Source organism: Xanthomonas sp. NCPPB 4467, assembly GCF_041475665.2.
Lineage (GTDB): Bacteria > Pseudomonadota > Gammaproteobacteria > Xanthomonadales > Xanthomonadaceae > Xanthomonas > Xanthomonas dyei.
This window is the reverse complement of sequence record NZ_CM191260.1, coordinates 3,090,313-3,320,998: the sequence shown is the minus strand read 5'-3', so window position 1 is coordinate 3,320,998 and position 230,686 is coordinate 3,090,313. Positions and strand designations below refer to the sequence as shown.

Sequence of the window (230,686 nt, the reverse complement as noted above, 5' to 3'; positions counted from 1 at the left end):
AATGGCCGCGAGGCTTTCGTGCTGGGGGTGTTCGCTGCTGGCGTGCTGGCCCTGGGCCTGTATCCGAAGCCACTGACCGATCTGATGGAACCATCGATCGCCAAGCTGGCTACCCAGATCGCCGCGAGCAAGCTGTGACCGCTTGCCGTACGTTTTGATTCTCAGGATTTGATGATGACCACGCCAACGCTCGCGCCGTTGACCACCGCTGACCTGGCTCCGCTTGTTCCGGAGCTGGTGCTGATCGGCGGCGCCTTCGCACTGCTGATGCTCGACCTGTTCATGAGCCAGCGGAACAAGGTCTGGACCCACTTGTTCTCCATCGCCGTTCTCGCCGTGGTGTTTGCGCTGTTGGCGACCGGTACGGGCGGGCAGGGCGAGATTTTCAACGGCATGTTCGTGCGCGATACCGCGGCGGACGTGATGAAGACCGTGATCGTGCTCGTCAGCGGGTTGAGCCTGGTCTACGGCTGGACCTACCTGCGCGAGCGCAATCTCTATCAGGGCGAAATCCCGGTACTGGTGTTGTTCGCCACCGCCGGCATGATGCTGCTGGCGTCGGCCGGCAGCCTGTTGATGGTCTATCTGGGCCTGGAACTGTTGGCGCTGTGTTCGTACGCGCTGGTTGCGTCCAACCGCGACAACGGCCTGGCCACCGAAGCGGCGATGAAGTATTTCGTGCTGGGTTCGTTGGCGTCGGGTCTACTGCTGTACGGCATGTCGCTGGTCTATGGCGCCACCGGTACCTTGAGTCTGGCTGGCATTCATGAGGCGATCGAAGGCTCGGGCGAGCGCACATTGCTGCTGACCGGCACCATCTTCATGATCGCCGGCGTGGCATTCAAGCTGGGCGCCGCGCCGTTCCATATGTGGCTGCCCGATGTCTATCAGGGCGCACCGGCACCGATCGCGTTGTTTATCAGCTCGGCACCGAAGCTGGCTGCCTTCGGCATGACCTACCGCCTGCTGGAAGTGGGCATGGGTCCGTTGTCGCCGCAGTGGCATCTGCTGATTGGCGGCCTGTCGGCACTGTCGCTGGTCATCGGCAACCTGATGGCCATCGCGCAGAGCAATCTCAAGCGCATGCTTGCGTATTCCACGGTCTCGCACATCGGCTTCCTGCTGATGGGCGTGGCCGGTGGCGGCGAAGAAGGCTATGCGGCTGCGATGTTCTATGCCGTGAGCTACACCATCATGTCGACCGCCTCGTTCGGCGCGATCATCGCGTTGTCGCGCAATGGCTTCGAAGCCGAGAACATCGACGACTTCAAGGGCCTCAACGCGCGCAATCCGTGGATGGCCGGGTTGGTGCTGTGCATCATGGCGTCGCTCGCGGGCATTCCGCCGTTCCTCGGCTTCTGGACCAAGTTGGCCGTGCTGGGTGCGGCGGTGAAGGGCGACATGCTGTGGCTGGCGCTGGTGGGTGTGCTGTGCGCGGTGATCGGTGCGTACTACTACCTGCGTGTCATCAAGGTCATGTACTTCGACGAGCCGGTGGGTGAGCCGCTGCCTGCCAACAACGATCGCGTCCTGGGCACGGTGCTGGGCGTCAACGCACTCGCGTTGCTGGCGCTGGGTCTGGCCTGGAGCCCGATCATGGTGTGGTGCCAGCGTGCGTTTGCTGGTCTCGCGTAAGCGTGTCGCGCGGGTGTCGCGTTCATCGCGATACCTGCTTGCATGCGGATGGCGCGGATCTGAAATAAAGTTGTAATTGGTGTTTCGTTTTTGTTGCATTGCGGTTATCATTCGCCGCGACGTTGGACACTCGCCAAAGTGTCCAGCAGATGAAAAACTTAGGGCTTGCAATTGCCGCTCAAGTTCTTCATAATTCCGCTTCTGCTGCGGGGTGGAGCAGTCTGGCAGCTCGTCGGGCTCATAACCCGAAGGTCGCAGGTTCAAATCCTGCCCCCGCTACCAAGTTTCGAATTACCGCTTTATCGCAGTGATTCAACTTCTTGGATCGTAAGGACGCATGTTCCCGTCTTTACGCCGACCCTGAGAGGTCGGGCTTTTTTCACGCAAGGGGCCCATCGGGCCCCTTGTTTTTTCCGGAACCGGAAAGTTTGCTGCCGGTTGCCGGGGTTCTACTGGCAATCATTTGATCAGGGCAGTCTGTGAGCGAAAAAGCGACCGAAATCGCGAATCTGCTGAGTCCAACGGTTGAGTCCCTGGGCTTGGAACTGCTGGGCGTGGAGTATCTTCCCGCGCCAGGTGGCGCCACGTTGCGCCTTTACATCGATGTGCCGCTGGCCGAACAGCCCGAGCGCGTGATCAACGTCGACGACTGCGAGCGCGTGAGCCGCGAAGTGTCGGCCCAGCTCGACGTCGAAGACCCGATCAGTGGCAACTACACCCTGGAAGTGTCCTCGCCGGGTGTGGACCGTCCCTTGTTCACCCTCGAACAATTCGCGCGCCATGCCGGCGAGTCCGCAAAGATCGTGTTGAAGCTTGCGCAGGATGGTCGGCGCCGCTTCCAGGGTCAGATCCTGCGCACCGAGCCGGAAGCTGCCGCCGTGGTGTTTTCGGTCGACGGCAAGGACGTACAGATCGGCTTCGACAATATCGACAAGGCGCGCATCCTGCCGGATTGGGTCGCCTTGGGCCTGGCGCCGCAAAAACCGAATAAGCCCGGCCCGAAAAAACCCGGGCACGACAAGAAGAAACCATCCAACGAGTCGGCGGCTGGCAAGCCGCGCGCGGAGTGACTAAATGAGCAAGGAACTTTTGCTGGTAGTGGATGCGGTGGCCAATGAAAAAGGCGTGCCGCGCGAAGTGATCTTCGATGCGATCGAGGCCGCGCTGGCTTCCGCAGCGAAGAAGCGCTATCCCGACCAGGACGTGTTGACGCGCGTGACCATCGACCACAAGGACGGTAACTACGAAACCTTCCGCCGTTGGGAAGTGGTGGCCGACGACGTGGTGATGGAGTCGCCGGATCGCCAGGTGCGTCTGATGGACGCCATCGACGAAGCCGACGGCGTAGATGTGGGCGACTACATCGAAGAGCAGATCGAAAACCCGGATTTCGGCCGCATCGCCGCGCAGGCTGCCAAGCAGGTAATCGTGCAGCGTGTGCGCGAAGCCGAGCGTCAGCAGGTGGTCGATGCATGGAAGGACCGCGTGGGCGAGCTGATCACCGGTGTGGTCAAGCGTGCCGAGCGCGGCAACATCTTTGTCGATCTGGGCGGCAATGCCGAAGCCTTCATTCCGAAGGACAAGGGCATTCCGCGCGACGTGCTGCGCCCGGGCGACCGCGTGCGCGGTTATCTGGCCGAAGTGCGCTCCGAGCCGCGCGGCCCGCAGTTGTTCATCAGCCGCGCCGCACCGGAATTCATGATCGAGCTGTTCAAGCTCGAAGTGCCGGAAGTGGGCCAGGGCCTGGTCGAGATCAAGGCCTGCGCACGTGACCCGGGCGACCGCGCCAAGATCGCGGTGATTGCGCACGACACCCGCACCGATCCGATCGGTGCCTGTATCGGTATGCGCGGTTCGCGCGTGCAGGCGGTGTCCAACGAGCTCAATGGCGAGCGCGTGGACATCGTGTTGTGGAACGAGAACCCGGCCAACTTCGTGATCAACGCGATGGCGCCTGCCGAAGTGCAGTCGATCATCGTCGATGAAGACAAGCATTCGATGGACCTGGCCGTGGCAGAAGACCGCCTGGCGCAGGCGATCGGCAAGGGCGGCCAGAACGTGCGTCTGGCCAGTCGCCTGACCGGCTGGCAGCTCAACGTGATGACCGCCGACCAGGTGGCCGCCAAGTCCGAGGCTGAACAGGCGGCGGCGCGCCAGCTGTTCATGGATCGCCTGGAAGTGGACGAGGAAATCTCCGCCATCCTGGTGTCCGAAGGCTTCAACACGGTCGAAGAAATCGCTTACGTCCCGGTCGGTGAACTGCTGGCGGTGGAAGGTTTCGACGAAGACATCGTCGAAGAACTGCGTGCCCGTGCCCGCGATGCGTTGCTCAACGCCGCGCTGGCCGAGGAAGAAGGACTGGAAGGAACTCAGCCCACCGAGGACCTGCTGGCGCTGGAGGGGATGGACGAGGAAACGGCCTTTGCTCTGGCCGAGCACGGCGTGCGCACCAGCGAGGACTTGTCCGACCTGGCAGCGGACGAGATCGTCGACTTCGGCATTGAGGGCATGACCCAGGAGCGCGCCTCGGCGCTGATCCTGGCGGCCCGCGCCGAGGAGATCGCCCGTTTGGAGCGCGGCGAATGAGCCGGCAATGAACCGCGCCCTGACCCCATCAGGGCTTAGAATCAGCGTTTCCCTTGCTCTGGGCGAGGGGGCGCCAACCAGATCATAGGATCCGAATGTCGCAGCAAACCACCATCCGCAAGCTTGCCGAACTGGTCAACACGCCGGTCGATAAACTGCTGGTTCAACTGGCCGAGGCCGGAATGAAGTTCAGCGGTCCCGACCAGGTCGTGACCAGCACCGAGAAGATGAAACTGCTTGGCTTCCTGCGTCGCACGCATGGCAAGGCCGAGACGCCCGCCGAAGCGGCGAGCGAAGCAGCCAAGAAGATCACGCTCAATCGGCGCAAGCTGCAAGAAGTCACGGTCAGCGCCGGCCGCACCAAGACCACGGTCAACGTGGAAGTGCGGCAGAAGCGGACGTACGTAAAGTCCGAGAACGAAGGCAGCGGCCGCGCCGTGCCGATGACGCCGGACGAAGAGCGCGCCGACATCCTGGCCAAGCTCGCTGCATCGCGTCAGCGCAATCTCGACGAGCAGCAGGCCCTGGCCGAGAGCGACCGTGTGCGCGATGAAGCGATTCAGCGCAAGCGCGACGAAGAGCAGGCCGCAAAAGACCGTGTAGAAGCCGAGCGCAAGGCTGCCGAGGAAGCCGCTGCGGCTGCCAGTGCGCCGGCCCCGGTTGCCGCTGCGCCGACGCCGTCGTCGGCGCCTGCTGCGCGTGCACCATCTTCGCCGTCGTCGGCACCGCGTCCGTCTCGTCCGGCTGGCGCCTCGCCTGCCTCGCGTCCGGCGACGCCGGCACGTCCGGATGATCGCAACAACGCCGCCAAGCACAAGACGCGCGGTTCGCACGTCATGGTGGCTGGCGTCGAAGACGACGATGCGACCAAGCGCTTTGCCGGTCAGCTGCATCTGTCGGCCGCCGATCGCGCGCGTCGTTCCAATGTGCGTGGCAAGCCGACCGGTCGTCCGGGTTCGTCGTCGTCGCGTCGCGGCAATGATGGTGGTCGTGGCAGCAACCAGAGCAACAGCGGCCCGCACGGGTTCGAGCGTCCGACTGCACCGGTGGTGCGTGAAGTGGCGATCGGCGAGACCATCACCGTGGCCGATCTGGCGCAGAAGCTTGCGCTCAAGGGCGGCGACGTGGTCAAGGCGCTGTTCAAGATGGGCGTCATGGCGACCATTACCCAGAGCATCGATCACGACACCGCTGCACTGGTGACCGAAGAACTCGGCCACAAGGCAGTGCGTGCGGACAATGCCGACTTCGAAGATGCGCTGCTGGCGCATTCCGAAGACGCGCAGGGCGAGACCACCTCGCGTCCGCCGGTCGTGACCATCATGGGTCACGTCGATCACGGCAAGACCTCGCTGCTGGACTACATCCGTCGCACCAAGATCGCTTCCGGCGAAGCTGGCGGCATCACTCAGCACATCGGTGCGTACCACGTCGAAACCGGCCGTGGCGTCATCAGCTTCCTGGATACGCCCGGCCATGCCGCGTTTACCTCGATGCGTGCGCGCGGCGCCAAGATCACCGACATCGTGGTGCTGGTGGTTGCGGCCGACGACGGCGTCATGCCGCAGACCAAGGAAGCGGTTGCGCATGCCAGGGCGGCAGGCGTTCCGTTGATCGTGGCGGTCAACAAGATCGACAAGGCCGGCGCTGATCCGCTGCGGGTCAAGAACGAATTGCTGGCCGAAAACGTGGTGGCCGAAGATTTCGGCGGCGATACCCAGTTCATCGAAGTGTCGGCCAAGGTCGGTACCGGTGTGGACACGCTGCTGGATGCGATTTCGCTGCAGGCCGAAGTGCTGGAACTCAAGGCGGTGGCCGATGGCCGCGCCAGTGGTACCGTGATCGAATCCTCGCTGGACAAGGGCCGCGGCCCGGTCGCGACGGTGCTGGTGCAGCAGGGCGCGCTGAAGCGTGGCGACTATCTGGTGTGCGGTATTCAGTACGGCCGCGTGCGTGCGCTGTTCGACGAAACCGGCCATCAGCCGGCCTCGGCGGGCCCGTCGATTCCGGTGCAGGTGCTCGGCCTGTCCGGCGTGCCGGAAGCGGGCGATGACTTCGTGGTCGTCGACGACGAGCGTCTGGCCAAGGACGTGGCACAGCAGCGCGAAACCAAGCGCCGCGAGTCGCGTTTGGTCGCCTCGGCAACCAACCGCATGGAAGACATCCTGGCCCAGATGGGCAAGGGCGAAGGCCAGCAGGTATTGAACCTGGTGATCAAGGCCGACGTGCAGGGTTCGGTGGAAGCGCTCAAGCAGTCGCTGGTGGCATTGTCCAACGACGACATCCGCATCAACGTGATCCATTCCGGCGTGGGCGGCATCACCGAGTCGGATGCGAATTCGGCAGCGGCGTCCAAGGCCACGATGATCGGCTTCAACGTGCGTGCGGATGCATCGGCGCGCAAGATCGTCGAGTCCAACGGTATCGATCTGCGTTACTTCTCGATCATCTATGACGTGATCGATCAGGTGAAGCAGGTGGCGTCCGGTCTGCTCGGCGTGGAAATCCGCGAAGAGATCATCGGTATTGCGCAGGTCCGCGACGTGTTCCGCAGCTCGAAGTTCGGTGCGGTTGCAGGCTGCATGATCATCGAAGGCGTGGTGAAGCGCAGCAAGCCGATCCGCGTGCTCCGCGACAGCGTCGTGGTGTTCGAGGGCGAGCTCGAATCGCTGCGTCGCTTCAAGGAAAACGTCGACGAAGTGCGCAACGGTACCGAGTGCGGTATCGGCGTGAAGGCTTACAACGACGTCAAGCCTGGCGATCAGATCGAGTGCTTCGAGCGTATCGAGGTTGCCCGCACGCTGTAATGGCTACCGGGGCCTGCGGGCTCCGGTCTTCCAGACAGGCGATGGTGTCCGCAAGTTCTGCAAGGCGAGGGCGGCATGGCCGCCCGCGTTCGTTTTTGGCTTCGGTGCCATCTGGCCCTCCGAATCAACCAGGTCCACGACCATGCCAACCAAATCATTCCATCGCACCGATCGCGTTTCTGCGCAGGTGCGTCGCGACCTCGGCACGATCGTGCACGCGGCCGTGCGCGACCACGGCTTGCCGTCGGTCAGCGTTTCCGATGTCGAAATCAGCCGCGATCTGGCGCACGCCAAGGTGTTCGTCACCGCACTGCAGCAGGAGCGTTCGGCCGAAGCGGTCAAGGGACTCAAGGAAATCGCCGGACAGCTGCGCACGCAGTTGGCGCGCGCGATGAAGCTGCGTCACGTGCCCGAGCTGCACTTTCACTACGACGACTCGGTCGACCGTGGCGAGCGTATCGATAACCTGCTGCGTGACCTGGACGATGTCGGTCCGCAGGCCACGTCCAGCGACGAAGACACCGAGCAGCGCTAAGCGCTGTGTCGGCTGGGCGAGATGGCCGCGCCCCCTGGATTCCCGCGGACGCGCACAGCGCCCGATTCGAGCACCGATCTTTTGAAACCCCGCATCGTCTATCGCCCGCTGCACGGCATCCTGTTGCTGGATAAGCCGGCTGGGCTCAGTTCCAACAACGCATTGCAGGCCGCGCGCCGTCTGTTGCGGGCGGAAAAAGGCGGCCACACCGGCAGCCTGGATCCGCTGGCCACCGGCTTGCTGCCGTTGTGCCTGGGCGAGGCGACCAAGATCGCCGGCTTGCTGCTCGGCTCGGCCAAGGCGTACGACGCCGAGGTGGTACTGGGCGTCACCACCGATACCGACGATGCAGACGGTGAACCGCTGCGCGAGCGTGCGGTGCCTGCGCTGACCGAAGACGCGCTACGCGCCGCCTTGGCGCCGTTGATTGGCCGTATCCAGCAGCAGGCTCCGATCTATTCCGCGCTCAAGCAGGGCGGGGAGCCGCTGTATGCCAAGGCGCGCCGGGGCGACGTGATCGAGGCGCCGGTGCGCGAGGTCGAGGTGCACGCGATCGAGTTGATCGGCTACCACGCGTCGCGTCTGCAGTTGCGCGTGACCTGTGGCTCCGGCACCTACATCCGCAGCCTGGCCCGCGATCTGGGCGAAGCACTCGGCTGCGGCGCGCATATCGCCTCGCTGCGCCGGCTCTGGGTAGAACCGTTCCGATCGCCACAGATGATGACCCTGGAAGCGTTGAGCGCAGCATTGGAATCTGGCACGCGGGCGGAAGATCTGCTGCTGCCGATCCAGGCCGGGCTGGCCGATTTTGCGCAGATCACCCTCGACCAGGCCCATGCGACCCGCTTCCGGATGGGGCAACGCTTGCGCGATCCGGCATTTCCGGCCGGTCACGTCGCCGTTTTCGGCCCGGATGGAAGCCCGTCAGGCCTTGGCCTTGTTGACGCTGACGGTCGGCTGTCGCCGCAGCGCTTGTTCAATGGACTGAACGAGACTCCGGGTTGTTAAGGTCTAGTCAACTTGTTCCCGGCGCCATGCAACGGTACAATTTCGCGGCCCCGATCGTGGCACCTCCGCGCCAAGCGCGCGCATCCCTAGCAAACGGCGAGTCCGACGGTGCGTCATGCACGTTTCTGTCGACCACGCATCTATCGAGAAAACATAATGTCTGTCGACACCCAGAAAGTCATTGAAGACAACAAGCGCAGCGCCCAGGACACCGGTTCGCCGGAAGTGCAGGTCGCTCTGCTGACCGCACGCATCGAGCTGCTGAGCGGTCACTTCAAGACCCACAAGAAGGATCACCACAGCCGTCGCGGTCTGCTGCAGATGGTCAACCGTCGCCGCAGCCTGCTCGACTACCTGAAGAAGAAGGACAACGAGCGCTATAAGTCGTTGATCGAGAAGCTCGGCCTGCGCCGCTAATCGAGTCCTACCGCCGCGGCGCAGCGATGCGCCGCGGTTTTGTTTTGGTCGTTCGCAAACGCGTCATCGCAGTCCCAAGTTCATGGGCCGGAGCCTCCCGGCCGCCCGTTCTCGGCATGGGTCGACGACGGTCCAACGAAGACAGTTACACCTAAGGAAAAAACCTCCGTGGCAAAAATCACCAAAACCTTCCAGTACGGCAAGCACACCGTCACCCTGGAGACGGGCGAAGTCGCTCGCCAGGCGAGCGGTGCCGTCATCGTCAAGATGGACGACACCGTACTGCTGGTCACCGCCGTCGCCGCAAAAACCGCGCGCGAAGGGCAGGACTTCTTCCCCCTGACGGTCGATTATCAGGAGAAGTTCTATGCCGGCGGCCGCATCCCGGGCGGCTTCTTCAAGCGCGAAGGACGTGCGACCGAGAAGGAAACGTTGATCTCGCGCCTGATCGACCGTCCGATCCGTCCGCTGTTCCCGGAGGACTACAAGAACGAAGTACAGATCATCGCGACCGTGATGTCGATGAACCCGGACATCGACGGCGATATCGCCGCGCTGATCGGTGCATCGGCTGCACTGTCGCTGGCCGGTACCCCCTTCAACGGCCCGATCGGCGCCGCCAAGGTGGGCTACAAGAACGGTGAGTACATCCTCAACCCGACCATCGCCGAGCTGAAGGATTCGCAGCTGGAGCTGGTGGTTGCCGGTACCGCCAATGCGGTGCTGATGGTGGAGTCGGAAGCCGAGCTGTTGTCCGAAGAAGTGATGCTGGGCGCAGTGACCTTCGGTCATCGCGAACTGCAGAAAGTCATCAACGCGATCAACGAGCTGACCGTCGAAGCCGGCACCAAGCCCAGCACCTGGGTTGCGCCTGCCAAGAACACCGCGCTGATCAACGCGCTGAAGGAAGCCGTTGGCACGCAGCTGGCGAGCGCCTTCCAGGTGCGCGACAAGCTGCAGCGTCGCGACGCCATTTCGGCGATCAAAAAAGACGTGATGGAATCGCTGGCCGGCCGCGTCGCCTCCGAGGGCTGGAGCACCGCCGAGCTGTCGAAGGAATTCGGCGAGCTGGAATACCACACCATGCGCGACTCGGTGCTCGACACCAAGGTGCGTATCGATGGTCGTGCGCTGGATACCGTGCGTCCGATCGCGGTGCAGGCCGGCGTGTTGCCGCGTACCCACGGCTCTGCGCTGTTCACCCGCGGCGAGACGCAGGCGATCGTGGTCACCACGCTGGGCACTGCTCGCGATGGCCAGGTGATCGACGCGGTCAGCGGCGAGTACAAAGAAAACTTCCTGTTCCATTACAACTTTCCTCCGTATTCGGTGGGCGAGTGCGGTCGGTTCGGTGCGCCGAAGCGTCGCGAAATCGGTCATGGCCGTCTGGCCAAGCGTGGCGTGCTCGCCGTGATGCCGAGCCTGGAAGAATTCCCGTACACCATCCGCGTGGTCTCGGAAATCACCGAGTCCAATGGTTCCTCGTCGATGGCATCGGTCTGCGGCAGCTCGCTGGCGCTGATGGATGCGGGCGTGCCGATCAAGGCGCCGGTCGCGGGCATCGCCATGGGCCTGGTCAAGGAAAACGACCGCTTCGTGGTGCTGTCGGACATCCTGGGTGACGAAGATCACCTGGGCGACATGGACTTCAAGGTGGCCGGTACTGCCGAAGGCGTGTCCGCGTTGCAGATGGACATCAAGATCGAAGGCATCACCGAAGAGATCATGAAGCAGGCATTGCAGCAGGCCAAGGCCGGCCGTCTGCATATCCTCGGCGAGATGGCGCACGCACTGACCACCCCGCGTCTGGAACTGAGCGACTACGCGCCGCGTCTGCTGACCATCAAGATCCATCCGGACAAGATCCGCGAAGTGATCGGCAAGGGTGGTTCGACCATCCAGGCGATCACCAAGGAAACCGGTACGCAGATCGACATCCAGGACGACGGCACGATCATCATCGCCTCGGTCAACGCCATCGCTGCGCAAGCTGCGAAGTCGCGCATCGAGCAGATCACCTCGGACGTGGAGCCGGGCCGTATCTACGAAGGCAAGGTCGCCAAGATCATGGACTTCGGTGCGTTCGTCACCATCCTGCCGGGCAAGGACGGCCTGGTGCACGTCTCGCAGATTTCCAGCGAGCGCGTGGAGAAGGTCGGCGACAAGCTGAAGGAAGGCGATCTGGTCCGCGTGAAGGTACTGGAAGTGGACAAGCAGGGCCGTATCCGTCTGTCGATCAAGGCAGTGGAAGAAGGCGAGGGCGTCCCGCCGTCGGCCGAGTAATCGCTGCTGGTTGATGCGTCACGAAAAAGCGGGCTTCGGCCCGCTTTTTCGTTGTCGGTTCGGAATGATCCATGCCTTGTTCCTTCTCCCCTTGGGAGAAGGTGCCCCGAACGGCCGGATGAGGGGTCGGGCGCAGCCTGTTGCAGTTGAGGCAGCACCATGGCTTCGCTCCTCCAACCCCTATCCCGCAGAGAGAGGGGCTAGAGCGTGGCGCCACGTGTCTGTTCCTTCTCCCCTTGGGAGAAGGTACCCCGAAGGGGCGGATGAGGGCACGGGCGCAGCATCATGCAGTTGAAACGACACCAGGGCTTCGCCCGGTACCCTCACCCCAGCCCTGCTCCCGCAGGGAGAGGGCCGTTGAATCTTTCCTCACCCGGGCTGCTGGGTCGGCGCCGGCTGCGTTTCTGGGCGCGGCGGCACCACACGCGGGAAACCTGGAGGCATCGTCTGCTCGGCAGGCGGTGCGGTGGGCGCAGGCAGTGGCTCGGTTGGCGGCGCCAGCATTGCTGCGTCGGGACGCAGCTTCAGCAGCGCGGCCCAGTCGCGTCGGTTGAAGTCGCACAGTTCTTCGTGTGCCGGCGTACATTCGCTGGCGACACCAAGGCTGTCTTCATTCTGATCTTGCGCGCTGTCGGACTGCGGCGTCGGCAATACCACGCGGCCGGCGCGGTCCAGCGGCATCTTGCGCATCATCACGGTGTTGAACACGTTGCCGCCGATTAGATACAGCGTGCGATCGCCGCCGACATTGGCAGCCACCACCACATCGCAGTGCGATTGCCATGGCATCGGTGCGCTGCCGCCCAGGGCGGCCTTCAACCCTGCGTAGCCGAGCGTCACGCTGCGCCCGCGCAGCAGGCACAGCAGATCGCCGGGTGCGGGTTTTTCCAGTGCAGGGTCGGCGAACTGATAAGGGCCGGTGGCGCCGTCGTTATACGCGCTGCGGATGTAATCAAGATGACGTGCGGAGCGGTGGAATCCGCTCAGTCTCGCTTGCGTCATCACCCATGAAATGAAAGCGGCCGACCACGGATTGTCGACAAGAAAGGCGCGACAGTCGCTGGCGGTGTAGCGGGTGCCATCCAGTGCGGCGCAGCTCGATGCGCCGGGACGTCCGCCCATCGAGGCGAGCGTGCCGCTGTCGCGCCAATAGCCTGCGACGCGCTGCCAGGCCACGACGCCATCGTCGGCAAGATAGCTTGATTCGGCTTCGGTCACGCCCAGGCTGGCAAGGCGCCCTTTGGCATCGATAAACGGGTATTGCCACAGGCGATGCTCGTTACAGGCCGAGCGCACGATGGCGATGGCCGCAGGACTGGTGCCGAAGCGCGGTGGCATATCGCACACTTCCGCAGCCGCAGCGCCGCCTCCCAATCCTGCAAGCAGCAGGCACATCCACGGCCAGGGTCTTACGATCATCGAACATCCTGAACTAAATCAATCGCAGCAGGCTGACAGAGCAGACTGCGCGCACGCGTGAAATCAGCGCGGGGCCGGGCCCAGTTTGAGCGATAGATCCACCGCCAGCACATGCTTGGTGAGCCCGCCGATGGAAATGCAATCCACGCCGTCCTGCGCAATTGCGCGGATGCTGGCCAGGTCGACGCTGCCGGAGACTTCCAGCGGGATACGCTGATCCACCGGCAACGCGGCGACGATACGCACGGCGTCGCGGCGCATCGCCGGATCGAAGTCGTCGATGAGGATACGCGTGCAGCCCACCTGCAATGCCTCGCGCAGCTGCGCCAGCGTTTCCACCTCCACCACCAGCGGTAGCTGCGGTTGCTGGGCACGTGCGGCCTGCACGGCTGCACTTAACGAGCCTGCGGCGCGGATGTGGTTTTCCTTGAGCATCACCGTGTCGAACAGGCCGATGCGGTGATTGTCGCCGCCGCCGCAGCGCACTGCGTATTTCTGCGCCATGCGCAGGCCCGGCAGCGTCTTGCGCGTGTCCAGGATGCGGGCGCCGGTGCCGGCGACTGCGGCCACATACGCCGCGGTGGTGGTAGCCGTGGCCGAAAGCGTCTGCAGAAAGTTGAGCGAGGTACGTTCGGCACTGACCAGGCTGCGGCTGCGACCTTGCAGGATGGCCAGCACCGTACCGGCGCTGACGTGCTGGCCTTCGTGCACGTGCCAGTCGATGCGTACCTGCGGGTCGAGCGCGCGATGCGTGGCATCGAACCAGGGCCGGCCGGCAATCACCGCATCCTGCTTGCACAACAGATACGCACTGTCGGCTTGATCGGGCAGCAGCGCGGCAGTCACATCGCCAGTGCCGATGTCTTCGGCCAGCGCGCGCGCCACATCGGCGTCGACCAACGCGGCAGGCGGCGCCTCCGGCACGGTGCGCACGGACGAATTCACTTGTCGGGAAAGTCGGTGATCTGGGCGGTGCCGATGGCTTCTTCGGCCAGCAGTACCGGAATGCCGTCGTCGACGCGGAAGATCTGCTTGCGGTCGCGGGTGATCAATGCCTCGCGCAGCGGCTGGCTTTGCGCGGTACCGTCGGCGCGTTGCAGGTTTCCGGCGGCGATGGCGGTGTTGAGTGCTTCCAGGCCTTTGCCGTCCAGCAGCGAGAGTGGCTGGCGGGTGTCGGGCGAGCACAGCAGGTCGAGCAGTTTGCGATCCATCGAAGTCTTGTCTTGCGTGGAGATTGGCTAGAATACGTCTTTACCGCAGGGCAGGGCCATGACCTCCAACCACTCCGCGCCGCTGGTCGGCATCGTGATGGGCTCCCGTTCGGATTGGGAGACCATGCAACACGCAGCTCAGAAGCTCGATGCGCTGGGCGTGCCGTACGAAGTCAAGGTGGTGTCGGCGCATCGTACGCCCGATGTGCTGTTCACCTACGCCGAGCAGGCGAGCGCGCGTGGGTTGCGCGCGATCATTGCCGGTGCCGGCGGTGCGGCGCACCTGCCGGGCATGCTGGCGGCCAAGACGGCGGTGCCGGTGCTGGGTGTGCCGGTGCAGTCCAAGGCGCTCAACGGCATGGATTCGCTGCTGTCGATCGTGCAAATGCCGGCCGGCATCCCGGTGGCGACGTTTGCGATCGGCAATGCCGGCGCCGCCAATGCGGCGTTGTTCGCGGCTGCGATGCTGGCACCGGAGCAGGCGCAGATCGGCCAGGCACTGGCGCAGTTCCGTGCCAAGCAGACCGATGATGTGATGGCCAGCGACGACCCGCGCCAATGACCACCGTCGGCATTCTGGGGGGCGGCCAGTTGGCGCGCATGCTGGTGCTGGCGGGCGCACCGCTTGGGCTGCGGTTTGCCATGTTCGACCCGGCGGCCGATGCCTGCGCAGGGCAGGTGGCACCGCTGCAGGTGGGCGCGTTCGACGATGCTGCCGCGCTCGCTGCGTTCGCCGCACAGGTGGATGTGGTCACCTTCGATTTCGAAAACGTGCCCGCGGCCAGCGCGCAGCAACTTGCCGCGCAGGTGCCGGTGTTTCCGCGCCCGGATGCCCTGGCGGTGGCGCAGGACCGGCTGAGCGAAAAAACCTTGTTCCGCGAGCTCGGTATTCCGGTGCCGGAGTTCGCTGCCATCGACGACCGCGCCGGGCTTGACGCCGCATTGGCGCGCATCGGTGCGCCGTGCGTCCTCAAGACGCGCCGCTTCGGCTACGACGGCAAGGGCCAGTTCCGCATCAAGACGCTTGCCGATGCGGATGCCGCATGGACTGCGCTCGGCGCGCAGGCCGCCAAGGTCGGACTGATTCTTGAAGCCTTCGTACCATTCCAACGCGAGGTCAGCGTGGTGGCCGTGCGTGGCCGCGATGGCGAATTCCGTGCATGGCCGTTGACCGAAAACTGGCATGTCGATGGTGTGCTGGCAGCCAGTCTTGCGCCCGCCAGCGTGGACGCGACATTGCAGGCGACAGCGGATGCGCATGCACGCGCGATTGCCGACAGGCTGGACTACGTGGGCGTGTTCGCCCTTGAACTATTCGTACGCGATGGCGAGCTGCTGGCCAACGAGATCGCCCCGCGCGTGCACAACTCCGGCCATTGGACCATCGAAGGCGCGGAGACCTCGCAGTTCGAAAATCATGTGCGTGCCGTGCTCGGGTTGCCGTTGGGCAGCACCGCGATGCGCGGTCATGCGTGCATGCTCAACTGGTTGGGTACGATGCCGGACGCTGCGGCATTTCTGGCAGTGCCCGGCGGGCATTGGCACGACTACGGCAAGCAATCGCGCGATGGTCGCAAGGTGGGCCACGCAACGCTGCGTGCCGATACCCCGCAGATGCTGACACAGGCGCTGGTCGAAGCCGGCATGGCACTGCAGCGCAATGCGCACGTTGAACCGGTGATTGCGCGCCTGCGCGAAGGCTGAGTGTCAGTCAATCCCGAGGCATCGCGACGCAGCAGTGAGGCGTCGCGAGGGTTGTGGTGCCGACTGCGTGCGCTTCGATTGAGTGCGCGCAGGCGTGTGCATCGGTGAGCGATCCATCGGCATTCAGAGGCGCCTGTTAGCTCAGCCGGCTGGCCACAAAATCCCAGTTGATCAGCTTCCAGAATGCCTCCAGGTACTGCGCACGGTCCTGCTGGTAATCCAGGTAATACGCGTGTTCCCAGAGGTCGCACGCCAATAGCGGCGTGTCCGGCCCGGTTAGCGGGGTGGACGCATTAGGCGTGGCGACAACGGCCAATGCGCCATCCGGGCGCTGCACCAGCCATACCCAGCCCGAGCCGAAGCTGCTCAAGGCGACGCGATTGAATTCCTGCTTGAAGTGCACAAAGTCGCCGAACGATCTGCCGATGCCGTCGGCCAGCTTGCCGAGCGGCTCGCCGCCGCCGCGTGGCCGCAGGCACTGCCAGTAGAAATTGTGGTTCCACACCTGCGCGGCCAGATGGAACAGCGTGCCCTGCGCCTGCGCGATGATCTCTTCCAACGTCAGCTCGGCAAACTCGCTGCTTTCGATGCGCGTATTGAGCCGTTCGACCTCGCCGCGATGACAGACGCCGTGATGCGCCTCCAGGGTTGCGGACGAGAGATGCGGCTCCAGAGCGGCGCGGGAGTAGGGCAGTGCAAGGTGTTCGATCGGCATGATGGCAATGGCAGCGAAGGGAGTGCGGCGACAGGTCGCGCTGAAGGCTTACAATGCGCGCCTTTGCGGAAGTCTATCCGACCCGGCGGTCGGGCCTGCCGCTCCCAGTCAGGAGAGTCCAATGCCGGTGATGGAACGGATCCAGGCCGAAGTCGAACAACACCCGATCGTGCTGTTCATGAAAGGCACCCCGCAGTTTCCGATGTGCGGGTTTTCCAGTCGCGCAGTGCAGGCGTTGATCGCCGCCGGCGCCGATCAGCTGCGTACGGTCAACGTGCTGGAAGAACCCGAAATCCGCGCCAATCTGCCGCGCTATTCCAATTGGCCGACCTTCCCGCAGTTGTTCATCCATGGCGAATTGATCGGCGGTTGCGACATCACGCTGGAACTGTTCGAAGCCGGCGAGCTCAAGCGCATCGTCACTGAAGCGTATCAGCCGTGAGCGCGTTGCAAGACCCTGTTTTGTTGCAGCCACTGACCGGGCGGGTGGTGCTGATCACCGGCGCGGCCGGTGGGCTGGGCACCGCTGCCGCACAGGCATGCGCATCCGCGGGGGCGACCGTGGTGCTGCTGGGGCGCAAGCTGCGTCCGTTGGAGCGCGTCTACGATACCGTCGCCACGCTGGGGCCGGAGCCGTTGCTGTATCCGCTCGATCTGGCCGGTGCGACACCCGACGATTACGCTGCGCTCGCGCAACGGCTGCAGTCCGAATTGGGCGGTGTCCATGGCCTGCTGCATTGCGCGGCAGAGTTCGTTGGGCTGACGCCCGCCGAACTTGCGGCACCTGCGGATTTCGCACGCAGCATCCACGTCAACCTGACCGCACGCGCCTGGCTGACTCAGGCCTGCCTGCCCTTGATGCGGCAGCAGGATGATGCCGCTGTGGTCTTCGTCGTGGACGATGCCGTGCGCGTCGGGCAGGCGTACTGGGGCGCATACGGCGCCGCCCAGCACGCACAGCTCGGGATGATCGCCAGCCTGCATCATGAAACTGCAGCCGGCCCGGTACGTGTCCACGGCTTGCAACCTGGCCCCATGCGTACTGCGTTGCGCGCGCGCGCCTTTACCCATCAGGAAGACAGCGAGGCGGTCGACCCTGCCCGCTACGCGTCTGCCTGCGTCACCTTGTTGTCCATGGCAGGTGCCCCGCACCGCGGTGCGATCTGGAGCCCTCCCGTATGACCATTCTGTCGGCGGCGCTGCTGCTGTTCCTGATCCTGGACCCGCTGGGCAACATCCCGGTCTTTCTCAGCGTGCTCAAGCCGTTGCCGCCGAAGCGTCAGCGCTTCGTGCTGGCGCGCGAGCTGCTGATCGCGCTGTGTGTGCTGATGGCGTTCTTGTGGGGCGGCAAATACGCGCTGGAACTGATGCATCTGCGTCAGGAATCGGTGGCGATCGCCGGCGGCATCGTGCTGTTCTTGATCGGTATCCGCATGATTTTCCCACGCCCGGAAGGCCTGATGGGCGAGATCCCAGATGGCGAACCCTTCATTGTGCCGTTGGCCATCCCGCTGGTGGCCGGCCCGTCCGGTATGGCAGCGGTGATGCTGATGGGCAGCAACGAACCCACGCGTCTTTGGGACTGGAGCCTGGCGCTGATGATTGCCTGGATCGGCGCATCCACGATTCTGGCCTCGGCGCCATTGCTGTACAAATTGCTCGGCCACCGTGCACTGACCGCAATCGAGCGGTTGATGGGCATGCTGCTGGTCGCGATTTCCGTGCAGATGTTCCTGGACGGGTTGGGGACGTACTTCAAGCTGCCGGTGTCGATTTAAGGCGATTGTCATATCCGGGAACGACCCGGGCCGCGCGCCGCGTCTTGCGCGCGCGTTTGCGCAGAGTGGGCGAACGGCATTTCTGCCGGCTTTCCGCGTCTGAGAAACTTCCTGTAGAGACGCACGTCTCGCTCCCGCTGCGACCTTGCGCAGTCTGGCCGTTGCGCCGTCACATGCGAAGTTCATGTTGCAGTGCGCGAACTTTGTCACGCCGCCGTCACAATCAGGCCTTAGCGTGTTAATCTGTTGTTAACCGTTGCGGCAGCAACCAGCCGCGCGGCAAGGGACCCCAGATCATCGGCAGCCCACCCCCGGGAACGGTTGGGCTGACTGCGCCTTTTTGTCACTGCCCAACCTGTATCGAGGCTACCGAAATGACCCACCCCCGTTGTCTCCGCATGTCCAAGCTCACCCTTGGCCTCGTTGCCGCACTCGCCGCCGCCCCCGTGTTCGCGCAGAGCACCTCCGCCGGCGTCGCTGGCCTGGTCACCAGCAGCGGCGGTCAGCCGGTGCCGAATGCCGAAGTCACGATCACCCACGTCGAATCGGGCACCGTCAGCCGCGCCACCACCGATGCCAGCGGACGCTACAACGCGCGCGGCCTGCGTGTAGGTGGGCCGTACACGATCACTATCACCAAATCGGGTGAAGGCACCAAGACCGAAGAGGGCGTGTACCTCAACCTCAATCAGGTCAATAGCGTCGACGCTTCCCTGGGCGGTGACGTCACCACGCTGGGTGCTGTGCAGGCCATTGGTGGCGACTACGGCTCGGCCCTGTTCAGTGCCAACAAGATGGGCACTGGCACCAACGTGACCCGTGAGCAGATCGAATCGCTGCCGTCGATCAACCGCAATCTGCAGGACTATGTGCGTCTCGACCCGCGCGTGGCGCAGACCGACAAGGCGCGCAACGAAATCTCGGTGGGTGGCCAGAACCCGCGCTTCAATCTGATCCGCGTCGACGGTATCAGCACTAACGATGCCTTCGGCCTTGAGTCCAACGGGCTGCCGACGCCCCGCCAGCCGTTCTCGATGGACGTCATCGATGAAATCTCGGTCGACGTGGCCAACTACGATGTCACCATCACTGGCGCCACGGGCGGCGTGATCAATGCGGTCACCAAATCCGGTACCAACGAATTTCACGGTTCGGTCTACGGCACCTACCGCGAGAACGATTGGTCGGGCAAGAACCAGAACGATGTCCGCCCGCAGCTGTTCGATAACGAGACCACCTACGGCCTGACCCTGGGCGGTCCGATCATCAAGGACAAGCTGTTCTTCTTCGCCAACTACGAAAAGTACAAGGGCAAGGGCGTGTTCACCGGAGCCTCTGGCTACGGTCCGATCGGCTCGGGCGAGAGCAATATCGTTCCGATCTCGCAAGCGCAGGTCGATGAAATTATCGACATTTCGCGCAATGTCTATGGATTTGATCCGGGAACCTTGGCGCTGCCTGCGCTGGATTCGGATTCGGAAGAAAAGGGCTTCAAGCTAGACTGGAATATCTCTGATAAGCACCGCGCGTCCTTCCGCTATGGCGAGACCGAACAGAGCACTGCGAACCTCAATGGTTTTGGTAATCAGGCTTTGTCGCTGAATTCTTATCACTACGTTCGCGATTTTAGCCTCAAAACTTACACGGCTCAGTTGTTCAGCGATTGGACCGATACCTTCTCGACCGAAGCTAAGGTCTCCTATCGCGATTACTCGGCTGTGCGTACGGCTGCTTCGCAATTGCCAGCTGTAGCTGTGCGCATCGGCAACAACACCGTGAACCTGGGTACCGAGCAGAGCACCCAGGCCAACGAGTTGCGTACTGAAACGTGGAACGCCTTCTTTGCCGGTACGTTGTTCTTGAACGATCACACCGTCAAGTTCGGCTTCGACTACGAAGACAACGATTTGTTCAATCTGTTCGGGCAGCGTGTCTTCGGTTCTTACACGTTCAACTCGATTTCGGACTACCGCAATAACATTGCCCAGAACTATCGTTACTCGCAGGCAAATAGCGGGAATATCGACGATATCGCTGCGAAATGGGGAATGCGCAACGTTGGTGTCTTTGTGCAGGATACCTGGGCAGTCAATAACAACCTGACACTGACCTTCGGGCTACGTTACGACGAGCCGATGGTGAAAAATAGTCCTGCCTACAATGCGACGGCATCCTCGGTGTTCGGTTTCCGCAACGACCAGACCATCGACGGGAATGGCTTGTTCGAGCCGCGTTTTGGTTTCAATTATACGTTTGACAGTGATCGCCCGACTCAGGTGCGTGGTGGTGTAGGCCTCTTCCAGGGCGCAGCGGCAACGGTTTGGTTGTCGAACCCATACTCCAACACCGGCCTGGCCTATACGGATTACAACTTCTCTAGCCCGGCACTGGTACGTGACAACGGCATCCGCTTTACTCCGGATATCAACAATCAGCCGCGGGGCACGACTGTGGCCGGAAGCACGCAATCTGTCGATTTCGTCGATAGCAAGCTGGGGCAGCCCTCAGTGTGGAAGGCGAACCTCGCCTTCGATACGGAATTGCCGTGGAACGGAATCGTTGCATCTGCTGAAGCTGTAGTTACGAAGGTCAACGAAGCCATCTACTATCAGCAGCTGAACCTGGGTGCGGCGAGTGCAGTGGGCCAGGATGGCCGCAACATTTACTGGAACGCGAACGGTCTTCGTCCTTCCAGTTGGAATGTCAACGGCCTGCAGCCAACTGGTGTTTCAGTGGATGCACGCGGCAATCGTGATCGCCGATACAACGATGCGCTGATCGCGCGGCCCACCGACAAGGGTGGTAGCGAAAGCTTCACCGTTGGCCTGAACAAGCCCTTCAACGGCGGCGACTGGTCCTGGGGTCTGTATTACACCTATACCGATGCAGATGAAGTCAGTGGCCTGACCAGTTCGACCTCGGGTTCGCAGTTGGGCAACAACGCCGTTTTCCAGGCAAATGAAAACGTTGCCTCGACCGCTGCGTACGAAGTCAAGAACAGCATCCTGGGCACCTTGAATTGGAAGCATGCGTTCTTTGGCGATTACGAGACCAAGCTCGGTCTGATCTACCAGGGGCGCAACGGTCGTCCGTACAGCTATACCTTCGACAACGATGCCAACGGCGATGGTCGTTTGAACGACCTGCTCTACATTCCGGCCGGCCGTGGTGATGTGCTGTTCGGTTCCGCTCAAGAAGAACAGGCGTTCTGGAACTACATCGAAGGCAACGAGTATCTGGCCGCCCGTCGTGGCCAGGTTGCAGAACGTAATGGCGCACGGAACTCCTGGATCAACCAGTTCGACCTGCACGTCGAGCAGGAGATTCCGGGCTTCTTCAAGGACAACAAGGCCTCTGTCTGGCTTGACGTCATGAACGTGGGCAACCTGCTCAACAAGAAGTGGGGCCGTGTCGAGGAATATGGCTTCCCGGGTATGCGTGGTGTCGTGGAATACGGCGGTATCGATGCGGCCAGCGGCAAGTACGTATATCGCTTCAATACGCCGGACCAGTCCACGGTGTATGACGACCGCGGCATCTCCCGCTGGGCACTGCAGCTGGGTTTCCGCTACCAGTTCTGATCGCGTTTAGCGTGTCATGTGTTGCGAAAACGGCCGGGTCTTCCCGGCCGTTTTCTTTTGGGCGGGTGAGTACGCTAAAGTTCCTCAGATACGACAGGAGCAAGCTATGGAACTCAGCAGTACGGCAGCACGGGCGCTGCCGGTGGTGGATGCGCGGATCTATCCGCGTGGTGGCCTGGACGTGTTGTCCAAGGCGGAAGTGGCCCGGTTGCGCGATGCATCCAGCGGCGGCATGCACGAATTGCTGCGCCGTTGCGCGCTTGCGGTGCTGACCAGTGGCAGTGCCTCGGACGATCCGCGCGCCGCGCGCGATCTGTATCCGGATTTCGACATCCAGGTGAACCAGCAGGATCGCGGCATCCGCATCGACCTGAGCAACGCGCCGGCGATGGCGTTCGTCGACGGCGAGATCATCCGTGGCGTCGCCGAGCTGTTGTTTGCCGTCGTACGCGATCTGGCCTACATGGCCATCGAGTTGGAAGCGCAGCGCGCCGATCTGGACACCAGCGAAGGCATCACCAACGCAGTGTTCGGCCAGTTGCGCAACGCGCGCATCCTGCAGCCGTCCGACCCGAATCTGGTCGTGTGTTGGGGCGGGCATTCCATCTCGCGCGACGAATATCTGTATACCAAGCAGGTGGGCTACGAGTTAGGCCTACGCGGGCTGGACATCTGCACCGGCTGCGGCCCGGGCGCAATGAAGGGCCCGATGAAGGGCGCCACCATCGCCCACGCCAAACAGCGCAAGCATCACACGCGCTACATCGGCGTGACCGAGCCCGGCATCATCGCGGCCGAATCGCCGAACCCGATCGTCAACCACCTGGTGATCATGCCGGACATCGAGAAGCGCCTCGAGGCCTTCGTCCGTATCGGTCACGGCATTCTGGTGTTTCCGGGCGGCGTCGGCACTGCCGAAGAGATCCTGTATCTGCTCGGCATTCTGCTGCGCGAAGAAAACGCGGACCTACCGTTCCCGCTGATCCTGACTGGGCCGACCATCGCCGCGCCGTACTTCGAACAGATCGACCGCTTCATCCGCCTTACCCTCGGCAACGCGGCAGCGTCGCGCTACGAGATCATCGTCGGCGACCCGGTCGCCGTTGCGCGCCGCATGGCCGAAGGCATCCACGAGGTGCGCGCGCATCGCAAGAACCAGAAGGACTCGTATTACTTCAGCTGGTCGGTGCACATCCCGCTCGAGTACCAGCAGCCCTTCGTCCCCAGCCACGAAGCCATGGCCGCCCTGGACCTGCACCACGGCCGCCCGGCACCCGAACTGGCCGCCGACCTGCGCCGCGCCTTTTCCGGCATCGTCGCCGGCAACGTCAAGGAAGACGGCATGCGCCGCATCGAAGAGTTCGGCCCGTTCGAGATCCACGGCGACCCGGACATCATGCAGGCCCTGGACGAACTGCTGCGCGGCTTCGTCGAGCAGCGCCGGATGAAGATCTCGGGGGACTACCGACCTTGTTATCGGGTGGTGACTTGATCAGCGCCGCCTTAAGGTCAAGCTAACGGCAGATCCAGCGTGCTGATAAAAGTCCCATCGGCACGTTGGGTCGTCAGATGGGCTTGGCCGCCAAAGAACGTCTCTAGCCTTGCCTTTACCCCCGCGAGACCAATCTGATGGCCGCGGCGAGTGCTCTCTTGAGCCGATGTCAATGGATTGACGATTTCGATCTTTACCCGTTTACCTTCCAAGCAGACTTTGAGCGAGATGCAGCCGCCGTCGATGCTGGGCTCTATGCCATGACGGACTGCATTCTCGACCAGGGGTTGTATGGAAAGTGTCGGGACTTGGACGTCGGGAAGTACTGGAGGAGCTTGCCAATCGATGGCAAGGCGCCGTCCCAATCGCATTTCCTCGATTTCCAAGTAACGTCTCGCCAATGCGAGTTCTTCGCTCAGGCTGATATGGTCCGAGTTGCTCATGGCGGCTCTGAACAAGTCCGAGAGGTCAAGCAGAAGTCGCTCTGCCTGCTCGGGATGGACGTGGATGAGAGCAGCACCGGTGTTGAGCGTATTGAAAAGAAAGTGAGGACGGATGCGCGCGCGCAATGCATCCAATTGCGCTTGCTTCGCTTCTAGCGCTAATAGTCTCGCCTGCCAGTGATTGTGAAACGCCAGTACTCCGAGAATTCCTACCGTGAGTGCAATTCCTGTCGTGCGCAGGAAGGTCAGTCCCCATTCCTGAGGACTCATCTTCCAGGTTTCATGAATTGCCGCCCAAGTCGCGCCGCACACCGCCCAGGTACAAGCCAGCATTAGCCCGAGAGAAAGTGTTGCCACATGCAGGGGCTTGAGATTGGTTAGGTGTCGGCGCAGGCCATACAGGCAGGTCAAGGTCAATAATGCGACCCACTGGACTGTTAAGGAAGCGAGGCCAAAATAAACCCACCGGTTTCCGTCAAGAGCCGGGGCCAGCGCAAGGACGGCCGCGACTCCTTCCCCAGCAAGTAACGTCCAGACGATCACCGGCGCCTGGCGCAGGGTGTCCAGTGGCTGCGCTGTATGCAAGGGATTGGGCATTGAGACGTGCTGTCAAGAATCGATTGAAACATAATGCCTGCATCCGGGGTGCGCAGGGGACCCCGTTCGCACCCTCAGGCTTGCCGCCCATCGGTCATCCATTGCACCTATGGCGGCCAAACGCTAGCGTGGCATCGGGGAATGTTGAGAGGAAGAACCATGCAGTCGTTGCAATGCAACCTGCGGGGCAGGGTGCGTCTAGCTTATTGCCTTGGCTTTAGCCTGATTGAACTGATGGTCACCGTGGCCGTACTTGCGATCGTGGCGGCAATCGCCATTCCAAGTTTCACCGGACTGATCAACAGCAGCCGGCTTACATCGTCTGCCAACGAAGTGTTGGCGTCCTTGCAGTTGGCTCGATCCGAAGCCGTGCAACGCAACCAGACTGTGTTGATTTGCCCCAGCAGCGATGCTTCGAGCTGCAGCAGCGGTTCCTGGAATCAGTGGATCGTGATGGTCAAGTCCACCAATGAGGTCTTGCGAGTAGGGACTGCAAAAGCGCCACTGCTGATCCAGGCTAGCCCCGCCATTGTCAGCAACGGTAACGCAATCGAATTCCGGGCCGACGGTTTGGCGCGCGATTCAACCGGTGCGCTGCTGGTTGGCGCCGTCAGCTCCTGCTTGACCACGAATAATCCAACAGACAACGTACGTGTGCTGGTAATCGTCAGCGGTAGCCGTGCAGCCGTCCGTAGCGGTGCAAGCGACGTGACATGCGCCGCCCCTGCAAATACGCCGACCACGATATAGGGATGCAATGAAGACCATCAAGCGTAACTCCATGTCCGGTATCGGTTTGATCGAGGTCTTGATTTCTGTCGTGATCTTGGGCGTAGGCATGTTGGGAATTGCTGCAATGCAGGCAACCGCGCTGCGCAATAGTCAGAGCTCGCTTGAGCGGAGTCAGGCTGTGATCCAGGCCTACACGATATTCGATGCAATGCGCGCAAATTTGGCGGTGGCGACGGCTGGCGGTTACAACCAGGCATCCTGTATTGCGCCGACCGGTTCCAATTTAGTGTCGAACGACGTCAGTAACTGGTTGCAAGGGTTGAAGACCTCGATCAACTCCACTGCATGCGGCAAGATCACTTGCAGCGCCACCGCTTGCGAGGCAGTGGTGAGCTGGGACGACAGTCGGGCCAAGGACGGTAGCGCTACTCAGCAATTTTCTATCAAGACCCGGCTATGAATCTCATAAAGCGAGCACGTCCATCCCGATCACGCATGCGCGGAGTCACGTTGATCGAGCTGATGATTGCACTTGTGTTAGGGTTGTTGGTGGTCGGTGCTGCAATCGGTATTTTTGTGGCCAATCGTCGTACCTATAGCGCCACTGAAGGCCTAGGGAGAGTTCAGGAAAATGTGCGTACGGCATTCGAGCTGATGGCGCGGGATGTGCGCGAGGCATCCGGCAATCCATGCGTCAACAGCGTTCCGATTGCGAATGTCGTGAAAAACAAAGCCGGTAATTGGTTTACCAATATCGATACGTGGAATTCCGGTATCACGGGAGTAGAGGGCGCGTTTTCATCGGGCTTGCCCGCAAACGGGACTGCCACGGGGACACGGGTAGCCGGAACCGATGCGTTGCAAATTCTGGGGTCAGGCTACGAGGTGGCAACGATTGCATCAGACAATACGGGAGCGGCTACATTTACTCTCAACATGACCGTCGCAGCCGCAGGTATCAATGTCGGTGATGTTGTGGTGGCGTGCAATGCGCGGCAGTCGGCAATTTTCCAGGTCAGCGCTGTCAGCGGCTCCAATATTACCCACGCAGTGTCTGGCGTTTCCCCCGGCAACTGTTCAACAGGGCTGGCAATGCCTGTCTGTGGAGGCTCGCAGTTCGCATTCGTCGCGCCGGGCTCTGTAGTCGCCAATCTACATGCTGCGCGCTGGTTTATCGGGACCAACGCAAGTGGCACGAGATCCTTGTATCAGTCCCAGATGGTTTATGCGGGGGGGGCACTGAGCCAGCGTAACGACGAGGTGCTTGAAGGCATCAATGACATGCAATTGCAGTACTTGATGAAAGGCGAAACGTCTTATGTGGACGCTACCGCCGTCTCCGATTGGTCGGCAGTCATCGCGGTAAGCGTACGCCTTCAAATGCTGGATACAACCCGTGTCGGACCTGCCGGTGAACCTATCAGCCGCACGCTTAGTCATGTGATCGCTCTTCGGAACCGTAATGCATGAATACTCTTGACTACCCAAGACAAGCCGGTGTCTCACTCATTGTGGTGCTGTTGCTTTTGCTGATTATGACCCTGTTGGGCCTGGCGGTATTGCGTAGCACCGTTCTGGAAGAGCGGATGGCATCGAATCTGGTCGACCGCGGCAGAAGCTTTCAGGCGGCAGAAGGTGCCGTCCGGGAGGCGGAAGACCGCATCAAATCGACTGCCACGCTGACCATACCCAGCAGTGGCTGTAATGATGGTATCTGTGCGACGCCCGTGGCAACCGACGCGGATCGCTGGCTTGCAACTAGTCGTACCGGATGGCGTACTGCTTCTTTGACGGTAGATTCCACCGCCGCGCCAAAATACATCATCGAGTATATGGGTGATGCGCCAACGTGGCCGGCATGCGACCGCATTTCGCCGATACCTGCACTATGTTTAGCGCCTAGATATCGCATCACCGCCGTCAGCGAAGGTAGTGGGCGCTCTCAGGTGCTGCTCCAAACCAACTACATCAAGCAGTAAGGCTGACCATGAACATTCCAAAAGGTCCATTCCGTCGGCGTACTGCTGCACTTCGCACGGCGCTTCGTGTGCCCATGCTCTCCATGCTGGCAACTTTGCTTTCATTGCCTGCGAATGCGGGCATCACGCTACCGACCGACCCGTTGACCACGGCGAGCCGCGTGCCGCCCAACATCATGTTTATCTTGGATGACTCGGGTTCGATGGCGTTTGGAGACCTTGCCAACCCAGATTATCCTACGATTTGCCGACGCGATACTGATGGCGGCGCCTGCAGTACGGGCGATGCGCTCGACATCACAGACAATACCTATGTTGGTAACACTGTTTTTTACAACCCTGCAACGAACTATCAGCCCTGGTTGACAGCTGCGGGAGTGTTAATGACTGGGGGAACGTCATACAACGCTGTTTATGGTGATTTCAATAAAGCAGGCGGTACTGTCGTCGATCTTGCTAATCCGGCAAGCTGTGGGAGCTTCGATCAAAATAGTAACGCTAATGGCACCGGGACAAATGCCAAAGTTTGCGGCGGAGTGCAAATATTTTATGCTCCAAAGAATTTGGGGAATACCTCGTCCAACTATCTGTCGAATTCGAATAACTATTATCGCTATCAAATAATTGATGCTAATACGGTTGTCCGTAGCGAATATGGTGGGGTTACGAGTGCTAATTCAACGCCCGCTGGGTTTCCAGTTTCTACTTCTGCTTCAAGAAATCAAGTAGACACCTATAATGTCAGTGTGCCCGCAAACGGAGTGCTCACTGTCGGTGCTTCGTCAAATTCCCCGGTGACGCTGACGGTCAGGAATGCTACAAGCATTTCAGTCGATTGCACTCAAAACGTAACAGGGAGTCAGTCGGGGACATGTAGTGTGAAGCCATCTTCAAATGCAACATATGTTGTGCAGGTTTCGCGCGGAAATGTTAGTGGCAGAGCAACATATACCCTAAGTGCAAATGTTTACGTCGATAATCGTTGCGATGCGAGCACGGCGGCAACGACCAGCGCTTGGATTAATTGTACGGCGGTGACGCCTACTGGGAAGACAGCGGCTGCTGAGGCGACGAACTATGCGACATGGTTCTCTTACCATCGCACGCGTATCAAAGCAGCAAAAGCAGGGGCAGGGCAGGCCTTTAGTGATCTGGGGGCCAATGTGCGTGTCGGATTCAGGACCATCTGGTCACGTAACAATCTTGATATTCCTGTGAATGATGGCAATCAGGGGTTGTTCATGGATCGTGCAGCGTCTGGTGGAGCTGCGGCGACGAGTGCGCGGACTAATTGGTATAGCCGCCTTTATAATGCATCAGGATATAACGGTACTCCGCTGCTAGATGCGTTGGATACTACCGGGAAATATTTTCAAGGTTCGGCTGCTACCGGTCCCTACGGCCCTGAAGCCGGTAATGATCAATACGCATGCCGTCAGAATTTTGCAATCATGACGACCGATGGCTACTGGAACGGAACTACTAGCGCAAAGCCTGGTAATCAGGATGGAACAAATGGTGTGACCTACAGCGGCCCGAATGGCTTGCCAGCTCCGTACGGCTACACAGCGAACGTTCCTTACTCAGATACTTACTCCAACACTCTGGCCGACGTTGCCATGCAGTACTGGAAGACCGACTTGCGTTCGGATCTTGACAACATCGTTCCGACCACAAATGCAGACCCTGCTTTTTGGCAACATATGGTCACGTTCGCCATCGCAATTGGTGCACGTGGTGTGTTGAATCCAAGCACGGATCTGCCAGGTCTGACTGCTGGTACCAAGAGCTGGCCGGATCCCAATACGAGTTACACGGGCAATAATGATGTCTTGGCTCGCCTAGACGACTTGTGGCACGCATCGGTCAACGGAAGGGGAACATTTCTTTCCGCTGCTGATCCTAATGCATTTAAACTCGGTCTGACCGCGGCACTGTCTACCATTACTCAGAGGACCGGTTCATTCTCCAACGTTTCTGCAACGTCAACTAGCCTTGATGGCGGTACGATGGTGTTTATGGCTAGTTACCTCTCGGGGATATGGACCGGTGAGCTCAAGTCATATCCGGTGGTCAATAAGGACGTTTCGGCCACCGCGACGTGGAGCGCTTCTGCAGGAATCCCCACCAGCAACCGAAAAGTCTTTACTTGGAGCGGTTTGACTGGCGCTGCTTTTCCAACCACGGCCCAGACACTTGCATTGGGGCGTACTGCGGCTCCAGCAGTGTCAGGTGTAGACAATGCAGCCTACATCACAGGAGATCGCAGTAAGGAGATTGTGAATGGTGGCCTGCTACGTAATCGCACCTCACTCCTGGGCGATATTGTCAGCTCTTCGCCTGCATATTCAAGCGACACCAATACTGTCTATGTTGGTGCGAATGACGGTATGCTGCATGCCTTCAACGCAACCACCGGTGCAGAGCAATTCGCTTATATCCCTTCTGCAATCAACTTTTCCGATCTGAGTAGCCTAAGCGCACCAACGTATAGTCACCGTTATTTCGTAGATGGCCCGGTTGTGCTGTCCACACCTGCCCAGACGCCCAATAAGACCCTATTGGTTGGTGCGTTGGGTAAAGGTGGCAAGGGCATTTATGCGCTTGATGTTACTGCGCCAGCCAGCTTTTCTGCTAGCAATGTGAAGTGGGAGCGTTACGGCGCTGCCGCTGATCTCGATGCTGGTAATGTTGGACTGGTGCAGGCGCGTCCGTTTATCGCCAAGCTCAATAACGGTGTCACTGCGCTTGTTGTTGCCAATGGTCTTAACAGTACGAATGATCAAGCGGTGCTGCTGATTTATGACTTGGAGACCGGTGTGCTGATCAAACAAATCAGCACTGGTGTTGGTTCGTCGAGTGCGCCTAATGGGCTTTCCGGTGCAACCGGTTGGGATACCGATGCGAGCGGTACGGTGGATTATGTTTACGCGGGTGATATGCTCGGCAATGTTTGGAAGTTCGATCTTTCAGCCACTGCCGTAACGAGTTGGGGTGTTGCAAATTCGAGTAAACCCCTGTTCACGGCTTCCTATCCAACGGGGACGTCAAGTACTGCGCAGCCGATCTCCGCCACTATGACGGTTGCGTTGAATCCCAGTACGTATGACATCTGGCTGTTTTTCGGTACTGGCCGTTTCATGACGACCGGTGATATGACCGACAAGACTGGGCAAAGCTTGTATGGAATCATCGATACAAGTACCTCTTCTTCTAATACCAGCCTGGCTCGCAGCGCGCTGACTACTCGCTCGGTTGTAGTGACTGGGACCCAGGGCGGATTTCCAGTGCGAGGCTTTGAGGCGAATTCGATATTGCCCGTTGGTTCTAAGGGTTGGTATATCGATCTCTTAAAGCCTGCTGCAACGACCGGTGGGGCCGCCACGCTAGATGGCGAACGTGTCGTCACAGAGGCGCAACTGCTCAATAGGACACTGGTAGTGAGCAGCATCATTCCCACTGCGAGTGCATGCCAGGCAGACGGTACTGGGTACATCAATGCGCTGGACGCGTTTACGGGTTCCAGTAGCACGGAGTCTTTCTTCGACCTCGATGGCGATGGCGATTTTAAGGACGAGACAGTAGGTGGTGTACCTGTTGGGTCAGTCAACCTTGGTGTGGGCATGCCAACGCTGTCAAATATCTTACGCGGCAAGATCGTTGTCGGTGGTTCCAGCGGAAATTTGGGCGGCCTCAATATCGCGGATAACCGCAATGCTGGGCGAGTGTCTTGGCGCGAGATTATCAGGAACTAATTATGTACGGTATTAATCACTTTAAATCTGAAATAGGCCCGCGAAAATCGTCTGGTTTCAGTCTGATGGAGCTGATGATTGCGGTTGCAATCATCGGTATCCTTAGCGCGATTGCCATGGCCAGCTATCAGTCTTCTGTCGTCAAATCTCGCCGTTCGGCTGCAGCTGCTTGCCTTCAAGAAGGTGCGCAGACGATGGAGAGGTATTACACCACGAAGATGACTTATGCGGGCGGAAGCATGGGGGTATGCAGTAGCGATATCTCAAACTTCTACACGCTTTCTTCAGGAACTCCAGGAGCTACGACCTTCACGCTGACCGCTACCCCTACCGCTAAACAGAAGGATCCGACATGCGCCACGTTGTCGATCGACCAGAAGGGTGTGCGAACTGCGTCCGGTACAGGGGGGGCCTCACAATGTTTCTGATGGCGTGACTAGCACGATATTGCCCGAAGCTCGCTAAGGGCTGCTTTTGATTAAGTAGATTTTGTGCAGGCTAGTGTGCTTTGACCTGCGCGCATAAGCGATACGGCCTGGCTAGGTGCAAAAAAAAGACCTCTAGCGAGGTCTTTTTTAATTCTGGCGCCCGAAGTTGGACTCGAACCAACGACCCCCTGATTAACAGTCAAGTGCTCTAACCGGCTGAGCTATTCGGGCGGGGAGCCAAATTATAGGGAGGGTAATTCGTCTGCGCAACCCCCCCCCCTTAGGATTTTCAAGAAGAGGGGCAGGGGAGCACTGGGGTATGCCTCTGCGCGCGCGCGCGGCCGGCCATGCTGACGATCACTTGAGTGTCTAGATAGCTGCCGCGGCAGATGTTGAAGGTGGCGTTAGTTCCTTGTGCGGTGCCTAATGAGTCGTAGCGGACCTGTGTGCGTCCGATGGTGGTGCGAATGCTGATTGTTGAGCTGGCTCTCGTCGTTAACGCTGCGATGATGTCGCTGGCACGGTCTGGCTTGCGGTTCCCATCAGGGTCTGTATAGACAAGCCAGCCTCTAGTCCAATCGTGGCTCGCCATGCAGCTGTTTGAAGCGGTACTCGGGCACACCGCAACGCTGCTGCCCAGTGCAATCGATGCCGATCTGGCCAGGGCCAGATGGGCGGAGAGTTCAGCAGTGGCGGCGCGCGCCTGATGTCGTTGGCGTAGTTCGTTGAGAGAAGGCAGCGCGATAGAGGTAGCGACGGCAAGCACTGCTAAGACAAGCATGCTTTCGATCAGATTGAACCCGGCTTGGCTACATAGCTGGCGCATGGAGTGGCTCCCATCTCGAGTTGCTCAAGCGTCGTTCGCCTCCGGGGACAGCGGGATCGGTCTACCGCTGAGGGAAGGGTGGGAAAACCACAAACATCACCGTCATCCCCCCATCGCTATACTAAGTGGTCGTTTGAAGGTGCCGCTCCATGACCGACCGTTTTGAGCTCGTGTCCCCGTACTCTCCGGCTGGCGACCAGCCGGCGGCCATCGACAAGCTGGTGGCCAACTTCGAGGCTGGCCTGGCCAAGCAGACCCTGCTGGGGGTGACCGGTTCGGGCAAGACCTATACCATCGCCAATGTCGTGCAGCAGGTGCAAAAGCCCACCTTGGTGATGGCGCCGAACAAGACGTTGGCGGCGCAGCTGTATGGGGAGTTCAAGTCGTTCTTCCCCAACAATGCCGTCGAATACTTCGTCAGCTATTACGACTACTACCAGCCCGAAGCCTACGTGCCGTCGTCGGATACCTTCATCGAGAAGGACAGTTCGATCAACGAGCACATCGAGCAGATGCGTCTATCGGCGACGAAGACCTTGCTGTCGCGGCGCGATTCGCTGGTGGTTGCCACGGTATCGGCGATCTACGGCCTGGGCGCGCCGGAGGACTATCTGTCGCTGCGCCTGATCCTGTCGGTGGGCGAGCACATCGATCAACGTCAGTTGATCCGCCATCTCACCGATCTGCAGTACACCCGCAACGAATTCGAGCTCACACGCGGCGCGTTCCGTGTGCGTGGCGAGGTGCTGGATGTGTTCCCGGCGGAGTCGGACACCGAAGCCTTGCGCATCGAATTATTCGACGGCGACATCGAGCAGCTGACCTTGTTCGACCCGTTGACCGGCGAAACCCTGCGCAAGCTGCAGCGTTACACCGTGTATCCCAAGACCCATTACGCCACCACGCGTGAGCGCACGCTCAGTGCGGTCGACACGATCAAGGACGAACTGAAGGAGCGGCTGGAGCAGTTGTATTCGCAGAACAAATTGGTCGAAGCGCAGCGTCTGGCGCAGCGCACCCAGTTCGATCTGGAAATGATGGCCGAAGTGGGTTTCTGCAACGGCATCGAGAACTACTCGCGGCATCTCACCGGCAAAGCGCCAGGCGAGCCGCCACCGACACTATTCGACTACCTGCCACCGGATGCGCTACTGGTGATCGATGAGTCGCACGTGACCATTCCGCAGATCGGTGCGATGTACAAGGGCGACCGTTCGCGCAAGGAAACGTTGGTGGAATTCGGCTTCCGCCTGCCGTCGGCGCTCGACAACCGGCCGTTACGCTTCGAAGAGTGGGAGGCGCGTTCGCCGCGCAGCATCTATGTGTCCGCGACGCCTGGTCCTTACGAGTTGCGCGAGTCTGCCGGCGAAATCACCGAGCTGGTGGTGCGTCCCACGGGGTTGATCGATCCGATCGTGGAGATACGCCCGGTCGGCACGCAGGTCGACGACCTGATGTCCGAAGTGCACGAGCGCATCAAGCTCGGCGATCGCGTGTTGGTCACAACGCTGACCAAGCGCATGGCCGAGAACCTGACCGAGTACCTGAGTGAGCACGGCATTCGCGTGCGCTACTTACACTCGGATATCGACACAGTCGAGCGCGTGGAGATCATTCGCGACCTGCGTTTGGGCAAGTTCGATGTGCTGGTCGGCATCAACCTGCTGCGCGAGGGTCTGGACATGCCGGAAGTGTCGTTGGTGGCGATTCTGGATGCGGACAAGGAAGGCTTCCTGCGGTCGACCGGCTCGTTGATCCAGACCATCGGTCGTGCCGCACGCAATCTGCGCGGCAAGGCAATTTTGTATGCCGACAAGATGACGCGCTCGATGAAGGCTGCGATCGACGAGACCGATCGACGTCGCGAGAAACAAGTGGAGTACAACCTCGAACACGGCATCACGCCGAAGTCGGTGGCGCGCCCGATCTCCGACATCATGGAGGGCGCGCGCGAGGATGCGGCCGAAAAACGTGCCGGCAAGGGGCGGTCGAAGTCGCGTCAGGTTGCCGAAGAGACACCCGACTATCGTGCGATGAAGCCTGCGGAAATTGCCGGCAAGCTCAAGAGCCTGGAGCAAAAGATGTACCAGCACGCCAAGGATCTGGAGTTCGAGGCAGCGGCGCAGATGCGCGACCAGATCCAGAAGTTGAATGCGGCAAGCCTGGGGTAGGGCGGAGTGACAGGCGAAGCGCAGACAGGGCTTGTGGTCGGCAAAACCCTGCGCTAGAATGCGCGCCCTGCACAGCGCAATGCTGGCGCAGGATTCGGGCGGTTAGCTCAGCGGTAGAGCACTACCTTGACATGGTAGGGGTCACAGGTTCGAACCCTGTACCGCCCACCACTCCAAGTCCAGATGGCACGGCGACTTGAGTGGTTATGTGATCGGCAGGTATATCTGCTACTTACCTGAGAGTGACGTGCTCAGAAGCCGCTTCAGCTTTGGCGCGTTTCTGATCAAGTCCTCGGCGAGCAACTCCAGTTTCTTATTTGCCGCGACCAGGCACATCTGATCGAAAGTCCGTCCATCGGCCAGACTTGTCGACTGCGCAATGATCTAGCGAACCCCGGCAACCCCATGTAGATGCACCGCATGGCTCGACGAGGTGGCGGTGGCATGCGAAAAGTCGCAGGCGCGGACCGGCTACTGGCAGTGCAGCCCGACTTTTGCCACGCGGCCCGCCTGATGCCGCTGCGCAGCCGTTGGCTCGCGATGCCGCTCAATGGCCCGGCATCTGCGATGAGCGAAGCCAATGCTGGCAGCAGTGGAACTGTCAGCCAGCGCGTGTTTGTCTGTCGTCGCACGACGGAAGGGCAGAGCCAAGTTCATCACCTCATGTCCTGAGGCAGGGCCGCCCGACTTGCGTAGTCACGGGAAGCAGCCGAAACCGCTTTCTCCGTCACACGTCTTGCTTTAGCATCTCTTCCGCGCTGACGGAAAGGAAGGCTGGCGATGGACGAGTATCAGCACACCGTGCTGACCAGGGGGGGGTATCGCATCGTGGCGATTACGCGCGACGAGGTGTATGCACCCGATGCGGTGGTGGCATATGCGGTGGTAACCGATACGGGAACGCGAATAACGCCGGATCTTTCCTTGGATCAAGCCAAGGTGTGGATCGACTCGCTCGTCGAGAGTGAGAGCGGGGGCCGCAAGACGGACCTGATTGACCACAAGCCTGTCGTCCGTCGCTAGAACGCCGTCCAGATGCAAGCCTAGGGAGAAGGGCGCATGTCCAAAACCAAAATAATCGCGATTGCCACTGCGGTGGCAGTGCTCGCCGGATATCTGCTGTCCGGCTACGTGACCCTGCGACTGCTGCGGCTCGATACAAGCCTTTACAGCTGGGACACCTATTACCGCTACTACAGCGCGCTGGGCTTGCCGCAAGTTGCCCCCTATGCCACCAAGATCAAGATGGCAGGGGCCATCGGCTTCGGTTTCCCGGCGCTGGTTTGGGTCATCGGTATTGCTCTTGCGCTTAAGCCCAAGGCGCCCGCGCTGCACGGCGATGCGCGCTTCGCCGGGGCTGCCGATCTCTCTAAACACGGCCTATTCAAGCCAAGCGGGAACGGCATCGTCGTCGGTAAGTTCAACGGCAAGCTGGTGCGTCTGAGCGGGCAGCAATTCGTGATCCTCGCCGCACCGACGCGCTCAGGCAAGGGTGTGGGTGTGGTCATCCCGAACCTGCTTGAGTACCAGGAGTCGATCGTTGTCCTGGACATCAAGCAGGAAAACTTCGATCTGACCAGCGGTTGGCGCGCCAGCCAGGGACACGAGGTGTTTCTCTTCAATCCGTTTGCGGAAGATCGGCGTACCCATCGCTGGAATCCCCTGACCTACGTGTCGAACGATCCCGCCTTCCGCGTGTCGGACCTGATGAGCATCGCGGCGATGCTGTATCCCGATGGATCGGACGACCAAAAATTCTGGGTCAGCCAGGCGCGCAATGCGTTCTTGGCCTTTGCGCTTTACTTGTTCGAGAACCAGGACGAAGAGCTTGCGCTCGGCTTTCCGGGCGGGGCAGGCGCTCCCACGCTGGGCGGAATCTACCGCCTGTCGTCGGGCGACGGTAGCGATCTCAAGAAGTACCTGAAGTCGCTGTCCGAGCGCCGGTTCCTCAGCAGCAATGCCAAGTCGGCCTTCGCCAACATGCTGTCACAGGCGGATGAGACCTTCGCGTCCATCATGGGCACCCTGAAAGAGCCACTCAACGCGTGGATCAACCCTGTGCTGGATGCGGCCACCAGCGCCGACGACTTCCTGCTGACGGATCTGCGCAAGAAGAAGATGACGATCTACATCGGCATCCAGCCGAACAAGCTCGCCGAGAGCCGTCTGATCATCAACTTGCTCTTCAGTCAGATCATCAACCTCAACACCCGCGAGTTGCCCAAGTCCAACCCCGAGCTCAAGTACCAGTGCTTGCTGCTCATGGACGAATTCACCTCGATCGGCAAAGTCGACATCATCGCAACGGCAGTAGCCTACATGGCCGGCTACAACATCCGCCTGTTGCCTATCATCCAGAGCATGGCGCAGCTGGATGCGACCTATGGCAAGGACCTGTCGCGCACCATCATCACCAATCACGCCCTCCAGATTCTGTACGCGCCGCGCGAGCAACAGGACGCGAACGACTACTCGGAGATGTTGGGCTACACGACGATCAAGAAGAAAAACATCACCCGGGGCAGGGAGACAACCCGCAGCGTGTCGGAAGAGCGGCGGGCATTGATGCTTCCCCAGGAACTCAAGGCGATGGGCAACGAGAAGGAGGTCTTCCTGTACGAAGGTATTCCGCATCCTGTGAAGTGCGACAAGATCCGCTACTACGAAGATAGGTACTTCACCGCGCGGCTGCTGCCCAAAACGGATGTGAAAACGCTTTCCATCAAAGTGTGATATCCATCGCACATTGGCTGCAGAGATGGATGGGTAATTCTTGACTCATGTGTCCGTTAAGGGCAAAGTTACCCGGAATTTCTGCATTGTTGATTTTTTGTTAAGGGGGCGGCGCCGGACGGGGTCGTATAGGAGTAAAGCTATGGATGGTTCTTCGGTGTACTCATCTTCTTCGTCTGCGCATATGCGCTGCACTGCTTCGCCCTTTGGGGCAGGTCATGTGCGCCTCGCGTTTCCAGTCGGTTTCTCAAAGTACTCGCTGCTCCGCCACCTTTAGGTGCGCGGGGCCGCAGTGCTGTCCATCATTAAGCCCGAAATTTCCTGAGTTGGAGAAGTCAGAGTGAATCCGATGTATGTGTCCAAGCTGTCATTGGTGTTAGCGGCTGCCGTGTTGGCTGGCGCCTGCGCGACCAAGCCTGCTCCTGACTTTGGTGGGCGCTGGAAGCACGTCAATCACTTTGACGAAGCTCCGACCGAAATTCCTCTTTACACCTCCTACACGTATCAGGCCACGCCGATGGATGGCACGCTGAAGACGATGCTGGAACGTTGGGCCGCGGACTCCAACATGCAGTTGTCCTACAACTTGCCGTCGGACTACACCCTGATTGCACCGGTTTCCAATATCAGCACCACCAGCGTGCAGCAGGCCGCAACTGAGCTCAGCGCGGTGTATGCCGCGCAAGGAGTGTCGGTATCAGTCTCTGCAAACAAGTTGCTTGTACAGCCCGTAGCGGTATCAACCGGATCCAAGCTTTAAGGAAGCGTCGACTGATGCGATGCACCTGTGGCATCACATTTGCAGGGACGTCTATGCCTCCCAAATGCCCGCAACTCATCGCGGCAACAGTTTCAGGCCTGACAAGGCCCCACGGTGACGGATCTAGACATGTTGCGTAAGAAGGTCAGTGAAAAAGATGGATCTGCCCAAGTCGGGGCAGCCGTCCAGAAAGCAGTTAATTACGAGGTCAGCATCGCTGATCTTGCGCGCCGCAGTGAAAAGCGTGCGTGGATTGTGGCGACCTTGTCGATGGTGGTGACGGTCATGACTGCAGGCGGCTATTACTACATGCTGCCCTTGAAGGAGAAAGTGCCTTACCTGGTCATGGCAGACGCCTATTCGGGAACAAGCACTATCGCCAAGCTTGAGGCGAATTTTGGCGGGCGTACGATCAGTACGAGTGAGGCTTTGGCGCGCAGCAATATCGCACGCTTCATTATTGCCCGCGAATCATTCGATTTGTCGATCATCGGTCAACGTGACTGGAATACCGTGTCAGCAATGGGCACGACAAATGTTGTGAACGAATATCGTGCACTGCATTCCGCAAACAATCCGCTACGGCCGCTGAATACATACGGCAAGCTTCGCGCAGTCCGCGTCAATATCCTGAGCATCACGCTGATCGGCGGGAAAGGACAACCTTATAAAGGTGCGACCGTGCGCTTCCAGCGCACCGTATATGACAAAAATTCGACAGTTTCCACTCTGCTCGATAACAAGATTGCGACCATGGGATTCGTCTATCAGGACAATCTGGAGATGAGTGATACCCTGCGCGTCGAAAATCCCCTGGGATTCCGGGTGACAGATTATCGGGTCGATAATGACTACTCCTCGCTGCCAGCAGCGCCGGCCGCCGGTGCCATCATCAACGGGCAGCCTCAAGCGGCGGCCCAACAGCCTGGCATGGGCGTTGTTGATCCCAATGCGGCAAATGTCTCTGGTGCAGTCCCGCAAATGGGCGTCCCGCTTCAGCAAGGAGCCATGCCGCAGGGTGGTGTGCCGCAACAGCAAGCACAGCCAGCGTTTCCCGATCAGATGCAGCCGCCAGGTCAGCCTGCGATTCAACCCCAAGGGACGCCGAATAATGTCAATGGAGCAAGCGGTCGATGAAACTCTTTAATCGGTACAGGGCTGCGTTATTTTTAGCGCTGCCACTTGCACTATGTGCTTTTTCAGTAGCGGCGCAGGTGGTTCAGGAATACGAATATGCGCCTGACCGTATCTATCAGGTGCGTACGGGCCTGGGGATTACCACTCAGGTCGAGCTTAGCCCGAACGAAAAAATTCTGGATTACAGCACCGGGTTCACCGGTGGCTGGGAACTTACCCGGCGCGAGAATGTCTTTTATCTGAAGCCAAAAAACGTCGACGTCGACACGAACATGATGATTCGTACGGCGACGCATTCCTACATCCTTGAGCTCAAGGTGGTTGCAACAGATTGGCAGCGCCTCGAGCAGGCGAAGCAAGCGGGTGTCCAATACAAGGTCGTGTTCACCTACCCGAAAGACACTAGCTTCAACAACGTCGAAGATGCAGATGCATCGAAGAAAGGTCCATTGTTGAATGCAAAGATCCTGAAGGATCGTCGTTATTACTACGATTATGATTATTCGACACGTACCAAGAAATCCTGGCTGATTCCAAGCCGGGTTTATGATGATGGCAAGTTCACTTACATCAACATGGATCTGACGCGGTTTCCGACCGGGAATTTCCCAGCGGTCTTCGCTCGAGAGAAGGAACACGCTGAGGATTTTCTCGTCAATACGACGGTGGAAGGCAACACCTTGATCGTGCATGGGACCTATCCTTTCCTGGTGGTTCGCCACGGCGATAATGTCCTCGGTCTGCGAAGGAACAAGCAAAAGTGAACTCGAATATTCCAAACGACCAAGACGATCGTTCCCCGAACAATCGCGGGGAAGAGTCGCGAAACGGCGAGTACGATGAGCGCAACAATCCATACTTTGCGCGTCAACAGGCAGGTGTCGCGCCTGACCTGGATGCTAATGAGCCGGTACTGCGCTCCAGCGACATCAAGCGCCTGAATCGTAAGGCGCTCGTGTTCCTGGCTGCCATCGCCGCTCTGCTGATTCTCGTCATCTTCTGGCTGGCGACGCAAAGTGGGGATGATTCGGCACCACCGAAGCCGCGAGCTGAGACTGTCGTGGCGCCCGCGCTGCCACAAAATATGACTGCGCCCGTCGAAGAGGCGCCCGTGCCCCTCGCGCAGCAGCCAAGTCTGCCGCCACTGCCGCCGATGCCGACTGACGACAGCGGAGACTCTGGTTCTGCGCCGGAACGTCAGCGCGGTCCTACATTGTTGGAGCGTCGAATCCTCGCCGAATCCGCTGCGAACGGCGCAGGCATGCCCGGTCAACCTGGTGCGCCAGCTACGCCCGGAGAAGAGGACACTGCTATCACACTGGCGAAGCCGATCAGCAACCCAGATGGTTTATTGGTGCGTGGTACGTACATTCGCTGCATTCTCGAGACCCGAATCATTTCCGATTTCGGTGGCTATACGTCGTGCATCGTGACTGAGCCGGTGTACTCCATCAACGGGCATAACCTGCTGCTACCGAAGGGCTCCAAGATGCTTGGTCAGTATGGCGCTGGAGAGCCAACGACACGGCGCCTGCAGGTGGTCTGGGATCGCGTTACCACGCCGACCGGCCTGGATGTCACGCTCGTTGGGCCGGGTATCGATACGTTGGGCAGCGCTGGCCATCCGGGCAACTACAACGCACATTGGGGCAACAAGATCGCATCTGCCCTGTTTATCAGCATGCTGAGCGATGCCTTCAAGTACGCAGCTGCCGAATATGGTCCAGAGACGACCACAATTGGCGTTGGCACCGGGACCGTCACTCAGCAGCCATTTGAAAGTAATACTGCACGCAGCATGCAGCAGCTCGCCGAACAGGCAGTTGAGAAGTCTGGGCGTCGTCCTGCAACCTTGACGATCAATCAGGGCACCGTATTGAACGTTTATGTTGCCAAGGACGTCGATTTTTCGGCGGTCCTGCCGAAGTGAATGATGTGGCTGCCATGACGATCGATGATTCCCCGACGGCGCGTATCTCCAACGACTTCCTGGATTACCAGTACTCAGTGCTGGGAATCCTGGATTACCTGAATTCGCCTGACGTGACCGAAATCTGCATCAATCGTCCGGGTGAGCTGTATCTTGAGACGATTCATGGGTGGCAGCGGGTTGATGTGCCGTCCCTTACCTACGACCGTGCTCGGCAGTTTTGTACGGCTGTCGTCAATGAGAGCAATACCGGCCAACGTATTACCGACGCCGACCCGGTGGTGTCGCTGACTTTTCCGACCGGGCAGCGTGCGCAGTTCGTGATGCCGCCAGCATGCGATGCCGGCAAGGTATCCATTACGATCCGGCTGCCGTCCAAGCACACGAAGTCGCTGGAACAGTACAAACACGACGGTTTCTTCGACGAGGTGCTGGAGCAGTCGGCGGATGTCAGCGACCATGATCAGGAATTGCTGGAGTTACGCCGCAAGCGTGACTATGCCGAGTTCTTCAAAAAGTGCGTGTTGTACAAGAAGAACGTGGTCGTTGCTGGAGCGACTGGCAGCGGCAAGACCACTTTCATGAAGGCGTTGGTCAATCATATTCCGAACGAAGAGCGCCTGGTGACCATCGAGGATGCTAGAGAGCTGTTCATCAGTCAGCCCAATTCCGTGCACCTGCTGTATTCGAAGGGCGGGCAGAGCGCCAGCAACGTGACTGCCAAGAGTTGCATGGAAGCATGCCTGCGCATGAAACCGGATCGCATCATCCTGGCCGAGTTGCGCGGCGATGAGTCGTTCTACTTCATCCGTAATTGCGCTTCGGGACATCCGGGTTCCATCACCAGTTGCCACGCCGGCAGTGTCGAGCAGACCTGGGATCAGTTGGCCCTGATGGTCAAGGCATCGAACGAAGGCTCTGGTCTGGAGTTCGAGGTGATCAAGCGGTTGTTGAGAATGACCATCGACATCGTGGTTCATATCAAGGCGCACGCGGGGCGCCGGTTCATCACCGGGATCGACTTCGATCCTCTGAGAACCTTGCGCGGCGGTTGAGAGGTCAATTCTTTCGTTGGGGCTGGTTTGGTTTTGCAAGGAGTAATGACATGTTGCCTGGCATGGAACTGATGGGGTGCACTGGACTTGCTGTTCCTGGCGAGGTGATGCAGCACGTTGTCCGTGTCGAGTCGTCGCGCAATCCGTATGCCATCGGTGTGGTTGGCGGGCGGTTGGTACGTGAGCCGCGGGGTCTGGCTGAGGCGGTCGCTACTGCCAAGATGCTCGAACAGAAGGGCTATAACTTCTCCCTTGGGCTAGGCCAGGTCAACCGCTACAACCTGCAGAAATACGGGCTCACCAGTTATGAAATGGCATTCGACAAATGCCCCAATCTGGTCGCTGCGTCGAGGATTCTGGCGGAGTGTCATTCGCGCTCTGGCGCTAACTGGGGCAAGTCGTTCAGCTGTTACTACTCCGGCAACTTCGAGACCGGCTTCAAACATGGTTATGTCCAAAAGATCTATGCATCCATCCGCCAGTCGGTAGCATCTTCCGGCCCTGAGCCCATTGCGGTTGTGCCAACGCGCCAAGTGCAGTTACGGCCTGCCAATCCGCTCAAGCAGGCGGCTGCCGAATTGGCAGATGCGATTGTGGCGCGTCGTATTCAGGATCTATCTGGGGCGGGCAACACAGTGGCTTCACCGTCGGGGCCTATGCTATCGGCACCGTCAGCGCCTTATTCTCTGCCGAGTCGGGCCACTCCTGTGGCTCCGGCGGCGGAGAACGAGTTGTATGTGATAAAGCCGACAGGCCAGGGGCGTGGGGTAGCGTTGCCCGCCGTCGCACCGCAGATCTCGACGCAGACTGATCAACCCGCAAATCCCGTCTCCGTGCCGCGTGCACCACAGACGGCTCAGCAAATTGATAGTGCATTTGTTTTTTAGGATGGAAGATCGCCAAGGATATGGCTGCTGGACCCCCTCTGTTCCCAAGGAGTTTGACATGAAGTTTGAAATCGACAAGAAGACAATTGCAGAGGCCAAGATGGTTGGCACTCAGGCGATGAAGGCGTTGGTGTTCGTTTCGCTGCTGATGGTGGCAGGTGGTGTTGGTGCGGCTGATGGAAACGGTCTCGCAGATACCGATACGCGCGTGTGCGGCTTTCTGAACAACGTCACGAAGCTGCTGAATATGGGCTCGATCGCAGTGGTCACCATCGCGGTTATCGTGGCCGGGTATCAGATCGCTTTCGCACACAAGCGCATCTCTGAGGTGTCCCCGATCCTGATCGGCGGCGTTTTGATCGGTGCTGCCGGCCAGATTGCCAACATGATCCTGCAGAATAAGGATGCAAACGCCGGAGATTGCTCGGGAATCGGCGCTTCGTTGGTACAGATCGCTCAGTACTATGCATAAAGACGTACTCTTCCGCGGCTGCACCCGCCCTGCGATGTTCTTGGGGGTGCCCTACATCCCCTTCTTCATTGGCGCGGGCGGTGGCCTGCTGTCGGGGATGTACTTCGATCTTTGGTTCCTGTTGACGATTCCCGTCATCATCTTCGCCATGCAGCAAATGGCGAAGCGAGACGAGATGATTTTCAGGTTGCTGGGATTGCGATGGCTTTTTCGCATGCGTGCTCGAAACCTTCAGCGTTATTCGGGGATGTGGGTGTTCACTCCTAACGAATATCGCAAGAGTCCCCCGGGGAAATCGCGATGAGCATGTGAAAACGTCAGCCAACCCCACGCATTCAATCTGCGTGGGGTTGGTGTTTTAAATAGTTTTTGGTTCGATGCTTTTCCTCTAACTTGGTAAGACCATGTTCAGTCCAGACAGTCCGATCGGCGAATTTGTTTCCATTTCGACACACGTCGCACCGTCCGTCGTCAAGACGACCGGTGGCGACTACCTGTTGATTTGGCATCTGGCTGGCTTGCCCTTCGTTGGGCGTGACGAGTACGAACTTGAGCAACGCCACAATACGTTCAATCGGTTGTTGCAAACCTTGCGTGCACCGGATTTCGCCAATATCGCGTTCTGGGTTCACGACGTTCGCCGTCGTCGGAAAATTGGCACTGGCGGGCGCTTCAAGCAGTCATTCAATCAGACGCTGTCCGACGAGTATTACGCAGCGCTATCCTCACAAAAAATCATGCAGAACGAGTTGTACTTCAGCATGATCTATCGTCCTGTCGTTACCGGGCGACGCCTGGTCGAGAAGTCTGTCAATCCAGACAAGATCCGGGCAGAGGAAGAGCAGGCCATCTCCAAGATCATCGAGTTGGCCACCAACGTCGAGGCGGTGCTGAAGGATTATTCACCTTACCGGCTCGGCATGTATGAAGCCAAGAATGGTGTGGTGTTTTCCGAGACGCTGGAGTTTCTCGGCTACTTGCTCAACCGCATCGACGAGCCTGTTCCAGTGCTACAGGCGCCTGTGCCGGCGTACCTGCCGGTCAGCAAGCACATGTTTGCCAACAAAACCGGCGATTTTGTCATCCGCACACCGGATGGCATCAATCATTTCGGTGCGATCCTCAATGTCAAGGAATATGCCGACGGAACCTATCCCGGCATCCTCAATGGCCTGAAGCATCTTGATTTCGAATACGTGATGACGCATTCGTTCAGTCCGGTTGGGCGTCACGATGCCTTGAAGGTGTTGGAACGTACCAAGGGAATGATGATTTCGTCCGGCGACAAGTCCTCCAGCCAGATCCGTGACCTGGACCTGGCGATGGATGACGTGGCCTCCGGCAACTTCGTATTGGGTGAATATCACTTTACCTTGGCGGTCTATGCCGACAGCCAGGAGAAGCTGGCCCGTCAGATCGCGACGACGCGTGCCGAATTGTCCAACGCCGGGTTCGTATCCGCCAAGGAAGATCTGGCGATCGCCTCGTCGTTCTACGCGCAGCTGCCGGGCAACTGGCGCTTCCGCACGCGGATCGCCAACCTGAGTTCGCTCAACTTCCTCGGCCTGTCGCCGCTCCACAACTTCGCCCAGGGCAAGCAGCACAACAACCCATGGGGCGATTGCGTGACCACGTTGCAGACCACTAACGGTCAGCCGTATTACTTCAACTTCCACGCCACGCATCCGGCCGAAAATTCGCTCGGCGAAAAGGCGATCGGCAACACGATGGTGATCGGCAAGTCCGGTACCGGCAAGACGGCGCTGATCAACTTCTTGCTGAGCCAGGTGCAGAAGTTCGATCCGATCCCGACTATCTTCTTCTTCGACAAGGACCGCGGCGCGGAGATTTTCGTGCGTGCGTGCGGCGGCAATTACCTGGCGCTGGAAAACGGCGTGCCGACCGGTTTCAATCCGTTCCAGTGCGAGCGCAATGAAGCCAACACGCAGTTCCTGGCCGAACTGATCAAGGTGCTGGGCGGCAAGGCCGAGTACAGCGCCCGCGAGGAAGAAGACATCTATCGTGCGGTGGAAGGCATGCTGGACACGCCGATGCACCTGCGCAGCATGAGCAACTTCCGTACGAGTCTGCCCAACATGGGCGACGACGGGCTGTATGCGCGTCTGCGTCGCTGGACGACCGGCAACTCGCTGGGCTGGGTGTTCGACAACCCCGTCGATACCATCGACCTGACGCGCGCCTCGATCATCGGCTTCGACTATACCGACGTGATCGACAACGCCGAAGTGCGGGTGCCGGTGATCAATTACCTGCTGCACCGCCTGGAGGCGTTGATCGACGGCCGCCCGCTGATCTATGTGATGGACGAGTTCTGGAAGATCCTCGATGGCAAGGGGGGGCTGAAGGAATTCGCCAAGAACAAGCAGAAGACCATCCGTAAGCAGAACGGCCTCGGCATCTTCGCCACGCAGAGCCCGGAGGACGCGCTGGCCAGCGATATCGCTGCGGCGCTGATCGAGCAGACCGCCACGATGGTGCTGCTGCCCAACCCCAATGCCAGCCGAGACGATTACATCGAAGGCCTCAAGCTCACCGATGCCGAGTACCAGGTGGTGGTGGCGCTGGACGAGCGCTCGCGTTGCTTCCTGGTCAAGCAAGGCCATGCCTCTGCGGTGTGCCAGCTCAACCTGCGCGGCATGGACGATGCGCTGTCGGTGATTTCGTCCTCGACCGACAACATCGAGATCATGCATCAGATCCTGGCCGGCAAGGCCAGCAAGCTTGGCGTGACCGTCGATCAGCTGACGCCGGAGCAGTGGTTGAGCGATTTCTACGCCAACCGCAAGGGCTCGGGCAAGCGCAAAGCGGTCAAAGACAAGGAGGCCGAAGATGCGTAGTCCATCCACTCATCAGCAGTCGCTTCATTCCGCACCAACTTCATCTGTGTCACAGGAGGCGAAGAACACCATGGGAACCACGTTCAGACATTTTTCCCGAGTCTTGATGGGACTGGTGCTGCTCAGCATGGCGGGAGCGGCCAGTGCGCAGTGGGAGGTAGAGGATAAGAAGTTAAATGAAAAGGTTGAGGCAATCCGCAAGAACCAGACCATCAAAAATGGCGATGGTAAGGAATCCAGTGGCAAGGAAGTAGAGAAGCCGAAGGAAAAGATCGAGAAGATTCCCGATGACCAAGGTGTGGCGGCATGCGCGGCTTCAACGAAAGGAACGCCCGTGTCCGATTCGCAGAAGGAATCGTGCGAGTTGATTCAGCGCACTCTCAATTCGCAATACAACTACATGGTCGCCATGTATGAAATCACCACCAAGCGTCTTGAACGTCTTCGTACCATTGAGGATGAGCGCAAGAAGATCGGCGACCAAAAGATTGGCGAGTTGGAAAGTAATACCAACAAGTTGCTCGCGTTGAAAGCGATGATGGACATCGACCGCCAGCAGATGGAGTCGGCGATGTTCGCCTATGACAAGCGCATTGCCTACCTGACTGGGCAGCAGACAGCAGCAGCCAAGGCGGCAATGGCCGGCAAGGAACCACCAAAAAGCAATCGTTGGAGTTGGGTGCCGGACTGGGTGCCGGACGATGTGCTGAGTCTAGGTAAAACGCTTGCGGCCGGTGCAGTGATGAAGGGCGCGCTCGAGACGATCAAGAGTGACAAGCCATCTGGCATGGAACCGCCGTTGGCAATCGATAAAGACTGACGATATGGCACGACCGAATCATGCAACGTAATCAACCCCGGGGCAGCGACTGCCCCACGGCGCAGCCGTCTAGTGGATGTGGTGACATATGGATTTTTTGACGAACATCGCCAACTACGAATTTTTTCGTCTGATTAACAACTACCTGCGCGATGAGATTGCGATCTTTCAGTGGGAGTTGTTGCAGCGCACGACGGCATGGGTGGGTATGGTGTCCCTGACGGTGCTGACGCTTTGGATTTTTATCCAGGGTTATCGCATCGTGACCGGTCAGTCGCGCGAGGCGGCGATGGGCTTGGTGGTCACGGCGCTGCGCGCGGCGCTGATCATCGGGTTGGCAACCAGCATGGCGCAGGGCTCGCCACGCTTGTATTGGACGTTGACGGACGGGATCAGCTCGGCGATCACCCGGACAGTGACGGGCAGCTCAAAAAGTCCCTACGAGGCAATCGACAAGAACTTGATGCTGATGCAAGTGGCAATGTCGGCGTTGGATCAGATCAAGACGGGCGGTGATGAAGAGAGCAAAGACGAAAAAGACCGGGCCCGTTGGTTCACCGGTCTCGGAATGGCCGGTCCAGGCGTGGTCGCCGGCTCGATGCTGCTACTCAACAAGCTGGCCATGGCGCTGGTGGTAGGATTTGGGCCTCTGTTCATCCTGTGTCTGCTGTTTCAGGCGACGAAGTCGTTGTTCAGCAAGTGGCTGCTATACGGATTGGGCACTGTGTTTTCGTTGTCGGTATTGACCTTCACGGTGAGCTTGGCGACCAAGGTGGTCGGCGCAGTAGGCGCAGCCTTCGTCGCAAAGTGGGCACTGAACGGGTTTACGGGCGAAGGCATCAGCAGCATGGCGCTGCAGCAGGGAGGATTAGGACTGGTGTTAACGACGTTGATCATCACGGCACCCCCGATGGCCGCGGCCTTCTTCCAGGGCACGCTAGGCCAGTTCACGGCGTACTCGGCGCTGGGGCAGCTGGATCGGGCTGGCCAATCGCCGGGCGCAGGGCGACCTTATGAACCGGGTGCACCTGCGACCGATGGGGGGCGTTCGTCAGAACATCAGAAAAACGTGTCTCAAGTTAATACGCGCGCCAGTGGTAGTGAGCCATCTAACTCACCAGTCAGTACTGGTTCTCGTGGCATAGCATCCAATAATTAGAATGGCTAACGACATGAGGCGTATATTTATGCGAGTTCTACTTATATCAATTTGTTGGTTGGTGCTTCTTGGCGTTGCCGATGCTCAGACTGCCTGTCCCGTCGGAGTTGCGCCGGGTAGCCCGCAATGTGGGTCTGACTCAGGAACCTCAAGGGGGGACGTCCCGCTCCCTCCGGCTCGGCCAACAGGCGAATGGATTAAAACGTGGGGGGCTATTGTGAATGCGGAAGATAGTTCCGAAGCCTGGGCGTCCACGGGAAAACTATCAAAAGGCGACGCAGAGGCTGATGCTGTCGATCAGTGTCAGGTTGCAGGGTTTCACGGCTGTGCTGTAACTTTCACTTATAGAAATCAATGTGTTGCACTTGCATCCCCAGCTTCAAACCAAGGCAGGGCGGGCGTTGCCGCTGCACCAGATACAGGGCTTGCCGAAAATGATGCTATGAGCATGTGCAAAAAACAGGGTGGGGCGGGTTGTTCTGTCATCTATAAGGACTGTACTAAACCAATATTTAAGAGGTTTTAGTGCGCGCATGCCTGTAAGAGGCTAAAGATGCTTTATTGTCATGTTCCATCATTTCTGATCCCTGTGATTGGGTTGGCTTTCTGCTAGTTTTGATTTTTGGCTCATTTGTTTGATAGAGCGAGGGCCGTGATGGTTAGATTTTTAAGAAATGTATCCAGAGTTCTGATGTTTACTGTGTTTCTGTTACTAGCAGCGTGCAAACAGGAGGCTGTCTCAGAAAAAGTAGGTGACACTTCTCCAAGTACACAGCAGAATTTGCAGAAAAGTCAAAATGAGCCCGTATCGCAGAGTAAGAATCCAGGAGAAAAAGAACGAATGACATCGCTTAATCAAGTCGTTTCGTTACTTACTGCCAAAAATGGTACGCCTTGGACGAGCTTCGATGCGGTTCCCGGTGTGCAGTGGCGGGATACGTCGCCGAAAGCTAATTCCGATAGCACAGATCCCGAGAATGCGCAGTATCGCAGCGGGACCTTGCTGCTCGATGGATTCGGCCCGGTAGATGTGCCGGATGGGGACCAGGGTGCTGAGGGGGGGGCGAAGCAAGCCAATGAAGGCGAGTCAGGCATCACGCTCAATGGAGATGCGCAGACTGTGCAATCCATTGCAGTGAAGAAGTTCTATGCCAGTCCAGAGTATGCCGAGGTCTTGAAGCGCCAGCTGCCCATGGCTACGGCGGTACGATTGATCGCAGACACTTGTGCGGGAGACGGGGATGGTGGGCCCGATCCACTGCAGACAAAGTTTTATGCGATCGGTCTTGATACAGGCGAGGCATTTGTAGAGGCCTATCTTGACGATGGTACAGAAACGCGTGGGCCAGGCTTTACAACGTTCGTTTTTACGAAAACCAAGCCACAAAAGAGAATTCAAGCGTTGCAATGTAAAGAGTCGTGAAATAGTCACCACTAGGCACCAGTAGAAGGCTGGTGTTTTTCCTAACCGTCATATCCAGAGGACATGCATCATGGCTGATAGACGAGAAAAAGCGGCGGCCACCGCTCAAAGCTACGATCAAGGCAACATCGCGGGTCTAGATGACGCAATGACGCGTCGTCTGATTGCATCGACCGTCATGACTGAAAGCAATGGCGGTGATCTGCAAATTACTAATAAACAGGGTTACGTCGGTCGTTATCAAGCAGGGGCGGGCTGGTTGGCCGATGCGGGATATGTAGATCGTGCAAAGCTCAACGATGCGATGACCGATGCCGGTTTCGATCCACAAAAAGTACGTGGTGCTGAATGGAAGTGGGCGAGTAGCGGTGGTATGACGCGTTTTCTTGAGGATTCTTCTAACTGGAAGAATGGGGCGAGCCTTGAGCAATACAAGTCATCGGCCGCATTGCAAGATGGTGCGTTCAAGATCAACAGCGACAAGGCTTATAACCAAGCCATCCGCAATGGCGTGTTGGACGAAGGTGATGATCCAGCCAAGGTGGCAGGCTTCCTGAAAGCTCGCCATATCTCAGGCTACGGTGGTGCGCGCGAAGCTGTTACTGGCGGGCGGGTCATCAGCGACAGCAACGGCACCAGCAACTACGACTACATGCACGACATCACGCGCAATCGTGATGGGATGGATCAATACATGCAGCCGGGACGTGCGCATGCGATGCATGTTGATACTTCGGCTGTACCTCAGCAGCCGAAGCGCGATGCATCGCATGACGGAAAACTTGAACAAGGCGAGCGCGGCGAGCAAGTGAAGCACTTGCAAGGCCAGCTTGCCCAGCTAGGTGCCACTGGCCGTGACGGCAAGCCCTTACATCCCGATGGCGACTTTGGCGGCAATACCAAATATGCCGTCGAGCAATTCCAGCGCGAGCATGGGTTGCAGGTGGACGGCGTGGTCGGTGGACAGACCCAGGCCGCTTTGGGTAAGGCGATGTCCCAGCATACGGTCAAGCAAGCCGAGCAGACAGCCGCACCCACTGCGTCGGCGCAGACAGCGTCCAGCCCTTTGCTGTCCGACCCCCGTCATCCAGACAACGCGATGTATAACGGCGCAGTGAGCAAGCTCGAAGCGCTGGGCGAGCGTGGCGGTTTTGCCAATCGCAAAGAGCTCGAGCAAGCAGCCGGGCAGATCGTGTTCGAGTCCAAGGTCAGTGGTTTGGACCGCATCGACCACGTGGTGCCCAACAAGAGCGGCGACGGCTTCTTCGCAGTGCAGGGCGAGATGACCGACCCGGCAATGCAACGCGTTTTTGTGGATCGTGCCCAAGCGCAGAATCAGCCGTTGGAAAATAGCAGCAGGCAAGCGGCCGAGGAAAGCCAGCGTCAGGCCACCCAGGTGCAGACCCAGGAAACTGCTTCGCGCTCGATGTCCATGTAATTCGGGTGTGTTGGTCGTTGCGCTTCAGCGATCTGGTAAATTGCCAAGGCGGTCAGGAATGTCCGCCTTGGCTCTACTTCCAATGAACTTCGCGACGAAATTTCCATCTTTCAATGTGAGTTGTTACAGCGCACGACCGCCTGGGTCGGTTTGGTGTCAATGACGGTGCTGACGCTTTGGATTTTTATCCAGGGCTACCGCATCGTGACCGGCCAGTCGCGCGAGGCGGCGATGGGGTTGGTGGTGACGGCGCTGCGGGCAGCATTGATTATCGGGTTGGTCACGAGCATGGCCAAGGGCTCGCCCCAGCTTTATTGGACTCTGACCGACGGAATTAGTTCGGCAATCACCAAGACGGTAACAGGTGACCCGGATAGCCCCTACAAGTCGATCGATCAGAATTTGATGCTGATGCAGATGGTGTTGACAGATCTGGACCAGATCAAGACGGGCGGCAACGAAGAAAGTGAGGATTCCCAGAATCGGGCACGTTGGTTTACGGGCATCGGCATGGTAGTGTCGACTCCCCGTAAAATTGATCCATCCATAACTACAGGTCTCCGGGCACACTAGCCACCGAGGAGACTAACGATGCGCAAGAGCAAGTTCACAGAAAGCCAGATTGTCGCCACGCTGAAGCAGGTTGAGGGCGGCCGCCAGGTCAAGGATGTGTGCCGTGAGCTGGGTATTTCCGACGCGACGTACTACGTCTGGAAGTCCAAGTACGGTGGCATGGAGGTAGCTGATGTGCAGCGCCTTCGCGACCTGGAGACCGAGCACAGCAAGCTCAAACGCATGTACGCCGAGCTTGCGATGGAAAACCATGCACTCAAGGATGTCATCGCAAAAAAGCTGTAGACCCGGCGCATAAACGCCCGCTTCTTGCCTGGCTCGTCGAGCAACATGGCTGGAGCGAGCGCCGGGCCTGTGCAGTCGTTGGCGTGGCTCGCTCGACGGCGCGCTATCGGCGTCGTCCTGATCGCGACGAGGAGGTCATTGCACTGTTGTCCGAATTGGCCGAGCGTTTTCCCGAGCGTGGTTTTGGAAAACTTTTTCAGATCATCCGTCGTCGCGGACATGTGTGGAATCACAAGAGGGTCTGGCGCGTGTATTGCCTGATGAAGCTTAATCAGCGTCGTCGCAGCAGGCGTCGGGTCCCGACGCGTCATCCACAACCGCTGGCATGCGGAGAGCGACCCAATGCTGGATGGTCAATCGACTTCATGTCCGATGCGCTGTGGGATGGTCGGCGTTTCCGCACGTTCAATGTCATTGACGACTTCAGTCGGGAAGCCTTGGCGATCGAAGTGGACTTGAATCTTCCGGCGGCCCGCGTCATCCGCACGTTGGAACGCATCGCAGCCTGGCGCGGCTATCCCGCTAAGCTTCGCTTGGACAATGGCCCGGAGTTTGTCGCATTAGCCTTGGCCGAGTGGGCCGAGTGCAAAGGCATCGCATTGGATTTCATCGAGCCGGGACGGCCGATGCAAAACGGTTTCATCGAACGCTTCAACGGCAGCTACCGGCGCGGCGTGCTGGATATGCATCTCTTCCGCACGCTGAGCGAGGTCCGCGAACAGACCGAACACTGGCTGGCCGACTACAACCAACAGATACCGCACGACAGCCTGGGCGGGCTAACGCCCGCCGAGTTTCGTGATCAACATCAACCGCAGACCTCTAGTTTTGGCTGGCACTGAATTGCGGGGAGTCGACAGGCCTGGTGGTGACGGCGCTGCTTGCAGCATTGATCATCGGCTTGGCCACGAGCATGGCGCAAGGGGCCTCGCAGCTGTATTGGACCTTGACCGACGGGGTCAGCCATGCGATCACCAAGACGGTGACAGGCGATTCGGACAGCCCGTACGAGGCGATCGACAAGGACCTGATGCTGATGCAGGTGGCAATGTCCGGCCTTGACCAAATCAAGACCGGTGGCGATTCGGCGTACTCGGCGCTGGGGCAGTTGGATCGGGCAGGTCAGTCGCCGGCAGCTGGGCGGCCTTATGAGCCTGGGGCGCCTGCTAGAAATACTGAAAATCCCAACGCACAGCAATCCACTAGCGGACGTACTGCTTATTCCGACGCCCCTGCCGATAATAATCAAACCGGCAAGCTCGGAAAAGCTGCAACCTAAGGTTAACAGCCATGAAAAATATTTATTTGCCGCTTATAATTCTACTGATTGCAAATGGACTTTGTAATGAGGCATTTAGTCAGACAGCATGCCCTGTAGGCGTTGCCCCGGGAAGTCCCCAGTGTGGGCCTGATGACAGTACATCACGAGGAAGCATCCCGACTCCTCCGCCTAGGCCGACAGGTGAGTGGATTAAGACATGGGGTGCGGTTGCTGCTGCGGGGAATGGTGACGCAGGTGTAAGTTCTGGGCGGACTACAAAAAAACAGGCCGAGAATGATGCGATTGCAAGCTGCGAAGGTTTAGGCTCAGGAACTTGTCGAGTCAGTCTAACTTTCTTCAATCAATGCGTTGCTGCTGCAGACTCTGGGCAGGGGCAGGGATCTATTTTTGGCGCCGCCAGCATAGATCAGGCGTCTAAATTGGCTCTTGACAAGTGTAGGGAGGATTCTGGGCGTCAGTGCAAGGTGACACTCTCTAAGTGTAGTGATCCGATTTTTAAGAAGTATTAGTACAACTTTTTTTGTCTGATCAACAACTACCTGCGCGATGAGATTGCGATCTTTCAGTGGGAGTTGTTGCAGCGCACGCCGGCCTGGGTGGGTATGGTGTCCCTGACGGTGTTGACGCTTTGGATTTTTATCCAGGGTTATCGCATCGTGACCGGTCAGTTGCGCGAGGCGGCGATGGGCCTTGGTGGTCACGGCGCTTCGCGCGGCGCTGATCATCGGGTTGGCAACCAGCATGGCGCAGGGCTCGCCACGCTTGTATTGGACGTTGACGGACGGGATCAGCTCGGCGATCACCCGGACAGTGACAGGCAGCTCAAAAAGTCCCTATGAGGCGATCGATAAGAACTTGATGCTGATGCAAGTGGCGATGTCGGCGTTGGATCAGATTAAGACGGGCGGTGATGAAGAGAGCCAAGATGAAAAAGAGCGGGCTCGGTGGTTCACCGGTCTCGGAATGGCCGGTCCAGGCGTAGTCGCCGGCTCGATGCTGCTACTCAACAAGCTGGCCATGGCGCTGGTGGTAGGATTTGGGCCTCTGTTCATCCTGTGTCTGCTGTTTCAGGCGACGAAGTCGTTGTTCAGCAAGTGGCTGCTATACGGATTGGGCACTGTGTTTTCGTTGTCGGTATTGACCTTCACGGTGAGTTTGGCAACCAAGGTGGTTGGCGCAGTAGGTGCTGCCTTCGTTGCAAAGTGGGCGCTGAACGGGTTTACGGGCGAAGGCATCAGCAGCATGGCGCTGCAGCAGGGAGGACTGGGCTTGGTGTTGACCACATTGATCATCACGGCACCCCCGATGGCCGCGGCCTTCTTCCAGGGCACGCTAGGCCAGTTCACGGCGTACTCGGCGCTGGGGCAGTTGGATCGGGCAGGTCAGTCGCCGGCAGCTGGGCGGCCTTATGAGCCTGGGGCGCCGGAGCGTGAAACCTCAAGGCCCAGTGAGCAAAGAGAGGCGCGCACTACTGCTGGGATGCGTACAGAACCGTCGTCTAGTCAAGAGAACACTAGCGGTAGTCGTGGCCTTGCGAAAAATTAATCTTCGTCATTAAGGGCGCTCCCATGATTCGTTTTAGATTCTTGTTTGTACTGAACTTATTTCTATCCGGCGTCGCACTTGGGCAGACTGCATGTCCTGTCGGAGTAGCACCTGGCAGTCCGCAGTGCGGACCAGACTCTGGTACATCAAGAGGGGATATTCCGGATCCGCCACCGAGACCTACGGGTGAGTGGTTAAAAACATGGGGCGCAATTGCAGGCTCGAACGCAACTGGCGAGAGTGGCGCCGTTACAGGTAAATTAAGTCGTCAAGAGGCTGAAAGAAAAGCTGTTCAGCTATGCGCAGAAGGCGGAGCTACAGATTGCAAGGTGGATTTAAGTTATAAAAATCAGTGCGCAGCATCGGTTTCTTCGGAAAGGAAAAGTTTTCTTCAGGGTGCCGAGAGTAAGGATATTGCAATTAACCTTGCTATGAGAGATTGTAAAGATCATGGTGGTGGCGAGTGTAAAGTCATCTACTCTGGGTGTTCGGATCCGATATTTAAGAAGTACTGAATCGAATTTTTTGAATGCTGTAATCGTTAAAAAATTTTCATATTATCTGTCGCTGCGATGTGTAGATATTCTGGTTGGGCCTAAAATGCCATCAAAGAGAAAAATTCTTTACCTTCTGGCTTCTGTTGCTGTGTTATTGGGTGCATGCGAAAGTGAGGCACCCAGTCAAAAAATTAGCGCTAACTTTCAGGAAAGGAAAACAGAGGCGCAGCAACGCGAAGTTAGATCTATGCCTCAGGTTGATGAATTGCAAGGACTAAGACAAATGACGCCTCTCCATCAGGTCGTCTCCCTACTTGTCAATCAAGATAATGTTCCTTGGTCAAGCTTCGATGGCGCTAATAAAGTGCGTTGGCGAGAAGCTTCGCCGCAGCCAAATCCTGATAGCAACAGTCCGGAGAACTTGCGTTTCCGAGAAGGTACTCTCCTTCTGGACGGTTTCGGCATGGTTGACGTGCCTGATGGAAATCAAGGTGCAGAGGCGGGAGTGAAGAAAGTAAATGAGGGTGAGTCAGGTATTACCCTTAACGGAGATTCGCGGAATGTGCATTCGATTGCGGTAAAGAAGTTTTATGTTAGCCCTGAGTATGCTGATGTAGTAAAGCGCCAGTTGCCCCCTGCGGCGTCACTGCGGTTGATTGCGGGAGATTGCGCCGCAGACGTGGGAGAGGATATCCCTGACACCCAGACGAAATTTTTCGAAGTGGTTCTCGATGGTCATCAACTATTTCTGGAAGCGTATGTTGACGACGGCGAGGGCTCGCGCGGTCCTGGCTACACCACTTTTCTGTTTACCAAAGAGAAGCCCGTTAAGAGGATAGAAAAGTTGCAATGTAAGGCGCTTTAACCGCAGCATCCGGCACCACTAGGTGGTGGTGCATTACCCAACCGTCATATCCAGAGGACATGAAACATGGCTGATAGACGAGAAAAAGCGGCGGCCACCGCTCAGGCTTATAGTCAAGGGAATATTGCGGGCCTTGATGATCAGACAACCCGCCGTTTGATTGCTTCGACCGTTATGACAGAAAGTAATGGTGGTGATCTATCGATAACCAACAAGCAAGGTTACCTTGGCAGATATCAAGCGGGTGCTGGTTGGCTTGCCGACGCGGGATATGTGGATAGCGCGAAGCTCAACTCCGCGATGCGGGATGCTGGCTTCGATCCAGAGAAAGTTCGGGGTGCCGAGTGGAAATGGGCTGCCAGTGGTGGAATGACAAAGTTTCTTGAAGACTCGTCCAATTGGAAAGATGGATTAAATCTTCAAAAATACAAGGGTTCTGCCGAGTTACAGGACGGCGCCTTCAAGATAAATAGTGATAAGTCGTATCGTCAGGCAGTGCGTGATGGGGTACTCGATAGCGACGACAGTCCAACAAAAGTAGCCGGGTTTTTGAAGGCACGTCATATCTCAGGTTACGGCGGCGCTCGCGCAGCGATAACTGGTGGACGAGAGTTTAGTGATAGCAATGGCACCAGCAACTACGACTACATGCACGACATCACACGTAATCGTGATGGGATGGATCAATACATGCAGCCGGGCCGTGCGCATACGTTGCATGCGAATACTTCGGCTGTACCTCAGCAGCCGAAGCGCGGTGCATCGCACGACGGCAAACTAGAACAAGGCGAGCGCGGCGAGCAAGTGAAGCAACTGCAAGGCCAACTTGCCCAACTCGGTGTCACCGGGCGTGATGGCAAGCCGTTACAGACGGACGGCGACTTCGGCGGCAACACCAAATACGCGGTCGAGCAATTTCAGCGCGAGCATGGGTTGCAGGTGGACGGCGTGGTCGGTGGACAGACCCAGGCCGCTTTGGGTAAGGCGATGTCACAATACACGGCCAAGCAAGCCGAGCAGGCAGCCGCTCCGACTGCGCCGGCACAGGCAACCAGCCCATTGCTGTCCGACCCTCGCCATCCCGACAACGCGATGTACAACGGTGCAGTGAGCAAGCTGGAAGCGCTAGGCGAGCGCGGCGGGTTTACCAACCGCAAAGAGCTTGAGCAAGCAGCCGGTCAGATCGTGTTCGAGTCAAAGGTCAGTGGTTTGAATCGCATCGACCACGTGGTGCCCAACAAGAGCGGCGACGGCTTCTTCGCAGTGCAGGGCGAGATGACAGACCCGGCAATGCAGCGGGTTTTTGTGGACCGCGACCAGGCGCAGAATCAGCCGTTGGAGCACAGCAGCCGGCAAGCTGCCGAAGAGAGCCAGCGTCAGGCTTCACAAATGCAGTCTCAGGTGCAAGAGAGCGAGACGCGCAGCAGGGCGATTTGATCGCTTTGTCGTGTTCAACCAATGGATTGGCATTGCTCCAGCGGTGGCCGTGACGACTACATCGAGGTCCCGAAGCTGACCCATGCTGGAGACCATGTGGTGGTGTCGCTATTGAATACGTATGCACGGATACGCTATGCGTCTGTTACGCCGCTACGCTTGTGCTCTTGACTGGGTGCTTGTTCTCGCGCCCGCATTGGCCCGGGAGGGGCGTACATGTCGCAGACACCATGGTGGCGCGGGGCCGTCATCTATCAGATCTATCCGCGCAGTTTTCTCGATTCCAATGGCGATGGAGTCGGTGATTTGCCCGGCATCATCGCCAAGCTCGACTATATTGCCGGGTTGGGGGTGGATGCGATCTGGATCTCGCCGTTCTTCAAGTCGCCGATGGCCGATTTCGGTTACGACATCGCTGACTATCGTGCGGTGGATCCCTTGTTCGGGACGCTGGACGATTTCGATCGCTTGCTCGACAAGGCGCATGGGCTTGGATTGAAGGTGATGATCGACCAGGTGCTGAGCCATACGTCGATCGCGCACGCGTGGTTCCAGGAGAGCCGGCAGGACAGGACCAATCCGAAGGCAGATTGGTATGTGTGGGCCGAGCCGCGCGAGGATGGGACGCCTCCGAATAACTGGTTGTCGTTATTCGGTGGCGTGGCGTGGCAGTGGGAGCCACGGCGCGAGCAGTACTACTTGCACAACTTCCTGGTGGACCAGCCCGACCTGAATTTCCACAGTGCGGAGGTGCAGCAGGCGACATTGGACAACGTGCGCTTCTGGCTGGATCGGGGCGTGGATGGCTTCCGGCTGGATGCAATCAACTTCTGTTTCCATGATGCGCAGCTGCGCGACAACCCGGCCAAGCCAGCGGACAAGCGAGTAGGGCGCGGCTTCAGTGCGGACAATCCGTACGCGTATCAGTACCACTACTTCAACAATACGCAGCCGGAGAACCTTGCGTTCCTTGAGCGCTTGCGTGCACTGCTGGACCGCTACCCGAACGCGGTGAGCCTAGGCGAGATTTCGTCGGAGGATTCGCTGGCGACCACCGCGGAGTACACCGCCCAGGGCCGCCTGCACATGGGCTACAGCTTCGAGCTGTTGGTGCAGGACTATAGCGCCGCGTATATCCGCGAGACGGTGAGCCGGCTTGAGGCAACCATGTTGGAGGGGTGGCCGTGCTGGGCGATTTCCAACCACGATGTGGTGCGTGCGGTAACGCGTTGGGGTGGCGAACATGCGTCGCCAGCGTTTGCGCGGATGGTGGTGGCGCTGCTGTGTTCGCTGCGTGGTTCGATCTGCTTGTATCAGGGCGAGGAGCTAGGCCTGGGCGAAGCGGACGTGGCATTCGAGGACCTGCAGGATCCGTATGGCATTACGTTCTGGCCGACCTTCAAGGGCCGCGATGGCTGCCGTACGCCGATGCCATGGACCGACGCGCCATCTGCTGGATTCACCAGTGGCAAGCCGTGGTTGCCGCTGGCGGAGCCGCATCGTACCGCTGCGGTGAGTGTGCAGCAGGACGATACGCATTCTGTATTGAGCGCAGTACGTGCGTTTCTTGCCTGGCGCAAGGAAATACCGGCGTTGCGTGAGGGATCCATCGCTTTTTACGACACGGCCGAGCCTGTGCTGATGTTTCGGCGCGAGCAAGCGGGTCAGGTCATGGTGTTGGTATTCAATCTGTCTGGCGAACCTGCCTCGCTTCGGTTGCCCCCAGGTGAATGGAAGCAGATCGACGTACCTGGCGTAGAGCGCGGCAACGTTGATCTTAGCGAGCTACAGTTGGCGGCCCATGCGGTTATCTGTGTCGTGGCTTGCGAGTAATAGCTGACTTTTGCTGTCAAGCCTAGCCAAGAGTTCGATTGACAAGTAGTGAGATATTCCTTCGGGAATGTCTCATGTCATTGAATGATGCCTCTGAGGATAATTGGAGGTATCTAGCGTGGAGCTCAAGGGCAGTATTAACAATTTTATCGAGAACGAGCTCTGCTTTACGCATGAGTACGAATAGGGCTGAAAATTTTATCTTATGGTTGAGCCCTTCAGGTAGGACACCACCGATCGAGGTCGGATCAAGGTGTTTATGCGGAATTAGTGTAATCGTCCATCCGATTTTCGATCTTCTGAGGGGCATCATTAGATCGAGGAGTACGCGCGTCTTTACGCATTCATGCTGAAAGGTGTTATTCAATCGCTGCATTTTAGGTCGGCAGCCACTCCAGAATTGGCGATGGGCTCTGCGTCATCCTCAGGCTATCGATTTGTCAAGGTCGCGATGAACTCGCTAAAGGTGTCAACTTGTATGCGTTGCCGCAACGCACGCCCGTTGGTGTGGGGTGTCTCATCGCTGCTGAGGCCCACTTGCCTTTGACTTTATAGCGTACTTTGATTGCCAGACTTTACTTGCTGTAAGCTGTCAGGTACGGTCAGGTTAATAATCAGCGTCCATCGAATCGAGCATTGGCTCTGAATCTGGACTTCAGATCTACTGGGTACTATCTGCAAGAGGCGCACGCGAGGTACTGCTGTGCTCTGACATGTCATGGAGCATGATTTGCTAATTTATCTGTATACTTAATCGCTGTATTGGGTTGGTCGGGAATGGTGTTTGGCGAAAATAGATGATTGTATAAAATTTTTTTGTTAGTGTCGTCGGTATTGGGGCGCGAATTGTCGCCGGTGGCTGGAAATCTGCGGATCAAAAATTAGGGTGTAGCAGGGGAATTATGTCTTTGCGTTGGCTTAAATTCTGGGCTTTTATTTTTGGGTTGTCATCAATAAGGTTTTTGTTTTACTTTTCGAGTAGAATTTACTTTGGATATGAAATTGATTTGGCCGACTATACGATAATTCTATTTGCCATCATTTGTGCTTGTCTTTGCTTTCAGCTTGTAAGGACCATGAAAAAGAGGCGCGTGGCGTTTAGGAAATAGCTGTTCTCCGGAAATGCTTTACTAGAGCTTTTGCGTAGAGAAGTAGCTCAATTAGCCGGTGTGCTTGTGCAATAAGTCGTGGTGTAACTTTGGTGTGGCGCATTTCAAGACTGGTTGCATTGAATAACAGATCTTTGTAGCCAGCTAAGAAGGCTGGCTTGTAAAGACCCACTGAAACTCTGCTCAGGTGTTAGTTTTCAGAGGAGACATCGATGAGTGCAGTGATGGACGAAGAACAGATCAAGCGCTGGACGGCCCGGCGCAAGTCGGCGCTGGTGCTGGAGATCATCCAGGGGAAGACGACGGTGGCCTTGGCCAGCCGGCAATTCGACCTGACGCCCAATGAGATCGAAGGCTGGGTCGAGGAAGGTAAGCGCGGGCTGGAGAACGCGCTGCGGGCCAAACCAGAAGACGTGCGCGAGCAGTACGCACGCCAGCTCAAGGACCTGCAGGAAGCCTACGGCGAGGCCATGCTGGAACTGCGCGCCCGAAAAAAGTTGTCAGCCCTGCTGGGCAAGGACGAGAGCTGATGGTCTCGATCCAGCAGGGCCTGAAGGAGGACGGGTTCGACGTCTCGATGGTCAAGCTGTGCCGCTGGTTCGGTGTGGCCCGGCGCAGCGTGTACTACACGCCGCGCAAGGCAGTGCCGAAGGTGAAGCCGGAGCTGGCCGCACCGATCGAAGCCATGATCGAGGCCGAGCCGTCGTTCGGGTATCGGACGGTGGCCGGACTGTTGGGGATGAACAAGAACACGGTGCAGCGGATCTTTCAGATCAAGGGCTGGCAGGTGCGCAAGCGGGCCGTGGGCAAGCGACCGCGGATCGAGGCCTTGCCCTCGGTGGCCAGCGCGCCGAATCAACGCTGGGCCACCGATCTGTGTCGGGTCTGGGGCGGCAAGGACGGCTGGCTGAGCCTGGCCCTGGTGATCGATTGCCATACCCGGCAATTGCTGGGCTGGCAGCTCTCGCGCACAGGCAGGGCCAGCACCGCCGTGGCGGCCTTGGAGCAGGCGCTGATCACCCGCTTCGGCACGCTGGGCAAGGTCAAGGAGCCGTTCCTGCTGCGCTCGGACAATGGCCTGGTCTTCACCAGCCGCGACTACACCCGCCTGGTCGCCGGCTACGGCCTCAAGCAGGAGTTCATCACGCCACACTGTCCGCAGCAGAACGGGATGGTCGAGCGCGTCATCCGAACACTCAAGGAACAGTGCGTCCATCGGCACCGGTTCGAGAGCCTGGCCCACGCCCTACGCGTCATTGGCGACTGGATTGGGTTCTACAACCGGCAGCGGCCGCATCAGGCACTGAAGATGATGACGCCTGACCAAGCCTATGCCGCTACATTAACCACCTGACCTGTGCAGAAACCGATGGGTCATTACAGGCTTAGGTTGGAAAGTTCAGGGTGAGATGAAATAGTCCGACATGGAATAATTAATTAATTTAATTGTATTGGTCGATATAATTTTGAAGGTAACGAAGGTTCGTGATCTTCAGTTGCAGACTTCTCCCTGGATGGGCTTAAGCGCTAACATCGGGGCGCTGCATGATTTAGAGTGTGCAACGCCTATCACGTACCCTCACCCCAACCCCTATCCCGGTGGGAGAGGGGCCTATCTTCCTGCAACGCTTGGTCGCTGTGGTATCGAGCGTATCGTTCGCCTTCCGATGTGGAAGGCGAACTTGGGGTATGACGCGCCCCGACGTTTCGTAAGCGACTCAGTCCCCTTGTCTGCAGAACGTGGTGATACCAGCCACTCAGAACTTGTAGTTCACGCCCAGCACAAAGGTGCGGCCCCATTCGATGTATTCGAGCGGGCGGTCCTTGGTTTCTGCGTAGGTGCGGTACGGCGAGTTGCTGAGGTTGCTGGCTTGCAGCAGCAGTGTGAGGCCAGCGAGGGTGCTGCCTTCGGCGAAGTTGTAGCTGATCTGCGCGTCGGTGATGTTTTCGCCGACGACGTAGCGCAGGGTGCGGTTGCCGTTGAAGTTGCCGATCTCGCCGATGAAGTCGGAGCGGCGACGTTGGCTGACGCGGGCTTCGAAACCCTTGTGCTCGTAATACGCGGTGAGGTTGTAGACGCGCTCGGACAAGCCGGGCAGGCTGATTTCACCATCACCGACGCTTGAGGCGCTTTCCGGGTCGCGGATCTTGACGTCGCTGTCGTTGAAGGTGGCGCTGGCCTGGATGCCGAAGCCCTCCAGAGGGGCGAACAGCAGATCCAGCGGCAGCGATGCAGTGAGTTCGACGCCGCGCAGCGTGCCGCCCTTGCCGTTGAACGGTGCACTGAAGGTGCCGGTGGTGAGCACCGGTGCCGAGCCCGGTGGCGGAACGTAGCCGGCGACCAGTGCGGAGAAATCGTAGTTGTCGCGGCTCTGGGTGTAGATGTAGCTCTTCAGGTCCTTGTAGAAGAAGGCGGCCGCCACATACGCGCGCTCGGCGAAATATTTTTCGTACGAGAGGTCGATGGCGTTCGCGCGCCAGGGGTCGAGCATCGGGTTGCCGCCGCTGGCGCCGGGCCGGCCGGTCGAGGTGTCCACACCAAACTCCAGCGAGGCGCGCAATTGGTCCACGCGTGGGCGCGCGACCTGCTTGGCCATCGCAAAGCGCAGCGTCTGCTCGTACGGGAACTGGAAGGCCAGGTTCAGGCTGGGCAGCCAGTCGCGATACTTCTTGCCATCGTCGATGGGCCGCACTTCGCTGCCAGGCGGCTGCGAGGCATCCCAGTAATTGGCCTGCGAGGATTGATCGGCGCTCTGCAGCTGCACACCGATATTGCCGCGCACACCGACCTCGCCCCATTCGGTATCGATGTTGGCGCGCAGCCAGGCGGTGGTGATCTTTTCTTCGACCGTCCAGGCCTTGGAGACCAGAAACGAGGCGTCGTCGCTGGGGTTGAACAGCATGTAGCGCGACACCGCGGCCGGCACATTCCACGCGGGCAGGGAGCCGAGACCGGCAAAGCCGAGATTGACCGGTGCGTATTGGAGATCCGCTGCCACCGTGGCCTCGCCCTGCGGGCCCAGCGTGATGTTGCCTTCCGGCTGGGTCTTCTGCTTTTCGCGGTTGGCGTAGTTGACGCCGACATCCAGATCCGAGAACCAGCTCAGCGCTTCTGGCATCGGGAAGCTGGCCTGCAGGCGTGCGCCCTTGAGCACGTCTTCCACACGCGGCACCTTGCCGTAACCGGAGCCGTAAATGGTGTTGGTAAGGAACAGCTCACCCGGATCGGAATAATTCATGCCCGGCGCCAGCTGCGAGAAGCCATTGCCGGCCACCGACACGCCAACGGTGTCCAACTGTGGCATGGGGGCACGCTGGAGATTGTTCTCCAGGTTCAATTCATCGCGGGTGGCCTTGGAGTAATTCAGGTCGGCGATGATCTTGACCGCGCCTGCGGTGATTTCGTTATTCCAACCGAACGCGTCGATCTTGTCTTCGCGCTTGTTGTACATGCCGCGCACCAGCGGGTAGACGCCGCTGGCGGTGCCGCCGATGAAGCTGTTGTTGTCGTTGACACGCACGTCGGTGATGTTCAGGCCCGGCGTGTAGCCGCCGTTGTAGTTGCTCAGGTTGAGCTCGAACTGGTTGGCGGTGTCGATCTGCTCGGCCTTGGTGTGGAAGGCGTCGAGCGTGCTGGTCCAGGCGTTGGACGGGCGATATTGCAGCGTGGCCATGACGCCATCGCGCTTCTGGTTGCCGGTGCGGCGCAGTGCCTTGATGCCGTCGGAGAAATACACGCCGTCGGCCACGCCGGGGCGTTGACGCTGTGCGTCGACCTGCTGCCAGGGTTCGTACAGGCCCACCTGGTTTTCCTGGATCGGCATGTCGGTGTGGGCGTAGCCGATGGTCAGGCCGATGGTGCGGTCGGCGAACTGGTCGATGTAGCTGACGTTGAAGCGGTTGCCGTAAGGGTCGACGTTGGCAGCCTTGCCCAGCGAATTGCGCTGATAGCGGCCACCGATGGCGATCACCCGCTCGTTGTAGCTCAGCGGGCGCGCGGTCCGCATGTCGACGGTGCCCGACAGGCCCTGGCCCACCAGACCGGCGTCCGGGGTCTTGTACACGGTGACGCCGCTGACCAGCTCGGACGGATATTGGTCGAATTCCACGCTGCGGTTATCGCCGGTGCTGACCACTTCGCGGCCATTGAGCAGGGTGGTGGAGAAGTCCGGCGACAGGCCGCGCACGCTGATGACTTGCGCGCGACCGGCCACCCGCTGCGCTGCCAGGCCAGGCAGGCGCGCGAGTGATTCGGCGATGCTGACGTCGGGCAGGCGGCCGATGTCTTCGGCAGAAATGGCTTCCACGATCGAGGTGGAGTCGCGCTTGACCGAGATCGCGCCTTCGATCGCGCGCCGCAGGCCGGTGACCTGGACCTTGTCCAACTCGGTGACTGCGCCGCTCTGCTGATCGGTTGCGGTTTGTTCGGTGGCGGTGGCTTGTGCAGGCGTTGCCGACTGCGCGGCAGCCAGCGTCGGTGCCATGGCAACGGCCAGGGCGATACTCAGCGCAGAGCGCTTGTGCTTCAACATTTTCCCCTCCCAGGTACATGTTGTTCTTTGATTTTTTGATCCGGCAGACGCCTGGATGTCATGCGTCGCACGCCCGGACGGACGTCACGACTGCAACGTATGGTAGACACCGCACCCGCATGCAAACGGGTGCTGCATACGTATTCAACCCGCGCAACGGCAATGAAATCGATTCCACGCAAGGCATCCAGCGCAAAGCTGCTGCTGCAGATCACGCATGGGCGCGATGCACGACCTGCGGCGATGAGGCGCGGTGGTGAGATGCACTCACTGGCGTCGGCGGCACCGCAGCGTGCTGCGATGCATCACTCAATGCTTGCCATCCATCGGGACGAAGCGGATCGCCTGTCCGCCACCGGGTGCCAGGCGCAGTTCGAGGGTGTCGCTGCTGCCCACCTGGCGCTCCTCGCGCACGAAGGCGAACGGGTTGCTCAGGTAATCGGCGCCGTCGCCATCGCGATAGATCTGCGCGGTGTAGCGCACGCCGGGTTCGAGAAAACCCAGCGGCACCTGCAGCAGGCGGCCGTGTTCGTCGGTGATGCTGCCCAGGAACCATTCGCGGCTGTGCCGATCCTTGCGCGCGATGGTCACGTAATCGCCCACTTCGCCATTCAATGCGCGGGTCTGTTCCCAGTCCACTGCCACGTCTTCGATGAAGCGGAACGCGTCGCGATGCTGCAGATAATGCTCGGGCAGATCGGCGGCCATCTGGATCGGGCTATACAGCGTCACATACAGCGCGAGCTGCCGCGCCAACGTGCTGGGAATGGCCTGGCCGTTGCGACCCTTCAGGCTGACGATGCCTGGCGTGTAATCCATCGGCCCGGCGAGCAGGCGCGTAAACACCAGGTTGACCTCGTGTTCCGGCGGATTGGGTGGCTGGCCCCAGGCGTTGTATTCCATGCCGCGCGCGCCTTCGCGCGAGATCCAGTTGGGATAGGTGCGGCGCAGCCCGGTGTCCTTGATCGGTTCGTGCGCATTGACTGCGATATGCCGCTCGGCCGCCTCGCGCACCACGCGCAGATGATGGCGCGCCATCCATTGGCCATCGTGCCACTCGCGCAACGGTGCACCGCCCGCAGGGTTGCGTCGCTCCACCTGGCCGTCGTCGCAGACATAGCCGGTCTTCACCGAGTCCACGCCGAAGCGTGCGTACAGGTCCATCGCCTCGGCGATCTGGTCTTCGTAATGGTCCACTGCGCATCCCGTTTCATGATGGCCGATCAAATGCACGCCTTTGGCTGCGGCGTACGTGCTCAGTGCGGGCAGGTCGAAATCCGGCGTGGATGTTGTGAAATCGAAGCGACCGCCGTTGCCGAACCATTCGCCGTCCCAGCCCGGGTTCCAGCCTTCGACCAGCACCCCGCGAAATCCATGCGCGGCGGCAAAGTCGATATAGCGCTTGGTCGTGGCAGTGGTGGCCGCATGTTTGGGCCCGGTGGCCCAGGTCTGTTGGTTGAGATGCATCGACCACCACACACCGACATATTTGGACGGCTTGACCCAGTCCACCGCGCCCAGCGCATTGGGTTCGTTGAGGTTGAGGATCAGGTTGGATTCCACCAGGCCGGTGGCCTGATCGGCGATCTGCAGCGTGCGCCACGGCGTATCGAACGGCAGGCTGCGGCGCACCTTCCAGCCTTCGGCGGCCGGCGACAACTGCGCGCGCAGGCGCTGGTCGTCGGTACGGCGTAGCCACATGCCGGCGTAGTCCACCAACGCCGCTTCGTGCAGCGCAATGTGCAGCCCGCTGTCGGTACGCAGCGTCAGTGGCGTATGCGCCAGTGCGACCTGATTCAACGGCGTGCGCCGATACAGATACTCGTAGTGGATCGGCTCGCCTGCGGGAATCCACCATGCTTCAGCCGGTTGTGCGATGGCGAACTCAGTGACTTCCTCGTCGATGATCGCTTCACGCAATCCGGCTTGCTGCGGGAAGTGGTAGCGAAATCCCACGCCGTCGTCGTAGACGCGAAAGATCACTTCGAAGCTGCGTTGCGCACCATTGCGTTCGCTCAGGCTGACGCGTAGTTCGTTGTAATGATTGCGCACCAGGCGTGTTTCGCCCCAGGGTTGCTCCCAGGTGTCGTCATGGCTCTGGCGTGATTGCGAACGCACCACCAGCCCGCGGTCCAGGCGGCCGTCGCGCAAGGTAAAGCCCAGCCGTGAGCGCTGTATGACCGGCTGTCCCAGCCGCTGCACACGGTAGTACGGCGTGCCGCCATCCAGGTCCAGACTCACTTGCAAGACCTTGCCGGGCGACGCCACATCGATGGTGGTGACCTCGGCGTGCGCCATTGCGGTAAGACTGCCGAGGCAGGTCAGAACCAGCAGCCGCGCGATCCAGGCAGCGCCCAGTGTCGAGCGTGCTCGACGTGAAAACAGCGGCATATCCCCTCCCAAGGCGACCGTTGCAGAAGCGGCGACTATGCAGCGGCACACCGCACAAGCGCCGTGCTGTGCGCTCGTTGCCGCCATGAATACGTATGCAGTGATGCGTCAGGGCAGGGTGCGCGTCTACCATGGCGTACGGCACCTGGGAGGGTCCGCGACCGTGGCACGCCTGTGCCGCGCACCACAACGCGTGCAACGAGGGAGGAAGGCCGACGGCACCAGCCGTCTCGCCGCTTCGATGCTGAAGATGATCTGCATGGCTGCAACGCTCGGCGTTGCGGCAAGCTCGCCGGTATTGGCCGACGAGTTGGAATTTCAGGGGCGCCGCGCCGAAGCGCAGGCGCTTGACGATGGAAGCTTTGTGTTGCGCTGGCCGCAGGGCGAGCGCCGCATTGCTGCGCAGCCGATGCGCACGTACACCGCCAGCCCGATGTTCGACGCCTTGTTTGCGTTGGCGCAGCAGGAGATGGCCGACGACCGTGTCGATGCGATCCGCGATCCGGCCTTCAACGCCGGCAAGCCGGTGCCCTGTGAATGCTTCGAGACCGGCGAGCGCTGGCCATACGTGTGGACGCGCGATGTCAGTTTCGCCGCCGATCTGGCATTGGCGCGGCTGGAACCGGAGCGCACCCGCAATGCATTGCGCTTCAAGCTGTCGGCCGCACGCGATGGGAAGACCCCTGGCGTGTTCGTGGCGCAGGACACCGGCTCCGGTGGCAGCTGGCCGATCAGCAGCGACCGCGTGGTGTGGTTTCTGGCCGCGCGTGGATTGCTGGACGATGCACAGTTTGCTGAAGAGGTCTGGCAGGCGCTGCAGGCGACGATCGCGCAGGATCGCGACGCGGTATTCGATGCGCAGATCGGCCTCTACCGTGGCGAAACCTCGTTTCTGGATTGGCGCGAGCAAACCTATCCGGGCTGGACGCGGGAGAACGTGGCCTTCATCGCCGAGTCGTTTGCGCTATCGACCAACGTGTTGCATTACCAGGCGCTGCGCCTGGCCGAGCAGCTGGCACGCCAGCATGGCGACGCACGCGCTGCCGACTACGCACAGTGGGCCGATGCATTGCGTCAGACCATCGATGCACGCTTCTGGGATGCAGGCAGCAGCCAGTATGTGAGTTATCTCGGCACGGCGGCGCATCCGGTGCGCTATGCCAAGGTCGATCTGCTGGGCGTCTCGTTGGGCGTGCTGGCCGATGTGTTCCCCGCAGAGCGCGCACGCACCGCGCTGCGCAACTATCCGGTGGTTGCCGGAGGCAGCCCGGTGGTGTGGCCGCAGGAAGCGGCGCAGCCGATCTATCACAATCGCGCCATCTGGCCATTCGTCAGTGCCTACGCCTTGCGCGCCGCACGTGTGCTGGACGATGCGCCGCGCATTGCCTTGGAGCTGCAATCGCTGATGCGCGGTAGCGCGCTGGCCGGCTCCAACATGGAAAACTACGAGATGCAGAGCCTGGCCGTGCATGTGGAAGATGGCGTGCGCAGTGGCCCGGTGGTGAATTCGCCGCGTCAGCTGTGGTCGGTTGCCGGCTATCTTTCTGCGGTGCTGGACGGCGTGTTCGGTGTGTCTGCCGATGGCAGCGTCACCCCGAAATTGCCGCGCAGCCTGCTGCCGCTGCTGTTCGGCGACCGCGAGCGGATCGTGCTGGAGCAGGGCACACGTCGTTACGTGTTGTTGCGCCCGACAAACGAAGAAGGCGACTTGCTGGTGGCCGGCCGTGTCACCCAGCAGGGCCAGACCACGCAGGTGCAGTTGGTCGGTCGCAAGGCCGATCTGGCCGCACCGCCGCAGCCGGTGCAGGTATTTGCTCCGCAAACGCCAGCGATGCCGGTTGCGCAACGGCGGGGCAGCGGTCACCGCATCGCCATTCCCGCTGGCGCGACGCTATACATGGATGGCCTTGCGTTGGACGCCAGTGAACATTGGGATCTTGCCGATGACGGGGTGTTGCATGTGCTCAGCCTGACCCGTCGTGTGGCAGGTCTCGAATCGCTGCACAGTCCTTCGTTGACGCTTGGTCCGGCGCAGGAACTGCGCGGCAGCCACGCCTGGGCATGGCTGCCGTCGCGTAGCGGCCCGCATCGCGTGTCGCTGCGCTATCGCAACGACAATGGCCCGATCAATACCGGCGTCACTGCCGCAGTGAAGCAGCTGGTGCTGGAATGCCCGGGGAAAGCTGCGCAATCGCATGTCATCGTGATGCCGCATAGCGTGGGCGAGCAGGTCTCCATGCAGGCGAGCTTCGATGTGGTAGCGGGGCAGGCCTGTGCGTTTCGGCTGGACGATGGTTTCAACATGAGCGCCCTGGCGCACTTTGCGCAGTACAACGGCGGCCGTGGTGGTCGCGATGGGGTGGTCAATACGGCGCAGATCAGCGCCTTGATCGTCGGGCCGGCAGCCATCATGGAGACAGCGCAATGACCGCCAAACCCCGCCTGAGCTTCTGGCAGATCTGGAACATGTGCTTCGGCTTTCTCGGCATCCAGTTCGGGTTCGCGCTGCAGAACGCCAATGCCAGCCGCATCTTCCAGACCCTGGGGGCGCAGGTCGACGATGTACCGGGATTGTGGATCGCTGCACCGCTCACCGGGCTGATCGTGCAGCCCATCATCGGCTATCTGTCCGATCGCACCTGGACGCCCTGGGGCCGTCGGCGCCCGTATTTCATGGTGGGCGCGGTGTTTACCACGCTGGCGCTGTTGGTGATGCCCAATGCGCCGGTGCTGTGGATTGCTGCCGGCACGCTGTGGGTGCTGGATGCATCGATCAATATCTCGATGGAGCCATTCCGCGCACTGGTGGGCGACCAGCTGCCAACCGCGCAGCGGCCCACCGGCTATGCGATGCAAAGCTTCTTCATCGGTGTTGGTGCGATCGTGGCGAGCTTTCTGCCGTGGCTACTCACGCGCTGGGGCGTTGCCAATACCGCACCGCCAGGGCAACTGCCCGACAGCGTGCGCTACGCGTTCTACCTGGGTGCGGTGGTGTTGTTCCTGTCGATCGCCTGGACCGTGCTGCGTACCCGCGAATACAGCCCCGCGCAGCTGGCGAGCTTCGACGATGCGCATCCGCCTGTCGCAACGCAAGCGGGTAGCGGTGCGCTGCCGTCGCAGGCATCAAGCGCGGCGTGGTGCATTGCTGGTGTTTTGCTAGCTGCGGCCATCGCCTGGCAGCACGGCGATCGCATGCTGTATGTGCTGGCCGGCCTGTGCATCGCCTACGGCGCGCTGCTTGCGTTGACGCGTGTACTGCGGGGCACCAGCATGCTGGTCGTCATCGTGCAGGACTTGCGCAGCATGCCGATGACCATGCGACGCCTGGCCTGGGTGCAGTTTTTCTCGTGGTTTGCGCTGTTTGCGATGTGGATCTATACCACCGCAGCGGTGACGCAGGTGCACTTCGGCGCGACTGATACGGGTTCGGCAGCCTATAACGATGGTGCGAACTGGGTGGGTGTGCTGTTCGGCGCCTACAACGGATTTGCAGCGCTGGCAGCGTTGATCATTCCTTTGCTGGTGCGTGCGATTGGCCTGCGCTGGAGCCACCTGTGCAACCTGTGGCTGGGTGCTGCGGGCTTGCTGTCGATGTTGGTGATTCGTGACCCGCAGTGGTTGCTGCTGTCCATGCTGGGCGTCGGTTTTGCCTGGGCATCGATTCTGTCGCTGCCGTACGCCTTGCTGTCCGACAGCGTGCCCGCCGCCAAGATGGGCGTGTACATGGGCATCTTCAATTTCTTTATCGTGATTCCGCAGTTGGTCGCTGCCGGCGCGCTGGGCTTTGTGCTCCGCGTCTGGTTGGGCGGCCAGCCAATCTATGCGTTGGCCATTGGCGGGCTCAGCCTGTTGATTGCGGGCGTATGCGTGGTGCGGGTCCCCATCGCCTCGGGAGGGCAGTGATGCGTAGTGCGATCTATCTGGCGTTGACGATGTATGCGGGCGTGGCGCTCGCCGCGCCTGCTTCCAGGGAGTATTACGGCACCCTGGAGCCGTTCGCCGCCGATGCGGTGTATTTCGTGGTCACCGATCGCTTCGTCAACGGCGATACCGGCAACGATCAGCGCGAGCAGGGCGGTGCGCAGCGCACCTTCGATGTGCCCACACCGTGCGCCGATGGTAGCGACGACAACATCGGCTACCTGGGCGGCGATTTCAAAGGCATCGTCGAACAGGCCGACTACATTCGCGACCTGGGTTTCGGCGCGGTATGGATTACGCCGATCGTCGACAACCCGGACCAGGCATTTACCGGCGGCAAGCCGATCACCTGCGGCAGCACGCTCAGCGACCACGGCAAGACCGGCTATCACGGTTACTGGGGTGTCAACTTCTACACGCTGGACGAGCATCTCCCCAGCCCGGGACTGGACTTTGCCGGCTTCACCCGCGCCATGCACGCCAACAAGCTGAAGGTGGTGCTGGATATCGTGGGCAATCACGGCTCGCCGGCCTACACCATGCCGGTGGCGCAGCCGGGTTTCGGCAAGCTCTACGATGCGAGTGGTCGCTTGGTTGCCGATCACCAGAATCTGCCGCCGGCGCAGCTGGATCCGCAGCACAACCCATTGCACGCCTTCTACAATACCGGTGGCGGTCTGGCGGAATTGTCCGACCTCAACGAGAACAACCCGGCGGTGCTCGATTACCTGGCCGGCGCGTATCTGCAATGGATGGAGCAGGGTGCCGATGCGTTCCGTATCGACACCATCGGCTGGATGCCGGACCGCTTCTGGCATGCCTTCGTTGCGCGCATCCGCAAAAAACGGCCGGGATTTTTCATGTTTGGCGAGGCGTTCGATTACAACGCCGACAAGATTGCCGGCCACACCTGGGCACGCAACGCCGGTGTGAGCGTGCTGGATTTCCCGTTGAAGCAGCAGCTGTCGGCAGTCTTCGGCCACGCGCAAGAGGGTTTCGAACAGCTCGCCAAACCGTTGTTTCTGCGTCAGGGGCCGTATGCGAACCCGTACGAGCTGATGAGCTTCTACGACAACCACGACATGGCGCGGCTGGATGCCAGCGACACCGGCTTTATCGATGCGCACAACTGGCTGTTCACCGCGCGCGGCATCCCGGTGATCTATTACGGCTCGGAAATCGGCTTCATGCGTGGGCGGGCGGAGCATGCGGGCAATCGCAATTACTTCGGCGTCGAGCGCATCCAGGCCGCACCGCAAAGCCCGATCTTCGGCCCGCTGAAACAGATCGCCCGCGTGCGCCGTGAGACCCCAGCGCTGCAGCGCGGCGTGCAGGTCGACGTGTTGCTGCGCGGCAATCAGGCGGCCTTCTTTCGTGTCTATCAGCATGCCGGAACCAGCCAGACCGCCCTGGTGTTGCTCAACAAGGGCGATGCGGCTGCAAACATCGCGGTCAGCCGCTTCCTGCAGCCGGGCACGTGGCGTGATGCGATGAGTGGCGAAACGCTAGAGGTGCAAGGTCAGCTGGCGATGCAGGTGCCGGCGCACGGTGTGCGCGTCCTGCTCTCGGATGCACCGGTCACCGACCCAGGATTGCGCAAGCAACTCGATGCCCAGATGGCCGATCAAGCCATCCGCGATGCCCGCAATCGGTAGGAGCGCACCGGGGCGCGATGGGGCTTTGTCGGTAACGCTTCGTCGCGCCCGGGTGCGCTCCTACGAGGCATCAATGGTCTGCGGTCACTATCGCAGCCCGTCGTGCATGCTCTAACGATTCCCGATTCCCGATTCCCGATTCCCGATTCCCGATTCCCGATTCCCGATTCCCAAATTCCAAATTCCAAATTCCAAATTCCAAATCCCAAATCCCAAATCCCAAATCCTCAACGCGTCCCAGGCACATCAGCGGCTCGCCCACGCCCGCCATCGCCGGTTTCCGCCGCCGCGGCCGGCGACCAGCCCAGCGGTGGCTGCAACCCGCTGCTGCGCGAAGAATCGCGTAATGCCAGCCGCACCGGGATCGTGCGGCTCTGCGCCGCTTCGCCACGGATCAGCGCGACCAGGCTTTCCACCAACAACGCGCCGGCCTGCTTGGTGTCCTGTTGCACGGTAGACAGGGCCGGCGCAACCGATGCGGCCAACGCGATATCGTCGAAGCCGCTGATCGCCACGTCCTGCGGCACGCGCAGGCCGCGTTCGCGCAACGCGCGCATCGCACCGATCGCAATCAGGTCGCTGGCCGCACACACCGCATCGAACGCCTTGCCGCTCTCTAGTAGCGCCAGGCATGCCGCATGGCCCGACGATTCGGTGGTGATCGCATCGAACTGCAGCGCGGCATCGGCGACCAGATCCTGCTGCGCCAGCGCCGCGACGTGGCCCCGGTAGCGCTCTTCGAATTCGGGGTAGTGATTGGACGCGTGGCCAAGAAACGCAATGCGTCGGCACCCCTGCGCCAACAGGTGCTCGGTGATGTCCAGCCCGCCCTGATAATTGTCGCTGCCGATGGAAATGCCAGGCTGGCCCGGCAATGCCGCGCCCCAGCGCACGAAGTGCGTGCCTTGCTCCACCAGCAACTGCAGCCGCTGGCGCGATTCCTGATAATCGCCATAGCCCAGCAAAATAATGCCGTCGGCCTTGTTGCTGTCTTCGTAATCGGCTTGCCAGTCCTTTGAAAGCTGCTGGAAGGACACCAGCAGGTCGTAGCCCTGCAGCGCACAGGCGCGCGTGATCGAGCCCAGCATCGAGTGGAAGAACGGGTTGATCAGCGAATCGTCGGCGGTGGGGTCTTCGAAGAACAGCAGCGCCAGCGTGCCGGCGTTGCGCAGCCGTAGCGAGGAAGCGTTCTTGTCGACCTTGTAGTTCAGCTCATGCGCGATACGCAGAATCCGCTTGCGCGTTTCCTCGTTGACCATCGGGCTGCCGCGCAACGCGCGCGAGACGGTCGGCTGCGACACACCGGCCAGGTAGGCGATATCCAGCGAGGTGGCTTTACCCTTGATGGTCATGGTCGGCAACGGACAGGACAAGTGGCCGGCATCATGCCACGCGCCCGGCGGCGGCGTGCCGCACTGCCCAGTGGCCGCCTGATTGGTTTACCATTCACGTCCAAGACCCCTTGCGAGAAGGTGGCCCGCGCTCCGCGCCGGCCCAGCGTGCGACATGAGCACTATCACCGCCCACCGTTGATCCGGACCGGCCCCAGCGCAGCCAGCGCTCGCGTGCCGTTGTCTTGCGCAGCACGTCTCGTACGTTCTTTCCGAGCCTGTCCAGCAGTGGGCAGATCTCTCATGGCAGCTCACCGCTGCATCCAGCCCAGACCTCATTCTTGCCCATGATCAATATCACGCTCCCTGACGGCAGCCGCCGCGAATTCGAATCCCCCGTCTCGGTGATGCAGGTCGCCCAGTCGATCGGCGCCGGGCTGGCCAAGGCCACCATCGCCGGCCAGGTGGACGGCCAGCTGGTCGATGCCAGCGACGTCATCGACCATGACGCCAGCCTGCGCATCATCACCGCCAAGGACGCCGAAGGCGTGGAGATCATCCGCCACTCGTGCGCGCATCTGGTCGGGCATGCGGTCAAGCAGCTATACCCGGACGTCAAGATGGTGATCGGCCCGGTCATCGCCGAAGGCTTCTACTACGACATCTACAGCGAGCGCCCGTTCACGCCGGACGACATGGCGGCGATCGAGCAGCGCATGCAGGAGCTGATCGCGCAGGATTACGAGGTGATCAAGAAGGTTACCCCGCGCGCGGAAGTGATCGAGGTGTTCGCCCAGCGCGGCGAGGAGTACAAGCTGCGCCTGATCGAGGACATGTCCGACGACATCACCGCAATGGGTCTGTACTACCACCAGGAATACGTGGACATGTGCCGCGGCCCGCATGTGCCCAATACGCGCTTCCTCAAGGCGTTCAAGCTGACCCGCATTTCCGGCGCCTACTGGCGCGGCGATGCCAAGAACGAGCAGTTGCAGCGCATCTACGGCACCGCCTGGGCCGACAAGAAGCAGCTCGATGCCTACATCCTGCGCATGGAAGAAGCCGATAAGCGCGACCATCGCCGCATCGGCAAGGCGCAGGACTTGTTCCATCTGCAGGAAGAGGCCCCCGGCCTGGTGTTCTGGCACCCCAAGGGCTGGTCGCTGTGGCAGGTGGTCGAGCAGTACATGCGCAAGGTCTACCGCGACAGCGGCTACGGCGAAGTGCGTTGCCCGCAGATCCTGGACGTGTCGCTATGGCAGAAATCCGGCCACTGGGACAACTACCAGGACGCGATGTTCTTCACCGAGTCGGAGAAGCGCACCTACGCGGTCAAGCCGATGAACTGCCCCGGCCACGTGCAGGTATTCAACCAGGGCCTGCACAGCTACCGCGACCTGCCGATCCGTTACGGCGAATTCGGCGCCTGCCACCGCAACGAGCCCTCCGGCGCGCTGCACGGCATCCTGCGCGTGCGCGGCTTCACCCAGGACGACGGCCACGTGTTCTGCCTGGAATCGCAGATCGAAGCCGAAGTCACCGCCTTCCATCAGCAGGCACTGGCGGTCTACACCGCGTTCGGCTTCGACGACATCGAGATCAAGATCGCGTTGCGCCCGGAAAAGCGCCTGGGCGACGACATCACCTGGGACAAGGCCGAAGCCGCGCTACGCAGCGCGCTGGGCGTGTGCGGAGTGGAGTGGCAGGAGCTGCCGGGCGAGGGCGCCTTCTACGGCCCCAAGATCGAATATCACCTCAAGGACGCCATCGGCCGCACCTGGCAGCTGGGCACGATGCAGGTCGATTTCATGATGCCGGGCCGCCTCGGCGCCGAGTACGTGGACGAAAACAGCCAGAAGAAGCACCCGGTGATGCTGCACCGGGCCATCGTCGGTTCGATGGAGCGTTTCATCGGTATTTTGATCGAGCATCACGCCGGCGCTTTCCCGTCCTGGCTCGCCCCGGTCCAGGTCGTTGTCGCCAATATCACCGACGCTCAGGCCGAATATGTGGACTCGGTTCGGAAAACCCTTGCAAATCAAGGCTTCCGTGTCAACGCCGATTTGCGTAATGAGAAGATCGGTTATAAGATTCGCGAGCATACGCTGCAACGCGTGCCGTACCTGCTCGTCGTCGGTGACCGCGAGAAGGAAAATGGCGCAGTCGCCGTGCGGACGCGTTCGGGGGAGGACCTCGGGACCATGACGGTCTCTGCCTTCATCGAACGCCTGCAGGCAGAGCAGGCAGCGTGAGCCAACCCCGGCCGGTCTGGATGATCCGGATGCGCCGGTTCGATTCCCCTGGGAGATTGCAATATCAGTACCCCTGACAACAAACAGAACCGCAAGAACCAAGAAATCCGTGTGCCGCGCGTCCGCGTGATCGGCAGTGACGGTGAGATGGTCGGCGTGTTGTCGCGCGACGAAGCGCTCGCCAAGGCCGAGGAAGAAGGCCTGGATCTGGTGGAAATCCAGCCGCAGGCCGATCCGCCGGTCTGCAAGATCATGGATTTCGGCAAGTTCAAGTTCGAGCAGCAGAAAAAGGCCAACGAGGCCAAGAAGAAGACCAAGCAGGTCGAGATCAAGGAACTCAAGTTTCGTCCGGTCACGGACGAGGGCGACTACCAGATCAAGCTGCGCAACATGCGTCGCTTCCTGGAAGAGGGCGACAAGGTCAAGGTCAACATCCGCTTCCGTGGCCGTGAAATGAGCCACCAGGAACTGGGTCGCGAGATGGCGGCACGCATCGAGGCCGACCTGGGCGAAGACATCGTCATCGAGTCCCGTCCGCGCCTGGAAGGGCGTCAGATGGTCATGATGATCGCGCCGAAGAAGAAGATCTGATTCCGCGCCGCGACGGGCCCCGACGGGGTTCGTCAGGGCGGCGAATCCGTCGATTTGCAAGAATTCCCGGCAACGGGTAGACTGCGCGGCCCGGTTTTGCCGGGAGCCGCGCAAGCGGCACAGGACCTGTCCGGATCGTGTTCGATCAAGGACTTACAAGCAGGCAAGGGCAAGGATGGAAAGCGTGGTCGCAAGACTGCCGCCCGTGTCAGTGACAAAACACCATCAAGGACATTGCAATGCCCAAGATCAAGACCAACCGGGCGGCGGCCAAGCGTTTCCGCAAGACCGCCTCCGGCAAGTACAAGTGCGGCCACGCAAATCGTAGCCACATCCTCACGAAGAAAGCGACCAAGCGGAAGCGCAACCTGCGGCAGACGAATCACGTCCGTGCAGAAGATGCTGGCCGTCTTGACCGTATGCTTCCCTACCTCTGAGGACTGAACCATGGCACGAGTAAAGCGTGGTGTGCAGGCGCGCCGCCGCCACAAGAAAATTCTGACCCTCGCAAAGGGTTACTACAACGCTCGCCGCAAGGTGTTCCGTGTTGCCAAGCAGGCGGTCATCAAGGCACAGCAGTACGCCTATATTGGCCGTAAGCAGAAGAAGCGCGTATTCCGCTCGTTGTGGATCACCCGCATCAATGCGGCTGCCCGCATCAACGGCTTGAGCTACAGCCGTTTCATGAATGGCCTGCTCAAGGCTGGCATCACCCTGGACCGTAAGGTGCTGGCTGATATCGCCGTGCACGACGCCGCCGGCTTTGCCGCGCTGGCCGAGAAGGCAAAGGGCGCGCTGGCGGCATAAGTGCGAGTCCCTCGCGAGAGCCCGCACATCCATGTGCGGACTTTTGAAGGGTTAGGCCATCGCGACATCGGCACATGCGTGTGCAGATGCCGGTGAGGGAACGCAGATATGCAGGGGAAGGGCGCGAGTCCTTCCCCTTTTGCGTTTTGGGCTGCCGGCTTGGAGTGATGCAAGGGCTGGCAGCATATGAGTGGTCATGCATTCCGGTGCATCCGGAAACACCGTTCGGCTGAGCAGTTGAGGCGCGAGTGCAATGAGTGAGATTCAATCCCTGACCGAGCGCGCGCTGGCCGATGTCGCCGCCGCGCAGACGCCGGACCAACTGGAAGCGTTGCGGGTCGCCCTGCTGGGCAAGAGCGGCAGCGTCACCGCCCAGCTCAAGCAGCTCGGCACGCTGCCGCCCGAGCAGCGCAAGGCCGCAGGCGAGGCGATCAACCAGACCCGAGATACGCTGAGCGCAGCGTTGTCGGAGCGCAAGACGACCCTCGAAGCCTCAGCGCTGGATGCACGTCTTGCCGGCGAACGCATCGACGTCACCCTGCCAGGTCGCCGCAGCGAGCGCGGTGGCCTGCATCCGGTCACGCGCACGCTCGAGCGCATCGTCGAGATTTTTGCGCGGCTGGGGTACGAGTTGTCCGATGGTCCGGAAATCGAGGACGACTGGCACAACTTCGAAGCACTGAATTTTCCGCCGCATCATCCGGCGCGCGCGATGCACGACACGTTCTATTTCGGCGACGGTCGTCTGCTGCGCACGCATACCTCCGGCGTGCAGGTGCGCTACATGGATGCGCACAAACCACCGCTGCGCATGATTGCGGCCGGCAAGGTGTATCGCTCCGATTCGGATCAGACCCACTCGCCGATGTTCCATCAGGTTGAAGGCCTGCTGGTGGACGAGCATTCGAATTTTGCCGATCTCAAGGGCACGTTGTCCGAGTTCGTGCGTGCGTTCTTCGAGCGCGATTTCGAAATGCGTTTTCGCCCCAGCTATTTCCCGTTCGTGGAGCCGGGTGCGGAAGTGGACATTGCCTGGCAGCAGCCCGACGGCAGCACGCGTTGGCTGGAAGTACTGGGTTGCGGCATGGTGCACCCGAATGTGTTGCGCAGCGTCGGCATCGACCCGGAGCGCTACACCGGCTTTGCGTTCGGTCTGGGCGTGGAGCGTTTTGCGATGCTGCGCTACGGCGTCAACGACCTGCGCGCGTTCTTCGAAAACGACGTGCGCTTTCTCAGACAGTTTGCTTGACGGCCGGGAATCGGGAGTTGGGAATGGGGAATCGCACAAGCCGCAAGCTCCGCGAGTCCCGTTCCGAAGTCCCGACTTCCCCGCTTTTGCGATTCCCAATTCTCCATTCACGATTCTCGGCCCCTCATGAAATTCTCTGAAAATTGGCTGCGTAGCCACGTTCCGATCCAGGCCTCGCGCGAGGAACTGGCCGCCACGCTGACGGCGATCGGTCTGGAAGTCGAAGACGTCACGCCGTTGGGTGAGGCGCTTGGCCAAGTGGTGGTGGCGCGTATCGTCGAGGCCGTGCGGCATCCGGAAGCCGATCGCCTGCAGGTGTGCAGTGTCGATGCGGGGCAGGGCGAATTGCTGCAGATCGTGTGTGGTGCGCCCAACGCGCGTGTCGGTCTGGTGGCGCCGCTGGCGCTGGTCGGCGCGCAGATCGGCGAGTTGACCATCAAGGCTGCGAAGCTGCGCGGCGTACCGTCCAACGGTATGTTGTGCTCGGCCAAGGAGCTGGGCCTGGATAGCGATGCGTCCGGCCTGTTCGAGTTGCCGGACGATGCGCCGGTGGGTCAAGCCCTTGCGGAGTATCTGGGCCTGCCGGATGCCAGCATCGAAATCAAGCTCACCCCCAATCGCGCCGACTGTTTCAGCGTGCGCGGCATCGCCTTCGACGTGGCTGCAGCGTGCGCCAGCGAAGTGGTGGCGTTCGATGCAGGTGCCGTGGCGCCGGTGTCCACGCGGACTCTGGCGGTCGAGCTGCAGGCAGGCAAGGAAGCGCCGCGCTATTGCGGGCGGGTGATCGAAGGCATCGACCCGCTGGCGAAGACGCCGGTGTGGCTGGCCGAGCGTCTGCGTCGCAGCGGCGTGCGCCCGGTGTCGCTGCTGGTGGATATCACCCAGTACGTGATGCTGGAGCTGGGCCAGCCGATGCATGCCTTCGATCTGGATACCTTGCAGGGGCCGATCGGTGTGCGTCGTTCGCATAGTGGCGAGCAGCTGGCGCTGCTGGATGGGCGTCAGGTCACGCTGGACGACAGCTTCCTGACCATCACCGATGCCGGCCGCCCCGTGGCGCTGGCCGGATTGATGGGCGGGCTTGACACGCGCGTCACCGACAAAACGCACAACGTATTCCTGGAGTCGGCGTATTTCGATCCGGCGGCGATCATGGGGCGTGGTCGCAAGTTCGGCCTGCATACCGATGCGGGCCATCGCTTCGAGCGAGGCGTGGATCCGGCGCTGCCGCCGCAGGCGATCGAGGTAGCCACGCGCCTGGTGCTGGAACTGGCTGGCGGTACGCCGGGCCCGGTGGTGCACGCGCAACTGCCGGAGCATCTGCCGCAGCCCGCGCGCATTCTGCTGCGTCGCGCACGCATCGCGCGAGTGCTCGGCATCCACATCGACGACGCCGATGTCGTGCGCATTTTGAGTGCGCTCGGCATGCAGCTCGATGCGGTTTCCGAAGGCTGGCAGGTCGTTGCGCCGAGCCGTCGGTTCGATATCGCCATCGAAGAAGACCTGATCGAAGAGTTGGCTCGCATCCACGGTTACGACCGGGTGCCGACCACGCTGCCGGGCGGTGCCAGCCGGATCGCGATGCCCAGCGAAACCCAGCTGGACGAGCTGACGGTGCGCCGTCAGCTGGTGGCGCGTGAGTTGCAGGAAACCATCAATTACGCCTTCGTCGATGCCGCCTTGCTGGAGCGCTGGCAGTTGACCGACGGCCTGGTGTCGCTGGCCAATCCGCTCAGTGCCGAGCTGGCCATCATGCGTCCGCGCTTGTTGCCGGGCCTGGTCGCGACGCTGGGCCGCAACGCCGCCCGTCAGGCTGGGCGGGTGCGTCTGTTTGAGCTGGGCAAGGTGTTTGCGGCTGCATCGCAGGCGGGCGCTGCGCCGCAGGAATCCCAGCATGTCGCCGCCGCAGTGTGTGGCGATGCGCTGGCGCTGCAGTGGGGCGAGCCCGCACGCAAGGTGGATTTTCATGATGTGAAGGGCGACCTGATGGCGCTGGCAGCGGCCAGCGGCGCGGCGCTGGAGTTTCAGCCCTCCGCCCAGCCGTTCGGGCATCCTGGTCGGTCGGCCGATATCTATCGCGATGGCGTGTGCATCGGCTGGATCGGCCAGGTGCATCCGCGCCTGACCAAGGCGCTGGAGATCGACGTCGATGTCATCGCGTTCGAACTGCAGCTGGCGCCACTGGTGCAGCGGGCGCTGCCGCGTGCTGGCGAGCTGTCGCGGTTCCCGTCGGTGCGCCGCGATCTGGCCTTTCTGGTGCCGGAGGCGGTGAGCTGGGCGGCGTTGTCGGCCAGCGTGCAGACCACGGTCGGCCCGTTGCTGCGCGAAGTGCAGCTGTTCGACCGGTACGTCGGGCAGGGGGTCGAGCCAGGTTTCAAGAGTCTGGCTATGGGCTTGATTTTGCAGGATAACTCGCGCACTCTCACCGACCGGGACGTGGATGCGGTCGTTACCGATGTGGTGGCCGTGATTGAGCGCGAGCACCGCGCCCGGATCCGGAGTTGAGGCGGTAACCAGGGGATTGGCATGGCATTGACGAAAGCGGAGATGGCCGAACGTCTGTTCGACGAGGTCGGTCTGAACAAGCGCGAGGCAAAGGAATTTGTCGACGCGTTTTTCGATGTGCTGCGCGATGCGCTGGAGCAGGGTCGTCAGGTGAAGTTGTCGGGTTTCGGCAACTTCGATTTGCGGCGCAAGAACCAACGGCCCGGTCGCAATCCCAAGACCGGTGAGGAAATTCCGATCTCGGCCCGGACGGTGGTGACCTTCCGCCCTGGCCAAAAGCTCAAGGAACGGGTGGAGGCTTATGCTGGATCCGGGCAGTAATCGCGAGCTACCGCCGATTCCGGCCAAGCGCTATTTCACCATCGGTGAGGTCAGCGAGCTGTGCGACGTCAAGCCGCATGTGTTGCGGTATTGGGAAACGGAATTTCCGAGCCTGGAGCCGGTCAAGCGACGCGGCAACCGCCGTTACTACCAGCGCCACGATGTGCTGATGGTCCGGCAGATCCGCGGCCTGCTGTACGAGCAGGGCTACACCATCGGTGGGGCGCGTCTGCGGCTGGAGGGCGATGGCGCCAAAAGCGAGTCGGCGCTGAGCAACCAGATCATCAAGCAGGTGCGTATGGAGCTGGAAGAAGTCCTGCAGCTGCTTCGCCGCTAGGAAAACGGTTCGCAAAGCCGCTATAATCGCAGGCCGTCCTCGCGACGGGATGCAGCATCTTCGGGGTATAGCGCAGCCTGGTAGCGCACTAGTCTGGGGGACTAGTGGTCGTCGGTTCAAATCCGGCTACCCCGACCAAACATCAAGCCCATGTCAGTCCGACATGGGCTTTTTTGTTGCGACGCAACATTGCATTTTTGTGTCCTGGCAGCGTTCGCTCGATACGTAGATCGGCATATCGCAGTGCAGCATGAACCGAATGCTAGCGCCCGGTTTTTGCGCTCCTGCTCGCTCTGGACTTGGGTCACGGAACGGTGCTAAGTGTCGGGAAACGCTCTAAATCATTAGTTTCAGATTAGAACGTGGATCACGTTTTTTTAACGCGGCAACGACGAACTTGAATCAATAGGCCAACGCCGTCAAAAAAATGGCGTGCCGCGTCTTGCGATGCGATCGTTCTGTGCCATAGTGCAGTGCAACACGTCATACCTGTCGTGATCCCGATGTTCCTGGGATGAATTTCTCTGTCGTACGTTCGTGCTGGCGTGTTGGCCGGTTGAATGCTGCGCGAGCTCCTGTCCCACCCAACCGAGGCAGCCAGCCACACGCATGAAGAAACTGATCGGACGATTTTGCCAAGGCCTCAGCCTGGCGTTGATCTGCTCGATGGCCCTGGGTGCTTGCAGCACCGGGAAGGAGATGGCGTCGTCATTGCCGCTTCCCGATCCGCTGGCAATGTCCGCGGTGCAGCCCGAGTATCGACTCTCCCCAGGCGACCTGTTGCTGGTCAAGGTGTTTCAGGTCGACGATCTGGAACGGCAGGTCCGCATCGATCAGAACGGCCACATTTCGCTACCGCTGATCGGCGACGTCAACGCCGCCGGCATGGGTGTCGGCGAGCTGGAAAAGATGGTCGCCGATCGCTACCGCGGCGGCTACCTGCAGGATCCGCAGGTGTCGGTGTTCGTGCAGGAATCCAATGGCCGTCGCGTGACCGTGACCGGCGCTGTGACCGAGCCCGGCATCTACCCGGTGATCGGCGCCAATCTGACGCTGCAACAGGCCGTTGCGCAGGCCAAGGGCGTCAGCACGGTGGCAAGCCGCGGGAATGTCATCGTGTTCCGCATGGTCAACGGGCAGAAAATGATCGCGCGCTTCGACCTGACCGAGATCGAGAAGGGTGCCAATCCTGATCCTGAGATCTACGGCGGCGACATCGTCGTGGTGTATCGCTCGGATGCGCGCGTCTGGTTGCGCACCATGCTGGAACTGACCCCCTTAGTGATGGTGTGGCGCGCTTACCGATGAGTATGAATTCCGACAATCGTTCCTCGCCGTCGCAGCGTCATGGGCACCTCGAACTGGCCGACGTCAGCTTGCTCGACTACTGGCGTGCCCTGGTGTCGCAGCGCTGGCTGATCATCATGATCACGATCGCCGCCGTGCTGTTGGCGCTGGTGATCACCTTCCTGATGCCGGAAAAGTATCGCGCCACCAGTACGCTGCAGATCGAGCGCGATTCGCTCAACGTGGTGAATGTCGACAACCTGATGCCGGTCGAGTCGCCGCAGGATCGCGACTTCTACCAGACCCAGTACCAGCTGCTGCAGAGCCGTTCGCTGGCACGCGCGGTGATTCGCGAGGCCAAGCTCGATCAGGAGCCGGCGTTCAAGCAGCAGGTCGAAGAAGCGCTGGAAAAAGCTTCTGCCAAGAATCCCGAAGCAGGCAAGTCGGTGGATTCGCGTCAGGCCATCATCGAGCGCAGCCTGACCGACACCTTGCTGGCAGGTCTGGTGGTCGAGCCGATCCTCAATTCCCGCCTGGTCTACGTCAATTACGATTCGCCGGACCCGGTGCTTGCGGCCAAGATCGCCAACACCTATCCGAAGGTGTTCATCGTGAGCACGCAAGAGCGCCGCATGAAGGCGTCTTCGTTCGCGACCAAGTTCCTGGCCGAGCGTCTGGAGCAGTTGCGCGACAAGGTGGAGGACTCGGAAAAGACGCTGGTTGCGTACTCGACCGACGAGCAGATCGTCTCGGTGGGCGACGACAAGCCGTCGTTGCCGGCGCAGAACCTGACCGACCTCAACGCGTTGCTGGCGTCGGCGCAGGATGCGCGCATCAAGGCCGAGGCCGCCTGGCGTCAGGCCGCTACCGGCGATCCCATGTCGTTGCCGCAGGTGTTGAGCAGCCCGCTGATTCAGACCTTGCGCGGCGAGCAGGTGCGTCTGACCAGCGAATATCAGCAGAAGCTGTCGACCTTCAAGCCGGATTACCCGGAAATGCAGCGCCTGAAGGCGCAGATCGAAGAGTCGCGCCGGCAGATCAATGGTGAGGTCGTCAACGTCCGTCAATCGCTCAAGGCGACCTACGACGCGTCGGTGCATCAGGAGCAATTGCTCAACGAACGCATCGCCGGTCTGCGCACCAACGAACTGGACCTGCAGAGCCGCAGCATCCGCTACAACATGCTCAAGCGCGACGTCGACACCAACCGTCAGCTCTACGATGCGCTCTTGCAGCGCTACAAGGAAATCGGTGTGGCGAGCAATGTCGGCGCCAACAACGTGACCATCGTCGACACTGCAGATGTGCCTACGTCGAAGACTTCGCCGAAACTGAAATTGAACCTCGCTTTAGGCTTCATCTTTGGCGTATTCCTTGGGTTGGCTGTGGCGCTTGTGCGTTACTTCCTGCGGGGCACTGGGCCGGAAACACGATTGCACTGACATCGTGATGTTGCAAAACAGTGGTTAATTAAAGTGACAACCGATTCAGCGTAGAAAAAGTGGGATCCCGTATGTTTCGGGCTCCCTCGTTTTGAAAGTTTGTCTCTGTTGAAACAAAGGGCTGTCGAGCGATCTGGGGTCGGTAGGTATTACCGCGGTGATCGCTCGACGGAGATGATTAAAAGCTCGCGTGCGATTCGTATGTTCCCCCGCATGCGCCGTATCGAGTTTGGAGGACATCCCCATGCTTTTGGCAGACTTGAGTAGCGCGACGTACACGACATCCTCGCCGCGATTGTTATCCAAGTACTCGGCGGCAGCCGACTTGGTACTGCGCGTGTTCGACCTGACCATGGTGGTCGTCTCGGGCCTGATCGCATACCGCATCGTGTTCGGTTCCTGGGTGCCTGCGGCGCCGTATCGTGTCGCAATCGCCACCACGCTGTTGTATTCGGTGATCTGTTTTGCGCTGTTCCCGCTGTATCGCAGCTGGCGCGGTCGCGGGCTGTTGAGCGAGTTGATGGTGCTGGGTGGTGCCTTCGGCGGCGTGTTTGCGTTGTTTGCGGTGCATGCGCTGATCGTGCAGGTCGGAGAGCAGGTCTCGCGCGGCTGGATCGGCCTGTGGTTCGTCGGCGGCCTGGCTTCGCTGGTGGCGGCACGCACCTTGCTGCGCGGCTTCCTGAACCACCTGCGTGCGCAGGGCGTGGACGTCCAGCGCGTGGTGGTGGTCGGCCTGCGTCACCCGGTGATGAAGATCAATCACTACCTGAGCCGCAATCCGTGGGTCGGCATGAATCTGGTCGGCTATTTCCGCACGCCGTACGACATCGCCGTGACCGAACAGCGCCAGTCGCTGCCGTGCCTGGGCGAGCCGGATGCGTTGATCGATTACCTGAAGGAAAATCAGGTCGAGCAGGTGTGGATTTCGCTGCCGCTGGGCGAGCGCGACCATATCAAGCAACTGCTGCAGCGTCTGGACCGTTACCCGATCAACGTGAAGCTGGTGCCCGACCTGTTCGACTTCGGTCTGTTGAACCAGTCCGGTGAGCAGATCGGCAATACGCCGGTGATCAACCTGCGTCAGGGCGGTGTGGATCGCGACAATTACTTCGTGGTTGCCAAGGCGCTGCAGGACAAGATCCTGGCTGTGATCGCGCTGATGGGTCTGTGGCCGCTGATGGCTGCGATTGCCGTGGGTGTCAAGATGAGCTCGCCGGGCCCGGTGTTCTTCCGCCAGCGTCGTCACGGCCTGGGCGGTCGCGAGTTCTACATGTTCAAGTTCCGCTCGATGCGCGTGCATGACGACCATGGCAGCACCATCCAGCAGGCCACCAAGAACGATACCCGCATCACCCGGTTCGGTGCGTTCCTGCGTCGCAGCAGCCTGGATGAGTTGCCGCAGATCTTCAATGTGCTGGCGGGCAGCATGTCGATCGTGGGCCCGCGCCCGCACGCCGCGCAGCACAACACGCACTACGAAAAGCTGATCAACCATTACATGCAGCGCCACTACGTCAAGCCGGGCATCACCGGTTGGGCGCAGGTCAATGGTTTCCGTGGCGAAACCCCGGAGCTGCGGACAATGAAGAAGCGTATCCAGTACGACCTGGACTACATCCGTCGTTGGTCGCTGTGGCTGGATATCCGCATCATCGTGCTGACGGCAGTACGCGTGTTCGGACAGAAGACCGCGTACTGATGATGGCGGGGAGCGTGCGACCTGGCGCGTCAGGCGTCGCGGGCGGCTGCAGTGCAGCCGCCCCTCTCAGGCAGGCATGTCTATGCTGATCCGAATGAGCGAGGAAACCCGCGTTCGCTGGCATAACCTGCTGATCGAACTGACGTTGCTGGTCGGCGTGGGCTACAACCTGGTGCTGGCACTGATCAATGCGAACGTGTTCGCCGTGCGCCCGGTGATCACCTACGCCGTCGAATTCATCGTCTACGCGGCCTGCTTCGTGCTGGGCCTGGGCTCGCTGAGCCGTCAGCGCATTGCATTGATCGTCAGTGGGCTTGGATTGATCGTCTTGCTGATGTTCGTGCGGTTCCTGGTGAACTGGCAGATCGATCCTAAATTCTTCCGCGATGCCCTGGTGGTGTTCGCCTTTGTGGTGCTGGGCTCTGCCTATACCGGGTCGGTGCCCAAGTTGTTCATCCGCATGACCATCATCGTCTCGCTGGTTGCCGCCTTCGAGCTGGCAATGCCAAGCGCCTATGGCGACCTGGTCAATCCAAAGAGCTTCTTCGTCAACGCGCGCGGCATGAGCGCCGAAGGGTTCTGGAACGAAGACAGCAATCTGTTCGTCAGCGCCACGCGGCCGGGCGAACGTAACTTCCTGCCAGGGTCCAATCTCCCGCGTGCCTCCTCGATGTTCATCGAGCCGGTGACGATGGGTAACTACATCTGCTTCTTTACCGCCATCGTGCTGGTGTTCTGGCGCTGGATGCGGCCGGCGGCGCTGGTCCTGTCGGTGGGCTTGATCGGTTTCATGATCGTCGCCTCGGATGGACGCTTGGCGGCGGGCACCTGCGTGCTGATGGTGTTGCTGACGCCACTTTTGAAACGCATGGATCAGCGCTTGGCGTTTTTGGTCTTCTTGCTGGTAATCATGAGTGCGTGGCTACTGGTGTGGATGACCGGAATCACGGCCTACCAGGACACCACCATGGGCCGAATATTCTTCACCGTTTACTCGATGAACAACCTGTCTTTCGAGTCATGGCTGGGGCTGGATTTTGCGCAGGCCTACCGTTATTTCGATAGCGGCATTTCGTACTTCATCGCGTCGCAGTCGATCGTCGGGGTGCTGGCATTCCTGTTGTCGTATTCGTTCCTGTTGCTGATGCCGAGCAAGGAAGGCCAGTTGTTCAAGAACCTGGCCATCTTCGCGTTTGCGCTGAGCCTGTTGGTGTCCAACGGCTACTTTTCGATCAAGACCTCGGCGTTGTGGTGGTTCGTGTGCGGCTGCCTGTGGCATATGCGCCCGACCTGGTCTGCGTCGGCCGTTTCCATTGCTTCGATCAAGGACGATCCAACGGTGGATGGCGCGCAGTTGCCATTGCCTGCGGGAGCGGGGCGATGAGCGCGGCGGCAGCAGAGCCGTCGTCGGTCGTCCCTGACGCGGGCGTGCGGATCGCAGCCGGCGGGAAAGCGCGCGATCCGCGGATCGATGCGGCCAAGGCAATCGCGATCTTGCTGGTGGTGTTCTGCCATGCCAAGGGCGTGCCGCATGCCATGACCTTGTTTGCATACAGCTTTCACGTCCCGCTGTTCTTTTTGGTGTCTGGCTGGTTGGCCGCCGGCTACGCGTCGCGTACCACCAGCATGGCGCAGACGATCACCAAGCAGGCGCGCAGTCTGCTGCTGCCGTATGTCACGTTCTATCTGCTGGGCTACGCATACTGGCTGCTGACCCGCAATATCGGCGAGAAGGCTGCGCGCTGGGGAAGTCACCCGTGGTGGGAGCCGATCGTGTCGCTGTTTACCGGGGTCGGTCCGGACCTGTATGTGCAGCCGCCGCTGTGGTTTTTGCCGGTGATGCTGGTCACTGTGGTGAGCTACGTATTGCTGCGCCGCTTGCTGCCGCCGTTGGCGATTGCGGCGGCGGGATTGGTGCTGGCGTGGGTCTGGATGAACTGGTTCCCGACGCAGGGAGTGAGGTTTTTTTTCGGGCTCGATGTGCTACCGGTGTCGTTGTGCTTCTACGCGCTGGGCGCGCTGTTGATTCACGTGTCGCCGCGTCTGCCGACCTCGTTGCCGGTCAGTGCGTTGGTGAGCGTTGCATTGGCACTTGCGGTGGCGTGGCTGGCGCAACGTAACGGACGTATCGACGTCAACATGCTCGGCTTCGGCCGAGACCATGCCGTGTTCCTGCTCAGTGCGGTGCTGGGGTCGTTGATGGTGATCTGTGCGGCGCGGCTGGTGCAGAGCTGGGGCTGGGTACAGTGGATCGGCCGCAATACCTTGCTGATCCTGTGCACGCATATGCTGGTGTTCTTCGTGCTGTCCGGCGTTGCCGCGGTGGCGGGTGGATTCGGTGCAGGGCGGCCGGGTCTGGGTTGGGCGGTCTTCGTGACCGTCTTCGCGCTGGCTGCCTGCGTGCCGATGCGCTGGCTGTTGATGCGTTTTGCCCCCTGGACCCTGGGTGCGCGCACGGTGGCGGCATGACCGGTGTCGCGACATGACGACTGCGCCTTATCCGCAGCAAGCAGGGCACGACAAGACCGTGGTAACCGCTGGTCGCGCGCCGGCAATGGCCCGCGATTGGCAGATCGACGCGGCAAAGGCGCTGGCTATCGTGCTGGTGGTGCTGGGGCACGCGAGCGGCATGCCGCCAGCCTACAAACTGTTCGCCTACAGTTTCCATGTGCCGTTGTTTTTCGTGCTTTCCGGCTGGGTCGGCGAGCGCTTCGGACGTCGCGGGTTGAATGTGTCGACGGTGAAAAAGCTGGCGCGGACGTTGCTGGTGCCATACCTGGCGTTTTTCCTGGTGGCGTACGGGCTATGGCTGCTGACGGCCGTGCTCAATCATGCGTTCCAGCAGCCCGGTGCGCGGGCGTGGTGGGACCCGCTCCTCGGCGTGGTCTGGGCCAACGGCACGCGCCTCTACGTGCTGCCGGCGTTGTGGTTTCTACCGGCGTTGTTTGTCACAACGCTGACCTACATCGCATTGCGTGCACGTTTGAGCACGACGGTGGTAGCGGCGCTTAGCGTGCCGATCGCCCTGGCATGGGCGGCATTGTTTCCCTCGTTGCAGCTGCGCTTGCCGCTTGCGCTGGACGTGTTGCCGATTGCCTTGTTCTTTATCGCGTTGGGTGGCTGGCTGTCGCGCTTTGCCGATGCGCTGCGTGCGCTTTCGGCATGGGTGTGGGCGTTGGCGCTGCCTGTCGTCGCAGCGGTATGGTGGCTGCTGGCCGGAGCGAACGGGCAGGTGGACGTGAACAACCTGCTGTTCGGGCAATCGGCTGCGCTGTTCCTGGTGGTGAGTCTGTTGGGGACTGCGATGACGCTGTGCATCGCGTATTTCGTCCGGCACTGGCAGTGGGTGCAGTGGATCGGCACCAACACCTTGCTGATTCTGTGCACGCATACGCTGGTGTTCCTGGTGGTCACCAGCGTGGTTGCGCGCACCGGGGTCGTCGATCGCGGCCTCATCGGCACCCCAATGTGGGCGATGGGACTCAGCGCATTTGCGATCGCCTGCGCGGTGCCGATGCGCGCAGTGCTGGTGCGTAGCGCGCCTTGGATGTTGGGGTTGAAGAGTCAATGACGCAGTTCAAGAATCATCAGCTGTCGCGGCACATGCGTGCGCGTCACTGGCACAGGAGATTGGCGTAATGAAAGTGGTGCATGTCGTCCGCCAATTCCACCCCTCGATCGGGGGCATGGAAGAAGTCGTTCTCAATGTTGCCCGCCAGCATCAGGCCAACAGCGCCGATACGGTGGAAGTGGTGACGCTGGATCGGGTGTTTACCGATCCGGGTGCGCAGCTTGCGCCGCAGGAGACCCATCAAGGTCTGCCGATCCGGCGGATCGGCTATCGCGGTTCGTCGCGCTATCCGCTTGCGCCGTCGGTGCTGGGCGCGATTGGTTCGGCCGATGTGGTGCATCTGCACGGGATCGATTTTTTCTACGACTATCTGGCCTTGACCAAACCGCTGCACGGCAAGCCGATGGTGGTGTCCACGCATGGCGGGTTCTTCCACACTGCGTATGCGTCGCGCATGAAGCAGCTGTGGTTCCAGACACTCACGCGCACCTCGGCGTTGGCGTATTCGCGGGTGATCGCAACCAGCGAAAACGATGGCGATCTATTTGCCAAGGTGGTGTCGCCGGCACGCTTGCGGGTGATCGAAAACGGCGTGGACGTGGAGAAGTATGCGGGGCAGGGTGCGGCCACTGCGGGTCGGACACTGCTGTACTTCGGGCGCTGGTCGGTCAACAAGGGGCTGATCGAGACGCTGGAGCTGCTGAAGGCGATGCTTGCGCGCGATCCGCACTGGCAGCTGATCATCGCCGGCCGCGAATACGATTTGAACGAAGCCGACCTGCGCAAGGCGATTGCCGAGCGCGGGTTGCAGGACAAAGTGCAGCTGAGCATGTCGCCGTCGCAGGAGCAGCTGCGCGCGTTGATGCAGCAGGCGCAGTTTTTCGTCTGCCTGTCGCGCCATGAAGGCTTTGGCATTGCCGCGGTGGAGGCGATGAGCGCGGGCCTGATTCCCATCCTCAGCGATATCCCGCCGTTCGTGCGGCTGGCCAGCGAGTCGGGGCAGGGTGTGATCGTCAACCGCGACAGGATCGAAGCGGCGGCCGACCAGGTGCAGGCGCTCGCGCTGACGGCCGATGGCGACTTCGCAGTGCGTCGTGCGGCGTCGATGGCCTACGTGAGCCGCTACGACTGGAAGCATGTGGTGGGGCGCTACATCGACGAGTACCACAGTGCCCTGGGCACCCCGCGCCCGCAGGAGACGCTGCGATGAGCGCGCTTGCATCGGCATCGATGGCACGTGCGGCGGCCAAGCCGCAGGTCACGGTGTTGTTCTCCACCGAAAAACCCAACGCCAGCACCAACCCGTATCTGACCCAGCTTTACGACGCGTTGCCTGACGCGGTGCAGCCACGTTTCTTCTCGATGCGCGATGCCTTGCTGTCGCGCTACGACGTGCTGCATCTGCACTGGCCCGAATACTTGCTGCGCCATCCCAGCGCGGTGGGCACGTTGGCCAAGCAGGTTTGCGCGGCATTGTTGCTGCTGAAGTTGCAGGTCACCGGCACGCCGGTGGTGCGCACCTTGCATAACCTGGCCCCGCACGAAGATCGCGGTTGGCGCGAGCGTAGCCTGTTGCGCTGGACCGATCGCCTGACGCGCCGCTGGATCCGCATCAACGCCACCACGCCGGTGCGCCCGCCGTTTACCGACACCATCCTGCATGGCCACTACCGCGACTGGTTCGCGACGATGCCGCAAGGCACCACGGTGCCAGGCCGGCTGCTGCACTTCGGTCTGATTCGTCCGTACAAGGGCGTGGAAACGCTGCTGGAGGTGATGCGCGAGGTCAGCGACCCACGCGTGAATCTACGCATCGTCGGTAACCCGGCCACGCCGCAGATGCGCACGCTGGTGGAAGAGGCCAGTGCGCAGGATCCGCGCATCAGCGCATTGCTCGCCTATGTCGAAGAGCCGGTGCTGGCACGCGAGGTCAGCCAGGCCGAGCTGGTAGTGTTGCCGTACCGGCAGATGCATAACTCCGGCACGTTGCTGCTCGCATTGTCGTTGGCGCGCCCGGTGCTGGCGCCGTGGAGCGAATCCAATGCGGCGATTGCCGAAGAAGTGGGGCCGGGCTGGGTGTTTCTGTACGAAGGCGAATTCGACGCGGCGCTGTTGACCGGCATGCTCGACACGGTGCGCGCTGCGCCGCGCGGGCCGACGCCGGATCTGTCGCAACGCGATTGGCCACGCATCGGGCAGCTGCACTACCGCACCTACCTCGAAGCGCTGGGCAAGGATGGAGACGCCGCGCTGTGACCGCAGAAACCCCCACGACGTCCTCTCCCACACCGCCGCCGCAACGCAGCCTCGGCGCGCGCGCTGCCGGCGGAGCAGCGGTGACCATGCTGGGCCAGTCGGCCAAGATGGTCGTGCAGTTCGGCGGCATCATTTTGCTGGCGCGGTTGCTGACGCCCTACGACTACGGGTTGATGGCGATGGTCACCGCGATTGTCGGTGCAGCTGAAATCCTGCGCGATTTTGGCTTGTCGGCGGCCGCGGTGCAGGCCAAACACGTCAGTCGCGAACAGCGCGACAACCTGTTCTGGATCAATAGCGGTATCGGTCTGGTGCTGTCGGTGGTGGTGTTCGCCTCGGCGCATGTGATCGCCAATTTCTACAAAGAGCCGGCACTGGTCACGATCTCGCAGGCGCTTGCGGTGACGTTCCTGATCAACGGCATGACCACGCAGTACCGCGCGCATCTGAGCCGTGGGCTGCGCTTCGGGCAGGTGGCGCTGAGCGATGTGGGCTCGCAAGTGCTGGGGTTGGGCGCGGCCGTCGCCGCTGCGCTGCTGGGCTGGGGCTATTGGGCATTGGTGGTACAGCAGGTGGTGCAGGCGGTGGTCAACCTGGTGATCGCGGGCAGCTGCGCACGTTGGCTGCCCGGAGGCTATCGGCGCGAGGCACCGATGCGCGATTTCATGAGCTTCGGCTGGAACCTGATGGCCGCGCAGTTGCTGGGCTACGCCAGCCGCAATGTGGGGCAGGTGATCATCGGCTGGCGCACCGGGCCCGATGCGTTGGGTCTGTACAACCGCGCGTTCCAGCTGTTGATGATGCCGTTGAACCAGATCAATGCACCGGCGACCAGCGTGGCGTTGCCGGTGCTGTCGCAGTTGCAGGACGACCGCGAGCGTTTCAGCGCGTTTCTGCTGCGCGGGCAGACGGTGATGGTGCATCTGATCGTGGCGCTATTCTCGTTCGCGTGTGCGGTGGCGATGCCGTTGATCGTGCTGGTGCTGGGCGAACAATGGCGCGAGGCGGTGCCGTTGTTCCAGGTGCTCGCGCTGGGCGGTATTTTCCAGACTGCGTCCTACGCCACGTATTGGGTGTTCCTGGCGCGCGGGCTGATGCGCGAGCAGTTGTTGTTCTCGCTGGTCAGCCGCATCGTGCTCATCGCCTGCATCTTCGTCGGTTCGCGCTGGGGTGCGATGGGGGTCGCCATCGGCTATTCGTTCGGGTTGCTGGTGACCTGGCCGATGTCGCTGATCTGGGTCGGCAAGATTTCCGATACGCCGGTGGGTGTGCTGTTCACCAATGCGGTACGCGCGATGGTGGCGTACGGCGTTGCCGGCGTCTGTGCGTATTACGCCTCGATTACTGCCGGCGGTCCGCTATGGCAGCAATTGGCCGCAGGCGCAGCGGCGATGGCTGCAGTGTGCCTGCTGATGCTGGGTATCTGGCCGTCGTTCCGTCGCGACGTGATCTCCATCGTCAACATCCGCAAGTTGCTGAGTCAGGCCAAGGCACGTCGATGAGATCGACATCGTCTTCGCCTGCATTCGGGCATGCTTTCTTCCACTCATTCATAGGACACGGCCCATGAGCGACACACCCGCCGCCGCTGCTTCCGGCATTCGCCGGCCTTGCTATCTGGTCTTGTCCGCACACGATTACCGCACGCCGCGCCGCGCCAACATCCACTTCATCACCGATCAGCTTGCGCTGCGCGGGACGACGCGATTTTTTTCGCTGCGTTACAGCCGCCTGTCGCGGATGAAGGGCGATATGCGGCTGCCGCTGGATGACACCGCCAATACCGTGGTGTCGCACAAGGGCGTGGAGTGCTATCTCTGGCGCACCACGGTGCATCCGTTCAATACGCGCCGGGCGTGGCTGCAGTCTGTCGAAGATGCGATGTTCCGCTGGTATGCCGCACATCCGCCGAAGCAACTGCTGGACTGGATGCGCGAAGCGGATGTCATCGTGTTCGAAAGCGGCATTGCCGTGGCTTTTATCGAACTGGCCAAGCGCACCAATCCCACTGCCAAGCTGGTGTATCGCGCTTCCGATGGATTGAGCACGATCAACGTCGCCTCTTATATCGAACGCGAGTTCGACCGGGTTGCGCCCACCCTGGACGTCATCGCGCTGGTGTCGCCGGCCATGGCCGAAGAGATCGCAAGCCGCGATAACGTCTATCACGTCGGGCATGGCGTGGATCACAACCTGGATCAGCTGGGCGACCCATCGCCGTACGGCGAAGGAATCCATGCGGTGGCGGTAGGGTCGATGTTGTTCGATCCGGAATTCTTCGTCGTTGCCAGCAAGGCGTTTCCGCAGGTCACGTTTCATGTGATCGGGTCGGGCATGGGCCGCCACCCTGGCTATGGCGATAACGTCGTCGTCTATGGTGAAATGAAGCACGTCGAGACGATCGGCTACATCAAGCACGCGCGGTTCGGCATCGCGCCGTATGCGTCGGAGCAGGTGCCGGTGTATCTGGCCGATAGCTCGATGAAGCTGTTGCAATACGACTTTTTCGGCCTGCCTGCGGTGTGTCCGAATGCAGTGGTCGGGCCGTATCAGCAGTCGCGCTTTGGTTACACGCCCGGCAACGCCGATTCGATCGTCGCTGCAATCGGGCAGGCGCTGGATGCGCCGCATGTACGTTACCGCCAATGTTTGAACTGGTCCGACACCACCGACCGTGTGCTGGATCCGGCCGCGTATCCGGAAACCCGTTTGTATCCGCAGCACATCGGCGCAGCCGCGCGTGCTTCCTCGGAGGCCGCGCTCTCGCATTGATGCAGCGCACCTCATCCGTTTGAGACAGGAGACCCCTCTTTATGGCCAACGCTTTGCTGCAGAAGTGGATAGAACACGCAGAACGTCGCGCATTGTTCTGGTGGCAGCCGAAGAACGCTGGCGTCAACATGGGGGATCATCTGTCCAAGGTGATCGTGTCCTGTGTGCTTTCGCTGCAGGACAAGACCCTGATCGAGAAACGCGATCTCAGCAAGAAGCTGATCGCGATCGGTTCGGTGCTGCACTTCGCCAAAGATGGCGACACCGTCTGGGGCAGCGGCATCAATGGCAAGATTCCGGCCGAGCGCAACACCTTTAGCACGCTCGATGTGCGGGCGGTGCGTGGGCCCAAGACCCGTCAATTTCTGCTGGACCGTGGCATCGCAGTGCCGGAAGTCTATGGCGACCCAGGTCTGCTGACGCCGATGTTTTTCCCTGCCGAGGCACTGGGCACGGTCGAAAAGCGTCCGTTCGCCATCGTGCCGCACTTTAACGAACCGGTGGAAAAGTACAGCGCGTACACAGATTACCTGGTGTTTCCCAACGTCAAGCCGGCAACCTTCATGAGCCAGCTGCTGGGTGCCGAGCTGGTGGTGAGCAGCTCGCTGCACGGCCTGATTCTTGCCGAAGCCTATGGCATTCCGGCGGTGTATCTGGACTGGGGCAACGGCGAAGACCGCTTCAAATACGACGATTACTACTACGGCACCGGACGCACGCAGTGGCACGCGGGCAACAACATCGAAGAGTGTCTGAAGCTGGGCGGCAACGGCGCGTTCGATCTGGAAACACTGCAGGCCGGCTTGCTGGCTGCATTCCCCTACGACCTTTGGTGATTCGATGATGCAGGGCCAGCGTGTGGACAGCGAAACAACGACCGTCGCCGCCGTCGACACACCGCCAGGTGTGGTGATTCCGCTAGGTGGGTTTCCGGTGTTGTCCACCACCCAGGAAGCATTCGCGCTGGATCTGTTCCACGCATTGGCCGCGCAACAGCCACGCCGGGTGTTCTTCGCCAACACCAATTTTGTGGTGCAGTGCCAGGCGCTACGGATGCGCATGCGCGAACCCAGCGTGCGGATCGTCAACGATGGCATCGGGATGGACCTGGCGGCGCGGCTGATTCATGGCCGCCGCTTCGCCGGCAACCTCAATGGCACCGATCTGATTCCGTATCTGTGCCGCCAGGCAGCGCAGCCGCTCAAGTTCTTCCTGCTCGGCGGGCGGCCCGGTGTGGGCAAGACCGCTGCCGCCACCTTGACCGGCACGTTGGGGCAGCAGGTAGTCGGTATGTGCGACGGCTACGGCGAATTTGCCGCCGCGGGCGAAGGCCTTGCCGAGCGCATCAACCGCTCCGGCGCCGATGTGCTGCTGGTGGCGTTCGGCAACCCGTTGCAGGAACGCTGGATTCTCGATCACAGCCAGGCGCTGCGCGTGCCGCTGGTGTTCGGCGTCGGTGCGCTGCTCGACTTTTTGTCCGGCACCGCCAAGCGCGCGCCGGACTGGGTGCGCCGGCTGCATCTGGAATGGATGTATCGCTTGCTCAACGAGCCGCGCCGTCTGCTCAAGCGCTACAGCTGGGACCTGCTGGTGTTCTTCCGTACCTGTCTGCGCGCGGGCAAGCACCTGCCCTGATGCATGGCGGCGGCGTCTGGGCTTAGCATGCACGCATGCATCCGACCGCCGCCGCCCTGATCCGCTCGCTCGACCTGTCGCCGCATCCGGAAGGCGGGCACTTCCGCCGCGTGTATGCCTCCGAGCGTCAGATCAGCGACAACGGCCGGTCCCGCCCTGCGCTGACCGCGATCCGTTTTTTGCTCGCTGCCGGCGAATGCAGTGCCTGGCATCGTGTCGATGCCGAGGAAAGCTGGCACTGGCAACAAGGCGATGCGCTGGAATTGCTGATTTACGACGAGGCCAGCGGGCAGCTGCAACGCTTGATGCTGGACGCCGCCGACCGTGGCGAACCGATGCAGGTGGTTCCCGCAGGGCAGTGGCAGGCGGCACGTTCGCTGGGCGAGTTCACCCTGGTCGCTTGCACCGTGTCGCCGGGATTCGTGTGGGAGGGATTTGCGCTGCTCGACGCCACCTCGCCATTGGCCACCCACCTGGCAACACTCACCCCACGCTGATCGATCGCGGCGCCGCGTGCGGCCGAACGCTTCCCTAACGCGGCGCGAGCGGGCTTGGCGTACTGTCCGCCTCAAACAGGGGCGACATGTGATGCGATACAGGCCAACGTTATGGGGCGCCGGCGTGATGCTGGCATCGATGCTGGCGACGGCCAGCGAGACCGCGCCGCAAACAGCGGCCGCGCCACCGCCGGTGGTCGACCTGGAGGCGATGGTGGTGCGTGGCGTGCAGCCCGGCCCTGGCTTGTGGAAGGTCAGCAAGGGCGACCACGTGTTGTGGATCCTCGGCACCTTGTCGCCATTGCCGAAACGCCTGCAATGGCAGTCGGCCGAGGTGGAAACCATCATCGGCCAGTCCCAGCAGGTACTGATGGCGCCAACCGTGCAGGTCGATGCGGACATGGGCTTCTTCGGCAAGCTGACCTTGCTGCCATCGGCGATGAAGGCGATGAAGAACGAAGACGACCGCGAACTGCGCGATGTGTTGCCTGCCGAGTTGTATGCGCGGTGGAGTGTGGCCAAGGCGCGCTACATCGGCAGCGATCGTGGCGTGGAGCGCAAACGCCCGATGCTGGCGGCCGGCGAGTTGTATCAGGCGGCGATCAAGCGCTCCGGCCTGGCCCGTTCGCCGGTGATCTGGTCGGTGGTAGAACGTGCCGCCAAGCGCGCAGGCATCAAGCCCACGCCAACCGCGCTGGACTACAAGATCAAGGACCCGCGTCAGGCGCTCAAGGAGTTCCGTGCCGGCGGCATGGACGACACCGCCTGCTTTCGCAGCATCCTGGTGACGGTGGAGCGCGATCTGCCGACCATGGTCGAGCGTGCCAACGCCTGGTCGGTGGGCGATATCGAGGCCTTGCGTCAATTGCCGCGCGAAGATCCGCAAGCGGCGTGCATGAGCGCGATGGCCAGCTCCGGCGCCGCCAGAAAACGCGGCATCGACGATCTGGAGCGGCGCATGCGCGAACATTGGCTCGGCATCGCCACTACCGCGCTGCAACGCAACCGCAGCACCTTCGCGGTGCTGCCGATCAGCCGCATGACCGCGCCGGACGGCTATCTGGCGCGATTGCAGGCGCTGGGGTACGAGGTAGAAGCGCCTTGAGCGACCGCCATCGCGCATGAGCTCGTCGTAGAGCTGCCGGCGGGGCGAGGGGGCGCAGGGATTGCGACGTGTGGCGCTGGTCGCAGTGCACCGGCTCGTCAGTCGCCGCCGGGCGGCAGTTACGCGACCGCTGCTTCGGTCATCGTTCGTTCGTGCGCACCGCTGCTTCATCGCTGTCACCTCGGGTTAGGCCAGCCCAGCCAGCCACGGTATGCTGCGCGCCTTGTTCACTGAGAGCTCCGCGTTGAACGCACTGCCGCTGCGCATCCTCGGTACCGGGCGCCACCTCCCGGCCAGGGAAGTCACTTCGCACGCGCTGGACGCGCGCTGGCAGTTGCCGGCCGGCACCACCTTTGCGCGCCTGGGTGTCGCCACGCGCCATTACGTGGGCGAGGGCGAGACCGCATCGTCGATGGGGGCCGCCGCCGCACAGCAGGCACTGGCCAACGCGGGCATCGACAGCAGCCAGATCGATTGCCTGATCTCTGCCTGCAGCGTGATGGAGCAGCCCATTCCGTGCCAGGCGGTGCTGATCCAGCGCGCACTGGGGCTGGGCGATTCCGGCATCCCTGCCTTCGACGTCAATGCAACCTGCCTGAGCTTTGTGGTTGCGCTGGACATGGCCGCCAATGCGCTGGCGCTGGGCCGCTACCGACGCGTGCTGATCGTTTCCAGCGAAGTCGCATCGGCCGGCCTGGACGAGGCAGTACCGGCCACCGCCGGTCTGTTCGGCGATGGCGCCGCGGCCGTGGTGGTCGGGCGCAGCAGCGCCGATGATGGCTCGGCCTTGCTGTCCAGTCGCCTGTCCAGTTATGGCAGCGGCGCAGATGTCTGCCGCATTCGCGGCGGCGGAACCCGCGCAGCGCATGAGCAGGACAGTGCAGTCGACGCATCGCGCGCATTCTGGATGGATGGGCGCAGCGCCTACCGCTTTGCCGCGCGGCAGCTGCCGGCGTTCTGGGAACAGTTGCTGCACGATGCCGGCATCACCGCGGCGCAACTGCGCTATCTGGTACCGCATCAGGCCTCCGGTGGCGGCCTGGATCACGTGGTGCGCGCGCTGGGGCTACGCAGCGATCAGGTCGTGCGCATCCTGCACGCCACCGGCAACCAGGTAGCCGCTTCGCTCCCGCATGCCTTGCATCACGCCTGCGTCGATGGGCAACTGCAGCGCGGCGAAGTGTTTGCGCTACTCGGCACCGGCGCCGGTCTGGCGATCGGCGGCATGGTGTTGCGCTACTGATGCGCGTGCGCGTTTCTCTCGAACTGTTGCGCGTCGGCCACTGCCGGCATTGCGAGCGCATGGTGCGTGCAGACGGCCATTGGCATGCGGTGGAATTTCCCGCGTTGAGCGTGTTGATCCGGCATCCGCAACGCGGAGCGATGCTCTACGACACCGGCTACGCCACGCATTTTTTCCAGGCCACCGATCCCTGGCCGGAGCGCCTGTACCGCTGGACCACCCCGGTGACCTTGCCCACGCACGAAACCCTGCGCGCGCAGCTGGCACGTCGCGACCTGCAGCTGGACGACATTGCCTGGTGCCTGATTTCGCATTTCCACGCCGACCACGTGGGCGGTTTACGCGATCTGCCAAACGCACGCTTCCTCTGTCTGCGTGCGGACTACCAGCAACTGCGCAGTTGCTCGCGCCTGGGGGGATTGCGCCGTGCCTTGCTGCCGCAGCTACTGCCGGAAGATTTCGATCAACGCCTGCAGTTTGCCGAGCAGGCGCCGCAGCGCGAGCTGAGCAGCGCCTGGAAGGGCCTGGGCACCGCATACGATCTGTTCGAAGACGGCAGCGTGCTTGCCGTGCCGTTGCCCGGCCACGTACCCGGACAAATGGGCCTGTGGCTACGCGACCAGCATGACCGCGAGGTGCTGCTCTGCGCAGATGCGGTGTGGTCGTCGGCCACCTGGGCAACGTTGCAGTGGCCGGCGTGGCCCACGCATTTGCTGATGCACGACTGGAGCGCGTTCCGGCGCACCGTGCAGCAGTTGCATGGGTTGTCGCAGGCGCATCCGGAGCTGGCGATCCTGCCCTCGCATTGCCAACCCAGTCTTGACCGTTACCAACCGGAGTGGCGATGAGCCTGCGCATTCTCGTGACCGGCGCATCCGGTTTTGTCGGCGGCGCGTTCCTGCGCCGTTTCCAGGGGCAAGCCGGTGTGGAGATTCACGGCATCGGGCGTCGTGCCAGCGAATTACCCAACTATCACCGCATCGATCTGAGCCAACCGTTTTCGCTGGACTGGCGGCCGGATGTGGTGATCCACGCGGCGGCACTGGCATCCCCGTGGGGGAGTCGCGCGCAGTTCCAGCTGCACAACGTGCATGCCACCGCCAATGTCATCGATTTCTGCATGCGCAACGGCTGCCCACGGTTGCTGTACGTGTCCTCCAGCTCGGTGTTTTACCGCGAGGCGCATCAATACGATCTGGATGAAGACAGCCCCATCGGCCCGCACTTCGTCAACACCTACGCCCACACCAAATACCTCGGCGAAACCTTGCTGGAGCGCTATCCGGGTCAGACATCGGTGTTGCGCCCGCGCGCGGTATTCGGGCCGGGCGACACGGTGTTGTTCCCGCGTGTGATCGCCGCTGCGCGCAAGGGCGCGTTGCCGCGCTTTGTCGGCCAGACCCAGCCGGTGATCGGCGATCTGATCTATATCGACACGCTCTGCGACTACCTCTACCGCGCGGCCACTGCACCGCAACTGCAGCGCGCCTACAACCTCACCAACGCGCAGCCGGTGGATCTGCAGCAAACGGTGCTGGATGTGCTGACGCGCCTGCAACTGCCGTTGCCGCAACGCGAAGTGCGCATCGGTACCGCGCTGCGCATGGCCAGCGTGGTGGAAGGTCTTTATCGCGTGCTGCGGTTACGCAGCGAGCCGCCGATCACGCGGTTTGGCGTCGGTGCGTTCGCCTACTCCAAGACCTTCAATCCGCAACGCACGCTTGCCGATCTTGGGGCGCCCAGCGTGGGCGTGGAAGACGGCATCGAGGCCTTCGTGCGCTGGCAGGCGGCGCAATGGGTGTAGCCGTGCTCGCCTTGGCCGCGCTGTATCTGAGCCTGCTGGTGGTGAAGGCGGGCGCGGCGCTGTGGGTCATGCGTGACGCGCGCGCACGGCCAGCACGCGGGCTTGCCGCTACCCAGGCCGAGGTGGCAATCCTGCAGCCGATCCTTGGCGGCGATGCGCATTTGCACAGCGTGCTGGCGGCCAATCTGCAGGCGCTGCCGCACGCGCAGTTCTGGTGGCTACTGGACGCGGACGATGTGGCGGGGAATTCGGTCGCAGATGCATTGGTCGTGGAATATCCGCAGGTGCGTATCACACGGATGCTGGTGCCCGCAGCGCCGGCCAACATCAATCCCAAGGCGTGGAAGCTCGAGTACGTGCTTGCCCAGGTGCAGGCGCCGATCTGTCTGATCCTGGACGACGATGCGCAGCTGAGCGAAGCCGCCCTGGTGCAGCTGTTGCAGGATCTGAGCCATGCCGACGTGGTGACCGCATTGCCGTACTACTGCGACAGCGATACCTTGGCCGGCCGCCTGCTGTCGCAGTTCGTCAACAACAATGCCGCGCTCACCTATCTCGGCTGGCTGCCGTTCGCCGCGCCGCTGACCATCAACGGCATGTGCTACGCCGCGCGCACGGCGCAACTGCGTGCCTGGGGCGGCTTTGCCACGTTGCTGGAGCAACTGACCGACGATCTGGCGGTTGCCACGCTGGTGCGCGAACGCGGCGGGCGCCTGTGGCAATCCACGGCGCCAGTGGCGATGCGCACTGCAATGCCGGATCTGCACAGCTACGCGCGGCAGATGCATCGCTGGATGTTGTTCGCCTTGATCCTGCTTCGGCAACAACGTGTGCGCACGCGCAGTGCCATCGGTCTCTTGCAGGGCTTGCCGCCGCTCTTGCTGGTTGCAATATCGATCGGCGCCTGCCTCTGGCCTTCGTGGTGGGTGCTGGCAGGTGTTGTTGCCACGGTGGTGCTGCGTGCGTTGCTGTTGTGCGCCGTGCAATGGCGCGCGACCGGTGCACTGCGGCATCGCCCGCTGTTGTCGCTGTGCGCCGAGTGTCTGCAACCGCTGCATCTGCTGCATGCCGCGTTGGTGCGCACCATTCGCTGGCGCACCCGCCGGTACCGCGTGTTATCGAACGGGTGCTTTCGTGCGCAGTGACGCCGCGCTGCTGCAGATCGCCTTCCTGACCGGGCAAAGCGACCCGACACGTTGCGCCTTGAGTGCAGAACAACACGAATTTCTGCACGCGCTGCAAGGCGCGCGCCGACGATTGATCGCGTGCAATTACCCGTACTGGCCGGACAGTGCCCCGCATCGGCGCACGCCGCTATGGCGTGCGAGTCTGTCCAACGCGCGCCACTATCTGCAGGCGCGTGCCGGTCGCGTTGCAGAGGCCGAGCGCGTGCGGGTCGGTGCACTGTTGCAGCAGGCGCCGATGACGGTACTGCTGGCCGGCAGTTGCGGGCTGCAGTTGCTGACAGCACTGCAGTTGCCGCAGGCGCTACGCGCGCGGCTGGCCGTGTTTGCATACGGCCCGGTTTGTCGCACGCCTGCGACATTCGGTGACTTGCGGGTGGTGCAAGGGCAGGGCGACTGGATCTCACGCGCGTTGTTCGATGCTACGGTTGAGCTGACGCCGGCCTGCGGTCACATGGACTATCTGCGCGATGCAGCGGTGCTAGCCAGCTGCCAGGCCTTTGTTGCCGAGGTCGAGCACACCCTGCGGAGCAGCGCGGATGCGGATTGATCTGATCGCGCCGCCGTACAGTGGTCATCTGCATCCGATTCTGGCCATTGCGCGTCAACTCGCGGCCCGGCATGACGTCCAGGTCATCAGCACCCCGGCGGCGCAGGCGCGTATCGCTGCCTGCGGGGTGCACGCGGCAAGCGTGCTGGACGCGCAGGCCGATCGCGTCTTGCTGCAGATCGCCAACCCACCACACGCCGTGGGCCATCACCCGTTGCGTCTACGCCGACAGCTGCACGATGCGCTCGGCCTGATGGCACGTGTGGGCACTGCACTGCAGCAGCGCTGGAGCGAGCGACGGCCGGATCTGGTCATCGTCGATTTCACCCTGCCCAGCGCCGGGCTGACAGCGCAGGCCATGGGGATTGCGTGGTGGACCAGCATGCCGTCGCCTTGCGTGATCGAAACCTCCGACGGCCCCCCCGCCTATTTCGGTGGGTTGCTGCCTGCAACCCACCTGCGTCAGCGTGCCTGGCATGCGCTGGCGCGGCGGCTCACCCGCGGATTCAAGCGCAGCCTGCATGCCTGCTATCGGCGCCAGATGCGCGCCTGCGGCTTGCCGGCGCTCTACCGAAGCGATCGCAGCGAGGCGGTGTATTCGCCGCAGTGCATTCTGGCGTTGGGGCTGCCGTCGTTCGAATTCGCGCAGCGCTGGCCGGCGGCGCTGCGCTTCGTGGGGCCGCAGTTGTGCACGCCGCCTTCCACGGTGGTAGCACCCCAATTCGTCCCTGGTCATCGGCATGTGCTGATCACGCTGGGCACGCATCTGCAATGGGTCAAGCAGCGCATGGATGGCGTGCTGCGCGCGCTGGCGCCGCAGTTTCCCGAGGTGATCTTTCACTTCAGCGATGGCGATACGAGTGCGCCTTACCAGCCAGGGCAGGGCAATTATCTGAGACTGCCGTATGTGGATTATGCGCAGCATCTGCATCGCTACGATCTGGTCGTGCACCACGGTGGTGCCGGCATTGTGTATGCCTGCCTGGCCGCGGGATTGCCGTCGATCGTGTATCCGCTGGACTACGACCAGTTCGATCATGCGGCGCGTCTGCACGCCGCAGGCGCCGCAACATGGCTGCGCGAGCTGAGTGCATTGCCGCAGGTGCTGAGCGAGGCGCTGACGGCGGCGGGGCCGCCCTCGGGCGTGCTGCGCCTGCAGGCGGAGTTGCAGCAGGTCGCTGTGCAGGCGCGCATCGTGCGGCTGGTGGAGGCCTTCGCGCAGACGGGAACTGAACCGAGCGACGACGGCATCGACGGCATTGCAGCCCAGGTGTGATGCATCGCCTGCGTTGATTGTGAGGATGCAATGCGCATTGGTGCAGCTGCTTATGAAAGCGATGCTTCTTTCAATGCGTTAGCTTCGTCGCTGTCGCTGTCGCTGTCGCTGTCGCTGTCGCTGCGGATGCCGGTGACCGAGTCGCGCAGGGTCTGCAGGCGGATAGCGAACCGGTGCGATGTATCCGTCGCCGCGCAGGCGTCGCATCGAGATCATCCATCGCACGCTGGACACAGCACACGCAGAACGCATCGCACGCCTTGGCGTGGCTAACACACTGATGCGAGCAATCGTCGTTCGACCAACATCTGCGCGAGCAGGTCGCGCGCACCGATCATCTGAAAATCGCGCTTACCAAGCGTACCCACACGACCGGCGAACCCGGTCGTGTGGGTGGCGCCGCGCTTAACCTGCAGCAGCGTTACGCGGTGCGGTGCTACCGGCCATCAGTTGCGGCCAACGCTTGAGCACGGCGGCGCGGATGCCGGCCTGGTCGATGCCGGCTTCGGCCAGCAGGTCTTCGCGGCTGGCGTGATGCTGGAAGCTGTCCGGCAGGCCCAGGTGCAGCATGGGCATGGTGATCGCTTCGGCATTGAGCAGTTCGGCCACGCCCGAGCCGGCGCCACCGGCGACGACGTTGTCTTCGATGGTGACGAAGCAATCGTGGGTCTTGGCCAGCTCCAGCAGCAGCGCCTTGTCCAGCGGTTTGACGAAGCGCATGTTGACCACGCTCAGTCCCAGTTCGCGGCCGACCGCTTCTGCTGCTTCCACGGTGACACCAAAGCCTAGCAGCGCGATGCGCGTGCCGCTGTGGCGCAATTGCGCCTTGCCGATCGGCAGGGTGGTCAGCGCTGCGTCGAGCGCTACGCCGGGGCCGGTGCCGCGCGGGTAGCGCACTGCCGCCGGGCCTTCGTAACGCACACCGGTACTCAGCATCTGGCGGCACTCGGCTTCGTCGGCCGGTGCCATCACCACCATGTGCGGCACGCAGCGCAGGAAGCTCAGATCGAGATTTCCGGCATGGGTGGCGCCATCGGGGCCGACCACGCCGCCGCGATCGATCGCGAACAAGACATCCAGTTTCTGCACCGCCACGTCGTGCACCAGCTGGTCGTAACCGCGTTGCAGGAAGGTGGAATAGATCGCCACCACGGGCTTGGCGCCCTGGGTCGCCATGCCGGCGGCCAGCGTGACCGCGTGCTGCTCGGCAATGGCCACATCGAAGTAGCGCTGCGGGTATTCCTTGCTGAAACGCACCAGGCCCGAGCCTTCGCGCATCGCCGGGGTGATCACCAGCAGCTTGGGCTCGGCGGCGGCCATGTCGCAGACCCAGTCGCTGAAGACATCGGTGTAGGTCGGCTTCTTGGCGCCGGTCTTGGCCACCAGTCCCTTGCTTGGATCGAACGGGCCGACCGCGTGATAGCCGATCTGGTCGCCTTCGGCCAGCTCGTAGCCCTTGCCCTTGGTGGTGATCACGTGCAGCAGCTGCGGACCCTTGAGGGTCTTCAGCGTCTTGAGCGCGCCGACCAGGCCGGGCAGGTCGTGGCCATCGATGGGGCCGGTGTAATGGAAGCCCATTTCCTCGAACAGCGTGGAGGGCACGAACATGCCTTTCCAGTGTTCTTCCCAGCGCCGCACGAAGCGCGCAGTGGGGTTGTTCTTCTTGTCGCCGAGGATCTTCTTGCCGCCTTCGCGGATGGCGTTGAGCGTGCGGCTGCCGCTGGCGCGGCCCAGCATCTTGGTCAACCCGCCCACCGCTTCGGAGATCGACATACGGTTGTCGTTGAGGATCACCAGCAGGTTGGGTTCCGGGTCCATGCCGCCAGCGTGGTTGAGCGCCTCGTAGACCATGCCGGCGGTCATCGCGCCATCGCCGATCACCGCAACGACCTTACGGTCGTCGCCATTGCGCTGCGCGGCGATGGCCATGCCGAGCGCGGCCGAAATCGAGGTGGACGAATGGCCCACGCCGAAGGTGTCGTAGATGCTTTCTTCGCGCTTGGGAAACGGCGCCACGCCGTCCTTCTGCTTGACCGTATGAATCTGGTCGCGACGGCCGGTGAGGATCTTGTGCGGGTAGGTCTGATGCCCGACGTCCCACACCAGCTGATCGACCGGGGTCTGATACAGGTAGTGCAGGGCGACGGTGAGTTCGATCACGCCCAGGCCCGCCGCGAAATGCCCGCCGCTTTTGCCGACCGATTCGATGAGATAGGCACGCAGCTCCTCGGCGATCGCCGCAAGCTCGGCTTCGTCGAAGCTGCGAAGATCGTCGGGGGTCTGGATGCGGGACAGACGCGGGTAGCGGGTGGAGTCGATCATCATCGTGTCAATGTTCTGAAGCTATATTGTCCTCCCCATGCGAAGGCCCGGCAAGCAAACCGGTTCAGCTGTCAGCGGGTGGTGATGGTCGGGCGCACCGTCGCTGCTGGCCTGCGCGGGCGTTGCTGCTGCCTGCGGCAATCTGCCGCACCCTGGAGGCGGTACGTTGCGTTTACCGCAGCCCGCACTCAGCAATACGCAAGTGGCGCGTCGCGGCCAGTGTTGGTGCCGCTGTTGGTGGGTCGCGCACTCGATGGGTGGGCAGGCGCGGAACGTGCTCTCGGCTGAAGCGGTGACCGCTGCTCTGTGGCGTCATCCACGAGGGCACCGCAGCGTCGCATGCAACGCAAGCCAAGTCAGGCGAGGCTTTGATGGATGACCACCCTCGTCACGGGTGCATCAATCGCTTGCACGATGGCGCAGCATCAGTTCCAGCGGCTGGCGTCGCTAGCGTTGTTGGCGTCGTTCAGTTCGTCGTTGCGTGTGCCAGCGCAGTCAACCAGGCTTACAGCGACAGCTTCGAACGCTTCGGCAGCTGCGCGCGCAGGAAGGCCATCTGATCGGACAGGATGTTGCGGTTGGACAGGATCAGATGCTCGATCCAGCTCGGCCGATACGGCACCGCCAGCAGCGGCATGTGCGCCTGCTGTGGCGTGCGGTTGGCCTTGCGCGAGTTGCACTGGAAGCAGGCGGTGACCACGTTCTCCCAGCTGTCGCGCCCGCCCTTGGAGACCGGCATGACGTGATCGCGGGTCAGATGCGGGCGGCTGAAGTGCTGGCCGCAATACATGCACAGCTGCGAATCGCGTGCGAACAACGCGGTGTTGCTCAAGGTCGGGGTCGGGTCCAGCGCACGCGAGCGGGCGTGGCCGCGTGCAGCGATGATCGGGTGCAGCTCCAGCGTGCTGCGCTCGCCGGTCAGCCGCGAAATGCCGCCGTGGATCTGCATGCACGGCTCGCCCAGCGTCCAGGACACCGCACCGCGGGCATACAGGCAGGCCGCATCCTGCCAGTTGATCCAGTCCAGCACGCGGCCATGCGCATCGAGGGAAAGCAGGCGCAAAGTGGGAAGTTGCTGGATCGCAGCGACAGCGCTGCCCGCGACCGGGGCAGAGATGCCTCCGGGGACGATCACATCACGAGCGTGCGTGTCTGTCTCCATCGGGAAAACAGCTTATACCCGATCGTTGACAGTTTGTGTATCGCAGCGAACGCCGTTGGCGCGTGTCTTGCAACGAATGGCTCAGTGATTACTCGCTAGGCCGCGATGCCGACGTGCTGCGGGATCAATCTTCGGACGCGTCGAAGGCTTTGGTTACCCCTAGGAGCGCACCTGGGCGCGACGTCTTGTCGATCGGTACCGCCTCATCGCGGCCAGGTCCGCTCCTACGAAAGCAACGGAATCCCGCGCTGTTTACCCGTAGGAGCGCACCCGGGCGCGACGTCTTGCCGATCGGTATCACCTCATCGCGGCCAGGTCCGCTCCTACGACGGCGGCAGCCCGCGATGCGGCGTGGCTGCTCAGGCTTCGCCGAACAGCTCCGCTTCCAGCGTCATCAGCGGGGCGGCACCGCTGCGGATGGTGGCGGCATGGGTCAATGTGCGCGGCAGGATGCGGGCGAAGTAGAAACGTGCGGTTTCGCGTTTTGCACGCTTGAAAGCGTCGCTGTGTGCGGATGCATCCGCCGCCGCAACGCTGCGCGCCCACCAGTACGCCAGCACCACGTAGCCGGAATAGAACAGATAGTCGTAGCTGGCGGCGCCCAGTTCGTCCGGATTGCGCGCGGCGCGGTCCAGTACATCGCGGGTCAGCATGGCCCATTCGCTGCACTTGTCGCGCAAAGGCGTGATGAACTCGGCCAGTGCGGCGTTGCCTTCCTGCGCATTGGCGAAGGTTTCCACATCGGCAAGGAACAGCTTGAGCCCGGCGGCCTGGCTGGCGGCGGTCTTGCGGCCGATCAGATCCAGCGCCTGGATGCCGGTGGTGCCTTCGTAGATGGTGGTGATGCGGGCATCGCGGGCCAGCTGCTCCATGCCGTATTCGCGGATATAGCCGTGGCCGCCGAAGCACTGCAGCGCATGGTAAGTATTTTCGATCGACCATTCGGTCTGGCAGGCCTTGGAGATCGGGGTGAGGAAGCTCACCAGGGTCTCGGCATCGGTGCGTTCCTGTTCGCTGCCGCCGCGGTGCGACACATCGACCAGGCTGGCCGCATGCAGCGCCAGCAGACGGCTGCCTTCGGTCAGCGACTTGATGGTCAGCAGCATGCGGCGCACGTCCGGGTGCACGATGATCGGGTCGGCCGGTTTATCGGGGAATTTGGCGCCGCTGAGCGCGCGCGACTGCAGGCGCTCGCGGGTGTAGCGCAGGGCGTTCTGATAGGCGCGCTCGGACAGACCGATGCCTTGCAGGCCCACGCTCAGGCGCGCGGTGTTCATCATCGTAAACATCGCCTGCAGGCCCTTGTGCGGCTGGCCGACCAGATAGCCCTGCGCGCCTTCGAAGTTCATCACGCAGGTCACCGAGCCCTTGATGCCCATCTTGTGCTCGATCGAGCCGCAATGCAGCGCATTACGCTCGCCCACCGTGCCGTCGCGGTCTACCTTGAATTTGGGGGTGACGAACAGCGAGATGCCCTTGGCACCGGCCGGGGCGTCGGGCAGTTTGGCCAGCACCAGATGCACGATGTTATCGGTGAGGTCGTGCTCGCCGGCGGTGATGAAGATCTTGGTGCCGGTGATGGCGTAGCTGCCATCGGCATTGGGTTCGGCGCGGGTCTTGAGCAGGCCCAGGTCGGTGCCGCAATGCGGCTCGGTCAGGCACATGGTGCCTGTCCAGCGGCCGTCGGTCAGCGGCTTGAGAAACGCCTCCTGCTGCCAAGCCTCGCCGTGCTGACGCAGCGCTTCGCTGGCGCCGTGCGAGAGCAGCGGGAAGTTGCCCCAGGCCAGGTTGGCCGAGTTGATCATTTCGCTCAGCGGCACGCCCAGGGTGTGCGGCATGCCCTGGCCACCGAACTCCGGCTCGGAAGTCAGCCCGTTCCAGCCGCCTGCCACGAACTGGTCGTACGCCGCGCGGAAGCCGGGCGGGGTGGTGACCGCGTGGCTGCTCTTGTCGAACGCGCAGCCGATTTCATCGCCGACGCTGTTGAGCGGCGCCAGCACCTGGGTGGTGAAGCGGCCGGCTTCTTCGAGCACCGCGTCGATGATGTCGGCGCTGGCGTCGCCATAGCCAAGCCGGGCGAACAAGGCTTCGGCACCGAGCACGTCGTGCAGGGCGAAGCGGAAGTCGGTCAGTGGGGCGCTGTAGCTGCTCATGCGGAATCCTTACGAAAGACGGTGCGGGAGGCGTGCGCGTCAGCGCAGCACGCCGTTGAGGCCGGGGGCCGGGCTGAGCGTGTTGCGCGATTCGACCGCGAACTCGCGTTGTTTCTTGTCCTGCGGGGTGGCCCAGACCGTGCCCTTGAGCGAGTACGGCAGCGAGCGGCCGCTGGCGAGCACATCGGCCACGGTGATGCGGCCCAGGGAGGTGGGTTGCAGGGTGACGGTCACCACATCGGCGGTTTCCGGGCCGATCGAGATCCCCACCGCCTGGTCGAGCTTGCCGGCGACCTGTTCGCCGGCAGAAATTTCCAGCGCCACACGCTCGAACTGCATCGGGATGCTGCTGTAGTTCTGCAGGCGCAGGTCCACCGACCAGGATCCGTCGGCACGCACGGTGAGCTGCTGGATGCTGGCCGCCGGCTCGGACACGCGGCGGACCGCGCCACCGCAGGCGCTCAGCAGCAGGCCGCAGGCTAGCGACACGATCAGAAGGCGATAGGCACGCATGGAAGTGAGTCCTTGGCGGATGTGAGGCGGCGCCAAGAATACTACGCAGTACGGATGCCGCCTTGCCGCCGGCGCGGTTGCTGCGCTGCCGGTCAGCCGGCGCCCTAGCTCACAGCAAGCCAGCTCACAGCAATGGCGCTGCAACGATCAGTGGCGACAGGTCGTAGCCCATCTGCGCGGCCTGCGCCTTGAGCTGCTCGAACTGCGCGCGCGGCATCTGTGGCGAGCGCGACAGGATCCACAGGTAGTTACGATCCGGCTCGCCGACCACCGCCCATTGGTAATCCGGGTCGAGCGCGATCACCCAATAGTCGGCCCACACCAGCGGCAACCAGCTCAACCATTCGGGCGCAAAGCGCACCTGCAACTGTCCGGCGTGGCCATCCACCGGTTTCGCCACGCCCTCGGCCTGGGTCAGGCTGCCATCGGCGGTACGGCAGCCATTGCGCACGCCGATCAGGCCGTCGTCGCGCAAGGTGTAGCTGGCGGTGATGTCGCTGCGGCACTTTCTCTGGAACGAGACCGGCAGATGCGCGATTTCATGCCATTGCCCGGCATAGCGCGAGATGTCCAGTTGCGTCACTGCACGCACCGGTTGCTGCGCAACCGCCGTCAGTGGCAGCAGGACAAGCGACAGCAGCAGGCGGGGCAGGCGCATGACGATCTCCGGTTGACGCGGGCAGGCTAGGCCATCGCCCCTGCCGCGCGGCGTGAACCTGCGCAAGAAACGCAGGCTCCGACGCAGCGCTGCAACAAAGTTCGTCACAACGCTTGCTCAAACTGCGCCTGCTCGCTATGATGCGCGTCCTCGCAACGCTGGCAACAGTGTTGGGTTAGTGGCCGAGTAGCTCAGTTGGTAGAGCAGGGGATTGAAAATCCCCGTGTCGGCGGTTCGATTCCGTCCTCGGCCACCATTTCTTCAGTCTCGCAGCGCAAGTGGGTTGTACCTTCGCGCTGCCGATCACCGCAACACCTCCCTTCGATCTGATTTGCTCTGCAGCTGCCGACTGCCTGACGTTTTGCTGCGTCGGTCGCTTGCTGTTTTGACGCTTTGCGATGCGAAATGCCGGCATGGATTTCTAGCCTCTTTTCCTCATCGTATAGAACAGGCGCTGTGGATGCGCAGTGCGGCCCGCACTGCGTTTCCACGTGATCTTCAACTCTGCGTGGCGATACTGCGCGCATGACGCACAAGACACTTCGACGCACATTGATCCACGGCTATTGCGGCGAGTTCCGCGTGGAGACGATGGAAAGTCAGGCGCCCGGCCAGACGCGCTGGCTGTCGACCGCATTCGTCTATCACCGCGACCGTGCGGCACCGATCGCCACCATCGAAGGAGCGGGCGAGGGCGACTATCGCGGCGACGCGCGCGAGCAGGCATTGCGGGTGGGGTCGTGTCTGGCGGATTTTCTCGACCCGAAGGAATATCGCGTCTGAGAACGGGATGGTCAGTAGCGCGCCGGCAACAGACGTATTGATGCCTGCCTGCCGGCTGATTGCGTCGCCCGTGGCGTCACAAGCCGCTAGAGCAGCACCCTGCAATGCAGGTGGGTCTCCTGCCCTTTACGCAGGATGCGGAAGCTGTGGCGGCAGCACAGCCTTGCCAGTTGTTGGGCAGCGTAGCCGCCGGGGAGCATCTGCGGTTGCGCTACTGCAGCCACGCCACTGGCTGCATCCTGCAATTGATTCAAGGCGTGATGACCGCTATTAGCGGTTATGTACTGAAAAGCGTGGAATTGAGAAGCGGGCAATCACTTGGTCAACCCGGCGGCGACCAGTCCGCGCAGCACCAGACCACGGCCGCCATCGCTCAGGTCCGCCGCATCGATCGCAAGCGGCACATCAGGCACGACGCCGATGGACTGGGTTGCGAACGGATGCGTTCGGCTTGGGTGAAAACCGTCTGCCGCGACGCGATCGACGAGCGTCGCTTCGTCCATCTCGCCAGCGCGCAGCTCTTCGGTCGGATCGAAGATGTAGAAGTTTTCGCTGACAAGCGCGCGATATCCGGAATCGCCCAACGCAACACCCTGGCTTTGCGAATCCCGGCCGCCGCCTGCACCGATGGTGCGCTCGCCCATGATCGTGGCGCCGCTGGCCCACAGGTAGGTGGCCAGCAATTCGCCGGCCGATCGGGTGCCTGCATCCACCAGCACAAGGAGCGGCTTGTGCGACGCGACGCTACCGCAGCTGGCATCGTCCTGCAGCGCTTCCAAGCGGACGATTCCCGGCGTTCCCGACGCGCTCATCTCGTAGGTCTTCACTGGCTTGCGTCCGGTGAGTGCCCAGGCGAATCCGCGCACTTCGCGTGCGAATCCGCCCATGTTGCCGCGCAAGTCGATGAGCATGACATCCGAGCGCGCTGCAATGGCATCGTAGCGACCGATCAACTCCCGGGTCACTGCACAAAACCCCGCCAACATGGGCGCGTCCGGGTCGTTTGCCTCCGCAGTTGCAGCCTCCCTGGCTTCCGCCGCCGCAGTGAACGTGGCGTTGTACTGCGGCGCAAACGCGCCCAGACGAATGCTTCCCACCCGGGTGCTTCCGACCTGCACAACCTCGGGCAGATCAGGCGCGTCGACTGCGGATGCCAGCGTGCGCGCCAGCTCCTGGGTCATGGGCTGATAGGGCAGTGCGACCTGGCGCGGCGCCTGCGCGGACCTCTGCACGCGCAGGGTAACTGTCTTGCCGGCACCGGCCACCTGATGCGCCGCCGGCGTGCCGAGTGCGAGCGACAGCGCAGCTTCCGCTTGTCGCGCGCGCGCGTTGCCGCCGAACGTCAGCCCTGCTGCGTTTTTCAGCCATGTCGACGTGGGTGTTCCGTCGATTTGCAGCACCTTGTCGCCTTGCGCAAGGCCGGTGATGCGCGCATCCAGGATGCGCCATACGATCATCTGACCATCGCTTGAGGTTCTGAACAGAACGCCCAAGGTCTCTGTCTTGCCGGCCTTCGTCCCGGTGAGCGCGACGTGCTGATCCGCGAGGCCGACAAGCCGTCGCGAAACATCGCTGGCTGTCGTTTCCGGCGCAAGTCTGGCGCTTGCCGCCCATGCGTCAGCGCTGCCCTGCACATCTTCTGGATGCGTGGCGCGGTAGCGCTCGACGTACTTCAACGACGGGTAGTGGGCACGCAGATACGCATCGAGTTCTTCGGCCGACGCTGCGACGCAAAGCAAGCATGTCGAGAGTGCGAGACAGGCGATGAGTCGTTTCATGAAGTTCCTGACGTACGGTGCACGGCTGTTGCCGGGTGAGGTGAAACCCGCTTGGCGCGCCTGCCGCCCGGCTTCGCTCGCGTCGATGATAAGACGCTGTTGCATGCTGGAGGGGTACTATCCGGCACTGTGACCTCTGGCGCGCGATGTCGGAGGCATCCACGCAGCAACGTCTTGCAAGCATGCGGCTGAGCGCTGTCGTGCGGGAGTTGTGGCCGTCGGTGGCGTGGTAGGTCGGCGTGACGGTCCGGTCCTGCGCGGTATCGAGATCGGCATCGTCGAGCGTGTGCTCGAACCGCATGCCATCGCGCGCAAAGGATTGCCGGCTATGCTTGCGCGCTCGATGCAGACCAGATGAGGGAACGGCCATGACAATGCGATGCTGGTGGTTGACGGTGGTAATGACAATCGCGCTGCCGGCTGGCGCCGCCACGTTGCCCGCGGGCGCTGCCAAATTGGTACCTGCCGGGCAGTCGGTCATTGCTGTCGCCAGTACGGATTTGACTGGCGATGGCCGGCAGGATTATGTCGTTGCGTTGCGTGCATCCGCAGAAGAGACGCTGCATGCGAATGGCCACGCAGCGCCAGCGCGCACCTTGTTGGTTCTGGTGACGAATGCGGACGGGAGCGTTGTCGAGGCCGCGCGCAACACGCGGGTGATCTTCAAGGCCGACGAGGGCGGGCAGTGCGATCCGTTTCTGGATGGCGAACAAGGCCTGGTGACCAAGGGCGCCTACTTCACTGTGCAAAATGGCGTGGCCTGCGGCCAGCACTGGACCGACTACATCACCTTCCGCTACGACCGCACACGCTGCGCATTCCTGTTCCACAAGCGCGTGATCGAAGCCTGGGAACTGAATACCGACGACACGCCCGACGCCGATGCGCTGCGCCTGAGCGAGCACAAGGAGATCAACGCCGATCCGCGCAAGCCGGTGCTGTTGTCCGACTACACGCCTGCGCCGTAAGGGCGTGGTGCCCTCACGCGTCTGCCGGCCACCAGTTGTCCATATTGCGGCGATAGACGAACAGCCGCGGCGCCTTGGCCACCTGCGCCGAGGCCTGGCGCTCGCCGGCGATCAGCGAAAACCCGATATCGGCCAGCATGCGCGAAAGCGCGTTGGCGTTGCCGCGGCCAGGGTCGCTGATCACGATCTCGCACGAGGGCTTGGCCAGCCCCGGGATCAACTTGGCCAGCATGGTGGCGTGGCGGGTTTCGTAGAGCACGTCGCTGGCGATGATCATGTCGAACTGGCCCATGTTCGGTGCGCCCGCGTCCCAGTCGAGCCGGCGATACGGCACCGAGTCCAGTGCGTTGAGCGCGGCGTTGTACGCCAGAAATACCTCTGCCAGTGGGTGGTGATCGCTGGCCACCACGTCTGCGCCGCGTTTGCGTAACACCAGACTCGCCAGGCCCAGGCCGCAGCCGAGCTCGAGAATGCGCTTGCCTTCCACCGGACGTGTGGCCATCGCTTCGGCCAGCAACTGGCCTGCCGGCCACACCTGGCCGAACAGACTCCACTGCGCCGAAGAAATGCCGGCGTCGGCCGCCGCATCGTCGGGGTCGGCGAATTGCTGCTTGTCCGCCAACGCGCGGATGACGTAGGTCTGCTGCCCGAAGGTCAATTCGTGAATCTGGGTCTGATAGCCCGTCATGGTGGCGTCGCATGGTCGCCAGGCGCGTACGCCGGCGTGGGAAAAGGTGCGCGCGACGCAACCGACACGGCGGGACGACGGCGCAAGAGCTGCAAACTGCCCGGGCATGCTACGGCAAAACAGCGCGGGCGCGTGGCCGTCTCGGCCGGCACCAGCGCGCTGCATCAAGCCGCTGCCGCTGCGCGCGATGCGCGGCTACGCAGAGCCACTGTATTTGGTTGCATCGACGCACGCAGTCGTACCGGAATGGCTCATCGATGTGAGGAATTAACTCACTTCGCCCAAATAGACTGTGCCCACGGAAATGGCCCGCGGAGAACATCACTTGAACGATACCCGTCACGGAGAGCTACGGGCGCCTCATATCGGCGAATCTCGCAGCCTGCCTGTGGAGAAGCATCGCTCGGATATCTTTTTTGCCGCCGTGGAAACCACGCGGATGCCGATGACGGTCACCGACCCGCACCTGCCCGACAACCCGATCGTATTCGCCAACCGTGCGTTCCTGGAAATGACCGGGTATTCGGCCGAGGAGATCATCGGCAACAACTGCCGTTTTCTGCAGGGCCCGGAGACCGATCCGGCCAGCGTGCAGGACGTGCGCGCGTCCATCGAGCAACGCCGCGAATTCGCCACCGAGATGCTGAATTACCGCAAGGACGGCTCGTCGTTCTGGAATGCGTTGTTCGTCTCGCCGGTCTTCGACGACCAGGGCAACCTGGTGTATTTCTTTGGCTCGCAGCTGGACGTGAGCCGTCGTCGCGATGCCGAGGATGCCTTGCGCCAGGCGCAGAAGATGGAAGCGCTGGGGCAGTTGACCGGCGGTATCGCGCACGATTTCAATAATCTGCTGCAGGTGATGTCCGGACATCTGGAAGTGATCCAGATGATTGCGTCCAAGGCCGGCGGCAACGCCGAGCGCATCGCCTTCAGCGCCGAACATGCCGCAACCGCCGCAGCCAAGGCGGCCACCTTGACCCAGCAACTGCTGGCGTTTTCGCGCAAGCAGAAATTGCGTGGCCGGGTGGTCAATCTCAACGGTCTGGTGTCGGGCATGAACAACATGGCCGAGCGCGCGCTCGGTGGCGGCATCAGCCTGCGGCAGTCGCTGGAAGACGGGCTGTGGAACTGCCAGATCGACACCACCCAGGCCGAAGTGGCGCTGTTGAACGTGCTGATCAATGCGCGCGATGCGATGGCGCAGTCCGACCGCAAAGAGGTCACCGTGCAGACCCGGAATGTGGAGATCACCAGCCACGATCTGGCCATGCACCACCAGCTGGTACCGGGCCGCTATGTGAGCATTGCCGTCAGCGACACCGGCTCGGGCATGCCGCCGGAGGTGGCTAGCCGCGTCATGGAGCCGTTCTTCACCACCAAGGACGAGGGGCAGGGCACGGGGCTGGGGTTGTCGATGGTGTACGGCTTCGTCAAACAGTCCGGCGGCACCGTGCGCATCTACAGCGAAGTGGGCGAAGGCACCACGGTGCGGTTGTATTTCCCCGCATCCAGCGAGTTCGAGAACGATCTGCAGGCCGTCAAGAGCCGTGCCATCGACAAGGGCGGCAACGAGACCATCCTGGTGGTGGAAGACAAGCAGGACGTGGCGGTGGTCGCCAAGATGTTCCTGGAAAACGCCGGTTATCGCATCTTGTCGGCAGCGAGCGGGCGCGAGGCGATCGAGTTGCTGGAACAGCACCCGGAGGTGGATGCGCTGTTTACCGACTTGATCATGCCCGGTGGCATGAACGGAGTGATGCTGGCACGCGAAGCGCGCCGCATGCTGCCCAAGATCAAGGTGCTGCTCACCACCGGCTATGCCGATGCCAGCATCCAGCGCACCGATGTCGGCGGCGCGGAATTCGACGTGGTCAACAAGCCGTACACGCAAAAGGAATTGCTCAAGCGCATCCGCATGTTGCTGGATGGGCCGACCGGCGTGGGCTAAGCAGGTTGTCGTGCCCGGTGACACGCTACCGCTCTGCGGTGGCGTCGCCCATGCGCGGTTGGGAGTGGCGATTGGCTGCTGCTTGAAGACTGCGATGATCTTGTAGCGCCACCGTGGAAACACCGGCGGCGTCAATAACCGTGCCTTGGGTCGCGGGCGCGGATGCACCCAAGCGTGGGCGTGGTTTGTACTGCGGATAACCGGCGATGCAGCCGCAGCGGCGAGCGGTGCGATCAGCGATGCTGATCAGATTCAGCGCGCCGTCGATACAGCAGGTGTAGACGCATGCCAAGCAGCATCGCCAACACGAACACCAGACTGGACGGTTGTAACGCAGCCGCGCCCAGCAGTGCGGGCGCCGGGCAGAGCCCGACCAGCCCCCAGCCGATGCCAAACAATGCGCTGCCCCACAGCAGTGGGCCGTCGATCTGCCGTTGGGTGGGGAGCTGCAGCGATGCCCCGCGCAGTGTTCGGCCACGCCGACGCGCCCACCAGAAAGCGGGCGCTGCCACACCGATGGCGCCGAGCATGACCAACGCAAGCGATGGGTCCCAGCGGCCGGCGACATCGAGAAAGCCCAGCACCTTGGCCGGATTGGCCATCCCTGAGAGCAATAGACCGGCACCGAAGATCAGCCCGGCGATCGCGCTGCTGAAAACCCGATTCACGAAACGCCCCGTAACTTAGTGAGCAAGGCATGCGTGGCGATCGCCACGCCCATGAACACGGCGGTGGCGACCAGCGAGCGGCGTGCGCCCCGCGCGATGCCGCACACCCCATGGCCGCTGGTACAGCCGCCGCCCAGGCGCGCGCCAAATCCCACCAGCAAGCCTGCGCCGAGCAACAGCCCCCATGTCGCCTGCGGCTGCATGGAAGGCAGCGGCCGCACGATGGCCCACAGCGGCACGGCACTGAGCAACCCGAGCACAAACGCACCCCGCCAGTTGCGTTCATCGCGGCCCTGGCGTTGCATCAGGCCGCCGACGATGCCGCTGACACCGGCGATACGTCCTTCGAATACCAGGAGCCACGCGGCAGCAAGGCCGATCAAGCTGCCGCCGGCCAACGCACTGAGCGGGGTGAAGTTGCTCCAGTCCACGGCCATGTCAGTTTGGCTCCGCGGCGCCGCAGACGCTGGCATACAGGGCCTGCATCACCGCCAGCACGTCGGCGCTGGCGAGTTGGTAGTAGATGTATTTGCCGGCGCGGCGGGTACTGACCAGGCCTTCGTCGCGCAGCACGCCCAGTTGTTGCGACAGCGTGGGTTGCACGATGGCCGTGGCTGCCTGCAGCTCGCCGACATTGCGCTCGCCTTGGGCCAGCTGGCAGAGCAGCAGCAGGCGATCTTCGTTGGCCATGGTCTTGAGCAGGGCACAGGCGCGCCCGGCCGACGCACGCAGGCGCTGCATGCTGTCGGGATCGGCGTGGAAGCGTGGTAGTGCGGGCGTGGCGTGGGTCGGCATGCCATTCAATCTACTTAAAAATATAATGTCTTGCAATAGAGTGTTAGGGTCTGACGGGGTCGCAGGCTGCGTTTCAGAGTCCCGAAACCCCGAGGTACCGGACCAGCAGAGGTCGGCAATGCACGCAGGGCGCGACCAGACCGCCGGTTGGCACGCGCGCGGCGCAACGGGCGAACGACCTTTGGCACCTCGGTCCCGGGGGCTTGGAGCGGCTCGCACAACGTCGCGGGCAGTCGTCAGGTCGGTGTGGACGACGCGCAGGAGCTGCGATGGACGCATGGGACATGCCGCACTGCGCACTGGGTGCGCCCGCTTGGCGGTGAGCGCAGGCGTGTTGCTAGCTACTCTTGGATACCTGAAGCAGCGCGCTGCACGACGCAATGCCTAACGCGGACGCCTCAGCGTGCGTGCGACGAATGCGCCGCAAGGCGCACCTCGCGATGTCGCCAGTCGGTGACATCGCCCGCAGCCTCAAGCCGACCGCTACGGACAAGGTGGGCAATCGCTGCGCAACGTGGTCGGCCGCGTCCTCGACATCGGCCAACTTCAACTGCGCGTCAGTGAGCGCTCTGGCAATGATCATCGCGACCTTTTGCCACTGCGCGTCGACAGCGTCGGTGATGAACGCATCGATCGCGTGCAGTTCAATGCTGGATGGGCCAGTGCGTGTCATCGCGAATCACCGCTGCAGATGTCCGGAGCATCGCCGCAGGATGCGTGATCCCGCATTGCGGCGATCGACTCCCGACATCACTGCCAATCTCCAATTCCCAATCTCGGAACCAGCTACTCCTCGCCAAGCGGCGCCACATAGCCTTCGGGTTTGTCGGCATTGCGCTCGAACAGGAACTTCTGCAGCTCGGTTTCGAGAAAGGCGCGATGCTTTGGGTCGCGCGGCGAGAGCCGGTTTTCGTTGATCAGCATGGTCTGGTGCGCCAGCCATGCCTGCCACGCGGTCTTGCCGATCTGCGCGAAGATGCGCTGGCCGAGTTCGCCGGGATACGGCACAAAATCCAGGCCGTCGGTGTCGCATTGCTGGTACTGGCAGAACACGGTGCGGGACATGCGAATTCCTTTGAGGCGTGCTTAAGAGTAGCTAACAAAACTGCTGTGAAGCCGCCAGGCGGGCGCGGCCGGTGCTCGGTGCGGCATGTACCATCTCGTACACTCCGGCTCCTCCGCGCCGCCCACACCCACCTGACGAGCGCTCGCTACGTTTTGTTAGCCACTCTAAAGCGTGTCGAGCAACTTGCGGATCGGCGCCGGCAAGCCCAGCGAGCTGAGATCGGTGCGGGCGACCCAACGCAGATCGTCATTGTCGCGCACCGCCGCGCGCAGTGCGACCTTGCGCAAGCGCAACGGCTGCAGATGCAGGCGGTAATGGCTGAACGTGTGCACGATTGGCGCCATCTCGTCGGCGCATTCGTAGTCGCCATCCAGATGCGTGGCGAACCAGGCGCGCATGCCGCTGTCGGTCTCGGCTTGCGGCAGCGTCCATAGCGAGGCCCAGATGCCGGTGGGCGGGCGGCGCTGCAGCAGGATCTCGCCCTGCGCGTTTTCCAGCAGCAGGGCGGTCGCTTCGCGCTCGGGCAGCACCTTGCCCGGTTTGGGCGTGGGCAGCGCCTCCACCAGACCCTCGCGGCGGGCAACGCAGGCATCCTGCAACGGACACAACACGCAGGCCGGTTTGGCACGCGTGCACAGCGTGGCGCCGAAATCCATCTGCGCCTGCGTGTAGTCGGCCAGGCAGCCGTCGGGGACCTGCGCAACATGCGTTGTCGCCAGCACCCACAGGTGCTTTTCGATGGCCGGCAGGCCGGGGTAGCCGGCAATGCCATGGAAGCGCGTCATGACGCGTTTGACGTTGCCATCCATGATGGGAAAACGGTCGTTCCATGCCTGGCTCAGGATCGCACCGGCGGTGCTGCGGCCGATGCCGGGCAGCGCGAGCAATGCATCGAAGTCGCGCGGCAGCTCGCCAGCGTGCAAGGCAACGCACTGTTTGGCGGCGGCATGCAGATTGCGCGCCCGTGCGTAGTAGCCCAGCCCGGCCCAGTGCGCCATGACCGTGTCGTTGTCGGCTGTTGCCAGATCGGCAAGGGTCGGAAAACGCGCAACGAACTTCTGGAAATACGGAATGACCACCGCAACCTGGGTCTGCTGCAACATGATTTCCGACAGCCACACGCGATACGGCGCGCGTGGATGTTGCCAGGGCAGATCGTGGCGCCCGTGGCCGTCGAACCAGTGCAGCAACGGGGCGACGAAAGCGTCAGCGGATGAAGCGGCAAGGTCTGCGGGCATGAGGTCTGCTGGCAAAGGGAGGCGATGAACGGCAATGGTGTCAGGACGGACACCGGGACAACCGTACGCTGTGGTGGGGCCCGATCACTGCAGCGGGAACGCAAGTCCGACCAGGCATTGTTCGCAGAAGAAGCCTTCATCGCCAGGCCAGTGCGGTTCTGCGGGTGCATGGTAAGCAACCACCGGTGCATCGACGCGGGCTTGTGCGCGTAACGTCGCAGGCAAGGGCTGGGCGAATTCCAGCACCTGTTTGGCGCGCGACCAGCCGTGCGACACCTGCTGCACCGTGCAACCTGCCTGCAGTGCCTGTGCGCACAGTGCTTGCAGATGCGGGCAGGGATATTCCACCTCAGCTGCCCAGCGCCTCCGGCAACAGCGCATCGACGAAGGCGACCGGGTCGAACACGCGCAGATCTTCCGGGCGTTCGCCGATGCCGGCAAAACGGATCGGAATATTGAACTCGCGGGCCAGCGCGAACACCACGCCGCCCTTGGCGGTGCCATCGAGCTTGGTCACCACCAGGCCGGTGACGCCGACTGCCGCATGGAACTGACGCAGCTGCGAAATGGCGTTCTGCCCGGTGGTGCCGTCGATCACCATCAGCACTTCGTGCGGCGCAGCGGCGTCGATCTTGCCGAGGACGCGGCGTATCTTGCCCAGCTCGTTCATCAGGCCGGTCTGGGTGTGCAGGCGTCCGGCGGTGTCTGCGATCAAGACATCGGTGCCGCGTGCCTTGGCGGCCTGCAGGGCGTCGAACGCCACCGAGGCGGCATCGGCGTTTTGCCCCTGCGCAATCACTGCCACGCCATTGCGATCGCCCCAGGCCTGCAACTGCGCCACGGCGGCGGCGCGGAAGGTGTCCCCGGCGGCCAGCATCAGGCTGTTGCCTTCGTCCTTGAAGCGCTTGGCCAGCTTGCCGATGGTGGTGGTCTTGCCAACGCCGTTGACGCCGACGGTGAGCACCACGAACGGTTTGACCGAGCGGTCGATCACCAGCGGTTTGGACACCGGCTGCAGCAACGCGATGAGATCGGCGCGCAGGGCCTTGAACATGGCCTGGGCGTCGGCGAATTCACGCGACTTCATGCGCTTGCGCAGGCCTTCGATCAAGGCGGTGGTAGCGCCGATGCCGACATCGGCGGTGATCAGCGCGGTTTCGATCTCGTCGAGCAGATCGTCATCGAGCTTGGGGTTGCGCGAAAACAGGCCGCCGAAGCTGCGTGCGAAGGTGCTGTTGCGCAGCCGCTCGCGCCAACCCGGCTTGCCGGCCGGTGCGGCAGGCAGCGCGTCGTGTTGGCCGACGATGCTGTCGTTGTCTTGCGTCGGCGCCGCCGGGCTGCCGACGATGACCGGTGCGGTCACCGGCGGCGCAGCGCTTGCGGCAGGAGCTGCGGCAGGCGGCGTGGACGCGGTCGGCGTTACGGCAGGCGGCACGGCCACGGGCGGCGTCGCGGCCGGCGAGGCGGCCGCGGGAGCCGCAACAACCGGTGCCGAGACCGAGGGTGCGGTGCTCGGCGACAGCGTTGCAGATTGCGCCGGGGCAGCGACAGGCGGCGTTGGTACGGACTGCGGCTGCACAACGACAGGCGCCACTACCACCGGGGTCGGCGCAGCGGGCGCCGCAGCCGGTGCCGGGTCCGGCAACGCCTGCAGAGCAGACGGCGCAGGAAGCGTGGGCGCGGCGGGCGCGCTCGGCACAGCGGCAATGCTCTGCGCCTGGCCGGTGCGGGCGGCGATATCGCGTGCAAGCGCCTCAGCCGGTGTCGCTGGCGCGGTGGTTTCGGCGACCGGTGCAGGCGCGACAGGCGCGGCGGCGGCAGGCACTGTGCCGGACTGCGCAGGCGGCATGGCCTCGACCGGTGATGCAGGCGTGGCGGCCGATGGTGCGGTGGGGAATGCGGCTGCCAGTTCTTCCAGGCTATAGCGCGAGGTCCGCGAGCTGTCGGGCGTGGTGGGCTTGTTGCGGCGGAAAAAGCTGGCCATTGGCAACGCAGTAGGGGAAACCCGGAATTCTATCATCCGGGTCCCGGCTCACCTTGACGCGCCTTTCAGCGCCGCCCTGTTTCAAGGGAGCCAAAATGCGCTGCGGCGGGGCGCTCAATCCTGCCGAATTCTGCATTTGTGCCAGCTGTGTGTCAGCACCCGATTGCAGCGTGCAACCGGCGCTCTTACAACTGGCCCTTGAGCGCGCGGTAATCGCGCGGGGTCATGCCGACGGTGGCCTTGAACTGGCGGGCGAATGCGCTCTGGTCGGCAAATCCGCAGCGTTGGCCGATGCTGGCGATGCTGTCGTCGCCGTACAGCAGGCGCATGGCCGATTCGATGCGTAGCTTGGTCAGCAGCTGCTGCGGGGTAACCTGGAACACGCGACGGAAGTGCCGCTCCAGCTGCGCCACCGAGAGCCCGGCCAGATCGGCCAGCGCCTGCACGCGCAGGTTGTCGCCGAAGTTGGCCTGCATGTGTTCCATTACCTGGCTCAGGCGCTCGTAGGCCGAATGCCGGCTATCGGGCTGGCCCAGATCGCGCGAAATCCCCACCACGCCAATCACTTCGTTCGCCTCGCACAGCGGGCGTTTGAAGGTCAGGCACCAGCCGGGCAAGCGGTTGGGATACAGATGCACTTCGAGCTGGTTGTCGATCAGCTCGCCCAGCAGCACGCGACGGTCCTGCATCATGTAACTGCCGCCCAGCGGCAACGGAAACACTTCCAGCGGCGAACGGCCGATAATCTCGCTGCGCAGCTTGCGTCCGAGCCGGCGCACCAGGGTGAGGTTGCAATGGGTGTAGCGGCCCTCGCTGTCCTTGATGAAGAACACCACGTCCGGCAGTGCATCGAACAGCGTCTGCATTTCCAGCGCGGGAAGGTTGAGGTCCATCAGGGTCATGATAGCGGTCACGATTTGACGGCTGCACGGTGGTGCAACCCAGGCTTGATCCTAGCGTAAACGCATGGCTGTGAATCAGGTTGGCGATTGTGCAGATTTCCGCATTTTCACTTCGCATTGAACGCTAGTCGTCCGCAGGCCGGCAATGGGAGCATGAGCCATGCACACCATCGACGTCATCGACTCCCATACCGCCGGCGAACCCACCCGTGTGGTCCTGGCCGGCTTCCCCGATCTGGGCGATGGCGACCTGGCGCAGTGCCGCGAGCGCTTCCGCCAGGACTTCGACCACTGGCGCAGTGCGATCGCCTGCGAGCCGCGCGGCTCGGACACCATGGTGGGCGCGCTGCTGTTGCCGGCGCGCGACCCTGCCGCCTGCACCGGGGTGATCTTCTTCAATAACGTCGGTTATCTGGGTATGTGCGGCCACGGCACCATCGGGGTGGTACGCACGCTGGCCGAGCTGGGGCGCATCGCGCCGGGCCAGCACCGCATCGAAACCCCGGTCGGCACCGTGGGCGTGGAACTTGCCGAAGACGGCACGGTGTCGGTGGACAACGTCGAGAGTTATCGCGCCGCTGCCGGTGTGGAAGTGGACGTGCCGGGCCATGGCCGGGTGCGTGGCGATGTGGCCTGGGGCGGCAATTGGTTTTTCATCACCGAGCAGGCGCCGTGCGCGCTCGATCTGGCGCACCAGCGCGAGCTCACCGCCTACACCGAGGCGATCCGGGTGGCGCTGGAAGCGGCCGGGATGACTGGTGAGGCCGGTGGTGATATCGACCATATCGAAGTCAATGGCGCCGCCCCCGATGGCAGCGGCGTGGCGCGCAACTTCGTGCTGTGCCCCGGGCTGGCCTACGACCGCTCGCCCTGCGGTACCGGCACCAGCGCCAAGCTGGCCTGCCTGGCCGCAGACGGCAAGCTGGGCGAAGGCGAGCGCTGGGTGCAGCAAGGCATTTTGGGCAGTGCGTTCGAGGGCAGTTATCGCCTGAGCGGGCGCGGCATTGCGCCGCGCATCAGCGGGCAGGCGTTCATCACCGCGCGGTCGCAGTTGATCATCGACCCGGCCGATCCGTTCGCCTGGGGCATCGTGGCCTGATGCAGGTGTCGCCGCCCGCGCCGGATGCTGCGTTGGCTGCGCCGTCGAGCGGTTCGGCTGCGGCGTTGCTGCATGGCGATGCCAATGGGGATGTCAGCCCATCTGCGGCCTCCACACGGCGCAGCTACGACCTGATCGTGATCGGCGCCGGCATCGTCGGTGCCGCCTGTGCGGAAGCTGCGGCAGCCGAGGGCCTGCGGGTGGCGATCGTCGAGCCGGGGCCGATCGGCGGCGGTTCGACCGCAGCGGCGATGGGGCACCTGGTGGCGATGGACGAGGACCCGGCCGAGCTGGCGTTATCGGCGTATTCGCTGCGCTTGTGGGAGCGCTTCGCGCAATTGAGCGAGGCCGAATTCAGTCGCTGCGGCACGCTGTGGGTGGCGCGCGATGCGCGCGAACTGGTGGCGGTGCCGGCCAAGATCGCGCGGCTGGCGGCGGCCGATCTGCACGCAGAAGCCATCGATGCGCAACAGTTGTATGCCCTGGAACCGCAGCTGGTGCCCGGGCTGGCCGGTGGCATGCGGGTGCCCAACGAAGCGGTGGTGTATCCGCCGCGGGTGGCGCGGCATCTGGTAAGCCTGGCCTGCAAGGCCGGTGCGCAGCTGTTTGCCGGCCGTCGGGTAACCCAACTGCAAACGCAGGGCGTGCGTCTGGACGATGGCCAGCTGCTGTCCGGGCCGGTGCTGGTCGCCAGCGGTGTGGCCCTGCCGCAGTTGCTGCCCGAGCTGGCGCTACGCCCGCGCAAGGGCCATCTGGTCATCACCGACCGGCATCCCGGCCTGATCCGGCATCAATTGCTGGAGTTGGGCTATGCCGATTCGGCGCATGGCGCCGACGACACCAGCGTGGCCTTCAATGTGCAGCCACGGCCGACCGGGCAGATTCTGATCGGCTCGTCGCGGCAGTTCGGCGAACACGACCGCGCGCTGTCGATGCCGGTGCTGCAGCGGATGTTGCAGCGGGCATTTGCGTATCTGCCGGTGTTGCGCGAGCTGCAGGCGATCCGGGTATGGACCGGCCTGCGTCCGGCCACCCCGGACGGGCGCCCGTATCTTGGGGCGGTGCCCGGCCGGGCCGATGTGTGGGTGGCAGCGGGGCATGAAGGGCTGGGGGTCACCACGGCGCTGGGGAGCGCACGGGTGATCGTGGACAGCCTGCTCGGGCGCACGCCGGCCATCGACCCGGCGCCGTACGCACCGGCGCGCGCAGTGCAGGGCGCCGCAGCATGAGCGCCACGGTTCGCCTGTATGTGGATGCGCAACCGGTGGACGTGCCGGCCGGCGCCAGCGTGGCGGCAGCGGTGGCGCAGGCCACGCTGCAGTTTCGCCAGTCCAGCAGTGGCCAGCCGCGGGCACCGTTATGCGGCATGGGCGTGTGTTTCGAATGCCGCGTGCGCATCGACGGCATTGCGCAGCAACGCGCATGCCTGGTGGATGCGCGTGACGGCATGCAGGTGCGCACCGATGGCTGAGCGCGTGCTGCATTTCGATGTGCTGGTGATCGGTGCCGGCCCGGCCGGACTGGCTGCCGCGCAGGCGGCCGCTGGCCATGGCGCACGCGTGGGCGTGGTGGACATGCAGCCGCGTGCGGGCGGGCAGGTGTGGCGTAGCGACGTGCAGTACGGTGCGCCGGCCGATGCGCGCGCGCTGCTGCGGCAGGTGCAGGGCAATGCCGCGATCAGCCTGCTGACGCGCACGCAGATCGTGCTGGCCCAGCCGGGCTGGCTGCTGGCCGATGGCGCGGACGGCACCCTGCAACTGCATTACGCCGCGCTGGTACTGGCCACCGGCGCGCGCGAATTGCTGTTGCCGTTTCCGGGCTGGACCTTGCCCGGCGTTACCGGTGCAGGCGCGGCGCAGGCGCTGGCCAAACAAGGCTGGCCGGTGCGCGGCAAGCGCGTGCTGGTGGCCGGTAGCGGGCCGTTGCTGCTGGCAAGCGCGGCCACCTTGCAGCGTCATGGCGCGCAGGTGCTCGGCATCCACGAACAGACCAGCGCTGCAGCATTGCGCGCCTTTGCTGCGCAGTTGTGGCGCTGGCCAGGCAAGGCCGCGCAGGCGGTGGCGCTGCGGCTGCAATTGCATCGCGTCGCCTATCGCGCCGGCAGCGTCGTCGTGGCTGCGTATGGCGATACGCAGTTGAGCGAGGTGGAGCTCGATGGCCCGCGTGGCCGCACCCGCGTGGCTTGCGACCAACTCGCCGTGGGCTACGGCCTGGTACCCAATACCGAGCTGGCGCAGCTGCTGGGTTGCCACCTCGAACCCTGCGGCGCGCATCGACAGATCCAGGTCGATACCTTGCTGCGCACTAGCGTCGTGCAGATCTTCGCCGCTGGCGAAGCCTGCGGCATCGGCGGACGCGATTGCGCGTTGGTCGAAGGTGCGATGGCCGGGCATATGGCCGCCGGCGCACCCGATCACGCACTGCAGCTGCAGCCGCGTCGGCGGGCCGCACGCGGGTTTGCGCAGCTGTTGCAACAGCAATTCGCACTACATCCGCGCATCCGCACGCTGGCGCAACCAGACACGCTGGTCTGCCGCTGCGAAGACGTGCCGCTGGGCGCGCTGGACAACTTCGACGATGCACGCGACGCCAAGCTGGCCTCGCGCTGCGGCATGGGCGCCTGCCAGGGCCGCATCTGCGGCAGCGCACTGGCCGAACTGGGCCGTTGCCCGCCCGATCTTTCCACCGACGCCGGCCGCCGGCCGCCGTTGTTCCCGGTCCGCCTCGCGGCGCTGGCCGACTCGTTCACTTCCGACTCGCAAGGGAATCATCCATGAGCATCGCTACGTTCTGGCACGGCGTGTTGCCGGCCATCACCACCCCGTTCACCGCCTCCGGTGAGATCGACCACGACTTCCTCGGCAAGCACGCCAACCAGCTGGTGGATGCCGGCTGCACCGCGATCGTGCCGCTGGGCTCGTTGGGCGAAGCGGCCACCTTGAGCGTGGACGACAAACTGGCGGTTCTGCGGACCCTGGTCGCTGCCTTGAACGGCCGCGTGCCGGTGGTGCCGGGCATCGCCAGCCTGGCCACCGGCGAAGCGGTAGCGCTGGCCAAGGCGGCCAAGGAGATCGGTTGCGGCGGCTTGATGGTGTTGCCGCCGTATGTCTATTCCACCGATTGGCGCGAGATGGGCGCGCATGTGCGCGCGGTGATCGGTGCGACCGATCTGCCGGTGATCCTGTACAACAATCCGGTGGCCTACAAGACCGATTTCGGCCCGGCGCAGATCGCCGAACTGGCCGCCGAATTCCCCAACCTGCAGGCAGTGAAGGAATCTTCCGGCGATGTGCGCCGCTTCGCCGCGCTGCAGGAATTGCTGGGCGATCGCCTGGCGCTGCTGGTGGGTATGGACGATGCCATCGTCGAAGGCTTGAGCATGGGCGCCAAGGGCTGGATCGCCGGTTTGGTCAATGCCTATCCGAAGGAATCGGTGCGGCTATTCGAGCTGGCGCGCGATGGCGGTTATCCGGCTGCCAAGGAGTTGTACAACTGGTTCCTGCCGCTGCTGCGCCTGGATACCGTGCCCACCTTCGTGCAGCTGATCAAACTGGTGCAGGCAAAGGTCGGCCTGGGCAGCGAGCATGTGCGTGCGCCACGGCTGGTCGTGGCCGGCGCCGAGCGCGAAGCGGCGCTGAAGGTGATCGATCATGCGATTGCCACCGCGCCTAAGCTGTCCTGATGACGCAGGCACCATGACGCTGCGCAACACGCCGATCTGTCAGCGTGTTGCGCAATCACGTCGCCGTGTGCGCAGCGACGTGTGCTGATCGATGCGGATGTCGCGTTTGATACGGCATCGGCATCGGCCCCTTGGTCGGCCGCTGCCGCACGCGGCGCACAGGTCGATTCCATGCAATTGAAGGTGCCGCAATGAACGAGACGATCCAACCCATTCTGCTGGCCGGCCAATGGCAGACCAGTCACGCGGCGACGGGCAGTTTCCGCGCCGCCAACCCCGCCACGGGCGAGGCGATCGGGCCGCTGTTTCCGGTCAGCGGTGCCGACGATATCGAAACCGCGCTGAGCGCCGCGCACGCGGTTGCCGCCGAACTGGCCGCCGCGCCGGCCGAGCGGGTTGCCGCATTTCTGGACGCATACGCCGCTGCGCTGGATGCCGACGCCGACACCCTGGTCGCACTCGCGCATGCAGAGACCGCGTTGCCGGCGCCCACGCGTTTGCGCGGCAATGAGCTGCCGCGCACCAGCGGCCAGTTGCGTCAGGCCGCAAACGCGGTGCGCAGCTACAGCTGGACCAACCCCATCATCGACACCGCCGCCGATCTGCGCTCGCATCTGGCCCCACTGGGCAAGCCGGTGCTGGTGTTTGGCCCCAACAATTTCCCGTTCGCGTTCAGCGCGATTGCCGGCAGCGATTTCGCCTCTGCCATCGCTGCGCGCAACCCGGTGATCGCCAAGGCGCACCCGCTGCATCCGGCCACCAGCCAGCGCATGGCGCAACTCGCGCATCAGGCACTGGTGGGCGCGGGTCTGCCGGCGGCGGCGGTGCAGTTGCTGTATCACTTCGACAATACCGTTGGCGTGCGCCTGGCCGGCGATGCGCGCCTGGGCGCCATCGGGTTTACCGGTAGCCGCGCGGGCGGGCTGGCGTTGAAGGCGGCGGCGGATGCGGCCGGCGTGCCGTTCTATGCCGAGCTGTCCAGCGTCAACCCGGTGTTTCTGTTGCCGGGCGCGCTGGCCGAGCGCGGCGACGCGCTGGCGCAAGAGTTTTTTGCCTCATGCACCTTGGGCAGCGGCCAGTTCTGCACCAATCCCGGTGTGGTGGTGGTACCGCACGGCGCGGCGGGCGATGCATTCGTTGCGGCCACCAAGGCGCATTTCGATGCGGCCATGCCGATGGTGCTGTTCTCGGCTGCAGGAGTGGATGGCGTGCAACGTGGGGTCGCGAGCTTGCGCGCTGCCGGCGCCGCAGTGCTGGCGGGCGGCCACACCGGTGAGGACGGCTATCGCTATGCGCCGACCTTGCTGAGCGTGGAGGCATCGGCATTTCTCGCCAAGCCGCATGCGCTGCAGACCGAGGCATTCGGCCCGGTGAGTCTGCTGGTGCGTGCGCAGGACAGCGCGCAGATGGCGCAGCTGGCCGCCGCATTCGAAGGCAACCTGACCGGCACGTTGTATCGTGCTGTCGATGGCAGCGACGATGCGGCATGGCAGGCCATCGCACCGGTGCTGCGTGCGCGGGTGGGCCGGTTGATCAACAGCAAGATGCCGACCGGCGTGGCGGTCAGCGCCGCGCAAAACCATGGCGGCCCGTTCCCGAGTACCGGACATCCGGGCTTCACCGCGGTGGGCATGCCGGGCGCGATCCGCCGCTTTGCCGCCTTGCACAGTTACGACGCCGTCCCGGATGCCTTGCTGCCGCCGGAACTGCGCCAGCACAATCCCGGCGGTGTCGCGCGGCTGGTCGATGGGCAGTGGAGCACCGCCGATCTGGGAGCGGGCACATGAGCACGCAGATCGGCGGTCTTTCGTTGGAACAGGCGCGCGCACAACTGGCGCCCTGGGCGCCGCGCGCCGCGCCGATCGCCGCCGACGAGTACGCAAAGCGCATCGAACGCGCACGCGGGCTGATGCGCGCACATGGTGTGGACGCGTTGTTGATCGGTGCCGGCACGTCCTTGCGCTATTTCACCGGCGTGCCGTGGGGCGCCAGCGAGCGGCTGGTCGCCGCGTTGCTGACCCTGGACGGCGACCCGGTGCTGCTCTGCCCGGCGTTCGAGGAGGGCTCGTTGGACGCGGTGCTGCAGGTTCCGGTGGCGAAGTACCTGTGGGAAGAACACGAAGACCCTTACGCGCTGGCGGTGCAGGCGATGGACGACCGCCATGCGCACGCACTGGCGTTGGATCCGGGCATCGCCTTCGCCGTGCACACCGGCTTGCGCGCGCATTTGGGCACGGCCATCCGTGATGCGGGCGTCATCATCGACGGCTGCCGCATGTGCAAGTCGCCGGCCGAGCTGGCGCTGATGCAGCAGGCCTGCGACATGACGCTGCTGGTGCAACGGCTGGCCGCGGGCATCGCGCACGAAGGCATCGGTACCGATCAGCTGGTGCGCTTCATCGACGAGGCGCATCGCGCGCTGGGCGCGGACAACGGCTCGACCTTCTGCATCGTGCAGTTCGGGCATGCCACGGCGTTTCCGCACGGTATTCCCGGCGTGCAGCACTTACGCGAAGGCGAGCTGGTGCTGATCGATACCGGTTGCACCGTGCAGGGCTACCACTCCGATATCACTCGTACCTGGAGTTACGGCACGCCCAGCGATGCGCAACGGCGCATCTGGGACCTGGAGCAGGCCGCGCAGGCGGCGGCATTTGCGGCGATCCGCCCGGGCGCGGCCTGCGAGGCGGTGGACCAGGCCGCGCGTACCGTGTTGGAAGCGGCCGGGCTGGGCCCGGATTACCGGTTGCCGGGGTTGCCGCATCGCACCGGCCATGGCTGCGGTCTGGCCATTCACGAGGCGCCGTATCTGGTGCGCGGCAACGCGCTGCCGCTGCAGCCGGGCATGTGCGCCAGCAACGAACCGATGATTGTGGTGCCGGGGCAGTTCGGCGTGCGGCTGGAAGACCATTTCTACGTCACCGATGCCGGCGCGCAGTGGTTTACGCCGCCCGCTATCGCCATCGATCAACCGTTTGCCTGAGTCCGCACAGGCAAACCAACCGTAGGAGCGCACCCGGGCGCGACGAGGCGACGGGCATTCCCGAGAAAGCCAGTCGCGCCCGGGTGCGCTCCTATCGCCGTCCCTGCATCTTGGAGTCACTGCATGAAGCACCTGCGTCCTGTCGCCATCGGCCTGCTTGCAGCCGCGTTGTTTACCGCCTGCAAACCGGCGCCTTCCACGCCGGATCGTCCGGCCGCCACTGCGGTAGCCGTACCTGGCGAACAGGCAGCCAAGGCCTTCGATGCGCTGCTGGACACACAGTGGCAATACCAGCTGCAGCACAGCCCCGAGTTTGCCAGCATCATCGGCGACAAACGCTATAACGACCGCTGGAGCGACTACTCGCTGGAGGCCGTACAGGCCGACCGCAGCGCCACCGCCGCGCTGCTCACGCAATTTGAAGCGGTGGATGCCAAGGCGCTGGATGAGCAACGTCAGCTCAGCCTGCAGATGATGCTCGGCCAGTTGCGCGACAAGCTCGAAGGCATCGACCTGAAGACCTATGCGATGCCGCTGGAGCCGATCGGCGGCATCCAGCTGGCGCTGGCCGGCTATGGCGATGCGTTTCCGTTCGAAAACGCCAAGGATTACCAGGATTACATCACCCGGCTGCAGGCGATCCCGACGGTGATCGATCAGGTCATTGCGGTGTCGCGGCAGGGCGCCAAAGAGGGTCTGGTGCAGCCGAAATATCTGCTGGAGCGCCTGCCCGAGCAGATCGACAAGATCGCGGCACTGACCGGCGAGCAGAGCCCGTTCGCCTCGCCGCTGAAAACGCTCGACGGCGCGGTGCCGGCCGATCAACGCGCTGCACTACGCACGCAACTGCTGGCGGCGATCGATCAACAAGTGCGTCCGGCCTACGGCAAGCTGGCGGCATTCGTGCGCGACGAATACGCCGCACAGGGCCGCAGCTCCGAAGGCATCTGGTCGCTGCCCGATGGCCAGCGCCGTTATCGCTACGCCATCCATACCCAGACCACCACCGACATGGCGCCGGAGGAGATCCATCAGATCGGCTTGAAGGAAGTGGCGCGCATCGAAGGCGACATGGCGGTGATCGCCAAGGCGCAGGGATTTGCTGATCTGGCCAGCTTCCGCAAGGCGGTGGAGACCGACAAGCGGCACTTCGCCACCTCCGGCGAGCAGATCCTGCAGCAGTACCGCCAGTACATCGCCGCGATGGAGCCGGAGCTGCCCAAGTTGTTCGGGCACCTGCCCAAGACCGCGCTGGAGGTGCAGGCGATGCCAGCCTTCCGCCGCGCCGCGCCGGGCGCCGAATATTGGCAAAGCAATCCGGAAGGCACCAAGCCGGCCATCGTGAAGGTCAACACCAGCGACTTCGCCAGCCGCACCTTGATCAACATCGAAACCACCGCCTATCACGAAGGCGTGCCCGGCCATCACCTGCAGATTTCGCTTGCGCAGACGCTGCCATTGCCGCCGTTCCGTCAGCAGGCCGGCTACAACGCCTATATCGAAGGCTGGGCGCTGTATGCCGAGCGCCTGGGCAAGGAGATCGGTTTCTTCAAGGACCCGTATAACGACTACGGCCGCCTGTCCGGTGAGTTGCTGCGCGCCAACCGCCTGGTGCTGGATACCGGAGTGCATTACAAGCGTTGGAATCGCCAGCAGATGGTGGATTTTTTCCACGCCCATCCGTCCGATGACGAGCCCAGCATTCAGTCCGAAACCGACCGCTACATCGTGTGGCCGGGGCAGGCGCTGGGTTACAAACTCGGGCAGCTGCAGATCCTGGCGCTGCGTGCCGAAGCCGAGAAAACACTCGGCGACCGCTTCGATGTGCGCGCCTTCCACGATGCGGTGCTCGGTGGCGGCGCAATGCCGTTGGCGATGTTGCAGCAACGCGTGCGGCAGTGGATTGCGCAGGCCAAGGCAGCGCCAGAGGCACGCCGATGACGACCAGCACTGTGTGGCGCGCCAGCGCATTGAGTGTCTTGATTGCAGCCAGTGTGGGTGGCACCGCATTGCAGGCGCAGGCCGCAGCACCCGCATCAACCACGCAAGACAGTGCAGCAGCGCGCTTCAAAGCGCTGTACACGCGCGAATGGCGCTGGCGCCAGGCGCAGCTGTCCGGCGCGGTGGATGAAGACAACCAGGCCACGCAAGACAAACAGTCCGATCATCTGCCCAAGGTCGATGTGGCCACGCAGAACCTGCGCACGGCGTACTGGCAACAGGCGTTGAAAGAGCTGGATGCGATTCCGGCGGCGCAGTTGTCGGCTGAAGATCAGGTGAGCTACCAGGTGTATCGGCAGCAGCTGCAGGTGCTGCTGGACCAGCAACGGTTTCGTGCCTGGGAAATGCCATTCAACAGCGACTCGGCGTTCTGGAGCGACCTGGGCTTCAGCGCGCAGGCCACGCTACGCACGCGCGATGACTATCAGCGCTATCTGAAGATGCTGGCCGATATCCCGCGCTATTTCGCCGAGCACACCGACAATATGCGCGCCGGCCTGGCGCGCGGCTTCAGCCAACCGAAGGTCACGTTGACCGGGCGCGACCAGTCCATCGCCGATGTGGTGCAGGCCAGGGGCGAGGCCAATCCGTTCTACGCACCGTTCAAAACGATGCCGGCCACGCTGCCGGCGGACGTGCAAGCACAGCTGCGTGCGCAGGCAGTGGCAACCATCGACGCACAGGTGGTGCCCGCATATGCAACGTTGCTGGATTTCATCCGCACCGAGTATCAGCCGCGTGCGCGCACGACGCTGGCCGGGGAAGCCTTGCCTGATGGCCAGGCCTATTATCGCGCGCAGATTCGCGAGTTCACCACGCTGGAGCTGAGTCCGGACCAGATCCATCAGATCGGTTTGCAGGAAGTCGCCAAGCTGCGCAAGCAGATGGACGCCACCATTGCCGAGAGCGGCTTCAAGCCACCGGCCGGGCAGGCGGTGTTCCCGGCGTTTCTGCACTTTCTGCGCACCGACCCGCAGTTTTATGCCAAGACGCCGGAAGAACTGCTCAAGCAGGCGGCATGGATCGCCAAGCGGGTGGATGCCAAGGTGGGCGATTACGTCGGCCGGCTGCCGCGTCGCCGTTTCGCGATCGAACCGGTACCGCCGGAGCTGGCGCCGTTCTACACCGGTGGCCGCGGCGGCCCCGGCATTTATCTGGTCAATACCTACAACCTGCCATCGCGGCCGTTGTACAACCTGACCGCACTGACGCTGCACGAGTCCTCGCCCGGCCATGCCTTGCAGATGCCGCTGGCCGCAGAAGCGCAGGGGCTGCCGGCGTTTCGCCGCTATAGCTATATCTCGGCGTATGGCGAAGGCTGGGCACTGTATTCGGAGTATCTGGGCCAGGAAATGGGCATGTACGACACGCCCTATGATCGCTTCGGCTATCTCACCTATCAGATGTGGCGCGCCTGCCGGCTGGTGATCGACACCGGAATCCACCACAAGGGCTGGACGCGGCAACAGGCGCAAGCCTACCTGCGCGATAACACCGCGCTGAGCGAGCACGAAGTCACCACCGAGGTGGATCGCTATATCGCATGGCCCGGGCAGGCGCTGTCGTATTACCTGGGCGAGGTGAAGATTCTGGAGCTGCGCCACAAAGCCGAAACGGCGCTTGGCGAAAAATTCGACTTGCGCCATTTCCACGATGCGTTGCTGCAGACCGGCTCGGTGCCGTTGCCGGTGCTGGAGGCGCGCATCGCGCGCTTCATTGCCGACGGTGGCGTGTCGCCGTATCCGGACGACACCACCGACGATTGATGCACCACCACCACGGGTGCGGCGTTACTGCCGTCACCGCGCTTTCCACTCTTCGGGGCGACGTATGACAACACACGGTGCGACCACGCAAGGCAAGTTCCACAAGCGACTGAGCCTGACCGACCTGACCTTTATCGGCCTGGGTTCCATTTTCGGCTCGGGGTGGTTGTTTTCCGCAAGCCATGTGTCTTCGATCGCCGGGCCGGCCGGCATCCTGTCATGGATTCTCGGCGGCATTGCGGTGTTGCTGCTGGGGCTGGTGTATTGCGAACTCGGTGCCGCACTGCCGCGGGCGGGCGGGGTAGTGCGTTACCCGGAGTATTCGCACGGTGCCTTGCTGGGCTCGTTGACCGGCTTCATCACCTTGATCGCATTTTCCAGCCTGATTGCGATCGAGGTGGAAGCCGCGCGGCAATATGCGGCAGCGTGGTTTCCTTGGCTGAGTCAGCCAGGCAGCAGCCATCCCAGCGTGTGGGGCTGGTTGGTGCAGCTGGCTTTGCTGCTGCTGTTCTTCGTGCTCAACTACTTCAGCGTCAAGACCTTTGCGCTGGCCAACAACATCGTCAGCATCTTCAAGTTTCTGGTGCCGATCCTGGTGATCGTGCTGCTGATGAAGCACTTCAACGCAGACAACCTGAGCGTGCATGGGTTCGCCCCGTCGGGCATGGCCGGGGTGGAAGCGGCGATCTCCGCCGGTGGCATCATCTTTGCGTATCTGGGGCTCACCCCCATCGTGTCGGTGGCCAGCGAAGTGCGCGACCCGCAGCGCAATATTCCCATTGCCTTGATCCTGTCCGTGGCGCTGTCCACGGTGATCTATGTGCTGCTGCAACTTGCCTTTCTGGGCAGTATTCCGGCTGCGCAACTGGCGCAGGGCTGGAGCGGCATCGACAAGGCATTTTCGTTGCCGTATCACGACATCGCGCTGGCCTTGGGCATGGCATGGCTGGCGGCGCTGGTGATCTGCGATGCGATGGTCTCGCCCAGCGGCACCGGCAATATCTACATGAATGCCACGCCGCGCGTGGTGTATGGCTGGGCACGCAGCGGTGGATTTCTGCCGGTGCTGACGCGAGTAGACCCGGCGTCGGGGATTCCGCGTCCGGCGTTGTGGTTGAGCCTGGGGCTGTCGATCTTCTGGACGCTGCCGTTCCCGTCATGGGAGACGCTGATCGGGGTGGTATCGGCCGCCTTGGTGCTGAGCTATGCGGTGGCGCCGGTAACGGTGGCTGCCTTGCGCCGCAGCGCGCCGGACTTGCCGCGGCCGTTCTATGTGCGCGGTTTGACGGTGTTGGGGCCGCTGTCGTTCATGGTGGCGGCGTTGATCGTGTACTGGTCCACCTGGCCCACCTTGTCGTGGTTGCTTGGCCTGCAAGTGCTCGCCTTTGTCCTGTACGTGCTGTACCGGTTGCCATCGCGCGAGGGCAGGGCGCGCTTGCTGCGTCAGGTGCGTGCGTCGCTGTGGTTGATCGTGTTCTTCGTGCTGGTGATGGCGGTGTCGTGGGCCGGTACGTTTGGCGGCCATGGCTGGATCGCGCATCCGTTCGATACCCTGAGCGTGGCGGTGATTGCGTTCTTCATCTATCACTGGGGCGCGCGCAGCGGCTTGCGCAATGACGAACTGGCATTGGAAGAAGACGATGGCGAATGACGCCTGGCGTCACGCATGGATAACGCAGGCGGCGCGCGTCATCGCCGCCTGCATGCTGTTGCTCGCGGCCACTGCGCAGGCGGCGCCCAGTGTGGCCGATTACCAACGCTCGCTCGGCCTGCGCGCGCGCTGGAGCACGTTGACCGAAAACGTCGCCTGGCCAGCGCAGTGGCAGGACGACGGCACGTTCTATTACCGTAAGACCGTGCCTGGCGGGTTCGCTTTCATCCGCGTGGACGTTGCCACATTGCACAAGCAGCCGGCCTTCGACCAGGCGCGCGTGGCGCAGGCGCTGCAAGCTGCCACTGGCGTCGCCTATACGGCGTTGGGGTTGCCGTTCGAGCAGTTTGTGTACTCGCAGGAAGGCACGCGTGCGGATGGCGCGATCGTGTTCGCCATTGAGGACGCTGCGTGGCGCTGCACCTTGACCAAATATCAGTGCGCGCCCGACGCCCCCGGCCGGCAGCCGCAGTTGCAGCAGCGGCCGCGCGGCTTTGGCGTGGTGCGCGACCCGGACGTAACGGCCGATACCGCGCCGCGCCGCTCGCCCGACGGGCAGTGGGAGGCATTGGCCGATGGCTGGAACCTGGTCGTGCGCCGGGTGGCCGATGGTCACCTCGTGCAGCGTACCGACGATGGCCGTGCCGAGGATTATTTCGATCCTGAAAGCATTGCCTGGTCGCCTGATTCGCAGCAGCTGGCGGTGTATCGGGTGCGGCCAGGTACTGCGCGCCGAGTCACCCGTGTGGAAGCCGCGCCGGTCGGACGTCTTGAGCCGGTGGTGCACACCCAGCTGTATCCCAAGCCTGGCGATGCGGTGGATGTGGAACGGCCGGTGCTGCTGGCGGTGGATGGCACACGCCGCGTGGTGGACAACGCGTTGTTCGCCACACCGTATTCGTTGTCGCCGCTGCAGTGGCGGGCGGATGGGCGCAGTGTGAGCTTTGAGTACGTGCAACGCGGGTTTCAGCGCATGCGCGTGATTGCGATCGATGGCGCCACAGGGCAGGCGCATGTGGCAGTGGGCGAGGACGCACGCACGTTCGTCTATGCCGACCGCAGCTTTCGCCATGAGGTGGATGCGCATGGCGACCAGATTCTGTGGATCTCCGAGCGCGACGGTTGGCGACATCTGTATCTGTACGACGGCCATAACAGCACCATCATCGAGCAGGTCACCCAGGGGCCCTGGGTGGTGCGCGATGTGCTGAAGGTCGACGATGCGCAGCGCCGCATCTGGTTCACCGCCAGCGGCATGGATGCCGGCAAGGACCCGTACTATCACCAGCTCTACAGCGTGGATTTCGATGGGCGCAACTTGACGCGACTGACCACCGCCGATGCCGATCACGAGGTGGCGATTGCAGACGATGGCCGGCATTACGTCGATGTCTACTCGCGCCCGGATCTGCCGCCTGTGATGGAGCTGCATGCCATCGACGGCCGGCTGTTGCAGCAAGTGGAACGCGGCAACATCGATCGCTTGCTTGCCGCAGGCTGGCGTGCGCCGGAAACCTTCGTCGCCAAGGGCCGCGACGGCCGCACCGACATCTGGGGCATGGTGGTGCGGCCGCGCGATTACGACCCGCACAAAAAATACCCGGTGATCGAAAACATCTACGCCGGCCCGCACGACTCGTTCGTGCCCAAGACGTTCTGGCCGTTCGGCTATCACTCCGGCGGCGACAAGCAGATCGGCATGCAGGCGCAGGCGGATCTGGGCTTCATCGTGGTGATGATCGACGGCATGGGCACCGCCAACCGCTCCAAGGCATTTCATAATGTGGCGTGGAAGAATCTGGGCGATTCCGGATTCCCCGATCGCATCGCCTGGCATCGTGCACTGGCGGCCAAAGATCCTTCCTACGACATCAGTCGCGTTGGTATTTACGGCGCTTCTGCCGGTGGGCAAAGCACCTTGGGCGCGCTCGAGCGCCATCCGGATTTCTACAAGGTGGGCGTGGCGTTCGCCGGTTGCTACGACAACCGCATGGACAAGATCAGCTGGAACGAGCAGTGGATGGGGTGGCCGGTGGATGCCAGCTATGCCGCTGCCTCGGGGGTGGTCAATGCGGCCAAGCTGCAGGGCGACCTGCTGCTGATCGTGGGCGAGCAGGACAGCAACGTGGATCCTGCCTCCACCGCACAGGTGGCCGATGCCTTGATCAAGGCCGGCAAGGACTTCGACCTGCTCAACGTGCCGGGCGGCGAGCATTCGGTGGGCCGCTCCAGCGGGCCGATCGACTACGTGCAACGCCGCCAGTACGACTTCTTCGTGCGCCACCTGCTCGGGCAGCCCACGCCGCATTGGAATTCATCCACCCCGGAGGCTCGTTGATGCTGTTTGCCCGTTTATCCGCCATGCGCCGGCGTGGCCGCGCGGTTGTCTGCCGGTGTGTGCTGTCGTTGCTGGCAGTCGCGATGACACCGGCAGCATGCGCGGAAGAAATGCCACGCTTCGTCAGCCAGAACGGCCGCCATGCGGTCTTCGTCGATGGTGCGCCGTATACGATGTTGGCCGCGCAATTGCATAACTCCAGCGCATGGCCGGCAGTGTTGCCGCAGGCACTGGACGAGGTGGTCGCGCTGCATGCAAACACCGTGGAAGCGCCGGTATATTGGGAGCAGTTCGAGCCGGCACCGGGCCGTTTCGACACCACCAATGTGGATGCGTTGATCGCCGGCGCACGCAAGCGCGGCCTGCGCGTTGCACTGCTGTGGTTCGGCAGCTGGAAGAACGGCCAGATGCATTACGTGCCGGAGTGGATCAAGCGCGACGATGCCACGTATCCGCGCATGCGCGATGCCGATGGCACGCCGGTGGATGTGCTATCCCCGCATGTAGCCGCCAATGTGCAGGCCGATGCGCGTGCGTTCACCGCGTTGATGCAGCATCTGCGCAAGGTCGATGGCGACCGCCACACAGTGATTCTGGTGCAGGTGGAAAACGAACCCGGTGCCATCGGCACGGTGCGCGACCACGGACCGGCCGGCGAGGCGGCGTTTGCGCAGCCGGTGCCTGCAGCAATCGCAAAGGCGTTGGGCAAGCCGCAGGGCAGCTGGCAGCAGCTGTTCGGTGCCGAGGCAGCGGAAGCCTTCAATGCGCATGCCACCGCCGCGTATATCGAACAGGTGGCCGCGGCCGGCAAGCGTGCGTATCCGCTGCCGCTCTACGTCAATACCTGGCTGCGCTACAAGGGCAAGCGCTACCCGGGCATGGATTACCCGTCCGGCGGCGCAACGGTGAATGTGTTCGCACTGTGGCGCGCGGCCACGCCGTCCATCGACTTCATCGGCACCGACATCTACACCAGCGATTACAACGAATACACCAAGGTCATCGGCCAGTACGCGCGGCCGGATAATCCGGCCTGGGTGTCGGAGACCGGCTTCGAAGCGGCGACGGCGCCGTACCTGTTCCATGTGCTGGGGCAGGGCGGGATCGGGTTTTCGGTGTTCGGCATGGACGGCAACCCGGATAGCGACGCCAATCGCGCTGCCGTCGCTGCGCATGCGGCCAATTTCAAGTTGTTGGCGCCGCTGCAACGCGTGCTGGCGCAGGCCGCCTTCGACGGACGGCTGCAAGCCATTGCCGAGCAGCCCGGCATGCCGCAACGCACCCTGCGCTTTGGCGATTGGCAGGCCAAGGTGTCGTTCGGCGCGCCGATGTGGGGCGATGCGCCGGCGATCCTGCCGGGCAACGACGATCACGGCGGGCGGCTGCTGGTGGCGCAGCTGGGGCCGGAGGAGTTTCTGGTCACCGGCATGGCCGCGCGCATTGAATTTTTCCGCGAGGCGGCCGATACCCGTCATGGACAGCTGTTGCGGGTGGAGCAGGGGCGGTATGTCGACGGGCGCTGGCAGGTGGAAAAGCAGCTCAACGGCGACCAGACCGACTACGGGCTCAACTTCGGCCGCGGGGGTCCGGCCAGCCAGGAACCTGTCGTGCTGCGGGTGCGCGTCGGTTCTTACTGAGCCTTGCTGATCGTGTCGTTGCCGCCCTTCGCATGCTGTCTGCAACGCGTGGGTACTTGTTTGCATCCACTAACCGCCACACCGGAGCCACCATGAGCATCAGCAGCATCGCCAGTTCCGGAATGCAGGTCGCCGCGCTGCGTCAGCAGGTGGCCGCCAGCAATGTGGCCCGCCAGCCGGTGGACGGCAGTCCGCGTCAGGCCGTTGCGGCCAGCACGCAAGCCAATGGTGGAGTGGCGGCCAGCGTGGTCGATGCCAGCTCCGATCCTTCTGCGCCAGCCACTGATCTGGTCGAAGGGCTATCGGCACGCAACGATTTCCAGGCCAACGCCGCTGCGCTACGGCGCTCCGACGAGATGTTGGGTAGCTTGTTGGACGTATTGAGCTGAGAGCCCGGAGTGGACGACGGCCGTTGTCGATCTAATGCACGGCTGTCCGTTTGATGCCGTGCTTGGCGACACTTGTCTGCCACTTCGCTGCAGGGCCCTTGCCCGCCCACCATCGCGGGACGCGCCGCAAGTACGTCCATGTAGCAACTGTGTTGGTCAGGACCTCAATCCGCGACCTTTGATCAGTTTCCTTCGGGCGTGTTCATCGGTAGGTGCCGGCCGCTGGCTAGCACGCTTTTGCGTTTACTCACGGCCGCCGAGCGCGCTCAGGTGGGCTGCAGAGCGGCTCTTTGATCGCGCACGCGCGCATTGAGGATGACCAGCATCTTGCGCATCACCGCCACGAGGGCGACCTTGCCTTCCTTGCCGCGTGTGCGCAGCGATCTGTAAAAATCGCGCAGACCTGGCTCGTGCCGAGCCGAGGACATCGCCGCCATATACAGCGCCTGCCGGATATCGGCTCGGCCTCCGCCGATCCCCCGTTTACCACGCATCGCGCCGCTGTCGCGCGAGAGCGGGGCAACGCCAACCAATCGGGAGATTTGCTTTCCGTTGAGCGTCCCAAGCTCCGGTAACCGGGACACCAGCACGGCCAGCAGCACCGGACCGACCCCTTTGAGCGTCTTCAACGCGGCCAGGTGCGGTTGCTCGATGAGCAGCGTCTTCAGCTGCCCGGCGATCAGGTTGTCTAGCCGCGCCACGCTGCGCACAAGCTGGTTCACGTTGCCCTGCAGGATCTTTCGTAGCGCTTTTTCCGCAACCTGCAGCAACTGCTGCCTTGCTGCTTTCAGCCGTTCGACCAGTTGCCGACGGGCACGTACATGCTCGCCCAGATCGCGCTGCCAGGGTTCCAGTGGAACATACCGATGGAGTTCCATCTTCTCGGCCATGCAGGCCAACATGGCCGCGTCCAGCCGGTCAGTCTTGGCCAGTCCCAAACCGTTGGCCAGGTTGCGTGCCCGTTGTGCATTGACGCGCGCTACCGGCAGTGCGGCGTGATGCAAGGCATCCAGCGCTGCCAGCTCGTAGCCCCCGGTCGCCTCCAGCACCACCTGCCGCACCGACAGCGTCTTCAGCCAATCGACACGCTTCCGATGACCGCCTGCGGTGTTGGTGAACTGACGGGTTTGGCCTCGAAAAACGGCAACGTCCAGAAAGTGTTTGCACACATCGATCCCGATTCCGCTCATGGGAAATCTCCGCTAGGCTAAAAATGTCGAGAGCTCCCTCGCTTGCCCAGTCTTATCGTTTCGAGTGTCAGCTCGGGCAACTGTTCGGGCGAATCAAGGGAGAATCCGGCGTGGGTACCAAGCTACATGGCGATCGCTGAGATCCAGGCTCTGACGGCAGCCCACGCCGGCTCTCGACACCTAAACTGCCAGATTCCGAACAGATAAGGCTCTTACGCGGCATCCATGCCGCGTAAGGTCCCGCGACGGTGGGCGGGCAAGGACCAATCAAGAGTGTCGGTGTGCATGGTGCAAGCAAGGCATGACGTCCGCGTTCGGATAACGGCGCGTCTTGTCATCCTTCCAACGCAAGCAGATCAACGGCCACGTTTGTAAGAAAGCAACCTGTTAACTCTGCTTGCAAGAAAGCAACCAATTCACTGTCTGGTGCGGTGTTCTCACCGATTGCGGGACCGTGTGGCGGCATGGATGCCGCCACCGAGCTCCAGGGACGGGTTCACGGCGTGTCCCGCAATCGGTGAGAGCACCGCGCCCTCGACTGACTAGGCTGCTGACCTGGAGCGTCATGCTGAAGTGGTTGTACTCACTGCTCGTCACCGCCCGTCAGTGCCCAACACCTGCGCTGCATCGACGATCTCCACGCCCTGTAGCTGTCCCAGGAAATGATCGAACCAGGGCTTGTGCGTGGCGCCGACTATTGCCAGCACACGTGCACCGGGTTGGTCGGCAAAGCTGGCACGCACATTGGACACCATGCGCAGGTTGCGGATTTCCCAGCCGGACACGTAGCGATAGCCGTAGTGTTGCGGCGACTTCTCGCTTAACGCCGCGCGGAAGTCCACATCGATCGACAACTGCTGGTTGGCCGGCAGGTTGATCGCACGATACAGCTCCAACAGCTTGCCTTGCTGCGCCAGCTGTTTTTTCTGCGCGAGCATGGTGCTGGCGCGCGGCGCGGCTTTTTCCCAGGCCCCTTGGACGGCAGTGCCGTAGGCCGCCGGGTCGTCCACCTGCACGTTGTCGCCGGTGTGATCGTCGACCGGGTAGACCCGCTGCAGTCCCAGCCGTACCGCCAGCGGCACGGAGATCTGGCTACTCTCGTCCTGGCGCTGTTCCGCAGCGCGCAGCCGCGCGACGAGCGCTGTATCCAACCCATCGCCAGCGCGTTGCTCTGCCTGCGCAAGCTGCAGCCACTGCACCAGTGCAGACGACGGATCGCCCGAGGCCAGAAACACTGCAGCCAGCTGCCGGCGCTGCGCCGGCGTCGGCGCGCTGGGCCAGCTCTTGAGTGTTGCACGCACCTTGCCGATGGCGGCCGGCACATCCAGGCCGGTCGCACGTGCTGCGTCGTCGACCTTGGGACAATAGGCCGCACTGTCTTCCGGCAGATAGACCGTGGGGTGCCGGCGCATCAGATCGCAGGTTTCGCCCGACAGATCCTCCGTCGTGATGATGGTCGGCTTATAGGCCGCCAACCGGTCCAGCAATGGTTGCAGCCGCGCTGCACTGATGTCGCTGCCCTCGGGCAACTGCGACGGGTGCACGCTGCCAAGCACCAGCACCTGGGTGCGTGGCGCGGCCATGTCCGCATCCAGGTGCGACAGGTCCACGTGTGCCTGCGCGATGCCCGGTGCGATGAGCGTCAGCAATACGAGGCACAGCCGGCGGGGGTGCAGCAGTGCGGTCAAGACGGGTGTTGCGGTGGAACGCGACGCTGCTGCGTCGACGCCGTTCGAGGTGCAAGGTGCTGGGGGCTGCATGACGGTCCTTGTGGCATAACCGCATCCGCGCTGCCGCAGGCGCACCCTGCGGCAGTGGACGTGCCGCGAGTGTGGCCGATGCGGCGGGCATCGAGCCCGGCCGGAAAGTCATGCAGCCAAATGGCAGGGGCGGCAGCGCGATGCCGTGCAGCGCGCTGGCCTGGTGCGGCAGTATCGACCACGGCGCGCGGCAAGCGTCACGCGCGCAGCGCCGGTATTCGCCTCAGGCACGCTTGGCCCCAGCGGCGAGCACCACGCGTGCACCGCGCTCCCGTAGCCGCCAGGCCGCCACGACAACTGCGCGTAGCGCGCTCAGTCCGGCCGCAGCAAGGCCGTCAATCGCGCGCCGTCGGGCACGCCCAATCCGGTATTGGCATCCCAACCGGTGGAAGCGCGAAATGCCCCGTTGTCGCCAGCGACGATGTCGCGAAAGGCATCGGGTTGGCCGTACAGGCGCGGCACCACAAATCGCGGTTGCATGCGGTTTGCGCCATAGATGCGCGCCAGCAACGCCGCCCATAGCGGTACGGCCGCACTGGTGCCGCCCATCACTGCCGGTTGCCCGTTGATGTGCAGGTAGTAACCGGTCTGCGCATCGGCATTGGCGGACACGTCCGGCACGCCGCGCATCTGCAGTGGTTGCGGCCGATGGTGTTCATCGGTCAACACAAGATCCTGCTGCCAGGCCGGGCGCGCAAAGACCTCGCTCTGGCCGCCGCCGCCGTTGGACCATCCTTGTTCGTCCACGCTGTCGGCGCTGACATGCAGCCGCGTACCGCCGCAGGCCAGTACGAACGGGCTGGACGCGGGAAAGCACACATTCAAGCCGGGCTGGCCGTCGCTGGCGCCATCGTCGCCGGCCGCAATGCAGACGGTGACGCCCAGCAAGGCGGCCGCCCGAAACGCGCAGTCGTAAGCCTGGCGCGACTGCGGCGTCCACTGCGCTTCGGTGAAGCCCCAGCTGATGCCGATCACGCCAGGCGCATGTTCGGCGTCGTGGATGGCGGCATTGATCGCCTCGAGAAAGCCGTTGTCGGTATTGGGTGCGAAATACATCACCACCTTGGCGCCCGGTGCGATCGCGCCAGCGATCTGGATGTCCATCTGCGCTTCGATATCGGCATTTTCGGTGCCGGCACTGACGACGTTCTGCGCACCTGGCAACAGCACGTCCACCAGGGTGGGCATGGGCAGACGCAACTGCGCAAAGTAGTTTTCCATCTGCGCGCGTGCGTAGCCGCCGCCCAGCACGATGATGCCGATGCACTGACCGTGCCCGTCGTGCTCGGGGAAGCCGTACAGCTGCGCCAGCTGCGGCGGGGTGTAGTGCATCACGGGCGCCTGGCCTTCGGCAGCGGGCGGTGCGGGCATGGGGGCTGGAGAGGGTGTCGGGGTGGCGGGCAAGGTCTGCGCCTGTGGGCGCGCGTCCAGCCCCAATACCGCGGTGACAATGCCGGCGAGCGCCTGCGGGATGGACACCGGGCCGGTGCGTCCGCGATACCGCAACGCGCCGCGCACGTACTCGCGCAGGCTCACCTGAAACGCCGCCTCGCACTGCTGCACGGTGCCTTCCAATATCACGTTGCCGCTGTCTGCGTGCGCGCGCTCTACCGTCAGCCCGTAGCGGGTGGCGAACTGCGCAACTGCCTGCAGATCTGCCTGGCTGGCAGCGAAGCGCGCACTGAATTGCTCGCGCGAAAATGGCACCGGCAAGGTGTTGGCCTGTAGCTGCAGCAAGACCTGAGCGGCGGCGTCGAGTGCGGGCATGCGCACGGCGAGCAGCACGCGTAGCCGCTCGTCCACCGCCGGCAGCCCTGTCTCGCGAGTGGATGGCGCGGTAGGGCGTTCGCTGCCGGGGAGAATGGTATGCATCGGGTGTGGAGAGCTCCATCAAGGGGGGCGATTGCCGGTAGCGCGTGATGCACATCGCCGGTGGAAGGACTGCAGCGCGACAAACGGTGGTTGCAGCCATCAGCGCGCTCCATTGAAACGCACCGCGCGTTTGCGCGGACCGTTGCTGGCGCGCACGATCGATCGCGATGCGAAGCAAGACCAACGCAGCGGCTGTGCGGCGTGAGACATGCCGCTGAGGACGAAGCAGCGCGGGCGGAGCAGCGTTGTCCACTGCGCGCCTGAGATCCTGCGACAGGCGCCAGCGTTGTCTGCGTGCCGCAAGGTTGCGGCAGGCACCACCGCACACGCGCCAGCGAATCGGTCTGTATGCAGATTTCCGCATTCGCGTCGGACCACTGCCACAAGACGTGGCGGGTGCATGCGCGCAGGATGCGGTTACGACCACCCAAGGGCACGACGATGGACCGGAGAACCTTTCTGCGGCAAGGCATGGCAGCGACCGCGGCCGTGGGGGCCGGCGCTGCGCTGGCGGGTCACGCGGTGTCGACCAGCGCGGCCGCGCCGCCTGCAGCATTACGGCCGCGCCTGGAAGCATTGCCTTCAGCCGCGCAGTTGGGCAGCAAGCTGTGCAGTTTTGAGCACCTGCAGCAACAGTGGACCGTCTACGAGCAGCTCGACGACCCGCAGGGCCAGCTCACGCTGTGGACCGATAGCGGCATGCTGCGCCTGGACAAACGCACCGAGGCTGCCTACCCGGCGGCAGGGGCGCCGTACTTCGGCATGCCGCTGGCGCAGGTCGCCATGGCCGACGCCGACCTGCTTGCCGATCGCTTGCTGCGTGACGGCGACCCGGACGAGGCGCAGGTACGCGATGTCGCACCACCGCCGGCGTCCTTGCTGGACCCCAAGGACAATGGTGGGCGCTGGCCGTGGACCACGTTCGTCGGCACGCGCGAAGCATTGGACACCATGCCGATCCTGCCCAACGGCCGCAGCCGCACCTCGCGTCCGGAACATGCCTTCACCGAATTGGGCGAGGAGGCGCTGATCAAGCGACGCGAAGAAGGCATGCTCGGTGGCTGGATGCCGGCGGTGCGCAAGGTGATGCGCCGCGAGGGCGAGGCCGACGCCTGGTACGACGTGCTGGTTTTTGCCGATGTGCGTGCGCCCGACCGCTTTGTGGTACAGACCTGGCACCGCACCATGCAGGTCCGTGGCGGGCAGATCGTGGCGGTGCACTACACGCACAGTTATCCCGCGTTCGGCACGCTGCGCACGCCGGCCACCGCGGAGCAGTTTTATGCGGCGCTGATCGATTTCGCAGCGTACTGGCAACAGGCATTGGACGGCACGGTGCAGGCGCAACTGCCCGATGCCAGCTGGAATGACATGGCGCAATTCGCGTTCGCGCGCGAGCTGGTGGTGCGGCCCGGTGGCGATTACCCCAAGTACGGCGCGGTGGAGCGCGACTATTACGGTAACGAGTACGACGGCTTTCAGGACACCTTTACCAGCGCGTTCTACGCAAATCTGGAATGGGGCCGCTTTGCCCAGGCTGCTGCGGTGCTGGACAACTACTTCGATGCGTTCGTGCAGGACGATGGCCTGCCGAACATGCGTGGGCCGGAGGTGGGGCAGTTCGGTCTGACCTTGTCGTTGCTGGCGCGCTATCTGCGCTACACCGGCGATGCACCGCGCCTGCGCCGATTGCTGCCCAAGATTGCGGCCACCGCGCAGCTGTTGTGCGCGTTGCACGATCAGGCATTGGCATTGCCGCGCAATGCGTCCGGGCACGGCCTGCTGCATGGCTGGAACGAATCGGATGCGTGCCTGTTTCCCGATCCATCGCTGTGGTGGAAGCCGTATTACGCCAACAGCGCGCTGACAGTTCGCGGGTGGGAGGACCTCGCGCAGGTCTGGAGCACGCTCGGTGGCGATGCGGCACAGGCAAGCCAATGGCAGCGCCGCGCGAAGCAGTTGCGCACACGGCTGGAAGCCAGCCTGCGTGCCAATGTGCGCCGCGATCTGTCGCCGCCGTATGTCGGCCCGCTGCCGGGTACCACGCTGACCTTTCGGCAATCGCTGCTGCAGGAAAAACCCAGCGAGCAGCAGTGGCCGCATCGCGCCTATGCCGAGTTGCTGCAGGCCGATGTGTTGCCGGACGAGCTTGCCCATCTGGTGATCGACTGCCTGCGCGGCCACGGCGGCACCAGCATCGGCGTGGTGGCCAATATCGCGCCACCTGAGCCGGGCAGCCGCGATCTGCTGGGGTTTATTTCCTACGGGTATGCGCAACAGCTGCTGCGGCTGGACCGCATCGAAGAGTATCTGTTGTTCGTCTACGCGCACCGCTATCAGGTGCACACGCGTGGCAGCTGGACGGCGGGCGAAGTCAGCGGCATCACCGGCGGCATGCCGTTGTTCTGCATGCCGGCGCAGATGACCATCCCGCTGTTGTTGCGCTGGATGCTGGTCAGCGACGACAGCGCGGGCGAACAGTTATTTCTGGCGCGTGCAGTGCCGCGTGCATGGCTGGCCAGTGGCGAGGCGGTCGGTATTACCGCAGCACCGACACGTTGGGGCACGGTCACGTTGACCTTGCGGACCGACACCGCTGCACGCCGTATCGATGCACAGGTACAACTGCCCGAGCGCGCTCCCAAGCGCACCTGGCTGACGCTGCGAGCGCCAGCCGGCACGCGACTGCAACGCGTGCTGGTCGATGGGCGAGCGGCGCGTCTGCAAGGCCCGCATGCGGATCGGGTGGCGGTGTCGCAAAGCGCTGCAGCGGTGCAGGTGCAGGTGCAGGCCTGGTACGTGTGATGCACGTCGCTGCACTGCCGCCATCCACTCGCGGCGCGATCTGAGCCCGGCGATCGACATCGATCGCCGTCTACTGCACTAGCGGTAACAAGGTTACTTTTCAGTGTGTCTGCAGTGGTCTTGCCATCGCGCTGGCCGTGAAGCGCGCAATCCCGCAACTGCGTTGCCATCAGCGGCGTGCATGCGATCCGGCATGTACCAGGTGGACGCGATCACCGCTTGCCAAGTGCGACTGTGCTTTATGTCGACATTATGGCAAAAGCACGTGAATTTCCGCACGAGTGCCGGATAAATTCGTCAAGACGCCAGTGCGGCATTGTCGCAAGCTTTTTTCGCGTGGCCTGCTCTGTATGGGTTGCGTGCTCTCGGGGGGAGGGCAGCCTCGTCGTCGTTCTGTCTTGCCGGTTGCCGCGTCATGCGGCAGCCCACTGGTGCCATTTTTGTCGTGATCCATCTCTCATCTTGCGCTGCCGCAGCGCGGCGTGGCCGTGCGCGCAGGTTTGCTGTTTTCCCCTCGAAAGTACAAGGAAATCCGATGTCGCCAAGCCGCTTCGCTGTGTTGTCGCAGTGCCGTGTTTCCCGGCGTCGCCCGCTGATCGATGCGATCGTGCTGGTCTTGTCCATTGCCAGCGCGCCGACGTTCGCGCAGCAAATCGGCCAGGCCGACGACGATGCCACCCAGACACTGGACCGCGTCAACGTTACCGGCACCCATCTGCGTCGCGTGGATGCCGAAACCGCCAGCCCGGTCATCGTGGTCGACCGTCAGCGCATCGAAGACAGCGGGCAAAGCACGCTGGGCCAGTTGTTGCAGCAGCTCCCGGCGATGTCCGGGTTCATGCCCGGCCCGGCGCTCAACTCCGGCTTCAGCCATGGCCGCGCGCTGGTATCGCTGCGCAACCTTGGACCGGAACGGACCCTGGTGCTGGTCAACGGTCACCGCATGGCCGGGCCGGCCAGCAGCGTTGCGTCGGCACCCGGCGTTGATGTCAATGCGATCCCGGTGGCGATGGTGGAGCGGGTGGAAGTGCTCACCGACGGTGCCTCGTCGGTGTATGGCTCCGATGCGATCGGCGGGGTGGTCAACATCATCCTCAAGGACAAGTACGATGGCTTTGCCGCCACGGTCGATTACGCCCAGAGCACGCATGGCGATGCCAATAGCCGCACGCTGGGCCTGGAGTGGGGCAAAACCTGGGACCGCGGCGGGGTGATCGTGGGGCTGTCGCGCAATTCGATGAACCCGGTGTTCAACAGCGACCGCCGCTATGCCGCCAAGGCGGTGGAATTCTTGAATGGGCAGGTCAGCGAGATCCGCGGCGGCAATACCCGCGCCTTTCTCAACGATGGGCGTCGCGTGACGCCGGTCGACGGGGTGCCGCCCGGGCCGGTCGGCGAAGATGCGTTTCGCCCGTACGATCCGGCCACCGACAGCTACAACGCCTACGACGGCCAGTATCTGATCACGCCGATCAAGCGCACCAACGCGTCCTTGCACGGCAGCTTCGACATCACCCCGGACATCCAGGCCTATACCGACGTGTTCTGGACCCGCAGCGAGACGACCTCGCAACTGCCCGCATACGGCATGGAGATGCAGGGCGCGGCCGACAACTACTACAACCCGTTCGGCGATCAGCTGGACCGTTATCTGCTGCGCTCCACCCAGGCCAATACGCGCGTCTATACCGCGACGATGTTCCAGACCAACATCGTGGCCGGCTTGCGCGGGCGCGTGCAAGGCACCAGTTGGCAGTGGGATGCGGCGGCAGGCTACGCACGCTACAAGGACACCCTGGTGCGCACTGGCTTCTCCATCACCTCGGCATTGAACAACGCCACCGGCGCCTCGTTCCTGGACAGCGACGGGGTGGTCAAGTGCGGCGCGCCCGGTGCCGTGATCGCCGGCTGTACGCCGATCAATATCTTCAACCCCACCGATCCGGCCACCATTGCCGCGCTACGCGGCACCCAGCGGCCGGTGGATCTGATCGACGAGAGCCAGATGCGTTTTGTCGATATCAGCGCCAACGGCGATCTGTTCAAACTCCCGGCCGGTGCGGTGCAGGCAGCGGTGGGTCTGGTCTATCGCACCAACAAATTCGCACAGGGCACCACCAGCGAGGTGGCCGCCGCCGATGCCGACGGCAACTGCGATTACAACGACGGCTGCATCCTCCGGCAGGGCCGCGACGAATCGGTGCGCGAGGCCTATGCCGAGTTGTTGGTGCCGCTACTGAAAGACGTGCCGTTTGCCAGCAGCCTGAATCTCAATCTGGGCTCGCGCTATTCCAAATACGACGCCTGGGGCAACACGACCAACAGCAAGGTCGCCATCGAATGGCGGCCGATCGCCAATTTGCTGGTGCGCGCCACCGGCTCGCAGGTGTTTCGCGCTCCCGCGCTGGGCGATCTGTATGGCTCGCCCTACACCGCGGTGATCGACACCACCGGCGATTTCGAGGACCCATGCAATGGCTATGCCGGCGCCGCGCCGAATCCGGCCTGCGCCAATGTGCCCAACGATGGCAGCTTCACCAATACCGCGCAGTTCAACGTGGTGACCTCCGGCGCCAACAATGTCGGCTTCCAGCTCAAGCCCGAGCGTGGCCGCTCCTACAACGTCGGGGTGGTGTACGACCCCGACCAGGTGCGCGGCCTGTCGCTCAACGTGGACAGCTGGCGCGTGGTGCTGGAGGACATGCTGACCGGCGTTGACCTGCAGCAAGTGGTCAACGATTGCTTCCAGGGACGCGAGGCCGCGTTCTGCCCGCTGATCCAGCGCGACGCGACCGGGCAGTTGACGCGCGTGTCGGTGCCGTTCGCCTACAACAGCGGCAAGGTCGATATCCGTGGCTACGATGCCGGCATCCACTACACGCTGGCCGACACCGCGTGGGGGAGTTTTGCTGCCGGGCTGGATGCGACGTTCTTCTCCGATTATCGCTTCGCTGGAGAAACGCATAACTACGTCGGCGAAAATTCCGGCTGGGGCAATATGCCGCGCTGGCGCGCGGTGGCTAATCTGGCCTGGGACAAGGGCCCATGGCATGCGAGCTGGAACACCCGTTACCTGGGCCGCACCGTCAACGGCAGCCAGTACGACAATTTCTGCGCCGACACCAATGCCGACGGCAGCTGCCGCTATTTCCCGATCGGCTCGGTGGTCTATCACGATGCGTCGCTGAGCCGGAAGCTGGAAGCTCTGCACAGCACGCTGGCCATCGGGGTGGACAACCTCGGCAATCGCGCACCGCCCCGGTTCTATAGCTACTCCAACGCCGCCAATACCGATGCCACCACCTACGACACCTTGGGGCGCTCGTTCTGGGCGCGGCTGCGGACGGAGTTTTGAGCTGGATGGGAGGTGTCTCCACAACGCGGCGAATCGCGCGCCGTGCCACTGTTGCGCGCCATGCGCGGCGCATGCAGCAGCCGGGCGGTATTCGCTTGTCCATGCCGTGCTTCGCATGCGGCCAGCGTGGGGATGCGCGTGACTTTATGCTGGGCCGTTGTCGCCGGGTCGGGCTGAGCATTGCGTGTTTACGACCAGACGACGGCATGTTGCAGCAGACGTTTGCTGCCGCGGCGTCGCGTGTCGCGCAACTGTTCCAATGACAGGCCAAGCCGATACACAGCACCTTCTACAGAGCCATTGCATGCGCACGTCCCGAGTGTTGATGTCGCGGTGTCGCAAGGGGCGTGGCATGCGTGCGGGTTTGGCAGGCTTGCTCTGGGCCGGCGCGCTGGTCGGGATGCCGGTGGCGTTCGCCAAACCGGCACCACACGCGCCCGTGGCGCTCGCCAATGCGGCGATCGGCGATCCGCGTTTTCATGGGTTGGCGCATCCGCTGCCCGACAGCGGCGTGGCCTTCGCACCTGGTGGGCAGCTGGCGCGGATTTATGCTGCCGATCGCGCGCGCGGGGCAGGGCAGGTTGCGGGCAACGATTTCTGGATCGATCGCATGCTGGTGCGCGAAGGCACCGCTGGCGGCTTCGATGACGAGAACGACTGGCTGTTCACGCGCGGGCGCGCGGCGTTTCTGGCCACGCATCACCCCGAAATTCCCGGCTTCGTCGGCCAGGTGGCGTACTGGCATACCACCGATTACGACGCGCTGTTGCGCATCCTTTCCACGCAAGGCGAGCGCGCGGTGCAGTGGACCGAGCGCTCGCAACAGCGTCGCCAGACGCCCAGCTATTTCAGTACCGTGTTCGAGGATACAAATGCGGGCGTGCGGATGCGCCTGGTCAAGTACATCACCGAGCAGAATGTGGCGGTGGCCAGCATCGTGCTGTCCAGCCTGGACGGTGCGGCGCATACGTTGTCGGTGCAGGCGCTGTCGCCGTTGGCGCAGCATGCCGATGGCAATGCGTTGACCGGCGCCTTCGAAGCCTACAACGCGATCACGACAGTGTTTCCACGCTTGTCCGGCGATGGCTTTCGGGTGGACGGCAACCAGCTGGTACGCGAGGTGGCGGTGCCGGCCAGCGGCGAGACACCGGCGCTGAAACTACAACTGGGTCTGCTCACGCACGAGCTGCCGCAGGCGCAGGCCGAGTACGCCCGCATCGCCGCGCAGTTGCCGCAACAGGCCTACCAGGAGCACGTCGCCAGCTACAACCGCTGGTGGGTGGATAACGTGCCGTATCTGGATACGCCGGATGAGAACATAACCAAGAGCCTGTTCTATCGCTGGTGGACGCTGCGCTTCAATTTTCTCGACGCCAACGTGCCGGGCAACGATTACCAGTTTCCGGTCGCCATCGAGGGCGTGCTGGGCTACAACAACGCCATCGTGCTGACCACCGGCATGTTCCTGGACGATCTGAAATACCTGCGCGACCCGAGCTATGCGTACGGCAGCTGGCTCAGTGCAGGCGAGACCGCGGGCGGCGGCAAGTACACCGACAATCCCGGCTCGCCGGAAAACTGGTCCAACTCGTACGCGCAATACATCACCGCCGCCGCATGGCGCTCGATGCAGCTGCATGGCGGCCCGCCGGCACTGGCCGCAAAACTGGCCCGTTACGGCAGTGGCGACGTGGACGGCGTGCTGGCTGCCTACGATCTCAACCACAACGGCCTGATCGAATACGACTGGGCGGCGATGACCGGCAACGACGCCGATGCGGTGTCGTTCGACTGGGCGGCCAAGCACGGCGAAATCCGCATGGATCGCACCGAGAGCGCTTACGTCTATGCCAACGCGCAAGCCGCGTCGCAGGCGGCGCAACTGGCTGGCGACAGCGCAACCGCGCAGCGCATGCAGGCCACCGCACAGCGCATTCGCAAGGCGGTGCTGGAGGTGTTGTGGCAGGACCACAGCGACAGCGCCGATTCGGTGGGCCTGCACGGCGAACTGCTCAAACATCGCCAGGCCAAGGGACCGCGCCTGCCGGTGGACTGGAAGGAAACCAACAATTACTACCCCTTCAGCGTGGGGCTGATGCCCAAGCAGGGCGATGCCGATCACGACCCCAAATATGCGCGCGCCTTGCGCTTGTTTGCCGATGCAGCGCAATACCCGCTGTTTCCGTTCTACACCGCCAATCAGGTCGATCTGCAGGCGCGTAGCAGTGGCGCCGATGCGGGCAGCAATAACTTTTCCACCATCAACGCGACGGTTGCATTCCGTCTGCTCGGCGAGGCGCTGCGCGATTACCCCAGCCCGTTTCTGAGCGCGCAGAGCTACCGCACGCTGCTGTACTGGAACGCATGGGCGCCTTACATCGATGGCGACAACCGCTATCCGGATCAGAACGAATTCTGGGCCAAGGGCAGCGCCAGCGATGGCGGCAAGATCGCGTACCGCTCGTGGATTCATCACACCCAGCTAGGGGCGACCAATTTCACCATGATCGAAGATGCGATGGGTCTGCGTCCGCGCAACGACGACAAGATCGAGCTGTATCCCATCGACATCGGGTGGGACCATTTTGCCGCCGACAATCTGCGCTACCGCGATCGCAATCTGAGCATCGTCTGGGACCGCGATGGGCGCCATTACGCGGGCAGGGCACCGCAGGGCTACAGCGTGTATCTGGATGGCACGCTGGCGTTTCGCGTGGACCGGCTTGCGCATGTGATCTACGACCCGGCCAGTGGGCAGGTGAGTGCGGCGCCCGATGCGGTCAATGGCAACGGCGCGGCGCAGGTGCTGGAGGCGTACCCGGCGCACCTGGCGTCGATGACGCAGGTGCCGATCGCCGCAGATGCGCGCATCGCCGAACTGCTGAGCAAGGCCGGCGTGGATGTGACGCTGCCGGCCACCGCCAACCACAACCTTGCACAAGCCGCACAGGTCACCGCCAGTTTTGCCGCGCCAGGCTTTGCCGCTACTGCGGCGGTGGACGGCAGCACCGCGAGCACGCCGTTCTGGGGCACTGCCGGGTCGCCGTCTGCCAGCGACTGGATCGCCCTGGATCTGGGCCGGCCCCGGCAAGTCGATCAGGTGGTGCTGTATTTCTATCGCAGCTCCTCGCCTGGCGGCCAGCAGCACGGCTTTCCGTCCGGCACCTATCCCGGCTACGCCGCGCCATGGATCTACGTCGTGCAGTACCAGGAGGGTGCCGGCAACTGGAAGACCATTCCAGGGCAGGTGCGCGATGCGGCGATCGCCGTAGGCAACCGCAACCGGGTGCGCTTTCCGGCGCTGCGTACGCGTGCGCTGCGCGTGCTGGTGACCCATGCCGGCAGCGCACGCACCGGCATCAAGGAACTGCAGGTGTTCGACAGCGGCCTGGCTGCGCCTGCGTTTGCCGGCAACGCGCCGCCGCAGGTGCAGGCGTGGCAGCTGGAAGATGCCGGTGCGGGTGCCGACGGCACGGTAAGGGTGAATGGCAGGGTGGGCGACGACGGTTTGCCCAACGCAGCGTTGCAGGTGCGCTGGCAGATGCTGCAAGGTCCGGACGGGGGCGATGCGGTATTCGCCGATGCTGCCGCGCTGCAGACCGCGGTGCGCTTTACGCGCCCGGGTGCTTACACGGTGCGATTGGCGGCCAACGACGGCGCGCTGGAAGGTCATGCCGATGTGCAGCTGCTTGCGGCCGCCGTGCCGGTGCTGCAGCGCGTGCCATTGCACGAACTGGCCACGGTCAGCGCGCAGCTCACCGGCGCGCAGTACCGGGTGCAGGCGCTCAACGACGGCGTCATTCCCGCAGCGGGTAGCCGGCCGAAGGGCAGCCGACGCTGGGGCAGTTACGGCAGCGAACAACCGGCCACGCTCTGGCTGCAGTACCAGTGGCCGAGGCCGGTGCGCTTGTCGTCCAGCACGCTCTACTTCTGGAACGACCAGCCGCGTGGCGGGGTGGCCGCGCCTGCCAGCTGGACGTTGCAGGCACTGCAGGACGGCCGCTGGCAGGACATCGTCGCCGACGGCGGCTACCCGATTGCCGCCGCTGCGATTGGCGCGGCCAGCACGGCCAGCTTTGCACCGGTGGTCACCACCGCGGTGCGTGCGGTGCTCAGCACCCAGCCTGGCGCCGACGGGCGCATGCCTATCGGTGTGGACGAATGGCAGGTGCACGCCGAGTTGCCCACGCGCGTGGAGGCGATCGATCTGCGCACCGCACCCGGCCAGCTGCCGGTGTTGCCGCAGCAGGTCGACGCCTTCTTCGCCGATGGCAGCGTGCTGCCGGTGGCGGTGCAATGGCCGGATCTGCCGCTGCAGCGGCTGGGCAGCGAAGGTGCGGTGGAGCTGCAGGGGCTGGTGGAGGGCGTGCTACCGATCAAGGCCACGGTTTGGGTACGCGCCACGCCGCCAGCGCAGATCAACACCGTGCAGGCCTTGCCCGAGGTGAGCGCCGTGGTGGGGCGGGCGCCCACGCTGCCGAGTTTTGTGAGCGTGCAATACAACGACGGCTCGCGCGAGCGCTTGCCGGTGCAATGGCCGGCGCTGGCGCTGGCGCTGGCGCGTTACGCGCAACCCGGGCAGATCGGCCTGACCGGCACCGCGCAGGGGCGTGCGCCCACCGGGGTGGTGTCGGTTCCCCTCAGCGTGCAGATCAAGGCGGCCAGGGTGCCGGCCCAGCGCCAGGGATCGACCCCATGACCGGCAGCCTCGCGCGAACCTTGGCATTGGCCGGCGCGTTGTCGCTGGCTGCCGTTGCCGCCTGCGCCGCCGTACCACCGCAGGGCGTGCAGCTGCATGCACCGGGCAACCCGATCCTGGCCGACGGCAGTACCTATTCGGCCGACCCGGCGCCGCTGGTGGCCGACGGCAAGCTGTACATCCTGGCCGGGCGCGACACCGCGCCGCCCAACCGCAACGAGTTCGTCATGCCGGGCTGGCAGATGTTCGTCAGCAGCGACCCGGCCAGCGGGCAGTGGACGCATTACCGCGACCTGCTACGCCCGCAACAGGTGTTCGCCTGGGCCGATGCGCGCTACGCCTATGCCGCGCAGATCGTGCAGGGGCCCGATGGTCGCTATTACCTGTATGCGCCGGTACAGCAGCGCAACGCGCCCAATCCGGATCCGTTCGCGATCGGCGTGGCAGTTGCCGACAGTCCGCTCGGTCCGTGGACCGATGCCCATCCACAAGGGCCGGTGGTGTCGCAGTCGGTGCCCAACCGCAACGCCATCCAGAACATCGACCCCACCGTGCTGGTCGACGACGATGGCCGGGCGTATCTGTACTGGGGCACCTTCGGCGCGCTGTTCGGGGTGGAGCTGGAGCGCGACATGGTGACCTTCAAGGGCACACCGGTGGCGGTGAAGACGCTCGACGGTTATTTCGAAGCGCCGTGGCTGTTCAAGCGCAACGGCACCTACTACCTGGCGTATGCGGCCAACAATGCCGGCCGCGATTCGGCATGTACGCCCACGCTGTATCACGCGTGCATCGCCTATGCGAGCGCGCCGACGCCGCTGGGGCCGTGGACCTCTCGCGGCATCGTGCTGCGGCCGGTGTCCTCGACCACCTCGCATCCGGGCATCGTCTCCTTCAAGGGGCAGTGGTATCTGGTCTATCACACCGCCGATGCGCGCGGCGGCGGGCATTTCCGTCGCAGCGTGGCGATCGATCGGCTGCAGTGGGACGACAGCACCCAGCCGGCCAGCATCCGCACCGTCGTCCCCACCCGGCGCCCGCAACCGGCGCTGCCGCCACAGCGCAATCAGGCGCCGTCCGCCGTGGCCACCGCGTCCAACGGGCCGCAGATTCCGCTGCAGTACTGGATGGCCGCACTCAACGATGGTGTGGTCAAGGCCAATCCGCTGCCGCCGGAAATGTGGGGCAGCTGGACGCCAGACAATCCGCCGCAGCAATGGATTCAATACAGCTGGGCGCAGCCGGTCACCCTGGACCGTACCCGCGTGGTGTTCTGGGCCGATCAGCCGCCCGGCGCGCAGATCGGTGTGGCGCCGCCGGCGCGTTGGCATCTGGAATACCGCCAGGGCGCGCAATGGCATCCGGTGCAGCCGCGCGATCGTTACGGCACCCGCACCGATCGCTACGAGGCGGTGTCGTTTGCAGCGGTCACCACGCGCTGCGTGCGTCTGGTGATGGAGGCCTCCGGTAAACCTGCCAGTTACGCCGCGCTGGCCGTGCAGGAGTGGGAGATGCTGGCACCGCAGCCGCAACGTCTGCCGGCCGCCAGCGACGCCGATAGCAGCCGCTGCGATGCGCCGTGAGCGTAACGACCCAACCACAATGAGGCTTGCAGTGCGCATGATCCCTAGGCTGTTTTTCCGTTGCCGCGCGCTGTTGCGGTGTGTTGCCAGATGGCCGTTGCAGTTGGCGTTGACGGCTGCAGCCGTCATGCCGGCTGCCGTGCCTGCATCTGCAGCGACGCCTGCCGCCGCAGCGACATCGACAGCGGTGCCGACATCCGCGTCCGCAGCGGCCCCCACTGCAGCGGATTACACGCGTGCGCTCGGCCTGTCGCAGCACTACGCGTCGCTGGTCGAGCAAGAGCCCAGCATGCCGACCTGGGTCGATGCCGGGCACTTCCTGTATCGACGCGGCGTTGCCCGCAACGGTCAGCCGCCGGCCATCGAATACCGCATGGTGGATGCCGCCAGCGGCCGCAACACGCTGGCCTTCGACCATGCACGCCTGGCGGTGGCATTGACCCAGGCCGGCGCGCAGAAGGTGGATGCGGCAGCGCTGGCGCTGCAGGCGCCGACCCTGCAGCAGGACCGTTTGACGTTCCAGCTCGCCGGCGTCGGCTGGCAATGCACGCTGGCGCGGTATTCCTGCGCGCATCTGCACGACCGCGATGCGCAGCCGGAATCGATGGACATGCGGCTCCCGCTCGTGCAGGGCGAGCGCAACGCCAAGCTCTCGCCGGATGGGCGCTGGCGCGCCTGGGTGGAGCAGGCCAATGTGGTGATCGCGCCTGCGAGCGGCGGTGAGCGCAGCGTGCTCAGTCGCGATGGCGGTGCCGACGATTACTACGCGCTGGACAGCCTGGTGTGGTCGCCGGATTCGCAGCATCTGGCGGCGTATCGGGTCAAGGCACCGCCACCGCGCATCGTCTATTACATCGAATCGGCACCCGCCGACCGCGTGCAGCCCAAACTGCACCAGCAGGTCTATCCCAAGCCGGGCGATGTGTTGCCGGTGATGCAGCCGGTGCTGTTCGACCTCGCCACGCGCACCGCGCAGCCGGTGGCGATGACCTTGCTGCCCAATGCGTTCACCTTGAGCGAGATGGTGTGGTGGAAGGACAGCCGCGGTTTCACCTTCGAGTACAACGCACGCGGGCATCAGCTGTACCGCGTCATCGAGGTGGATGCACGCAGCGCCGCCGCGCGCACGCTGATCGAAGAAACCTCGCCCACCTTCATCGAATACTCCGAGCTCAGCGGCGAGCACGAAGACGGCGGCAAGCATGCGCGCCGCGATCTAGCCGATGGCGCGCAGATCGTGTGGGCCTCCGAGCGCGATGGCTGGGAGCATCTGTATCTCTACGATGGCCGCACCGGCGCGGTGATCCGTCAGCTCACCCGGGGTGACTGGGTAGTGCGCAAGCTCGATCGCATCGACGAGGCAGCGGGGCAGCTGTATTTCAGCGCCTCCGGCATGCAACCCGGCGAAGATCCGTACTACCGCCACGCCTATCGCATCGGCATCGATGGCAGCGGCCTGACCGCGCTGACGCCGCAGCAGGCCGACCATGCCGTGCAGTATTCCCCGGACGGGAAGTGGTTGCTGGATCTGTACTCGCGCGTGGATCTGGGCCCGGTGCTGGAGCTGCGGCGCAGCACCGACAGCAGCGTGGCACGCACCATCGAGCGCACCGATCTGAGCCGCCTGCAGGCGGCCGGCTGGCAGGCACCGTTGCCGTTCCATACGCCAGGGCGCGATGGCAAGACCGAGATCTGGGGCGTGATCCATCGCCCGCAGCAGTTGGATCCGCAGCAGCGCTACCGCGTTGTCGAAGACATCTATGCCGGTCCGCAAGGGTCCTTCGTGCCGAAGACCTTCAGCCCGTCCATTCCCTCGCTGACCGCGCTGGGCTTTGCGGTGGCGCAGATCGACGGCATGGGCACCAACAATCGCGCGCGCGCCTTCCACGACGTGGCCTGGCGCAACCTCAAGGATGCCGGTCTGCCGGATCGCATCGCCTGGCACACCGCCGTGGCCGCGCAGTACCCGTGGTACGACATCCGCGGTGGCGTCGGCATCTACGGCACCTCGGCCGGTGGTCAGAACGCGTTGGGCGCGTTGTTGTTCCATCCCGAGTTCTATGTGGCGGGCGTGGCCAATTCCGGCTGCCACGACAACCGCATGGACAAGATCTGGTGGAACGAGCAATGGATGGGCTGGCCGGTGGGGCCGTGGTACGCCGAATCGTCCAACGTGGAAAACGCCGCGCGTCTGCAAGGGCATCTGCTGCTGGTCACCGGCGACATGGATAGGAATGTCGATCCCGCCAGCACCTTCCAGGTGGCCGACCGCCTGATCAAGGCCGGCAAGGATTTCGATCTGCTGGTGGTGCCGGGCGGCGACCACGGCGCCGGTGGCAGTTACGGCCGTCGTCGGCTGCTGGATTTTTTCGTGCGCTGGATGCAGCAGGCACCAACGCCGGAGTGGAATCGCGCATCGTCCAGCGCACCGGTGGCGCCGCCACCCGCGTGATTGCACGCGCATGCCGCGGTCTGCGGGATCGTGTGCATGCGTCGAGCACACCTGTTACCTCAAAGCCCGCCATTCCGGCGTGGCTTGTTGGAGAATGTCATGCAACATCGAACACGCGTCATCGCCAACGCGATCCTGGCAACCGCCTTATCGGCAACGCTACCTGGCATCGCCGCGGCGGCGGAAACAGTGGGGTGTCAATCGCGTTCCAGCGATGCGCCGTGGGGCGCCGCCCAGCCGTTACGCACATGGACGCCGAGCGGCGGTTCGGCCGCATTGAACGCGGTCGGCGCTGCCGAGGGGCCGCCGTTCCAGGCCAGGTTGGTCACTGCGTTCGGCGAGGATTCGGCGGTGTCGGTGCGATCGGTGGTACTGGAATATCCCGATGGTTGCCGACGGCGTTATCAGCTGCCTTCTTTCGCAGCGTCGGACCGGCAGTACGTCGCCACCGTTGCCAAGGCGCATCCGGCGCGGGTGGATCGGCGCACGTATCTGACCGAGGCCGAGCCGGACACGATGACCGCCGCGATGCTGGCCAATGGATCCGCGAAAAAATACGAGACCCAGCATTTCGCCTTCTGGTACGGGGTGAATACGGCTGGGGAGAGTTATCGCGATGTGGCCAAGCGCGGCGTTGCGTGGACGACCTTCGTTACCCAGAGCGCCGCCTGGTTCGAAAAGGTCTGGCAGATGAATGCCAACCTGCTCGGTGCGCCGATGCCCTATGCCGACGCAACGACGCCCAAACGCATCAATGTCTACCTGTGCGGCACCGGGGTGCCCTATGTGCAGGGTGGCGATCTCACAGAGTGCGGCGCCAGTGGCGGGCAGGCGGTCGGCATCTCGTCCTGGGCGCTTGGGTACGGCTCGCATTCGGTGGCGCATGAGTTCGTGCACACCTTGCAGTACTACAGCGGTGGTTACCGCAATCTGCAGGCCGCCGGCTGGTTCTGGGAAACCCACGCCAACTGGAGCGCGTTCCAGACCGGGCGGATGGACGATTCTACGGTGGCGTACTACCAGTCGAATCTTGAGAACGGGCCGCTGTTTCCGGAGAACCGCTATGGCGCACATCCGTTGTTGATGTTTCTGGCCGAAACCGATGCAACCCGTTCGCTGGTCTGGGACATCTGGCTGAAAAATCAGCGTAATGCCGCTGGCGATACCGTGGAGATGCCGATGCAGACCGTAGTCCGCCTTGGTCAGCAACAGGGCGTGTTTCCACAGGGTTTTCGTTCGTTTGCCGATTCCATCGGGCGCTACGGTGCGCGGCTTGCCGCATTCGACTTCCTCAGCCAGAAGGCCTTGCTCGACATCAGCAAGGACCGCGCCGCCGCCAAACGCTATGTGCCGTTAAAGGCATTGGCCACGCGCGGCCGGTATGCCTCCTCGCCGGAGCGGCCGTTGAACATCTATGGCACCCACATCATTCCGCTGACACCGCAGACCGGAGCAACAACAATCAGCGTGAGCTTGCAGGGGAAGACCGTGGCCGACCAGGCGGCGTGGCGTTTTACCCTGGTCAGTGTGGATGCGCAGTCCCGCCCGACCTATGCAGCACTGGCGGCAGTGGAGGCGACGGCAAGCAGCACAGTGAGCTTGGCGCTGCCGGCGGGCGCCAAACAGACTTATCTGGTCGTCACGGCCACGCCGTATCGCTACAGCATCGTGCCGACCATCGTCGAACAGTTGGCAGGCAAGAAGCCGGTGCAGTTTCCGTACGAAGTCAGCATCGCCGGCGCTACGCCGCTGTCGGGTTCGGCCAGCACCTGCTCGGCCTATACAGGAACCGATGGGCTGGATCAGAACTGGAACACCAATGGCCATCGTACCGATGAGACGGCATGCAGATGAGGCGCTGATGTTGCAGCGATGAGCGTCCCCGACGGCAGGTCCACGCTCTGGACCTGCGGTCGGCGTATGCCAACACCAACTGTCGCCAGTGCGCGTCAGCGGGGTGCGGGCGGCACTGCGAAGCCGCCCTGGACGCACTCTATGCAGCACTGCGCATCGTCGCATTGGTCTGGCGGACGTAGGCGTTGTAGTGGTCGCTCTCGATGTGCGGCAGGCGACACCAGCACGCCGAGGTGGCACAGCGCTGCCTGCACGCACACCCATGCGCATGGCAACCATGCTGTTTTCCGCATGCAAGGTCGACAAATGCGACAAGACGTGGCGCGTGCGCACAGGCACATTGTGACCAGCTGATGAAACTGGAGCGCATGGGCGACTCCATGAACGAATCAACCTCCATCGGATGCCACGCGTGGTTGCGCGATCGAGCCTGATCGCGCGCGTTGAGGGATGTCTGCGTCTGCGGTAAAGCCATGGCGAAGAATTTCGTCGCGGTCACTGTCTTCCAACTGTTCTGACCCGCACTGGCGCATGCCGGTACGGGCGTGTGTTGCCCGTCGTTTAGCCGCTTTTCGAATCAGGAGCCTTGCATGTCGATGTCGTCGCTGCCCATTCCTCGTCGCACCGTGACCAGGCCGGGTCCGCTGCCCAGCATGCTCGCCTCCGCGCTGGTGCTTGCGCTTGCCGCAGGCGCTGCGGTTCCTGCGCGTGCGCAACAGGCCGGCAACGGCGACGCGACGCAGACGCTGGACAGCGTGGTCGTCACCGGCTCGCGCCTGCGCCGTGTCGATACCGAAACCGCAAACCCGGTGGTGACGGTGAGCCAGGAACAGATCGCCGCAACCGGCAAGGCCACAGTGGGCGATCTGCTGCAGGAACTGCCATCGATCGCCGGCAACGCCACCAACCCGTACACCAATAACGGCGGCGGCACCGGTGCGTCGGCGATTTCGCTACGCGGCCTGGGCGACAAGCGCACCTTGGTGTTGGTCAACGGTATCCGGCTTGCGTACAACGACGTCAACGCCATTCCGTCCAGCATGATCGAGCGCATCGAGGTGCTCAGCGATGGCGCCTCGGCGGTGTACGGGTCCGACGCCATCGGTGGCGTGGTCAACTTCATCCTGCGCACGCACTTCGACGGCGTGCAGTTCAGCAGCGACTTCGGTACCAGCAGCGAGCGCGATGGCAACCGGCGCAACTTCGCACTCACCGCCGGCAAGACCTGGGAGCGCGGCAGCCTGATCGGTGGGCTGTCGTACCACAACATCGACCCGGTCTCGGCCGGTGCGCGCGACTACTCCAAGGATGCGCTGGCACTGACCGATGGCGTGCCGGTGAAGCAGGGGTCTTCTGCCACACCCACCGGCACGGTCAACTTCAACGATGGCTCCGATCAGTCCAACCAGCTTCGGCAGGCCAACGGCTGTGCGCGGGTCACGCTCAATGGCGGCGTCAGCGGTCGCGCCGGTCCAGGCGATTTCCATTGCTACGACCCAACGGCCGATTCCTACAACTATCAGCCGTTCAATTTGTTGCAGACCCCTCAAAAGCGCACCAATGCCTTCCTGCTGGGCACATTTCGCTTCAGCGACAGCGTGGAGGGGTACGTCAACACCTGGTTCAGTAAAACCGAATCGGCCTCGATCATCGCGCCGATCCCCATCTTCTCCAACGGCGACAACATCCTGGTGTCGTCGCAGAGTTACTACAACCCGTTCGGCGTCAACTTCGGTACCGACCGCACCACCGGCACCTCGTACAACGACCTCAATACCCGCGCCACGGTGCTAGGCAACCGCAGTTATCAATACAACACCTACAACTTCCAGATCAGCCCGGGCTTGCGTGGTCGCTTCGGCGACAGCTCCTGGCAGTGGGATGCAAACTTCAACTATGGCAAGGTCAAGCAGAAGTCGATCAATAACGGCTTTCTGGACTATGCCGCGTTCAATCGAGCCATCGGGCCGTCGTTTCTGGACAGCGACGGCGCAGTCAAATGCGGCAGCGCGGGCGCGTCAGTCGCTGGCTGCACACCACTGAATTTCTTCAACCTCAACGACAGCTCCAACCTGTCTACGTTGCAGGGCATGGTGGTCAACCCGATCGTGACCAGCGTCTACACGGTTAAACAATTCGAAGCCAATGCCAACGGCACGCTGTTCGACCTACCGGCCGGTGCGGCCAGCCTGGCGGCCGGGCTTTCGTATCGCAAGGAGCGCTCCACGACGGCATCCGATGCGCTGTGGACCGGCGACGAAAACGGGTTGTGCGGGGTGATCGAATACTGTTCGTCCACATTGAGCGGCAGCTTCGACGTCAAGGAAGCCTATGCCGAAGCGTTGTTCCCGCTGCTCAAGGATCTGCCCGGCATCAACGCGCTCAATATCACCCTGGGCACACGTTTTTCTGATTACAGCTCGGTGGGCAGCAAGACCAATAGCAAGGTGTCGCTGGAGTACCGCCCGATCGAAAATCTGCTGGTGCGCGGCACCGTCTCGCAGGTGTTTCGCGCGCCCAACATCAACGAGCTGTATGCCGGCGTGGCAGGCGATGCGGCCACCGTCAACGACCCCTGCAACGGCTATACCGGCGGCAATACCGTGGCCTGCGCCAATGTGCCCACCGACGGCAGCTACCAGCAATCGGACGGGCAGGTGTCGGGCAAGGTATCCGGTGCGGCAGTGGCCGGCTATCAACTCAAGCCGGAAACCGGCAAGTCGTACGACGTGGGCCTGGTTTACGACCCGCAGTGGATCGATGGCCTGTCGATCAGCGCCGACTGGTGGCGTATCGATCTGGAAGACACCATCACCACCGTCTCCGCGCAAACGGTGCTCAACCAGTGCTACGCCAACTCGGCAAGCGCGTTCTGCGCGTTGATCCATCGCAACGGCAACGGCACCATCAATTACATCGCCGAGCCCACCGTCAACCTGGGCAAGCTGTGGGCCAAGGGCATGGACTTCAATCTGACCTATCGGCTGCCATCCACGCCATGGGGCAACCTCACTGCGGGCCTCAACGGCACCTATCTCACCCGCTACGACGTGCTGCCCGATACCACCGACCCCAGCTCGGTCACCATCCACAATGTGGGCCGCTACACCCAGGCATACGGCAACTTCCCACGCTGGCGCGCGCTGGGCACGGTGAGTTGGGCGTTGGACGACTGGAGCGCCACCTGGCGCATCCGCTATGTCGGCAACACCGCCATCGGTAACTCGGATCCGGACCAGAGCCTGTCGGCCGACTCCAGCCAGCCGACGGTGGTGCGCAACATCGGCGCCTACGTCTACAACAACCTGCAGCTCGGCTACAACGTGCAGCCCTGGCATACGCGCTTCGAAGTGGGCGTGGACAATGTCGCCAACAAACAGCCGCCGCTGTATTACTCCAACAATGTCGGCAATGCGAATACCGATGTGGCCACCTACGATCTGCTTGGCCGGTTCTACTGGGCGCGCGCGACGGTGAAATTTTGAGTGCGGCCCTATCGACTGCGCTGTCTGATCGCACTGCCGCTGCCCGATCCGATCGGGCAGCGGCAGACCATGTGACGGAGGCGCTCTATATCGTGATTGGCAGCCTGGCCTGTAACGGCGCGCGCAGTCTGCAAACAGCGGCAGGAGCTAAGCTGACCTCATGACCGAGCCATCCAACACCGAGCGCACCACCGAGCATGCGTTGACCCTGTCGCGGCGGCGTTTTCTGGCCTGGAGCAGCTTGGCAGTGGCGGCGGGCTTCCTGCGCTTCCCCGCCGACGCCAGCGCCGCGCAGCCGGGCAGCATGCGCGCGGTGCCGCTTGCTCAGGTGCGCCTGACACCCTCGCTGTTTTTGGATGCGCTCAACACCAATCGCCGCTATCTGATGCGGCTGCAGCCGGACCGGCTATTGCACAACTTCGTGCTGTACGCAGGCCTCGACCCCAAGGCGCCAGCCTACGGCGGTTGGGAAGCGGACACCATTGCCGGCCATACGCTCGGCCACTATCTCAGCGCGTTGGCGTTGATGCATGCGCAAACCGGCGATGCGCAATGCGCCACACGCGCCGCGTATCTGGTGAGCGAACTGGCACGTTGCCAGGCGCATGCAGGCGATGGCTACGTGGCCGGCTTCACCCGCAAGAACGCGGCAGGAAAGATCGAAAGCGGGCGCGCGGTGTTCGATGAACTCAAGCGCGGCAAGATCGACCCTGCACCGTTTTATCTCAATGGCAGTTGGGCGCCGCTGTATACCTGGCACAAGCTGTTCGCCGGCCTGCTCGATGTGCATGCGCACTGCGATAATGCGCAGGCGCTGCAGGTGGCGGTGGGGCTGGGTGGTTACCTGCAGGGCATCTTCGCAGCGTTGGACGATGCGCAGCTGCAGAAAGTCTTGTCCTGCGAATTCGGCGGCCTCAACGAATCGTTCGTCGAGTTGCATGTGCAAACCGGCGATGCGCAGTGGCTGGCACTTGCGCAGCGGCTGCATCATCACGCCGTGCTCGACCCGCTGGTCGCCCAACGCGATGAACTGGTCCACCAGCACTCCAATACCAATATCCCCAAGCTGATCGGCCTTGCCCGCGAGTACGAGGTCACTGGCGACGCCGCCTCCGGCGCGGCAGCGCGTTTCTTCTGGCACACGGTCACCGACCACCACACCTATGTGATCGGTGGTAACGGCGACCGAGAATACTTCCAGCAGCCGGACAGCATCTCCAAGTTCCTCACCGAGCAGACCTGCGAGCACTGCGCCAGCTACAACATGCTCAAGCTCACCCGGCATCTATATCAATGGGGGCCGCAGGCGGCGTATTTCGATTACTACGAGCGCACGCTGCTCAACCACGTGATGGCGCAACAACACCCGCGCACCGGCATGTTCACCTACATGACACCGCTGCTGGCTGGCGAAGCGCGTGGTTGGTCCACACCGTTCGACGATTTCTGGTGTTGCGTCGGCAGCGGCATGGAGGCGCACGCGCAGTTTGGCGACTCGATTTACTGGGAAGACGGGCAGGGCGTCTACGTCAATCTGTATGTGCCCTCCAGCGTGCGCGATGCAGCGGGCTTCGCACTGAGCTTGCGCAGCACGCTTCCCGAGCAAGGCCAGGTAACACTGCGCATCGACGCCGCGCCGGCAGGCACACGCACGCTCGCCTTGCGCGTGCCCGGTTGGGCCGGCACGCACACGCTGCAGGTCAACGGCCAGCTGCAGACACTGCAGCCAGTGGAGGGCTATCTGCGTATCGAACGGCTGTGGACCGCCGGCGACAGCGTGTCCCTGCAGCTGGAGATGCCCCTGCGCCTGGAACCCACACCCGACGACCCGGCATGGGTCGCCGTCATGCGCGGCCCGCTGGTGTTGGCCGCCGACCTCGGCGATGCCGCAACACCATGGAACAACAAAACGCCGGCGCTGGTCGGTGGCGATGACGTCCTGCAACGTCTGCAGCCGCTGCCGGCTCATGGCCACTACGCCTATGCCGATGGCGCCCAGCAATGGCGTTTTTCCCCGTTCTACGCCCAGTTCGATCGCCGCAGCGCCGTCTACCTGGAACATCGCGATACCGCTGCCTGGCAACAACGCCAGGCCGAGCAGACGGCAGCGGACGCAACACAACGCGCACTCGACGCGCGCGCACTGGATCGTGTCGCCCTGGGCGACGACGCATCGGAAAAGGCACACGCGCTCAGCAGCGACAGCTCCTACGCCCTCAGCTACCGCCGCCGCGCCGGCCGCGACGCCCGCACCGGCGGCTTCATCGCCTTCACCCTGCGCAACACCGCCCAGGCCCGCATCCTGCGCCTACGCTACTGGGGCGACGAAACCCGCCGCCGCTTCCGCATCCTCGCCGACGGCGAACTCATCGCCAACGAACGCCTGGACGGCAATCGCGGCCTGGACTTCATCGACGTGGATTACGCCTTGCCCACCGCAGTGGCCGGCCGCGCCACCCTACAGATCCGCATCGAACCGGAAACCGGCTACTCGGCAGGGCCGGCGTTCGGGTGTTGGGTGTTGGAGTCGGCGTGAGCGTGAAAACCCTACCGCGCGCATTACTGATGTCAGCAACAGCGGTTGCGCTCTTTATTGGGTGGCAGTCCAAACAGCAGACTGCAAAGAGTGAGCGTAAGCGCGAACCCAGCAAGAGCATCCAAGCTCTCAAGCGTGCCAGCATAAAGCCCCTCTCCCTCCGGGAGAGGGGTTGGGGTGAGGGTACGGAGGCGAAGCCCCAGCGCAGTTTCAACCGCACAATGGATCCGCTTCACTGCCTAGCTGGCTAAAATCGTCTACTAACCTCACTACCAACTCACCCTCGCGCGCAGTGATCTGCAGCTTGCAGCCAACGGCAAACCCCAGCTGCTCCAGCCAAAGCCCGCGCAAGCGCACGCTAGGAATCCGCTGGCTATGCGGCCTGCCGGCTTCCGCCTCGTAGAACGCATAACCCACCTTGCAGCGCGTGGGGGTGCGGGCCTTGCGCGGTGGGCGCTGCGGTAGATTGTCAGCGCGAGGCCTGGTGTGACGATCGGAGTCGAGATCGTCCACATCGAACGAGGGCGACGGCACCAGCTGTATAGGCTGCGTGTCTTTTACCAGCGTGGTCGCCCGCTTCGCGGTAACGGTGCGTTTGGCGTTTGGTTTGGTCCGCTTGGCGGTTGAAGACGGCGCCCTGCTCATCGCCTCACCTCCGCCAGCACTATGGAGCGACGACGCTCACCCATCTGCACTATCGATACATCTGCCATGAAAACGCCTCCTTCCAAGAACAGGCACCGTCGCCAGCCGGCGACGGGATGTCGGGAGGTTAGAAACCGTGCATAGTCGGCGGGCGTATTCCTCCCGAAGGAGTGTTGTATTAGCCGCCCTCCCGACGCAGGCATCGCGTCGGCTTGCCCCTGCGAACAGGCACAAAAAACCCACCGGTTTGACGGAGGTGGGTACCGCTATGCACGGAGTTTCTACGCTCCTTGAGGCAGAGGTTGCTACTGGTTGCTTGGGATGTCAACTGCTTGGTGTAGAGGACATGGTGGCTGATCTGCTGCCGTAGTAGATCCACTCATAACCCTGAAAACTCAAGATCTGTGCGTCTGTGTTGTTGAGTGTCTACTCGTCGCCGCGCCGACGAATTACTTTCATGGTGAGAGTTGCAATTGTGGATTTAATGCTACAGGGCAATCCTGTCCGAAAAAGCTCTTCTTGGGAATAAAAACTGCGCCAGAGCGGCCCTTAAATTTTATGCCTTGCTCTGTTATTTCTCTTATTTTGTAGAAAATAATTAAATTTGCATTTTCGTTTGCATTGTCGAACCTGGAAAATATTTGTGTCAGGTTTATTTCACCTTTAAGTGTCTCTTGTGGTGCAAATTTTATTTTTCTTAAATAGTTGGCGGTAGGTGCAACTCGTATCAATTTTTCTGATTTTCCATCTGAAATTTTGAATGCTTCTGCATAAAGTACTTTTGAGTAATTCCATGGTAGTGCAGCTTCCGATACCTCTGCTGGCGTGGAGGTGGTATTTCTAACGTATAACATTAGTGATGTGGGCTTGCTGCAAATGACGCTGACATCTACTTTCATATCCTGACTTGCCGCAGCCGAAAGAGGGAGGAGAATCAGGAATGAAAAAATAGATATTCTACTGCCCATAGGTGTCCCCTTCTATTGCAGGTATGGAGCTGCGCGTAATTTGCCTGATTCTGCGTACGACAGCGGCCTTGCATTTTTCATCGCACTGACCATTCATTGACTTCAACTTGCTCATCAGGCAATACAGTTCAACAGTGTGTGCTCTGAATTCGGACACATCTAATTCACTGTAGGCGCTCCCGGGATAAGGTGTGCTTGGAAAGGTAACGCTCATTGGCGTTGTACCAATTCCCATCCATTGCAAGGGGCCTCTGCGGCACAGGCCGGGACTGGCTCGATTAGCATCTCCGACATGAGACATCTCATGTGCCATCAAACAATCCGAAACGTCTTTGCACTCCTGGAACTCTTTAGGCCAAAGATCGTAATTGAAATATGGCTTGATCACGCCGTCGACGCAGTAAATGCTTCCTGCTGGTCTTTGATTCGCCGGTGGAATGGGAGTTAGGAATGCAGCAAGGCCCGTCGGATCAACGGCAATCAATGGAGTCTGCTGAGCATATCCATATGCGCTAATTCCACCTTTTAAACCAATCGGATCGGGTTGCGTGTATCGACCGCTTCCTGAGTCGTATCCATCTCGAAATCCGTTCTGATTCAACCCACTCGCCGCATCAAACCGCTGTCCCGGGAACCGCATATCCAACACCAGCGATGCTCCATCGCCATCCGGATCCTGATTCGGCGCGGTGTTGCCGAAGGCTTCGCCCTTCAAGCTCCATGTCCATACCGCGACATCGCGGGTGGGGTCGATGACCACGCGCGGGCTGCCCAGGTGATCGGGTTCGATGTAGTGCGGTTTGTTCGCGTTGGCGAGCAGGCCCACCGGTAGGTCGTCCAGCCAGATCGCCTGCTGCTTGGGCGCGCCGTTGCTGTCGTAGTCGCCCAGCCAATGGCCGGCTTCATCGTAGAGCGTATAGGTGTTGGTGGTGCCGAGGAAACGGCGCACCTGCTCGCCACGTCCGTTGTAGCGGTAGTTCATGGTCACCGCGCCAGCGCGGCGGGCCTGGGTCATGCGGCCGGTGGTGTCGTAGGTGTATTGGCGGGCGGTGCCGCCGATGGCGGTGGTGTTGCCGGCGGCATCGTAAGTGCGGGCCACACCAGCGACGGCGCTGAGGCGATGGCTGTCGGTCGGATAGGTGTAGATCTGCGTAGCCGCGCCGACCTTGGCGCTGAGGCGGTTGCCGGTGGCATCAAAGCTGTAGCCGTCGATCAGGGTGCCGGTACTACCGTCCGTGAGGCCGGTCAGGCGGCCCAGCGCGTCGTAGCCCAGGCCGATCTCCGGCGTGGAATTACCAGCGGGCGTCAGTGCGGTGAGGTTGCCAACCGGGTCGAAGCCGAAGCCCACTTCCAGCCCGCCGGGCCGGGTGTCCTGGATCGCTTGCGGGCGGTAATCCAGATCGTACTGGCGGGCGAGGGTGCGGCCATTGCCGTAGGTCCAACCGGCGGCTGGGCCGAACGGGTAGTAGCTGGCGTTGCCCAGCACCACCTGCCGGCTGCCGCCGGCCGGGGTGACGCCCACTTCCGTGGTCTGGCCTTGCGCGTTGCGCACGTAATCGACCACTGCGCCATCTGGGTAGGTCATGCGCCGCAGCTGGCCGCCAACGGTGTAGTCGTAGCGCAACACCAGCGCCTTGCCGTTGCTGGTCTGCACCTTGCGCACCAGATCGCCGAAGCGGTTGTAGCAGTACTGAGTAATCGCGCCGCCATCCTGCATTTTGGTCAGGCGACCGACGGAGAAGGTCTCCCCACTGGTGCAGGCCGCCTGCGTCACGTCAAAGGTATAGGCGACATTGAGGCTGGTGGTGGGGTAGGTGACCTTGGTCAGGCGATTGAGCGCGTCGTAGCCGTAGGCGGTGGTATTGCCGCGCGCGTCGGTCTGGGTGGCGCGATTGCCGGCGCTGTCGTAGCTGTAGCTGGTGACGCCGGTGTCCGGGCTGGTGAGCTTCACCAGATCGCCGAAGCCGTTGTACTCGTACTTGGTGTCCAGGCCCTTGGGGTCGGTGACCTTGGTGAGGTTGTCCAGCGCGTCGTAGTCGAAGGTGGTGTCGGCCTTGATGCCTGCCACATCCTGCAGGGTGCGCGAGAGGCGGTTGAGCGGGTCGTACTCGCTCTGCGTGGCGGTTGCCAGCGCATCGGTGACCTTGGTGGGGTTACCGTTGGCATCGTACTCGAAGTCGGTCGGATCGCTGGCCGCGGTAGCCTGGGTCTTGAGCTGGCCGAGCTGGTTGTAGACGCGCGAGAGCATGCGCTTCAACGTGCCTGCCGCATCTTTGGTGTCTTCCTTGATGCGATTGCCGGCATTGTCCAGCGTGTAATGCACGGTGTTGCCCGCGTTGTCGGTCATGTCGGTCAGCCGATGCGCCGCATCGTAGGTAAAGGCAGTGAACGCGCCATCAGGCTGGGTGACCTGCTTGACCAGGCCAGTGGGCCAGTAGTCGATGCGGGTGATGCGGTCATCGGCCTCGCTGGACGCATCGCTTCCGCGCACCTTGGTGGCGGTCAGCCAACCGCGTGGGTGGTAGGTGTAGTCGGTGACGATGCCATTGGCGTCCTTGATGGACAGCGGGCGGCCGGCGCCGTCGTAGGCGAGGTACTCGGTGACGCGGCCGATGGCGTTGGTGACTTTCCATAGGTCGCCTTTGCGGTAGGAGCAGGCAGCAGACACAAGTCCACAGCCAGCACCGTCGCTGAGGTAGTAGCTGTAATTCGTGCTGTCTGCGATGTCTTTGCGCAGGCCAACACTGGCCAGCAACAAACCCGGCAAAGGGCATGCGCCTGCCGCGACATCCGCATCTTCGCAGTAGCGTTGTGTCGTGATCCGAGCTATACCGCTAGCGGGATCTATTTGCGCCGTGGTCAGGGTCTGGCCTCTGGCGTTATAGGACCACTCCTGTTTCTGGACCAATTTGCCCTGTTCGGTCAGCGTATAAGCAAGCGGCAGACCAAAGTTGGGATCAACCTCGTAATTAGAGGATCGCAACACAGCCCCGCTATCAGCTGAGCCCTCGGACTTCCTGACCAAGATGCCATTAGAATCATAATCGTAATCGTATAAATAACTACCCGCGCGTGAGACTTTGTCCAAGTTCCCCGCGCTGTCGTAGGAATAGGTCTCTAGCTGCTGAACGCAGTTTGTGCAATCCGCCGCAAGAGTGGTGACTTTCTTCTGTCCATTGATAGAAATGAAGCCTCGTGTCTCGGAAGCGCCTGATGCTGTCTGGACATGACTACCGCCGCCGTCACCGTAAGCAACAGCGAAACGGTTTACCCCACCGGCATGCTGGGTTGCAATGGCTCTACCCTTCTGATCGTAGAAGTAGGTCGCAAATCTATCCCCATTCTCGTCGAATATTCCGGTCAAAGCGCCCGGAAGATCTGCGCCATCCGTGTAGTCTCGGACGTTGTATTCATATCTCCGGGAACCGACCGAACGCGTGACCGAACCCAAGAAAGAAGAGCCGTCGTAAGCATAGGCAGCACCGTTCCCAGCAGAATCTGAGATACCAGCGACCATCCCACTGATGTCATACTGAAACGACAGCCACCTTCCCTCGTCATTCTTGACTTGAGAAATTCTTTTCCCAAGCTGCTCGGCCCCTGGGAAGGTATAGCTAATTCTTATGCGCTGCCCACCTCTTTGCAAAATCTCGGTCAAACGTCCAAATGCATCATACTTCTCAAGCTCGACCTTCTTAGCCGAGCTGTATTCCCAACCAATCGTTGCTCCTGAGGAGTCAACGACTGCCGTCAGCGAGCTTGATATTCCGGCGTTTGGCACCCATTGGCTGCCTGACAGCGAAAATACTTCAACTCCGCCAGTTGGTCGGTAAACCTCGACTTTTGATACACCATCGACAGTCTTCAACACCACGCTGCGGCTATACGTATGTGTCCAAAAAGCGCCTAAGTCGCTATTTGCTAAACCTGCACGATCACTGTTGTAATAACGCAGAAATTTAGGCAGGCCAGCATCGTTCCAGTCAGTCTCTACCTGGTATTTATTCCCTGTGCCGACATTGATGGGGTTGCCGCAACTGAGGCTAGGCGACTGACAGGAAGGTGGACCCTGACTTAAAGCAGGCTCGTAATCAGCCTCATCCTGTGCAAACAAAGCAAGATAAAAACATCCGTCCGGACTTGACCACTGGGAGCAATAACCCGCGACCTTGTCCCCCTCCATATATTCTTTGAAATAAGCCCCTGTCTGGGGCATCCGCTGCTGATGATAGTCCACCGCCTTTCTTGCAAGTGCAGCAGCAATTGCGCGAGTGCATTTCGTGGGTCTACCGCTGCAAGCATCTCCCGGATAGGGTGGAAATGTCCGCGCCCTGTAATATGACAACCACCAACAGCTATCACCATAATTTTTCCATCGAACGCACAAGGACGCGAACTCGTCACCAGGCGGGGCTGGCAGATCAACCAAATACGGCTGAATACTTGGAGGGTAATTCTGAGGGTCACTAAAATATTTTAGCCAACCATCGGCGACCGCGCTGGCACGTGCAAACGAACAATCATCGGCTCTGCTAGCACAATGCGCATCTGGACCATCGGCTTGCGCAGCCTGATTAAAAGCAAAAAAGCCAAGGCATATAAATAGCAAAGTTACGCTTATACGCTTTACGTCAAAACGCAACCGCTGCGAAGTAGATTCCATTCCGCCCTCAAATATTTTTAGTTTCGCAACAGCCTAATCTTTGCGTAAGCTGTGGCGGTTCATAGAGCATGCAGCTTAACACTTTGAATGCAGCGTCAGGAAGCACTGATCGTTGCTAGCTAGCGACATGGCCCAGCGCTGGAAGTGGGAAAGGCAGGCCTGCGTTTCTAAATGCGTGCCGGCTCTGGGCTAGCACTGCTAGCCTGCACTCGGGGGCTATATCCCCCTTTCCGCCAGGCTGGTGTGCTGACGCCCACCGATGACCAAGTGGCCCAGCATCCCGATGTCGAGACGTGCTAACGCTTGCGTCAAACGATCAGTGATCTGCTCATCATTGCAGCCTTCCTTGGTGCATCGCCGGAGTGAGGTCAATTCGATCGTTTTGTGTGCTATCCATGCCGCCAGTGCAGATGGCATGCCTGCTGCACTCCCAGTGTGTACTGTTGCGCGTTCAATGCTCTGGTGACGACTTTCAATGTTTAATTGGAACTGCAGCGCGAGCGAAACATCTGCCATAAGCCAGCATTAGACGTTAAAAAAAGACCGGCGCATGCGCCGGTCTTTGCGTATCACAATTCTGGCGTAAGCCTTAAGCAGACAACTCCAACAACAACTTATTCAAACGCCGCACATACCCGGCCGGGTCCTTGAGGCTATCGCCCGCCGCCAACGCAGCCTGGTCGAACAACACGCGGCTCAAATCGCCGAAGCGGTCCATGTCCTGTTCCGCATCCAGTTTTTCGATCAGCGGGTGGGCGGGGTTGAATTCGAACACGGGCTTGCTTTCCGGTACGGCCTGACCGCTGGCTTCCAGTAACTGGCGCATCTGCAGGCCCAGGTCGCCCTGGCCGATGGCGAGGATGGCGGGGGAGTCGGTCAGGCGGTGGGAGACGCGTACTTCGGCCACATCGTCGCCGAGGGCGGCCTTGATGCGCGAGGCCAGGCCTTCCTTGGACTTGGCGACTTCTTCCTGCGCCTTCTTGTCTTCTTCCGAATCCAGCTTGCCCAGGTCCAGGTCACCGCGTGCCACGTCAACGAACGACTTGCCGTCGAATTCGGTGAGGTAGCTCATCAGCCATTCGTCGATGCGGTCGGTGAGCAGCAGCACTTCGATGCCTTTCTTGCGGAAGACTTCCAGGTGCGGGCTGTCCTTGATCTGCGCGTAGCTCTCGCCGGTGAGGTAGTACAGCTTGTCCTGGCCCTCGGCCAGGCGGCTCACATAATCGGCCAGACCCACGCTCTGCGCACCGGTGGTGTCGTGCGTGGACGAGAAACGCAGCAGGCCGGCGATCTTTTCGCGGTTTGCATAATCTTCAGCCGGGCCTTCCTTCAATGCTTGACCGAAGTTACGCCAGAAGGTGGCGTAATCGTCCGGCTTGTCCTTGGCGAGTTTTTCCAGCATGTCCAGCGAGCGCTTGGTCAGCGCGGACTTCATCGAGTCCACCACCGGGCCGGATTGCAGGATTTCGCGCGAGACGTTGAGCGACAGGTCCGACGAATCCACCACGCCCTTGATGAAACGCAGGTACAGCGGCAGAAACTGCTCGGCCTGGTCCATGATGAAAACGCGCTGCACGTACAGCTTCAGGCCCTTGGCCGAATCGCGGTGATACAGGTCGAACGGGGCGCGGCCGGGCACGAACAGCAGCGAGGTGTAGTCCAGCTTGCCTTCGACCTTGTTATGGCTCCACGCCAGCGGGTTGCCCGCATCGTGCGCGACGTGCTTGTAGAACTCCTGATATTCGGCGTCCTTGATCTCGGACTTGGGGCGCGTCCACAACGCGCTGGCGCGGTTGACCGCTTCCCACTCCGGCTCGGCGGGCGCATCGGCCTGTTCGCCGTGATGCTCCTTGCGCATTTCGATCGGCAGCCCGATGTGGTCGGAGTACTTCTTGAGGATGCCGCGCAGGGTCCAGCTGTCGGCGAAAGAATCTTCGCCTTCCTTCAGTTGCAGCACGATGCGGGTGCCGCGCTCGGGCTTGTCGATGCTGGCGATTTCGAATTCGCCTTCACCACGCGAGGACCAATGCACGCCTTCGTTGGCGGGCAGGCCGGCGCGGCGCGAGTACACGTCCACCTGGTCGGCGACGATGAAGGCGCTGTAGAAACCGACGCCGAACTGGCCGATCAGGTTGGCGTCCTTCTTCTGGTCGCCGCTCAGATGCTTGAGGAAGTCGGCGGTGCCGGACTTGGCGATGGTGCCCAGATGCGAGACCGCATCGTCGCGGCTCATGCCGATGCCGTTGTCGTCGATGGTGACGGTGCGCGCGTCCTTGTCGTAGTCGACGCGGATGCGCAGCTCGCTGCCGCCTTCCAGCAGCTCGGGCTTGACCAAGGCTTCGAAGCGCAGCTTGTCGGCGGCGTCGGCAGCGTTGGAAACCAGCTCGCGCAGGAAGATTTCCTTGTTCGAGTACAACGAATGGATCATCAGCTGCAGCAGCTGCTTGACCTCGGTCTGGAAGCCCAGCGTCTGCTTGTCGGTGTCAACGGTCATTGGGGTCGTGCTCCATGGTGGTCCGGGCCGCACTGCGGCCGATGGCCTGGGGGATGAGGCCGTCGGCGGTTTTTTTCAAGGCGTGCCTGCGCGAAGGTGTGGCGCGTCGGTGCCCCGGACGGGCGGGGCGGGCATGCCGGCGGCAGCGGTATCATGGGCGGCCATCGCCTGCATTCCGACCCATGCTGCCACTTGCGCCACCTGTGTTACGCCGTCGTCCGCCTGCCACAGGCGCGTTGCGATGAGCCGCCCGGAACGGCCGGCGCCGCGTGGCGCCGAAGGCCAGGTGCGCATCGTGGGCGGGCGCTGGCGCAACACGCGGTTGGCGGTGCCGGACCTGCCGGGCCTGCGCCCCAGCAGCGACCGCGTGCGCGAAACGGTGTTCAACTGGCTGATGCCGCGCCTGCGCGGTGCGCGTGTGCTGGATCTGTTTGCCGGCTCCGGCGCGCTGGGGCTGGAGTCGGTCTCGCGCGGCGCGGCGCATGCCACGCTGATCGAGCGTGATCCAGGCCTGGCGCAGCGGTTGCGTGAGCTGGTGACCAAGCTGGACGCGGCCGATCAGGTGCAGGTGCTGCAGGAAGACGCGCTGCGCTGGCTGGAGCACGCGCCTGCGGCCCAGGCCGATATCGTGTTCGTCGACCCGCCGTTCGCGGCCGGTCTGTGGCCGAGTGTGTTCGAACGCCTGCCCGCGCATCTGGCCGCCGAGGCCTGGCTGTATCTGGAAGCGCCGGCCGACGCCGCGCTGCAGCTGCCGGCCGGCTGGCACCTGCACCGCGAGGGCGGCACCCGGCAGGTGCGCTATGCGCTGTATCGCCGGGCCGCTGCTACACTGAACGGCGATCCAGCCCCGGTAGTTTCCGTATGAGCGTGGCCAGCAGCCGCACCGCCGTCTATCCCGGTACCTTCGACCCGATCACCAATGGTCATATCGACCTGGTGAACCGTGCCGCGCCGTTGTTCGAGCGCGTGGTGGTGGGCGTGGCGTACAGCCCGTCCAAAGGCCCGGCATTGCCGCTGGAAAAACGCGTCGCGCTGGCACAGGAAGCGCTGGCGGCGCACAAGAACGTGGAAGTGCGCGGCTTCGATACGCTGCTGGCGCACTTCGTGCGCGACATGCAGGCCGGGGTGCTGCTGCGCGGCCTGCGTGCGGTGTCCGACTTCGAATACGAATTTCAGATGGCCAGCATGAATCGCCATCTGATCCCGGAAGTGGAAACGCTGTTCCTCACCCCGGCCGAGCAATACAGCTTCATTTCGTCGTCGCTGGTGCGCGAGATTGCGCGGCTGGGCGGCGACGTTTCCGGCTTCGTGCCGGCCTCGGTGGTCGAAGCCTTGCGGCAAGTGCGCGAGTCCCGCGCGCAGGCCTGATCTCATCTGTCGTTCCATCACCACGCTTTTCAAAGGGAGGAGTTTCATGAAACACACCATGCGCGCTCTGGCGCTCGCTTCGATCGCCGCTCTGGCGGTCACCGCCTGCAAGAAAGAAGAGCCGGCGCCGACCGCCGCTGCCGCCCCGGCAGCGCTGAAGGCCCCGGCCAAGGACGACAACGCCGGCTGGAAGAAGTACCTGCAGGAAGTGGTCGGCCAGAACCTGGGCGCCACCACCAACAGCCCGTTCCTGTACTACTTGCCGCCGGAGTCCGATGCCGAGTTCGCCGGCAGCTACGAGCGTCAGCTGGAAAGCGTCAAGACCGCGCTGGCACGTGGCGTGCAGCCGGGCAACATGCTGGCCTTCGGTTCGTCCGCCTCCACCAAGATGGCCGACCTGATCGAGGCCGCGTTCAAGGACGTGCAGCCGGATTCGATGAAGGGCGTGCGCGTGTTGTTCATCGGCGATGCCGCCGAGAATGCGCGCGTGCAGACCATCGTCCAGCCCAAGGGCGCGGAATACACCTTCGTTGAAGCCAAGTAATGCCGTACCAGGCCGGATGCGCGGGAGGGCGCACCCGGCCCCGGCGTGCGGAGCCAGCAGCATGCTGACTTCGCACGGCACCGGAGCCGGCCGTGTCAGGCCGATGTCCGACAGCGCCCACGGCGTTGTCCCCTGGTTGATTCGCGCCATGTGCGCCCGCCTGCAGCAGTACGTTGCGTTCCAGCGCCTGCAGTTGAACCGCGCTGCCCCGCATCGCATGGTGTCGTTGATATGTCGCTGAAAATCAACGAGCTCTGCGTCAACTGCGACGTCTGCGAACCGGCATGCCCGAATCAGGCGATCTCGATGGGCGAAACCATCTACGTGATCGATCCGGCACGCTGTACCGAGTGCGTGGGCCATTTCGACGAGGCGCAATGCGTGGTGGTGTGCCCGGTCGAGTGCATCGACCCGGATCCGGACATTCCGGAAACCCACGATCAATTGCTGGCCAAGCTCATGCAGCTGCAGCGCGATCACCCCGAACTGTACGAACAGGAGCCTCCCGTCCCGTGAGCACTTTCTCCCGACGTTTTTCGACACGCGGCCTGCTGTTGCTGGCCTTGGTGCTGGCACCGCCGGCCTGGTCCGCCGATGGCGCCAAGCCTTCCGCCGGCGCGCCCGCTGCGGTCGCCGCGCATCCGCCCGGTGCGGCGGTGGCCAGCGGCCATGCATTGGCCACCGATGCCGGGCTGCAGATCCTGCGCGAGGGCGGCAACGCGTTCGATGCGGCCATTGCGGTGTCGTCCACGCTGGCAGTGGTCGAGCCGATCAGCTCGGGCCTGGGCGGCGGTGGTTTTTTTCTGCTGCACGATGCCAAGACCGGCAAGGACGTGATGCTGGACGCGCGCGAATACGCGCCCGAATCGGCCACGTCGGAAAAATTCCTCAACAAACAGGGCGAACTGGACCGCGACCGCTCGGTCAACGGGCCGTGGTCGGCCGGCATTCCCGGTCTGCCCGCCGCGCTGGTGGAGCTGGCATCCAAGCACGGCCGGCTGCCGCTCAAGCAATCGCTGGCGCCGGCAATCCGCATCGCCACCGACGGCTTCCCGGTGTATGCGCGCATGGCCAAGGGTTACGCCTCGCGGCGCGAGGTGATGGAGCGCTATCCCGGAACGCGTGAAGTGTATTTGCGCGGCGGAAAACCCATTGCCGAAGGCGACACCTTCAAGCAACCCGAGTTGGCGCACACCTTGCAGCTGCTCGGCGACAAGGGTTTCGACGGGTTCTACAAGGGCGAGACCGCCAAGAAGCTGATCGCCGGCGTCAAGCAGGCGGGCGGTCATTGGACTGCGGCGGAGCTGGCCGGTTACACGGTGAAAGAGCGCACGCCGATCCAGTTCGATTATCGCGGCTGGACCATCACCACCGCGCCGCCGCCGTCCTCGGGTGGTATTGCGCTGGCAGCCATGCTGCAGATTCTGGAAGGCTGGGACTTGAACAAGCTCGATGACGTGCATCGCACGCATCTGGTGGTGGAATCGATGCGCCGTGCCTACCGCGACCGCACGTTCTTTCTGGGCGACCCGGACTTTGTGGACGTGCCGCAGCGCGTGCTGACCAGCAAGGATTACGCGCAAGGCCTGCGTGCCACCATCAACCCGGAAAAGGCCACGCCCAGCGATCTGTTGTCGGGCAACCCCACGCCGCTGGAAGACGACGAGACCACGCACTTTTCCATCATCGATGGCGAAGGCAATCGCGTCGGCGCCACCCAGACCGTCAACCTGCTGTACGGCTCGGGCCTGATCCCCAAGGGCACCGGCGTGCTGCTCAACGACGAGATGGACGACTTTGCGCTCAAGCCGGGCACGCCGAACGCCTTTGGCGTGATGGGCTACGCGGCCAACGCCCCCAAGCCGGGCAAGCGCATGCTCAGCTCGATGACGCCCACCTTCATGGAATCTGCCGATAAGGCGATCGTGCTGGGCACACCGGGCGGCAGCCGCATCATCACCATGGTATTGCTGGGCATCCTGGGTTACGACGCAGGGCTGGATGCGCAGGCGGTCAGCGCGTTGCCGCGCTATCACCACCAGTGGCTGCCGGATGTCATCGATGCCGAAACCGACGCGTTCTCACCTGCGACCGCCAAGGGCCTGCAGGCGATGGGCCACGCGCTCAAACTGCCCGGCGATACTGCAGAAGGCGGGCGCGGGTCCAGCCATGTGTGGGGCAACCTGCAGACCGTGGAATGGGACAAGCGCAGCAATGTGCTCAGCGGCGGTAGCGACCCGCGTAACCCGGTGGGCAAGGCGCAGGTGCAGTTGGATGCGCAGAACGCTTCGAGCGCTGCTGCAAAATGATCCGAGTGCAGATGGCAGGCTAGCGCCTGCCTTCTGCGTTTTATGACGTGCCATGACAGCGATCAGCATTAGAGCGGGCTAGCAACGCAACCTGGCAAGCAGTCGTTGGGTGGGTGCGCATGGCGTGCTCGTAACCGGAACGCACGAGTGGGACACGCCGCACCGAGCACCGGCCGCGCCCGCCCCGCGGCTGCACGGCAGCTGTGTTAGCTGCTCTAGTTCAGTAGTCCGTAATAATGTCCATCCTTGGCTTGATAGACGGTATAGGTGTCGTCGTAGTCGTCGTCGCCTTTCTTTTTATCGACGACGCTGTCGACCAGGCGCACTACCAGCTTGCCGTCCAGTAGATAGACGTCCGGATTCGTATTGCCGGCGAGGAACGGCTTCCAGCGTGTCATTCCACGTTGTTTGGCTTGGTGCTGCTCAGGGTCCAGTGAGCCAGGTGCGATTGGTTTTTTGTTGCTGTCGATGATGTTCATTGGGTTGTCCTTTAAGGCCATGGAATGAAAGGGCGTCGCTCGCTGCATTCGTGGCGGATGCAGTGCATCGAGGCCAAGCCACGTTAGCTGGCGATGGACAAGCGGGATTGGCCTAAACGAGTGCAATTGCAGACGATTCGATGGGATATTGGAGATGCTCCCGTCGTGGATGCCGCTGACCCGAACGCGGGCCGGTCAATCCGGTGCAATCACTGAAAGACTGCGACATGGCTGGCAGTACGTTGCAACGGAAAATACGATCCCGGCTGACCCGTGTGATTCGGTTGGGCCGGCCCCCTTCTGTCGCAGAGAAATAGGTCGCCGGTTGGCGAGTTCATTCGCTGATGCGATGCAACGGCTGGCGTGATGTGGCTCAGTTGCGGCCGCCTTCGGTAGGGTCGGGCTTGTCGTGGCGTTGCAGTGCGGCCACCATGGCGTATGAAAAATTTCTCCGCTTTGTTGACCGCCGCTGCGCTGATACTTCCATCGACCGCCTGTACCGCCGAGTCCGTTTCGGATGGCGCTGGCGGCTCCATCCACGTCAATCAACTCGGCTATCTGCCAGGCTCGGCCAAGTTGGCGGTGGTCGGGTTGCCACAGGGCGCGGCGCCAGGCGCGGACCGTTTCACGGTCGAAGATGCGCAGGGCCGCACGGTGCTGAAAGGCACGTTGCAACCGCCAGCGCTGTGGTCGCCGGCCGGGCAGCAGGCGCGGGTGGCGGATTTCTCCAGCGTGCGTGCGCCGGGCACCTACCGGTTGAAGATCGATGGGTTGCCGGCCTCGGATGCATTCCCGATCGATGCGCATGCGTATCAGCCGGTGGTCGATGCCTCGCTCAAGGCGTTCTATTTCAATCGCGCCAGCACCGCGTTGCCGGCGCAGTTCGCCGGGCGCTATGCGCGTGCGGCCGGGCATCCGGACACGCAGGTACGCATCCACCCATCCGCGGCATCGGCCACGCGTCCGGCCGATAGCGTGATCAGTGCACCCAAGGGCTGGTACGACGCCGGCGATTACAACAAGTACATCGTCAACTCCGGCATCAGCACTTACACCTTGCTGGCGGCCTATGAGCACTACCCGGCGCTGTTCAAGGCGCAGGCCCTGACCATCCCCAACGACGCGCCCGGCGTCCCCGGCATCCTGCAGGAAACCTGGTGGAATCTGGAATGGATGCTGGCCATGCAGGACCCGGCCGATGGTGGCGTGTACCACAAGCTCACCGACAAGCAGTTCGACGGTCTGGTAATGCCCGATCAGGCCAAGCAGCAACGCTACGTGGTGATGAAGGCCACGGCGGCCACGCTGGATTTTGCAGCGGTAATGGCAGCGGCCAGCCGTGTGTATGCGCCGTTCGAAAAGCAGTATCCGGGTGTGTCGGCGCGCATGTTGAAGGCGGCGCGTCATGCCTGGAGCTGGGCGCAGCAGCATCCGGATGTGATCTATCGCCAGCCCGACGATGTGCGGACCGGCGGCTATGACGATGCGCAGGTCGACGACGAATTCGCGTGGGCGGCGGCGGAGTTGTATGTCACCACCCGCGAGGATAGTTTCTACGATGCGATGCTGGCGCGCAACGTGCCGGCCAGCGTGCCGGGCTGGAGCAATTTGGGCGGGCTGGCGTGGATGTCGCTGGCCGCGCACCGCGACACGCTGACCGCGCATGCGGATCGTGCGCGCATCACGGCTGAGATCACCGGTCTGGCGCAGCAGTTGACCGAGCAATGGCAGGCATCGCCGTGGCGCCTGGCCATGACCGACAAGGATTTCGTCTGGGGCAGTAATTCCGCCGTACTCAACCGCGCGATGATGCTGTTGCAGGGCTATCGCCTGACCCAACAACGGACGACGCTGGATGCCGCGCAATCGCATCTGGATTACATCCTGGGGCGTAATCCGCTGGGGTTGTCGTTCGTCACCGGAGTAGGCCAGCGCACGCCGATGCATATCCACCATCGCCCCTCGGAGGCCGACGGCATCGACGCGCCGGTGCCGGGTTGGTTGGCCGGCGGCCCGCAGCCGGGCCAGCAGGACGCCAAGGACTGCAAGGTGGCGTATCCGTCCACGTTGCCGGCGCTGTCGTATCTGGATAACGCCTGCAGTTACGCGAGCAATGAAGTCGCCATCAACTGGAATGCGCCGCTGGTGTATGTGAGTGCGGCCATCGAGGCCTCGACGCGCTGATGGATGCCTGAGGTTTCTAGCAAGCTGCACGATCAGGCCGCAGCTCTATCACTGTATTTAGTGGCTATCTCAGGCGCGTGCGCAGGGGGGGCTGTCCCTTCTCCCCTCGGGAGAAGGTGGCCCAAAGGGCCGGATGAGGGGCGCCTCAGCAACCTGCCGATGCCTGGAATGACAAACGCGTCGCTACGCGCCGGCAGCGGTGAATCGCCTACGTCCTCGCTGACGTAGCCTCACCTCAACCCCCACTGCGCCCCCTGGCCCGCGCTTGCAGCGCGGGCGCTCCAAAGCGCGCGCGCCAATGGCGCGCAAGCGGAGCCTTCTCGCCGAGGGGAGAGGGGCTTCAAGCCGCCGATTCCCTCACCAGCGCTGTTGCAGTGCGATCGGCGATCGTCCAGCGCGCATCAGCTTTTGATCTGTCCGATGAAGAGACTCACTCCACCCGCGTTCCGAAAATCCGGTCGCCCGCATCGCCCAGGCCGGGCAGGATGTAGCCCTTTTCGTTGAGGTGGTCGTCGATGGCTGCGGTGTAGACCTCCACGTCCGGGTGCACGGCTTCCAGCGCTTTCAGGCCTTCCGGCGCGGCGACCAGGAAGATGCCCTTGATGCGGCGGGCGCCGGCGCGCTTGAGCATGTCGATGGTGGCGATCAAGGTGCCGCCGGTGGCCAGCATGGGGTCCAGGATCAGCGCGTCGCGTTCTTCCAGGCGGCCGGTCAGGCGTTCGAAGTAGGGCACCGGTTGCAGGGTTTCTTCGTCGCGTTGCAGGCCGACCACACTGACGCGCGCGGCGGGGATCAGTGCCAGTACGCCTGGCAGCATGCCTAAGCCGGCGCGCAGGATCGGCACCAGGGTGATCTTGGCACCGGCAATGCGCTGCACGTTCACCGGGCCGGCCCAGCCTTGTTGCACATGCGATTCGGTGTCCAGATTGGCCGTGGCCTCGTAGGCCAGCAGGGTACCCAGCTCGGTGACCAGTTCGCGAAAGCCCTTGGTGCTCAAGGCGGCATCGCGCAGCAGGCCGATTTTGTGCTGGACGAGAGGGTGGCGGACTTCGACGATTTTCATGGGCAGCGACAGACGGGAGAGGCGCACAGTGTGCCGCAGCCATGCGTGGCGCTGCCACACATCGGGTGTGATCGGGCTTGCATATGTCATGTCGGTGAAACGTCGTAGACATAGTGTGTGCACCCATTCTTAACCGATTGGGGAAGCACTCGTGTTGAACAAGACTCCGCTCTGCCTGGCGATCACGCTGACGCTGGCAACCGCCGGCTGGGGCCCGCAGGCACAGGCGGCAGAGGCTGCTGCTGCATCCGGCGCAGCCAGCGGTGCGGCGGCCATCGATCTGGAGCGGCTGGAAGTGCGCCCGCAGCTGGAAGCGCAGGAGCGCGCAGTCGATCTCAAACGCGCGTCCGATGCGATCCAGGATGCAGTGGCCTCCGATGCGATGGGCCGTTACCCCGACAAGAATGTTGCAGAATCCTTGCAGCGCCTGCCCGGCGTCAGCGTCACCCGCGATCAGGGCGAAGGCCGCTTTGTGGTGATCCGCGGCCTGGATTCGTCGCTCAACAGCGTGACCATCGACGGCATGAGCATGGGCACGCCCGAAGACGGCACGCGCTCGGCACCGCTGGATGTGATTCCGTCCGATTCCACCGAGCGCTTGAAAGTGGTGAAGTCGCCCACGCCGGACATGCCGGGCGATTCGATCGGCGGCGCCATCCAGGTGGAATCCACCTCTGCGTTCGATCGCGACGGGCGCACGCTGCGCGGTTCGATCGAAGGCAGCCATCAGTCGTTGTCGGGCAAGACCAGCCCCAAGGGCGCGTTCAATTACAGCGACATCTACAACGGCACCTTCGGTGTGGCGGTGGGTGTGAACTATCAGGACCGCGAGTTCGAATCGGACAACACAGAAGTGGCGTACGACAGCTTCGACGGTGGCGCTGCCGATGACCTGTTTGCCGGCGAAGTGCAGCGCCGCAAGTACTTCATCGAGCGCACCCGCATGGGCGCCAACCTCAATCTGGACTGGCGCCCGGATGCCGACAACCGTTACTACCTGCGCTCGCTGTACAGCCGTTTCGACGATGCCGAAACGCGCCAGCGCACCATCTTCGGCCTGGCCGATGGGCAGGTAAGCGCCAACGGCGATGGCACCTACAACGTGGCCGATCTACCGGCAGACAGCATCGCCAAGCGCGTGCGCTACCGCACCAAGAAGGAAGACAACACGGCGATCAGTTTCGGCGGCGAAAACCGCCTGAGCAGCGCCACGCTCGATTACAAGGTGGGCTACACCAAGACCACCGAGCGGGTGAACGATGAGATGGAAGCGCGCTTCGACTACGACGGCGACGACCTGTCGGCCACCGTGGATCAGCGCAGTGGCATCCCGCGGCTGGGTTTCTCCGATAACGGATGGCAGAGCAACCAGGACTTCGTGTTCGACCGCTTCGTGCTGGCGCCCAAGACGGTGGACGACAGCGAGCACAGCGCGCAGGTCAATGTGCGCTTCGACGGCGAACATTCCAGCCTGAAGATGGGTGTGCTCGGTCGCTGGCGCGAACGCGATGTGGACGTCAACGAACAGGAGCTGCGGCGCGGCCCGGCGATCGATCTGAGCAGCTGGACCACCGCCGCACCGGAGCACCGTGGCGGCACCTTGGGCGAAAGCATCGGCTCGGACGGCATGCGCCGCTACTGGCGGGCGTCGGGCGGTCTGTACAGCGCACGTCCGCAGGATGTGGGCGGCAATGTGCAGACCTCTCTGCAGGACGATTACATCGCGAGCGAAGACGTGTTCGCCACGTATGCGATGGGCACCTGGGATATCGGGGCGTTGCGCATGATTGCCGGCGTCCGCGTGGAGAACACCCAGTTCAACGCCACCGGTAATCAGGTGGACGTGGCCGAAAACGGCCGCACCGCCACGGTAACGCCGCGCCAAGCTTCCAGCAGCTACACCAATGTGTTGCCGGGCCTGCACCTGCGTTACGACAGCGGCAACGATTGGGTGTTGCGGTTTGCAGCCAACAAGACCTTGTCGCGTCCATCGTTCGGCGATGTGTCGCCACGGGTGAGCATCAACCGCGGCGATGAAGACGTGAGCATCGGCAACCCGGACCTCAACCCGTATCGTTCCACCAATCTGGATCTGTCGTTCGAAAAATACATCGGCAGCACCGGGCTGGTGTCGCTGGGCGTGTTCAACAAGTCGATCGACGATTACATCGTGCAGACCATCAGCACCACCGATGCCGAATTTCCTGGCCTGCAGGTGACGCGCTCGATCAATGGCGACACCGCCAAGGTGCGCGGCGCCGAGTTCAATTGGCAGCAGACGCTGGATTTTCTGCCCGAAGGCTGGAACGGCGTGTTGGTCGGTGCCAGCGCTACCGCCCTGGACAGCGACTTCGACCCGGGCCTGAGCAATCGCGCCGGCGACGACTTCATGCTGCCGCGCTCGTCCAAGCGCATCTACAGCGGCCATCTGGGTTACGAAAAATACGGCTTCAGCGCACGTGTGGCGGCGGTGTATCGCAGCGAATATCTGGACACCATCGGCCAGAGCCGCGCGTACGATATCTATGTCGCCCCGCACACCCAGCTGGATGTCAGCATGAGTTATCAGTTCAACAGCCACGTCAGCCTGTATCTGGAAGCGCAGAACCTGCTGGATGAACCCTTGGAGCTGTACCAGGGCGTGCCCTCGCGCACGCTGCAGAACGAAGAATACGGCCGCACCTATGCGCTGGGCCTGAAGGTGGCGCTGTGATGCGGACCGGCGTATTGCTGCACTCCACACTGCTTGCGAGCGCGTTGCTGTTGGCAGGCTGTGCGACCAAGCCGGTCGACCGCGAAGCCGACGAAGCGCTGCTCACCGACCCCATGCTCAGCGAGGCGAAGGTGGCGCATGAAGTGGTGCCGGAAGCCTTCATCACCGCATTGACGCCGTCCGACAATCTGGATTCGCCGGCCAGCTGGATCGCGCCCGACGGCCGCCGTTGGGTGATCGCCACGGCCAAGGCCACGCATGCGCTGGTGGTATTCGATGGCGACAGCGGCAAGCGGCTGCGCGTGGTCGGCGGCAAGGGCAAGGCGCTGGGCAAGCTGGATCGGCCCAACGGGATTTCGGTGGTCGATGATCTGGTGTTCGTGGTCGAGCGCGACAACCGCCGCGTGCAGGTGTTTTCGCTGCCGGAGTTCAAACCGCTGACCGCGTTCGGCCAGGACGACTTGCGCGAGCCTTACGGATTGTGGGTGCGCAAGCATGACGGCGGTTACGAGGTGGTGGTCAGCGACAACTACATGTCGCCGGCCAACAAGGACCAGCCGCCGCCGCTGGCCGAGCTGGGCCAACGCTTCCGTCGTTATCAGTTGAATGCGGCAGGGCAGGGCTGGCAGTCACGGCTGACGCAGAGTTTTGGCGACACCACCGAAGCCGGTGCGGTGCGCATCGCCGAATCGGTGTTTGGCGATGAGGCCAATGCGCGGCTGCTGATTGCCGAAGAAGATGTGGCGGTGGGCACGCAGTTGCGCGAGTACGGCATGGACGGGCGCTATCGCGGGCGCGATGTGGGCGCCGGGCTGTTCAAGGCGCAGGCCGAGGGTTTGACCTTGCTGCAGTGCGCCGATGGCAGCGGCTACTGGATCGCCACCGATCAGTTCAAGGATCGCAGCGTGTTCCAGGTGTTCGATCGCAAGACGCTGGCGCACGTGGGCGCCTTCGCCGGCCGCGTCACCGCCAATACCGATGGCGTGTGGCTGGATCAACGCGGCGATGCGCGCTTCCCCGGCGGCGTGTTCTACGCGCTGCACGACGACCAGGCGGTGGCCGCGTTCGATTGGCGCGACATCGCACGCACTCTGCGCCTGAAGGACTGCGCACCATGAGCACCGCGCGTACCGCGTGCTACGCAGCGCTGTCGTTGATGGCACTTGCCGGCAGCCACGCGCTGGCCGCCGAGCGCACTGCCGAGCCGAATACGCAGGTGCCGGCCGGGTCCACCCATTACGTGGCCGACGGCTTCCCGGACCGCATCGTCGCCACGCCCGCGCAGGACGCTGCGACCGGTTTCGCGGTCGCCTGGCGCACCGATGCCAGCGTCGATCAGCCGTGGCTGGAGCTGGTGATCGCCGGCGATTCGCCCGACGTCGGCACGCCGCGGCGCATCCGCGCCAGCACCGCCACGCTGAGCAGCGAAAATGGCAGCTCGCACCATCATCGCGCCGACATCGACGGCCTCAAGCCCGACACGCTGTACGCCTACCGTGTGCAGGGTCATGACACCTGGGGCGCGTGGAATCACTTCCGCACCGCGGCCACGGCGCAGACACCGCTGACGCTGCTGTATTTCGGCGACACCCAGAACAAGAATCTCAGCCTGGTGTCGCGGGTGATCCGCCAGGCCTGGCGCTCGGCGCCGGATGCGCGGCTGGCGCTGTTTGCCGGCGATCTGGTCAGCGGCAAGGACGGCCAGGACGACAACGAATGGGCCGAGTGGTTCGAAGCCGGGCGCTGGTTGCTGGAAGGCACCGCAGTGGCGCCGGCACCGGGCAATCACGAGTACCACGAAGAGGGCGATGAGACCCCGCAGGCCACCCGCACCCTGGGCAGCCATTGGCCGGTAACCTTCGCGCTGCCGCGGAACGGGCCGTCGGCCACGGCGCGCACCAGCTACTGGTTCGACTACCAGGGCGTGCGCATCGCCGTGCTCGATGGCACCTCGGTGCTGGACCTGGGCACCGGGCCGGCGCAGGCGCAATGGCTGGACAAGGTGCTGGCCGACAATCCGCACCCCTGGTCGATCGTGCTGATCCATCAGCCGTTCTTTTCGCCGCGCGCCGATCGCGAGAACGAAAAATTGGTCGAGCAGGTCTTGCCGGTGATCCGCCGGCACAAGGTGGATCTGGTGCTGCAAGGGCATGACCACACCTACGGCCGGCGCGGCGACCAGGCCGGGCAGGCCACGCCGGTCTTCGTGGTGTCGGTCGCCGGGCCCAAGCAGTACCGGCTCTCGGACATGGCGCGCAAGACCATGCGCCCGGTGGGCGAAGACACCCAGCTGTATCAGGTGCTGCGCATCGACAACCAGCAGTTGGTCTACGAATCGCGCACCGCCACCGGCCGCCTGTACGACGCGTTCGAACTGCAGCGCGACGCGCACGGCGCCAAGCGACTGATCGAGCACGAGCAAGGGCGCATCGCGCCACGCGATTGCCCGCGCAACGCCACGCTCAAGGGCCGTGCGGACCGTTGCTGGGAGTGAGCCGGGCAGGGCGCAAGAACGGGGGATGACGCATAGCGGTTGCGCAATCTCGAAGATGGCGCAGCTGCCCCGACGACGTGCAAGGCGTGGATGCCGCATCTCTGCATCTTGCACGTGTTTGAAGGAGTGTTGCTGCAACAGCTGTTGCGACAACTATGACAAGACGACGAAAGGTTGAATCAGCGATTCAATATGATTTATCCGTCGTTTCAAAACTTCGCAAAGCCATAGGTTTTATAGATGAAGTGTAGGTTGGATTATTAGGTAATGTGAATTACATCACATCGATACTGCGACTACGGTTGCTGCGGCCAAGTCGCCGACCGAGTACCCCGATTCGATGCGGTGCTGCGGTGACGGCTCTGGCTCCCCCAGCCCACCGAGTCGCCCCCCATGATTCCCCAACTCATTCACCTGACCGCACCCACCAAGCACTTGCTGTGGGAGGAGCGCCGGGTTTGCGATCGCTTGCAGCGTCTGTTGCCCGGATGGACCTGTCACGTCTGGGACGATGCCGACAACTCTGAACTGATGCGACGTGCGTTTCCCCAGTTTGCCGAGCGCTACGAGCGCATCCGTTTTGGCGTGATGAAAGCGGACATCGCGCGCTGTGCGTACATGCACGCGCATGGCGGTTTCTACTTCGACACCGACTACAAGCTGCTGCGTCCGCTCGGTGCGGACGTGCTGTCGCAGCAATGCGTGCTGCCCATCGAGGAAGGCGCGCCCGGCAACGACGACTTCAAGATCGGCAATGCCGTCTTTGGCTCCGAAGCGGGGCATCCGTTCTGGGGCGCGTTCATCGCGCACATTTTCAACGTGCATGCACCGGAAACGCTGGAAGACCATCGCGAGATTCCGATGATCTCCGGCCCGCGCGGACTCACCCGCTTCTACAACGCACATGGGGCGCGGTTCGCCGGCATCGTGTTCCCGCCGCGCAACGCCTTCCATCCGGATCGCACCTGGTTCGGGCTTGGCCATCGTGGCGGCCAGATCGCCGTCGGCTCGCACTTGTGCTGGGCGTCGTGGCGCGGCAAATCGCCACACCGTGCGGTGACCAATTATCTGCGCCGCAAGTTGAGTGCGGTGCCGATCTGATCCGCGCTTGGATTGTGGTGACACGGCCATCGACCCGGGCGAAGGCGGCGCAGGTCGAGGTTGTGCAGCCGGTTCGCACAGCACGTTGCTAGCGATTCATGCAAGCGAACGCTTGCACGCCAGATTGGCTTCGCATTGCGCCTTGCAGTTGTCGTGCGAGGGGCGATGGATGGGATGAGAGGCGGGCTTGGCCACCGCCTTGCATCTGCTTGAACGCGGTCGATGCCTTGCGCAACGACCGCCGGTGCCGACCAAGCTGCCAAACCGAACAGCCCGTCGCAGGCGGCAACTCCAATGATGCACCGGCTGCACTCGCGCAGCCGATGCATCATCGCTCGGCGCGGATCAGGCGGCCTCGGCCTGCACCTGGCGCGGGCCTTCCTTCAACGCGCGTGCGATCAGGCCGACCAGCAGGTCCAGCTCGTCTTCGTCCATCGCAAAGTGCGGCGTGAAGCGCAGCGAGTTCTCGCCGCCGTGGATCACGTTGACGCCGCGATGGCGCAGCCACTCTTCAGTGGAGCCGGCGCCATAGCACTTGAACTGCGGCGCCAGTTCGCAGGAAAACAGCAGCCCGGTGCCTTGCACCTTGGTGATCAGGCCGCCCAGTTCGGACTGCAGCGCCTGCAGCTTGGCAATCGCCTGTGCGCCGCGGGTGCGGATGTTGTCGCGCACTGCAGGCGTGAACAACGCCAGCGTGGCGCAGGCGACATCGAGCGCGCGCGGGTTGGTGGTCATGGTGTTGCCGTAGGTGCCCTTGCGGTAGACCTGCGCGGCGTGCTCGGTCACCGCCAGCACCGACAACGGGTATTGGGCGGCGTTGAGCGCCTTGGAATAGGTCTCCAGGTCCGGCGGATCGAGCTGCTCGAAGCCGGGGTAGTCCACCACCGATAGCACGCCGTGCGCGCGCAGGCCGGCCTGGATGGAATCCACCAGCAGCAGGCTGCCGTGCGAACGGGTGAGCGCGCGTGCGGCGGCGTAGAACTCGGCCGGCAGCGCACGCCCCGGGTCGCCTTCGCCCATTACCGGTTCCAGGAATACCGCTTCGATAAACCAGTGGTTGCGCACGGCTTCTTCGAAGGCGCGCTCCAGGGCGGCCACGTCGTAGGGCGCGATCGCAATCACCGAATCTTCGTCGCGGTAGCTGGCCAGATACTTGGTGTAGGTCTTGCGGCTGGAATCCGAATACAGCCCCGGTCGGTCGGTGCGGCCATGGAAGCTGCCCTTGACCACCAGGCGCTTGATGGTGGCCCCGGCATGCCGCGCGCCCGGGTCGGTGTGGAGCTTGGCGTTGGTATCGACGATGCGCGCGGCCAGGCCCACCGCTTCGGAGCCGGAGTTGAGACACATGAAACGGGCGAACGGGCAGCCGCCGCGGGTGTGACCGATCTCGGCGCGCAGGGCGCGGTCCAGCCGGCGCTGCGCCAGGCTGGGGGTCATCACATTGGCCATCACCTGCGGGCGTGCCATCGCCTCCAGCACCGGCTCCGGGGTGTGGCCGAAGCCCAGCATGCCGTAGCCGCCGGCGTCGTAGAGCACCGCGCCCTTGAGCGTGATCACCCACGGCCCACGCGCAGCCAGCGCCACGTAAGGTGTCACCGCATCGTCGGCGTAGAAGTTGATGAAGCCGTCCTGCACGGCGGCGATCTGCGCGTCTTCGTCCAGATCGAGCAGGTCGGCAGCGTCATCGCGCACCTGCGCGTATTCGGCGGCGGCGGCGTCGATGGCGTGGGCCAGATCCGGGTGGTTGGCGGCCAGACGCACGATGGCGGCATCGTCCAGGCCATCGGTCAGGCGGCGGCCGGCGTGGGCACGCAGCGGGGCGAGCGGGGCGAGGACGGACATGGCGCATCTCCTGCATTGACGTTGTTCTTCCTATTATCGGCAGACGATCGGCGTTTGGCAGCGTGAATTTAGGCGTGATGTACGGTATTTTCGTCGATTCGCCGAACCGAATGCGCATTGTGAAGATCACCCCGTCCGACGAACGCCTGTTGTCGCTGCTGCGCGAGGACGCGCGTGCGTCCACTGCGCAGATCGCGCGCCGGCTCGGCTTGTCGCGCACCACGGTGCAAAGCCGCATCGAAAAGCTCGAACGCGATGGCGTGATCAGCGGTTACACCGTGCGCACCCACGACGACTACGAACAGGGCCGCATCCGCGCGCACATCCTGATCACCGTGCTGCCCAAGAAGATGCCGGCCGTGGTCAAGGCCTTGCGCGACATCGCCGAGGTGCGCCTCCTGCACTCGGTCAGCGGCGCCTACGACCTGATCGCGCTGGGCGTGGTCGGTGGCGTCAACGAGATGGACGTGCTCACCGATGCGATCGGCGCGATCGACGGGGTGGAGCGCACCACGACCTCGATCATCCTGTCGACCAAGTTCGAGCGGTGAATGGGGAATCGGGAATCGGGAATCGCAAAAGCGGGCTGGCTTGTGTCGTCCGCGTTCCGGCCTGCTGATCCTACTCTTACGAACCCCCAATCCCGAATCTCTACTCCCGGCCGCGCAAGCCGAGTCTGTCGATGATGTTGGAGCGGTGAAGGGCGGGGAATGGGGAATCGGGAATGGGGAATCGCAAAAGCGGGCTGGCTTGTGTCGTCCGCGTTCCGGCCTGCTGATCCTACTCTTACGAACCCCCAATCCCGAATCTCCACTCCCGGCCGCCCAAGCCGAGTCTGTCGATGATGTTGGAGCGGTGAGGGGCGGGGAATCGGAATTGGGAATCGTGAGAGCTTGATCCGGTGACCGGAACTTATGTCGCGCAGACAAGCCCGCTTTTACGATTCCCCATTCCCGACTCTCCATTCCCGGCCGCAGTTACAATGTCTGGCTACTCAGCCAACATATCCTGCGGCCTTGAAGAAGTCCGATTTCAACTATTCGCTCCCCGACGAGCTGATCGCCCAGGCGCCGCTGGCCGAGCGTGCGGCCAGCCGTCTGCTGGTGGTACCCAAAGCGCCTGCAGACTTCAGCGACCGCCAGGTGCGCGATATGCCCGAGCTGTTGCAGCCGGGCGATCTGCTGATCTTCAACGACACCCGCGTGATCCCGGCACGGCTGTTCGGGCAGAAGGCCAGCGGCGGGCGGGTGGAAATCCTGATCGAGCGCCTGCTGGGCGAACGCGAGGCGCGGGTGCAGATCGGCGCGAGCAAGTCGCCCAAGGCCGGCAGCCTGATCGCGCTCGACGCCGGTGGCCAGGCCGAAGTGCTGGGGCGCGACGGCGAGTTCTATCTGCTGCGCTTCGAGATCCCGTTGCCGCTGGAGCAGTGGCTGCCCGAGGCCGGCCGCCTGCCGCTGCCGCCCTACATCCGCCGTGAGCCGGGGCTGGAAGACCGCGAGCGCTACCAGACCGTGTTCGCGCGCGAGGTCGGTGCGGTCGCCGCGCCCACCGCTGGCCTGCATTTCGACGAAGCGTTGCTGGCGCGCTTGCGCGAGCGCGGGGTCGAGTTCGGCCACGTCACGCTGCATGTCGGCGCCGGCACGTTTCAGCCGGTGCGGGTGGATGCGCTCGACCAGCACGTGATGCATAAAGAGTGGCTCAACGTCGGTGCCGCGCTGGTGGAGCAGGTGCGTCGCACGCGTGCCCGTGGCGGCCGCGTCATTGCCGTGGGCACCACGGTGGTGCGCTCGCTGGAAAGCGCCTGGCGCACCACCTATGCCGCACCCGATGGCGAACTGCTGCCGTTTGCCGGCGAAACCCAGATCTTCATCCTGCCTGGCTACCGCATCCGCAGCGTCGATGCGATGGTCACCAACTTCCATTTGCCCGAAAGCACGCTGCTGATGATGGTCTCCGCCTTCGCCGGCCGCGAGCGCATCTTCGCCGCCTACGCGCACGCCATCGCACAGCGCTATCGCTTTTTCTCCTACGGCGATGCGATGTTGTTGTGGGGCAGGGACTGGGGAATCGGGAATGGGGAATCGTAAGGCGCGTCCGCCGAACGATCAGCCACCTGCCAACCGCTCTTCCGATTCCCCAATCCCGATTTCCTATTCCCGGCCCCTCAATGTCCCGACTTCAGTTCCAGCTCCAGACCACCGACGGCCACGCGCGCCGTGGCCGCCTGACCTTTCCGCGCGGCACGGTGGAAACACCGGCGTTCATGCCGGTGGGCACCTATGGCTCGGTCAAGGGCATCCTGCCCGAGCAGATCCGCGCGCTGGGGGCGGAGATCATCCTGGGCAACACCTTCCATCTGTATCTGCGCCCGGGTCTGGATGTGATCGGCGACCACGGCGGCTTGCACGGATTTGCGCGCTGGGATGGGCCGATCCTCACCGACTCCGGCGGGTTTCAGGTGTTCTCGCTGGCCCACCGTCGCAAGATCACCGAGCAGGGCGTGACCTTTTCCTCGCCCACCGATGGCGCGCGGGTGTTCCTGGGTCCGGAAGAAAGCATGCAGATCCAGAAAGTGCTCGATTCGGACATCGTGATGATCTTCGACGAGTGCACGCCGTACCCGGCCACCGAAGAGGTCGCGCGGCGCTCGATGGAGCTGAGCCTGCGCTGGGCGCAGCGCTCGCGCGATGCGCATGACGGGTTGGGAAACGACGCGGCGCTGTTCGGCATCGTGCAGGGTGGGGTGCACCCGGACCTGCGCAGCCGCTCGCTGGAGGGCCTGCACGCCATCGGCTTCGATGGCTACGCCATCGGCGGTTTGGCGGTGGGCGAGCCCGAGCACGAGCGCAACGCCATGCTCGAACACCTGCATCCGCAGCTGCCGGCCGACCGCCCGCGTTACCTGATGGGCGTGGGCCGGCCAGAAGACCTGGTGGAAGGCGTGGCGCGCGGCGTGGACATGTTCGACTGCGTCATGCCCACCCGCAACGCGCGCAACGGCCACTATTTCACCTCGTTCGGCACGGTGCGCATCCGCAACGCCAAATACGAACGCGACCTGGACACCATCGAGCCGGGCTGCGGTTGCCATGCCTGCAGCAGCGGCTACACGCGCGCCTACCTGCGTCACCTGGACCGCTGCAACGAGATGCTGGCCCCGATGCTGGGCACCATGCACAACCTCTGGTACTACGAAAAACTGATGGCAGACATGCGTGCGGCGATCGCGGCGGGAACCTTTGTGCAGTTCCGGCGGTCCTTCTATGCGGCACGCGGCGCCACCACGCCGCCGTTGCCGGGGGAAACCAGCTGAGCCCTGCCGTCCGTGCCCTTGGCGCGGACGGGGTGGAACCCGCGTGGCATAATTCCCGGCTGTTCCGCTCTGGCGGTACCTGAATAGCGAGTGGGCCCGTGGGGCGCGCTGGCACCAAACTAGGATGCACTGAATGAATTTGCTCGATTTCCTGATCCCGGTCGCCCAGGCGCAAGCCACCGGTGGCGCGCCGGCCGCCGGCCCGATGGGGAGCCTGTCCACCTTCGCGCTGCCGATCATCCTGATCGCGGTCATGTACTTTTTGATGATCCGCCCGCAGATGAAGCGTCAGAAGGAGCACAAGTCGCTGCTGGACAAGCTGGCACGCGGCGATGAAGTCATCACCTCCGGCGGCGTCGCCGGCGTGATCACCGACATCGGCGATAACTTCATCACCGTGGAAGTAGCCGACAACGTCCGCATCCGCGTGCAGAAGAGCGCCGTGGGCAATGTGCTGCCGAAGGGCACGCTCAAGTCCGCCAGCTGAGTCGCGCTCGGCATCGGGCACCGTCTGGCGCTGCCGGCCGCTGCTCGAAAACGCCAGGGGCCGCTCGTACACTGCGCTGTCGTCGCGCTGCCGCTGCCTGCGTTGGGCGGCTCAAGACGTCGCTGCAATTGAAGGCCTGCAATACCACCGCTGCGCGCACCGTCAGGCGGGCGCAGTCGGTGCACGGAGGCGGAATGCGCCACTCGGCGCTTTCGCTCCGCGCACTGCCCGTATCCACCGGATGACCGCTCGCGACGTTGTATTGGCCGCTTGAAGTCGTTCTCACTGCTAGGCGCGGCGCCGGGATGGTGCTGTGCGGGACTGTCGCAATGCTCGAATTTCCTCGCTGGAAGTATTTCCTGATCCTGCTGGTGCTGGCGGTCAGCGCGTTGTATGCGCTGCCCAACATCTATCAGAAAGACCCGTCCGTGCAGATCACCGCCAGCCGCGGTGCGCAGCTCGACGACGCATTGCGCAGCCGCATCGACGGCGAGCTCAAGGGCGCGGGCATCACGCCCAAAGCCGTCACCAAGGAAGGCGACAGCCTGATGGTGCGCCTGTCCTCGTTGCAGGCGCAGACCCGCGCCAACGATGTGCTGCGTCAGCAGCTGGGCGAGAACTACACGGTGGCGCTGAACCTGGCCTCCACCGTGCCGGAGTGGCTGGCCAAGCTGGGCGGCAAGCCGATGGTGCTGGGCCTGGACCTGGTCGGCGGCGTGCACTTCGCCATGCAGGTCGATCAGAAGGCCGCAGTGGAAAAGCGGATCGAAGGCTTTGCCGAAGACATCCGCACCACCTTGCGTGACGGCCGCATCGCCTACCGGGCGGTCGAGCGTCGCGGCGACAACAGCATCCAGATCAGCCTCGGCGAGGGCGCCAGCGCCGATGCGGCGCGCACCGCGCTGGCCAAGGCGCAGCCGACCCTGACCTACGACGTCAGCGGCCAGAACATCGCAGTGAAGGTGCCGGACGCCGAGCTCAAGCAGATCGCAAGCGGCGCGATCGAGCAGAACCTCACCACCTTGCGCAATCGTGTCAATGCGTTGGGCGTGTCCGAGCCGACCATCCAGCGCCAGGGCGAAGACCGCATCGTGGTCGAATTGCCCGGTTTGCAGGACACCGCCGAGGCCAAGCGCCTGATCGGCGCCACCGCTTCGCTGGAATTCCGCGCGGTGGTCGACGGCAATGCCGAAGACGCCGTACGCAGCGGCAGCATCCCGCCGGAAGCCAAGGTCTACCGCGTGCGCGATACCGGTGCGCCGGTGTTGCTCAACAAGCGCGCGCTGGTGACCGGCGACCAGATGGTCAGTGCCAGCGTCAGCAACGACCAGAACGGCATGCCCGCAGTGTCGGTGACGCTCAATAACGTCGCCGGCCAGCGCATGCTCGACTACACCAGCGCCAACGTCGGCAAGCTGATGTCGGTGGTGTACATAGAGCGCATCCCCACCGTGACCATGGTCGACGGCAAGGAAGTGCGCAGCGTGCGGGTCAAGGAAGAAGCCTTGTCGCCGACCCGCATTGCCGGCGTGTTCGGCAAGAATTTCCAGACCACCGGTCTGGAAAAGGTGGAAGCGGAGAACCTGGCCAAGCTGCTGAAGTCCGGCTCGCTGGCTGCGCCGATGGATTTTGTCGAGGAATACGTGATCGGCCCGAGTCTGGGTGCGGAAAACGTGGAGCGCGGCGTCACTGCGGTGGTGTACTCGTTCCTGTTCACGCTGGTGTTCTTCACCATCTACTACCGCGTGTTCGGCGCAATCACCTCGGTGGCGCTGCTGTTCAATCTGCTGATCGTGGTGGCAGTGATGTCGCTGTTCGGCGCCACCATGACGCTGCCGGGTTTTGCTGGCCTGGCCCTGTCGGTCGGTCTGTCGGTGGACGCCAACGTGCTGATCAACGAGCGTATCCGCGAAGAATTGCGGCTGGGCGTGCCGGCCAAGTCGGCGATCGCCGCGGGTTACGAAAAGGCCGGCGGCACCATCCTGGACGCCAACCTCACCGGTTTGATCGTGGCGGTGGCCTTGTATGCGTTCGGTACCGGCCCGTTGAAGGGCTTCGCGCTGACCATGATGATCGGTATTTTCGCCTCGATGTTCACCGCGATCACCGTGTCGCGTGCGCTGGCGGTGCTGATCTACGGCAGCCGCAAGAAGCTGAAGACCGTCGCTATTTGAGATGCGAGTCCGGCCTCGCCCCCTGCAGCCGAGCTGTAGCGGGCGAGGGATGAATCCCTTCGCAAGCGTTGCGCATCCCGAGGGTGCGCAACGTCTAAACGGAAGATCTTTTCCATGAAATTGTTCCCGCTCCATCTCATTCCCAACGACACCAAGATCGATTTCATGCGCCCGCGCAAGCCGGTGCTGATCCTGATGCTGATCCTGGCAGTCGCTTCGGTCGGCATCATCGTCGGCAAGGGCTTCAATTACGCGCTGGAATTCACCGGCGGCACGCTGGTGCAAACCAGCTTCCAGAAAACGGTGGATGTGGACCAGGTGCGCGAGCAGCTGTCCAAGGCCGGCTTCGAAAACGCACAGGTGCAAAACGCCCGCGGCGGCAACGAGGTGATGATCCGTCTGCAGGCGCGCGAGCAGCACAACAACCGGGACGATGCTGCGCGCACCGTTGCCGAAGAAGTGCGCAAGGCGGTCAGCACCGAGCAGAATCCGGCCACCGTGCAGCCCGGCGAGTTCGTCGGCCCGCAGGTCGGCAAGGACCTGGCCTTGAACGGCGTGTACGCCACGGTGTTCATGCTGGTGGGCTTTTTGATCTACATCGCCTTCCGCTTCGAGTGGAAGTTTGCGGTGGTGGCTAGCGTGACGGCATTGTTCGACTTGCTGGTGACGGTGGCCTTCGTGTCGCTGACCGGTCGCGAGTTCGATCTGACCGTGCTGGCCGGTCTGTTGTCAGTGATGGGCTTTGCGATCAACGACATCATCGTGGTGTTCGACCGTGTGCGCGAAAACTTCCGCGGGTTGCGTGTGGAACCGCTGGAAGTGTTGAACCGGTCGATCAACCAGACGCTGTCGCGCACGATCATCACCGCGGTGATGTTCTTCCTGTCGGCCTTGGCGCTGTACATCTACGGCGGCGAATCGATGGAAGGTCTGGCCGAGACGCACATGATCGGTGCGGTGATCGTGGTGATCTCGTCGGTGATCGTGGCGGTGCCGATGCTGAGCATCGGGCCGTTTGCGGTGACCAAGCAGGATCTGCTGCCCAAGGCCAAGGATGTGGAGGCGCTGGCGCGTCGCCCCTGATCGGTTGGCAAAAGGTGTGACGAAAAAACCGCGCATTGCGCGGTTTTTTCGTTTCTGGCGGTGGGCGTCGTGAGTGCATGGTGTGCACCGTGACGCCACTACTCAAGATATTGAACACCAGGGCTTTCGTCGGACACGTGATGCCGATCGATACGCAATACGTCGCGGGAGAGAAACAACAGCGCCGCCAACGCCTTGTTCTGTGTGCCCGCAGACACCTGTGCTGGATCGCCAAGCGGGTGAGGAACGCCTCGCCCTCAACTTTACCTATTTGCACCAAATAACGCTTGCCGCTGGCCAGGATGAAGCGCCGTATCCAGCTCAGATAGGCCTGCTCGGTGCGCAGGCTGTAGTGCCGTCCCCGCAGGCGGTCGCGCACCTGATCCAACAGCTTCTGGCCCCACCACGCCGTGACGCCTCCATCTCCCGGGGGGTAATTCATACGCCTGCTCAACAGTTGGGTAACACCACCAGCATCGACGTCGGGCCTAGCCCCAGCTATCAGGTAAGCGATTGATATTCATTGGGAAGAGCCTATTCCCTCGCGTCAGCGGATTACGGATACTTGGGTGGAACACCGCGTTTAGGCGGTCCAATAGAAGTTAGGCAGCAAGGAGCGATCATCGTGACTCAGACAGTGACCCCCGTCCTTCGGGTAACCAGTGCTTCAGCTAGTTTCCCGTTCTACGTTCAGGGGCTTGGATTCACCGTCGATTGGGAGTACCGGCACGAGCCAGATCTTCCGGTTTTTGCGCAGCTCAGTCGCGGGGACCAATCGATTTTCCTAACAGAGCACGCAGACGACTGTCAGGTCGGTGGCGCCATCTACTTTGCTGTTCCAGATGTAGACGAATGCCATCGGGCGTTCCAAGCAGCAGGACTTGTTCAATCTGGCTCGCCGCACAACACCGCATGGAAAACTCGCGAAATCTTAGTAGCTGATCCAGACGGCAACAGGCTCACCTTCTTCACTGAGCTCGCTGCCTAACAATTCATTCAAGCCGAACCCGCTTCGCGGGTCGGCTTAATTCAGGCGTTAGGCCGACATGAAAGATCACGACCCGGCTGCAGATTCTCTGCCCCCTGACTCATCTCTATCCAGCAAAGATGCCATTTCTTCTGATCGTTTCGACCCAAGCCGCACCCTTCCTGCAGAATCGGAAGGCATCGCGCGCCAGCGCATACGCGTCACCTTCCGGATGCTTGGCTCGCTCCTGCTGGGCGGAGTGGCGAGCATGGGTTCGGTATTGGTCTTTCGGCAAGGCCTGTTACCACTGATCGATACGATGTTCCAGCCTGGACCCGCATGGCTCAGTGTGTTCAGACGTGCCGGCATCATCCTTGTGGCCATCGTGGGCTACTGGGCCTATGTGCACTGGCATGAAAGGCGTAAAGCGACCGAGCTGCAGCTGCGGCCGGTTCCCCTGATACTTGGCGGTGTAGGCGGCGCCGCTCTGGTAGCGTTGCCGATCGCCATGCTGTTCGCGTTCGGCGCATACGAACTGGTGCTATTTCGCGGCGCCTCGCCGGCTCTGCTGGGCGTGGCGGCCTTCATTGGAATTGCGGCCACCCTAGAAGAGCTGGTCCACCGGTGCCTGCTGTTTCGTCTGCTGGAGCGGGCTTGGGGAACAGTGGTGGCATTGGTGGTGCAAGCGGTGCTCTTCGCCCTGCCGCACTTGGAGAACGTGGCGCACGGTGGACCCGGCGATATCGTAGCCATGCTGATTTCCGTGACTGTGCTGGGCCTGCTATGGGGCGGGCTGTTCGTCCTGACGCGCAACCTGTGGGTGGTGGCCGCCAATCACGCAGCGTGGAACTTCACCATCTTTCTCAGTGGCGTGCCGCTTTCCGGCATCGAGGACTGGCGCGCCGTAGCGCCGCTCGAAAGCCGCTATGCCGGGCCCGACTGGCTGACCGGCGGAATGTTCGGTCCGGAAAGTTCGCTGCTGGTGATCGTGTCAGCCACAGTCGTGGTTGTGCTGTTGCTGCGCGCGGCACGACGGCGTGGCGCCTTCCTCAAGCCGGCGGCCTAACAATTCGTTCAAGGCGACGTGCGTACCGCACGCGCCTTAACTCCGGCGTTAGGCAGTGGTGGGTCACTACAGCTTGGGCATCCGCTATCGCGTGCGCTTACGTGTCCAGCGACGGGCTTGCGCGTGACCAAGTGGCCCGATAAAGCGTCATTACGTGCGATTGCGCAGCGACCCGGCTCATCAAACTCGTCGGCCATATCCGGCAACTGCCCAGGCCAACCGAGTCGACGCAATGCGTTGCACTGCAATCAGATGCAACGCACCCGCCACTCACTTCAGGCAGTGGTGCCCGCCAAGCATGCGCGCAACACGCGCAGCTTCTCTCCCGGTCACAAATTCCAGTCGATCCGCATGCCCGCAATCAGCGCGTTCTTCAGATCGTTGGTGCGTGTCGGTTCGTTGAACTGGTCCGGGTTGATCACGTAATGCAGGTTCGGCGCGACGCGCAGGCGCTTGGTTACCTGGATGCCGTAGCTGAGCTCCATCATGATCTGGTTGTCGGCGGGGGTACCGGTGCCGCCGGCCGAGGCGCGGGCCAAACGCAGGTTTTCCAGCGCTTCGTCGCTGTATTTCTGTTGGGTGATCACAAAGGCGATGTTGTCCTGCGGGCGGCTGGCGAAGGTGCCTTTCTGCACCAGGCCCAGTTGCACGAAGTGATCTTCGATGGCCTGGCCGCCGGTGCTTTGCAGGATCGCGCCGAAGACGGTGAGGCCGCGGGTGCCGGACGGGTCGGGGTTGGTAACCTGCTGCTCGAAGCGACCGAACAGGCCCGAGCGGCCTTGCTTGTTTTCATAGCCCAGCCCACTCAGCACGGCCGGGTTGCCGTTGCGGTCGCGCAGCGGGTCGGTGTAGTCGGAGTTGTCCTGCCAGCCGCCGAGTTCGTACATCGCGGCCATGCTGCCGTCGCCGCCCTTGTTCTTGTAGCCCACCGCATAGGGCACCACCACGCCGGTGGTGTCGTCGGTGCTCCACTTCAAGCCGTGCTGGCCGTCCTGGGCCTGTACCGGGTTCACTTCATACGCGCCGACATGCACATAGACCTTGGGCGTGACCCAGGCGGTGGCGTGCGCGGCCCAGCTGGAGACCGGCCAATAGGTGAAGTTGCTGGTGCGGAATACGAAGGTGGGGTTGCCGCAGGCCGAGTTGCCCTGGAAGTACTGGCACAGGTCCGAGCCGAGGAAGTGGCTGTTGGCCACGCTGCGGCCTGCTTCCAGTTCCAGGCGGTCGTCGAAGAGTTTTTGCAGCAGGGTGAAGTTGGCCAGACGCGTGCCCTGGCCGCCGTAGATTTCCTGCACCGAGGTGCTGTTGCCGATGCTGCTGTTGGACAGGTTGGTGCCGTGGCGATTGGTGACAGAGAGCTTGACGGTGGCGCCGTTCCAGCCGAACAGGCGGTCCATGTCGACATCGGTGCCGACCATCAGCTGGCCGGCGTAAGCGTCGCCGCTCTTGCGGCCGCCGTCGATCATCGAGGCGGCTTCGCCGGTGTAGCCGAGCTTGAGCTTGAAGGCGTCGGCGGCGTCCTGCGCTTGGGCGAGTGGGGCGATCGCCAGCGCGAGCGACAGGCACAGCAGGCGGGGATGGGCGCGACGGGAGGGCAGGGCGGTCATGGCAGGACTCCGAACAAAGAGGGCGTTGCCGAGATGGCGGACGCGACAGCACGTGGGTGGGCAAGCCGCTGGCGGCGCACATCGGTGCGCGGCGCAGCGGTGATCGATCAGGGGCGACGCGCATCCTGCGCGTCGGGTGCGGCGGCCATCGGCCGCCGCAGGTGCTGACGTCAGGCGACGACGTCGGCGACCGGCTTCTTGAGCACGCGCAGGGCAATTGCGGTGACTGCCACGCCGGCCAGCAGTGCCAGCACATACATCGCCAGGTGGGTGACGGCATTGGGAATCAGCAGCACGAAGATGCCGCCGTGCGGGGCCTTTAGTTCGGCGCCGACCGACATCGAGATGGCGCCGGCCACGGCCGAGCCGATCATCAGCGCCGGGATGGTGCGCAACGGGTCGCGCGCGGCATACGGGATGGCGCCTTCGGTGACGAAGGCCAGCCCAAGCACGCCGGCGGCGGTGGCCGAGCCGCGTTCTTCGACGGTGAAGCGGTTGCGGAACAGCCAGGTGGCCAGCGCGATGCCCAGCGGCGGGGTCATGCCGGCCACCATGGCCGCGGCCATCGGGGTGTAGACCTGGCTGGCGATCAGACCGGTGGAAAACGCGTAGGCGGCCTTGTTGACCGGCCCGCCCATGTCGAAGGCCATCATGCCGCCCAGCAACAGGCCCAGCAGCAACGCGCTGCTGCCCTGCATGCCACGCAACCAGGCGGTGAGCCAGGCCAGCAGGTCGGCGACGGGTTGGCCGAATACGTACATCATCGCCAGACCGACCAACAGGGTGCCCAGCACCGGCAGGATCAATACCGGCTTGAGTCCTTCCAGGTTGCGCGGCAGCTTGATGTAGCGGTTGAGCGCGGCCACGCCGTAGCCGGCGATGAAGCCGGCGATGATGCCGCCGAGGAAACCGGCATTGAGATTGGCCGCGACCAGCCCGCCGATCATGCCGGGCGCGATGCCGGGGCGGTCGGCGATGGAGTAGGCGATGTAACCGGCCAGCGCGGGCACCATCAAGGTAAAGCCGGCCTTGGCGCCGATCTGGAACAGCGACCAGGCCAACGTGCCCTGATGCGCGTCGTCGCCGGCATAGATGCCGCCCAGCGCGAAGGCCAGCGCGATCAACAGGCCGCCGGCAGTGACGAACGGCAGCATGAACGACACGCCGGTCATCAGGTGTTTGTAGGCGCCGGTACGACCGTTGCCTTTGTTGTCCGATGTGGCGCTGGCGCCTGCGACCGGAGCTGCGCCGCCCTGCACGCCGGCCTCGGCCAGCGCCTTCTGGATGAGTGCGGGGCCATCGTTGATCGCCGGCTTGGTGCCGCTCTTGAACAGCCGCTTGCCAGCGAAACGGGCCAGGTCCACTTCGCGGTCGGCAGCGATGATGACCACGTCGGCCGCGCGGATTTCCGCGTCGGTCAGCGCGTCCTGCGCGCCGACCGAGCCCTGCGTTTCCACGCGCATCTGGTAGCCGAGCTTCTTTGCGGCCTGCTGCAGGCCTTCGGCGGCCATGAAGGTGTGCGCAATGCCGGTGGGGCAGGAGGTGATCGCAACGATGCGCTTGCCGCCTGCGCCGGATGCGTCGGTCGCTGCCGATGCAGTGATCGCGGTGGGCACGGCGAGCTGGCCGATGGCGGCGGCCGGGTCGTCCAGTACGGCGCCCAGGCTCAGATGCAGCAGCTGCGCATCGCCGAAGCGGGCGCTGTCGGCATCGGCGTCGCCGACGATCAGGACCTGCGCGGCACTGCTGGCCAGTTCGGTCGGCAGGGCGCCGAGCACGCCCTGGTCGCTGCGGATTTCGATCGTCACGCTGCGCCCTGCGGCGGTGGCCGCGCGGCGCAGCGCCTCGGCCGCCAGAACGGCTTCGGTACTGCGTTCGCCGGCGGCGATGACCACGATGGAAGAGGACATGGCAAAACTCCTGCTGTATTGCGGTCGCCGGTGTGGCCGGCGGGGGGAATTGGGGGCGTTACGCGTGCGGGTGGCGCGTGCCGGAACGACGGCGGTCGGAATAAGCCGCGGACACCTGCGTGCCGGTCGCCGTCTTGTGAAAGGCAGCGTTCACGACAGCGTCTCGATCACGACGTCGGCCGCAGCACGGCGCACGCCATCGGCGCTGAGCCTGCGCGCGTCGCCGCTTTCCAGCCGACACATCGAAAACGCCGTGGCCAGCCGTGCGCACTGCTCCAGATCGGTGGCGGCATCCAGCAGCGCAGCGGCCAGGCCGGCCACCATCGCATCGCCTGCGCCAACGCTGCTGCCGTGTGCCAGGCGTGGCGGACGCGCGATCAGTCGCTGCTCGCGCTGCACGAACAACGCACCGTCGGTGCCCATCGAAATCACCACCAGCTGGATGCCGCGTGCCAGTAGTTCGTGCGCAGCGGCGCTGAGTGCGGCGCGATCGGTGAGCGGGTGGCCGGTCCAGGCTTCCAGTTCGTGGCGATTCGGCTTGACCGCATAGGGCAGCGCATCGCGTGCTGCGCTCAGTGCGGCCACCAGCGGCGCGCCGCTGGTATCGAGCAGGACGTGTGCCCCGGCGGCGCCGGCCTGTGCCTGCAGCTGCGCCCAGCTGTCGTTGGGCAGGCCGGACGGCAGGCTGCCGGACAACACCACCGGCAGACCCGGGCGCAGCAGCGGCGCGAGTTGATCGGCCACGCTTTGCAGATGCGCGCCGGTCAGTTGCAGGCCTGGCAGGTTGATGTCGGTGGTGTCGTTGCTGCGCGCTTCCACCAGTTTGAGATTGGTGCGGGTTTCGCCGACCACGCGCTGGCAGTGGTCGACGATGCCGCGCTCGCGGAACAGCGCTTCGAACACGCCGGCATTGCCGCCGCCGAGCACGCCAAGTGCGGCCACATCGGTGCCCCAATCGGCCAGGCACGCAGCGACGTTGATGCCCTTGCCGCCGGCATCGTTACGCACGCTGCTGGCGCGATGCACTGCGCCGGGCTGCAGGCTGTCGAGCCGGATGGTCTGGTCGATCGCCGGGTTCAGCGTGACGGTGAGTGCCTGCAAGCTCATGCCGTGCACTCGCGCTTGGCTTCCAACGCGCGCACCTGCTCGGCGGTTTCGCAATGGAGCGCCTGCTCGGCCAGCTGCTGCAATTGGCCGAGCGAAGATGCCCGCAGGCGCGCCTTCACTGCGGGGATGTCGTTAGGCGTCATCGACAGTTCCTGCACGCCCAGGCCGGCCAGCAGGCTGGCGCCGAACGCATCGCCGGCCAGGCCGCCGCACACGCCAACCCAGCGCTCGTGCTTGCGCGCGCCTTCGATGGTGCTGCGGATCATGCGCAGCACCGCCGGATGCAGGCTGTCTGCTTCGGCGGCCAGCTCCGGGTTCTGGCGGTCGATCGCCAGCACGTACTGGGTGAGGTCGTTGGTGCCGATCGAGAAGAAATCCGCATGCCGCGCCAGCACGTCGGCCTGCGCGGCGGCGGCGGGCACTTCGATCATGATGCCGATCGGAACCTCTGGCGCATCCAGCTCGGCGCGGATGCGTGCGCAGATTTCGCGCAAGGCGATCAGCTCCGGCACCGAGGTGATCATCGGGAACATGATCGACAGCCGCGCCCCGTCCTTGGCCGCGCGGTATAGCGCCCGCAGCTGCGGCTCCAGCAGGTCGGGGCGACGCAGCAGCAGGCGCGCGCCACGCACGCCCAGGAACGGGTTTTCTTCGTGCGGCAATTCCAGATGCGCCACTTGCTTGTCGCCGCCGATGTCCAGCGCACGCACGATCAGCGGGCGGCCGTCCAGGGCCTGCGCCATGGCGCGATAAGTCGCGTACTGCTCGTCTTCGGTGGGCGTGCTGCCGCTTTCCAGGAACAGGAACTCGGTACGCATCAGGCCGACGCCTTCGGCACCTTGGGTGAGCGCCATTGCCACCTGGTCGGGCAGGTTGACGTTGGCGCCGATGTCGATGCGGTGGCCGTCGGTGGTGTCGGCCGGCAAGGCGCGCTGTGCGGCTTCGCGCTCGCGGATGGCTTGTTGTTCGGCGATGTGCGCACGTGCCGCGTCCAGATCCTGAGCGGACGGGTTGATGTACAGGCGCCCGCTGCTGCCGTCGATGATGGCGGTGGCGCCGTCTTCGATCTCCAGCAACTGGCCGCCGGCCGCGACCAGCGCCGGCAGGCCCAGGGTGCGCGACAGGATCGCGGTGTGCGAGGTCGGTCCGCCCTGCGCGGTGGCCAGGCCGAACACGCGTGCGGTGTCCAGGTTGGCGGTGTCCGACGGCGACAGGTCGCTGGCCAGCAGGATGCAGGGCAGGTCGGGCAGGTCGGTGAGGCCGGCGCCCGCTGCAGACGGGTCGAGCTGGGCCAGCACGCGGCGGCCGACATCGCGCAGATCGGCCGCGCGGCCGGCCAGCACCGGGTTGCCCAGCGCGGCCAGGCCGGAGGCGATCTGTTCTACCGCCTGGTGCCAGGACCACGCCACACCATGGCCTTCGACCATCAGCTGGCAGGTGCGGGTGATCAGGTCGGTGTCGTTGAGCAACTCGGCCTGGGCCTTGAAGATGGCCGCGTCCGAGGCGCCAAGACGGCGCTGGGTGTCGTCCTGGATCGCCGCCAGCTGCTGGCGGGTGCGGGTCAGCGCATCGTGCAGCTGCGCGCCGCCATCGCCCAGGCCGACCGGCTGATCGGCCACCTCGGTCTGCGCCGCACGCAGGCGGTGCACGATGCCGATCGCCACGCCCGGGCTGGCGCCGATACCGACGATGGCCGGCTGCGCCTGCGGCGGGGTCCAGCCGACCACCGGTGCGGCGCGGCGTTGCGCGGCACGTTCGGCGTCGGCCTTCTCTTGTGCGGTCAGGCTGTCCATCACCACGCGCAGGCGCTTGAGCAGCGCCGCCGCATCGTTGCCTTCGGCCGACACGGTGATGCTGTCGCCGGCACGCAGGCCCAGTTGCAGCAGGCCGACCAGGCTCTTGGCATCGGCGGCCTGGTCGCCGGCACGCACTTGCGCACGTGCAGAGAAGCCGCGCGCGGTTTCGGCCCAGCGCGTGGCCGGGCGCGCATGCAGGCCGCTGGGGTAGGCGATGGTCCACTCGAAGCGTTCGGCCAGATCGGTGGCCGGTGCGGCGCTGGTGGCGGGGGCGCGGTCGCCGGTGAGCGCGGTCACGATCACGCCGGGGTCGTCGGTGGTGAACAGCGCTTCCAGCTGCGCCGGGTCCTGGATCAACCGGGTCAGCCGCCGCAGCAGGGTGATATGGGTGTCGGACTGGGCGGCGATGCCTACCACCAGCCGGGTGATCTGGCCCGGGTTCCATTCCACGCCCTCGGGCAGCTGCAGCACCGCGATTCCGTCGCGGCGCACCAGGTGACGGTCTTCGCCCACCCCGTGCGGGATCGCCAGGCCATGGCCCAGGAAGGTATTCGCCAGGCCTTCGCGGCGCCGCATGCTGGCGTCGTAACCGGGCGCCACGCAGCCAGCGGCGACCAGCAGTTGCGCAGCCTGGGCGATGGCATCGTCCTTGTCGCGGGCGTGCGCATGCAGGCGGATGAGCTCGGGAGTGACGGGGGCGGGCGACGGAGAAGACAAGGCGGGCTCCGATGGGGGATCAGGCTGGGAAGTATAGTGGGAACGTTCCCACGATCCAGGTCAATGTGCAGTGCACAAAATCCCTGTAGTGCTTTCGGGTTAGCATCGGAACTGACACCGCGCCTGGGTCAGGTGCGCAAATGGAGCGGGAACGGTCCCAGTGAGTATCAGCATCAATGACGTGGCCCGGGTGGCCGGTGTGTCCAAGTCCACGGTCTCGCGCGCGCTGGGCACCGGCCCAGTGAGCGAGGAGGTGCGTGCCAAGGTCGAGGCGGCCGTCCGTGAGACCGGTTACCGCCCCAATCTGATGGCGCGGCGATTGCGCTCCCAGCAGTCCGGCATCCTCGGCGTGATCGTGGCCGATATCCGCAACCCTTACTTCACGTCCCTGATCCGTGCGGTGGAAGAGGTTGCTTACCGTGCCGGTATGCGCGTCACCCTGTGCAATACCGATGAAGATCCCGAGCGCGAGGCGCTGTATCTGGAGCTGATGCAGGAAGAGCGCATCACCGGGCTGATCTTCGCCCCGACCCGGGTGACGGTGGGGCGCATGCACGAACTGGCCCTGGATTACCCCACGGTGCTGGTGGACCGAGCTGGCCCCGGCAGCCGCTACGACAGCGTGGTACTGGATAACGCCGCGGCGATGGGCGAGCTGGTCACGCACCTGCAGGCGCAGGGGTACCGACGCATCGGCGGGTTGTTCGGCAGCACCAGCACCACCGCGGCCGAGCGTCGCGACGGCTACCTGGCGGCGATGCGGACGCAGGGGCTGACCCCGGACTACCGCGAAGTGGCGCCGACCGCCGAAGCGGCGATTGTCGAACTGGAACAGTGGCTGGCGAGCGACAGCCGGCCCGAAGCCATCGTCACCAGTAACAGCCTGCTGCTGATGGGCGCATTGAAAGCCGCGCGCACCGCCGGCCTGCGGCTGCCGCAGGATCTGGCCCTGGCCGGCTTCGACAACGAGCGCTGGACCGACCTGGTCGAACCGGGCATCACCGTGGTCGAACAGCCGGTCGAAGACATGGGCCGCGCCGCGATGTCGTTGCTGCTCGAACGCCTGAGTAACCCGCAGCTACCGATCCGCCGCATGGTCATGACCGGCCGTTGCGTGGTGCGCGGTTCGACCGCTGCCCGTGCACCCGATCAGACGTAGCGAGCGATACACCACCGTAGGAGCGCACCCGGGTGCGACCGAGCCTTACCGACAGCCCTGATCGCGATCGATAAAGCCCCATCGCGCCCAGGTGCGCTCCTACAGTGCAGTGCCAGGGCTGATCGCAACAATGCCAGCGCGGATCGCACTGCATGTGGGAGTAACGACCTGCGGCTGATGTGCACTGGCGTTTCCGATCATCGCCATCTCGTAGGAGCGCACCATGGCGCGACGGGCGTTGCCGGTTAAGCGTTCGCGCCCGGGTGCGCTCCTACAGTGCAGTGCCGGTGCAGATCGCAACAATGCCAGTGCGGATCGCAATGCATGTGCGAGCGACGACCTGCGCATGACGTGCGCTGCCGTTTCCGATCATCGCTATCTCGTAGGAGCGCACCATGGCGCGACGGGCGTTGCCGGTAGAACGTTCGCGCCCAGGTGCGCTCCTACATTGCAATTTGCTGGTGCTGGTGCCTGCCGTTTGCATGCCCCATGCCGGGTACAGCACAACAAAAAAGCCCCGGCAATGCCGGGGCTTTTCGTCTTGCAACCAATCGATCAATCAACCAATCGATCAACGGTCAACGATCCGGACGATGCGTGCCCGATTCGTTCTGTGCGACCAGATATTCCTTGGACTGCTCGTCCAGCTTGTCGCCCAGCATGCGGCGCACCACCACGAAGAACAGCGGGATGAAGATCACGCCGAGCACGGTGGCAAATACCATGCCGCCGATCACGCCGGTACCGATGGAGTGACGCGAGTTGGCGCCGGCGCCGGTGGAAATCGCCAGCGGCAACACACCCAGGATGAAGGCGAACGAGGTCATCAGGATCGGGCGGAAACGCAGATGCGCCGCTTCCAGGGCCGCCTCGCGCAGGGTCTTGCCCGCCGCGCGTTGCTCCACCGCAAATTCCACGATCAAGATCGCGTTCTTTGCCGCCAGACCAATCACCGTGATCATGCCGATCTTGAAGTACAGATCGTTCGGCAGACCGCGCAGCATCGAGAACACGATCGCACCCAGCACACCGATCGGTACCACCATCAGCACCGCCACCGGAATCGACCAGCTCTCGTAGAGTGCGGCAAGGCACAGGAACACCACCACCACCGACAACGCCAGCAGCAGCGTCGCCGCGTTACCGGCAATGATTTCCTGGTACGACATGCCGCTCCAGTCGAAACCGAAGCCCGGCGGCAGATCGTTGTTGACGATCTCTTCCATCGCCGTCATCGCCTGGCCGGAGCTACCGCCCGGGGCAGGATTACCGACGATGTTCACCGCCGAATAGCCGTTGTAGCGATTCAGCGCCGGCGAGGCGTACGTCCATTCGGCCTTGACCACGTTGCTCAGCGGAATCATGCCGGGCTGGCCATCGGCACCGGTGGCGGTGCTGCTGGGAGTGAAGAAGTTGCGCAACGACTCGGGGCCGGTACGGAACTGATCGTCGGCACGGATGTTGACGCGCTTGATGCGGCCTTCGGAGAAGTAGTCGTTGACGTACACCGGTGCCAGCATCAGCTGGATCGAGCTGTAGATGTCGCTGACTTCCAGACCCATCGACTGCGCCTGCACGCGGTCCACATGCAACTGCAGCTGCGGCGAATTTTCCAGGCCGTTCGGGCGCACGCCCACCATGGTGTCGGCCTTTTGCGCCGCCTTGCCCAGCACGATGTTGCGCGCCTGGGTCAAGGCTTCCTGGCCTGCGCCGGAGCGGTCCTGCAGCCACATGTCGAAGCCGCCGAACTGGCCAAGGCCCTGCACGGTCGGCAGGTTGACCACGAAGATCTGCGCGCCCTTGATGCCGTAGAAGGCACCGTTGAGTTGCTGGATCAACTGCTCGGCAGTGACGTCACGTTCTTCCCACGGCTTGAGCCGGATGAAGCCCATGCCGACGTTTTCGCCCGAGCCCAGGAAGCTGAAGCCGGCAATCTGCAGCATGCCTTCCACGGCGGGCTGCTTTTCCAGCACCGCACGCATCTGCGCAAACGCTTCGTTGGTGCGGATCTTGGTGGCACCCGGCGGCAACTGCACGATGGCCACCGCAAAGCCCTGGTCCTCTTCCGGCAGGAAGCTGCCCGGCATGCGGGTGAACAGGAAGCCGCACAACACCACCAGCACCACGAACACGATCATCCATGGCGGCGAGCGCTTCAGCGTGTGACCCACCACGCCGACATAGCGATGCGCCAGCTTGTCGTAGTACTTGTCGAAGGTGCGGTAGACCCAGTTCTTCTTGTCCGAGTGAGTGGGCTTGAGGAAGCTGGCGCACAGCGCCGGTGTGAAGGTCAGCGCCAGGAACGCGGAGAAACCCATCGACATGGCGATGGTCAGCGCGAACTGCTTGTAGATCGCACCGGAGGCGCCGGGCTGCAGCGAGGAGGGGATGAACACCGCCGCCAGCACCACGGTGATGGCCACCACCGCGCCGGTGATCTGGGTCATCGCCTTCTGCGTGGCCGCCTTCGGCTCCAGATGCTCCTCGCTCATGATGCGTTCGACGTTCTCGATCACCACGATCGCATCGTCCACCACGATGCCGATCGCCAGCACCATTGCAAACAGCGTCAGCTGGTTGATGGTGAAGCCGATGGCGTACATGCCGAAGAAGGTGCCCAGCAGCGCCACCGGAATCACCAGGGTCGGGATGACCGTGGCGCGGAAGTTCTGCAGGAACAGCAGCATCACCAGGAACACCAGCACGATGGCTTCCACCAGCGTGTGCACCACTTCCTCGATGGAGATGCGCACGAAGGTGGTCGATTCGTACGGCGCAAACCAGGTCACGCCCTGCGGGAAGGTGGGCTGCAGTTCGTCGAGCTTGGCACCGACCGCTTCGGACACGTTCAGCGCGTTGGCGCCCGGCAGCAACTGGATACCGAAGGCACCGGTGGGCTTGCCGTTGTACTGGGTATCGAAGCCGTAGTTGCTCGGGCCCACGCTGACGCGCGCGACATCCTTCAGCCGCACCGTCGCACCGTTGTTGTCGGTGCGCAGGATGATGTTCTCGAACTCTTGCGGCGAGCTGAAACGCCCTTCCGCCGACACCGTGGCGGTGAAGCTGATGCCTTGCGGCGTGGGGTCGGCACCGACCGAACCGGCCGCGAACTGCACGTTCTGGTTACGTACCGCGGTCAGCACTTGGGTGGCCGACAGGTTGTAGCCCTGCAGCTTCTCCGGGTTCAACCAGATGTTCATCGCGTACTCGGCGCCGAACTGGTTGGTGCTGCCGACGCCGGGAACGCGCGAAATCTGCTCCAGCACGCGCGAGCCGACGATGTCGTTGAGCGCATCGCGGTTGATCGACGGGTTGTCCGAGCGCAGCGCGGCCACCATCAGGAAGCCGGCGTTGGCCTTGGCCACCACCACACCCTGCTGGGTGACTTCGGACGGCAGGCGCGGCGTGGCCAGCGACACCTTGTTCTGCACCTGCACCTGCGCGATATCCGCGTCGGTGCCGGTTTCGAAGGTCAGCGTGATGGTGACGCGGCCGTTGGAGGCCGACGAGGAGTTGAAGTACAGCAGGTGGTCGATACCGGTGAGCTGCTGCTCGATGACCTGCGTCACCGCCTTTTCGGCGGTATCGGCGCTGGCACCGGGGAAGTTGGCGGTGACGGTGACCTGCGGCGGGGCGATCGAGGGGTACGACTCGATACCCAGATTCAGGATCGAGATCACGCCCGCAAGCGAGATCAGGATCGCCACCACCCAGGCAAAGATCGGGTGTTCGATAAAAAACTTAGGCATGTCCGGGTTCCGTCACTGCTGCTTGGACTGGGAGTCGGCTGGCTGCGCCGCCGCATCCTGCTTGGGCTGCTGCTGCGCCGCCGGTGCCGCGGCATCGGCGGCGTTGGCAGCCGGTGCGGCCTTGGCATCGCCGGCCTGGCCTGCGGCGGGCGCCGCGCCAGGTGCACCGGGCTGCCCCGGCTGACCGCCGGCGGCCGGCTTGTTCGGATCCCACGGCACGCCCTTGGCCGGCTGACCCTCCTTGGCCTTCTGCACGCCATCGACGATAACCTGGTCGCCCGGGGTCACGCCGCCGGTCACGATCCACTGGCCCTTCTGCTGGCCGTCGACGGTGAGGTTCTTGCGCACCACCTTGCCGTCCTTGCCCAGCACCAGGGCATAGGCGCCGGTCGCATCGCGCTGCAGCGCCTGCTGCGGCAGCAGGTAGGCATTGTTGCGTTGGCCCAGGCTGGCCTTGAAGGTCACGAACGCGCCCGGCAGCAATGCCAGTTCCGGGTTGGGCAGGGTCGCGCGCAGCGACACCGCGCCGGTGCTCGGGTCCACCGTCACCGCCGACACGTCCAGCGTGCCGGGGTGCGGGTACAGGGTGCCGTTGCCCAGCTCCACATTGATGGTGGACTTGCCGTCGCCGCTGAGCTGCACGTTGCCGCTGCTCTGCGCCTGGCGCAGTGCGGCGAGTTCTTCGCTGCTCATCGCAAAGTTGACGTACAGCGGGTCGATCTGGTCGACCGTGGTCAGCAGGGTCGCTTCGCCCGAGCCGACCAGCGCGCCTTCGGTCACCCGCTGGATGCCGGCGCGGCCGGTGATCGGCGAGGTGACGCTGGCGAAGCTGAGCTGGATCCGGGCGGCCTGCACCGCACCGCGCGCCTGCTGCACGCTGGCGCCGGAGGAGCGTTCGGTGGCTTCGGCGTTATCGATGTCGGCACGCGAGACGTACTGCTGCGGCGCCAGGCTGCGCGCGCGCTTGGCGGCGATCTGGGCGTTGGCGTAAGTGGCTTCGGCGGCGGCCAGCTGGCCCTGCGCCTGCAACAGCGAGGCGCGCAGCGGCATCGGGTCGATCTCGAACAGCGGCTGGCCTTCCTTGACGTCGGTGCCTTCGGTGTACAGACGCTTGAGCAGCACGCCGTCCACGCGGGCGCGCACGTCGGCCGAGCGGAACGCCGACAGGCGGCCCACCAGGTCGCGTTCCAGCGGCAGGGTCTGCGGTTTCATTTCCAGCACCGACACTTCCGGCGGCGGTGGCGCCTGCTGTTGTTCGGGCTTGCTGCAGGCAGCGAGCGCCACGGTGATGGCCAAGGCCAGGCCGAAGGTGCGGAGCGGGGCAATCATCAGGAGGAACTCCGTTAGGGTCTTGAAGTGAGAAGAGCAAGCGAGGCCGGCGCAGGCGCGGTATTGGCCGCGGCAAACGCCCGCAAAAAGGTATCGACGGCGAACTGCGCCCACTGCTGCCTGGCGGCAAGGCCGGCGCGATGAGGAACCTGAAACCGTTGGCGATCGAAATCCAGCCCGACGATCATGCCCAGCAGCAGCTCGGCCATGAAGTGCGGATCGTCATGGCGCAGCTGGCCGGCGGCCATCGCTTGCTCGAAGCGATGCGCCAGGCGCTGCTGCATGCCGACGACGCCCTCATGGAAGATCTGCTGCGACTGATCGGGGAACCGGTGCGACTCGGCTTCCACCAAGCGACAGGTCTGTAACACATCCGGGCTGTTCAGACGATCAAGATGGGCCAGCGCGAAGGCCAGCAGATCTTCGCGCAGATCGCCGGATACCGCGTCCAGCGGCACCGTGGCCAGGTGCACGTGGTCCTGCAGGACATCGCGCAGCAGATTCTCTTTACAGCCGTAATAGCTGTAGAGCGTCTGCTTGGAGCAGCCGGCGCGCTCGGCCACTGCGTCCATGCTCAGTCGCATGCCGCGCTCGGCAAGCAACGCATGCACGGCAGCATGGATGCGGCGATCGCAGTCCGAACGCCGGGCAGCACGGGGGGAACGAGGAGTCATGGCGGTAGACTATACCGTCCAGTTTAGTTTTTAAACAGCCTTGACGATCGCAGTTTGGTCTGCGCAACGCCTTGTGTGCCAAGCATTGGACCGGACTTTGCCGGATCTGGCGATCCAGCCATCCGCCAGCCGGGCAGGCGTGGGGAAACTACACAGCCATAGCGCTTTCGCGCCACTGCCGCGCCTGCTACGCGCCGCGTATTTGCGCTATGCAGCAAGGCGTTGTCACGGCGCATCGGTACAATTCAGGTTTTCCACCGAGCATCCCAGCTCTCTCATGACAGCCAAGAAAGCCGCTTCGAAATCGTCCACGACGTCGGTCAAACCGGTCGCCGAACGTGCCGTCCCCGTGCTTGCCACCGAACCGCAGGCGGTCACCCTCGAGCCGGTATTTGCCGCGTTGCGCAAGCGCTACCCGGCGGCCCGACAGTCCGAGGTCCAGTTGTTCGCGGCCGATTTCTATCGGCGCATGGAAGAGGACGAGTTTCCGAATCATCCGCCCGAGCAGTGGGCGGCGTTGGCGGCCGACATGCTGGAATTTGCGCGGGTGCGCAAAGCCGGCACGGTCAATGTGCGGGTGTTCAACCCGGCCCTGAAGAGCCACGGCTACGAGTCGCCGCATACGCTGCTGCAGATCGTCAACGACGACATGCCGTTCCTGGTGGACTCGGTCAGCATGACCCTGTCGGACCTGGGCATCGGCGTGCATGTGCTCGGCCACCCGGTGCTGCGCATCGCGCGCGACAAGGCCGGCAAGCTGACGGCGGTGGGCGAGGGCAAGAGCGAATCGCTGATGGTGCTGGAGATCGACCGCCAGCCGGCCGATGAGATGGCCAAGGTGGAAGCGGCGGTGCGCAAGGTGCTGGGCGAAGTGCGCGCCATCGTGCACGACTGGGCAGCGATGCGCGAAAAGATGGTGATGCTGGCCGACGATCTGGCCACCCGCCGCCTGCCGATCGACGACATCAGCCGCCACGAAGCGCAGGAGTTCCTGCGCTGGGCTGCGTCCGACCACTTCACCTTCTTCGGCTATCGCGAATACCGCGTGGAGAAGCAGGACGGCCAGGACGTGCTGGCGCCGGTGGAAGAAACCGGCCTGGGCCTGATGCGCGGCCACGACACCTCGCCGGCGCGCCCGGTGACCACGCTGGCGGCGCATGGCCTGAATGCATCGTCCAAGCGCAAGGACGCGTTGATCCTGACCAAGACCAACGCCCGTTCGCGCGTGCATCGCGTTGGCTACATGGATTACATCGGCATCCTGGAATTCGATGGCAAGGGCCGTATCGTCGGCGAGCAGCGCTTCCTGGGCCTGTTTACCTCCAGCGCCTACAACCGCCGCCCGTGGGAAATCCCGCTGGTGCGTCAGCGCCACGAATACGTGATGAGCAAGTCGGGGCTGACCCCGAGCAGCCATAGCGGCAAGGCGTTGCGGCATATCCTTGAGACGCTGCCGCGCGAAGAGTTGTTCCAGTCCAACGAAGAAGAGCTGTACCGCACCGCGATCGGCATTCTGGGCTTGCAGGAGCGCGTGCGTAGCCGCATGTTCCTGCGCCGCGACAAGTACAGCCGTTTCATTTCCGCGCTGGTGTACATCCCGCGCGAGCGCTTCAACACCGATGTGCGGTTGCGCATCGAAGGGCTGTTGAAAGACGCGTTGCACGGCGAATACATCGATTCGTCGGTGGTGCTGGGCGAGTCGCCGCTGGCGCAGCTGCATCTGATCGTGCGGCCCAAGAGCGGCGAAGCGCTGGAATTCAATACCACCGAACTCGAATCGCGCCTAGCGCATCTGCTGCGCAACTGGCGCGATGCCCTGCGCGAAGCGCTGGTGGCGCGTCATGGCGAGGCCAATGGCCTGCGCATGGCGGCCAATTTCGGCCGCGCGTTGCCGGCCGGTTATATCGAAGAGTCGTCGATCGAATCGGCGGTGTCCGACGTCGAACATCTGGCAACCCTGGATGGCCCGGACGATCTGCATCTGAGCCTGCAGGAAGTTCGCCGCGACGACGGTGTGCGGCTGGATGCCGGCGAAGGCCTGCGTCTGAAGCTGTACCGTCAGCTCGACGACATCCCGCTGTCGGATGCGATGCCGATGATGGAAAACATGGGCCTGCGCGTTATCTCCGAGCGGCCGTATCGGCTGCAGGTGGGCGAGACGCCGGTCTATATTCAGGATTTCGAAGTCGAATCGACCACGGGCAAGATCGACGCCGCCCATGCCGACGCCAGCTTCGGCGAAGCCTTCGAGCGCATCTGGAATGGCGATGCCGAAAACGACGGCTTCAACCGTCTGATCCTGGCCGCCGGTCTGCACTGGCGCCAGGTCGCGTTGCTGCGTGGTTACTGCAAGTATCTGCTGCAGACCGCGGTGCCGTTCTCGCAGGCTTACGTCGAAGCCACGTTTACCCGTTATCCGTTGCTGGCACGTCTGTTGGTGGAACTGTTCGAAGCGCGCTTCGACCCGTCCACGGGCAGCGAAACCAAGGCGCAGATCTTTGCCGGCCAGGAACGTCTGCGCGAAGAACTCTTCGCGCTGGCAGGTGGCGATGAGGCCACGCGCAAGGCGCTGGAACCGGTGCTCGCGGCACGCGGCGGCGACCGCGCTGCGCAGCAGGAGGCCACCCGCGCCACCTTGCTCAAGCTGATGGACCGCGTGTCCAGCCTGGACGAAGACCGCATCCTGCGCAGCTTCATCGACGTGATCGATGCCACGCTGCGCACCAACTACTACCAGACCGACAAGCACGGCAAATACGGCCATTGCATCAGTTTCAAGCTGGATTCGTCGATCGTGCCGGACCTGCCCAAGCCGCGTCCGTATCGGGAGATCTTCGTCTACAGCCCGCGCGTGGAAGGCGTGCATCTGCGCTTTGGCGCAGTGGCGCGCGGCGGCCTGCGCTGGTCGGACCGTCGCGAGGATTTCCGCACCGAGGTGCTGGGCCTGGTCAAGGCGCAGATGGTCAAGAACACCGTCATCGTGCCGGTCGGCGCCAAGGGCGGTTTCTACGTCAAGCGCTCGCCGGTGGGTGGCGATCGTGATGCGATCCAGGCCGAAGGCATCGCGTGCTACAAGCTGTTCATCCAGGGCCTGCTCGACATCACCGACAACATCGTCGGCGGCAAGATCGTGCCGCCGCCGCAGGTGGTGCGCCACGATCAGGACGACCCGTACCTGGTGGTCGCCGCCGACAAGGGCACGGCCACCTTCTCCGACATCGCCAATGGCCTGGCGCTGGATCACGGCTTCTGGCTGGGCGATGCGTTCGCCTCTGGCGGCTCGGTCGGTTACGACCACAAGGGCATGGGCATCACCGCGCGTGGCGCGTGGGAGTCGGTCAAGCGCCACTTCCGTGCGATGGGCCGCGATTGCCAGAGCCAGGATTTCAGCGTGGTCGGCATCGGCGACATGTCCGGCGACGTGTTCGGCAACGGCATGCTGCTCTCAACGCATATCCGCCTGCTGGCCGCGTTCGATCACCGGCATATCTTCCTCGACCCGTCGCCGGATGCGGCTGCCTCGTTCGCCGAACGCCAGCGCCTGTTCAAGCTGCCGCGTTCCAGCTGGGCCGATTACGACGCCAAGCTGATCAGCGCCGGCGGCGGTATTTATCCGCGCACGCTCAAGTCGATCGACATCAGCGCACCGGTGCGCGAGGTGCTGGGGCTTGAGGCCAACGTCAAGCAGCTCTCGCCCAACGCGCTGATGAACGCCATCCTCAAGGCGCCGGTGGACCTGTTCTGGAACGGCGGTATCGGCACCTACGTCAAGGCCTCCAGCGAATCGCATGCCGATGTGGGCGATCGCGCCAACAACGGTCTGCGCGTCAATGGCGGCGAGTTGCGCTGCAAGGTGGTGGGCGAGGGCGGCAATCTGGGCCTGACCCAGCTGGGCCGCATCGAAGCGGCGCAGACCGGCGTGTTGCTCAACACCGACTTCATCGACAACTCGGCCGGCGTGGACACCTCCGATCACGAGGTGAACATCAAGATCCTGCTCAACGACATGGTGCAGGCCAAGAAGCTCACCTACGACGCACGCAACAAGCTGCTGGCGTCGATGACCGACGAAGTGGCCGACCTGGTGCTGTGGGACAACTATCGCCAGAACCAGGCGATCAGCTTGATGGAGCGCATGAGCGTCAAGCGCCTGGGCTCCAAGCAGCACTTCATCCGCACGCTGGAATTGCAGGGCCTGCTCGATCGCCAGATCGAGTTCCTGCCGTCCGACGCCGAACTGTCCGCACGCAAGGCGCGTGGGCAGGGCTTGTCGCGGCCGGAACTGTCGGTGCTGCTGTCGTACTCCAAGCTGGTGGCGTTCCAGCAGCTGCTGGAATCGGATATCCCGGAAGACCCGTATCTGTCCAAGGAACTGCAGCGCTACTTCCCGCAGCCGCTGCAGAAGAAATACGCCGATGCGATGGAGCGCCATCGTCTCAAGCGCGAAATCATCGCCACTGCGGTCACCAACGCCACCATCAACCGCATGGGCGCCACTTTCCTGATGCGCATGCAGGAAGACACCGGCCGCAGCATCGGCGAGGTCGCCAAGGCCTACACCATCAGCCGCGAAACGCTGGATGCGCGCGCGCTGTGGACGCAGATCGACGCGCTGGACGGCAAGGTGCCCGAGTCGGTGCAGATCGACGCGCTGGAAGTGATCTGGCGCCTGCAACGCTCGTTCGTGCGCTGGCTGTTGCTGCGTCCTGGCCAGATGCCGGGCATCACCGCGGCGGTGGAGCGTTACCACGGCCCGTTCAACGATATCCGTGTGGCCTCGGGCGTGTTGTCCGACACCCAGCGACCGCTGTACGAAGCCAGCGTGCAGGAATGGCAGGACAAGGGCCTGCCGCCGGCACTGGCGCAGCAATTGTCCGAGTTGCGCTACCTGGAACCGGCGTTCGACATCATCGAAACCGCGCGCACCCGCAAGCTCAAGCCGGTGGAAGTGTCCAAGGTGCATTTCCGTCTGGGCGATGCGTTGCGGCTGCCGTGGTTGTTCGAGCAGATCGACGCGCTGGAGGTCAACGGCCGCTGGCATGCGGTGGCACGTGGCGTGCTGCGCGACGAACTGGCCGCGCATCAGCGTGCGCTGGTGGGTCAGGTGCTGACCATGCCCGGCAGCAGTGCCGAGGACAAGGTGGCCAATTGGCTGGCACGCGACGATTCCAGCCTGCGCTTCACCTTGGCGATGTTGAGCGATGTGGCCGAGCAGAAGACGCTGGACTATCCGACCGTGTCGGTGGCGGTGCAGCGGTTGGGGCAGTTGGCGGCGTACGGGCTGTAGATGTGTGCCGCGACGTGGCGGCAGAGCGGTCGCTCTGCTGTCACGTTGCCTTTTATCGGTGGTGAAGTTGTTATCTGTCACGCAAAAGGCCGCCCAAAGGCGGCCTTTTGCGTGATGGCAGACAGATTGCTGCGGTCCTGCGTGCTGCAGCAGTGCGCATGCACGGCAGATCAGCGCAGGTTCGCAGCCTTCTCCATCGAGACCGCCGCTGAGTGAGTGTCGCTCAGGCTGCGGGGTGGTAGCGCTCTGCGGCGTTCGCCTGCCGGATGTCCGACAGCAAGCCCTGGCGCGCGCCATCCAGTGCGTCCCAGCGTTCGGCCACGTGCAGCGGCGGGATAGTGACCAGTTCGCGGCGATCGAAGCCGACCAGCGCAGCATCGACCAGTTCGCCAACGTCCATCAGGTCGCTGAGCGTGTTGATGTCGATACCGGCGCGCTCCCAGATTTCGGTGCGGGTCCCGGCCGGCAGCACGGCCTGCACATACACGCCCTTGGCTCCCAGCTCCACGTGCAGGCCCTGCGACAGGAACAGCACGAAGGCCTTGGTGGCGCCATAGACGCTCATGCCGAATTCGGGCGCAAGCCCCACGACCGATCCGAGGTTGACGATGGCGCCGCTGCCGGACTGCGCAAAGCGCGGCGCAACGGCGGCAGAAAGGCGAGTCAACGCGGTGATGTTGAGCGCGATCAGGCGGTCGATCGCCTCGGCGTTTTGCTGCACGATGCCGCCCGATTGCGCGATGCCGGCATTGTTGACCAGGACGCCGATCTGCGCGTCGTCGCGCAGGCGGGTTTCCACGGCGGTCAGATCGGCGGGCTGGGTCAGGTCGGCCTGCAGCACATCGACGTTGACGTGGTGGCCGTCGCGTAGGCGCGCAGCCAGGGCATCCAGGCGTTCCTTGTCGCGTGCAACCAGCACCAGATTGTGTCCGCGTTGGGCGAAGCGTTCGGCATAGACGGCGCCGATACCGGTGGAGGCGCCAGTGATGAGGACAGCGGGAAGTGCGGTCATGGAAGTTCCTTGCGGTTGGAAAAGGTCAAATTGCCCACGGCTTGGGAGCGAAGCGAAGCGGCGCGCAATGGCGGTGTTTGGAGGAAGTGAGGCAAAGATTACGAGCAAAATCTAAATTGTCAATGCTTTGATTATGACCAACATCAAAGTATGCTGAGGGCTGTCCCAGTCCCGCACATCCCCGGAGGGTCCAACAATGAAAGTGACCAAGGCACAGGCGCAGGCGAACCGTGCGCACGTCGTCGAAACGGCCGCGGTGCTGTTTCGCGAGCGCGGCTATGAAGGGATCGGCATCGCCGACTTGATGGCCGCTGCAGGGTTCACCCATGGTGGGTTCTACAAGCAGTTCCGCTCCAAGGCGGATCTGATGGCCGAATCGGCAGCCTGCGGTCTGGCCAACATCGCTGCACAGTCCGAGCGTGCGGACAAGACCGATTTCGTGAATTTCTATCTATCGCGCGGGCATCGCGACAACCCCGCCACCGGTTGCACGATGGCGGCGCTGGGCGCCGACGCCGCCCGTCAGCCGCAGGAAGTGCGCGAAGCGTTTGCTGCCGGGGTGGAAAACATGTTGGCTGCGCTCGACCGCAGCGGGGCTGCGCCCGGCACTGCCGAAGCGGCACAGGAGCGCGCCAGCAACCTGGACATGATGGCGCATGCGATCGGCGCCATCGTGCTGTCGCGCTCGTGCCCGAACGATTCGCCACTGGCCGACGAAATCATTGCGGTGTGTCGTGACCAGATCCTGTCGTCGTTGCAACCATCCAACTAGCCCGCACAGGTGCATCTGCGTGTGGCGCGATTGCGGGTTTGCCGGTAACGCCGCGTGTTGAGAGACGCGCGCGTACTGATACGCCGCGTAACGCGCGAGCCGTCCTGCAGATCCGTCAGCCGTGTCACGTGCCTGGCGCGACGCCGTTGATGTCGCTGCACTCAAAATTGCTGAGAAAACACACCGTCTGAGCAGGCATCCAGGCGATCAACACCGTCCGCTTCAAGCGGACCCAGGCAAGCCTGCTGCTGCAGTAAATCAACACGCCTTGCACCGCCATGACCGCTGATCCCTCACCGCACCGCCATCTCACTCGGCCATCTCGCTCAGCTACGGCGTGATCGTCAACCGACCGCCCCGTCACTCACCGCAATCTAAGGACGCGCTCACCCGCAGCCTCCATCCAAACAGGACAAGGTCATGACCTTCAATGCATTGCTTGCCACGCAAACCAGCGAGACGGTGACCACCGAACTCGTGCAGTTCAACGAAGACGATCTCATGCCGGGCGAGGTGACGATTGCCGTCGACTATTCGACCGTCAACTACAAGGATGCGCTGGCGGTCACCGGACGCGGCCCGATCATTCGCCGTTTTCCGCTGATTCCCGGTATCGATCTAGCCGGTGTGGTCGAAGCGTCCAGCTACTCGGGGATTGCGGTGGGAGACCGCGTGCTGGTCAATGGTTGGGGCTTGAGCCAGACCCATCACGGCGGCTATGCGCAAAAGGCGCGGGTGCCTGGCGATTGGTTGATCAAGATTCCAGCGCCATTTTCCACCCACGATGCGATGGCGATCGGCACGGCCGGCTATACCGCCATGCTGGCGGTGATGGCGCTGGAGCACGGCGGGCTGACGCCCGAACGCGGCGACATCCTGGTCACCGGCGCAAATGGCGGCGCCGGTTCGGTGGCCATCGCCCTGCTGGCAGGGTTGGGCTACCGCGTGGTCGCTTCCACCGGCCGGCTGCAGCAGGCCGCATATCTGCACAGCCTGGGCGCTGCAGAAGTCATCGACCGCAGCAGTCTGTCCGAACCCGGCGCGCCGATCAGCAAGGAGCGCTGGGCAGGCGTGGTGGATGGGGTGGGCAGCCATACGCTGGCGAATGCGCTAGCGCAAACGCAGTATCGCGGCGTGGTGACCTCCTTCGGCATGGCGCAGGGTGTGCAATTGCCGGCCTCGGTGCTGCCTTTCATCCTGCGTAACGTCACGCTGGCCGGCATCGATTCGGTCAACGCGCCGCAGGCGGTACGCCTGCAGGCTTGGTCGCGTCTGGCGCGCGATCTGGAGTTGGGAAAGCTGGCATTGACCACGACGACAGTCGGGCTGGCGGAGGTGCCGCAGATTGCCGCCCAGCTGCTGGATGGCAAGGTGCAGGGGCGTACCGTCGTGGATGTGAACGCATGAGCGCGCCCACTGCATCGCGAGCGTTCCGCTATCTGGCCACGCTGTCGGCGCTGTTGTTTTTCGCGTTGGGCGCGGCCTGGTTGCTGGCGCCTGCGACCATGCTGGCCAACTGGGGACTCGCCTTCGACAGCAATGCGCTGGGGGTGGTGGGCCGACGCGCCGCGCCGATGTATGCGGCCATCGGTGTGATGCTGTTGCTGGTGCGTGCTGCACCGCCATCGCCGGGGCGCCGGGCCGTGATTGCCGGCTTTGCCACCGCGTGCTTGTCGCTGGCAGTGCTGGGCGTGTCGGAATGGGCTGCCGGGCATGTCAACGCCGGTATTTTTGCAGCGGTTGCCATTGAAATCGGGCTTCCGCTGGCGTTCCTGTTGGTCACGCGTGCAGAGGCCGCGCAGCGACGCGCCAACCTCGCGCGTTGATCGATGCATGACGGCAGCCTGTTGCGTGCCGTCATGCAATCGAAGGGCAGGCATAGGTGTGATGGCTGGCTACCCACTGTGGTCAGCAGCTGGCAATACCGCATGCTGGCGAGTGCAGGGGCTTCGGTGTAGCTGCCGATATCGGCTAACGGCGGTGACGCGATCGGTGTGTCAGCCGCGCGACGCCCGGTGTCCGCTCATTTCCTGCCCGGCGTTCTTGTCGAAGCGCAGATGCCACCAGGTGGCGCTGAGCGAAATCAGGCTCACCAGGCAAAACGCCAGCGAAAAATCGCCTTGCGCCGGTTGGGTGTGATCGCCGGCCAGCATCGCCAGTTTGAGGATCATCGCGCCGGCGCACACGCCCACCGACAGCATCAGCTGCTGCAAGGTGGTGTACAGGCTGCTGGCGGGGCTCATGCGCGCGCTGGGCACGTTTTCGTAGGCGATGGTGTTGTAGGCGGCGAACTGGAACGACATGAAGGCGCCGCACCACAATAGCAGGCCGAATATCAGCGCCTGCGGCCAGTCGGGCCGGAACAGCGCACACACCATGTAACCCAGGCTGGCCAGGATGCCGTTGCCGATCAGGCTGTTGCGGTAGCCGAAGCGGCGCAGCAATTGCGGCGTGATGCTGCGCATCAGCAACGCACCGAGTGCGGTGGCCAGAATCAGCCGCCCGCTGTGCGCAGCGCTGAAACCGAAGCCGATCTGGAACAGCAACGGCAACAGGAACGGCTGCGCGCCCTGGGTGATGCGCATCAGCGCACCGCCGATCACCGACAGCCGGAACGAGTCGATGCGCAGCAGGGTCAGATCCAGCAGCGGTGCCGGGTGGTAGCGCGCATGCCACAGATATCCCAACGACGCGGCCGCGCCGATGGCCAGCAACCAGCTGGCCATGCCGATGCCGTCCTGCTGGCTGACCATTTCCAGGCCGAACAGCAGGCAGCCCAGCGCGATGCCGCACAATACGAAGCCGCGCAGATCGAAACGTGCCGGTGCGGCGTCGGTAGGAATTTCCGGGATGAAACGGCGCACCAGCAAAAAGCCGGCGATGCCGATCGGCACGTTGATGTAGAAGATCCAGCGCCAATCCAGATACGACACGAAAAAGCCGCCCAGCGGCGGACCCAGCATCGGGCCGATGAAGGCGGGCACGAGCGTCCAGGCCATCGCCGACACCAGATGGCGGCGCTCCACGGTGCGCAGCAGGATCAGGCGCCCGAGCGGGGCCATCATCGCGCCGCCGGCGCCTTGCAGTACGCGCGCGGCCACCATGGTGGGCAGGCTGTCGGCCAGCGAACACAGGATCGAGCCGCCCACGAATACCCAGATCGAAGCGCCGAACACGCGGCGCAGGCCGAAGCGGTCGGCGATGGCGCCGCTGGCCGGGATCAGCACCGCCAGCGCCAGCAGATAGCTGGTCATGGCGATGCTCATGGCTGGCGCGGCCACCCCGAAGTCGCGCGCCAGCGTCGGCAGCGCGGTCGCCAGCACCGTGGCGTCCATCTGCTCCATGAAAATGGCGCACGCCAGGATCAGCGAAATGATGCGGTAATCGGGATAACGCGGCGGCGTCACGCCGGCCTCGGACACGCTGGAAGACATCGGGCTCTCGGTTGCCGGGCCGTCTCCGCGGCGCCCGAAAGCGCGGGATTAGCCCGCGTCGCACGGTGTTGTGCGGCGCAACAACAGGCATTGTCCGCCTGCGTGGTACGCGGTTCAAGCGCGTGGCGGCAACGCTGCGTGCGGTTGGGAGTGCGGTTTGTGCGACGGTTGCGGTGCGAGCCGCCGCGTGTGGCGGGGTGGTGTGTCGTCGTTAGTGGTTTGATGCAGCGCACCGGATCGCTGCGTGCTCTGTCGCTGATGGTCGTGTTTTCAGCGCAAAGCAGCTGCCAGCGTTCGAGCCGGCCGTGTGGCAACGCGTGCGGTGAAGCAACCGTATTGTGGGAGGGCGATATTTGGGGGGCGATGGCTCCGTCGTACCCTCATCCGGCGCTGCGCTACCTTCTCCCGATGGGAGAAGGGCATGATGTGCATGCCGATCGTGCTTCGCTCGCGAACAGCAACAGCAACAGCAACAGCAACAGCAACAGCAACAGCAACAGCTCTCGCGAACAGCAACAGCTACACCAAGCAGCAATCAGCACGCGGCAAGCAATATGCAGCTGGCAACGCTTGAAGCGCCGGATCAGCGCTGTGCGGTGCGACTGTCCCAGGCGTCCTTGATCTCCAGGATCCGTGGCAGGGCATTGCGGAAATGCTGCACCAGACGCGGTTCCAGTTGCTTGCCCGACATGCTTTCGAGCTTGCGCATTGCGTCTTCTACCGTCCACGGTGCCTTGTATGCGCGCCGCCCGCACAGCGCGTCGAACACATCGGCCACTGCCACAATGCGGGCCGATTCCGGAATGGCCTCGCCGGCCAGGCCGCTGGGATAGCCGCTGCCGTCCCAGCATTCGTGGTGATGCAGCGCGATTTCGGCGGCCAGCTGGAACACCGGTCCGCGCCCGTGCCGCAGCAAGTCGTGCCCGGCTTGCGGGTGTTGCCGCACCACCGAGCGTTCGTGTTCGTCCAGCGTGTCGGGCTTGTGCAGGATGCTGCCGGGCACGGCGATCTTGCCGGCGTCGTGCAGCGGCGCGGCATCCTGCAGTGTCTGCGCCTGTTGCTGCGACCAGCCGGCGGCTTCGGCCAGGACGCGGGCATACACCGCCATGCGCCAGATGTGCGCGCCGGTGTCCGCGTCCTGACCCTGGCCGGCAGTGCCCAGCAGATGGATCGCGTCGCGGTATTGCTGTGCCAGGCGCGCGTTTTCGGCCAGCCTGAGCTGGGTGTTGATGCGCGCCTTGAGCAGGGCCGGCGAGTACGGTTTGCTGACGTAATCGGCCGCGCCCGCATCCAGCCCGGCGCGTTCGTCGTGCTCGCTGTTGCGCGAGGTCACGAACAGGATCGGGATGGCATTGCTGGAGGGTTGCTGCTTGAGCGTGCGCGCCACCGCGTAGCCATCCATGTCGGGGAGCTCGACATCCAGCAGGATCAATGCAGGCGCATGGCGCGCCACCGCATCCAGCGCTTCGCCGCCGGTTTTGGCGAACACCAGCGGAAAGTCGTCACGCAACAGCTGGCGCAGGGTCGCCAGGTTGCTGGACTCGTCGTCGACACACAGCAGGGGACGGGACGGCATGGGTGGTCCTTGCCGACGGCACGGGAGATCGCCGTCAGCGTGGGTGGGTGGCCTGCCAGTCGCGCAGGGTGGCCTGGGCGCGACGGAAGTCGAAATCTTCCACGGCGCGTTGCAGTTCTTCCTGCAATGTCGGTGGAAGGTGCGATGCGCAGCTCAGCAGCGCCTGGTCGATCTTGTCGGCGTCGTCGGTGGACAGGGCGAGCTCCAGGATCCGCAGGCTGTCGGCGTCCAGCACCACATCGTCGTCGTTGGCTGCCGCGGTGGCGTGGTCGTGTTGCAGAAAAGTGCCAATCGCCTCGGCGGTGCGTTGCATGACGTCCTTGAGCGCGATCAGCGAGGCGGTGATGTCGTGACCGTCTTCGATGCGCGTTTCAAGATCGCTTGCCGCCCCGGCCAGCGCCGGCAGCGCGAGTGAGCCCGCCGCACCACGCAACTTGTGCGCCATTGCACCGATGGCCGGCAGTTCGTTGCGGCGCAGGTGTTCGGCTGCGACTTCGGCCGGGTCGGGGTTGTCGCGCAGCAGCTTGCTCAGATAACGCGCATACGGCTCGCGCTCGCGCCAAAGGCTGTGCGCGCGTGCGGCGTCCAGCAGCTCGGGATCGTCGTGCTGCCACTCGGGGCCGATGGCCAGGTCGGTTTCGTGCGGCAGCGAGGGAATGCGCTTGATCCCGGGATGCATGAAGTGACGGATGGCGGCAACCAGTTCCTCGACATTGAACGGTTTGGCGATGAAACCGTTCATGCCCGCTTCCAGCGCTTTTTCCTGTTGCGGGCGGAATGCGCCGGCTGTCAGCGCGATCACCGGCAGGCTGGCCAGGGCAGGGATCTGCCGCAGTCGGCGGGTGGCTTCGTAGCCGTCCACCACCGGCATCTGCACATCCATCAACACCAGATGGAACAGATCCGGCGCGCGCTTGAGAGTGTCGACCGCTTGCTCGCCATCGTGGGCGACGGTGACCATGGCGCCTTCGCCCTCGAGAATGCGCTGCGCCACCTCGCAGTTGATCTCGCTGTCGTCGACCAACAACAGATGCGTGCCTTCCAGCCGCCGTGCCACGAAGGTGGGCGTGACCGGGCGCGCTCCCGGACGCTCGCCGACCAGCTGTTCCACCAGACGATGCAGTGCGGCGCTGGTCACCGGCTTGGTCATCACCGCGTCCAGATCCTGTTGCTCGGGATGCTGCTCCAGCAAACGTCGCTCGTAGGCGGTGACCATCACGATCACCGGATGCGGACCAGGGGCGGCACGTACGCGGATTTCGCGCGCGATCGCCACACCATCGATGTCGGGCATGCGCCAGTCGAGCAGGAAGATGTCGTAGGGCTCGCTGGCCTGTTCGATCGCCTGCAGCGCGGCCTGGCCGCTGGCCACTGCATCCACGCGCCAGCCCAGGTCGGTGGTGATCCGCACCAGATTGCTGAGC

The 230,686-nt window shown here is 63.0% G+C and carries 174 protein-coding genes, 5 tRNA genes, 2 other RNA genes and 6 pseudogenes (2 of these 187 running past the window's edge); 135 read left to right on the top strand and 52 right to left on the bottom strand.

Translation table 11 applies throughout. The annotated features are described in order from the left end of the window. The 10 genes from ACCQ06_RS14610 to pnp form a co-directional block, all read left to right on the top strand. Window positions 1–138, top strand: partial view of an NADH-quinone oxidoreductase subunit M gene (locus tag ACCQ06_RS14610; RefSeq protein WP_046963947.1) — the 3' end only. It extends 1,365 nt beyond the left edge of the window; 138 of the gene's 1,503 nt are visible here — the last part of the coding sequence; its start codon lies off the left edge, out of view; its stop codon occupies window positions 136–138. Window positions 139–174: 36 nt separating this feature from the next. Then, window positions 175–1,635: an NADH-quinone oxidoreductase subunit NuoN gene (nuoN, locus tag ACCQ06_RS14605; RefSeq protein WP_228323033.1), complete on the top strand. Its 1,461-nt coding sequence runs from the start codon at window positions 175–177 to the stop codon at window positions 1,633–1,635. Window positions 1,636–1,840: 205 nt separating this feature from the next. Continuing rightward, window positions 1,841–1,917 (top strand) — tRNA-Met (locus ACCQ06_RS14600). A 197-nt stretch (window positions 1,918–2,114) separates the two neighbouring features. Continuing rightward, the gene (rimP, locus tag ACCQ06_RS14595; protein WP_104615911.1) at window positions 2,115–2,705 is read left to right on the top strand and encodes a ribosome maturation factor RimP; all 591 of its coding nucleotides are present in this window, start codon (window positions 2,115–2,117) and stop codon (window positions 2,703–2,705) included. Between the two features lie 4 nt (window positions 2,706–2,709). Further along, window positions 2,710–4,221 carry a transcription termination factor NusA gene (gene nusA, locus ACCQ06_RS14590; protein ID WP_316686622.1) on the top strand — a complete coding sequence of 504 codons (1,512 nt, stop codon included), beginning with the start codon at window positions 2,710–2,712 and terminating at the stop codon, window positions 4,219–4,221. Window positions 4,222–4,316: 95 nt separating this feature from the next. Continuing rightward, window positions 4,317–7,028: a translation initiation factor IF-2 gene (gene infB, locus ACCQ06_RS14585; protein ID WP_316686619.1), complete on the top strand. Its 2,712-nt coding sequence runs from the start codon at window positions 4,317–4,319 to the stop codon at window positions 7,026–7,028. Between the two features lie 142 nt (window positions 7,029–7,170). Continuing rightward, window positions 7,171–7,563 (top strand): 30S ribosome-binding factor RbfA, encoded by a 393-nt coding sequence (gene rbfA / locus ACCQ06_RS14580; protein WP_104615914.1) that lies wholly within the window; start codon window positions 7,171–7,173, stop codon window positions 7,561–7,563. 81 nt (window positions 7,564–7,644) lie between these two features. Continuing rightward, window positions 7,645–8,571, top strand: a complete 927-nt coding sequence (gene truB, locus ACCQ06_RS14575; RefSeq protein ID WP_316686616.1) for a tRNA pseudouridine(55) synthase TruB — start codon at window positions 7,645–7,647, stop codon at window positions 8,569–8,571. A 156-nt stretch (window positions 8,572–8,727) separates the two neighbouring features. After that, window positions 8,728–8,988, top strand: a complete 261-nt coding sequence (gene rpsO, locus ACCQ06_RS14570) for a 30S ribosomal protein S15 (RefSeq protein ID WP_055850100.1) — start codon at window positions 8,728–8,730, stop codon at window positions 8,986–8,988. Between the two features lie 168 nt (window positions 8,989–9,156). Beyond that, window positions 9,157–11,271: a polyribonucleotide nucleotidyltransferase gene (pnp, locus tag ACCQ06_RS14565; RefSeq protein WP_104615916.1), complete on the top strand. Its 2,115-nt coding sequence runs from the start codon at window positions 9,157–9,159 to the stop codon at window positions 11,269–11,271. A gap of 369 nt (window positions 11,272–11,640) precedes the next feature. Here pnp and ACCQ06_RS14560 read toward each other — a convergent pair whose 3' ends face one another. The 3 genes from ACCQ06_RS14560 to ACCQ06_RS14550 all read right to left on the bottom strand — a co-directional run bounded on the left by ACCQ06_RS14560 (window position 11,641) and on the right by ACCQ06_RS14550 (window position 13,901). Then, complete coding sequence (locus ACCQ06_RS14560) at window positions 11,641–12,690, bottom strand: DUF2272 domain-containing protein (RefSeq protein WP_316686614.1); 1,050 nt, start codon at window positions 12,688–12,690, stop codon at window positions 11,641–11,643. Window positions 12,691–12,753: 63 nt separating this feature from the next. Next, window positions 12,754–13,635, bottom strand: a complete 882-nt coding sequence (gene nadC / locus ACCQ06_RS14555; RefSeq protein WP_228323029.1) for a carboxylating nicotinate-nucleotide diphosphorylase — start codon at window positions 13,633–13,635, stop codon at window positions 12,754–12,756. Next, on the bottom strand, window positions 13,632–13,901 hold the full coding sequence (locus ACCQ06_RS14550; RefSeq protein ID WP_055850108.1) for a Trm112 family protein: 270 nt from the start codon (window positions 13,899–13,901) through the stop codon (window positions 13,632–13,634). The genes nadC and ACCQ06_RS14550 overlap by 4 nt, the downstream gene beginning before the upstream one ends. 58 nt (window positions 13,902–13,959) lie before the next feature. On the opposite strand from ACCQ06_RS14550, the gene purE reads away from it, so the two are divergent. Next, window positions 13,960–14,463 (top strand): 5-(carboxyamino)imidazole ribonucleotide mutase, encoded by a 504-nt coding sequence (gene purE / locus ACCQ06_RS14545; RefSeq protein ID WP_316686613.1) that lies wholly within the window; start codon window positions 13,960–13,962, stop codon window positions 14,461–14,463. Continuing rightward, on the top strand, window positions 14,460–15,605 hold the full coding sequence (locus ACCQ06_RS14540) for a 5-(carboxyamino)imidazole ribonucleotide synthase (RefSeq protein WP_316686612.1): 1,146 nt from the start codon (window positions 14,460–14,462) through the stop codon (window positions 15,603–15,605). Before purE ends, ACCQ06_RS14540 begins: the two co-directional genes overlap by 4 nt. A 136-nt stretch (window positions 15,606–15,741) precedes the next feature. Here the strand turns inward: ACCQ06_RS14540 and ACCQ06_RS14535 are convergent, their stop codons facing one another. Beyond that, window positions 15,742–16,320, bottom strand: coding sequence for a superoxide dismutase (locus ACCQ06_RS14535; RefSeq protein WP_316686610.1), 579 nt, complete (start codon window positions 16,318–16,320; stop codon window positions 15,742–15,744). A 121-nt stretch (window positions 16,321–16,441) separates the two neighbouring features. Between ACCQ06_RS14535 and grxD the strand changes: the two genes are divergently transcribed. The 5 genes from grxD to ppnN all read left to right on the top strand — a co-directional run bounded on the left by grxD (window position 16,442) and on the right by ppnN (window position 23,171). Next, on the top strand, window positions 16,442–16,762 hold the full coding sequence (gene grxD, locus ACCQ06_RS14530; RefSeq protein WP_039420602.1) for a Grx4 family monothiol glutaredoxin: 321 nt from the start codon (window positions 16,442–16,444) through the stop codon (window positions 16,760–16,762). After that, a complete protein-coding gene (locus tag ACCQ06_RS14525) occupies window positions 16,759–17,502 on the top strand; it encodes an SDR family NAD(P)-dependent oxidoreductase (protein ID WP_316686608.1) in 744 nt (247 codons plus the stop codon). The genes grxD and ACCQ06_RS14525 overlap by 4 nt, the downstream gene beginning before the upstream one ends. Further along, entirely contained in the window at window positions 17,499–18,098 is a 600-nt protein-coding gene (locus ACCQ06_RS14520) for a YhgN family NAAT transporter (RefSeq protein WP_005996031.1), read from the top strand. Before ACCQ06_RS14525 ends, ACCQ06_RS14520 begins: the two co-directional genes overlap by 4 nt. 374 nt (window positions 18,099–18,472) lie before the next feature. Beyond that, window positions 18,473–21,679, top strand: coding sequence for a TonB-dependent receptor (locus ACCQ06_RS14515; RefSeq protein WP_228323025.1), 3,207 nt, complete (start codon window positions 18,473–18,475; stop codon window positions 21,677–21,679). A 106-nt stretch (window positions 21,680–21,785) separates the two neighbouring features. Then, window positions 21,786–23,171 carry a nucleotide 5'-monophosphate nucleosidase PpnN gene (gene ppnN / locus ACCQ06_RS14510; RefSeq protein WP_228323024.1) on the top strand — a complete coding sequence of 462 codons (1,386 nt, stop codon included), beginning with the start codon at window positions 21,786–21,788 and terminating at the stop codon, window positions 23,169–23,171. 17 nt (window positions 23,172–23,188) lie between these two features. On the opposite strand, the gene ACCQ06_RS14505 is transcribed toward ppnN, so the two are convergent. Continuing rightward, window positions 23,189–24,211 carry a sensor histidine kinase gene (locus ACCQ06_RS14505; protein ID WP_228323023.1) on the bottom strand — a complete coding sequence of 341 codons (1,023 nt, stop codon included), beginning with the start codon at window positions 24,209–24,211 and terminating at the stop codon, window positions 23,189–23,191. Window positions 24,212–24,370: 159 nt separating this feature from the next. On the opposite strand from ACCQ06_RS14505, the gene ACCQ06_RS14500 reads away from it, so the two are divergent. The 6 genes from ACCQ06_RS14500 to ACCQ06_RS14475 are packed head-to-tail and all read left to right on the top strand — an operon-like array spanning window position 24,371 to window position 31,105. Further along, on the top strand, window positions 24,371–24,961 hold the full coding sequence (locus tag ACCQ06_RS14500) for a GspH/FimT family pseudopilin (RefSeq protein ID WP_228323022.1): 591 nt from the start codon (window positions 24,371–24,373) through the stop codon (window positions 24,959–24,961). A gap of 7 nt (window positions 24,962–24,968) precedes the next feature. Further along, a complete protein-coding gene (gene pilV, locus ACCQ06_RS14495; protein ID WP_228323021.1) occupies window positions 24,969–25,403 on the top strand; it encodes a type IV pilus modification protein PilV in 435 nt (144 codons plus the stop codon). A gap of 50 nt (window positions 25,404–25,453) precedes the next feature. Then, window positions 25,454–26,413 (top strand): PilW family protein, encoded by a 960-nt coding sequence (locus ACCQ06_RS14490; protein WP_316686604.1) that lies wholly within the window; start codon window positions 25,454–25,456, stop codon window positions 26,411–26,413. After that, entirely contained in the window at window positions 26,410–26,922 is a 513-nt protein-coding gene (locus ACCQ06_RS14485) for a pilus assembly PilX family protein (protein WP_228323019.1), read from the top strand. The genes ACCQ06_RS14490 and ACCQ06_RS14485 overlap by 4 nt, the downstream gene beginning before the upstream one ends. 8 nt (window positions 26,923–26,930) lie before the next feature. Then, a complete protein-coding gene (locus ACCQ06_RS14480) occupies window positions 26,931–30,677 on the top strand; it encodes a pilus assembly protein (RefSeq protein ID WP_316686603.1) in 3,747 nt (1,248 codons plus the stop codon). A 2-nt stretch (window positions 30,678–30,679) separates the two neighbouring features. Beyond that, window positions 30,680–31,105: a type IV pilin protein gene (locus ACCQ06_RS14475; RefSeq protein ID WP_228323017.1), complete on the top strand. Its 426-nt coding sequence runs from the start codon at window positions 30,680–30,682 to the stop codon at window positions 31,103–31,105. 154 nt (window positions 31,106–31,259) lie between these two features. Here ACCQ06_RS14475 and ACCQ06_RS14470 read toward each other — a convergent pair. Both ACCQ06_RS14470 and ACCQ06_RS14465 read right to left on the bottom strand, forming a co-directional pair. Next, window positions 31,260–31,336 (bottom strand) — tRNA-Asn (locus tag ACCQ06_RS14470). A gap of 58 nt (window positions 31,337–31,394) precedes the next feature. Then, the gene (locus ACCQ06_RS14465) at window positions 31,395–31,931 is read right to left on the bottom strand and encodes a GspH/FimT family pseudopilin (protein ID WP_316686601.1); all 537 of its coding nucleotides are present in this window, start codon (window positions 31,929–31,931) and stop codon (window positions 31,395–31,397) included. Window positions 31,932–32,080: 149 nt separating this feature from the next. On the opposite strand from ACCQ06_RS14465, the gene uvrB reads away from it, so the two are divergent. From uvrB to ACCQ06_RS14315, 30 genes and pseudogenes are all read left to right on the top strand, one after another. Continuing rightward, window positions 32,081–34,102 (top strand): excinuclease ABC subunit UvrB, encoded by a 2,022-nt coding sequence (uvrB, locus tag ACCQ06_RS14460; protein ID WP_316686600.1) that lies wholly within the window; start codon window positions 32,081–32,083, stop codon window positions 34,100–34,102. Window positions 34,103–34,198: 96 nt separating this feature from the next. Next, window positions 34,199–34,273: transfer RNA gene (locus ACCQ06_RS14455), tRNA-Val, on the top strand. Window positions 34,274–34,546: 273 nt separating this feature from the next. Then, window positions 34,547–34,774, top strand: coding sequence for a hypothetical protein (locus tag ACCQ06_RS14450; protein ID WP_316686599.1), 228 nt, complete (start codon window positions 34,547–34,549; stop codon window positions 34,772–34,774). Between the two features lie 108 nt (window positions 34,775–34,882). Beyond that, window positions 34,883–35,125, top strand: coding sequence for a hypothetical protein (locus ACCQ06_RS14445; RefSeq protein WP_228325154.1), 243 nt, complete (start codon window positions 34,883–34,885; stop codon window positions 35,123–35,125). A gap of 36 nt (window positions 35,126–35,161) precedes the next feature. Next, a complete protein-coding gene (locus tag ACCQ06_RS14440) occupies window positions 35,162–36,835 on the top strand; it encodes a type IV secretory system conjugative DNA transfer family protein (RefSeq protein ID WP_228325155.1) in 1,674 nt (557 codons plus the stop codon). Window positions 36,836–37,184: 349 nt separating this feature from the next. Further along, window positions 37,185–37,595: a TcpQ domain-containing protein gene (locus ACCQ06_RS14435; protein WP_228325175.1), complete on the top strand. Its 411-nt coding sequence runs from the start codon at window positions 37,185–37,187 to the stop codon at window positions 37,593–37,595. Between the two features lie 129 nt (window positions 37,596–37,724). Next, window positions 37,725–38,732: a VirB8/TrbF family protein gene (locus ACCQ06_RS14430; RefSeq protein WP_372364381.1), complete on the top strand. Its 1,008-nt coding sequence runs from the start codon at window positions 37,725–37,727 to the stop codon at window positions 38,730–38,732. Beyond that, window positions 38,729–39,496 carry a TrbG/VirB9 family P-type conjugative transfer protein gene (locus ACCQ06_RS14425; protein WP_228325157.1) on the top strand — a complete coding sequence of 256 codons (768 nt, stop codon included), beginning with the start codon at window positions 38,729–38,731 and terminating at the stop codon, window positions 39,494–39,496. Before ACCQ06_RS14430 ends, ACCQ06_RS14425 begins: the two co-directional genes overlap by 4 nt. After that, a complete protein-coding gene (locus ACCQ06_RS14420; protein ID WP_316686598.1) occupies window positions 39,493–40,662 on the top strand; it encodes a TrbI/VirB10 family protein in 1,170 nt (389 codons plus the stop codon). Before ACCQ06_RS14425 ends, ACCQ06_RS14420 begins: the two co-directional genes overlap by 4 nt. 5 nt (window positions 40,663–40,667) lie before the next feature. After that, window positions 40,668–41,717 (top strand): P-type DNA transfer ATPase VirB11, encoded by a 1,050-nt coding sequence (gene virB11, locus ACCQ06_RS14415; protein ID WP_005996067.1) that lies wholly within the window; start codon window positions 40,668–40,670, stop codon window positions 41,715–41,717. 62 nt (window positions 41,718–41,779) lie between these two features. Beyond that, window positions 41,780–42,604: a lytic transglycosylase domain-containing protein gene (locus ACCQ06_RS14410; RefSeq protein WP_316692607.1), complete on the top strand. Its 825-nt coding sequence runs from the start codon at window positions 41,780–41,782 to the stop codon at window positions 42,602–42,604. 58 nt (window positions 42,605–42,662) lie between these two features. Then, on the top strand, window positions 42,663–43,076 hold the full coding sequence (locus tag ACCQ06_RS14405; protein ID WP_228325158.1) for a TrbC/VirB2 family protein: 414 nt from the start codon (window positions 42,663–42,665) through the stop codon (window positions 43,074–43,076). Further along, entirely contained in the window at window positions 43,069–43,380 is a 312-nt protein-coding gene (locus ACCQ06_RS14400; protein ID WP_228325159.1) for a VirB3 family type IV secretion system protein, read from the top strand. Before ACCQ06_RS14405 ends, ACCQ06_RS14400 begins: the two co-directional genes overlap by 8 nt. A 100-nt stretch (window positions 43,381–43,480) precedes the next feature. Continuing rightward, window positions 43,481–45,934 carry a VirB4 family type IV secretion/conjugal transfer ATPase gene (locus tag ACCQ06_RS14395; RefSeq protein WP_372364380.1) on the top strand — a complete coding sequence of 818 codons (2,454 nt, stop codon included), beginning with the start codon at window positions 43,481–43,483 and terminating at the stop codon, window positions 45,932–45,934. After that, window positions 45,927–46,754: a hypothetical protein gene (locus ACCQ06_RS14390; protein WP_228325161.1), complete on the top strand. Its 828-nt coding sequence runs from the start codon at window positions 45,927–45,929 to the stop codon at window positions 46,752–46,754. Before ACCQ06_RS14395 ends, ACCQ06_RS14390 begins: the two co-directional genes overlap by 8 nt. A gap of 88 nt (window positions 46,755–46,842) precedes the next feature. Then, window positions 46,843–47,913 carry a TrbL/VirB6 family protein gene (locus tag ACCQ06_RS14385; protein ID WP_228325162.1) on the top strand — a complete coding sequence of 357 codons (1,071 nt, stop codon included), beginning with the start codon at window positions 46,843–46,845 and terminating at the stop codon, window positions 47,911–47,913. Between the two features lies 1 nt (window position 47,914). Further along, complete coding sequence (locus tag ACCQ06_RS14380; protein ID WP_316686596.1) at window positions 47,915–48,439, top strand: DUF4189 domain-containing protein; 525 nt, start codon at window positions 47,915–47,917, stop codon at window positions 48,437–48,439. A gap of 165 nt (window positions 48,440–48,604) precedes the next feature. Then, window positions 48,605–49,336 carry a hypothetical protein gene (locus ACCQ06_RS14375; RefSeq protein WP_228325163.1) on the top strand — a complete coding sequence of 244 codons (732 nt, stop codon included), beginning with the start codon at window positions 48,605–48,607 and terminating at the stop codon, window positions 49,334–49,336. 148 nt (window positions 49,337–49,484) lie between these two features. Then, the gene (locus tag ACCQ06_RS14370) at window positions 49,485–50,774 is read left to right on the top strand and encodes a peptidoglycan-binding domain-containing protein (protein ID WP_228325179.1); all 1,290 of its coding nucleotides are present in this window, start codon (window positions 49,485–49,487) and stop codon (window positions 50,772–50,774) included. Window positions 50,775–50,813: 39 nt separating this feature from the next. Next, window positions 50,814–51,287 (top strand): annotated as a pseudogene (locus ACCQ06_RS14365) (type IV secretion system protein); the annotation flags it as partial. Between the two features lie 78 nt (window positions 51,288–51,365). Continuing rightward, a protein-coding gene (locus ACCQ06_RS14360) for an IS3 family transposase (RefSeq protein ID WP_316686063.1) occupies window positions 51,366–52,474 on the top strand; the annotation gives its coding sequence in 2 pieces (ribosomal slippage) (window positions 51,366–51,627 and window positions 51,627–52,474; 1,110 coding nt in all). Next, a pseudogene (locus ACCQ06_RS14355) lies at window positions 52,465–52,716 on the top strand (hypothetical protein); the annotation flags it as partial. The gene ACCQ06_RS14360 and the pseudogene ACCQ06_RS14355, both read left to right, overlap by 10 nt. A gap of 206 nt (window positions 52,717–52,922) precedes the next feature. Continuing rightward, window positions 52,923–53,423 (top strand): DUF4189 domain-containing protein, encoded by a 501-nt coding sequence (locus ACCQ06_RS14350; protein WP_228325167.1) that lies wholly within the window; start codon window positions 52,923–52,925, stop codon window positions 53,421–53,423. A gap of 87 nt (window positions 53,424–53,510) precedes the next feature. Then, window positions 53,511–54,459, top strand: a pseudogene (locus ACCQ06_RS14345) (TrbL/VirB6 family protein). 23 nt (window positions 54,460–54,482) lie between these two features. Then, the gene (locus ACCQ06_RS14340; protein WP_228325168.1) at window positions 54,483–54,974 is read left to right on the top strand and encodes a DUF4189 domain-containing protein; all 492 of its coding nucleotides are present in this window, start codon (window positions 54,483–54,485) and stop codon (window positions 54,972–54,974) included. Between the two features lie 10 nt (window positions 54,975–54,984). Beyond that, on the top strand, window positions 54,985–55,821 hold the full coding sequence (locus ACCQ06_RS14335) for a hypothetical protein (protein ID WP_228325169.1): 837 nt from the start codon (window positions 54,985–54,987) through the stop codon (window positions 55,819–55,821). Window positions 55,822–55,995: 174 nt separating this feature from the next. Beyond that, the gene (locus tag ACCQ06_RS14330; protein WP_316692605.1) at window positions 55,996–57,258 is read left to right on the top strand and encodes an XVIPCD domain-containing protein; all 1,263 of its coding nucleotides are present in this window, start codon (window positions 55,996–55,998) and stop codon (window positions 57,256–57,258) included. A 216-nt stretch (window positions 57,259–57,474) separates the two neighbouring features. Beyond that, a complete protein-coding gene (locus ACCQ06_RS14325) occupies window positions 57,475–59,091 on the top strand; it encodes an alpha-glucosidase (RefSeq protein ID WP_316686595.1) in 1,617 nt (538 codons plus the stop codon). A 1,321-nt stretch (window positions 59,092–60,412) separates the two neighbouring features. Further along, on the top strand, window positions 60,413–60,730 hold the full coding sequence (locus ACCQ06_RS14320; protein ID WP_316685821.1) for a DUF1153 domain-containing protein: 318 nt from the start codon (window positions 60,413–60,415) through the stop codon (window positions 60,728–60,730). Beyond that, window positions 60,730–61,554, top strand: coding sequence for an IS3 family transposase (locus tag ACCQ06_RS14315; protein WP_316685822.1), 825 nt, complete (start codon window positions 60,730–60,732; stop codon window positions 61,552–61,554). Before ACCQ06_RS14320 ends, ACCQ06_RS14315 begins: the two co-directional genes overlap by 1 nt. Before the next feature lie 403 nt (window positions 61,555–61,957). Here ACCQ06_RS14315 and ACCQ06_RS14310 read toward each other — a convergent pair whose 3' ends face one another. Beyond that, complete coding sequence (locus ACCQ06_RS14310) at window positions 61,958–64,732, bottom strand: TonB-dependent receptor (protein ID WP_316686594.1); 2,775 nt, start codon at window positions 64,730–64,732, stop codon at window positions 61,958–61,960. Between the two features lie 309 nt (window positions 64,733–65,041). Further along, window positions 65,042–67,123, bottom strand: coding sequence for a glycoside hydrolase family 97 protein (locus ACCQ06_RS14305; RefSeq protein ID WP_316686593.1), 2,082 nt, complete (start codon window positions 67,121–67,123; stop codon window positions 65,042–65,044). Between the two features lie 241 nt (window positions 67,124–67,364). Here ACCQ06_RS14305 and ACCQ06_RS14300 point away from each other — a divergent pair, with 241 nt between their 5' ends. The 3 genes from ACCQ06_RS14300 to ACCQ06_RS14290 are packed head-to-tail and all read left to right on the top strand — an operon-like array spanning window position 67,365 to window position 72,699. After that, the gene (locus ACCQ06_RS14300; protein ID WP_316686592.1) at window positions 67,365–69,551 is read left to right on the top strand and encodes a glucosidase family protein; all 2,187 of its coding nucleotides are present in this window, start codon (window positions 67,365–67,367) and stop codon (window positions 69,549–69,551) included. After that, the gene (locus ACCQ06_RS14295; protein WP_316686591.1) at window positions 69,548–71,026 is read left to right on the top strand and encodes an MFS transporter; all 1,479 of its coding nucleotides are present in this window, start codon (window positions 69,548–69,550) and stop codon (window positions 71,024–71,026) included. Before ACCQ06_RS14300 ends, ACCQ06_RS14295 begins: the two co-directional genes overlap by 4 nt. Next, on the top strand, window positions 71,026–72,699 hold the full coding sequence (locus tag ACCQ06_RS14290) for an alpha-amylase family glycosyl hydrolase (RefSeq protein ID WP_170068667.1): 1,674 nt from the start codon (window positions 71,026–71,028) through the stop codon (window positions 72,697–72,699). The genes ACCQ06_RS14295 and ACCQ06_RS14290 overlap by 1 nt, the downstream gene beginning before the upstream one ends. Before the next feature lie 227 nt (window positions 72,700–72,926). Here ACCQ06_RS14290 and ACCQ06_RS14285 read toward each other — a convergent pair whose 3' ends face one another. Continuing rightward, window positions 72,927–74,051: a LacI family DNA-binding transcriptional regulator gene (locus ACCQ06_RS14285; protein WP_055851496.1), complete on the bottom strand. Its 1,125-nt coding sequence runs from the start codon at window positions 74,049–74,051 to the stop codon at window positions 72,927–72,929. A 326-nt stretch (window positions 74,052–74,377) separates the two neighbouring features. Here ACCQ06_RS14285 and thrS point away from each other — a divergent pair, with 326 nt between their 5' ends. The 29 genes from thrS (at window position 74,378) to ACCQ06_RS14140 (ending at window position 104,413) form a co-directional block, all read left to right on the top strand. Next, window positions 74,378–76,282, top strand: coding sequence for a threonine--tRNA ligase (gene thrS, locus ACCQ06_RS14280; RefSeq protein ID WP_316686590.1), 1,905 nt, complete (start codon window positions 74,378–74,380; stop codon window positions 76,280–76,282). 48 nt (window positions 76,283–76,330) lie between these two features. Continuing rightward, entirely contained in the window at window positions 76,331–76,873 is a 543-nt protein-coding gene (gene infC / locus ACCQ06_RS14275; RefSeq protein ID WP_070690874.1) for a translation initiation factor IF-3, read from the top strand. Window positions 76,874–77,112: 239 nt separating this feature from the next. Continuing rightward, complete coding sequence (gene rpmI, locus ACCQ06_RS14270; protein ID WP_002811096.1) at window positions 77,113–77,310, top strand: 50S ribosomal protein L35; 198 nt, start codon at window positions 77,113–77,115, stop codon at window positions 77,308–77,310. A 10-nt stretch (window positions 77,311–77,320) separates the two neighbouring features. Then, entirely contained in the window at window positions 77,321–77,680 is a 360-nt protein-coding gene (gene rplT / locus ACCQ06_RS14265) for a 50S ribosomal protein L20 (RefSeq protein ID WP_016903313.1), read from the top strand. 253 nt (window positions 77,681–77,933) lie between these two features. Then, a complete protein-coding gene (pheS, locus tag ACCQ06_RS14260) occupies window positions 77,934–78,929 on the top strand; it encodes a phenylalanine--tRNA ligase subunit alpha (protein WP_104616398.1) in 996 nt (331 codons plus the stop codon). A 126-nt stretch (window positions 78,930–79,055) separates the two neighbouring features. Beyond that, on the top strand, window positions 79,056–81,434 hold the full coding sequence (gene pheT, locus ACCQ06_RS14255) for a phenylalanine--tRNA ligase subunit beta (RefSeq protein WP_316686589.1): 2,379 nt from the start codon (window positions 79,056–79,058) through the stop codon (window positions 81,432–81,434). Between the two features lie 21 nt (window positions 81,435–81,455). Continuing rightward, window positions 81,456–81,755, top strand: coding sequence for an integration host factor subunit alpha (locus tag ACCQ06_RS14250; RefSeq protein WP_002811076.1), 300 nt, complete (start codon window positions 81,456–81,458; stop codon window positions 81,753–81,755). Beyond that, complete coding sequence (locus tag ACCQ06_RS14245) at window positions 81,736–82,092, top strand: MerR family transcriptional regulator (protein ID WP_005995911.1); 357 nt, start codon at window positions 81,736–81,738, stop codon at window positions 82,090–82,092. The genes ACCQ06_RS14250 and ACCQ06_RS14245 overlap by 20 nt, the downstream gene beginning before the upstream one ends. Window positions 82,093–82,153: 61 nt before the next feature. Beyond that, window positions 82,154–82,230: transfer RNA gene (locus tag ACCQ06_RS14240), tRNA-Pro, on the top strand. Window positions 82,231–82,701: 471 nt separating this feature from the next. Next, on the top strand, window positions 82,702–83,400 hold the full coding sequence (locus ACCQ06_RS14235) for a polysaccharide biosynthesis/export family protein (RefSeq protein WP_170068665.1): 699 nt from the start codon (window positions 82,702–82,704) through the stop codon (window positions 83,398–83,400). Beyond that, window positions 83,382–84,821: a GumC family protein gene (locus ACCQ06_RS14230; protein WP_104616396.1), complete on the top strand. Its 1,440-nt coding sequence runs from the start codon at window positions 83,382–83,384 to the stop codon at window positions 84,819–84,821. Before ACCQ06_RS14235 ends, ACCQ06_RS14230 begins: the two co-directional genes overlap by 19 nt. 244 nt (window positions 84,822–85,065) lie before the next feature. Then, window positions 85,066–86,520: an undecaprenyl-phosphate glucose phosphotransferase gene (locus ACCQ06_RS14225; RefSeq protein WP_104616395.1), complete on the top strand. Its 1,455-nt coding sequence runs from the start codon at window positions 85,066–85,068 to the stop codon at window positions 86,518–86,520. Window positions 86,521–86,614: 94 nt separating this feature from the next. After that, entirely contained in the window at window positions 86,615–87,904 is a 1,290-nt protein-coding gene (locus tag ACCQ06_RS14220; protein WP_170068664.1) for a polysaccharide biosynthesis protein GumE, read from the top strand. Next, window positions 87,901–88,989, top strand: a complete 1,089-nt coding sequence (locus ACCQ06_RS14215; RefSeq protein WP_316686551.1) for an acyltransferase family protein — start codon at window positions 87,901–87,903, stop codon at window positions 88,987–88,989. Before ACCQ06_RS14220 ends, ACCQ06_RS14215 begins: the two co-directional genes overlap by 4 nt. Before the next feature lie 85 nt (window positions 88,990–89,074). Next, on the top strand, window positions 89,075–90,091 hold the full coding sequence (locus ACCQ06_RS14210) for an acyltransferase family protein (protein ID WP_316692602.1): 1,017 nt from the start codon (window positions 89,075–89,077) through the stop codon (window positions 90,089–90,091). 67 nt (window positions 90,092–90,158) lie between these two features. Continuing rightward, complete coding sequence (locus ACCQ06_RS14205; protein WP_316686549.1) at window positions 90,159–91,301, top strand: glycosyltransferase family 4 protein; 1,143 nt, start codon at window positions 90,159–90,161, stop codon at window positions 91,299–91,301. Then, on the top strand, window positions 91,298–92,347 hold the full coding sequence (locus ACCQ06_RS14200; protein WP_228325020.1) for a glycosyltransferase: 1,050 nt from the start codon (window positions 91,298–91,300) through the stop codon (window positions 92,345–92,347). The genes ACCQ06_RS14205 and ACCQ06_RS14200 overlap by 4 nt, the downstream gene beginning before the upstream one ends. Continuing rightward, window positions 92,344–93,849, top strand: a complete 1,506-nt coding sequence (locus ACCQ06_RS14195) for a lipopolysaccharide biosynthesis protein (protein WP_104616389.1) — start codon at window positions 92,344–92,346, stop codon at window positions 93,847–93,849. The genes ACCQ06_RS14200 and ACCQ06_RS14195 overlap by 4 nt, the downstream gene beginning before the upstream one ends. A 64-nt stretch (window positions 93,850–93,913) precedes the next feature. Continuing rightward, window positions 93,914–95,119, top strand: a complete 1,206-nt coding sequence (locus ACCQ06_RS14190) for a GumK N-terminal domain-containing glycosyltransferase (protein WP_316686547.1) — start codon at window positions 93,914–93,916, stop codon at window positions 95,117–95,119. A 41-nt stretch (window positions 95,120–95,160) separates the two neighbouring features. Further along, on the top strand, window positions 95,161–95,955 hold the full coding sequence (locus tag ACCQ06_RS14185) for a polysaccharide pyruvyl transferase family protein (protein ID WP_316686545.1): 795 nt from the start codon (window positions 95,161–95,163) through the stop codon (window positions 95,953–95,955). A 4-nt stretch (window positions 95,956–95,959) separates the two neighbouring features. After that, complete coding sequence (locus ACCQ06_RS14180; RefSeq protein ID WP_170068663.1) at window positions 95,960–96,754, top strand: WecB/TagA/CpsF family glycosyltransferase; 795 nt, start codon at window positions 95,960–95,962, stop codon at window positions 96,752–96,754. A gap of 35 nt (window positions 96,755–96,789) precedes the next feature. Continuing rightward, window positions 96,790–97,251, top strand: coding sequence for a cupin domain-containing protein (locus ACCQ06_RS14175; protein ID WP_104616386.1), 462 nt, complete (start codon window positions 96,790–96,792; stop codon window positions 97,249–97,251). A gap of 91 nt (window positions 97,252–97,342) precedes the next feature. After that, window positions 97,343–98,356, top strand: coding sequence for a TraB/GumN family protein (locus tag ACCQ06_RS14170; RefSeq protein ID WP_104616385.1), 1,014 nt, complete (start codon window positions 97,343–97,345; stop codon window positions 98,354–98,356). Window positions 98,357–98,567: 211 nt separating this feature from the next. Beyond that, window positions 98,568–99,599 (top strand): 3-oxoacyl-[acyl-carrier-protein] synthase III C-terminal domain-containing protein, encoded by a 1,032-nt coding sequence (locus ACCQ06_RS14165; protein WP_170068662.1) that lies wholly within the window; start codon window positions 98,568–98,570, stop codon window positions 99,597–99,599. After that, complete coding sequence (locus tag ACCQ06_RS14160) at window positions 99,599–100,447, top strand: MBL fold metallo-hydrolase (RefSeq protein ID WP_316686540.1); 849 nt, start codon at window positions 99,599–99,601, stop codon at window positions 100,445–100,447. The genes ACCQ06_RS14165 and ACCQ06_RS14160 overlap by 1 nt, the downstream gene beginning before the upstream one ends. Further along, window positions 100,444–101,403 (top strand): NAD-dependent epimerase/dehydratase family protein, encoded by a 960-nt coding sequence (locus tag ACCQ06_RS14155; RefSeq protein WP_228325026.1) that lies wholly within the window; start codon window positions 100,444–100,446, stop codon window positions 101,401–101,403. The genes ACCQ06_RS14160 and ACCQ06_RS14155 overlap by 4 nt, the downstream gene beginning before the upstream one ends. Next, on the top strand, window positions 101,394–102,548 hold the full coding sequence (locus ACCQ06_RS14150; RefSeq protein ID WP_316686538.1) for a glycosyltransferase: 1,155 nt from the start codon (window positions 101,394–101,396) through the stop codon (window positions 102,546–102,548). The genes ACCQ06_RS14155 and ACCQ06_RS14150 overlap by 10 nt, the downstream gene beginning before the upstream one ends. Then, window positions 102,469–103,137: a hypothetical protein gene (locus ACCQ06_RS14145; protein WP_228325028.1), complete on the top strand. Its 669-nt coding sequence runs from the start codon at window positions 102,469–102,471 to the stop codon at window positions 103,135–103,137. Before ACCQ06_RS14150 ends, ACCQ06_RS14145 begins: the two co-directional genes overlap by 80 nt. Then, window positions 103,127–104,413 (top strand): glycosyltransferase, encoded by a 1,287-nt coding sequence (locus ACCQ06_RS14140; RefSeq protein ID WP_316686535.1) that lies wholly within the window; start codon window positions 103,127–103,129, stop codon window positions 104,411–104,413. Before ACCQ06_RS14145 ends, ACCQ06_RS14140 begins: the two co-directional genes overlap by 11 nt. A 405-nt stretch (window positions 104,414–104,818) precedes the next feature. On the opposite strand, the gene dxs is transcribed toward ACCQ06_RS14140, so the two are convergent. The 5 genes from dxs to ACCQ06_RS14115 all read right to left on the bottom strand — a co-directional run bounded on the left by dxs (window position 104,819) and on the right by ACCQ06_RS14115 (window position 111,221). After that, the gene (gene dxs, locus ACCQ06_RS14135; protein ID WP_316692601.1) at window positions 104,819–106,735 is read right to left on the bottom strand and encodes a 1-deoxy-D-xylulose-5-phosphate synthase; all 1,917 of its coding nucleotides are present in this window, start codon (window positions 106,733–106,735) and stop codon (window positions 104,819–104,821) included. A gap of 505 nt (window positions 106,736–107,240) precedes the next feature. Beyond that, complete coding sequence (locus ACCQ06_RS14130) at window positions 107,241–107,897, bottom strand: HNH endonuclease (RefSeq protein ID WP_104616380.1); 657 nt, start codon at window positions 107,895–107,897, stop codon at window positions 107,241–107,243. 359 nt (window positions 107,898–108,256) lie between these two features. Next, a complete protein-coding gene (locus tag ACCQ06_RS14125; RefSeq protein WP_316686532.1) occupies window positions 108,257–110,050 on the bottom strand; it encodes an acyl-CoA dehydrogenase C-terminal domain-containing protein in 1,794 nt (597 codons plus the stop codon). Window positions 110,051–110,089: 39 nt separating this feature from the next. Next, window positions 110,090–110,563 (bottom strand): LEA/WHy family protein, encoded by a 474-nt coding sequence (locus ACCQ06_RS14120; RefSeq protein WP_228325031.1) that lies wholly within the window; start codon window positions 110,561–110,563, stop codon window positions 110,090–110,092. A gap of 124 nt (window positions 110,564–110,687) precedes the next feature. Beyond that, window positions 110,688–111,221 (bottom strand): lipocalin family protein, encoded by a 534-nt coding sequence (locus tag ACCQ06_RS14115; protein WP_316686529.1) that lies wholly within the window; start codon window positions 111,219–111,221, stop codon window positions 110,688–110,690. 180 nt (window positions 111,222–111,401) lie between these two features. Between ACCQ06_RS14115 and ACCQ06_RS14110 the strand changes: the two genes are divergently transcribed. Next, window positions 111,402–111,477, top strand: a tRNA-Phe gene (locus ACCQ06_RS14110). A 269-nt stretch (window positions 111,478–111,746) separates the two neighbouring features. Continuing rightward, window positions 111,747–112,004 (top strand): hypothetical protein, encoded by a 258-nt coding sequence (locus ACCQ06_RS14105; RefSeq protein WP_104616376.1) that lies wholly within the window; start codon window positions 111,747–111,749, stop codon window positions 112,002–112,004. A 314-nt stretch (window positions 112,005–112,318) separates the two neighbouring features. Here the strand turns inward: ACCQ06_RS14105 and ACCQ06_RS14100 are convergent, their stop codons facing one another. Further along, on the bottom strand, window positions 112,319–113,887 hold the full coding sequence (locus tag ACCQ06_RS14100) for a S41 family peptidase (RefSeq protein WP_316686527.1): 1,569 nt from the start codon (window positions 113,885–113,887) through the stop codon (window positions 112,319–112,321). A 296-nt stretch (window positions 113,888–114,183) separates the two neighbouring features. Here ACCQ06_RS14100 and ACCQ06_RS14095 point away from each other — a divergent pair, with 296 nt between their 5' ends. Beyond that, on the top strand, window positions 114,184–114,750 hold the full coding sequence (locus tag ACCQ06_RS14095; protein ID WP_372364379.1) for a hypothetical protein: 567 nt from the start codon (window positions 114,184–114,186) through the stop codon (window positions 114,748–114,750). A gap of 13 nt (window positions 114,751–114,763) precedes the next feature. Here ACCQ06_RS14095 and ACCQ06_RS14090 read toward each other — a convergent pair whose 3' ends face one another. Then, complete coding sequence (locus ACCQ06_RS14090; RefSeq protein WP_104616374.1) at window positions 114,764–115,438, bottom strand: class I SAM-dependent methyltransferase; 675 nt, start codon at window positions 115,436–115,438, stop codon at window positions 114,764–114,766. Window positions 115,439–115,763: 325 nt separating this feature from the next. Between ACCQ06_RS14090 and ACCQ06_RS14085 the strand changes: the two genes are divergently transcribed. Continuing rightward, window positions 115,764–117,386, top strand: a complete 1,623-nt coding sequence (locus tag ACCQ06_RS14085; protein WP_228325033.1) for a hybrid sensor histidine kinase/response regulator — start codon at window positions 115,764–115,766, stop codon at window positions 117,384–117,386. A 233-nt stretch (window positions 117,387–117,619) separates the two neighbouring features. On the opposite strand, the gene ACCQ06_RS14080 is transcribed toward ACCQ06_RS14085, so the two are convergent. From ACCQ06_RS14080 to ACCQ06_RS14055, 6 genes and pseudogenes are all read right to left on the bottom strand, one after another. After that, window positions 117,620–117,988, bottom strand: a complete 369-nt coding sequence (locus tag ACCQ06_RS14080; RefSeq protein ID WP_372365818.1) for a DUF6691 family protein — start codon at window positions 117,986–117,988, stop codon at window positions 117,620–117,622. Between the two features lie 62 nt (window positions 117,989–118,050). Further along, window positions 118,051–118,491: a YeeE/YedE family protein gene (locus tag ACCQ06_RS14075; protein WP_104616371.1), complete on the bottom strand. Its 441-nt coding sequence runs from the start codon at window positions 118,489–118,491 to the stop codon at window positions 118,051–118,053. A gap of 1 nt (window position 118,492) precedes the next feature. Continuing rightward, window positions 118,493–118,849 carry an ArsR/SmtB family transcription factor gene (locus tag ACCQ06_RS14070; protein ID WP_170068661.1) on the bottom strand — a complete coding sequence of 119 codons (357 nt, stop codon included), beginning with the start codon at window positions 118,847–118,849 and terminating at the stop codon, window positions 118,493–118,495. A gap of 210 nt (window positions 118,850–119,059) precedes the next feature. Continuing rightward, window positions 119,060–119,135, bottom strand: a non-coding RNA gene (locus tag ACCQ06_RS14065) — sX9 sRNA. Between the two features lie 112 nt (window positions 119,136–119,247). Further along, window positions 119,248–119,522: pseudogene (locus tag ACCQ06_RS14060) on the bottom strand (DUF3658 domain-containing protein). Window positions 119,523–119,635: 113 nt separating this feature from the next. Then, window positions 119,636–119,914 (bottom strand): oxidative damage protection protein, encoded by a 279-nt coding sequence (locus ACCQ06_RS14055; RefSeq protein ID WP_055851591.1) that lies wholly within the window; start codon window positions 119,912–119,914, stop codon window positions 119,636–119,638. A gap of 85 nt (window positions 119,915–119,999) precedes the next feature. Here ACCQ06_RS14055 and ACCQ06_RS14050 point away from each other — a divergent pair. After that, a non-coding RNA gene (locus ACCQ06_RS14050) (sX9 sRNA) lies at window positions 120,000–120,076 on the top strand. Window positions 120,077–120,079: 3 nt separating this feature from the next. Here ACCQ06_RS14050 and mutY read toward each other — a convergent pair. The 4 genes from mutY to ACCQ06_RS14030 form a co-directional block, all read right to left on the bottom strand. Continuing rightward, the gene (gene mutY / locus ACCQ06_RS14045) at window positions 120,080–121,153 is read right to left on the bottom strand and encodes an A/G-specific adenine glycosylase (RefSeq protein ID WP_316686522.1); all 1,074 of its coding nucleotides are present in this window, start codon (window positions 121,151–121,153) and stop codon (window positions 120,080–120,082) included. An 84-nt stretch (window positions 121,154–121,237) separates the two neighbouring features. Continuing rightward, entirely contained in the window at window positions 121,238–121,501 is a 264-nt protein-coding gene (locus tag ACCQ06_RS14040; RefSeq protein WP_316686521.1) for a hypothetical protein, read from the bottom strand. A gap of 1 nt (window position 121,502) precedes the next feature. Continuing rightward, window positions 121,503–123,137 (bottom strand): signal recognition particle-docking protein FtsY, encoded by a 1,635-nt coding sequence (gene ftsY, locus ACCQ06_RS14035; RefSeq protein ID WP_316686520.1) that lies wholly within the window; start codon window positions 123,135–123,137, stop codon window positions 121,503–121,505. A gap of 185 nt (window positions 123,138–123,322) precedes the next feature. Beyond that, entirely contained in the window at window positions 123,323–124,039 is a 717-nt protein-coding gene (locus tag ACCQ06_RS14030) for an AraC family transcriptional regulator (protein ID WP_082473564.1), read from the bottom strand. Between the two features lie 160 nt (window positions 124,040–124,199). Between ACCQ06_RS14030 and ACCQ06_RS14025 the strand changes: the two genes are divergently transcribed. The 13 genes from ACCQ06_RS14025 (at window position 124,200) to ACCQ06_RS13965 (ending at window position 141,585) form a co-directional block, all read left to right on the top strand. Further along, entirely contained in the window at window positions 124,200–125,138 is a 939-nt protein-coding gene (locus ACCQ06_RS14025) for a proline racemase family protein (RefSeq protein WP_316686518.1), read from the top strand. Beyond that, window positions 125,138–126,367, top strand: a complete 1,230-nt coding sequence (locus ACCQ06_RS14020; protein WP_316686516.1) for an NAD(P)/FAD-dependent oxidoreductase — start codon at window positions 125,138–125,140, stop codon at window positions 126,365–126,367. Before ACCQ06_RS14025 ends, ACCQ06_RS14020 begins: the two co-directional genes overlap by 1 nt. Next, entirely contained in the window at window positions 126,364–126,609 is a 246-nt protein-coding gene (locus ACCQ06_RS14015) for a 2Fe-2S iron-sulfur cluster-binding protein (protein WP_104616364.1), read from the top strand. Before ACCQ06_RS14020 ends, ACCQ06_RS14015 begins: the two co-directional genes overlap by 4 nt. Then, a complete protein-coding gene (locus ACCQ06_RS14010) occupies window positions 126,602–127,915 on the top strand; it encodes an FAD-dependent oxidoreductase (protein ID WP_316686512.1) in 1,314 nt (437 codons plus the stop codon). Before ACCQ06_RS14015 ends, ACCQ06_RS14010 begins: the two co-directional genes overlap by 8 nt. Then, entirely contained in the window at window positions 127,912–128,820 is a 909-nt protein-coding gene (locus ACCQ06_RS14005) for a dihydrodipicolinate synthase family protein (RefSeq protein ID WP_316686510.1), read from the top strand. Before ACCQ06_RS14010 ends, ACCQ06_RS14005 begins: the two co-directional genes overlap by 4 nt. A 191-nt stretch (window positions 128,821–129,011) precedes the next feature. Continuing rightward, entirely contained in the window at window positions 129,012–130,607 is a 1,596-nt protein-coding gene (locus tag ACCQ06_RS14000) for an aldehyde dehydrogenase family protein (protein WP_316686509.1), read from the top strand. Continuing rightward, the gene (locus ACCQ06_RS13995; protein ID WP_316686508.1) at window positions 130,604–131,803 is read left to right on the top strand and encodes a M24 family metallopeptidase; all 1,200 of its coding nucleotides are present in this window, start codon (window positions 130,604–130,606) and stop codon (window positions 131,801–131,803) included. The genes ACCQ06_RS14000 and ACCQ06_RS13995 overlap by 4 nt, the downstream gene beginning before the upstream one ends. Window positions 131,804–131,926: 123 nt before the next feature. Next, window positions 131,927–133,744: a DUF885 domain-containing protein gene (locus ACCQ06_RS13990; protein ID WP_316686507.1), complete on the top strand. Its 1,818-nt coding sequence runs from the start codon at window positions 131,927–131,929 to the stop codon at window positions 133,742–133,744. Continuing rightward, window positions 133,741–135,570, top strand: a complete 1,830-nt coding sequence (locus ACCQ06_RS13985; RefSeq protein WP_316686505.1) for a DUF885 domain-containing protein — start codon at window positions 133,741–133,743, stop codon at window positions 135,568–135,570. Before ACCQ06_RS13990 ends, ACCQ06_RS13985 begins: the two co-directional genes overlap by 4 nt. A gap of 64 nt (window positions 135,571–135,634) precedes the next feature. Then, window positions 135,635–137,221 (top strand): APC family permease, encoded by a 1,587-nt coding sequence (locus ACCQ06_RS13980; RefSeq protein ID WP_316686503.1) that lies wholly within the window; start codon window positions 135,635–135,637, stop codon window positions 137,219–137,221. Then, the gene (locus tag ACCQ06_RS13975; protein ID WP_316686501.1) at window positions 137,211–139,559 is read left to right on the top strand and encodes a S9 family peptidase; all 2,349 of its coding nucleotides are present in this window, start codon (window positions 137,211–137,213) and stop codon (window positions 139,557–139,559) included. The genes ACCQ06_RS13980 and ACCQ06_RS13975 overlap by 11 nt, the downstream gene beginning before the upstream one ends. Beyond that, window positions 139,556–141,196 carry a DUF5597 domain-containing protein gene (locus ACCQ06_RS13970; RefSeq protein ID WP_372364378.1) on the top strand — a complete coding sequence of 547 codons (1,641 nt, stop codon included), beginning with the start codon at window positions 139,556–139,558 and terminating at the stop codon, window positions 141,194–141,196. The genes ACCQ06_RS13975 and ACCQ06_RS13970 overlap by 4 nt, the downstream gene beginning before the upstream one ends. Before the next feature lie 92 nt (window positions 141,197–141,288). Then, window positions 141,289–141,585, top strand: coding sequence for a flagellar basal body rod protein FlgC (locus ACCQ06_RS13965; RefSeq protein ID WP_104616355.1), 297 nt, complete (start codon window positions 141,289–141,291; stop codon window positions 141,583–141,585). Between the two features lie 266 nt (window positions 141,586–141,851). Here ACCQ06_RS13965 and ACCQ06_RS13960 read toward each other — a convergent pair whose 3' ends face one another. From ACCQ06_RS13960 to ACCQ06_RS13950, 3 genes are all read right to left on the bottom strand, one after another. Continuing rightward, a complete protein-coding gene (locus ACCQ06_RS13960) occupies window positions 141,852–142,775 on the bottom strand; it encodes an IS110 family RNA-guided transposase (protein WP_481103659.1) in 924 nt (307 codons plus the stop codon). 593 nt (window positions 142,776–143,368) lie between these two features. After that, window positions 143,369–144,535, bottom strand: a complete 1,167-nt coding sequence (locus tag ACCQ06_RS13955; RefSeq protein WP_372364377.1) for a DUF5694 domain-containing protein — start codon at window positions 144,533–144,535, stop codon at window positions 143,369–143,371. 312 nt (window positions 144,536–144,847) lie between these two features. Continuing rightward, entirely contained in the window at window positions 144,848–146,407 is a 1,560-nt protein-coding gene (locus tag ACCQ06_RS13950) for a S53 family peptidase (protein WP_228325535.1), read from the bottom strand. A gap of 441 nt (window positions 146,408–146,848) precedes the next feature. Here ACCQ06_RS13950 and ACCQ06_RS13945 point away from each other — a divergent pair, with 441 nt between their 5' ends. From ACCQ06_RS13945 to ACCQ06_RS13910, 8 genes are all read left to right on the top strand, one after another. Next, entirely contained in the window at window positions 146,849–149,212 is a 2,364-nt protein-coding gene (locus tag ACCQ06_RS13945; protein ID WP_316686494.1) for a glucosidase family protein, read from the top strand. Window positions 149,213–149,816: 604 nt separating this feature from the next. Next, on the top strand, window positions 149,817–152,567 hold the full coding sequence (locus ACCQ06_RS13940; RefSeq protein ID WP_372365815.1) for a TonB-dependent receptor domain-containing protein: 2,751 nt from the start codon (window positions 149,817–149,819) through the stop codon (window positions 152,565–152,567). Window positions 152,568–152,871: 304 nt separating this feature from the next. Further along, window positions 152,872–157,266: an Ig-like domain-containing protein gene (locus ACCQ06_RS13935; protein ID WP_372364376.1), complete on the top strand. Its 4,395-nt coding sequence runs from the start codon at window positions 152,872–152,874 to the stop codon at window positions 157,264–157,266. Continuing rightward, window positions 157,263–158,849 (top strand): family 43 glycosylhydrolase, encoded by a 1,587-nt coding sequence (locus ACCQ06_RS13930; protein WP_316686487.1) that lies wholly within the window; start codon window positions 157,263–157,265, stop codon window positions 158,847–158,849. Before ACCQ06_RS13935 ends, ACCQ06_RS13930 begins: the two co-directional genes overlap by 4 nt. 19 nt (window positions 158,850–158,868) lie before the next feature. After that, entirely contained in the window at window positions 158,869–161,301 is a 2,433-nt protein-coding gene (locus ACCQ06_RS13925; protein ID WP_372364375.1) for a S9 family peptidase, read from the top strand. A 99-nt stretch (window positions 161,302–161,400) separates the two neighbouring features. Then, window positions 161,401–163,155 (top strand): DUF6055 domain-containing protein, encoded by a 1,755-nt coding sequence (locus ACCQ06_RS13920; RefSeq protein ID WP_316686483.1) that lies wholly within the window; start codon window positions 161,401–161,403, stop codon window positions 163,153–163,155. 590 nt (window positions 163,156–163,745) lie between these two features. Further along, window positions 163,746–166,640 (top strand): TonB-dependent receptor domain-containing protein, encoded by a 2,895-nt coding sequence (locus ACCQ06_RS13915; RefSeq protein ID WP_372364374.1) that lies wholly within the window; start codon window positions 163,746–163,748, stop codon window positions 166,638–166,640. 160 nt (window positions 166,641–166,800) lie between these two features. Next, entirely contained in the window at window positions 166,801–169,176 is a 2,376-nt protein-coding gene (locus ACCQ06_RS13910) for a beta-L-arabinofuranosidase domain-containing protein (protein WP_316686481.1), read from the top strand. 210 nt (window positions 169,177–169,386) lie between these two features. On the opposite strand, the gene ACCQ06_RS13905 is transcribed toward ACCQ06_RS13910, so the two are convergent. The 5 genes and pseudogenes from ACCQ06_RS13905 to htpG form a co-directional block, all read right to left on the bottom strand. Continuing rightward, window positions 169,387–169,821: a SymE family type I addiction module toxin gene (locus ACCQ06_RS13905; protein WP_316686479.1), complete on the bottom strand. Its 435-nt coding sequence runs from the start codon at window positions 169,819–169,821 to the stop codon at window positions 169,387–169,389. Window positions 169,822–170,276: 455 nt separating this feature from the next. Continuing rightward, entirely contained in the window at window positions 170,277–170,789 is a 513-nt protein-coding gene (locus ACCQ06_RS13900) for a hypothetical protein (protein ID WP_316686477.1), read from the bottom strand. After that, window positions 170,779–175,026, bottom strand: coding sequence for an RHS repeat-associated core domain-containing protein (locus tag ACCQ06_RS13895; RefSeq protein ID WP_316686475.1), 4,248 nt, complete (start codon window positions 175,024–175,026; stop codon window positions 170,779–170,781). The genes ACCQ06_RS13900 and ACCQ06_RS13895 overlap by 11 nt, the downstream gene beginning before the upstream one ends. 642 nt (window positions 175,027–175,668) lie before the next feature. Next, a pseudogene (locus ACCQ06_RS13890) lies at window positions 175,669–175,785 on the bottom strand (JAB domain-containing protein); the annotation flags it as partial. A gap of 256 nt (window positions 175,786–176,041) precedes the next feature. After that, window positions 176,042–177,946, bottom strand: coding sequence for a molecular chaperone HtpG (gene htpG / locus ACCQ06_RS13885; protein ID WP_316686473.1), 1,905 nt, complete (start codon window positions 177,944–177,946; stop codon window positions 176,042–176,044). A 241-nt stretch (window positions 177,947–178,187) separates the two neighbouring features. Between htpG and rsmD the strand changes: the two genes are divergently transcribed. The 5 genes from rsmD to ggt all read left to right on the top strand — a co-directional run bounded on the left by rsmD (window position 178,188) and on the right by ggt (window position 182,167). Continuing rightward, on the top strand, window positions 178,188–178,811 hold the full coding sequence (rsmD, locus tag ACCQ06_RS13880) for a 16S rRNA (guanine(966)-N(2))-methyltransferase RsmD (RefSeq protein WP_316686472.1): 624 nt from the start codon (window positions 178,188–178,190) through the stop codon (window positions 178,809–178,811). Next, window positions 178,808–179,314 carry a pantetheine-phosphate adenylyltransferase gene (coaD, locus tag ACCQ06_RS13875; protein WP_104612441.1) on the top strand — a complete coding sequence of 169 codons (507 nt, stop codon included), beginning with the start codon at window positions 178,808–178,810 and terminating at the stop codon, window positions 179,312–179,314. The genes rsmD and coaD overlap by 4 nt, the downstream gene beginning before the upstream one ends. A 46-nt stretch (window positions 179,315–179,360) precedes the next feature. Further along, window positions 179,361–179,858 carry a hypothetical protein gene (locus ACCQ06_RS13870; protein WP_170068679.1) on the top strand — a complete coding sequence of 166 codons (498 nt, stop codon included), beginning with the start codon at window positions 179,361–179,363 and terminating at the stop codon, window positions 179,856–179,858. A 231-nt stretch (window positions 179,859–180,089) separates the two neighbouring features. Beyond that, on the top strand, window positions 180,090–180,374 hold the full coding sequence (locus tag ACCQ06_RS13865; RefSeq protein WP_104612443.1) for a YfhL family 4Fe-4S dicluster ferredoxin: 285 nt from the start codon (window positions 180,090–180,092) through the stop codon (window positions 180,372–180,374). After that, window positions 180,371–182,167 carry a gamma-glutamyltransferase gene (gene ggt, locus ACCQ06_RS13860; protein ID WP_316686462.1) on the top strand — a complete coding sequence of 599 codons (1,797 nt, stop codon included), beginning with the start codon at window positions 180,371–180,373 and terminating at the stop codon, window positions 182,165–182,167. The genes ACCQ06_RS13865 and ggt overlap by 4 nt, the downstream gene beginning before the upstream one ends. Before the next feature lie 215 nt (window positions 182,168–182,382). Here ggt and ACCQ06_RS13855 read toward each other — a convergent pair whose 3' ends face one another. Then, on the bottom strand, window positions 182,383–182,646 hold the full coding sequence (locus ACCQ06_RS13855; protein WP_104616581.1) for a hypothetical protein: 264 nt from the start codon (window positions 182,644–182,646) through the stop codon (window positions 182,383–182,385). 438 nt (window positions 182,647–183,084) lie between these two features. Between ACCQ06_RS13855 and ACCQ06_RS13850 the strand changes: the two genes are divergently transcribed. Continuing rightward, window positions 183,085–184,830 carry a glycoside hydrolase family 9 protein gene (locus ACCQ06_RS13850; protein WP_316686459.1) on the top strand — a complete coding sequence of 582 codons (1,746 nt, stop codon included), beginning with the start codon at window positions 183,085–183,087 and terminating at the stop codon, window positions 184,828–184,830. A gap of 430 nt (window positions 184,831–185,260) precedes the next feature. Here the strand turns inward: ACCQ06_RS13850 and upp are convergent, their stop codons facing one another. Continuing rightward, window positions 185,261–185,893, bottom strand: coding sequence for a uracil phosphoribosyltransferase (gene upp, locus ACCQ06_RS13845; protein WP_104616614.1), 633 nt, complete (start codon window positions 185,891–185,893; stop codon window positions 185,261–185,263). A 151-nt stretch (window positions 185,894–186,044) separates the two neighbouring features. Between upp and ACCQ06_RS13840 the strand changes: the two genes are divergently transcribed. The 4 genes from ACCQ06_RS13840 to ACCQ06_RS13825 all read left to right on the top strand — a co-directional run bounded on the left by ACCQ06_RS13840 (window position 186,045) and on the right by ACCQ06_RS13825 (window position 192,201). Continuing rightward, window positions 186,045–188,606, top strand: a complete 2,562-nt coding sequence (locus tag ACCQ06_RS13840) for a TonB-dependent receptor (RefSeq protein ID WP_316686454.1) — start codon at window positions 186,045–186,047, stop codon at window positions 188,604–188,606. Beyond that, window positions 188,606–189,724 (top strand): phytase, encoded by a 1,119-nt coding sequence (locus ACCQ06_RS13835; protein WP_316686453.1) that lies wholly within the window; start codon window positions 188,606–188,608, stop codon window positions 189,722–189,724. The genes ACCQ06_RS13840 and ACCQ06_RS13835 overlap by 1 nt, the downstream gene beginning before the upstream one ends. Next, window positions 189,721–191,100, top strand: a complete 1,380-nt coding sequence (locus ACCQ06_RS13830; protein WP_228325519.1) for a purple acid phosphatase family protein — start codon at window positions 189,721–189,723, stop codon at window positions 191,098–191,100. Before ACCQ06_RS13835 ends, ACCQ06_RS13830 begins: the two co-directional genes overlap by 4 nt. A gap of 393 nt (window positions 191,101–191,493) precedes the next feature. Further along, entirely contained in the window at window positions 191,494–192,201 is a 708-nt protein-coding gene (locus tag ACCQ06_RS13825) for a glycosyltransferase family 32 protein (RefSeq protein ID WP_316686450.1), read from the top strand. A 345-nt stretch (window positions 192,202–192,546) separates the two neighbouring features. Here ACCQ06_RS13825 and ACCQ06_RS13820 read toward each other — a convergent pair whose 3' ends face one another. Beyond that, window positions 192,547–194,043, bottom strand: coding sequence for an aminotransferase class III-fold pyridoxal phosphate-dependent enzyme (locus ACCQ06_RS13820; RefSeq protein WP_316686448.1), 1,497 nt, complete (start codon window positions 194,041–194,043; stop codon window positions 192,547–192,549). 119 nt (window positions 194,044–194,162) lie between these two features. On the opposite strand from ACCQ06_RS13820, the gene ACCQ06_RS13815 reads away from it, so the two are divergent. From ACCQ06_RS13815 to secF, 6 genes are all read left to right on the top strand, one after another. Beyond that, window positions 194,163–194,594, top strand: a complete 432-nt coding sequence (locus ACCQ06_RS13815) for an Lrp/AsnC family transcriptional regulator (protein ID WP_055852282.1) — start codon at window positions 194,163–194,165, stop codon at window positions 194,592–194,594. 465 nt (window positions 194,595–195,059) lie between these two features. Then, on the top strand, window positions 195,060–196,130 hold the full coding sequence (gene queA, locus ACCQ06_RS13810) for a tRNA preQ1(34) S-adenosylmethionine ribosyltransferase-isomerase QueA (RefSeq protein WP_316686445.1): 1,071 nt from the start codon (window positions 195,060–195,062) through the stop codon (window positions 196,128–196,130). Window positions 196,131–196,210: 80 nt separating this feature from the next. After that, window positions 196,211–197,356, top strand: coding sequence for a tRNA guanosine(34) transglycosylase Tgt (gene tgt, locus ACCQ06_RS13805; protein WP_104616589.1), 1,146 nt, complete (start codon window positions 196,211–196,213; stop codon window positions 197,354–197,356). Between the two features lie 133 nt (window positions 197,357–197,489). After that, window positions 197,490–197,843, top strand: a complete 354-nt coding sequence (gene yajC, locus ACCQ06_RS13800; RefSeq protein WP_316686443.1) for a preprotein translocase subunit YajC — start codon at window positions 197,490–197,492, stop codon at window positions 197,841–197,843. A 329-nt stretch (window positions 197,844–198,172) separates the two neighbouring features. Beyond that, window positions 198,173–200,017, top strand: coding sequence for a protein translocase subunit SecD (gene secD / locus ACCQ06_RS13795; RefSeq protein ID WP_316686441.1), 1,845 nt, complete (start codon window positions 198,173–198,175; stop codon window positions 200,015–200,017). Window positions 200,018–200,131: 114 nt separating this feature from the next. Continuing rightward, on the top strand, window positions 200,132–201,100 hold the full coding sequence (gene secF, locus ACCQ06_RS13790) for a protein translocase subunit SecF (protein WP_055851716.1): 969 nt from the start codon (window positions 200,132–200,134) through the stop codon (window positions 201,098–201,100). A gap of 98 nt (window positions 201,101–201,198) precedes the next feature. On the opposite strand, the pseudogene ACCQ06_RS13785 reads toward secF, so the two are convergent. Beyond that, window positions 201,199–201,488 (bottom strand): annotated as a pseudogene (locus ACCQ06_RS13785) (phage integrase N-terminal SAM-like domain-containing protein). A gap of 237 nt (window positions 201,489–201,725) precedes the next feature. Here ACCQ06_RS13785 and ACCQ06_RS13780 point away from each other — a divergent pair. Continuing rightward, the gene (locus tag ACCQ06_RS13780; RefSeq protein WP_104616591.1) at window positions 201,726–202,088 is read left to right on the top strand and encodes a bleomycin resistance protein; all 363 of its coding nucleotides are present in this window, start codon (window positions 201,726–201,728) and stop codon (window positions 202,086–202,088) included. Between the two features lie 58 nt (window positions 202,089–202,146). After that, the gene (locus ACCQ06_RS13775) at window positions 202,147–203,133 is read left to right on the top strand and encodes a CPBP family glutamic-type intramembrane protease (RefSeq protein ID WP_316686436.1); all 987 of its coding nucleotides are present in this window, start codon (window positions 202,147–202,149) and stop codon (window positions 203,131–203,133) included. Window positions 203,134–203,462: 329 nt separating this feature from the next. On the opposite strand, the gene ACCQ06_RS13770 is transcribed toward ACCQ06_RS13775, so the two are convergent. The 4 genes from ACCQ06_RS13770 to ptsP all read right to left on the bottom strand — a co-directional run bounded on the left by ACCQ06_RS13770 (window position 203,463) and on the right by ptsP (window position 210,270). Next, window positions 203,463–204,740 carry a carbohydrate porin gene (locus tag ACCQ06_RS13770; protein ID WP_170068682.1) on the bottom strand — a complete coding sequence of 426 codons (1,278 nt, stop codon included), beginning with the start codon at window positions 204,738–204,740 and terminating at the stop codon, window positions 203,463–203,465. A 170-nt stretch (window positions 204,741–204,910) separates the two neighbouring features. Next, a complete protein-coding gene (locus ACCQ06_RS13765) occupies window positions 204,911–206,650 on the bottom strand; it encodes a PTS fructose transporter subunit IIC (RefSeq protein WP_228323775.1) in 1,740 nt (579 codons plus the stop codon). 150 nt (window positions 206,651–206,800) lie between these two features. Beyond that, a complete protein-coding gene (pfkB, locus tag ACCQ06_RS13760) occupies window positions 206,801–207,757 on the bottom strand; it encodes a 1-phosphofructokinase (protein ID WP_316686433.1) in 957 nt (318 codons plus the stop codon). Continuing rightward, window positions 207,754–210,270, bottom strand: a complete 2,517-nt coding sequence (gene ptsP / locus ACCQ06_RS13755) for a phosphoenolpyruvate--protein phosphotransferase (protein ID WP_316686431.1) — start codon at window positions 210,268–210,270, stop codon at window positions 207,754–207,756. Before ptsP ends, pfkB begins: the two co-directional genes overlap by 4 nt. A 160-nt stretch (window positions 210,271–210,430) precedes the next feature. Here ptsP and ACCQ06_RS13750 point away from each other — a divergent pair, with 160 nt between their 5' ends. After that, entirely contained in the window at window positions 210,431–211,429 is a 999-nt protein-coding gene (locus tag ACCQ06_RS13750) for a LacI family DNA-binding transcriptional regulator (protein WP_104616596.1), read from the top strand. Window positions 211,430–211,700: 271 nt separating this feature from the next. On the opposite strand, the gene ACCQ06_RS13745 is transcribed toward ACCQ06_RS13750, so the two are convergent. The 4 genes from ACCQ06_RS13745 to ACCQ06_RS13730 are packed head-to-tail and all read right to left on the bottom strand — an operon-like array spanning window position 211,701 to window position 217,181. Beyond that, window positions 211,701–211,988: a hypothetical protein gene (locus ACCQ06_RS13745; protein WP_228323778.1), complete on the bottom strand. Its 288-nt coding sequence runs from the start codon at window positions 211,986–211,988 to the stop codon at window positions 211,701–211,703. 19 nt (window positions 211,989–212,007) lie between these two features. After that, entirely contained in the window at window positions 212,008–215,178 is a 3,171-nt protein-coding gene (locus tag ACCQ06_RS13740) for a multidrug efflux RND transporter permease subunit (protein WP_316686425.1), read from the bottom strand. Between the two features lie 12 nt (window positions 215,179–215,190). Then, window positions 215,191–216,507, bottom strand: a complete 1,317-nt coding sequence (locus ACCQ06_RS13735) for an efflux RND transporter periplasmic adaptor subunit (RefSeq protein WP_316686423.1) — start codon at window positions 216,505–216,507, stop codon at window positions 215,191–215,193. 14 nt (window positions 216,508–216,521) lie between these two features. Next, window positions 216,522–217,181 (bottom strand): TetR/AcrR family transcriptional regulator, encoded by a 660-nt coding sequence (locus ACCQ06_RS13730; RefSeq protein ID WP_104616599.1) that lies wholly within the window; start codon window positions 217,179–217,181, stop codon window positions 216,522–216,524. Between the two features lie 277 nt (window positions 217,182–217,458). On the opposite strand from ACCQ06_RS13730, the gene ACCQ06_RS13725 reads away from it, so the two are divergent. After that, entirely contained in the window at window positions 217,459–222,468 is a 5,010-nt protein-coding gene (locus ACCQ06_RS13725; protein ID WP_316686419.1) for an NAD-glutamate dehydrogenase, read from the top strand. A gap of 223 nt (window positions 222,469–222,691) precedes the next feature. On the opposite strand, the gene ACCQ06_RS13720 is transcribed toward ACCQ06_RS13725, so the two are convergent. After that, complete coding sequence (locus tag ACCQ06_RS13720; protein ID WP_104616601.1) at window positions 222,692–223,480, bottom strand: SDR family NAD(P)-dependent oxidoreductase; 789 nt, start codon at window positions 223,478–223,480, stop codon at window positions 222,692–222,694. Window positions 223,481–223,676: 196 nt separating this feature from the next. Between ACCQ06_RS13720 and ACCQ06_RS13715 the strand changes: the two genes are divergently transcribed. Next, window positions 223,677–224,252: a TetR/AcrR family transcriptional regulator gene (locus ACCQ06_RS13715; protein ID WP_104616602.1), complete on the top strand. Its 576-nt coding sequence runs from the start codon at window positions 223,677–223,679 to the stop codon at window positions 224,250–224,252. Between the two features lie 124 nt (window positions 224,253–224,376). Here ACCQ06_RS13715 and ACCQ06_RS13710 read toward each other — a convergent pair whose 3' ends face one another. Next, complete coding sequence (locus tag ACCQ06_RS13710; protein ID WP_228323782.1) at window positions 224,377–224,532, bottom strand: hypothetical protein; 156 nt, start codon at window positions 224,530–224,532, stop codon at window positions 224,377–224,379. A 140-nt stretch (window positions 224,533–224,672) separates the two neighbouring features. Here ACCQ06_RS13710 and acuI point away from each other — a divergent pair, with 140 nt between their 5' ends. Together acuI and ACCQ06_RS13700 are read left to right on the top strand one after the other, a co-directional pair. Next, complete coding sequence (gene acuI, locus ACCQ06_RS13705) at window positions 224,673–225,659, top strand: acrylyl-CoA reductase (NADPH) (RefSeq protein WP_104616603.1); 987 nt, start codon at window positions 224,673–224,675, stop codon at window positions 225,657–225,659. Beyond that, a complete protein-coding gene (locus tag ACCQ06_RS13700) occupies window positions 225,656–226,078 on the top strand; it encodes a hypothetical protein (RefSeq protein ID WP_104616604.1) in 423 nt (140 codons plus the stop codon). The genes acuI and ACCQ06_RS13700 overlap by 4 nt, the downstream gene beginning before the upstream one ends. A 171-nt stretch (window positions 226,079–226,249) precedes the next feature. On the opposite strand, the gene ACCQ06_RS13695 is transcribed toward ACCQ06_RS13700, so the two are convergent. After that, the gene (locus ACCQ06_RS13695) at window positions 226,250–227,686 is read right to left on the bottom strand and encodes a DHA2 family efflux MFS transporter permease subunit (RefSeq protein WP_316686414.1); all 1,437 of its coding nucleotides are present in this window, start codon (window positions 227,684–227,686) and stop codon (window positions 226,250–226,252) included. 430 nt (window positions 227,687–228,116) lie between these two features. Between ACCQ06_RS13695 and ACCQ06_RS13690 the strand changes: the two genes are divergently transcribed. Next, on the top strand, window positions 228,117–228,260 hold the full coding sequence (locus ACCQ06_RS13690) for a hypothetical protein (RefSeq protein WP_316686412.1): 144 nt from the start codon (window positions 228,117–228,119) through the stop codon (window positions 228,258–228,260). A gap of 9 nt (window positions 228,261–228,269) precedes the next feature. Here ACCQ06_RS13690 and ACCQ06_RS13685 read toward each other — a convergent pair whose 3' ends face one another. Beyond that, window positions 228,270–229,262 carry an HD-GYP domain-containing protein gene (locus tag ACCQ06_RS13685; RefSeq protein ID WP_104616606.1) on the bottom strand — a complete coding sequence of 331 codons (993 nt, stop codon included), beginning with the start codon at window positions 229,260–229,262 and terminating at the stop codon, window positions 228,270–228,272. A 34-nt stretch (window positions 229,263–229,296) separates the two neighbouring features. Further along, window positions 229,297–230,686, bottom strand: partial view of a CHASE domain-containing hybrid sensor histidine kinase/response regulator gene (locus ACCQ06_RS13680; protein ID WP_228323786.1) — the 3' end only. 2,705 nt of this gene lie beyond the right edge of the window; only the last 1,390 of its 4,095 coding nucleotides appear in the window; the start codon falls outside the window, past its right edge; the stop codon is at window positions 229,297–229,299.

Coding starts and splice junctions, on each gene's coding strand:
- pilV (WP_228323021.1), top strand. CDS start 24,969: ATGAAGACCATCAAGCGTAACTCCATGTCCGGTATCGGTTTGATCGAG.
- ACCQ06_RS14105 (WP_104616376.1), top strand. CDS start 111,747: ATGACGCACAAGACACTTCGACGCACATTGATCCACGGCTATTGCGGC.
- infB (WP_316686619.1), top strand. CDS start 4,317: ATGTCGCAGCAAACCACCATCCGCAAGCTTGCCGAACTGGTCAACACG.
- rsmD (WP_316686472.1), top strand. CDS start 178,188: ATGAGCCGCCCGGAACGGCCGGCGCCGCGTGGCGCCGAAGGCCAGGTG.
- ACCQ06_RS14120 (WP_228325031.1), bottom strand. CDS start 110,563: ATGCGTGCCTATCGCCTTCTGATCGTGTCGCTAGCCTGCGGCCTGCTG.
- ACCQ06_RS14385 (WP_228325162.1), top strand. CDS start 46,843: ATGGATTTTTTGACGAACATCGCCAACTACGAATTTTTTCGTCTGATT.
- ACCQ06_RS14185 (WP_316686545.1), top strand. CDS start 95,161: ATGGCCAACGCTTTGCTGCAGAAGTGGATAGAACACGCAGAACGTCGC.
- ACCQ06_RS13945 (WP_316686494.1), top strand. CDS start 146,849: ATGGACCGGAGAACCTTTCTGCGGCAAGGCATGGCAGCGACCGCGGCC.
- rpsO (WP_055850100.1), top strand. CDS start 8,728: ATGTCTGTCGACACCCAGAAAGTCATTGAAGACAACAAGCGCAGCGCC.
- ACCQ06_RS14210 (WP_316692602.1), top strand. CDS start 89,075: ATGGCCCGCGATTGGCAGATCGACGCGGCAAAGGCGCTGGCTATCGTG.
- grxD (WP_039420602.1), top strand. CDS start 16,442: ATGCCGGTGATGGAACGGATCCAGGCCGAAGTCGAACAACACCCGATC.
- nuoN (WP_228323033.1), top strand. CDS start 175: ATGACCACGCCAACGCTCGCGCCGTTGACCACCGCTGACCTGGCTCCG.
- ACCQ06_RS13930 (WP_316686487.1), top strand. CDS start 157,263: ATGACCGGCAGCCTCGCGCGAACCTTGGCATTGGCCGGCGCGTTGTCG.
- ACCQ06_RS14410 (WP_316692607.1), top strand. CDS start 41,780: ATGGAACTGATGGGGTGCACTGGACTTGCTGTTCCTGGCGAGGTGATG.
- uvrB (WP_316686600.1), top strand. CDS start 32,081: ATGACCGACCGTTTTGAGCTCGTGTCCCCGTACTCTCCGGCTGGCGAC.
- rpmI (WP_002811096.1), top strand. CDS start 77,113: ATGCCCAAGATCAAGACCAACCGGGCGGCGGCCAAGCGTTTCCGCAAG.
- ACCQ06_RS14020 (WP_316686516.1), top strand. CDS start 125,138: ATGCAGGTGTCGCCGCCCGCGCCGGATGCTGCGTTGGCTGCGCCGTCG.
- ACCQ06_RS14450 (WP_316686599.1), top strand. CDS start 34,547: ATGCGAAAAGTCGCAGGCGCGGACCGGCTACTGGCAGTGCAGCCCGAC.
- ACCQ06_RS13870 (WP_170068679.1), top strand. CDS start 179,361: ATGAAACACACCATGCGCGCTCTGGCGCTCGCTTCGATCGCCGCTCTG.
- acuI (WP_104616603.1), top strand. CDS start 224,673: ATGACCTTCAATGCATTGCTTGCCACGCAAACCAGCGAGACGGTGACC.
- ACCQ06_RS13975 (WP_316686501.1), top strand. CDS start 137,211: ATGGCGAATGACGCCTGGCGTCACGCATGGATAACGCAGGCGGCGCGC.
- ACCQ06_RS14005 (WP_316686510.1), top strand. CDS start 127,912: ATGAGCATCGCTACGTTCTGGCACGGCGTGTTGCCGGCCATCACCACC.
- yajC (WP_316686443.1), top strand. CDS start 197,490: ATGAATTTGCTCGATTTCCTGATCCCGGTCGCCCAGGCGCAAGCCACC.
- ACCQ06_RS14380 (WP_316686596.1), top strand. CDS start 47,915: ATGGCTAACGACATGAGGCGTATATTTATGCGAGTTCTACTTATATCA.
- ACCQ06_RS14245 (WP_005995911.1), top strand. CDS start 81,736: ATGCTGGATCCGGGCAGTAATCGCGAGCTACCGCCGATTCCGGCCAAG.
- ACCQ06_RS13995 (WP_316686508.1), top strand. CDS start 130,604: ATGAGCACGCAGATCGGCGGTCTTTCGTTGGAACAGGCGCGCGCACAA.
- ACCQ06_RS14375 (WP_228325163.1), top strand. CDS start 48,605: ATGTTTACTGTGTTTCTGTTACTAGCAGCGTGCAAACAGGAGGCTGTC.
- ppnN (WP_228323024.1), top strand. CDS start 21,786: ATGGAACTCAGCAGTACGGCAGCACGGGCGCTGCCGGTGGTGGATGCG.
- ACCQ06_RS14285 (WP_055851496.1), bottom strand. CDS start 74,051: ATGACCATCAAGGGTAAAGCCACCTCGCTGGATATCGCCTACCTGGCC.
- ACCQ06_RS14340 (WP_228325168.1), top strand. CDS start 54,483: ATGATTCGTTTTAGATTCTTGTTTGTACTGAACTTATTTCTATCCGGC.
- ACCQ06_RS14310 (WP_316686594.1), bottom strand. CDS start 64,732: ATGTTGAAGCACAAGCGCTCTGCGCTGAGTATCGCCCTGGCCGTTGCC.
- ACCQ06_RS14505 (WP_228323023.1), bottom strand. CDS start 24,211: ATGCCCAATCCCTTGCATACAGCGCAGCCACTGGACACCCTGCGCCAG.
- ACCQ06_RS14055 (WP_055851591.1), bottom strand. CDS start 119,914: ATGTCCCGCACCGTGTTCTGCCAGTACCAGCAATGCGACACCGACGGC.
- ACCQ06_RS14370 (WP_228325179.1), top strand. CDS start 49,485: ATGACGCGTCGTCTGATTGCATCGACCGTCATGACTGAAAGCAATGGC.
- ACCQ06_RS14405 (WP_228325158.1), top strand. CDS start 42,663: ATGAAGTTTGAAATCGACAAGAAGACAATTGCAGAGGCCAAGATGGTT.
- ACCQ06_RS14320 (WP_316685821.1), top strand. CDS start 60,413: ATGAGTGCAGTGATGGACGAAGAACAGATCAAGCGCTGGACGGCCCGG.
- ACCQ06_RS13725 (WP_316686419.1), top strand. CDS start 217,459: ATGACAGCCAAGAAAGCCGCTTCGAAATCGTCCACGACGTCGGTCAAA.
- ACCQ06_RS14295 (WP_316686591.1), top strand. CDS start 69,548: ATGACCGCCAAACCCCGCCTGAGCTTCTGGCAGATCTGGAACATGTGC.
- ACCQ06_RS13735 (WP_316686423.1), bottom strand. CDS start 216,507: ATGATTGCCCCGCTCCGCACCTTCGGCCTGGCCTTGGCCATCACCGTG.
- ACCQ06_RS14500 (WP_228323022.1), top strand. CDS start 24,371: ATGCAGTCGTTGCAATGCAACCTGCGGGGCAGGGTGCGTCTAGCTTAT.
- ACCQ06_RS13985 (WP_316686505.1), top strand. CDS start 133,741: ATGACGACCAGCACTGTGTGGCGCGCCAGCGCATTGAGTGTCTTGATT.
- ACCQ06_RS14390 (WP_228325161.1), top strand. CDS start 45,927: ATGCGTAGTCCATCCACTCATCAGCAGTCGCTTCATTCCGCACCAACT.
- ACCQ06_RS14200 (WP_228325020.1), top strand. CDS start 91,298: ATGAGCGCGCTTGCATCGGCATCGATGGCACGTGCGGCGGCCAAGCCG.
- ACCQ06_RS14535 (WP_316686610.1), bottom strand. CDS start 16,320: ATGCCGATCGAACACCTTGCACTGCCCTACTCCCGCGCCGCTCTGGAG.
- ACCQ06_RS14220 (WP_170068664.1), top strand. CDS start 86,615: ATGAGCGAGGAAACCCGCGTTCGCTGGCATAACCTGCTGATCGAACTG.
- ACCQ06_RS14030 (WP_082473564.1), bottom strand. CDS start 124,039: ATGACCCTGATGGACCTCAACCTTCCCGCGCTGGAAATGCAGACGCTG.
- ACCQ06_RS14190 (WP_316686547.1), top strand. CDS start 93,914: ATGAGCGACACACCCGCCGCCGCTGCTTCCGGCATTCGCCGGCCTTGC.
- ACCQ06_RS13910 (WP_316686481.1), top strand. CDS start 166,801: ATGACCGAGCCATCCAACACCGAGCGCACCACCGAGCATGCGTTGACC.
- ACCQ06_RS14215 (WP_316686551.1), top strand. CDS start 87,901: ATGAGCGCGGCGGCAGCAGAGCCGTCGTCGGTCGTCCCTGACGCGGGC.
- ACCQ06_RS14465 (WP_316686601.1), bottom strand. CDS start 31,931: ATGCGCCAGCTATGTAGCCAAGCCGGGTTCAATCTGATCGAAAGCATG.
- ACCQ06_RS14480 (WP_316686603.1), top strand. CDS start 26,931: ATGAACATTCCAAAAGGTCCATTCCGTCGGCGTACTGCTGCACTTCGC.
- upp (WP_104616614.1), bottom strand. CDS start 185,893: ATGAAAATCGTCGAAGTCCGCCACCCTCTCGTCCAGCACAAAATCGGC.
- ACCQ06_RS14485 (WP_228323019.1), top strand. CDS start 26,410: ATGAATACTCTTGACTACCCAAGACAAGCCGGTGTCTCACTCATTGTG.
- ACCQ06_RS14305 (WP_316686593.1), bottom strand. CDS start 67,123: ATGCCGCTGTTTTCACGTCGAGCACGCTCGACACTGGGCGCTGCCTGG.
- ACCQ06_RS14515 (WP_228323025.1), top strand. CDS start 18,473: ATGACCCACCCCCGTTGTCTCCGCATGTCCAAGCTCACCCTTGGCCTC.
- ACCQ06_RS14115 (WP_316686529.1), bottom strand. CDS start 111,221: ATGCGCCTGCCCCGCCTGCTGCTGTCGCTTGTCCTGCTGCCACTGACG.
- ACCQ06_RS13825 (WP_316686450.1), top strand. CDS start 191,494: ATGATTCCCCAACTCATTCACCTGACCGCACCCACCAAGCACTTGCTG.
- rbfA (WP_104615914.1), top strand. CDS start 7,171: ATGCCAACCAAATCATTCCATCGCACCGATCGCGTTTCTGCGCAGGTG.
- ACCQ06_RS14015 (WP_104616364.1), top strand. CDS start 126,364: ATGAGCGCCACGGTTCGCCTGTATGTGGATGCGCAACCGGTGGACGTG.
- coaD (WP_104612441.1), top strand. CDS start 178,808: ATGAGCGTGGCCAGCAGCCGCACCGCCGTCTATCCCGGTACCTTCGAC.
- ACCQ06_RS13955 (WP_372364377.1), bottom strand. CDS start 144,535: ATGCAGCCCCCAGCACCTTGCACCTCGAACGGCGTCGACGCAGCAGCG.
- ACCQ06_RS13690 (WP_316686412.1), top strand. CDS start 228,117: ATGCCGATCGTGCTTCGCTCGCGAACAGCAACAGCAACAGCAACAGCA.
- ACCQ06_RS13950 (WP_228325535.1), bottom strand. CDS start 146,407: ATGCATACCATTCTCCCCGGCAGCGAACGCCCTACCGCGCCATCCACT.
- ACCQ06_RS13685 (WP_104616606.1), bottom strand. CDS start 229,262: ATGCCGTCCCGTCCCCTGCTGTGTGTCGACGACGAGTCCAGCAACCTG.
- ACCQ06_RS13980 (WP_316686503.1), top strand. CDS start 135,635: ATGACAACACACGGTGCGACCACGCAAGGCAAGTTCCACAAGCGACTG.
- ACCQ06_RS14160 (WP_316686540.1), top strand. CDS start 99,599: ATGCGCGTGCGCGTTTCTCTCGAACTGTTGCGCGTCGGCCACTGCCGG.
- ACCQ06_RS14100 (WP_316686527.1), bottom strand. CDS start 113,887: ATGCAACAGCGTCTTATCATCGACGCGAGCGAAGCCGGGCGGCAGGCG.
- ACCQ06_RS14435 (WP_228325175.1), top strand. CDS start 37,185: ATGTATGTGTCCAAGCTGTCATTGGTGTTAGCGGCTGCCGTGTTGGCT.
- ACCQ06_RS13835 (WP_316686453.1), top strand. CDS start 188,606: ATGCGGACCGGCGTATTGCTGCACTCCACACTGCTTGCGAGCGCGTTG.
- pheS (WP_104616398.1), top strand. CDS start 77,934: ATGAGTGAGATTCAATCCCTGACCGAGCGCGCGCTGGCCGATGTCGCC.
- ACCQ06_RS14075 (WP_104616371.1), bottom strand. CDS start 118,491: ATGGCCGTGGACTGGAGCAACTTCACCCCGCTCAGTGCGTTGGCCGGC.
- pheT (WP_316686589.1), top strand. CDS start 79,056: ATGAAATTCTCTGAAAATTGGCTGCGTAGCCACGTTCCGATCCAGGCC.
- htpG (WP_316686473.1), bottom strand. CDS start 177,946: ATGACCGTTGACACCGACAAGCAGACGCTGGGCTTCCAGACCGAGGTC.
- ACCQ06_RS14175 (WP_104616386.1), top strand. CDS start 96,790: ATGCATCCGACCGCCGCCGCCCTGATCCGCTCGCTCGACCTGTCGCCG.
- ACCQ06_RS14250 (WP_002811076.1), top strand. CDS start 81,456: ATGGCATTGACGAAAGCGGAGATGGCCGAACGTCTGTTCGACGAGGTC.
- dxs (WP_316692601.1), bottom strand. CDS start 106,735: ATGATCGACTCCACCCGCTACCCGCGTCTGTCCCGCATCCAGACCCCC.
- ftsY (WP_316686520.1), bottom strand. CDS start 123,137: ATGGCCAGCTTTTTCCGCCGCAACAAGCCCACCACGCCCGACAGCTCG.
- ACCQ06_RS13915 (WP_372364374.1), top strand. CDS start 163,746: ATGTCGATGTCGTCGCTGCCCATTCCTCGTCGCACCGTGACCAGGCCG.
- ACCQ06_RS14550 (WP_055850108.1), bottom strand. CDS start 13,901: ATGGATCGCAAACTGCTCGACCTGCTGTGCTCGCCCGACACCCGCCAG.
- ACCQ06_RS14540 (WP_316686612.1), top strand. CDS start 14,460: ATGACCACCGTCGGCATTCTGGGGGGCGGCCAGTTGGCGCGCATGCTG.
- ACCQ06_RS13710 (WP_228323782.1), bottom strand. CDS start 224,532: ATGGCGGTGCAAGGCGTGTTGATTTACTGCAGCAGCAGGCTTGCCTGG.
- ACCQ06_RS13830 (WP_228325519.1), top strand. CDS start 189,721: ATGAGCACCGCGCGTACCGCGTGCTACGCAGCGCTGTCGTTGATGGCA.
- mutY (WP_316686522.1), bottom strand. CDS start 121,153: ATGCCCGCAGACCTTGCCGCTTCATCCGCTGACGCTTTCGTCGCCCCG.
- ACCQ06_RS13865 (WP_104612443.1), top strand. CDS start 180,090: ATGTCGCTGAAAATCAACGAGCTCTGCGTCAACTGCGACGTCTGCGAA.
- ACCQ06_RS13900 (WP_316686477.1), bottom strand. CDS start 170,789: ATGGGCAGTAGAATATCTATTTTTTCATTCCTGATTCTCCTCCCTCTT.
- nusA (WP_316686622.1), top strand. CDS start 2,710: ATGAGCAAGGAACTTTTGCTGGTAGTGGATGCGGTGGCCAATGAAAAA.
- ACCQ06_RS14395 (WP_372364380.1), top strand. CDS start 43,481: ATGTTCAGTCCAGACAGTCCGATCGGCGAATTTGTTTCCATTTCGACA.
- secF (WP_055851716.1), top strand. CDS start 200,132: ATGAAATTGTTCCCGCTCCATCTCATTCCCAACGACACCAAGATCGAT.
- ACCQ06_RS14520 (WP_005996031.1), top strand. CDS start 17,499: ATGACCATTCTGTCGGCGGCGCTGCTGCTGTTCCTGATCCTGGACCCG.
- ACCQ06_RS14070 (WP_170068661.1), bottom strand. CDS start 118,849: ATGCCGACCCACGCCACGCCCGCACTACCACGCTTCCACGCCGATCCC.
- ACCQ06_RS13700 (WP_104616604.1), top strand. CDS start 225,656: ATGAGCGCGCCCACTGCATCGCGAGCGTTCCGCTATCTGGCCACGCTG.
- ACCQ06_RS14010 (WP_316686512.1), top strand. CDS start 126,602: ATGGCTGAGCGCGTGCTGCATTTCGATGTGCTGGTGATCGGTGCCGGC.
- ACCQ06_RS14325 (WP_316686595.1), top strand. CDS start 57,475: ATGTCGCAGACACCATGGTGGCGCGGGGCCGTCATCTATCAGATCTAT.
- ACCQ06_RS14080 (WP_372365818.1), bottom strand. CDS start 117,988: ATGGCCAATCCGGCCAAGGTGCTGGGCTTTCTCGATGTCGCCGGCCGC.
- ACCQ06_RS14425 (WP_228325157.1), top strand. CDS start 38,729: ATGAAACTCTTTAATCGGTACAGGGCTGCGTTATTTTTAGCGCTGCCA.
- ACCQ06_RS14475 (WP_228323017.1), top strand. CDS start 30,680: ATGTACGGTATTAATCACTTTAAATCTGAAATAGGCCCGCGAAAATCG.
- ACCQ06_RS13925 (WP_372364375.1), top strand. CDS start 158,869: ATGAGGCTTGCAGTGCGCATGATCCCTAGGCTGTTTTTCCGTTGCCGC.
- ACCQ06_RS13730 (WP_104616599.1), bottom strand. CDS start 217,181: ATGACTCCTCGTTCCCCCCGTGCTGCCCGGCGTTCGGACTGCGATCGC.
- ACCQ06_RS13935 (WP_372364376.1), top strand. CDS start 152,872: ATGCGCACGTCCCGAGTGTTGATGTCGCGGTGTCGCAAGGGGCGTGGC.
- ACCQ06_RS14560 (WP_316686614.1), bottom strand. CDS start 12,690: ATGATCGTAAGACCCTGGCCGTGGATGTGCCTGCTGCTTGCAGGATTG.
- ACCQ06_RS14165 (WP_170068662.1), top strand. CDS start 98,568: ATGCTGCGCGCCTTGTTCACTGAGAGCTCCGCGTTGAACGCACTGCCG.
- ACCQ06_RS14145 (WP_228325028.1), top strand. CDS start 102,469: ATGCCGCGTTGGTGCGCACCATTCGCTGGCGCACCCGCCGGTACCGCG.
- ACCQ06_RS14170 (WP_104616385.1), top strand. CDS start 97,343: ATGCGATACAGGCCAACGTTATGGGGCGCCGGCGTGATGCTGGCATCG.
- ACCQ06_RS14150 (WP_316686538.1), top strand. CDS start 101,394: ATGGGTGTAGCCGTGCTCGCCTTGGCCGCGCTGTATCTGAGCCTGCTG.
- ACCQ06_RS14155 (WP_228325026.1), top strand. CDS start 100,444: ATGAGCCTGCGCATTCTCGTGACCGGCGCATCCGGTTTTGTCGGCGGC.
- ACCQ06_RS14000 (WP_316686509.1), top strand. CDS start 129,012: ATGAACGAGACGATCCAACCCATTCTGCTGGCCGGCCAATGGCAGACC.
- ACCQ06_RS14025 (WP_316686518.1), top strand. CDS start 124,200: ATGCACACCATCGACGTCATCGACTCCCATACCGCCGGCGAACCCACC.
- ACCQ06_RS13990 (WP_316686507.1), top strand. CDS start 131,927: ATGAAGCACCTGCGTCCTGTCGCCATCGGCCTGCTTGCAGCCGCGTTG.
- ACCQ06_RS14130 (WP_104616380.1), bottom strand. CDS start 107,897: ATGGAGACAGACACGCACGCTCGTGATGTGATCGTCCCCGGAGGCATC.
- ACCQ06_RS14445 (WP_228325154.1), top strand. CDS start 34,883: ATGGACGAGTATCAGCACACCGTGCTGACCAGGGGGGGGTATCGCATC.
- ACCQ06_RS13695 (WP_316686414.1), bottom strand. CDS start 227,686: ATGTCTTCCAGCGTGTCCGAGGCCGGCGTGACGCCGCCGCGTTATCCC.
- thrS (WP_316686590.1), top strand. CDS start 74,378: ATGATCAATATCACGCTCCCTGACGGCAGCCGCCGCGAATTCGAATCC.
- ACCQ06_RS13820 (WP_316686448.1), bottom strand. CDS start 194,043: ATGTCCGTCCTCGCCCCGCTCGCCCCGCTGCGTGCCCACGCCGGCCGC.
- ACCQ06_RS14290 (WP_170068667.1), top strand. CDS start 71,026: ATGCGTAGTGCGATCTATCTGGCGTTGACGATGTATGCGGGCGTGGCG.
- ACCQ06_RS13965 (WP_104616355.1), top strand. CDS start 141,289: ATGAGCATCAGCAGCATCGCCAGTTCCGGAATGCAGGTCGCCGCGCTG.
- purE (WP_316686613.1), top strand. CDS start 13,960: ATGACCTCCAACCACTCCGCGCCGCTGGTCGGCATCGTGATGGGCTCC.
- ACCQ06_RS13720 (WP_104616601.1), bottom strand. CDS start 223,480: ATGACCGCACTTCCCGCTGTCCTCATCACTGGCGCCTCCACCGGTATC.
- ACCQ06_RS14090 (WP_104616374.1), bottom strand. CDS start 115,438: ATGACGGGCTATCAGACCCAGATTCACGAATTGACCTTCGGGCAGCAG.
- ACCQ06_RS14440 (WP_228325155.1), top strand. CDS start 35,162: ATGTCCAAAACCAAAATAATCGCGATTGCCACTGCGGTGGCAGTGCTC.
- ACCQ06_RS13740 (WP_316686425.1), bottom strand. CDS start 215,178: ATGCCTAAGTTTTTTATCGAACACCCGATCTTTGCCTGGGTGGTGGCG.
- ACCQ06_RS13855 (WP_104616581.1), bottom strand. CDS start 182,646: ATGAACATCATCGACAGCAACAAAAAACCAATCGCACCTGGCTCACTG.
- ACCQ06_RS14350 (WP_228325167.1), top strand. CDS start 52,923: ATGAAAAATATTTATTTGCCGCTTATAATTCTACTGATTGCAAATGGA.
- ACCQ06_RS13715 (WP_104616602.1), top strand. CDS start 223,677: ATGAAAGTGACCAAGGCACAGGCGCAGGCGAACCGTGCGCACGTCGTC.
- rplT (WP_016903313.1), top strand. CDS start 77,321: ATGGCACGAGTAAAGCGTGGTGTGCAGGCGCGCCGCCGCCACAAGAAA.
- ACCQ06_RS13905 (WP_316686479.1), bottom strand. CDS start 169,821: ATGAGCAGGGCGCCGTCTTCAACCGCCAAGCGGACCAAACCAAACGCC.
- ACCQ06_RS13765 (WP_228323775.1), bottom strand. CDS start 206,650: ATGTCCTCTTCCATCGTGGTCATCGCCGCCGGCGAACGCAGTACCGAA.
- ACCQ06_RS13960 (WP_481103659.1), bottom strand. CDS start 142,775: ATGAGCGGAATCGGGATCGATGTGTGCAAACACTTTCTGGACGTTGCC.
- ACCQ06_RS14180 (WP_170068663.1), top strand. CDS start 95,960: ATGATGCAGGGCCAGCGTGTGGACAGCGAAACAACGACCGTCGCCGCC.
- secD (WP_316686441.1), top strand. CDS start 198,173: ATGCTCGAATTTCCTCGCTGGAAGTATTTCCTGATCCTGCTGGTGCTG.
- ACCQ06_RS14235 (WP_170068665.1), top strand. CDS start 82,702: ATGAAGAAACTGATCGGACGATTTTGCCAAGGCCTCAGCCTGGCGTTG.
- ACCQ06_RS14125 (WP_316686532.1), bottom strand. CDS start 110,050: ATGAGCAGCTACAGCGCCCCACTGACCGACTTCCGCTTCGCCCTGCAC.
- ACCQ06_RS13920 (WP_316686483.1), top strand. CDS start 161,401: ATGCAACATCGAACACGCGTCATCGCCAACGCGATCCTGGCAACCGCC.
- ACCQ06_RS14095 (WP_372364379.1), top strand. CDS start 114,184: ATGACAATCGCGCTGCCGGCTGGCGCCGCCACGTTGCCCGCGGGCGCT.
- ACCQ06_RS14330 (WP_316692605.1), top strand. CDS start 55,996: ATGACAGAAAGTAATGGTGGTGATCTATCGATAACCAACAAGCAAGGT.
- tgt (WP_104616589.1), top strand. CDS start 196,211: ATGTCCCGACTTCAGTTCCAGCTCCAGACCACCGACGGCCACGCGCGC.
- ACCQ06_RS14430 (WP_372364381.1), top strand. CDS start 37,725: ATGTTGCGTAAGAAGGTCAGTGAAAAAGATGGATCTGCCCAAGTCGGG.
- ACCQ06_RS14225 (WP_104616395.1), top strand. CDS start 85,066: ATGCTTTTGGCAGACTTGAGTAGCGCGACGTACACGACATCCTCGCCG.
- pfkB (WP_316686433.1), bottom strand. CDS start 207,757: ATGAGCTTGCAGGCACTCACCGTCACGCTGAACCCGGCGATCGACCAG.
- ACCQ06_RS14315 (WP_316685822.1), top strand. CDS start 60,730: ATGGTCTCGATCCAGCAGGGCCTGAAGGAGGACGGGTTCGACGTCTCG.
- ACCQ06_RS13770 (WP_170068682.1), bottom strand. CDS start 204,740: ATGACCGCCCTGCCCTCCCGTCGCGCCCATCCCCGCCTGCTGTGCCTG.
- ACCQ06_RS13775 (WP_316686436.1), top strand. CDS start 202,147: ATGAAAGATCACGACCCGGCTGCAGATTCTCTGCCCCCTGACTCATCT.
- ACCQ06_RS13850 (WP_316686459.1), top strand. CDS start 183,085: ATGAAAAATTTCTCCGCTTTGTTGACCGCCGCTGCGCTGATACTTCCA.
- ACCQ06_RS14140 (WP_316686535.1), top strand. CDS start 103,127: ATGCGGATTGATCTGATCGCGCCGCCGTACAGTGGTCATCTGCATCCG.
- ACCQ06_RS14205 (WP_316686549.1), top strand. CDS start 90,159: ATGAAAGTGGTGCATGTCGTCCGCCAATTCCACCCCTCGATCGGGGGC.
- ACCQ06_RS14300 (WP_316686592.1), top strand. CDS start 67,365: ATGCTGAAGATGATCTGCATGGCTGCAACGCTCGGCGTTGCGGCAAGC.
- ACCQ06_RS14400 (WP_228325159.1), top strand. CDS start 43,069: ATGCATAAAGACGTACTCTTCCGCGGCTGCACCCGCCCTGCGATGTTC.